Below are 230,686 nucleotides of genomic sequence, written 5' to 3'. Positions count from 1 at the left end.
CGGGAGGTGTTGCAACTTCAGGTTTGGAGATGTCACAAAACTCTTTACGTATCGAATGGACGGCAGAGGAGGTTGATAAAATCCTTACCAAAATCATGTCAGATATCCACGATTCATGTGTGAAATTTGGATTGGAAGAAGACGGTTATGTTGACTACGTAAAAGGTGCTAACATTGCAGGTTTCGTAAAAGTTGCCGATGCCATGATCGCTCAGGGAGTCGTTTGAGGTTAAATTAAATACCTATAATATAGGCCTGTCATTTCGATTGAGTTGACAGGTTTTTTAATGCTTTAAATTTTAATCCTCAAATAATTAGATGTCGAAATTATAAGTAACTTGCACATTCAATAATTTCACACAAAATGAAAACAATTTTTACTTTCAGTTTATTAATCATATCTTATTTTGCTGCGGCACAAGAATTTGTATTGATTAGATTTAATGACAAACCTTCTTCAGCAACATATTTCGCCAATCCTACCTCTATGCTTTCCCAAAAAGCTTTGGACAGAAGAGAAAAATACAACATAGAACTTAATATGCAGGACGTTCCTGTAGAACAAACTTACATCAGTCAGGTTATCGCTTTGGGAATAGAACCAGTTGTTATTTCTAAATGGTTCAATGGAATTTTTGCAGAATTAACCCAAACACAAATTACACAAATAGAAAATCTACCTTTCGTTCAGGAAGTAGAAACATTTGTTAAAAGTAATGGTTTCCAAAAAAACGAAAACTACCAAGTCCAGGATAAATTCAACGTAGAAAATGAAGTGACAGACTTTGTATATGGAACCACAGAAGAACAAATCACTCAATTGAGCCTAGACTATCTGCACAATTTAGGATTTACAGGTGAGGGCATTACCATTGCGGTTTTAGATGCAGGTTTTCCCGGAGTTGATGTAGCTAATGGATTTAATTATTTGAGAGATAATGGCAAAATAAAAGGCGGATACAATTTCGTAGATGACAACGATTCTTTTTATACCAGAGGTTCACATGGCACTATTGTTTTATCAAGTATCGGAGGATACATCGAAAATCAATATGTAGGAACAGCCATTGATTCAGATTTTTATTTATTCATTACAGAAAAAACCGAAGAAGAAATCCCACAGGAAGAAGCTTGGTGGATTGCAGGAGCAGAACGTGCGGACAGTATCGGTGTCGATGTCATTAATACTTCGTTGGGGTACAATGAATTCGACGATTCTCGTTACAATTATCAATATGAAGACATGAATGGTCAAACTGCTTTCATCACACGAGGTGCGCAGATTGCTTCCGAAAAAGGAATTATGGTTGTAAACTCAGCTGGGAATGCCGGAGACAGTGAATGGCATTATATTACCGCTCCCGCTGACGGCATAGATATATTTACAATCGGCTCGGTCCGTTCCAATGGAAACCCTTCAGGATTTTCGTCTTATGGACCTACTGCAGACGGGAGAATTAAACCTGATGTTTCAGCAAGAGGTTCTGATGCATTGGTAATTACCCCTGATGGAAATATCGATACTGCAAGCGGTACATCTTTATCCTCCCCTATTATGGCAGGCGCTATGGCTTGTTTTATTCAAGCATTTCCAGAAGTACAGCCAAGTGCTTTGCGTCAGCAGGTAAGAGAATCTGCGAGTCATTTCAACAATCCAACCAATCAATTGGGCTATGGGATACCTGATTTTGAAAAAGCTTACAATAATCTTCTTTCTGTTTCTGAAGTTAGTTCTGAAAATTCAATTTCCATTTATCCAAATCCTACAAAAGGCTTTATAAATGTACAATCAGATAAAGAAATCAAATCTTTACAGTTAATATCTGTAGAAGGAAAAGTAATCAGAAAGAATTTGGATTCAACTCAAATTGATTTAAACGGATTACCAAACGGAATTTATTTTCTAAAAGTAGAATTATCAAACGGAAGAATTCAATTTGAGAAAGTAGTTAAGAAATAAACTTCTTTCTCTCATTCCAACTAAAGAGGAATCTTTAAATTTTCAAAGATTTCTCGTGCCTCGAAATGACTACACAATAGAATATAATGCTGTCCAAGCAGGCAGCATTTTTAATTAGTGCAAAACCTTTACACCTTTTCGATTCAATCGCAAATCATTGTAAAAATCCTCACGGATTTTCAAAGGTTTGGTATTGATGTAACTTGAAGTAGAATTCTCCTGCAGATTGATCAATTGAAAACTCGTTTCGTTTTGGTCACTGTTTTCCAGCAAAACAAACACCGAATCATTCATCCAAAAAGCATCTTCTGCCCAATAAGAAGGTCCGTAAAAGCCGATTCGTTTCACGGTTTTGTCTTTCAGATTTACAAGATTTACTTCCTGATCCGCTTCAAACATCGCGATACCGTTCTCGTCCAGAACCCAATTGTAACTATCTAAATCTATATACATCGTCTTCGATGGATTAAATACCAAAAACGGCATATAAACAGAATCGAAATCAGAATCGAAGGTTCCCGAAACACTTCCCTCCATCATATCCAGCTTAGAAGTTTTCTGTAATTCAAAATTTCCCAATCCCATGTCCGGATTTTCTTTTTTGTAGAAACCCAACCAGCCTTTCATCGTAGGATTCTGCTCAAAACTCATCGATTCGGAATTGTCAACTTCTGCTGAATCTGTTTCAATCAAAGGCTCACTTTCCACCGATTCATCTTTTTTATCTGAACATGAAATGATCAATAATCCAAATAAAACTGCAATTGAAATTTTTCTGAAATCCATAACCGAGGTGTTTAGTTAAAATTCATTTTGCAAAATTTAAACCATAATTCACATTATGGTTGGGAAAGGAGGAACTTAGAGATTTTCCTGCACAAATTTTTCGCAATAATCCCTGATGAGCTGGCGCACTCTTTCAAATTCATGCTTAATCTCCGCTTCGCTTCCCGTTGCTTTGGCTGGGTCAGGAAAGTTTTGGTGAAATTTCTGCGCACCTGTCGGGAAGTACGGACAGCTTTCTTTAGCATGGTCGCAAACCGTGATTACAAAATCGAAATCGATGTCCCTGTACTCATTTATGTGGTTGGAGGTATGGTGTGAAATATCAATCCCGTCTGATTTCATAGTCGCAATGGCACGGGTGTTCACGCCGTGCGTTTCCACACCTGCACTGTAAATCTCGGCTTTCGAGCCGGAGAAATGCCTTAAATATCCTTCCGCGATTTGGCTCCTGCAGCTGTTCCCCGTGCAGAGCACCAGTATTTTTTTTGTCATAACTTTAAACGTATAACCAAATGAGATTGATGATGCAGAATTTCGGATCGAAACCAAAAATAAGCTGCAGTACAACCACAGAGGTGGTAATGATAATCGGTTTTTTATATCGGATAAATTTTGATTTCATTTAGCAACAGCCTGAATCCGGTGAACAAACAGAAGATTTCACTGTCAAATCAGCCAGATTTTTCTTAGGCTTTTCAGTTGGAATTCCGCAGTCATTCTGTGCCAGGCAAGCTGTTGTTTTATTTTTCAGGAGAAATGTCTTTCCGTTGAAATCCAAATCATATTTCCCAATCGTCCCGCTTTGGTATTCCACTTCGATTTCAAAATCGCCAATACCCAATTTTTGTTCCGAAAGTCTGATAATTTTCAGCAATTTAGCAGGTTTGAGCCTGTGTTCAAAATCATCTGCATTCCATAACTGAAAGCTGATTTTGTTTTCGATTCGGATGACACCGCCACAGTCGATAAAATTTTTGGAAACCATTCCAACTTCGGTCACGTGAAAATGTTCAGGTACAAAACTGCCCTCCTCCAATTGGAATTCCACATTTTCCAATTCGGGCAAAATTTGTTTGACTTCAGATAATTTCATTTTAAAATTTTTTTATAGTTTAAATGCAATATTGCGATATAGTTTTATAAAAAATGTCTTAGCAACATTTGTTAGCCGAAACATTTTGGATGATTTTGGAGAAATAATTATTCAATATCTCAATCGTTTTTTCGTCGATGCAGTAGCAGATGGTATTTCCTTCGATGCTTCCTTTGATGATGCCCGCATTTTTCAATTCTTTCAAATGCTGTGAAACGGTGGGTTGTGCAAGTGGAAGTTCGTTGACGATATCGCCACAGATGCATTGATTCACTTTCATAAGATGCTCCACGATGGCAATCCTCGCCGGATGCCCCAAAGCTTTTGCGATGGTAGCAATTTGATTTTGGCTTTCGGTAAAATGTTCTGTTTTAGTTGCACCCATATTTTCATTGATTTAATATCGCAATATTACGATAATGATTTGAAAGCAGAAAATTTAATTTTATAATTGTAAATTTATTTTCGCTACAAAGAAAATTTAGGATTTTCACCCCATTTATTTCCTCCATCATCACTTTCATCAATCATATAAAATAGAATAACTACCAAATAAAACAATCCAAAAATGGGAACGAAGAATAACAAAAGGTTCCACCCGCTTCGACCCGAATCGTGCATCCTTCTGACTAAAATGGCTAATGAAGGAACGATGGTGAGCAGTATGTACAAGCCTATTATGTGTTGATAAATTTCAAATGGTTTTAAATCGAATTCATAACCGAATTTTGTGTGTAAAACATGAGGAATAAATAGAATTGAAGTGATAGAACATTGAACAAAAAAAAACTCCAAAATTCCTTTCTGCCCGCTCTGCCAGAAAACTTAGCATAACAACGCAGAAAGGTATTTTTATAATTTTCAATCTGAAACATGTGAAATTAAACCTGAGGTTTTCCAATTTCATGTATGTTGCCAAATATATCTTTTGGGTCCGACCCCCACTGATTTGTGTGTCCTTCACCTTCGGTAAAAAACCATACCAGCAAAATAATAGGACCTACTAAAGGAATAAATCCTACAAAATAATACCACCCACTTTTTCCAATATCGTGTAAGCGACGAACCGTCACGGCTAATGTTGGGACGAAGGTTGCAAGTCCATAAACCATCAACAATCCGTAACATAACCAAAAAATTATGCCAGGTTCTGAATTATCCGAAAAACCTCCCGTGACTAATAAAGGGATGTAAAAAACCATAGAAATAATACCATTACATAAAGCAAAATACCAATACTCGCTTCTTCTTGCTCTTCCTCTAAAATTTGCATAGTTTTCAAAAACGACTTTTTTGTACCAATCAATCATGTTCATAAAATAAATAAGTTTAATATGTTAAAATAATCCAAATATAATGATTGGGATTAATAAATGAAATTTTTCGCAATCAATTTATCATAATTCATTTGAGAAATCAATTCTTCTAAAGAATTGAATTTCATGTCATCGCGGATGAATCGGATCAATTTCAAATCCAAAGTTTCACCATAGATTTCTTCTTTGAAATCTAAGATGAAAACTTCGATACGTTTCTCGTTAGAATTCGTAACCGTTGGTCGTGTTCCGATACTAAGCAGACCTTTATAAATTTCATTTCTGAAATTCACTTTTACCAAATAAACACCATTTTTCGGGATTAATTTATAATCGGGTAATTCCAGATTGGCAGTTGGAAAACCCAATGTACGACCAAGTTTATCTCCGTGAACTACTTTTCCTTTTAATGAATAAAACCTGCCCAAACCTTTTTGTGCAAATTCCACATTTCCTTCCAAAAGTCCGTTTCTGATTTGGGTGGAACTGATGTGCAGATCGTCGCTTTTCACTTCTTCCAATTTGATCAAATTGAAATTTAATTCTTGAGAAAGCTTTTGCAATTGTTCAAAGTTTCCTTCTCGGTTTCGTCCGAAATGATGGTCATAACCGATGACAATCGTATGAACACCTATTTGATTCACCAACAATTCCCGCACAAATTCTTCAGAGCTCAATTGGGAAAATTCTTTGGTGAACGGATGCAGAATCAGATTTTGCAATCCGTTTTGTTCCAGCAATTCGATTTTTTCTTCCAAAGTATTCAGCAAGTCCAAATCTGCCTTTCCATCACTCAAAACCAGCCTGGGATGCGGTTCAAAAGTTAGCAAAGTACTTTCGCCGTCAATTTCTTCAGCAATTTGAATTAATTTTTGGATGATGCATTGGTGTCCGATGTGAACACCGTCAAACATCCCTAAAGTCAAAACAGGATTTTTTACATTTTTGCAGGCTGAAATATCTTTGAAAATCTTCATGAACCGCAAAGATAAGCGATATGACTAATAGTTTAAAAGCTTATAATTCTATATCCTCTAAAAGTTTGGATAGAGGAATCTCTAAAGCATAAGCCAAAAGTGCAATAGTGGAAATACTTGGGTTCACTTTTCCCTTTTCAATTTTGTAAATGTATTGCCTGTCGTTACCAATCATATCAGCGAGGTTAGTTTGAGTATAATCTTTGATTCGTCTGTAATAACGAATTTTTTCCCCGACTTTGACAGGAACCGTATTTTTAATTTCCTTAATTTTTTGTTCAGGAACCCACTCCATGAGAACAAAATTGAAGCTAATTAAGTAACATTAAGTAATTATTATATAGTACAAAAAGAGTAAAATAATATTACATTTTGCTAATTTTTTCTTGGTTTTTATAAAAAATCATTTTAAGTTTGTAAGGAAATAAAGATTCAACACATAAAATTTGACTTGGATTTTTATCTAATTTGTTTAACCTAAATTTATGTAATTATGAAAATGTTTAAATTTTTCTATGGGATTTTCATCCTTTGTTTTATTCTTTCATGTAGTGAAGATGACTCATCTTTTATTTCACAAGATTCGTCTTCCAACAGTTCTATATTGAGAAATGGGAATGTTTCTAAACTTAATAACCCCGGTGAATTCACCGGTGAATTTAAAGTTTGGAAAAATGAATCCGATGAAATTGTATTTTATACGGAATCTGAAAAATCCATAAATGTTATCACCTGTCAGAATTGTAATAATATAGATGGATTGGACTTGAAAGGAAAAGGAACCTTAACTTTTTTAGACCATTCTTTTGTATTTAATAATGGGGAGAAATCATATTATTTTGCAGTGGATAAATCTGAAGAAAAAGAAATCAAATCCTTGTTTGGTTTGAGTTTTCAAAAAGAAAATGAATATTATGGGACAGGAATTACTTACCATTGGTTAGACAAGGACTCAATGAGAAATATACCTAATTTTCTTTCTGCAATAATAAAGGTGCCGAATGCAGTTGAATTTATAATTTCCATGAATGATCTTGAAGGCAAAATATCAGGTGGGTGTTCTAGTGGTGGAGAAGGCGCATCAAGTTGTAGCATGGGTGGTGGTGGCTGTAGTGTTTCGTGTGGCTCGGGATATTTCGCCTGTTGTAATCCGGGAGGGTGTAACTGTCTTACAGCATCCATATTTATTGAACAGAACTAAAATATTAGAATAATTAAGTTTTTTGTAAAGTTTTAATTCTTTAACCATTTTATTTAATTTTACATAAAACCATCTTCTATGAGCTTACTGAAAGTAATTTTGATTTTCCTATTATACAATTTAGCATTTAGTTTGACTGCCCAGCAATTAGAGATTAATTACACTGCATTTGTCCGGCAAACATATAGTGAAGAAGAGAAGAAAAATTGGTTTGAAGATAGCGATCTAGCCAGAATTCAAATGAAGACAAATGAAGAGCCTCCAGCCGAAACATATATCATGGTCGTTTCAGGTAAAGAATATTCTTTTATTTACCAGGACAGGATAAACAATAGTCAAGATCAAACATTTGATATCCGTTATGCTCCGGCAGGTTTTGGTGTGACTTATCATAATCTTAAAGATTCTGTTCAGATGAAAGATATAGGAGAGATTGATGGTCAGAAATATTATACGCTTGATCCACTTCCTAAATGGGATTGGAACATAACAGATGAAACTAAAAATGTGTTAGGCTTTCAAGTTAGAAAGGCAATTGCAGAAAATGAAAATAGTTACATAACAGCATGGTATGCTCTCGAAGTACCTGTTTCCAGTGGTCCGGCTGAATTTTTCGGTTTACCTGGATTGATTTTAGAGATAGAGAAAAAATCGAAGGAAAGAGAATATAAGGTAATCTATATTGCAGAATCAATTAAGAGAATTAATAATCCAAAAATTATCAAACCGAGTAAAGGAATACAAATTAGAGAAATTGATATTGAAAAGCTCTGGGAAGATGCTCATAAAAAAAGACAGGAGATGAAGAGTCAAGATATTGATAAGGAGTGAAATAGTTTATTAATAGCATCACTTCTTGCAATACTGATAAAAATCTTATTAATCATTAGTTACGAATCAGTTGGAAAACTTATCTTTGCGCAAATTTTAAAAACACTTAATCTTTACAATAATGGCAAACCATAAAGGTAAAATCGCACAAATCATAGGACCCGTAATTGACGTGGTTTTTGAAAACGCAGCAAGTCTTCCTCAAATTTATGATGCATTGGAAATCAAAAGAGAGGGGAAAGAACCTTTGATATTGGAAGTAGAGCAGCACGTTGGTCAGGACACGGTACGTTGTATCGCAATGGATTCAACCGACGGTTTGCAGAGAGGTCAGGAAGTTTTGGAACTCAACGGACCTATCACTATGCCCATCGGAGACGCAGTAAACGGACGTACTTTCAATGTAGTAGGTGACGCTATTGACGGATTAGGAAATTTGGACAGAACGAACGGTCTTCCGATTCACAGATCGGCTCCAAAATTTGAAGATTTATCGACTTCATCAGAAGTTTTATTTACAGGTATCAAAGTCATCGACTTGATCGAACCTTATGCAAAAGGAGGTAAAATCGGTTTGTTTGGTGGTGCCGGAGTAGGTAAAACCGTATTGATCCAGGAGTTGATCAACAATATTGCAAAAGGACACGGAGGTTTGTCAGTATTTGCCGGAGTGGGTGAAAGAACCCGTGAAGGAAATGACTTACTTCGTGAGATGTTGGAAGCAGGTATCATCAAATATGGTGATGAATTTATGCATTCAATGGAAGAAGGCGGATGGGATTTGTCTAAAGTGGACAAAGAATTGATGAAAGAATCTAAAGCGGCATTCGTTTTCGGACAGATGAATGAGCCTCCGGGAGCACGCGCACGCGTTGCTTTATCAGGATTAACTTTGGCTGAATATTACCGTGACGGCGATGGTTCAGGACAAGGACGTGACGTACTTTTCTTCATCGACAACATCTTCCGTTTTACACAAGCAGGTTCTGAAGTATCGGCACTTTTGGGTCGTATGCCTTCAGCAGTAGGTTACCAGCCAACATTGGCAACTGAGATGGGTGCGATGCAAGAGAGAATTACTTCAACAAAAACTGGATCAATTACATCTGTACAGGCAGTTTACGTTCCTGCGGATGACTTAACTGACCCGGCTCCTGCCACGACATTTGCTCACTTAGATGCGACTACGGTATTGGACAGAAAGATTGCTTCATTGGGTATTTATCCTGCGGTAAACCCGTTAGAATCTACTTCAAGAATCTTGACACCTCAAATTTTAGGTGACGAACACTACAACTGTGCACAAAGAGTAAAAGAAATTTTACAGAGATACAAAGCATTGCAAGACATCATCGCCATCCTGGGTATGGAGGAATTGTCTGAAGAAGATAAATTGGTTGTTTACCGTGCTAGAAAAGTGCAACGTTTCTTGTCTCAGCCTTTCCACGTAGCAGAGCAGTTTACAGGAAATCCTGGAGTTTTGGTTGACATTAAAGATACCATCAAAGGATTTACAATGATCATGAACGGTGAAGTTGACCAGTATCCTGAAGCAGCATTTAACTTGAAAGGAACCATCGAAGACGTAATCGAGGCCGGAGAGAAAATGTTGGCGGAAGTTAATGCTTAATCTGTATCGGGTTAAATATCAAGTAGTAAGATTTTCCTGATACTTGAGTCTTGATACCAGATACTAAAAATTTATCGAAATGAGATTACATATTATAACACCACAACACGTTATTTTCGAAGGAGAAGTAGATGCGGTAACGGTTCCGGGCAAAGACGGAGAATTCCAGATGCTCAACAACCACGCTCCCATTGTTTCTTCTCTGGACAAAGGAACTATCAAAATTAAGTTGCATTCTAAATCCAATATCGATTTTGACAATGTTTCCGGAAAATTGACCAAATCGCCTGCAAATGAGTTCGTTTATTTATTTGATGTAAATGGCGGTGTAGTTGAAATGAGCAACAATGTGGTTACGATCTTAGCGAATTAAAAATAAGATTTATAAATAATAAAAATCCCGCTGAAATATTTTTGGCGGGATTTTTATTTGTATAAAATTAATTTGTTACAGATATTTCTTCAATTGAATCAATTGTCCGACAATCGGCACTTCTTCTATCCACATATGGTTTTCATTGAGTGGATTAAAGAATATCGCATTCATCCCAAAAGTCGTCGCACCAATCATATCTGCAATCCAATCGTCACCGATATAAATAGATTCTTCTTTCGTTGCGCCAGCTTTGTCAAGCGAAGTTTGAAAAGCAATCGGATCAGGTTTCGGAGCACCTGCACCTTCAGCAGTCGTGATTGTATCTATGTAGTCTTTGATGATGCTTTTTTCAATTTTCCAATGCGTGACTTCTTCAAATCCATTCGACAGAATGTGAATTGTGTATTTATCTTTCAGGTATTCCAATAATTCTTCCGCACCTTCTACAACATAATTGGAATTGGTCACTTCATTCACAAAACGCTCTTCGAAATCCATTGCAAAGCTTGCATTTTCTATTCCCAAACCTGCAAATGCTTCAGGAAAACGTCGTGCACGCAGTTCATCTTTGGTTACTTTCTTGTCGCGCAAATCTGCCCAAAGTGATTCATTGCTTTCATAATAAAATGGGTAAAATTCCTCAAAAGTATAAGCGTGTTTTTCTTTGATTTGGAATTCTTCAAAAAGTTTGGCGAGTGTTATTTTTGCATTTCGTCTGTAATCCCAAAGCGTATTGTCTAAATCAAAAAAGATGTGTCTGATGTTTTCCATAAGCTGGCAAAGCTAAGCAGAGAAAGTTTAAAGTTCAAAGTTTCATGTTTAAAGTTTTGTTAGAAATGATTCATTCAAAATTCAACATTTAAAATTCTTCCTATTAAATTATGTAGTTTTGTGTAGAATTCATCACAATTGAAAATCAATACCAAACAATTCCGAACCAAAAACTTCAAAGGCGTAGTTTCTCTCTTTGCAGGAAATACGCTTTCAAAGTTTATTTTGACGGTATTTGGATTTGTTTTGGCCAATTATTACAATCCTGAGAACTATGCTGTTTATTCAGTCTTTTTGAGCTATGTAATGATTATGCCGGTTTTGGCTTCTTTCCGATTGGACAACATCATGATTTTACAGAAAGGAAGTAAAGAAATCCGTAATCTTTTCAATGGAATTATCTGGATATCATTGATGGTTACAATTTTACTGACAGGTATTTTATTTTTAATAAAAAAATCAAATCTTCTACAGATAGAAATGTCTTATTTCGTTCTGTTTTTATGTGGATTGGCAACGGTTTTAACGGCTTGGAACAATGCGCAGAATTCACTTTTCTCAAAATTCAAATTATTTAAACAGATGTCCACTGCATTCGTTTTGGCTTCTATTTTTTCGGTTTTGTTTCAGGGAATATTTTATTTCGCAGGATATGTGGAAAATGGATTGATTTATGGTTGGTTAGTGGGATTATTGGTTTCATTTATATACAATGCGAGAGTTGCGAAAGATAGATTGGGGGCATTAAATATTCCTTTATTAAAGAAAAGTGTAAAAGAACATTTCGAAGTTGTTAAGTTTACTTATCCTTCTGATTCCATCAACATCATTGCAAACAATATTTTACTCATTTTGGCATTTTCTTATTTTGAAAAAGTGGAAGTTGGTATTTTCGCATTGGCATTTAAGATGTTGACGACGCCTTTGTCATTGCTCTCAGGCTCGGTATCAAGGGTTTATTTTCAAAAGTCGGTTACTTTATACAATCATGATATCAAACAGCTTGCATCACTGACTTATCGGGTAATTTTGTCAAATGCAGGCATCATCTTTCTATTTTTGGTTTTCATGAATACAGCAGGGATTTATTTACTGGATTTATTCCTAAAAGATGCCTGGCAGGGATTGGGGGAATTTATATTGATACTTTCTTTTTGGATATTGGCCAGAAGTGCCTTGAATCCTATTATCACAATATTATTGGTTATGAAAAAGAATCATTATTCTTTGATTTTCAATATCTATTTATTGTTGGTTAATTTTGCAGCAATTGGCATAGGTGTAATGAAAAATGATTTTAGTTTTGGCATAATGGTATTTTCGGCATTATCGGGAATCGGATATTTGATCTTAACGGGTTCTATTTTATGGAATTTAAAACAATTAAAGTTAAATAATGCAGCGTAAAAACATACTTTTTGTAAGCTCATGGTATCCTTCGCGCGTCTATCCGTTCAATGGAGATTTTGTTCAGAGACATGCCTTAGCGGCTTCTTTGCTGAATGAAATTTCGGTTTTGCATGCAATCAAAGATGAAAATTTAAACCAAAATTATGAGATTGAAATCAAAGAAGGCAAAATCAAAGAAGGCAAAATCAAAGAAGTTATTGTTTATTACAAAAACAGCCGTTTCAGACCCTGGAATTACATAAGAAGATTAATTGCCCTGAAAAAAGGTTTTAAACACATTTCAAATTTTGATTTGGTTCACCTGAACGTGTCTCATCCTGCGGGTATTTTCGTCTTGTATTTAAAAATAATCAAAGGAAAAAAATATGTAATCACTGAGCATTGGACCGGGTTTAGAAAAGATTTGTTTCAGAAAGTAAATTTCTTAGAAAGAATATTAATCAAACTAATTCTGAAAAATGCCTCAAAACTGCTACCTGTATCTACCGATTTAGGAAAAAGTATGCTGAATGCTTCAGGAAATAAACCAGTGGAAGTAATTCCCAATGTGGTATTTACCGAATTTTTTAAACCTTTAGAAAAAAATAATCCTATCAAGAAATTCCTTCATCTTTCTTCATTGAAATATGATCACAAAAATATCCGGGGCATGTTGAATGTCGCCAAGAAACTTGCAGACGAAGGTCTTGAATTTGAATTTCATCTTGGAGGAACTGGAAGTCGTGAAGATATGCATCAATTCATCCAAAAGAATAATTTGGAAAAACATATATTTACTTTTGGAGAGTTGAGTCACGATAAAGTTCCTGATAAAATGAATGATTATGATACTTTCGTATTATTTAGTAATTATGAAAATCAACCGTGTGTACAAGCAGAATCTTTTGCAAGCGGATTGTCATTTATAGGAACCGATGTGGGGGGTATCAAAGAATTTCTTCCTGAAAGTTTTGGGTTTTTGATAGAAAAAGGAAATGAGCAGCAATTGTACGAGGCGATGAAAAAGACGATCCAAGGAAAAAAATTTGCTTCAAAAGAAGAAATGTCTGCCTACGCTGACAGTGTTTTTTCTCCTCAGGTAATAGCAAAAAGATTTGATAAAGTTTATAAGGAAATTTTGAATGGATAAAGGATTTGGAATCATAATAAATCAAAATCAGCTTATAAAAGAAGTAAGGTTTAGCGACAGCTATTTTGATAATATTTCTTTTGAATCAGATTCATTTGAGTTTGCTTTGGAAGGAGTTGTAATTAATTATTCCAAATTATTATCTGCACACGCTGCATCTCAAAGAAATGACTTATTCTCAACTTTATTTCATAAATATGGGATGAATTTTCTGAATGAATTGGAAGGTGAATTTTGTGGTTATTTACATGATAAAGCAAAAGAAAAAATTTATCTGTTTATGAATTTCACCGCAACGCGGAAACTATTTTACTACCAAACAGATAATTTATTCATTGCAGACACCAGTTTATTAAGATTAAAAGAAAAATTGGAGAAATCAGGAATTTCAACCCAATTTAACAAAGAAGCTGCTTATTCAATTTTAGTTTGTTCAAACCTGCTCGAAAACATGACACCACTTGAAGGTGCAAAGAGATTGATGGACAGAGAATATGTTGAATTTGATTTGAAAGAACATAAATTTGAATTAAAAGAATATTTCTCTCTGGAAAATATTTCCCGATTTTCCGGAACCAAAAGTCAGGCAATTGATCTGATACATGAAACATTTGAAGAAGGAGTCCGGTTAGAATATTCAAAGGATGAAAGTTTAAACCTGAATCATTTCGCACTGCTAAGCGGAGGTCTAGATTCGAGAATGGCAGTTTTATATGCGAATCGTTTGGGATATAAATTGGATGAAGTTTTATGTTTTTCTCAAAAAGGATATTTGGACGCAATCATTGCGCGGCAGATAAGTGAAAAATATAATTTGCCCTTTTTATTTGTACCGCTAAATGGGGGTGAATATTTGAAAGATGTGGACAAGGTAACTGCCGTAACAGAGGGAACGGGTAGATTTACAGGAGGAGTTCATACAAATTATGCTTATCAATTTATAAATAAGGAAAATTTAGGATTGATCCACAGCGGACAGTTGGGAGATGGTGTTTTGGGTGGGTTTAACAAAAGTCCGTTTAAGATCTCACCCTCAAAAGAAAAGATTGTTTACTCAGAATTTTTGTTTGATAAGTTTGCAAAACCATTTCAAAAAATTACAAATGAATATGATTCGGAAGAACTTTTCTTGTTGAGAAATGTTGGATATAATAGAGCTGTTCTGGGTTCTTTCATGGCGGAAGATTATTCCTATCAGACTTCTCCGTTTATGACTTCTTTTTTTCTGAAATTAGCTGTGAGTCTTCCGGAATCTTGGAAATTTAAACAAAAACTTTATTTGGAATGGTTAAATAAGCATTGTGCTGAAGCATCTCAATTTCGATGGGAAAGAACTTTACTTAAACCTAATGCTGCATGGAAGACGAAATTTGGAGACATTGTCATGACTCGTGCTTATAGTTTTATTCAAGAAAAAATTCTACAAAATCATGAAGGCTCCAAAATGGGTAATTATGAATATTATTATGATAGAAATAAGGACATCAATGGATTTATAAATGGATATTACAATGAAAATATCTCTAAAATTAAAGATTTAGAATTGTGTGGGGATATGTCCAAAATGTATAATGAAGGAAGTTTTGAGGAAAAAATGTTGGTGATTACAGTCTTGGCATCAAATAAATATTTGTTTGGATGAAAAGTTTGATAGAATTTATAAGACAATTTTTATCAAACCAAGGACTGCTTGTATTTCTTTCAAGCATTATCAGTAAGCTCTCAATGCTTTTTGCAGCGGTCATTGCTTCTAATTTAATCTCACCGGAGGAGTATGGACGCATTGCACTTATCCTTTCAGTATTTACAATTTGTTTTCCATTATTGGGTATGGGCTCCAGCCAAGGGTTGTTACGGTTTGGTGTTTTAGAGAAAAATAAAATAAGCAAGCAGCAACTCAGTGATTATGTTTTCTGGAAAGGATTTGTAAATAATATTTTTATTTCACTGATTTACATTATTGTATGCATTTTTTATGCATGGAAATATGACGGCATATTATTGATTTCTATATTTATAGGAATAAGGCTGACCGGCTATTATTTTTTCAATCACATACAGGCATATTACCGCATGATGGATGATAACAGAACTTATTCTATCATGAACATCTTCACAAATCTGGCAGGTGTAGCTTTAGTTGCCGTTCTCACCTATTTCTTTGAAATGATCGGTTATCTCATTTCAATGGCCGTTATGCCTTGGTTTTGTTTATTTTATTTCAAAAAAAATCCTTTTCCTGTTTCAAAGCCTAAAATTGATTTCAGGAAATTCTGGCATTATTCTATACATGCAAGTCTGACCTATTTTTTTTCAGATTTACTCTTTTCTATGGACTATTTACTTATCGGGTTGATGCTCAATGAAACTTCGCTTGCGCTTTATAAAAATGCAGTAATGCTACCACTAAGCCTATCTTTCCTGCCATTAATTTTTATGCAGACAGATTATCCCAAGATTGCAAAAAATTATGAAAACAAAACTTATTTGAAATTCTATATAATTAATTATTACAAAATATTCATACCAATAGGCATTTTAACTCTGATAGTTGGCTTCTTCATAAAAGACTGGATTGTTCCATTTATTTTTGGAGAAAATTATGCAGGAAACGGCTGGGTATTTTTCACAATATTGGCAGCCTTGGTAGGAAATATGTGGATGAGAAACCTTTATGGCAATATGAGTTCAGCAATTGGCAAAGCACATTGGAATACATATACGTCTGTGGGAGCATTAATTATAATTTTACTTTTGGGAGTTTTACTGATACCGAGTTATGGTATAATGGGCGCGGTAATCGGTATGGGAGCCGCATTTACTTTTACGGGAATCATCGGAATGATATTATTTCATAATTATTTAAGAAATTTGAAGCATGAATAAAATTAAAAAAACTTTCTCTGCACTGGCAGAAATCATAAAAAACCCATGGCTGCTCAACCATATTTTACAAGAAAATTCTGTTTGGGAAAAGAAAGTAGCTCAGAAATATAATTTACCAAATGGGCTTGTTCAAATTCAGTTAAATGAGCTGTTCCCTGATTTTTCGGAAGAATTAAATTCTTTCTCATTTACTGGCGGAGGTTCGCTTCCGACAGATATTGCTTTGCTAAAATCTTTATGCAGAAAATTTGAAAATGCTTCCTACTTTGAAATCGGAACTTGGCGCGGAGAAAGCGTAAAAAATGTAGCTGATGTGGCAAAAGATTGTTACACACTGAATCTTTCCAGACAGCAAATAATAAATTTAGGAATGCCTGCCAATTATGCAGACGCCCATGCTTTTTTCTCTAAAGGATTAAATAATGTCACACATCTTGAAGGAGATTCCAGAACTTTTGATTACGCAGGGTTAAATAAGAAATTTGATGTGATTTTCATTGATGGTAATCATCATCATGATTTTGTTGTGTCAGATACTAAGAAAGTTTTTGAAAATTTAATCCATGAAAATTCAATAATTGTATGGCATGACTATGCTTATAGTCCTGAAAATGTAAGATTCGAAGTTATGGATGCCATTTTAGATGGTGTCCCACAGGAATTTCATTCTAATTTATACCATGTCGCCAATACGATGTGTGCTATTTTTGTGAAAGGCAATTTCGAGGTTAAATATTTGGACAAATATGCAGATCCGAATATTACATTTAAACTGGTGATTGATTCTATTAAGTTACCCGAATAAAATTTTAAATCTTATTTTTTACAGCCAATATATTCTGAAGATTATTTTCTTCTGTAGGATTGATGATTTTAAACCCAAATGGTTCTAAATCTTTTTCTAAATCACCTAAGCCATAAGGATTATGGAGTTCAATGATTATAGTATCAGTTTTTTCCAGCCATTCTGTATTTGTTTTCAATAACTCACTTTCCGCGCCTTCGATGTCAATTTTCATCAAATCAATATTGTCAAATCCATAAGTTTTCATCAGCGTATTTACAGAAACAGACTCTATTGGTTTTCCGACGTTACTTATTTTAGTATTGTAAGAAAAACCGCTTTCGTCAAATAGCACTTCTCCATCTATTGGATAAATGGCTTTGTTAATTGGAATTATGTTTTCAAATTGCCGAACGTTTGACTGCAAGATATTAAAATTTTCACGCGAAGCTTCTACTGAAAATATTTTTGCATTTGGATATTGAAGAGAATAATAAATGGAAGTAAAACCAACATGCCCTCCCAAATCAATTATCGTGAGGGGATTTTGCACAAAATCAGGTGGAATAGCATAAACCTTTTTCCAGAAAATCTCATAAAAAATGTTGATGTCTCCTTTATAAGTTCTCATCAAAATATCAATTTTCTTTTGTGAAATTTTCATTTGATAATTTTCAGAGCTTAAATCTCCGGCATCAATAATATTTTTTTTGAACTGACCGCTGTACTTCTTGGAATTGATGATTAAGTTTAGAAATGTTTTAAAATTTCTTGAAATTTCAATCGCTAAAAATATTTTTGAAATGTAATTTTTAATCATCAGTTAAATTTGATTTCAAATTTATTGATTTTTAAACGAATCTCATTCATGGATTATTTTCGAAGTTTTGTGCTTCTGAAAATTTTCATACTTTTCTCCTTTTGCATTTACGATTTTTCCCTTTTCCAAGAAAACAATCTTTGAATTCTGGTTTAATTTAATAAATGACTGAGGAGGTAAGACTATTGAGTCTGATATAGTAAGAGTTATATTTTTGGCAATCTCTATATCGCTATAAAATCTTCGGGGTTTATCCCAAACAGTATCTTTTTCAATTATCCAGTTTGCTCCGTAGTGAGAGTCTTCCGTCACAAACTGCATCATGTTGGTCCGTGTCAGATTCCAGTGTATTTTTTTGATTTCCGTAGGCTGGAGATAGTTTTTAGGATCTGCAGACTTCTGGGACATTAAAGAATATTGACAAGTATTGGTTTGATGATATTCATTAGCATGACTGAGTCCGAAATTATGTCCGAACTCATGAGCCAGTCCTTTTGCGTCACCTAAATGCCACCATCTTGTTTTTTCCCAGGTTGTTTCATATTCAATGATAAGTTTATACCTATGTAAAAGATATTTGAGATAACGGTTGGGCAGATGTACCTGGGAACTTCGTTGAAGATTACGATTTGAAGGAAACTGAGCAGCAGCTTTATCAACGACATCATAGCTCATGCCTTTATCTTTGTAAATACGGTCAAATTTAGCTCCATTCATTGTCATATAGATATTGATTCCTTTAGGTATGTCTGAAGCATTTGAAATAGAATCATCTAATTGTTTCAGGTACCATTTTTCAGTTGGTGAAAAACCTAAAAGTTTTTTATCATCAGCATCAGTTCCACTGTTGAGGTAATCCCAGGCATAATTGTTTCTTACCTTTATTATATTAAATTTAATTCTGATTTTAGCATCTGGCCAGAAATCCGTACCCGTATAACAACCAGTCAGATCAGGTGGTTTTTGTAGGTCAGAATAAACATATTTGTTTACATATTCTAGATAATCATCCAGCAATGCTTTTTCTTCCTCATCTTCAAGGTCAAAATTGCCTGTTCCATCAGTACGGTAAAGCACAATTACATTGGCTCTTATATTCAACGGATTATAAGTTTGATCTAGTTGATAACTATAATGTTCGGGTATTTTCTTTTGCCCAAAAGAATACAGCCAAAATGCCGAGAAGAAAAATAATACAGCCAGATGTCGCATATAGATGATTTTCTATTGAGAAAGATAGGAAATTTATAAAGGATGAATGACTTTGTCTTTATTCATTAACTTTTTCAAATGATATTGAATCAAGTTTTTTCGGATAAATCTCTGCGGACTTCCAAAACAATTATCCATAGGAATCCGCTGTAAATTTCGCTGAAATTCATCGGTCTTGATTCCGGCCGTTCCAAATGTCAAATCCGCAATTTCCTCCCGATAAACTGTTTCAAAAAATTCTTTTTTGACGCCTAAATCTGTAAAGGGAAATGAAAAAATTTTATAATCTAAACTTAGCTTTGATATAATTGTATCAATACTTGATCTCGTTTGAAACAATTGTTCATCAAAAGAAATCTGGTTATAATAAGGATGATTGACAGAATGTCCCCCAATATAAAATCCTTGTGCAGATAAATCTTTTACTTCATCCCAATTCATATAAGGTTTTTCTTGTTGGAGAAATTGATTGAAGTCTAAATTCGCTTCTTTCGCTATTTCATCAATTTTTGGCAAATCATGAATTGTCAAATTGAGTAAATCTCCTTTCGACATTGCGGTTTTTTCAATTATCAAACTGACTTTGTATCGATAAAATAAGTCTTGATTATCAATAAATCCTGTATTGATAAAAAAAGCAGCGGAAATATTTCTTTTTTTCAGAATGGGAGCTATGATAGAATAACACCCCGCCAAACCATCATCGAAACTCAAAAAAAAGGAAGGTTTATCGGCCTGGGTTCCACTTTCAATATGAATTTTGATTTCCTCAAGACTAATTGATTGATAGTTTTTTTGAAAATAGTCCAATTCTTTTTCAAACTGAGAAATAGTTTTTAACGGATATAAGTTTTTTATATGAGGGCAATTTTCATCTGAAATAGTATGATAAAATGGAAAAATGATATTTTTAGGACTCAGAAACCGATGCATTCTTATATTTTTGTATCTAATTACATTTTTTTGTGAAGATAAATCTAAAAACAATTTACAAGGATATTTTCGACGAATCTTTTAGGATAAAGATTGTAAATTTCAGGAGACAGTTCAAAGGATGGATGCTCAGAGGTAATAGGGTAAAGTGTAATTGTTGCGGCAAAACCTTTAGTAAATTCCTATCTAAAGGTAATGGTCTAGAAATGAGAGAAAATGCAGAGTGTCCGACTTGTGGTTCTTTGGAAAGAACTCGCTTATTGCTTTTTTATCTGCAAAATGAAACGGATTTATTTAGCCGTGAATGTTCATTACTTCACATTGCACCTGAAGATTCATTAAAAAAAATATTTAAAAAGAGTAAAAATATAAATTACATAAATGGTGATTTGAATCCCAATTATGCTGATGAAATAATCGATATCACAGACATTAAATACCCTGAAAACTATTTTGATTTCATTATCTGTGCTCATGTTTTAGGACACGTGCCTGATGAAGCCGAAGCCATACGAGAAATGTTTCGTGTGTTGAAGCCAAATGGATTGGCCTTTGTATTGACCCTGATAAATAAGAATGACATTCCTACGTATGAAGATCCTTCTTTGCAGACCGAAAACGAAAGGCTACAGGCTTATGGCGAAAAAGACTTAGTCAGGCTGCACGGAAATGATTTTGCGGAAAGGCTAAGTCGTGAAGGATTTAAAGTAGAAACAATAAATTATACACAAGAATTAGAGAAAGAAATAATTCAAAAATTTCAACTAAAACAAGGAGTCAGAGAAACTATTTTCAAGTCTTTAAAAAATTAAAAATAGGGCTTTGGTAATAAGTGAAATATTTTTTTTCCGCTCCAAAACTCTCATTAAATAAAGCAACGCCTGGCACAGAAGACCCTTCGAAATCAAATTTATAATCTTTAGAATTAGAAAAGAGATTAATTGTGTAATCGATTATAATTGTAAAAAAACCGATGTCACTTATATTTTTATCTCTGGCAGCTCCCAACTGGAAAATTCTTCTGTGGGTTTTTATATAAAAAAGACCTGCTATTAGCTGATTGTCACCCTCTACCCTACATTGGTAGCCAATATTTTGTTCGAAAGCTTTTTTCATTATTAATTGAAGTTTATCAGCCCATTTGTCACTCATTAAATCTGGATACTCCTCTTTAAAAAGTCTTATAAAATCATCTGACGTGTCTGATAGTTTTAAAACATAAAAATCAGGCATTGGTATGAGTTTTCTTCTCCTGTTACGATTGTAATTTTTGCGCAATTGTTCATAGGGAAGATTTAAATCCAAAACATGGTTTGTTTTTTTCTTTCCTTTAGGATTAAATCTTTCCGTATTTTCTTCATTGAAACAATAGTTCCTAACTCTATATTTATGAAGTTTAGCCTCAAATTTGCTAAATAATTCTTCTGAAATTTCATCTTTATAAAACACTCCCAATTGCTGGCAGAAAATTGGTTGCAAGACGAATCTAATTCCAAATTTAGATTGCAATGGAATGGGCATAATCACCTCATAATCACCACAAACCAAACATTCCCATTTTTTATCAGTCAAAATATCAAGGTACCAAACCTCAGCATAAATCCGGTAATTCAAAGAGTCGTTCAATGCTCTTGTATATTTCTCAAGATCTAGATTTTTTCTTTTTACTTTTCGGATTGAAGACATACGTGAATTATTAACTTGTAAAGTTAATTAGTTAATTTCTGAATACTTGACTTCTCAACCAATCGACTTTCTATTGTCCACAAATGTGATACTTTTTCTAGAATTTTCAGGAAATTTAATTTTCAGTATTTCCTGCTCCGGAACAAAAATAATTTTCGGGCTTACACGAACTTTCGAACGAAAACGGTCTTTAATTTTATCATGCAATTCTTCCGATTCACTTCTAGAATAAATCTTTACCTGAATTTCATCCTCATTGATTTCATTCGAAGAAACTTCAATGACATGGTGCACAATTTCCTCAAAATCATTCAGCAAATCCATCAAAGACGGCGGATACAAACTCGTTCCTTTGTATTTGATCATCTGCTGTTTTCGACCAACCAACGGACTTAAACGCAATGTGGTTCTTCCACATTCACATTTTTCCGTATGAAAATTCAAAATATCACCAGTTTTATATCGCAAAAGAGGCATCGCCTCCACGCCCACAGTCGTGATGGTCAATTCACCCGCTTCGCCATTTTTAACAGGATTGTCATTTTCATCTAAAAACTCGGCGATGATCAATTCAGGATGCAAATGTCCGCCGACTCCAAATTCACATTCTGTAAAAGCTGTCGCCATTTCGGTAGAAGCATAAGTGGAAAAAAGCTGCACATTCCATCTTTCTGTGATGCGTTTTGATAAAGTATTTTCTGTAAAGTCCTGATTGCGCAAGGGTTCACCAATACAGATTACTTTTTTAATACTCGAGTTTTTATAATCAATTCCGTTTTCCTCAGCGTAGTCAATCATTTTCAACAAAAACGAAGGCACACAAATCAAAGCATTGGGTTTAACTTTTCGAATCGTATCCCACTGCAATTCAGGTACGCCCGAACCCACTCTCACAATTCCGATTCCGGCTTTTCGCGCACCTAAAAAATAAGCCAATCCAGCCATAAATCTTCTGTCAATCGTAGTCGTAAGCTGAATTATACTTTCATCTGATAAATTTGCACATTGGTAAGATAGTTCTTCATTATAAGCCAAACGATCTAAATCGTTATCAGAAAGTGCAATCCAAACCGGATCGCCGGAAGTACCAGAGGTTGTTACATAATCTGCAATTTGATTTCTTTTAACACACAAAAAATCGTCGTTAAATTCTTGCAGATCATCTTTCGTCGTAATCGGGATTTTAACCAAACCTTCAATCGATTTAATTTCCTCTATATCAATATTATTTGTTTGAAATAACTTGGAATAAAAAGGTGAATTTTCTTTGAGATAAATCAATTGTTTTTGCAATAATTGTTCTTGAAATAATTTTATTTCTTCAGGATTTTTCTTTTCTATTTCGGGAATGGGAATCATTTCAGTTTTCTCTCGCATTTTTTGATTCGTTTCAAAATCAATTCTTTATCGGGCAATGTAGTAATTTCTTTCATCAACGCAATTTCATAATTTTCCAAAGCATTTTTGTAATTTTTTTGGTGGAAATAATATTCGCCCACCACAAAATAAGTTTTCCAAAATTCAGGATTTAATTTTATAAATTTCTGGATTTCGTCTTCTTGAATATTTTTTTTTGAATTAATTTTATCTGAAAATTCATGCGTTTTCTTTTTAAATTCCAGATAATTCTGGAAACCCTGCGAGTGCAAAAATTCATCTTCAGGGATCGAAAGTGAATCAACAGCAACAGAATTTTGAATTTCTTTTGAATTAAATTTCGCAAAAACTTCATTCAAATCATATGCGACAAATTCGCCCAATTGATAAGGATTCGCCGAAACCCACATCAAACGCTCTTCCGGTTTGAAAATCACCGCGTGGTGCGCAAGCAATTGATTGATTGATTTTTCATTTCCAAATCCAATTTTCAAATCATTCAAACCTTCTTTATTTCGTAAAAATTCTGCTGCAATTTCAGGGGTGATTTTAGGATTTGTTTCAACTAATTCATTCATTCTGTCAAATCTGTATTGGGAATGCGATTCTTCAATCGATTTCAAATTCTTTTTGTCGGACTTATAAATTTCACTTTGAAAATGATTGGAACAAACCAGCAAATCAGTAGAACTTTCAACTTGATAAACCCCAAATTTCTTTGGAGAGACTTCAATCAAAACCGCCGTTTTATCTTCTGCACTTCCAACCATAATCGACTCAGAAACAAAAACTTCTCTTTTCTGAGCAATTTCAATCGCTTCATTTATATTGGATGCATATTGCAAAATTTCTCTCGTCAAAAGTGAAATCGGAGTTTTGGCTTTCATCGGAATCGAAGATTTTCCGGCATTGATAGTCACTGTCAAACCTTTTTCATTCATTCCTGAAACCGCACCTACCATTCCTGCCCAAGTCACGATTGCATGCTTGTAACCTTTATCAGGATTAAAGAATGCGACAATTTTTTCTTTGGCAAATTCTTCTCCGACATAGAAATCAAAATTGCGCCCCATGATCATTTTTCCATCTTTGGTATGATTTCCCCAAGCCGCAAACGACGTGCAGCCAACCATCGCCAAATCCTGCAAAGCATGCCCGATGTCGTGTGCGCCATGAAAATAAAGCGTACGCCAATAAGGTTCAGCCACGAAATTGAATTCATCTGAAGAATAACGTGACAGTCCGAAAATCTCAACTTTATATTCTTCAGGAACATGAGAATCCAATTTTCGGTTAAAATATTTCAAGAAATTGCGGAGAATTTTCTGGTAAAATTCCGACGGAACCAATTCTTTAATTTTAGAAACAAAAGCATTTTCTTGCTTGTAAATCAATTCTTGCGTCAACAAACCATTTGAAATTCCTCTTTCCAAAGGATTTCCTTCAACGTACAATTCCCAGATTCCCTGTGAATTTTTGAAAAGTTGATTATTTCCTGCTTTAAAATGATTGTCTGAAATGATTTCTCTTTCAGGAAATTCTGATTTAAATTTCTCAAATTGAGGTAATTCTCTCGAACCCGCACAAGATTGAAGCAGAAGAAAAAATCCAATTCCGAAAAGAAATAATTTATTTTTTTTCAAAAAAATCATCCGGGTAAACTGTAAGCAACCGCCGGAACTGCCCTGTCGTGTTTAGCGACAAAATTATTGTTCTTATCCCAAACATACCCTGCCAAAATAGAACAAACTTTTCTTTTCACTTCAGGATTTTCAGGTGTATGGAAAAATAATTTCTGCAATTCTCCTGTATACCAAGTGCGGACATACGAACGGAAAACATTGACACCATACATGATGTATTCTTCATATTCTTTTTCCCAATCCACAGCTTCTCCGCTGAGTTGACGCGCTGCCAGGCGAGCCGAAGTCGCTCCAGATTCCGTGGCAAAACAAACTCCGGAAGAAAAAACGGGATCTAAAAATTCTGCGCTGTTTCCCGTCAAAGCAAATCCAGAACCGTATAATTTTTTGACAGCGGCAGAATAAGACACAATCTTTTTTGGCTCAAATAAGAAATCCAATCCGTCAAATCTTTCTTTGTAATAATCAGATTGATTAATTATATTTTTAAATGTTTCCGCATTATTTCCTGTATCAATCGATTCCATATATTCCTTCGGGGCAACGAGTCCAAGCGAAGACTTCCCATCAGAAAAAGGAATTACCCAAAACCAGTTTCGCTGCGTCAAAACATCAAATGTGATTTGTGTTCCCTCTACTCCTTGTGGTCTTCTTTTGTCATCCAAATGCACAAAAATTGCAGCCATCGGCTCCAACGAACTTGGCGCATCCAAATCCAGCAAACGTGGCAAAACCCTTCCGTAACCGCTGCTGTCAATTATGAATTTCGCATGAATTTCTTTTTCACCTTTTACATTTGAAACGGTTGTGAGTGAATCTGTTCCATTAAAAATCACATTTTCAACGGCGGTTTCAAATTCGATGTCAACGCCTCGGCTTGTTAAAATATCGGTCAAAGTTTTGTCAAATTCTGCTCGTGGTAATTGCCACGTCCAGTCCCAGCCTTCAGTAAATTTCTTACTGAAATCAAAATGACACACTTCATTTCCACGCAAAAATCTTGCTCCAAATTTCTTTTCAAAATTCTTTTCCAAAACACCTTCGATAAATCCTGCTTCTTCAAAATTGTCCATACAGCGCGGAATAAGACTTTCCCCAATCACGAATCTTGGGAATTTTTCTTTCTCAACAACTTTTACTTTAAAGCCTTTTTGATGAAGGATAGATGCAGATACCGCACCGGATGGTCCGGCACCGATTACAAGAACGTCAACATTTTCAGATTTCATCTGTTTATTTTAAGTCTTAAAATTTGCACTCAAATTTAATAGTTATTCTTAAATTTGCGACCTCTCTTCTCAAAAAATTCCGGACGAGTATGACTATATTAAATGATTCAATTTCTTTGAATGACTTTCATTCTGTTTTATTTGAACAAAATAAAGTGGGATTATCTGATACTCTTTTAAATAGAGTAAACGAAAGTTTTTCTTTTCTGAGCGAATTTGCGCAGAACAAAATTATATATGGTGTAAACACCGGATTCGGACCGATGGCGCAGTACCGCATCAGCGAGGAAGATATGATTCAGCTTCAGTACAATTTGATAAGAAGCCACTCAACCGGAATGGGTGAAGAATTGGGCGAAGTTTATGTTCGATCTTCAATGTTGGCGCGTATGAACACACTTTCTCTGGGTCATTCGGGAATTCATGTTTCCGCTATTGAATTGATGAAAGAACTGTTGAATCGAAATATTACTCCGGTTATTTACCACCATGGTGGTGTTGGCGCGAGCGGTGATTTGGTGCAGTTGGCACATTTAGCTTTGATTTTAATTGGCGAAGGAGAAGTTTATTACGAAGGAAAGAAACAACCGACAAATGAGGTTTTTGAAAAAGAAGGTTTAGGACCTTTAAAAGTTCATCTGCGTGAAGGCTTGGCATTGATGAACGGAACATCCATCATGTCCGGAATTGGAATCGTGAATGTGATTTATGCTGAAAGATTATTTCAATGGTCGGTTTCATGTTCAGGTTTAATTAATGAAATCATGCGTGCGTATGATGATCATTTATCCGAAAAATTAAACAGCGTTAAAAAGCATAGCGGACAGCAAAAAGTTGCCGGAATGTTACGTGAATTTATTTCCGGAAGTAAATTGATTCGCAAAAGAGAAGAACATTTATACAACGGAAAAAATCAGGAAAGTATTTTCAAAGACAAATTGCAGGAATATTATTCAATCCGCTGTACGCCGCAGATTTTAGGACCGATTTATGAAACTTTGGAAAACGCCAAAAAGATTTTAATCGAAGAAGTGAATTCAGCGAATGACAATCCGATTATTGATGTGGAAACGAAAAATGTTTACCACGGCGGAAATTTCCACGGCGATTATGTCGCTTTTGAAATGGATAAATTGCGAATTGGCATCACAAAACTGAGCATGTTGATGGAACGCCAATTGAATTATCTTTTGAATCCATCTTTGAATGAAATGTTGCCGGCATTTGTCAATTTAGGAAAATTGGGATTGAATTTTGGGATGCAGGGAGCGCAGTTTACAGCGACCTCAACTACTGCTGAAAATCAAACGCTTGCTACGCCTATTTATACACATAGCATTCCTAACAATAAGGATAACCAGGACATTGTGAGCATGGGAACGAATGCCTCCTGGCTGACTAAAAAGGTGATTGACAATTCGTTTGAAGTTTTATCCATTCAATTGTTGACATTAATTCAAGCAATTGAATATTTGGAATGTTACGACAATCTTTCTCCGAAAGGGAAAAACGTTTATGACCAAATCCGTGAAATCGTGCCTGCATTTAAGGAAGATTTGGTTTTGGCTCCTTATTTACACAAAATTAAAAATCATATAAAGGAACAATCTTTGTAATTTTAGATTGAACTAATTCATTTCTTATGAACAATAAATTTGCTTTGGTAACCGGCGGTTCACGCGGAATTGGAAAAGAAATCTGCCTCAAATTGGCACAGGAATTGGGTTATTCAATTTTGATAAATTACCAATCCAATCAAGCTGCGGCAGAAGAAACACAGAAAATCATTGCTGAAAATGGAGGAAGTTCTGAATTGATTCAATTTGATGTAAATAATAAAGAAGAAGTTGAATCTAAATTAAATTCTTGGAAAGAAACCAATCCACAAGCAGTTATTGAAGTAATCGTAAACAATGCCGGAATCACTCGTGACGGACTTTTGATGTGGATGGAAAATGAGGATTGGAACCAAGTTTTGAATACAAGTTTGAATGGGTTTTTCAATGTAACCCGAACTTTAATTCAGGATTTATTAAAGAACCGATACGGAAGAATCATCAATATTGCATCTATTTCAGGAATGAAAGGAACGCCTGGGCAAGTCAACTATTCAGCTGCAAAAGCAGGATTGATTGGTGCTACGAAAGCATTGGCTCAAGAAATTGCTAAAAGAAATATTACCGTAAACGCAGTCGCTCCGGGATTTATAGAAACGGACATGACTTCGGATTTGGATCAAGGTGAATTAAAAAAATTAGTACCTTTAAATCGTTTTGGCAAAGCCGAAGAAGTAGCGGATTTGGTTTGTTTTTTAGCATCTAAAAAAGCATCTTACATCACCGGAGAAACCATCAACATAAACGGAGGAATCTACGCATAAGAAGATAAAAAATGAGACGAGTAGTCATCACAGGCATGGGAATTTATTCTTCGTTAGGTAAAAATTTAAACGAAGTACAAGACTCATTGTACCAAGGAAAATCTGGGATCGTCTTCTCTCAGGAAAGAAAAGATTTCGGATTCCGTTCTGCTTTGACCGGATTTGTTGAAAAACCGGATTTGACTAAAGAATTATCTCGCAGACAGAGAATCAGCATGGCTGAGGAAAGCGAATATGCATTTGTTGCTACGCAAGAAGCACTCAAAAATGCAGGAATTTCAAATGATTTTTTTGAAGAAAATATCGTTGGATTACTTTACGGAAACGACAGCGTTTCGCAATCCGTTTGGGAATCAATCGAAATTATACGAGAAAAAAAAGATACTACATTGGTTGGTTCGGGGGCGATTTTCAAATCGATGAATTCGACCGTAACAATGAACCTTTCAACTATTTATAAAATCAGAGGAATCAACATGACCATCAGTGCAGCTTGTGCAAGTGGCTCGCATTCAATTGGCCTAGGATTTATGATGATCAAACAAGGTTTGCAAGACATTGTGATTTGTGGAGGTGCACAGGAAACCAATAAATATTCAATGGGAAGCTTCGATGGTTTAGGCGTGTTTTCGGTTCGTGAAGATGAGCCTGTAAAAGCTTCTCGTCCGTTTGATATCCAGCGCGATGGGCTCGTTCCAGGTGGCGGTGCGGGAACGATTATTTTAGAAGATTATGAATCTGCTGTGAAAAGAGGCGCTCCTATTTTAGGTGAAATTTTAGGTTATGGATTTTCTTCCAATGGTGATCATATTTCGACTCCCAATGTTGACGGACCAGTTCGCGCGATGCAAATGGCTCTTAATCAATCGGATTTAAAAGCAGAAGATATTGAATACATCAATGCTCACGCAACTTCCACGCCGATTGGCGATGCAAATGAAGCACGTGCAATTGACCAGATTTTCGGCAGCAATCCTTATGTAAGCTCCACCAAATCAATGACCGGACACGAATGTTGGATGGCTGGAACGAGCGAAATAATTTATTCGATGTTAATGGCTGAACACGGTTTTGTTGCACCCAACATTAATTTGGAAGAAGTTGATGATGCTGCGAAAAATTTGAATTTAGTTAAAAATACGTTAAACCAAAATTTTGATGTATTTTTGTCGAATTCTTTTGGATTTGGCGGAACTAATTCTGCTTTAATTATAAGAAAACTAAAACAATAAGCATTAATAGAACTATGAATAAGGAGGGAATTATTCAAACAATTAATAATTTTTTGGTTGAAGAATTTGAAGTAGAAGCAAATGTTATCCAACCCAACGCCAACCTAAAACAATCTTTAGATCTGGACAGTTTGGATTACGTTGATTTGGTAGTAATTATCGAATCTAATTTCGGCGTAAAACTGGAAGGAAAAGATTTCGCCAACATTCATACATTCAATGATTTGTATGATGTGGTTGATCAGAAATTTCACGCATTAGCATAAAAAATCCAATTTTATAAATGGCTGAGTGGGAAGGCAAATCAAAAGGTACCGTAACGGGTTACAAAATATTTATCTTTCTCATTAAAAATGCAGGACTCAACGCAGCATACGCTTTGCTGGCGTTTGTGTCATTTTATTATTTTATTTTTAATCAAAAACAGACCCGAATTATTTACAAGTATTTCCGAGAAAAACACAAGCAAAATGTTTTTCAAAGTTTAATCAATACTTATAGAAATAATTTCGTTTTCGGCCAAACCATCGTTGACAAAGTCGCCATTGCAGCAGGTTTAGAAAATAAATTTACCTACGAATTTGACGGCATTGAAAACATTCACCAATTAGCTAAAGATGATTCTGCGGGAATTTTGATCAGTGCACACGTCGGAAATTTCGAAGTAGCACAGCATTTCATGGGAGAATTTGACAAAAAAATTCATCTTGTGACAACTGATGAAGAACGTGCCGCCATCAAATCACTTCTAGATAATGTAATGGCTAAATCAAAAGTCGAATTCATCATTGTCAGCGAAGATTTGTCACATATTTTTGAAATCAACAAAATCATCGAAGAAAAACAAATGATTTGTTTTACAGGCGACAGATTTTTCCCAAATACAAAAACACTCGAAGCGGAATTTTTAGGTGAAAAGGCTAAATTTCCTGCTGGGACTTTTCTCATAAGTTCGCGATTGAGAACGCCAGTCTTATTCGTTTATGTGATGCGCGAGAGAAACCGTCATTACCATTTGTATGCACGAAAAGCCGAATTTACAAATCGCGATGCCAATTCACTTTTGGAAGCTTACACAAAATCTATTGAGAAAATTCTGGAGAAATATCCGCTTCAATGGTTTAATTATTACGATTTTTGGAATAAATCTTAATTAAACTACAGTTCATAAAACGGCTTGCATCTGTTTTATTTTTAATATTATCTTTGCCGTTCTGTTTTATACTTGAAATTTTTTAAATATCAATCGTTAACCTGAAATACTCAATGCAAGAAGTTTACATCAAAGCCGTTTCCAAATTCCTTCCAAATCAAGCCGTTAGCAATGACGAAATGGAGCAGGTTTTAGGTTTTGTAAATGGAAATGCATCGCGGGCTAAAGCCATTGTTCTCAGAAACAATAAAATCAAATCGCGTTATTATGCAATCGATGAAAACGGAAACCCAACACATAATAATACAGACTTAACGGTTGAAGCCATCAATAAAGTTTTGGAATTGGGAAAAATTTCAAAAAACGATGTTGATGTTTTGTCATGTGGAACTTCCACTCCTGACCAGTTGCTTCCTTCTCATGCGAGCATGGTTCACGGTTTGTGGCAAAATAAACCGATTGAAATCAATTCTGCAATTGGAATTTGTACTTCAGGAATGAATGCTTTGAAATATGCTTTCATGACCGTTGCTGCCGGGAATGCAAAAAATGCGATCAGCACAGGATCAGAAAGAGTTTCATCATGGTTAAGAGCCGATAAATATAACAATGAAGCAGAAAAATTAATCGAATTGGAACAAAATCCAATCATCGCTTTTGACAAAGATTTTTTGAGATGGATGCTTTCAGACGGTGCCGGAGCGATGTTGCTCAGCGATGAACCGAATGCTGAAGGAATTTCTTTAAAAATTAATTGGATTAAAGGAATTTCATACGCAAATGAACTTGAAACCTGTATGTATGCAGGTGCGACCAAAGATGAAAACGGAAATCTGATTTCTTGGAGCGATTCCAAACCTGAAGAATGGCTGACGGATTCCATTTTTTCCATTAAACAAGACATAAAATTATTAGATGCTCATATTATCAAAAAAGGTGCGGAAAGCATTCAGCATATATTGAATGAAAATAGTGTAAAACCTGAAGAAATCGATTATTTTCTTCCACACATTTCATCTTATTATTTTCATGACAGATTGAATGAGGCGTTTATTTCAGAAGGAATTAATATTCCGTTGGAGAAATGGTTTGTCAACTTGGAAACCTTTGGAAATATCGGTTCCGCATCGATTTATCTGCAATTAGAGCAACTTTTTTATTCCGGCAAACTTAAAAAAGGAGAAAAAATCCTCTTATCAGTTCCTGAAAGCGGGAGATTTTCTTATGTTTACGGTTTATTAGAAGTTGCATGAGCGAACCCATTATAGATTCAGCTGAAGAAATACTAAAGTTAATCCCACAAAGACCTCCGTTTGTTTTGGTGGACAAAATCTACACGCATTCTGAAAATGAAATCCTTTCCGGATTTACGATTCCTGAAGATCATGTTTTGTTAAATAATTTGGGACAACTTTCAGAATCAGGAATTATTGAACATTTCGCTCAGACAATTGCACTTTACCAAGGTTATTATTATTACTTGCAAAATCTCCCTGCCCCGGTTGGCTACATTGGTTCCATCAAAAATATCGATATTTTTGAATTGCCAAAAGCCAATCAGGAAATCCGAACAAAAGTTATTGTTTTAAATCAATTATTGGGCGTAACGATGGTAAGCGGTGAAGTTTATTTGGGAGAAAAACTTATTGCATCGGGGGAAATGCGCACGATAATTGCTAAAGACAGCGAATAATAGTTCGACCATAAATTGACCAAACCATCTTTTTGAATTTCGATTAAAAAATTAATTGGCTATTTTTGTATAAATGCTGAATCGACAAATGGCAAAAAATATTCTTGTGACGTATTATTCCCAAACAGGTCAATTGGAAGAAATCGTAAGAAATCTCACAAAACCTTTTCTTGAAAATCAAGAAGAATTTACGGTAACTTACTATGAAATAAAACCCAAAAAAGATTTTCCTTTTCCTTGGCCAAAGGATGTTTTTTTCGATACATTTCCGGAATCTTACCTTCAAATTCCGGTTGAGATTGAAAAACCTTCAGATGAAATTCTAGGCAAAGATTATGATTTAATTGTTTTCGGTTATCAGGTTTGGTTTTTGACGCCGTCGATTCCAATTGTATCTTTTTTGAAAAGTGAATATGCTCCCCAATTAATTGGCGGAAAACCAATTATCACTGTTTCGGGAACTCGAAATATGTGGATGCTATCGCAAGAAAAATTAAAAGTTCATTTCAATAATTTGAATGCAAAATTAGTCGGAAACATCGCATTGGTTGACCGTCACGACAATTACACAAGTGTAATTACAATTTTAAATTGGCTGCAAACCGGAAATAAAGTTTCTCCGAAACCTTGGCCTAAGGCAGGCGTTTCTGATTCAGAAATTGAGAATTCCTTTAAATATGGAAACATCATTTTGCCTTATTCACAAAAAGGAAATTACGAAGGAATGCAGAAAGGATTAGTTGAGAATGGAGCGGTAGAAATCCGTCCGTTTTTAGTAAAAGTGGAACGTGTCGGAAATCGTCTTTTTACAATTTTTTCAAAAATAATTAGCAAAAATCCGCACAAAAGGAAATTTTGGCTCGGTATTTATAAGTTCTATTTGATGGCTGCCATTTGGGTGGTTTCGCCGATTGTTTTAATATTATTTATTCTGACTACACCTATTTTTTGGTGGAAAAGACAAAGAGATATCAAATATTTTCAAGGAATTTAAACTAAGCTATATAAAATGATGAATGAAGTATATATCACCAAATCCTCGACCTACCTTCCAAATGAACCGGTACAAAACGATGAAATGGAGGAATACTTAGGATTGGTAAATGGAAAACCATCAAAAGCCAAAGCATTGATTTTAAGGAATAACGGAATTAAAACCCGTTATTATGCTTTAGACAAGAACAGCAATCCAACACATAAAAATGCTGAAATTACCGCAAAAGCAGTCGAAGGCTTATTTGATGAAAATTTTTCTAAAAATGATTTACAGCTGCTTTCGTGTGGTACAACTTCAGCTGATCAGATTCAACCCTCTCATGCTTCCATGGTGCATGGTGAATTGAAAACAAAGAATTCAATAGAAGTTAATACTTCGATGGGATTGTGCAATGCGGGAATGAATGCTTTGAATTACGCTTTTCTTTCGGTAAAAGCGGGCGCAGTAGAAAATGCAGTTGCAGTGGGTTCAGAAAGATTTTCAAGCTGGATGACGGCTGATAAATTCAACCATGAAGTTGAAAATTTAAAATTATTGGAAGAAAAACCGATTGTTGCGTTCAAAAGAGAATTTCTCCGTTGGATGCTTTCCGACGGCGCAGGCGCATTTTTATTGCAAAATAAACCACGGGAAAACAGTATAAATTTAAGAATTGAATTCATCGATTTTTATTCGTATGCACATGAAATTGAAGCTTGTATGTATTCCGGCGCAGAAAAACAAGAAGACGGAAGTTTGAAATCCTGGGCTGAATATTCAGCTGACGAATGGTTAAATCAATCCATTTTTGCTTTGAAACAAGATACGCGTTTGCTCGATGAACATATTCTGAAAAAAGGCGCGCAGTCGCTCAGAGCTTCGTTTGACAAACATAATTTAGATCCAAATGATATGGATTATGTATTGGCTCATATTTCTTCCAATTATTTTAAAGACGGATTGAGAGAAGAATTTGCCAATGTCGGATTGGATTTTCCAGTGGAAAAATGGTATTATAATTTATCTGAAGTTGGAAACATCGGAGCTGCTTCCATTTTCATAGCAACTGAAGAATTGATGAATTCGGGAAAATTGAAAAAAGATCAGAAAATTTTGTTATGCATTCCTGAAAGTGGACGTTTCGCTTATTCTTGCGCAGTTTTGACAGTTTGTTGATGGAAAAATATCAGTCAATCGAAAAATTAATTCCGCACCGCGCACCGATTTTATGTGTGGATGAAGTGATTTTGGTTGATGCTTTGATTTCGATGACTTCATATATTGTAAAATCTGATTCTATATTTGTTACTGGAAATTCTTTTTCAGAACTGGGTTTATTGGAAAATTCGGCGCAGACAAGTTTTGTGTTTTTGAATTTTTTCTTGAATGAATCAAATGACAAATTATTAGATGAAAAAACAAATTCTGTGGGCTTCATCAGCCATATCTCAAGTATGAAAATTCAATTCCTTCCCCAGTTAAGAGAAAAATTAAATACAACCACAGAAACAGAACTTGTTTTTAATTCAGAAAATTTGAAAATTTGCAATGTCAAAGCGCAAACGACTATCAATGAAAAAATTGCGTTTGAGGCAGAAATGAAAATGATTCTGCAAACAACCAATTTGTAATTCCAAATTCGAAAACGATGAAAAAAGAACAAGTTCCGCAGGACAACAGTGGCCTCGCCAAAAAAAACATACATGAGCTTTGTTATGCCGTTGATGAAAATGGGAATTATACAACTGTTCAAAGTTCGGGTTGGGATGTAAAAGCTTCGGCTTTGGACGAATCCATGCAGTTGATAGAAGAAAGAGTCAATCAAACCAAAAAGGAAATTTCGGAAGGAAAACTCAGCCCGATTGCTTATTTCATGGAACTTCATCGAATGGATTTACAGATTTTGGCAAGCTATGCAGGCATTCATCGTTGGTTTGTGAAAAGACATTTTAGCCCTAAAAGATTTCAGAAATTATCGGATAAAACTTTGAAGAAATATGCCGATGTCTTTGAAATTTCTATTGAAGAATTAAAAAAATTTAAACCCAATTAATGCAAATCGATTTTCAACACCAGCAATCTGCCCATTGTGAAAATGGCGTGATTTCCAATCTCATGAACCACAATGGTGTAAAAGTTTCCGAGCCCCTGGTTTTCGGAATTGGTGCCGGATTGTTTTTTGTTTATTTACCTTTTTTGAAAGTAAATTTCGCTCCGGGGTTCAGTTATCGCCCGATGCCGGGATTTATTTTCAGAAGATTTGCAAAGCAATTGGGAATCAAAGTCATTCATAAAAAATTCTCGTCTACTCAAGAAGCTCAAAAAGTTTTGGATCAAAAATTAAAACAAGGAATTCCCGTTGGATTGCAAGTCGGAGTTTACAATTTGACTTATTTTCCCGACGAATACCGCTTTCATTTCAATGCACATAATTTGGTTGTTTTTGGAAAAGAAAATGGCAATTACCTCATCAGTGACCCGGTTATGGAAGCGACCACAACTTTGACCGATAAGGAATTGGAAAAAGTTCGTTTTGCAAAAGGTGCATTGGCGCCGAAAGGACATCTGTATTATTTAGAAAAGATTCCGACGCAATATGATTTTGAAAATGCAATCAAAAAAGGAATTAAAAAAACCTGTAACGACATGCTTGCGCCCGTTCCAATTGTTGGCGTAAATGCAATGAAATGGGTGGCGAAAAATATAAAAAATTGGCCAAAGAAAATCGGTGTTAAAAAAACCAATCACTACTTGGGCCAACTGATTAGAATGCAAGAGGAAATCGGAACTGGCGGTGGAGGATTTCGATTTATTTATGCTGCATTTTTAGAAGAATCTTCCAGAATTTTAAACAATCCTGAATTAAAAGTTCGTTCAGAAGAGATGACAAAAATTGGTGATGAATGGCGTGATTTTGCATTAAATATTTCACGCGTTTACAAAAATCGCAGCGGTCAGGAAAATGTTTATGAACAATTATCAAATCAGCTTTATTCTTTAGCTGAAAGAGAAAAAGAATTCTTTAAGAAATTGAAAAAAAACATATAAATTATTAATATCGGATAAATACAAAATTAATGAATCCGATATTTTAAATACACATAATTCATTGTTCCAAAAAATTGAAAAGGATTTCGCAGGAAGATTCAGAAATTCAGGTGTAAGAATTTCTGGTGCAAATTTCGTTCCGCCCAATACTTTGAAAGCAGAAACTGGCTGACAACCAAAGAAGCAGTGGAAGATTAAATCCAAAACCGAAAACAAAAAAGGAATTTAGGTGAGTAATTTGTTTTAATAATTTTTAAATTCTTTCTACTTTCGCATCGATGGAAGCCATTCGCACGCAAAATCTGAGCAAATCTTATGATGGTCAAAAAACCTTTGCCGGAAAAGATTTAAACATAACCATTAGTCAAGGTGAAATTTTTGGTTTGCTGGGTCCAAACGGAGCAGGTAAAACCACTTTGATTTCTATGATGTGCGGGCTTTTGAAGCCTACTTCGGGCGAAGTTTTTTTAAATGAATTAAATTTCAAAAACAAACGCACCCAGATTTTGAAAAAAATTGGCGTTGTCCCTCAGGAATATGCACTTTATCCAACTTTGACGGCTGGAGAAAATTTGAATTATTTTGGAAGCTTGTACAATTTACATGGAAATGACTTGAAACAGAGAGTTGAAAATGGTTTGGAGCAGGTTGGGCTTCTGGATTATAAAAATAAAGCCATCAAAGATTTTTCCGGAGGAATGAAACGTAGAATTAATTTATTGACCGGAATCCTGCATAATCCTGAAATTTTATTTTTAGATGAACCAACGGTTGGAGTTGACATTCAATCCAAAGAAGTCATTATGAATATCCTCAAAAAACTCAATGACAACGGAACCACGATTGTTTATACTTCACATCATTTGAGCGAAGCCCAGGATTTCTGCACGCGGATTACCATCATTGATCAAGGACAAATTTTGAAAGAAGGAACGCCTGATGAATTGATCCAATCAGTAAGTGACGCTCAAAATTTGGAAGATGTATTTTTGGAATTAACCGGTAACCAAGTTCGAAACGATGCATAAATTATTAGCTTCTATCAAGAAAGAAATTCTTTTGCTTGTACGCGATTGGGGTGGTTTGGGCATTCTCTTTATCATGCCTTCTATTTTATTGATTACCATTACTTTGATTCAACAAAGCACTTTCAAGGATGCAAATGATATGGTCATGCCGATTGTGGTTGTAAATAATGATGGCGGCGAATTTGGAGAAACCATTGAAAAAAATATCTCTGAAACACCTTCTCTGAAATTAATTCAGAATTGGAACAACCAAAAAATAAATGAATCAACCGCTCAAAAACTGGTAAGCGACGGCAAATACCAGATTGCGTTGGTCATCCCTGAAAATCTTTCTGATGCTTTGGAGTCAAGAATTAATACTAATGTGGAAAAAATTCTGGCTGAATTTTCAATGGAAGAAATCGATTCAAGTGAAATAAATTCTTTAACCGAAAGACCGAAAGAAATCTCAAAAATCAAAATTTTCTTCGATCCCGCCGCAGGCGAAACTTTCAGGAATTCAGTCAAAAATGACATCGAAAAAATGATGTCAAAAGTTGAGTCCAAAAGAATTTACACAGTTTTTGAAGAACAAATGGGCATCGAAACCGAGGGAAACATCATGACCGAAAATGCCATTCAATTCGACGAAATCATTGCGCAGAAAGGTGAAGACGGCATTACGCCCAACACTGTTCAGCACAACGTTCCTGCATGGATTCTCTTTGGAATTTTCTTCATTGTAGTTCCTTTGGGTATTAATATTGTGAAAGAAAAAAATCTGGGCACGCTCATTAGAATTCGTACAAGTCCGGTTTCTTATGCAACTATTATTTCAGGAAAAATCATTACTTATATGATTATTTGCCTGATTCAATTTGCATTAATGCTCTTGATTGCGAGATTTTTATTTCCATGTTTAGGATTGATTCCATTCAAACCTGGCGCACAATTATTTCCTATGACAATTATTGTGATTTTTTCATCATTTGCGGCAATAGGTTTAGGAATTTTAATCGGAACTCTAATGAAAACACAGGAACAAAGTGCGCCTTTTGGCGCAATCTTCACAATTATCATTTCAGCAATCGGCGGAATTTGGGTTCCGGTTTATCTGATGCCGGCAATCATGCAGAAAGTTGCGGTTTTTTCGCCGATGAATTGGGGAATTACTGCATTTTATGATATCATTTTGCGAAATGGAAGTTTAATGGACATTTCAATCGAATTAATCTCACTATTTTTGTTTTTCGTGGCAACTTTCATTTTGTCACTATGGATTAACAAAAGAAATAATTTGATTTAATGCTCACTCACACTTCAAAATTCAGAGTTCGATTCAATGAAACTGACCCTTTGGGAATCGTCTGGCACGGGCATTATGTGACTTATTTGGAAGACGGACGCGAAGCATTTGGTGAGGAATTCGGAATTTCCTACAAAGATATTCAAAATGCAAATCTTTTCGCTCCGATTGTCAAATGTACCGTAGATTACAAATCGCCGTTGCGTCACGGCGATTGGGCTACCATTGAAACGATTTTTGTAAATAATATTGCCGCAAAATTACATTTCACTTACAAAATATTTATTGGAGAAACGCTCATCGCAACCGGTGAAACCGTTCAAGTTTTTACGGATCTCAAGGGAGAATTATTTTTGTCAAATCCGCCATTTTTTGAAGAATGGAAACGTAAATACAACTTTTTATGACCGACGTTTTTATTTCCGGAGATTTTATTATTTCTCCTTTGGGAGTTGGTTCTGAATTGAATTTTGAACAAATTAAAAATGGAATTTCAGGAATTAAACAACATCATAATAATTTCTCTCAAAATCCATTTTTTGCAGGAATTATTTCAGGTGAATTGATTAATTTGGATGACATCAAAAACGCTAAATATTTTACAAGATTAGAACAATTAATCATTCTTTCTATTCAGAATTTAATTCAGCAAAATGAAATTCCGCTCGATGAAAAAACCTTGATTGTTCTTTCCACGACCAAAGGAAATATTTCCCATTTACAAAATCCAGATTCTAAATTTGATAAACAAAGAACTTATTTAACTTCTCTTACAAGTCAGATTGAACATTATTTCAAATTAAAAAATAAAATTTTAATTGTTTCCAACGCTTGCATTTCAGGTTCTTTGGCAATTGAAATCGCAAGAAGACAATTACAAAATGACACCTACGAAAGAGCAATTGTCATCGGTGCAGACGAAGTTTCAAAATTCATTTTATCCGGATTTGAATCATTTCAGGCGATCAGCGATTCCATTTGTAAACCATTTGACAAAGATCGAAACGGCATCAATTTAGGCGAAGCTGTCGCTGCAGTTTACCTAACAAAATCAGCAGAAAATTCTTCAGTAAAAATTTTAGGAAGCGGAACTTATAACGATGCCAACCATATTTCCGGTCCTTCTAGGACCGCCGAAGGTTTATATAAAAGCATCCAGTCAGCAATGAATGAAGCAAAACTTGAAAAAGTAGATTACATTTCTGCGCATGGAACGGCGACTATTTACAACGATGAAATGGAGGCGATTGCTTTCCATCGTACCAATTTATCTGAAATTCCAACCAATAGTTTGAAAGGATATTTCGGACATACTTTGGGCGCAAGCGGTTTGTTGGAAACGATTTTAGGCATTCATTCTTTGAAAAACAACACATTGATTCCTTCATTTGGATTTGACAAACAAGGAACAACGCAGTCGGTCAACATCATAAAAAAGTCTGAACAAAAAGAATTAAAAACTTTCCTGAAAACCGCCTCAGGATTTGGTGGAAGTAATATTGCAACGGTTTTTGAGAAAGTTTAATTTCAAATTAGAATGTATGAAATATTTATTAATGATTTTAATTTGTGGTTTCTTTTTAAACTGTTCGAATAAAGAAAACCAAATTAATAAATTTGAAAAAATTGAAGTCATTTACGAAAACAAAGATTTTAACTTCAATTTAAAAAATTATGTTGTCAAGAGTTATGATTCAAAATTGATAGACACAATTAAAATTAATGAAACTGATAAATTGAAATTAATTAATGCTTTTTTTAATAATCATTTAGATACTATTAAAACTGACATTGAGGTTACAAATAATGACGGTATGGCAATTATCCCTGATTTGTCTGAACGAAATTTAAAAATTTTAAATTCTGATGAAGAAGTTTCAATTTACATTTCTGGATTAGCTAAAATAAATAAGGTTAATTCTATTGGTCAAAATATTTTAAAATTTGATTCTATAATTATAAGTATTTTAAATAAATATGAAAAATTTAATCAATTTAAAATTGAAATTGAAAAAAATGATAATAGAATGTGGCTGTAACTAAATGATTACAAAAACGTACATAAAATCCTACTGCCAGATCACAAATAACAAAATTATTTGCGATGATGAAGTTATTTTGGAAAGAAATAATTCTGAATCCATAGATGAATTTCTGAAAAGGATTTATCAAAAATCAGAAGCCAATTATCCAAAATACCACAAGATGGATTTGCTTTGCAAAGCCACTTTTTTAGCGGCAGAATTCATTTCCAAAAAAGAAAATATTTACGAAACGGAAACGGCTTTGGTGTTTTCCAATCATTCATCCAGTATGATTTCTGACGAGAAGCATGCACTTTCCATTTATGGTGAAGAATCCACAGCGAGCCCTGCGGTTTTCGTTTATACTTTGCCCAATATCGCTTTGGGCGAGATGAGTATCCGACATAAACTTTTGAGTGAAAATGTTTTTTTTATTTTTGATAAATTTACACCTGAATTTCTTGTGCCTTATGCTGAACAAAACTTAAATGATAAAAAATCGGATTTGGTTTTGGCAGGCTGGGCGGAAATTGATGAAAACGATGCAGATGTATTTTTGTATTTGGTTAGTAAAGAAGGTGCTTTGGAACATAACGAAGAAAATTTAAACAATTTATATTTAAAAAAATGAGCGAATTAACTCAAGAATTAAAAGAAAAAATCATCTCTCAATTGAACTTGGAAGATATTTCAGTTGAAGATTTACAAGATAACACACCATTATTTGGAGACGGATTGGGATTGGATTCCATCGACGCTTTGGAATTGATCGTAATGCTTGACAAAACTTACGGAATCAAATTAGCCGACCCGAAAGAAGGTCGCAAAATATTTGAAACTGTACGAACGATGGCAGATTACATCGAAGCAAACCGCACCAAATAATGGAAAAACAACCGATTGCCATTACCGGAATGGGCATTGTGTCTGCCATTGGGTTAGATGTTCAGGAAAACGAACATTCGCTTCTCAACGGCAAACATGGCATTCGGCTTTACACTCAAAAAGATAAATTGATTCACAAAGAAGTTCTCGTTGGAGAAATTAATAAATCCAATCAAGAATTATATGAAGAATTAAATTTAAATCCTGACGAAGCCTTTACGAGAAGTACTTTGTTAGGCTTGATAGCAGCAAAAGAGTCCATAAATTCAGCTGGAATAAATTTAAATGACGGATTCAGAACCGGATTCATTTCTGCTACAACAGTCGGCGGAATGGATGCAACCGAAAAGTTTTATTTCAACTTTTTAGAATCTGATGAAAATTTAAAATTCATTCCTACGCAGAATTGTGGTATTCATGCCGAACAAATCGCTGAAATTCTCGGAATCAAAGATTACATCACGACAATTAGCACCGCTTGTTCTTCCGCTGCCAATGCGATTATGCTTGGTGCAAGGATGATCAAAGCAGGATTGCTTGACCGTGTGATTGCAGGCGGGACAGATAGTTTGTCGGCATTTACCATCAATGGTTTTTCGTCTTTGATGATTTATTCGGACGAACATTGCACCCCTTTTGACGAAAACCGTAAAGGTTTAAATTTAGGCGAAGCGGCTGCTTACATCGTGCTTGAATCGGAAGAATTAGCAAAAAATAAAAAAACAATCGGATTTCTTTCCGGATATGGAAATGCGAACGATGCCTTTCACCAAACGGCTTCTTCTGAAGATGGTGAAGGTGCTTATTTGGCAATTCAAAAAGCATTGAAAATTTCAGGATTAAATCCCTCTGAAATTGACTACATCAACGCACATGGAACGGCGACGCCTAATAATGATTTGTCCGAAGGAAAATCTTTACAAAGGATATTTGGAGAATTACCCGATTTCAGTTCCACAAAAGCATTTACGGGACATACGCTGGCTGCAGCGGGAGCGGTTGAAGCTGTGTTTTCTTTGTTCGCTTTAAAAAATCAAACTGTATTTCCTAATTTAAATTTCCAAAATAAAATTGAAGATTTAGGAATCATTCCTCAAACTGAAACTAAACATAAAGAAATCAAAAACGTTCTTTCCAATTCACTTGGGTTTGGAGGGAATTGCAGCAGTTTGATTTTTTCTAAATATTAAATTTTGAAATATCTATTCCACATTTTTAATTTCACATTCTTAATTTCCTGCTCCACCACGCATATTATTTCAGTAGAAAATCCTGAATTTACAAAATTAAAAAATCAAGCAGATTACAAAGATTGTTCAGGCGCAACAAAACAATTTGAAAATTTCAGTTTAATCAATAACAAGTGGGGCGTGTACAAAATCAAATCAGGAAATTACACCCAATGTATTTACCATAAAGATGGAATTTTCGGTTGGGAATGGGATGCACCTTCGAAATCTTACGGCGTATTGGGTTATCCGGAACTTTGGTTGGGAACTTCAGCTTGGGGATTAAAAAGTGAAATCAAACAGCCAAATTATTTCAAAAAGCTGGATGAATTAAAAACTCTAAAAGCAGAATTCGATACTAAAATCACGGCCACAGACAAAAAGTATAACCTCGCATTTGATATTTGGCTACATTCGGAAAGCACTGTCGCAAAAGAAAATATTGCCGTTGAACTCATGGTTTGGGAAGACTACAATAAATTCAAATCGCATGGAAAAAAGAAAGAAACAATAAGAACATCTTTCGGAACTTATGATATGTTGTACGGCATCATGAAAAAACCGGAAATCAATTCCAAATGGATTTACATAGCGTTCATCCGAACGGACAAACGGACAACAGGGAAAATTAATTTGAAAGAATTACTCGATTTCCTCATTCAAAAAAACTACATTTCATCTGATTTATACATTTCTTCGATAGAGTTCGGAACTGAAGTTTTGAATTCAAAAGGAAATATAATTATAAATAAATACGAAGTTGAAATAGAATAATTCTTTCAAATTGATTTTATTATAATTACTTTGTAATGATGAAAGAAATTTACATTTACGGTTCGGGCACGATTTCCATTCAACCTACATTTCAAGAAAATTTTTTCTATGATGAAATTTCATCTTACCATGAAAACGGAATCAAAGCCATCGACCCGGATTACAAAGAATTCATTCCCGCATTACAATTGCGACGTATGGGAAAAAGCATGCGCATGGCAGTTTATGCTTCGCAAAAAGCCATTCAACAAGCCGGAAATCCTGAAATACATGCGGTGATTACGGGAACCGGAGAAGGTTGTCTTCGCGATTCCGAAAAATTTGTCGAAGCACTTTGGGAAAATGATGGTGGAATGCTCAACCCTACTCCATTTATCCAATCCACGCACAATATGGCCGCCGCAACCATAGCGCTTGCACTGAATTGCAAAGGCTATAACATGACTTACACTAATAATTCCAGTTCTTTTGAATCTGCACTTATCGATGGATTCTTATATTTAAATGAATCTCCAAAAGAAAATGTAGTGATTGGAGGACTAGATGAAGTAAGCGAACAAACTATGAAATTTTGGAGCAAAGTTAATTACACCAAAACGGAAAATGTTCAAATTCCTACAAATTTAAAAGATAAAAATCCGGGAGAAATTATTGCTGAAGGCGCTGGATTTTATGTAGCCTCCGGAGAGAAAAGAGCAAATTGTCTGGGCAAAATCATCAATACAAAAACGGTTTATGAAGTTGAAAATCCCCAAGAATTTATTTCCAAATTTCTAAATGAAAATAATTTAAAATCAGAAGATTTAGACGCAATTATTTTAGGAAATAATACTGACAGCCGATACGATGGAATTTACAATTCTGTTTCAGAAAAATTATTTTCAGAAATTCCACAGATAATTTTTAAAAATGTTTTGGGCGAATTTGATACGGCAACCTCGCTTGCAGTGGATGTTACGCTGAAAATATTTAAACATCAGGAAATTCCACGAATACTCAATCTAAACGGAAAAAATAAAAATGCTTACAACAAAATCCTTATTTACAACCAACGAAGAGAAAAAAACCACTCACTCATTTTACTTGAGAGATGAAATTCAAATTGCTGAATTATATCACATTAACATCAATTCTAATTATTTTAGGATTGATTTTTTGGTATGATTTGAATTGGGGTTTCATTTTTGTTCCGGGAATTATTTGGGTTTTAATCGTTTCAATTGTTTCATCCAATATTCAATGGAATTTTTTTCTAAAATCCATTTCAAAAGGAAATCCTGAAGTAAATAAAATCGCTTTAACTTTTGACGACGGACCACATCCGGAATTCACACCAAAAGTTTTAGAATTACTGGAAAAATATAATGCCCAAGCAACTTTTTTCTGCATCGGAAGAAACGTCGAGAAATACCCTGAAATTTTAGTAAAAATCTACGAAAACCAACATATCATTGGCAATCATTCTTTCACGCATTCCCACAAAATTGATTTCAACAATAAATCAAAATGGCTGGATGAAATTAATTCTACCGATGATAAAATTCAAAATATCATAGGTCAAAAACCACAATTCTTTCGTCCGCCATTTGGTGTGACTACGCCGCATCTGGCAAAAGCAATCGATGAAACGAAACACAAAGTCATTGGCTGGAATATCCGTTCTTTCGACACAATTTCCAATCAAAATCCTGATAAAATTGTCAAGAGAATTCTATCCAAAACCAAACCCGGAAGCATCATCCTTCTTCATGATCATCTGCCCGGCATCTTTACCATATTGGAACAGTTGTTGCCTGAACTTCAAGAGAGAAATTTTACCTTTGTAACTGTTGATGAATTAATAAATTATGAATCCGTTTAAACTCTGCATATTATTTTTATTTCTTGGAGGAATGCTTTTGGCACAAACGAAGTTGAATTCAGCTGAAATCAAAACTTTTAAACAGAATATTACTTCCAATTCCAAAGAAATGAAATCGCTTCAGTGTGATTTCAAACAAACCAAACATTTGGATTTCATGGAAAATGATGTAAAATCTTCAGGAAAGTTATATTACAAATCAAGCAATAAAATCCGCTGGGAATACACTTCTCCTTTTAGTTATTATGTGATTTTCAGCAATGAAAAAATGTTTGTAAATGACAATGGAAAGAAAAAAGAAACAGAACTTTCTTCGAGTAAATTGCTCAAAGACATCAATAAAATTATGCTTTCAACAGTAAATGGAAGCGGAATTTTTGATGAAACAAAATTCTCAATCTCTTATTACAAAAGTGGTTCAGATTTTCTTGCAACCATGATTCCAACTGATAAAAACTATAAAAAATACATCAAACAAATCGATTTGACTTTTGACAGCAAAACATTTTTTCTCAAAAAAATGAAAAGCACGGAACCTTCTTTGGACTACACTTTGGTTGAATTTTCCAATCAGAAAAAAAACGCAACCATCGCCGATGAAAAATTTAGTTTTAAATAGCCTATTACTGGTTTTTCTAAATTCATGTGCTTCTTATTCGGACAATTTTCAGGTTTCTGAAAAGAAATTGGAAAGTTTTACACCTGAATTTTTAGTAAATTCATCCAAGGAAAAATCATTTAGGATGTCCATCGATGCCTATGGAAATAATTTCAGCGGAATTGTGGTTTCCAAAAAAATCAATCCCAATCACTATCGTTTTGCATTTTTGAATGAATTTGGTGGTAAAATGCTTGATTTTGAATTGGAAAACCAACAAATAAAAGTCCATCATGTGATAGAAAAATTAAATCGAAAGATCATTTTGAATATGCTTAGTAAAGATTTCAATTTGTTGTTCAATGAAAACAATAAAATAACAAAAGCCTTTGAATCAGATGATTATTCAATTCTAGAAAGCGAAATTAATGACAAACCAGTGTATTATTTCACTAAAAATGATGTACTTGAAAAAACTGTAATGACCTCAGGAAAAAAGGAAAAGATTAGTTTACAGTACCATTACATACAAACAGAATTTCCTGATGTGGAAATTTCACACGGTAAAGTGAAAATTAAAATTTACTTACATTTGCTGGAATCAAATTAAAAATAACAACTCATTTATGAAAAAATTATTTACTGCTTTCTCTTTACTATTCCTATTCGGAATCTCAAACGCACAGGTTGAACTTTGGTTAGGACCCAAAGCCGGTGTCAACCTTGCAAACGTAAGCAACATCGACGGAAAATCTTTGATTGGTGCTTACGGCGGAGCGGCATTTGCAATTAAATTTAGTGAAAGATATGCTTTACAGCCCGAGATAGGATTTTCGATGCAAGGGACAAATGACATTTACAACACAAATGAAGAATTGACATTAAACTATTTTACACTGGGGGTTATAAATAAATTATATATCGTTGATGGGTTTCATATTTTGGCAGGTCCGGAATTCAATTTCAAAGTAAATGATACTTTCTCTGATTGGAACGGTGATGACTATTATGACGAAGACGGAAATTGGATTGGCGGCTCAGATCCACAGCCTTTTGATTTTACAATTGTAGGCGGTTTAGGATATGATTTACCTTTCGGATTAACTTTCGAAGCAAGGTATAAACAAGGATTACAGGATGTGATGGATTTTATCAATTGGGACAATGATACTAAATCAAGACTAAATCAGGTTTTCCAATTTGGAATCGCTTACAAATTCCACATGAACAAATAAAAATAATAATAAGGATGGAACTTCTCAATAACTTTTATAAAATCATAAATTTATATGAAACTGAAAGCGACAAATTGCTTGCTTTGGTAAAGATTGACAAGTTCCATCCGATATTCAAAGGGCATTTTCCCAATCATCCCGTTACCCCGGGCGTTTGCACAATGCAAATCATCAAAGAACTTTCTGAGAAATGGGCAGGTGAAAGTCTTATATTGAAAACGGCACGAAATGTGAAGTTTATGGCTATCATCAACCCGGAACTGAATGAAGATGTGGAGTTTGAATTGCAATTGGAACCAGTAAATGACAATGAATTTTCTGTAAAAAGTACTGTTTCGATTGAAAACAATCCGGCACTCAAATTCAGCGGGATATTTCAAAAAGTCTAATTATGAAGAATGCCATTTTATTCGTTGTCTTATTGGGAAGTATTTCTTTATTTGCTCAATCTACTGCCATAAGAAAAGCCTACAGGGATGCTACAAAATCAGAGGAAAAAGCGAAAACTTTTTACAATTTGGTAGATGATGTATCACAATCAGATAAAGCCGTGATGGTCGCGTACAAAGGCGCAGGAAAAATGCTTCTCGCTCGTTATGCGCCGCTTACCAAAAGAAAACCAAAAATCAAAGAAGCCATCGAATGGATAGAAAAAGCTGTTAAAGCCGATTCTGATAATGTCGAAATCAGACTTTTGCGATTGAGCGTTCAGGAAAATCTTCCAAAATTTTTGGGATACAATGACAATATTGAGGAAGATAAGAAATTCGTCAAAGATGCTTTGCCTAACATCAAAGACAAAGAATTGGTAGAAATGATCAATGGATATTTTACCGAATTTTCAAAGAAAAAATAAACTCTTTTTATGCGCAACATACTCTCTGCTATCAACGCTTGCGTCATAATTCCTACTTACAACAACGAAAAAACACTCAAAAGAGTTTTACTCAAAATTCTGGAATTTACTTCCGATATAATTGTCGTAAATGACGGCTCAACCGATTCTACACCTTTGATTCTAAATGAATTTACACAAATTCAGCAAATTCATTTCCCTAGAAATAAAGGTAAAGGTTTTGCTTTGAGAAAAGGTTTCAAAGAAGCCTTGAAGCAGAATTTTGATTATGCAATTACAATCGATTCCGACGGACAGCACTTTCCCGAAGATATTGTTGTGTTCGTTGACGAAATTACTGAAAATGGAGAATCTTTGCTCATCGGCGACCGAAATATGGAACAGGAAGGGATTCCAAAAAAAAGCAGTTTTGGCAATCGATTTTCGAATTTCTGGTTTTGTTTTGAAACAGGAATCCGATTGAATGATACGCAATCAGGATTTCGTTTGTATCCGATTAAAAGGATGAAAAAAATAAAATTCTTTACACGCAAATTTGAATTTGAAATAGAAGTAATCGTAAAATCTGCATGGAAAAGAATTCCCGTAAAAAATGTCCCGATTCATGTTTTGTATGACGAGTCGGAACGCGTTTCCCATTTCCGCCCGTTCAAAGACTTTACACGCATCAGCTTACTCAATACCTGGCTTGTAATCATTGCTTTACTTTACATCAAACCGCGCGATTATATATTTAAATTTAAAAAAAAAGGATTTAAACGATTCTTTTTAGAGGATTTATTGCATAGTGAAGACTCCAAATTAAAAAAGACACTTTCGGTCATGTTGGGTGTTTTCATCGGACTTTCGCCTTTGTGGGGATTTCATACCATTACCGTTTTATCTTTGGCTTTTGCGCTGAAGCTCAACAAATTGATTGCATTTGCTTTTTCTAACGTGAGCATTCCGCCATTCATTCCTTTTATTGTTTTTGGTTCGCTTCAGATAGGAAGTGCCATTTTGGGAAAACCTAATCCGGGCTCATTTGAATTGGATAAATTTGATTCTTACACAACATTTTTGGCGCAGCATCTTTCTGAATATTTAGTAGGAAGTTTCATTTTAAGTATTTGTGGTGCATTGGTTTTCGGAGCTATTACTTATTTGCTTTTGAGTATAAAATTCAGCAGTAAAAAAAACATCACAACCATCAGTTGACAATTTCTACATTTGTCTATTTAACGCACGAATTCATCTTCGGTAAAACCAATTTTTGTAAATTTGTTTAAATGACTAAACTTTTACACATTAAAAAATTCTGAATTTAAGTTTTGGTCTTATTACTTAATCGCATAACTAATTGCGGTCAAATGAATTAAGGAATATGACAAATTTTTTCAACCAACTCGCGCACGAATTTGAGCTGCCGTTGCACAATCCTGTACTGATTTTTTCACTGGTACTACTCATCATATTATTGGCTCCCATTTTACTCAAAAGATTAAACATTCCGGGAATTATCGGATTAATTATTTCAGGTGTGATAATCGGACCTTTTGGTTTTAATATTTTAGAAAAAAATTCGGCAGTAGATTTATTTTCAACCATCGGACTTTTATACATCATGTTCATTGCCGGACTGGAATTGGATTTGAATGAATTCAAAGCACACAAAAACAAAAGCTTACTGTTTGGATTTTTCACATTTGCCATTCCCATCACGATGGGATTTCCGGTTTGTTATTATTTATTAGATTACGATTTCAATGCAAGTTTCCTCACTGCGAGCATGTTTGCGACGCACACGCTTGTCGCCTACCCGATTGTCAGCAAACTCGGAATAGCTAAAAACCAAGCCGTTGCAGTGACTGTGGGTGGAACGATTTTGACGGATACCGCAGTTTTAATCATACTGGCGGTTCTTATTGGAAAAAATGAAGGAAGTTTAGACCAGACTTTTTGGATTAAATTAATTGTATCGTTGGCAATTTTTTCAGCAATCATGTTTTTTGTAATTCCAAAGATTGCAAAGTGGTTTTTCAGAAAGCTTGAAAGTGAGAAACATGCGCATTATATTTTTGTATTGGCAGTGGTTTTCTTCGCTGCTTTTTTAGCTGAAGTAGCCGGCGTTGAACCCATCATCGGAGCTTTTGTTGCCGGTTTGGCTTTGAATCCTTTGATTCCTCATTCTTCTGCTTTGATGAACAGAATTGAGTTCATCGGAAATGCACTATTCATTCCTTTCTTCTTGATTTCTGTTGGAATGCTGGTAGATGTAAGTGTAATTCTAAGCGGACCTATGGCAATCATCATTGCGCTGACATTAAGCACAGTAGCCATTTTCAGTAAGTGGGTGGCAGCACTTTTCACACAATTAGTTTTTAAATTTACACAAGCCCAGCGCCAATTGATATTTGGATTGAGCGGAGCACATGCTGCGGCAACACTCGCGGTAATTTTAGTAGGATACAAAGCCAATATTTTAGATGAAAATATATTGAACGGAACGATTATTTTGATTTTGATTACTTGTGTAGTTGCTTCATTTGCCGCAGAAAAAGCTTCGAAAAAAATTGCACTGAGCGAAGAAGAAACGCCTTCCGTAGATGATTTAAAAAATCATTCTTACCAGACCGAACAGATTTTGATTCCTGTTGCAAATTTAAATTTGGTAGAAAATTTACTTGATTTTGCATTGCTTATAAAAGATAAAAATTCCGTCAACCCGATTACATTGCTTTCCGTCGTCCCCAACAATGATGAAGCGGAAGTCAACATCATGAAATACAGAAAAGAGCTTGAGAAATTCATCTTACAAGGTTCTGCATCTGAAACGAAAGTAAATACAATTGCAACTATTGACCACAATCCTGCAAGCGGAATTGTCAGAACGTCAAAAGAAATCATGGCAGATTTTGTGATCATTGGCTGGCCTCAGAAAGCTGGATTTTTTGATAAAATATTTGGTGAAAAAACAGATTCTATAATCAATAATGTGGACAGAAATTTATTGATTTGCCGTTTTATAAAACCTTTAATTGATAAAAAAAGACTCGTTTTTATCTGTCCGCCATTTTCTGAAAAAGAGAGCGGATTTCCGTTGATCCTCCAAAAAGTGTTTAGGATTTCTCAGGAATTCAGCATTCCTGTCATTTTGTATGCGGAGGAAAAAACGCATGATGCCATCCAAATCATTATGAAAAGCCTAAAACTCAATAGTAAAATCACCTTCAAACCATTTACTTATTGGGAAGATTTTTTGGTTATCACAAAAGACATTGATCCAAATGATTTGATTGTTTTCAACTCTTCTCGACGTGGTTCTATTTCATATTCGCCTTCATTAGAAAAAATTCCTGCTAAATTTGAGCGTTATTTAGACCAAAATGATTTGATTGTGATTTATCCGCAAGAGCATATAAGTGGTATTTCCATTGATGATTATGAGAATTTCACTTCGGCACCTTTGAGCAAAGGAATTGAAGCCATCGAACAAATCGGAAAAGGAATCGGAAGCATTTTTAAGAAAGATAAAGATTAATCCAAATAAAAAAACCCGACAAAATGCCGGGTTTGGTGTTTGATAATGTATTTTGTTTAATTTAGGTATCCCACCACTTGGTAAGCTCTCTTTCCCTGGAAGTGAATTTTTTGATAAAGCACTCCGAAATATTCATAATATCGCTCGCCGTTGATGTACACTTTTTCATAGTCCATCGGCAGTGTATAAATGATTGAACCTACCGGCGGCTGAACTACATAATAATTGTCGTTGTTCCAATTGTAGTACGTTCCATTGTAATAGTAATATTGATTTCCCGCAATGTAAATGTTCGTGTAACCTACTGGCAAAACATTGATAAAGAATCCAATCGGCGCAGAAATTCTGCGGTATCTATTGTTGTAGAACTGGTAATAATAACCGTTGTCCATATAATAATGATTGGAATTGTAAGTTACCTTTCTATAATTCGCACGCGGATTGCTGTTGTAAATGATTCGGTCAGATTCATTTCTCTCGTATCGAACTGATTTCTTGTCGAAATTCCTTACTGCAGGCTGATTCTCTACGCGTACCGTTCTTACTTTCTCATCATTATTGCGTGTACTATTATTTCTAATGGTTTGGTTTTCATTTGCATTTTGAGCAGTTCTCACTGGCTTTACATTTGAATTCCCATTGGAACGAACGGTTTCATTTTTCACAACTTGCTGATTTGAAGAACGAACTGGTTGTTCATTGCGGACTGTGGGGTGATTGGATCTAACCGTTTGTTCTTTGGTTCCGGAATTCTGATTAGATCGCACCGTTGCATTTCCTCTGTTGGACTGACGAACCTGGTTGGATTCGTTTGACCGCACAGACTGATTGGTTCTGGTCGCTTTTTCAGACCCGCCACGAGTCGAATTTCCATTCGATCTCACTTGTGCATCTACCATGATTGAACTCGTCAAAATCATGAATGCGCCTAAAAATAATCTAACAGTTTTCATTTTTGTAAATTTAATTTGAATGGTTAAATACCAAATCTGTGCTAAATTTTATTAAAAATTAAATCCATCGACATAAAGTTCAAATTAATCGACAAAAACAAAAAATCCCGTCAAGAAATTATCAACGGGATTTATATTATTTAAAAATTAATTTAATTCTGCGCTTCCTTTGCTTTGATTAAATTCAATGCAGAACCTGCTTTGAACCATTCGATTTGGGCAGCGTTGTAAGTGTGATTTAATTTAATCAAATCTTTTGAGCCATCTGCGTGGACCAATTCCAAAGTCAATTGTCTATCCGGCGCAAATTCCGTCAAATCAACAAAATTGAAAGTATCATCTTCTTGCACTTTGTCATAATCGGCTTCGTTTGCAAAAGTCAAACCTAACATTCCTTGTTTTTTCAAGTTAGTTTCGTGAATCCTAGCAAAAGAACGAACGATAACTGCTACCACACCCAAATGACGAGGCTGCATCGCAGCATGTTCACGTGATGAACCTTCACCGTAATTTTGGTCACCGACAACTACCGAAGGAACACCCGCAGCTTTGTATGCACGCGCCGTATCAGGCACAGTTCCGTATTCGCCAGTGATTTGATTTTTAACTTTATTTGTTTCCTGGTTGAATTCATTTACAGCTCCGATCAAGGTATTGTTGGAAATATTGTCCAAATGGCCACGGAAACGTAACCAAGGTCCTGCCATCGAAATGTGGTCAGTCGTACATTTACCGTAAGCTTTGATGAGCAATTTTGCTCCCATTATATTTTGTCCGTTCCAAGGTTTGAAACCTTCTAACAATTGCAAACGTTCCGAATCGGGCTTTACATCGACAATTACATTTGAACCGTCTTCAACGGGTGCCTGATAACCATTATCTTCATAAGAAAATCCTTTCGAAGGCAATTCAAATCCTGTTGGCGGATCCAATTTTACTTGTTCGCCTTTGTCATTCGTCAAGGTATCAGTCAGAGGATTGAAATCCAATCGACCCGCAATTGCAATCGCAGCAACCATTTCAGGGGAAGTCACAAACGCATATGTATTTGGATTTCCGTCTGCACGTTTTTTGAAGTTACGGTTGAACGAATGAACAATTGTATTTTTTTCTTCTTTTTCAGCGCCTTCTCTGTCCCATTGACCAATGCATGGACCGCAGGCATTTGTGAAGATAACTGCATCTAAATCATTGAACGGTTTCAAAATTCCGTCTCGTTCTGCTGTATATCGAACTTGTTCCGAACCCGGATTGATCCCAAAGCTTGACTTGGTTCCCAATCCTTTGTCAACCGCTTGTCTCGCGATAGAAGCCGCCCTGGACAAATCTTCATAAGAAGAATTGGTACAAGAACCGATTAAACCCCATTCAACCGTAGTTGGCCAATCATTGGCTGAGGCCAGTTCTTTCATTTTAGAAACAGGCGTCATCAAATCAGGCGTGAAAGGACCATTTAATCTTGGTTCCAATTCTGACAAATTAATTTCGATTAATTGATCATAATATTGTTCAGGATTGGCATAAACTTCCTCATCTGAACGCAAATGTTCTCTGTTGTGGTTTGCCAAATCCGCGATATCAGCACGATCAGTCGCTCTCAAATATCTTTCAGAAGCATCGTCATAAGCAAAAATTGAAGTCGTTGCTCCGATTTCCGCTCCCATGTTACAAATCGTTCCTTTACCGGTTGCAGAAAGATTTTCAGCTCCTTCTCCGAAGTATTCTACGATTGCTCCAGTTCCTCCTTTTACGGTTAAAATTCCAGCAACTTCTAAAATCACATCTTTAGCGGAAGCCCAACCGTTTAGTTTTCCGGTTAATTTAACACCGATTAATTTTGGCATTTTTAATTCCCAAGCCATTCCAGCCATCACGTCAACCGCATCTGCTCCACCAACTCCGATTGCAACCATTCCCAATCCTCCAGCATTAGGTGTGTGAGAATCCGTTCCAATCATCATTCCTCCGGGAAAAGCATAATTTTCCAAAACTACTTGGTGGATGATGCCTGCGCCCGGTTCCCAGAAACCGATTCCGTATTTATTAGAAACGGATTCGAGGAAATTAAACACTTCCGAAGATTTATGAATTGCATCCTGTAAATCTGTTTTTGCACCTACTTTTGCCTGAATTAAGTGGTCGCAGTGAACCGTTGAAGGAACTGCTGTTTTTGTTTTTCCGGCTTGCATAAATTGTAAAAGTGCCATCTGCGCAGTTGCATCCTGCATCGCTACCCTATCCGGCGCAAAATCTACATAAGATTCTCCGCGTTTAAAGGCTTCTGTTGCAACACCGTCAAATAGATGTGCATATAAAATTTTCTCTGAATAAGTCAGCGGACGCCCCACGATTTGGCGAGCTTTATTTACTCGTTCATTCATGAGTCCGTACACTCCTTTTATCATTTCAATATCAAATGCCATATCTTTTTTAATTAAATTAATTTTTATATGTTGCAGCTGGAAGTAATAAATTTCAATGGTTTATCCTACCAATTGCTTTTGGGCAGGGGCGAATTTTGTCAAATCGATACCTGCCACAGCTGATTTATATTCTTCAATATTAGGAATTCTTCCCAAAACTGCAGAAAGCACTACAACCGGTGTAGATGCCAATAAAGATTCTCCTTTTTTACCTTCAGAATCTTCAACGACTCTACCTTGGAAAAGACGTGTAGAAGTTGCCAAAACGGTATCTCCTTTCGCTGCTTTTTCCTGATTACCCATACAAAGATTACAACCCGGACGCTCCAAATACATCATGTTTTCATATTCAGTACGTGCTGCTACTTTCGGAGCATTATCATCAAATTCGAAGCCAGAATATTTTTGCAACACATCCCAATCGCCTTCTTCTTTCAATTCTTCAATGATGTTATAAGTCGGAGCGGCAACAATTAACGGCGCATTGAACTCAACTTTACCCTGTTGTTCCTCAATGTTTTTAAGCATTTGAGAAACAATTTTCAAATCTCCTTTGTGAACCATACAAGAGCCGATAAATCCTAAATCCACTTTTTTGTCATTTCCATAAAAAGAAAGCGGACGGATGGTATCGTGTGTGTATCTTTTAGAAACGTCTTTATTGTTTACGTCGGGATCTGCAATCATTGGCTCAACAATTACATCCAAATCTATGACAACTTCTGCGTAATATTTTGCATTTTCGTCAGGAGTCAAAGCTGGTTTTTCTCCGGATTTAATTTCTGCAATACGTTTGTCAGCTTTATTAATCAAACCTTGAAGCACTTGACGGGCATTGTCCATGCCTTTGTCTATCATAATTTGAATTCTGGCTTTGGCAATTTCCAATGATTCGATCAAAGTATCATCTTCGGAAATATTGATGGAAGCTTTCGCTTTCATTTCTGCAGTCCAATCGGTAAATGTAAATGCCTGGTCAGCAGGAAGTGTACCGATGTGAACTTCAATAATTCTACCTTGGAAAACATTTTCACCACCAAATTGTTGCAACATTTGCGCTTGTGTCGCATGAACCACGTCACGGAAATCCATGTGTTCTTTCATTTCGCCTTTGAAGGTAACTTTCACTGATTCAGGAATCGGCATAGAAGCCTCTCCTGTAGCCAATGCTAGTGCAACCGTTCCCGAGTCAGCGCCAAAAGCAACTCCTTTGGACATTCTCGTATGTGAATCACCACCGATGATGATTGCCCATTCGTCGATTGTAATATCGTTCAAAACCTTGTGAATTACATCGGTCATCGAATGGTATTCACCTTTCGGGTCACGCGCTGTAATTAATCCAAAATCGTTCATGAATTTCATCAATTTCGGAATATTGGCTTGTGCTTTTTTATCCCAAACCGAAGCCGTGTGACAACCTGATTGGTAAGCTCCATCAACAATTGGTGAAATAACCGTCGCTGCCATCGCTTCCAATTCCTGTGAGGTCATCAAACCTGTAGTGTCCTGAGAACCGACGATATTAACCTCAACACGAACATCAGAACCAGCATGTAAAACTTTACCCGGAGTTGTGCCAACAGCGTTTCTATTGAATATCTTTTCAACCGCAGTCAAACCTTGTCCTTCGTTAGAAATTTCTTTCGACGGTGCAAATACCAACGTCGGTTCAATATCTAAAATTTTTGCTGCAATCGTCTGGATTTTTTTACCGAAAACAATCGCATAGGAACCACCTGCTCTAATGAATTCTCTTTTCTGCGGCGTAAGTGCTTTGGAAATGTCAATCAATTCCTGTTCGCCGTTGTATAATTTTTTTGTTTTTGTATTAATGGTCAAAACGGTTCCGGTAGCGACAGAATAAACTTCTTCCAAAATTGGATCTCCGCTTTCATTGCGTACCACTTGTCCATTTTCATCAACTTTTTTCACCCAGTTTTTCAGATCCAAACCAATTCCACCTGTCACGTCAACTGTCGTCAAGAAAATTGGAGAAATACCGTTTGTACCACCCACAATCGGAGCTATATTTACAAATGGAACATAAGGACTTGCTTGTTTACCCGTCCAAAGCGCCACATTGTTTACACCTGACATTCTCGATGAACCTACACCCATTGTACCTTTTTCCGCAATCAACATCACACTTTTGTCAGGATGTTGAGCCTGCAAACCTCTGATTTCAGATTGTGCCTTAGGCGTAATCATACACAAACCGTGCAATTCACGGTCTGAACGAGAATGCGCTTGATTTCCCGGAGAAAGTAAATCTGTAGAAATATCTCCTTCGCCTGCAATGAAAGTTACGATTTGAATTTCTTCCGGAACTTCCGGAAGTTTGGTAAAAAATTCTGCTTTTGCATAGCTTTCCAAAATATCTCTCGCGATTGGATTCTCGTTTTTGAAGGCTTCTTTCAAACGGTCTGTGTCCGCATCGTACAAGAAAACTTGTGTTTTCAATACTTCTGCCGCTTGTTTTGCGATAACGATATCTTCGCCCAAAGCCAAATCAAGCAATACTTCGATAGAAGGTCCACCTTTCATGTGAGACAACAATTCAAACGCAAAAACAGGCGTGATTTCTTCCAAAACCGATTCGCCTAAAATGATTTCTTTTAAAAATCTGGCTTTCACTCCGGCAGCACTTGTTGTTCCAGGTAAAGTATTGTAAATGAAAAATTTAAGTGAATCTTCGCGGTGCTTGTTGTTGACATCTTTGATTTGTGTGATGATTGCGCCTAGAAGTTCAGCCCCGTCGATGGGTTTAGGATGCAATCCGTGTTCTTTTCTTTCTTCGATTTCTTTGATGTAATCGTTATAAATGTCCATAAATTTAGGAATCTTTTCAATGTTAAGACAGCTATTTTTCTTTTACTGCCTAGTTAATTTATAATAAATATCATTGAAATGCTGAACCTGCCTTGATAAACTATCTGACGCTATTCAACACCTCAAATGAGTCCTCTTTAAAGGGTTACAAATTTACTTTTTAATTAGTCATTTTGCATGAATTTGCCAATTCAATTTAATTATTGGTTTATAATTTAGAATGATTATAAAAAATAATGCAACAGATGAATGATTTTGGTAAAAAATTCGCAATTCAGTGACCTCAAATTGAGCGTGAAAAATTTAACCACATAGTTATAATAGGTTTAAAACCGATGGGAGTAAACATAAAGAAACATGAGTTTGAAGCTTTGCTTCAATTTATATGAAATGATTTCATCCTATGCTGACAAAGTCAGACTGTGAAAACTTATGCGCAATATTTTCTATGAAACTATGCGGTTTAAATTATTTTTTTCAACCTCAACCAACCATTTTGATTTCAATCGCATCTATAAAAGTAGATTCAAAAATTAAAGTTATGGATTTTAGAAAAATAATTGTGTTGGCAGGTTTGACTTTAAGCCTTTCAGGTGTTTCTGCAAAGGATTCTCTGGTCTATGATCTGGGAGAATTCAAAGTTTATAAAAATGAAAAATCTTTTTCCGTCAAATCAAATTCAGGAAAAACTCTGCATAAAAATTTGAAATATTTCGGCAATGCTCTTCGCTACTGGCAAGTAATTGATGAAAATAACGAAATGTTCTACCTCAATGATAAAATGAAAGAATCCAATATTGAAGATAATTTTCTGGGTTTGTGCGGCACGGTTCCTCATTATACATTGAAAGTTCATTCAACCCAAAAAGAATTTATCGTGATGGAAGATGAAACTTTTTACGATTATGGAAACCAGATTCCGGCCGAAGAAAAATTCATAATTTCTAAAAATGATGCGGAGGAAATTTATTTCATAAATGGAAAAGAGGAATTCAATTACGATGGAAATTATGGTTTCACAGGAGTTGGCGCGCAACCTGATTTGGTAATTTATAAAAAAGGCGGAAAATTTGGCATCTGGCAAGATGAAACCAAAACCTTGTATGATGAAATTGAGTTTGAAGATTCAAATTTGAAACTGAAAAAAGATGGGAAATTAGGATTTTACGGCTATACAAAAATCAAATACGCAGACATTCAGCCATTTATTTTTAACTTAGCAAGCATTAAAACCACTGACGGAAAAACCGGATATGTGGATGTACACGGAAATGAATATTTTGACTAAATCCTTAATTAACTTAACTTCTTAATGTTTTGACTTGCCGTTGAGAATTGAAAAAATTAAGTCTAAAATTTGAACAACTTGAAAGAAGTGGAACTCATACAAGGTTGCAAAAAACAAGACCGGAAAACGCAAAAGCTGTTGTACGAGAAGTACAGTGTGCGCTATTTTGGGGTTTGCAAACGGTACATGAAAGACGTGGAAGCGGCGGAAGATGTCTTGGTCAAAGGTTTTTTGAAGATTTTTGACAATATCAATTCTTTCGAAAACAAAGGAAGTTTTGAAGGATGGATGCAGCGAATAATGGTGAACGAATGTTTGATGGAATTGCGCAAAAAACAAGATTTTACCATTTATCTGGAATCGTCCAACATTCAACCGCAAAAAGATGCAACCGTCTTGGAATCTTTGTATGAGCAAGATGTCTTGAAATTATTAGAGTTTTTGCCCATCGGCTGCCGGACGGTTTTTAACCTCTACGTGATCGAAGGATTTAAACATAATGAAATCGCTGAAAAGCTGAATATAACTGAAGGAACTTCCAAATCTCAATTGAATTTGGCCAAAGAAAAATTGAAAGTATTGTTAGAAAATTATGGAATCACCAAATACAAATCGTCATGAGCGTTAAAGATCCCATAGAAGATTTATTCCGAGACAATCAGCACGGGTTGGACGAACAGCCGCGCGGTTTGATCTGGGATAAAATCGAAGAAAAATTAGAAGAAAAAACCATTGTTCCTAAAAAAAATAATGGCTGGAAATATGCTGCGGCAGCTTGTTTGGTTGTGGGATTGTCGTTTGCTTCATATCTATTTTTGTATGATTCCAATCTGCCTGCACAGCAAAATCATGAGGCTGAAATTGTGCATCAACCGATGGAAATCAACGAAGAAAATGCTTCTGAAATTTTGGATAAAATTGAAGAACAAAAACAATCCATTGTCACCACAGACAAACCTTTTGATGCGCCTGAAATTTATAAAGTTAAAGAGTTAAAGCCAGAAGCCATTCCTACGCCAAAAGCGGATATATATTACGACATGGCTCCCGCAGCATCGATGGATTACGGAACTCCTGTGATGAAAGAAACGGAAGGAGAAATGTATTCAGCCAAGCAAGAAAAAATGGCAGATGAATCCATCGTTTTTCGTGGCGAAACACCAGAGAAGAAAGGGAAAAATGTCATTACCTCTAAAAGTGAAGATAGTCGAAGAATGGGGAATATGGCCGAGTCGACAATTACATACGATACTATTTATAGTAAGAAAATCATTCAACAACTTCCGCTTAAACTTTCCAATAAAACAATTTTATATGATTTAATAGAAAATACAGACGATTCAGTTGTATTTTATAATGCGAACATTTCGTTTCCTCAAAAAATAATCTTCAAGAAAAAAGAAGGAACTGTAATTGTAGAATACTTGGGAAATTCAAAAAGAAAAGGTTCAAAGGAAAGCACTGAAATCCAATCATATATCAACAAAAATAAAAATGCTATTTACAACGCCGGATTTGAGTCCGGAATCCAGATAGAATAATCACTCATCTTTTAAAATTTATTATTATGAAAAAAACGAAGTTTCTTTTCACGGCTATTTTATTGACTTTATTTTCCCAGATTTTCGCACAAATTCAAGAAGTAATTTATTTTGACAAGAATTCATTTTTAATGAATGAATCAGAAAAAATAAATCTTGAAAAATTTGCAAATGCAATTAAATCGGATGAAAATAAAAAACTTGAAATAAAAGGTTTTTCGGATTCTGATGGAGACACAAAAATGAATCTACAGTTATCTAAAAAAAGAGTTCAGGCCGTCCATGATTTTCTTTTGGTTCATGGAATTAAAAAAGATCAAATAAAACTCAGTTATTTTGGAGAAGAAAATCCAGTTGGAGACAATCAAATTGAAGAAGGCAAACAGAAAAACCGGAGAGTTGAAGTTGATATTTTAAATCCAAAATCAGACAAACTCGCAATTTATTCAAGGTTCAAAAAGAAGCCACAAATTTTCACTGCAGTTGCAAAAGAAAACGTTGAAATCAAAGGAAATGAGGGAACCGTAATCAAAATTCCGAAATATTCTTTAATCAATTCCAAAAATAAAACTGTCATCGGCGAAGTTAAGATTTTCCTTGAGGAATATTATACAAATTCAGATATCATAAAAGCAAATCTGCATACTTTATCTGATAGAAATATTTTGGAAACTGGGGGAATGATTCATATTGTCATCAAATATAAAAATGAGGAATTAAAACTAAAAAAAGACAAGGAAATTGAGATTGAATTTGCTACAGATGATATGGAAAGAATGGAGATTTTTGTAGGCGAAACCAAAGGAGAAAAGTTTAACTGGAAACTGGAAAAATCAAAAATTCCAGAACTAAGCAGAAGAAATAATTCTATCGAAATGGAAGGTGATATTATTTCATTTGACACCATAAAGCGCATACAACCCCAACAGAATAATATCGTCAACAAATATTTAACTTCAAATAATCTTTTTTGGATTAACTGTGATCGATTTCTAAATGCTAAAAAGGAAGATTTGACCGATTTGAAGGTTCGTACAAATATTTCGGCTGAAGTTAAATTGGTTTTCAAGAAAATCAATTCTATAATGCCTCCTGTTAATTTTCAAAGCGAATTATATGAGTTTATTAATTTACCCAAACAAAGCAAAACAACCATCATCGCTTTTACAGAAATTGATGGCGAACCTTATTATGCAAGCAAAGAAATTACAATCGGAGAAATGCAGACTGAAAATTTAAATTTGGTCAAAATAACTTGGGAAGGATTAGAGAAAGAATTTAAAATACTGGACAATCCTAATAGAAAAAATTACAATGAACAAAATAATATAATCATTGAATAATTCAAAATAAGACCTCACAGATTTCTAAAACTTGTGAGGTCTTATTGAAATTTAAAATAGGCTTACGCTTTATATCTTTTGATTTTTTCGCGAATTTCATCCAAACCTAAATTGTGGATGCTTCCCATGTGAGAAGTTTTGAATTCTTTGTGCGGAACGTAAGAACCATCTTCAACCGAAATCCCAACGATTTTGTAAGCATCACGGAAAGAAGTTCCGGTTTGTAATAAGTGGTTGATGTTTTCCACAGTGTAAATGGAATCGTATTTTTCCTGATCCATGAATCCGGATTTGATTTCCAATTGTGGCAATGCAAAAATCAAAATATCTAAAATATCATTGAACTGAACCATCGGTTCAAATAAAATTTCTTTCAGGATTTGGAAATCTCTGTGATAACCGCTTGGGAGATTGTTAATCGTTAAAATGATGTCGTTTGGCAAAGCCTGTAAACGGTTGCAATGTGCACGCGTCAATTCGAAAACATCAGGATTTTTCTTGTGCGGCATGATACTGGATCCGGTTGTCATTTCGTTTGGCAATTTCACAAATCCCATGTCCTGGCTGTTGTACATCACCAAATCATAAGACAATTTTGACAAAGTTCCGGCAACCATCGAAATCGCAACAGCTGTGGACTTTTCAGATTTACCACGTAACATTTGTGCACCGACTGAACTTACCGCCATTTCTGCAAAACCTAATTCTGAAGTCGTCATTTTACGGTCGATTGGAAAACTCGTTCCGAATCCTGCGCCTGATCCCAATGGATTTTGGTCTGCAACTTTGTAAGCAGCATCGAAGAAATATAAATCTGAAAGTAAATTCTCTGCATAAGCTGAAAACCACATCCCGAAACTATTGGGCATCGCAGCCTGGAAGTGCGTATAACCTGGTAATAAGTCGTCTTTGTGTGCTTCTGCTTTGTCCACCAAAATATTGATGAGTGAAACAATTTTCTCTTTGGTTTCGCCTAAGTATTCTTTCAAGAATAATTGGATGGCTACTAAAACCTGATCGTTTCTGGAACGGGCAGTATGAATCATCTTTCCGGCATCGCCTGTTTTTTCGATGAGTTCTGCTTCTATTTTGGAGTGAACGTCTTCAAAATTTTCGTCGATGACAAAATTTCCGTCTTCGGTTTGTTTAATGATTTCATCTAATGCAGTTTGGAGTTTTGCATTCTCGTCTTGAGAAATTAAACCGATTTTTGCTAGCATATTGGCTTGTGCTTTTGAAGCAATCGCATCGTATTTGGCGAGGTAGATGTCGAGGATTCTATCTTTTCCTACGGTGAATTTTTCGATTTTGTCGTTGACAGAGAAGCCTTTGTCCCAGATTTTCATATTGTGTGTGTTTTATTGAAATGAAGTTGGACAAAAGTAAAGAATTATTTGCCAATGGGAAATTCTTAAACCATTAAGAAGTGAAGTTTATTAAGATTTGAATAAGTGCTAATCATTTTTTTGATGATTATGAATTTAATTCTAAAAAAATGAAAATTTATTTCATTTAAAATAATGCATTGAAAGTCTTTGTCAGTAATGATTTCTGCAGCTGTTTAGAATGACTATGGGTTAGCTAAAGCTTCCACAGAAAGTGCTAATCGGAGTGTTGGAAGTATTGACTGAACTGTGTCAATTGATACATGATAATAAGATTGACATGGATTATGAAACAAGGATTTGATTTTGATGATTTGGAATTGAACCATAAATGAAATAAGAAAATTATGATGCTTGCGTTCAAGAAAACTATTTAATATGAAAACCAATAATTCATTATCAAAAACAAATTTTTTCAAATTTTTTGTCAAAAATAGATTCTTCATCTCGTTTCACTCATTCAGAATGACAATGGATTCAATTTCAAAACCCAGGGAAAACCCTGATTTTTCATTTACCCAAGAAACACCTTACAACCAATGAGTTAAATAGCATTATTTTAGCAATTAAAATAAATCTGCTATGAAAACAAACCTCTACTTTCTCATTGTTTTTCTTTGTTTAAATATCAAATCCTTTGCACAAACGGAAAAACCTGATGCAGAATTTGTGCGTCAGAAATTAACTCAGGCAATGCAAAAAGACGGCCTTAGTCTGGCTGATCTGGCTGAGTTTTCGGTTACTTCTTTCAGCAAAGAAAAAAAGAAAGGCATTCAACATATCTATCTACGTCAGACGATGGATGATTTGGAAATTTTCGGAACGGAAAGCGGGCTTTTCCTAAAAGCTGACGGGAGTTTGATTTCGGCGAATAATCAATTCATCTCATCTGTTTCGTCTAAAAAGCAAGGCAGTGCGCAACCCTCTTTAGATGCTTTACAGGCTGTAAACAGAGTGGCTGCATATCTGGGGTATGTAATTTCTGAACCTTTGGTCATCATTTCGGAGGAACAAAATGTTGATCGAAAGACGCGCGTGAGCAAGGGTGGAATGGCTTCGCGCGAAATTCCTGCACGTTTGATGTATATGCTGAAGGATGATGGGAATATAGAATTGGTTTGGGAAATTTCGATCGAGGAAAAATCGGGGAAAGAATGGTACACGGTGTTTGTTAGTGCCCATACGGGACAGGTCATCCGTAAATTTAATATGGTGATTTCTTGTAGTTTTGAACATGGTAATGGTGAGCACAATGGAGTTCATTCCCATTCGTTAATTGAACCTGAAAATCATTTTCATGAAGAAAATAATTCGTTGACCATCAATGGTTCGGGTGCAGTTTACAATGTTTTTGACAGACCGCTGGATAATCCTTATCATGGCGGCAGGATTTTGGTTGCGGAAAATGATGTAGCCAATCTAACTGCCTCGCCTTATGGTTGGCACGATACAGAAGGTGTCGCCGGACCGGAATATTTTACGACACGAGGAAATAATGTCAATGCTTATGAAGACAGGGATGCTAATAATACAGGAGGTTATCAGCCGAATGCCAGCTCTTTGCTTTTTGACTATCCTTTTGATCAAAATTACTCTGCCAGCAACAGGTATCAGGATGCCGCAATTACAAATTTATTTTATTGGAGTAATTTAATGCATGATATATTTTATCAATATGGTTTTGACGAGACCAGTGGAAATTTTCAAGCAAATAATTATGGAAAAGGAGGAATAGGAAATGATTTTGTACTTGCGGAAGCACAAGACGGAAGCAGCACTTGTAATGCCAATTTCGGAACACCAGCGGATGGGCTTTCTCCGCGAATGCAAATGTTTACTTGCAATAATAAGGACGGAGACTATGACAACATCGTCATCGCACATGAATACGGGCATGGAATTTCAACCCGACTAACGGGAGGAGCTGCATTTGTTTATGGTTTGAGCAACAGAGAACAAATGGGTGAAGGATGGAGCGATTGGTTTGGGCTGATGATCACTATAAAACCGGGAGATACAGGCATCAGCCGAAGAACAGTCGGCAATTATTTATATGGACAAGGCATCGGCGGAGACGGCATCAGAACTTACCCTTATACAACAGACATGAGCATCAATCCTCAAACTTATGACGCTATCAAAACTGCAGGAACGAGTCCGCACAAAGTGGGAGAAGTCTGGACCGGAATGTTGTGGGAAATGACTTGGGCTTTGATTGATGAATATGGTTATGATGCTGATGTATATGATGGAACGGGCGGAAACAATATCGCCATGCACCTTGTAATGGAAGGACTCAAACTGCAACCTACCAATCCCGGATTTGTGGATGGACGTGATGCTATTTTGCTTGCAGATCATTTGTTGTATGACGGAGCGAACCAATGTATCATCTGGAATGCTTTTGCAAAAAGAGGTTTGGGTGTAAGTGCAGACCAAGGAACGCGTGACAGCGTAACGGATGGAACTCAAGATTTCAGCGTACCCGATCCTGCAACTTGTTCTACATGTCCGATTCCGATTGAATTAAATCAATCGCAGCAAGACTTGACTTCTACCCAGCTTTCCTGGGTAAGCGATGGAACTTCTTTTGATTTGGAGTGGGGATTGAAAGGATTTACACAAGGAGAAGGGAATTTGGTTGAAGACATTGCTGAAAATTCTTATTTATTGGAAGAAATCTTATCCAATACCAACTATGAGTACTATGTAAGAAGCAATTGTGATGAAACAATAACCAGCGGCTGGGCAGGACCTTATGGTTTCATACTTGGCGCAGAAGGGTACTGTACTCCCAGTACAAGTGATGCGTCTTATATGTGGATTAACAACATAAGTTTGAATGAAATTAATAATCCAACCGGCGGAATTGCTGGCTATAATAATTATACGCATCTGGTTGCTAATGTAGAAAGAGGAAACACTTATCTTCTGAGTATAGGAGTGAGAGCAGGCGGCTATCCAGTTTATGCAACTGCATTCATCGACTGGAATCAAAATGGATTGTTGGAAAATGAAGATGAAAGATATAATGTTGCTTTGAATGTTACCAGCAACGGAACTTATACATTTAATCTTCCCGTTCCGATGGATGCCGTTGCCGGAAATACACGCATGCGTATCATGCTGCAATATTTTGATCAAACACCCGATGCCTGTGTTTCATTTTATTATGGAGAAATTGAAGATTACACTGTAAATGTACTTCCCTGTCCAAAACCAATAGAATTAACTGCCGATTACCAATCCACCGACTCGATGTTACTAGGATGGTCATCGATTGCTAATTCATTTGAGATAGAATGGGGTGCTGCCGGTTTTGTACAAGGGAACGGAACTATGATTTCTGATATTTCAGAAAACAGCTATTTACTCACAGGGCTGACTGAAAATAATGAATACAATTATTATGTACGCAGCGATTGTGGCACTGATGGCAACAGCAGTTGGACAGGTCCGTTTACTTTTATAATGGCTGAAAGTTTTGCATGTGATTATAAATTTGTTCTAACTGACCAATACGGTGACACTTGGAATGGTAATACAATGAATGTTATCCAAAACGGCAATGTTATTAATACTTTAGAGCTGACAGAACCCGAAACTGCAACTGAATATGTTTCGCTGACAAATGGCATTCCGTTTGAATTGTTTTGGAATCCCGGCGGAGAATGGCCTGAGGAAGTAGCGATTCAGGTTTATGATGCATCGGACGTTTTGATTTATGAGAAATTTTCTAATTCCGGCAATCAGAACACAACTTTGTATACGGGAAATACCAACTGCCCTCAGCCGATTACATGGACAATTGCAAATGTTTGGTCAAACGAAACGGGTCCTACTTTGAGCGATGACATCATCATCAAAGGAGATTATACGGGAAGTTCATTTGAAGCCAAGAATATAACTGTTTTTTCTACCGGAAGTTTGGATATCACAGATGGAAACACGGTAACGCTGGCAGGGAAGATAACAACCCTAAGTCCGCAATTTACAGATGAGACACTTACTTCAGGTATCGCTGTGAGAAATGGTGGAAATTTAATTCAAACAACAGCTTTTACCGAAACTAATAAGGGGCAAATAATAGTTTTCCGAGACAGTGACCCGATGAAAAGATTGGACTATACGTTCTGGTCTTCGCCAGTATACGGACAGCAATTGCAAGGATTTTCGCCTCAGACTTTACCCAACCGTATTTATACTTATGAAGGAATAAATGAATATGTTGCGGTTTCCAATGCAAATGATTTGTTTGCAGCAGGAAAAGGATATTTGTTCCGCTCGCCTAATAATTGGATAACTACGGCAACCACGCCCTATAAAGGAGAATTTTTGGGAACTCCGTTCAATGGAACTTTTGGTGTAAATGTTCACAGCAATGAATATACTTCAGTTGGAAATCCTTATCCATCCAATATCGACGCGGATGTATTTCTTGCTCAAAATCTGGAAGTAGAAACGCTTTATTTTTGGACCAATACAAGTCCGGCAACTGAAACGGGTTACGAACAAAACAACTATGCTTATTACACGCTGATGGGCGGCACAGATGCCAATGGCGATGGTACTTCAGAAATTCCAAACGGAATCATTTCCATCGGTCAGGGATTCATTGTCAAAACCAATAATGCAAGTACAGTGAATTTCAATAACAGCATGAGAATTTCAGGAGCGGCGCCGTTTTTCAAAGCTGACAAACACCGTTTTTGGTTAAATCTTTCGGGTTCAAACGGAACGGGATTGAATCAAATTCTTGTAGGATATCAGGAAAATGCTACCAATGAATTTGATGCGCAAATTGATGGAAGGATGTTTAATTTCAGTGGAAATGCTTTGTATAGTTTAATCAATTCGGAAAAATTTGTGATACAAGGCCGCGCCATGCCCTTTGAAACTTTCGATGTTGTTCCATTAGGATTTTATGCAGCAGAGACCGGTCGATACAGTATTTCAATCAAGGAAACAGAAGGATTGTTTACAGAAGGACAACTCATTTATATGAAAGATCAATACAATGAAACCCTGCATAATTTGACTGAAGCTCCTTATGATTTTGTTTCGGAAGCGGGTCAGTTTGACGAGCGTTTTCAAATTGTTTACGAAACGAAGGAAATAATGGGTGTGGATGATAGTAATTTGAGCGGTATTCAAATTTACCAACACAATCAAAATATTGTGGTTTTTTCTAAAAACACTCGTATCATTTCAGTAGAAATTTTCGATTTAGTCGGGAGAAATATGTACAATAACACAAAAGTAAATTCAAATCAAATTGAAATTTCAAAACAATCTTTTGGTAAACAAGTTTTGGTTATACGGGTAAAGACTGAAAATGGTGATTTGGTAACTAAGAAAATTGTAATCAAAGATTAATTGAATCTTCATTTTTTTGAACCATTAAGAAGTTTATTAAGTTTTCTCTTAATTTTCTAAACTTCTTAATGGTTAATTAAATTTCAAATTCTGAATCCTAACTGCATTTAGAATCGCCAGAAGCGCAACACCTACATCAGCAAAAACGGCTTCCCACATCGTCGCCAATCCACCTGCTCCGAGAATCAAAACGATGATTTTCACACCAAATGCCAATGCGATATTTTGAATGACAATTTGTTTGGTTTTGCGGCCGATTTTGATAGCGGTTGAAATTTTTGACGGCTGATCAGTTTGAATGACTACATCGGCGGTTTCAATAGCGGCATCGCTTCCCATTCCGCCCATCGCAATTCCGACATCACTCAATGCCAGAACGGGGGCGTCGTTGATTCCATCGCCTACAAATGCGATTACATTTTTAGGATTTTGTTTTAATTCCTGGAATTTTTCAACTTTATTTTCCGGAAGTAAATTCCCGAATGCTTTGTTTATTTTTAATTCCTGCGCAACTTTCTGCACAATGCTATCTTTATCTCCGCTCAACATAACCGTTTGTAAAACACCATTTTGTTTCATTTCGGAAACGGCTTGTTTAGCGTCGGTTTTTATTTCATCTGCGATGGTTACATAACCTGCAAATTTCCAGTCAATTGCTACTAAAACAATACTTTCGACAATTTTATCAATTTCAGCATCGTAAGGAATATTGAATTTTTGAAGTAATTTTCCATTTCCAACTAGAATTTCTCTACCATTTACAATTCCTTTCAACCCATGACCTGAAATTTCTTCAACATTTTCAGCTTTGAATTCTGATGGATGAAATTCCACAATCGCTTTAGCAATCGGATGTGTAGAATTGGATTCAATCGCAGAAAGATAATTTAGAAATTCATTTTGTTCTAATTCGGAATTAATTTCTTGCACTTTGAAAACACCTTCGGTTAAAGTTCCCGTTTTATCCATCACAACGGTATTTACCTTCGCCATTAAATCCAGATAATTTGAACCTTTGAACAAAATTCCGTTTCGCGAAGCCGCACCAATTCCCCCGAAATAGCCCAAGGGAATCGAAATCACCAAGGCACAGGGACATGAAATCACTAAGAAAACCAGAGCGCGGTAAAACCATTGTTCAAACAAATAATTTTCTACAAACAAATAAGGAACAAACGTCAATGCAACTGCTAAGAAGAAAACAATAGGCGTATAAATTTTGGCAAATTTCCGGATGAATAATTCTGTTTTGGCTTTTCTTGAACTAGCTTCCTGAACCATTTGTAAGATTTTCGCGAGAGAACTGTCTTCAAATTTTTTAGTGGTTTTTATTTCAATGACTTTTTCCAGATTGAGCATTCCCGCCAAAACATTTTCATCTTTTTTGATGGAATTCGGCTTGCTTTCTCCTGTCAAAGCGGCAGTGTTGAAACTCGAAAATTCGGACAACATAATCCCATCTAATGGAACTTTTTCTCCCACCTTGATTTGGATGGTTTCTCCGATTTCGACTTCTTCGGGTTTAGCATTTTCCCATTGGTTATTTCTGAAAACATTTGCCGAATCGGGGCGTACATCTAGCAAGGCTTTGATGTTATTTTTGGCACGATTGACTGCGGCACTTTGGAACAATTCGCCAACGGCATAAAAGAGCATCACGGCAACGCCTTCGGGGAATTCTCCCAAAATAAATGCACCAATTGTCGCCACGGACATCAAGGTAAATTCGGTAAATAATTCTCCCTTTTTCATTGTTTCAAAAGCTTCTTTGAAAACGGGAAATCCAACCGGAATGTATGCAATTAAATACCAAACGAGGCGAACGGTTTGGTTTTGGAAAAATTGAGGTTGGTCGAAATAATCAAATGAAATTCCCGCCATCAGCATGGTAAAACTGATGATTGCAGGAATGTATGTTTTAAACGTAGAAGAATCACCATGGTCGTGGTCATCATGATTCACTTCATTGTTTGAAGGTTTATGTTTTGTATCTTCGGTTGAACAACAATTTGCTGACATAGTTTTGTTTAATTTTAGATTTAAGAATGATTATTTCAAAATGAATCATTCATTCTATAAAACAAAGTTCGTCAAGTTTATGTGCAATCGGGTTGCAAATTGATTATTTAATATTTGCACCTTTTACACTTACCAAAGACATTCCGTTTTGATCAATTGTTCTTGTTAAGATAAATGTATTGCTATCCGGAAGATAGTGTGTGAGTTGGTTTATGTATTTCATTTGGCTGGTTTTATTTGGGTCAGTTCCGCCATCTATGTAAAAAACAGGAGTGTGACTACCATCAATTTGAAGATGTATGATTCCTGAATATCCACTGGTTTTTATATAAAATTTCCCTTTGTTTAAATTAACGCCAAAAGAGTGGTATAAATCGGCTTCGTTGTTGTTTGAGATTTCTAATTTCACTTTCTGTTTTATTTCTCCTTCTAATGATAATTTAATCATGTAAGAAGGCGTAAAATGATAATAAGCGGTGGGAATGGTCATGGTAGAACCGTAAGATTTTTGTTCTTTTGTTCCCGCTTTTAACTTTCCTTCTGAGAAAATTACAATCTCGTTATTTTCTATAAAAAGGTTACGTATAGACACATCTACGATATCTTTGTGCGAATAAAGTCCTACCGCTTTGTTGTTGGCAATTACGTTTCCTGATTCTAAATCATATAGCAGGATATTTTCGTAAGGATCTTTAATAATTCCTTTTACTTCTTTATTAAAAGCAATTAAATATTCTTTCTGACCGATATTGAAAATGGTAGGTTTGTGTACTTCCATATAAGTGCTGAACGCTTTCTTTTCAAAACCTAAAGCTGAACCCAAAAGTAGATAATCCTGTAATTTTGTTGCTTTGTCAGCTGCTACAATTACGATATTTCCTGTATTTGAAACTCCATAAGATTTAGCATGAAATCCATCTTGAAATATATATTCTTTATTCCAAACCGTGGAAATATTTTGTAAATCAATCACAGTGATGATATTTACCTGCGGATCTTTTCGTCCGGAATGTTTTTCATGACGAATGGCTGCAAAACGTTTATTTTGTGATAATTCAAAATAAGTCGTTCCAGATTTCATGGCTGATTCTATTGGAATATTCGCGATAACCATGCTGGTAAATTTACCGGTAGATTTATCAAAAACGGTCTGAGAAATTTCTTTTTTCTTTGTCTTTCCTACATAAGCTTCTGAAAAGAAAACTACTTTATCCTTTCCCGCATCTGCTGAACCGATGTAATTATAATATGCTCCTTTATCAAATGTGGGTAATTCGGTTGTATAGGTTTCAATTAATTGATTTTTCTGGTCGAATTTCCTCACGAGGAGTTTATGTTCTGCCACCATTCCGTAAACGTCTATGTAAGAAGTAAGGAAAGTATTGTAATTATCGACCATTGCAAATTTGACGTCTTTCTCATTTTCAGGATCAAATTCAAATTTTGCTCCCCATTCGTACGTTTCCTGTGCTGTCGCAATGTTTCCTAAAATGCAAATAAATGCAAATAATGAGTATAGTTTAGTTTTCATATTTTATTTTTTGTAGATAGTTCTTTCCAGTTGATTTAACTCTTGTTCTTCGGAATAACTTAATTTTAAATTGATTAAATTCTCTTGCATTTCATTTAAGAATTTTTCAGCTTCTTTTTTGTTGTCTAATGCTACATTTAGTTTTATCAAATTGAAATACAACATCTTGGCAATTTTACCATTGTATTTTGCTTTGGAATCTTTATAATCAACTTTTTTAAGTGTTTCAATCCAGATATCGGTTCCTTTTTTCATGTTTTGAAATGCCATTTCATTGACCTCAGAATCATTACCGGCTTGAAGTTTTTTCAGATTTGTAGCAACATAAATATCTGCACGCTCCAAATCATCATATTCATTCTTTTTGTTTTTGATGGTTTCCAGGGTAATGTTTTTAGTTTCTCCTTGGTAAGCAAACATATCGTTCAACTTTTTATTCAGAAAAACCATTACCTTTTCTAAATATATTTTTTCCTGATAAGGTTTGTTGATATTGTTGGTTGGAGAAGTAGAAATAAATTCAAATTCCTGAAAATAACTTTCGTTCAGTTTTTCTTCACCATTGGCTTTCACAATCATTGTAATTGGCATTCTTGCATAAGATTGACCAGCATTGTCCTGAAATTGAACCTGCTGCATTTCAACAGAAATATCGACATTGTTTTTTCCTCTTTGAAATCCTTTAATAGAAATCTGTGAAGCCAATACATCATTGTTCACAATTATGTATTCACTTAAATTAGGTTCTGTGTAAACTGGTTTTAAAGGCTTTATATATTCGGGTTTTGCAGGAATAGCTAGTACTGGTTTCTTTCCTTGATCGATCATAGCCAAACGCTCAATCATGCTCAATTTTTCGAAAGCTTGTGACTCAGTTTTAAATTTTTCGTTTGCTCTTTTAACCTCATCATCATGTTTTGCCAATAAATCGTGATAATCTTTTTCGCTTTGTTTTACCTTGTTATCATAATCTGCCAATTCTTTCTCAAAATTTGCTTTGTGCTGAGCTACAACTTCATCGGCAGTAAGATTATACGGAGAATTTACCTTTACAGAAAATGATCTTTGGTTTTCCGCCAAAACAACTTCCGGTGCTTTGATAAATTCAAAGCTGATGGTTTCTGTACTTGTACCTTGTGCAAATAAATTGGCGAACGCCAATAGAAATAAAATGTAAATGTGTCTCATGTTTAGTTTTGAAAATTGCGGTAAAGATATTCTTTTATTTTTGCCGCAATGTTAAATCAAACAGAACATTTATCACATAATCCTTTGATTACCAAACTATTTTCTTGGGCTTTGAAGTTTTTAGGCAATGAAATTTTGGGCAAATGAAATTCTTTCATGCAAAAAGTTACACTGCATTTGTTGCAATGAAAATGGGCATGGGATTGCTCAGGCATGCACTCACAATCTTCGTCGCAAAGTGCATATTTCACCGAACCGGTTCCGTCTTCGATGCTGTGAACGAGTTTGTGTTTTTGGAAAGTTTTGAGCGTACGGTAAATCGTTGTTTTATCGGCTTGATCAAAATGCGTTTCAAGTTCATTCAAGCTCAAAGCCGAATCGGATTTTTCTAATTCATCCAAAACCAAAATCCGCATCGCAGTGGGATGAATATCTCTTGATTTTAATTTTTTTTCTAATTCAGGTTTCATAAAACCTTTTGAAATTAATACATCAGCTTTCCTGATTTCCTTTATTGGCTCTTGGAGGATTCACTTTTTTCATTTCTTCTCCAATTTGATTCGCAGCCGAAAAAGAAGCAACCATGGTATTGAGCATTTCGCTCGCAGCCGTTGGGGAATTAGGCAAAAGAATCAATTTGGAATTGGTGTGTTCACCTATAGATTGTAAAGTATCATAATGCTGTGTAACGACAATCAATGCCGATGCCTCCTGAGAACTGATTCCCACGCCGTTCAACACATCCACAGACTCCAATAAACCTTTGGCGATTTCACGTCTTTGATCCGCGATTCCTCGTCCTTGTAAACGTTTGCTTTCCGCTTCTGCTTTAGCTTTTTCAACGATAAGGATTCTTTGTGCATCCCCCTCATATTGCGCAGCAACTTTTTCACGTTCCGAAGCGTTGATACGGTTCATCGCATGTTTTACTTGGTCATCGGGGTCAATATCTGTCACCAAAGTTTTTATGATGTCGTATCCATAATCGTTCATCGCTTCCTGTAATTCACCTTTTACTGCAATCGCAATGTCATCTTTTTTCTCAAAAACATCATCTAAGCGCAATTTTGGAACTTCAGCACGCACCACATCAAAAACATAGGAAGTGATCTGCGCATAAGGATTGTCCAGTTTATAAAATGCATCATACACTTTCTCTTTGATTACCACATATTGAACAGAAACTTTCAATTTCACAAAAACATCATCTTGTGTTTTGGTTTCTACGACAACATCTAATTGCTGGATTTTGAGTGAAAGTTTCCCTGCAATTCTGTCAACAACCGGAATTTTCAATTGGAAACCAGCTGTACGTACTCCTTGAAATTTACCAAAACGTTCTACTATTACGGCTGTTTGTTGTTTTACAATGAAGAATAATCCCAACATACTCAAAATGAAAATTCCAAATACGATGTAAATGACAGTTGAGAAAGTCGATAAAAGTTCAAATGGATTCATAGTTTTAAATTTTTGGTAAAATACAATTTTTTTTAGAGCATTCCTAATTCAAATTTCGCTTCTTCGCTCATCATGTCCCTGTCCCAAGGTGGATCAAAGGTAATTTCAACTTCTGCTTTTTCGATTCCCTCGATTTGCTCCACTTTTTCGCGGACTTCATTTGGCAAACTTTCCGCCACGGGGCAGTTCGGAGAAGTAAGTGTCATAATAATTTTTGCTTCACCGTCATTATTGACCAAAGCATCGTAAATCAACCCCAATTCATAGATATCTACCGGGATTTCAGGATCGTATATGGATTTGAATTTTTCGACTAATTTTTCGCCGATTGCATCCAATTGTTGTTCTGTAAGTGACATTTTAAATTTGTTTTGTACAAAGTTACGCGAAAATAGTTTGAAGTTCAAGGTTTGATGTTTACGGTTCAAACCCGGTATCAACAATTACCCATTTTTGCAACAAGGAATCTTTGTTAAAATGAAGATAAACATATCCATTTGGATCAATGTTATAATCAAATTTTTCCTCTATCAAAAATTTCGCAAATCCATTGATTGTATCAATTGATTCCGGCTCACCAATCAATTCAACCACTTCTTTATAGGTTGAGCTTTTATTATGCCGATATTCCGTTTTCAAACGATTTTTAACCAAATCCCAAACCATTTTTTACCTAAAACCCCCTATTGAAACTCCACTCTCGTAAGGTTTCCATTTTTCGGATTCGAATTCCATTCTATCATTTTTACAAGAAAAAATGAATATTGAAATCATAATAACAATTACCGGAAAACTCTTCATTTTGTTTAAATTAATTTTATCAAAAACTTCAAAATCGCCTCTTCATCCAAACCGATTTCTTTTTCCAATTCTTCGATGGAAGCATGACCGATGAATTCATCCGGGTAACCTCTTCTGATAATTTTTCCTTTGAAATCTTTTTCCTGCGCATATTCTAAAATTGAATCTCCAAATCCTCCGTTCAAGATTCCGTCTTCAAAAGTGATGATGGTTTCATATTGATTAAGAATTTCACCCAATAAATTAAAATCCAAAGGTTTGCAGAAAATGAATTTATAATGACCGAATTTTTCTTTGGAATTAATTTCATTCAAAATATTTTGAATTCTTTGACCAATCGTTCCGAAAGTGAGAATTGCAATTTCAGTTCCTTTTTGAATTTCTATTGCTTTACCGATTTCAATTTTTTCAAATTCATTCGATAAAACTTCAGCATTGGAATTTCCTTTTGGAAAACGGATTGAGAAAGGTTGTTCTGTGAATTGAGCAGTGTAAAGTAAATTCTGAAAATCCATTTCATCCATCGGCGCAGCAACAATCATATTTGGAATGCTCCTCAAAAATGAAATATCGAAAAAACCGTGATGCGTAGCGCCGTCCGTGCCGACAATTCCTGCACGGTCGATGCAAAAAACAACCGGCAGATTCTGCAAAGAAACATCATGAATAACTTGGTCATAAGCACGTTGCAAAAATGTCGAATAAATCGCTAAATATGTAACAATCCCTTGCGAAGCCAATCCTGCAGCGAAAGTCACAGCGTGTTGTTCGGCAATTCCAACATCTATTACTCGGTCAGGAAATTCGATTTTTGTTTGGATTAAATTGCTTCCGGAAAGCATTGCGGGCGTTATAGCAACGATATTTTCGTTTTGGCGCATAAATTCTGAAATCGTTTCTCCAAAAATATGTTGATACGATATTTTTGAATTAATTACAGAAGAAATTTCTCCGGTTGCTTTGTTGAATCTTCCCGGCGCATGCCATTTTACCTGATCAGCTTCTGCCTGCGCATAACCCTTTCCTTTGATGGTTTTGATATGAAGTAACTTTGGACCGGAAATTTCATTTAATTCATCAAAAGCATTAAACAATTCATCAAAATTATGACCATCAATAACGCCTTTGTAGTGCATTCCAAAATCTTCAAAAACAGAATGATTTAATCCATTTTCCAACTGAAAAAAATGCTCTTTCAATGCGCCAACCGAAGGATCAATCCCAATAGAATTGTCATTCAAAATAATCAAAACATCCAAATCCGTACTTCCCAAATGATTCAACCCTTCCAATGCCATGCCCGAAACGATAGAAGCATCGCCGATAACCGCAATGTGTTTGTTGGTTTTATGCTGGATTTGGTTCGCAAAAGCCATTCCCGTAATCGCGGAAATCGAAGTCGAAGAATGTCCCGTTCCGAACGTATCAAATTCATTTTCTTCACGCGCCGGAAATCCTGAAATTCCGTCTTTTTGACGCAACGAATCGAAATTATTTTTCCTTCCTGTGAGGATTTTATGCGGATAACATTGGTGTCCAACATCCCAAATCAATAAGTCTTGGGGTGTATTGTAAAAATGGTGCAAAGCAATTGTCAGTTCCACCACGCCCAGGCTAGCACCAAGATGCCCTGCCTTTACCGACAACGTATCGAGAATGAATTCCCTGATTTCGTGAGCGAGTTGAGGAAGTTGGTTTTGATTTAATTTTCTTAAACCTTCAGGAGAATTGATATTGTCGAGAATTTTTTCCATTTTGAATTGGTAAAATTACATAAAACTCATTGAAACTTGCATAAAATAACAATGCCGGGACTTTCGTCGCCGGCATTGCGTTAACATAAACTTGAGGTATTTATTTCTTTAGAATTTTAAAAGTTTCTACTTTTCCTCCGTCAAGCATTACTTTGAAGACATAAACTCCTGCCGAAAGGTTTTGCGTGTCGATTTTTCCACTCAAAACTTTAATCTTAGAAGCGATTGATTGCCCTGCCAGATTGAAAATTTCAACATTTTGAATTTTTAAATTCGTTTGAATTGTCAAATAATCTTTCACAGGATTTGGATAATAAGTGAAATCAAATTTATCCAAATCAGATGTACTTAATTCCGTACATTCTCCTACTATTTTGAAAACTCCGTCCCAATCTCCTTCGCTGTCAAAATCAGACCAATCTATTCCGTTTGCACTCCACTTTCCTGTGTTTTCAGAGTTTAAAATTGAAGTGCTTTCCCAGAATGTCGTTGGTCCATAGATGCTGATTGCCAACCAATAAGTTTTGCCATTTTCTCCTCCTGACAATGACAACTGGCTTGGTAAATTAACTGTAGTTTCTTCAACAAAATAACCTCCCTTAGCGCCAATCAAAACTTTATGAGGTTCCAGGTCAATATATTCCGCCACGACATCTCCAGGTAAACCATTGTTGTCTTCATGGAAAAACAATGAAACACCTAACGTACTATTCTCAGTCATTGCATTAAAAACAATTTCATCAAAAACAAGATTTGAGTTAGCATTTACCTGAAAATCATGTGCAATAAAATCATTCAAGTAACCATGTCCGTTTTCGAAATCATTACTTGGCGTAAATGGAGCACAACCATCATAGGGATCTGGTGTTTCAGAGCAATTCCCAACAAACTCAAATACGCCATCTACATTATTTTCAACAGCTTGCCATGTAGTTCCGTCAGTGCTTGTAAATCCTGAATATTCTGTATTGATGACAGAAGTTGTTTCCCAAGCGTAAACAGCATTTTCATCAGTTGAATTCACAAATGCTGACACCCAATAGGTAGCACCTTCTTCGCCTCCGTCGAAAGATAAAGCCTGAGGAAATTCTACTGTCATTTTTTCTACCGAATGACTATTCCAAGTTCCTATCACTTCTCTTAAAACCGGAGTAATGGATTCGAATTGAGTGATTTGGCCCCCTGGTTTTCCGTTGTCATCTGTATAAAAGGTCAATGTTATTTCTTCTGTTGGAGTACTTGAAATTAAATTTAAAATCAACTGACTTGCTTTATAAGTTGTTCCAGAAGAAACAAAAAAGTCATTTGCTACATATTTAGATTCCACATCTGCTCCATTTTGAAAATTGTTGCTTGGTGTTGATGGGCTGCAATAAGAACCTTCCTGAACCGTAACATCATCCAATCCAAATCCGAGTCCGTTTTGTTTAGTTCCATGAAAGGCAATGTAATATTCGGAGCTTGGTTCAGGTAAATAAACTTTTGCTTCTTTCCAGTCAGGTGTATTGAACATTGTGTAAACTGCTCCCGGAATAGCTTTCCAAACTCCATTTTCAGAGGTTTTGTAATAAATTTCCATTTTTTCGTTTCCGTACATTCCAGATGCATTTACATGCCAAAATGAAAGTTCCGGATAAGTTAAAGACGTCAAATCCATTTTTGGAGAGACCAATTTGGTAATTGAACCTTGAGGTTCTAAGCCACCAAATGCTGCATTTAACTGACCATTGTGAGCTGTAAAAACCCACTCTCCCATTCCTTCATCTCCTGTTCCAGTTCTGAAATTCCAGTCAGAAACATTGTTGACATATTCATTTTTCCAGCAATAACGGCTTGCACTATCATCTTCAAATGTTTCTGTAAATGGAAACGATGTAATGGTATTTTCACAGCCTGCATACAATGAATTATCAAAAATCTGAACTTTGTCAAAATAAGCTCCCAATCCTATTTGTTTAGGTGTTTTATAATTAAATGCAATTTTCACATTGCTTTGCCCTTCATAAGCCGACAAATCAATATTTATTGCATAAATTCTTCCTTCCCAATCATTAGGAATATCGGCCATTCCCCAATTCCATACTTCCGTCCAGTCGGTTCCGTTTGTTGTAATTTTCACATTGAACTCAGAAGGATTTTCCGGCGCTACATAAAAAAGTAAAGTATTGAATGTAAGGTAAGGTGCATCTGCTGTTGATAAATCAATAGAAGGACTGATCAGCCATTCGTCCTGATCTTCCCAGAAAGAGCCATGAACATATACGATATTTTCGTTAAATCCGCCACCATTCATCACTTGTAAATCCCAGTTCAAATCACCGGAATTCTGCAAAGTCCATCCGGACTGAGGGAAGTTTCCCTGATCAAAATCTTCGTAAAAGATCTGACCAAAGCTCATTGCGCTCATTGCGAGCGTGGCAAGGTAAAGTAATTTTTTTCTCATTGTTAATTAATGTTATTAATGTAAGTGTTTTTATGTTTATTTCACGATAAATTTTACGCTTTTCGTTTGCTTTTCATTTTCATATTTCAAAATGTAAACTCCTGTAGATAAATTGAATGGAATTTGAATTGAAGTTTCTTTTTGGTTTGAGTTAATTTCCAAAATCAATGCGCCTGTCATTGAATAAATTTGAATTTTAGATTCTCTGACATTTAATCCTGTCAAATAAATATTTGACCCTTTTGAGACCGGATTTGGATATAGTTTGATATTGGAAAAATCTGTTTCATACATACTCATTTCTTCCTGAAATTCATATGCACCCATGTCGATTGCGCTTCCGGAAAGTCTTGAATTTCCAGCCAGATCAATTGTTTCATTATTTAATCCAATAAAAAATGAATTGTTTCCTGCATTTTTTGCCGGCGAGTTTTCGAGCAATGAAAAGTCTCCGTTTTCGGCATCTGTAAATTTCGGATCTGTATTGAAAAGAACAAGTTCATTACAGTTCATCCCAGTTGGACAATTGGTATCCTGAACCAAAGAATTCTGGATATTTACAGTTCCAGCAACATCCTGATAAACCGAATTTGAATTACCCCAAATGATTGAATTATTGATTTCTACCGGAATATTCCCTGAATCTCTTCTAATAAAAAGTGATGCCCCATTTGCAGATTCATTTCCGTAAAAAGTTGAATTTATAACTTTGAAACTCCCGCCTGATTGGTCATCATATAAGATTGCGCCTCCTCTTTGCTCCGCTTTATTTCCTACAAATAAACAATTATTGAACGCCAAATTTCCATTCAATCCGTCTCCAACCCAAGCAATTCCTCCTCCTGCAGTTAAGGATTCATTTTCGATAAAACTTACGTAATTCAGTTCAATCGGAGATTGAACATAACTGTACAAACCACCTCCCTGACTATCTTTGTCAAGAGCTGTCTGGTTTTTATAAAATACAACATGGTTTAATGTGGTAGAAGAATTTTCCACATTGTACATTCCACCGCCTGCTAAATCACCATAATTTTCTGCAATGTAAACATTGTTAAAAGTCGTGGATGAAAGCCAGTTGTAAACTCCTCCTCCCCAGAATCCCCAACCTTTGGTGATGGACATATTTTCGAAAACAGAATTCGATTTATAATTGTGAATCTGTCCGCCCCAATAACCATAATTACTATCCACTTTTAAATTTTTATAAGTGGGTGATGAATTGTTATTGGTAATTCCCGCTCCGTCATAGTTTTTCACTTCAAATCCATTGATGGTAACAACATCAAAATCATCTCCTCTTCCCGCTGTAATAGTAAATCCATCAAGCAAGGCATTCTCAACGTCACCTGCAGAAACGACAACGTGATAAGCATTGTCCAATGTAGAATGCTGCGTTCCGATTTCTCCTGTCAGAATTGTAACATTATTTTCAAAATTCCGCTGTTCCAGGCTGCTCTCCTGACCGGAAAACCCACCATAAATCTGAACATTTTTGACCATTACAAATGAATTGGAACGATTTCCATTGGTTGTGAATTGCCCATCCGCATGGTTGTACATCGGCTTGTAAGTTCCTCGCGCAACCCAAATCTGAAGTGGATTTTCGGAAGTCCAAATCGTTCCGTTTTGGTTTTGTCTTGCCCATTTCAGTGCATCAGATAAATTGGTAATTGCATTTTGCCAACTATCGCCACTTTGATTTCCTGAGGACGACTGACCATTCACATACAAAACATTATTTGCATCGGGAGTCTGCGCCATCAAATTGGAAACGAAGATTAATAAAATTGGAATCAGTAAAAATTTTCTCATGTGTTTTCAGAATTGTTTTTGAATTCGAAAAACGAACTTAGCTGAATACAATATGAAATGCCAGAAACAAACATCCTCTTAGGTTCCCTCTATATTCCCTCTTACTTTAACATACTGGATTAAAGTGTTTTGTAAAATCGATTTTTGAATGAATTTTGGATAAATAATTAATCCTGAAATTCAATTTTTCAGAAATTTTCCACCCATTTATTCAAATCAGTGTCTGAAGTGAGGTTGATTTTTTTACGGATTTTGTGTCGGCGGTTTTGAACAGTTTTGTGTTGGATAAATTTATATTGTGCGATTTCCTTGTTGGAAAGATTGAGTTTGATCATCGCCAATAATTCGATTTCTGCATTGGATAAATCAGAATTAATTTTTAGAAGCTTCTGAGAAAATTCAGGGAATTCTTCTTCAAAAGCAAGGAGAAATGAAGGGTCATTTTCTTTCAATAAGCCTATCAATTTGTTGTAAGCTTCCTGAGTCAGAGAAACTGAAAATTTGGATTCTTTTTTTCTTGAAGTGAAGAAATAAATCAATCCTCCCAGTATTAAAATACCACCTGTGATCCAAATCCATTGGTTGTTTTTTGTATCTTCCTGTACTTTAGAATTTTTTCCGGTTTCACGGATGATGGTTCGCAATGATTTGTTTTGGTTTTCGGAAACAGTTAAACGCAGGTCTTTTAATTTTTGTTCGTATTGTTCCTTTAATTCAGATTGATTCAGGTTTCCATAAACTTCAATCAGATTATTATACAATTTTTCTATGTTGATAAAATGTTTGTTTTCCTGTATAGATTCGGCTTTTTTGTAATAGGCAAGCGCTTCTTCATATTTCTTTCTTTTGAGAAAAACATCACCTAAAACGATATAGTTCAGAAACATGAGGTTGTGATTGGCTTCATGTTCTGTGCTGAACGAAATGGATTTTTGGGCATAATATTCTGCCGAATCCAGATTTACCATCAGATAAGCACCCCCGAGATTGGCATAATCCATGAATTTCGTGCCATTTTTCCAGTCGGATTCAGTTAATTTATCGTGTTCTTTCACTGAATTTAACAAAGATTGAATTCCGCTGAAATACTCTTTTTTGAGGTTGTAAATATTGGCAAAAGCGGTGTGGAAATTCGCTTTTTCAAGAATGATGAGCGAATCTTTAGCATCTGCACGACTGAGAACTTTCATTCCCAATTCCAATTCTTCCAAAGATTTTTCGAATAATTCATTGAATGAATAAGCCTGAGAAAGGTATTTGTGGGATTTGGCTTCGTACAAAAGATTTTTGTAAGTAATTGCCTTTTTCTGAAGTTCCAGAGCGGAATTGATCATTTGTTCAAAATCAACACGCAGGAAATAATAATATTCGCATCTGTTGGCGAGCAGATTGAGTTCAGAATTTTTTTGTCCCGATTTTTCGGCTTCATTGAGCAATTTACCGATGTCATAAAGCGCTTGTTCGGGTCTTTCCTGAAAGAGTTTTCTGTTGTCTGCTATTTTGTCTTCGAGACTCTTTAAATGTGCATCTTGTTGTGGGTAAGCGACTACCACAAAGCAAAAGAATAACATATAAAGGTACTTTCTGAACATTTAATTTTCTGCAGTATATTTTAATTTGTAAAATTAAACAAAACGCATTGATATTTTTGAGAAATAAAAAACCGGACATCAAAACGTCCGGTCGAAAAATCAAGTGTTATAAAAATTTTAATGGTTTTTAACTGTACTCCAACATTAACTCAATATAAAATTTTGATTACGTACCAATTGAAAACTCAGAACTTTGCAAAAAAACCAAATAATCGACTTATATTTGCGCGTCAATAATAAACAAGTCTATGTTTCAAATTGGCGACACTTTAATTTCTGAAGAAATCCTTTCCGAAGAATTCGTCTGCAACTTAAATAAATGTAAAGGAATCTGCTGCGTAGAAGGAGATTCCGGCGCTCCGCTGAACGAAGATGAACTTCCTATTTTAGATGACATTTACGAAAACGTAAAACCTTACCTCCGTCCGGAAGGTATTGCTGCTATCGAAAAAATCGGAAAATATGATATGGATTCGGATGGCGAATGGGTAACACCTTTAGTCGATGGCAACGAATGTGCCTATGTTATTTTTGATGAGCGAGGCATTACCAAATGCGGCATCGAAAAGGCTTATGAAGAAGGTGCTGTGGATTACAAAAAACCGATTTCCTGCCATTTGTATCCGGTTAGAATCAAAGAATATAAAAAATTTACAGCAGTCAATTATCACGTTTGGGACATTTGTTCCGATGCCTGTGCTTTGGGAAAAGAATTGAAAGTAAATGTCGCTCACTTTTTGAAAGATGCGCTGACCCGGAAATTTGGAAAAGAATGGTATGACGAATTATTATTGATTGACAAAGAATACCAACAAAAAAAACAAAAAAAGAGATTTAGACTATGATTACAAATATCACAAGAGCCAGACAATCAACCGCTTCCATAGAGCGATTATATATAACGATGCGCCACATGTTCCACCGTGGAACTTACCGACCTACAGGACAATCCGGGCAGATCATCCAGGATTTATTGCTGCAATTGAATCCTGAAATTTATGGTTCAATGGCAGATTCTGAAAAGGTTGAACTGGACGGATTGATTTATGTTTTGGACAGATTACCGGAAGGAATTACTGAAACACCTTATGTAAATTTTACTGCTAACGAAGGAATTGACACCACTAAATTCATCCCAATCATTCCTCCAAAAAGAAGAAGATTGTGCTACCGTGTCGATGACGACCAAATGAATATTGAAGTAACGCGTGGTCGTTCAGAGATTTACGACACTTTAACACATTTGACTTTCTTGTACAATGAAGCGGAGAAAATCCGTGCCCGTGCCTTCAACAAACAAACTCAAAAAATCAACAGAGTTTGGCAGAAAATTGAGGAAATCGTTCTGGAAGAGAAAAAATTAAATACAAAAGAAAGAGACGTAGCATTGATGCATCTTTCAACGATTTTAGGAAGAACTTTCCACGAAACCCAGATTGCTTATAAATATTTCAGCGAAGAAAACAATAAAGAAAAATTCTTCAAAATTATTTATTGGATGGGGCAAACTTCGCAGCAGGACCATAATGGCTTCAAAAGAAGAGAAATCACTTTCACTTCAACCCTTCGTGAAAGAATCGGACACCACATCATCGGCGAAAGATGGGCAAATGACATCAAAAAAGTACTGGCCGACAACGGGCTTTTGCACCGTCCGCTGCACATCATCAGTGCCAATATGCACAGTGTTTCCAACATGTTTTATGCGTTTGAAGCGCTGAAAAAGGATGTGACTTTGGTGAGTGAATTTGATACTTACAAAGATTTGAGCTCAAGCAAAAACAAAGCTTTGAGAGATGCTGTTCACGAGTTTTCTCATAAAAACGGAATGATATTTATTCCGGATTCATCAGGAACTAATATTGACGTTCAAATTATTGATTTGAAAAAAGTTAATTTAAAAAATACAACATTTTCAAAAGTAGAAGCTTATCCGGAAGATGTTTTGATTGTGATGGATTATGCTTTTGGTGAACAAGCTTTTGAAGTAATGGACGAATTGCTCAAACCTTACAAAACGAAATCCACCAGCACGATGATGAATGTAAAATCCATTTCTATAATGGGGAAAGCCGGAATTCTGGAAGGAAAAAAAGGTGACATCATGATTCCGAATTCTCATATCATCGAAGGTCTTGCAGACAATTATGTATTTGAAAATGAGTTAAAACCAGCTGATTTCAAAGGAAGCAGATTAGGCGTTTTCGAAGGTCCGATGATTACAGTTTTAGGAACTTCTCTTCAAAATAAAGATTTGTTGGAATATTTCAAAAATTCCTCATGGAAAGCAAGCGGACTCGAAATGGAAGGCGGGCATTACCAGAAGGCAATTCAAATAGCATCCAAAATTAGAAATCACATCGCACCCGATGTGAAAGTAATGTATGCTTATTACGCTTCGGATAACCCGTTGGAGACAGGAGGTACATTGGCTTCCGGTGGATTAGGATTGACCGGCGTTAAGCCTACTTATTTAATTACCAAGATGATTTTGAATAAAATTTTAGGATTATAATTATTGAATAAATTTAGATTTCTCCTATCACAAACATCTGATCCATTGTTGGCGTTGAGCTTCCACCTTCATTTTCTAAAGTGATGGCAAATGCTTGAGCGTTTTCAATGGATTTCATTTTCTGCAGTTTCTCAGGATTATTTTGGTCGTAAACTCCCGCATCCACAGGTTTTCCGTCAACAATTGCCCAAAGTTGGTATTGTTTGCCGGCAGGTGCTTGAGGAAGATTTTTCAAGCTTAAGTAAACATTTTTGGAATTGTCCCAATAAACGCTTGCAAGCATTCCAGGTTTAGACTCTACTCCTTTTAAATCAATAAGTTGAGAATTGACAATGATTTCGTTTTGTTGCTGAACTTTATTCAATTTATCTTCCAGTTCAGAATTATTTTTTGCCAAAGCAATGATTTTATCAACCTTAGAATTATTCTCATAAATGCTCCATCCTAAACCAATCATCAAAACCACTGAAGCCGCAGCCATCGACCAACCATAATTACTTTTAGGCCTTGAAATAGATATTTCTTTTTTAGGTTTAATTTCTCTTTCGACAGTTGAAATAGATTCAGTTGTGGAAGTTTCATTTAAAGGTTTTTCAAAATTCAATTTTGCAAAAATCTGCGATTTCAACTTCACCGGCGGTTCTACTTTTTGTACCAACGACAATTCCTCCAAAACCTTTTGGGCTTCAAAAACAGCCGCAGCCACTTCTGCATTATTTTTCATCACACACTCCAGTATTGATGCTTCCTCTTTAGGTAAATTACCCAAAGCGTATTGCTCAATGACTCCAGATGATATGTACGATTGAATGTCCACTATCTACTTAACTTTTAAATTCTTTCAACAAATTTCTAAGCTCTATAAGAGCCGCTCTGGTTCTGGTTTTCACCGTTCCCAAAGGAATTCCTAGTTCTTCAGAAATTTCTTCCTGAGTAAAACCGCTAAAATATGCTTTGTATATTAATACCTTATATTCTTCTTTTAATGAATTAATTATATTTTCAATTTCGTGGAAACTATGCTTTTGCTCAGAAGACAAAGTTTCACTATCACTTACGAAATCCGGAAGTGTCTGGTTTTTTAAATTATTTTGAAATGCTTTTGATTTCAGCTTATCAATAGCTGAATTTCTGGCGATATTGAGCATCCAGGTGTATAAAGTGCCTTTTGTGCTGTCAAATTGGTTGATTGAGTTCCAGATTTTCACAAACACATCCTGCATCACTTCGTTGGCGTCTTCATTGTAGATTACAATTTTCAGAATCACACCATACAAAGCACCGGAATAGTTGTCATAAAGATAATTAAATCCCATCTCATCCCTATTTAATAGGAGTGAAATAACTTCATCTTCTGAAAGTTTTGGATTACCCAAAGAATTTAGTTTAGAATCCAAATATAAATTAATTTAATTCTAAATCTAAATATATTTTTTAATCGTATATGATTATGAAGGAGTTAAAATTAATTATAGATTCCAAACCTAAAGATTTTAACTTTTACATAATGCTCACTTTTTAATGTTTTCCTGTGTGCCACTCAAGATTTTGAGTGGCATTTTTCATTTCAAAAGTAAATTCACTTCAAAAAAATATGAAAAAAATCATGTTTTATAAATCCAAAGATTAAATCCACTCGTAAATGATTATTGAACAAATAAATAAATTTTTATGGGAAAACTTATTAAAGTCGATAGTCAGGGAGCAACTCTGGATACGAACAGAAGAAATTTTTTGAAACTTGGAGGACTTGGGATTATGGTTGCCGGTCTTACTTTGGCCGGATGTAACGATGACGATGACCGAGGCATGGGTGGAGGAAACGATATTTTTGATTTGGGAGAAGGTGATGTAGGTGTACTCAATTATGCCTATGCTTTGGAGCAATTAGAAGCTGATTTCTATACCAAAGTTGTGAATTCATTCTATTCAGGAATTTCAGAAGCAGAAAGAGAAATTTTAACCGATTTATATCACCATGAAGTGATTCACCGTGATTTCTTCAAAGCTGCCATCAGCGGTGTGACGAATAATGTTCTGCCAACTTTGGAATTCCAATATACAGGCGTTGATTTCAGTAACCGAAATTCAGTTTTGGCTACTGCAAAAGCATTAGAAGATACAGGTGTTGCGGCTTATAATGCAGCAGGAAAATACATCACTAATCTAGATTATTTGGTGATAGCCGGAAAAATTGTTTCTGTCGAAGCAAGACATGCGGCTGCAATTCGGGATTTAATCAATCCGGGATCTGCAGATTTTTCAGGAAATGATGTGGTGGATTCAAACGGTTTGGATGTTGCCAAAGAGCCAGGCGAAATTGTTGCCATTGCTGCCAATTTCATCAAAACGCCATTTACTTGGAATGAGCAAAACATCAATTAATTCATTTAACATCAAAATCTTACATTATGAACATTTTAAAAATATTAGATCAATTATCTGATGATAAATTTTTCACACAAGGCATATTAACTTCCAATAAAAAACAATCCTATAATTTCGGAACCCAGAAACAAACTTCCACTATTTCAAGAGGAAGTTTTGCATCGGGCTCAGCCATGGCTTCAAAATCTTCGATGCTGGAACCTAATGACGCTTTGACAGATGCTTTGCAACTGGCTTTGATATTGGAATATCTGGAAGACGAGTATTATGCGATGGGACTTGGCGCTTCTTCTTTGATCCCGAGCGACGACCGCGTTGTATTTCAACAAATTTCACAACATGAAGCGGCTCACGTTAATTTTTTAAGAAATACGCTTACTTCATTAGGTCAAACGCCCGGCGCGAAACCTACTTTTGATTTTACTGTGGGCGGGAATTTTGATCCTTTTGGAGATTACAATCAATTTTTAATTCTGGCACAAGCATTTGAAGATACCGGCGTAAGAGCCTACAAAGGGCAAGCCGGAAATGTTACATCAAACAGTACAGTTTTACAAGCTGCTTTGCAGATTCACTCAGTTGAAGCAAGACACGCATCGCAGGTAAGACGTATGAGAGCCAATAAGGGGTGGATAGAATTAGGTAACGGAGGAAACATGCCTCCAGCTACTGATCCTGTTTACGATGGAGAAGGAAATACAATGCAAGCCGGATTTGACACCGGAAGTGCCTTTGGAGATGCTGCAGGATCTGCGGCTTATGACGAAATCTTAACCGGAAGTCAGGCCACTGCAATTGCTTCGCTTTTTATAGTATAATTTTTTGGTTAACTTAATTAACACAATCATTGCGAAGGCATTTAGAAATTCTAAATGCCTTTTTTCTTTAATTAGTTCACCAAATAAATTTTAGGAAGCAATAAATTTAGTGCCTGTGCTTTGGTGGTTTTGGTGGTTTGTTGGGTTTTACTTTTTTAACTTGACCAGGCGCATGCGGTCGAGCGGATTTTGAACCAGATATTTTTTTAGCTTGCCCTGGCGGAATTCTGTGATGTCCATGAGCATGAGGTCTTGGAACACATGAAAATAAAATCACTGTACAGACAAATACAAATCCTAATCTTTTAAACAGTTTCATAATTCTAATTTTGTGGACTTATAAAATAACCGTGCCATAATATCAAAGAATTCAATTAATGCTTTTAAAGCGATAACTTTGTATCCATGAAAAATCTTACTCGTTTTTTAGTTTTAACTATATTTTTATTTGCAACCATTCAGGCATATGCTTGGGGAACAACGGGACACCGAGTGGTAGCAGAAATCGCAGAGAATCATTTATCAAATAAGGCAAAAAAACAACTCAAAAAAATCATCGGCGAACAACCTTTGGCGTATTGGGCAAATTGGGGAGATTTTGTGAAATCAAATCCCGATTGGAAAATGGCAGATTCATGGCATTACATTAATTTCCCATCAGGTTTATCTCAACTTGATTTTGAAGAAAATCTAAATAATTCCTCCGATGAAAATCTATACAAAAGAAGTTTAATCATCATTGATGAATTAAAAAATAATAAAAACCTTTCACTACAAAAGAAACAGGAAAATCTTTATTTTCTGATTCATTTGATTGGCGATGCGCACCAACCTTTACACATCGGACGTGAAGAAGATTTGGGAGGAAATAAAATTCAGGTCGAATGGTTTCGCGATCAAACCAATTTACATTCGCTTTGGGACACCAAACTGGTTGATTTCCAAAATTACAGCTATACCGAATATGCAGAAGTTTTGGATTTTCATGATAAAAAATTCAATCAAAATTTAACTCATGGAAATTTAAATAACTGGTTATTTGATTCTTACCAAAAAGCAGAAATCATTTATAATAATGCTAAATCCGGCGATAAGCTGTCGTATAAATACAATTATGACAACGTTTCAATGTTGGAGGAACAGTTGTTGAAAGGAGGATTGAGATTAGCCAAAGTATTGAACCACGTTTTTGATTGACATGTTAAGAGTCATCAATACTACAAACAAAGTAAATAAAAAGTAAAACGGTCTTTATTCTCATTATTTTTCTTTTTTGGTAAATTTGGAAGGGACAGCAGATGCATTATTTGATTTTATATACCTTGAAAGATTCTCCGGTTTCGAGTTTAAGCATGTATGTTCCAGCATAAAGCTGTGAAATATTGATTTTGTCTTTTACTTTTCCTGTCTGGGTCAGTCTTCCTGAAAGATCATACAGAACATAGCTTGTTTCGCTTTGTAAATTAGAAATGTAGATAATATCTTTTCCGGGATTCGGATAAATAAACCTATCATGAGAAAATTCAGTTTCTGTTGTATTCATTCCTTCAAAACCTACTTTGTACAGCAGGTTTTTTGTGTATAAAAAATTGTCATTTTCATCATACATGTCGAAATACGTAAGCACAAACATTGTATTATCCGGCAAAGTCTTCAACACTACAGGATAAGATAGTATTCCTTCATATAAAAAATCTTCATCAATAATAATTTGTGGAACAGGGTTGGTATCCGTTAGATTTAAGGCCGCAATATTAGGGTATTCATCTATGTCTGCAAATAAGTGATGTCCGGCAATTGAAATGTTTTCAGTATCATGTTGTGCATCTTAAAGTTTTCCCTTATTCCATTCACTTAATTATCGACAAAAACATTATCAGGGTTCTAAAAATACTGCACCAAAAACAGTTTTATGCCTAACTTTGCTTTTCCATGTTTTTAGAAAATACAATAAATCATACCAAGCAAAGCGGCTGGATAGAAGTTATCTGCGGTTCTATGTTTTCCGGAAAAACGGAAGAGCTCATCCGTCGAATTCACCGTGCTGAATTTGCGAATCAAAAAGTAGAAATCTTCAAACCCGCTGTTGACACAAGATATGACAATCAGGAAGTCGTTTCTCACAATCAGAATTCAGTAAACGCAACGCCCGTGGAATCGGCTTACAATATTCTGATTCTTGCAGGAGAATGTGATGTGGTCGGAATTGACGAAGCCCAATTTTTTGATGAAGCCATCGTAGAAGTCGCCAATCAACTCGCAAATTCTGGTAAACGCGTCATCATCGCCGGACTCGATATGGATTTCAAAGGACGACCTTTCGGACCGATGCCCTATCTGATGGCAACAGCCGAATACGTGACCAAAGTCCACGCAATATGCATGAAAACCGGAAATCTTGCGCATTATTCACATCGAAAATCGAAAAGTGACAAACTGGTAGAATTGGGTGAAAAAGACGAATACGAACCACTTAGCAGAAGCGCTTTTTGGGATGAAATGAAAAACAATTCAACCACATAGTTACAATAGTTCAAATGCTGCATGGGTAAACATAAAGAAACATCAGTTTGAAGCTTCGCTTCAATTGGACTTGAAACTTAAATGATATGTCAAATGAAATTTAAGTTAACATAATCAAAACTATAACCGCCAAAGGCGTACTATCCTAACTTATACGCACTGAAAACTATGTGGTTAAAAAAAATTATTTTAATGAAATGCAAAATTTTAAAAATGATTTCTTTAACCTATACCGCCAAAGGCGACTATCTCAACTTATACGCACTGAAAACTATGAAACTATGTGGTTAAAAAACATAAACATCCGATGATCACAAAAAAATACTTAGATGAACTTACCTACGAAATAATCGGTTCCGCAATTGAAGTTCAAAAAATTATGGGAAGAGGATTATTAGAAAGCATTTATTTAAATTGCTTGAAAATAGAATTGAGTAATCGCAATATAAATTTTTGCTCAGAAATGAAAATCCCCGTTTCTTACAAAGAAAAAGATTTAGATATTGATTTAAGATGTGATTTGTTTGTAGAAAATTGTTTGTTATCGAATTAAAAGCCGTTAATGATTTTACAAATATATTTGAAGCTCAGTTATTGACTTACATGAAAATACTAAAAGCGCCAAAAGGAATTCTCATTAACTTTAACAGCTCAAATATTTTTTACGAAGGACAAAAAGCGTTTGTAAATGAATATTTTAATAATTTAAGCTAACGTAATCAATCCATATCGCCAAAGGTAGGCTATCCCAACTTATTTGCGATGAAAGACTATGAAACTATGTGGTTAAAAAAATAGAAAGCATTGAAACCTTATAAAATAAAAGAACTCACAGCAATCATTTCTGCAGAAATCATTGGAAATCCCGACGGAAATATCGAGCAAATCTATTTCGATTCGCGTGCGATTTATCAACCGAAAAATGCAGTTTTCTTTGCTTTTTCCGAATTTGGAAATGATGGCCATTCCTACATTGAAGACGCATACAGAAAAGGAATCCGACAGTTTGTGATTTCAAAAGATATTGATTTAAAAGAAGATGCGGCTTATTTAAAAGTAAATTCTCCCATAAAAGCTTTGCAAAAATGGGCTGGATTTCACCGAAATCAATTTCAAATTCCAATCGTTGGAATTACGGGAAGCAACGGAAAAACCATTGTAAAAGAATGGCTGAATCAACTTCTATGGAAAGATTTTTCTATTGTGCGGAGCCCAAAAAGTTACAATTCTCAAATCGGCGCGCCGCTTTCCGTTTTACAAATCACAGCGGAAAATAATCTGGGAATTTTTGAAGCCGGAATTTCATTGCCAAACGAAATGCAAACTTTGGAAGAAATCATCCAGCCTGAAATTGGTGTTTTGACGCACATGAGTTCGGCGCATTTGGAGAATTTTGATTCGAAAGAGAATTTAATTCGTGAGAAAATAAAATTATTTCAAAATTCAAATAAAATTATTTACAACTCTGATAATGAATTGATTAAAAAATTAATTGAAGAAGTTTATGCAGATAAAAATAAAGAATTTTACACTTTCGGGAAAAATGAAAACGATACGATTCAACTGATTTCCATAAATGAAATTCCAACCGGAAAAGAAATCAAAATCCGATTGGATTCCAACGAATTGAGTTTCAAAATTCCATTTCATGACGAAGCTTCGGTGGAAAATATTTTGACTGTTTTGACTACTATTCATGCTTTGGAATTAGAATTAGAAAAATATTTACCCGAAACTGAACATCTTTTACCGATCGAAATGCGTCTGGAAATTAAGGAAGGCATCCGTGAAAGCGTGGTCATCAACGATACTTTCAATTCCGATTTACATTCCGTAAAAGTCGCTTTGGATGTTTTGGCACAACAGCCATTTCCTCGAAAAAGTTTGGTTTTGACAGACGTTTTGCAAAGCAATCTGAACAAAGATGAATTGTACCGAAAAGTTTCAGATTTGGTCAATTCTTATAAAATTGATGATTTGATTTTGATTGGGGAATTCATTCCAAAATACAAAAATTTGTTCAAATCCAAAGCCCGCACTTTTGCTACCACAGATGAATTTTTGAAAACATTGAGCGTCCAAAATGTCCACAACGAAGCGATTTTATTGAAAGGAGCACGTCCGTTTAAACTGGAAAAAATTTCAGCATTTTTAGAAAAAAAATCGCACGACACCGTTCTGGAAATCAATCTACAAGCGTTGACGGACAATGTTAAATTTTTCCGAAATAAATTAAATCCAAAAACAAAACTGATGGCGATGATCAAAGCCAATAGTTACGGCGCAGGAAGTTTTGAAATCGCACAAACACTTGAACATCTAAACATTGATTATCTCGGCGCGGCTTATGCGGACGAAGGAGCTGAACTTAGAAAGGCCGGGATTACGTTGCCGATTATGGTCATGAATCCCGAACAAAGCAGTTATTCGACGATTATTGAATTTCAATTGGAACCGGAAATTTACAGTTTGCGCGTTTTGGAATTGTTCATCCAGACTTTGAAAGAAAAATCGATTACGGAAGCGTATCCGGTTCATTTGAAAATCGATACAGGAATGAACCGTCTCGGCTTCAGACCTGAACAATTAGATGAATTAATTCAATATTTAAAAACTGAAAAATCAGTAAAAGTCCAATCCGTTTTTACACATTTGGCAACGGCTGATGTTCCTGAAGAAAAAGAATTTGCGCTGCAGCAATTGAAAATATTTGATGAAAGTTATTCCAAAATTTCATCTGAATTAAACATACAACCTTTAAAACACGCGTTAAATTCTCCAGGAATTATTCATTTCAATAAAAATCAATACGATATGGTTCGATTGGGAATCGGAATGTATGGGATTTCAGATGATGATTCAGTTCAGAAACAGCTCAAAAATGTAATTACTTTCAAAACTGTCATTTCCAGAATTTCAGAAATTGAAGCTGGCGAAACAGTAAGTTACGGACGAAGGTTCAAAGCTGAAAAGCAAACAAAAATTGCGACACTTCCGGTAGGTTATGCAGATGGGATTCGCCGTTCGCTCGGTTATGGGATAGGAAATGTTTTGATTCAAAATCAAGTTGCGCCGATTGTCGGTACAATTTGCATGGATATGTTGATGGTGGACGTTTCTGAAATCAATTGCAAAGAGGGAGACGAAGTGATTTTGTTTGGTCAAAATCCATCTATAAAATCTGTTGCAGAAAAGGTTGGAACGATTCCTTATGAGATTCTAACTTCGATTTCGGCAAGGGTAAAACGGGTTTATTATAAGGAATAAATTCATTAAATTTGAATCTATGCAACTTACAACCATCCAAAACAAAATCTATGAAGTCCGAGGGCAAAGTGTCATGTTGGATTTCGACTTAGCCGAACTTTATGAAGTTGAGACTAAAGTTCTCAATCAGGCAGTTAAAAGAAATATTGAAAGATTCCCTGAAAGATTTATGTTCAGGCTAACTCAAGACGAATGGGAAATGATGCGGTCACAAATTGTGACCGCATCGGATCAATCAATCCAAAAGAAACGTAACCACAACTCCATTCGCATTCACAGAACACGGAGTTACAATGTTAGCAAGTGTAAAGCGATTCAAACCAACATTGCAATTGTTGATGCTTTCATTTCTTTGAAGGAATTTGTGATGAGTTATAAAGAACTTTCCGACAAATTGAAAGAGATGGAATCTAAATACGATAAGAATTTCAAAGATATTTTTCAGGTAATTAATTATTTACTTGAAAAAGACAATCAAACGGAAGAACAAAAAGAACGCAACAGAATTGGATATAAAAAATAACAACAAAACAGAAAGTTTTACCGTTACAGAAATCAGAGACAAACTCGCAAAATACTGCGCTTACCAAGACCGCTGTCAGTGGGAAGTGGAGAATAAATTACACGAATTTTTTATCATTCCCGAAGCCCGAGATGAAATCATAATTTATTTGATTCAATACAATTTTCTGAACGAAGAACGTTTCGCTAAGAGTTTTGTGCGTGGAAAATTCAACCAAAAAAATTGGGGAAGAATTAAAATTAAATCTGAATTAAAAAAGAAAAGAGTTCCTTCAAAAATGATTGATTCTGCTTTGAAAGAAATCAATGCTGATGATTATTTTTCCCGATTGGAAGAATTATTTCAAAAGAAAAAAGAATCCCTGAAATCTGAACGCGAAAGTTTTAAGAAGAAAGCTAAAATAAGAAATTACCTTCTGCAAAAAGGTTATGAATCTGATTTAATCCAAATGTTAAATTCAGATTAATTTTATAAAAAATATTACATTTACCCAAATAATTGAAACACATGAGAAAACTACTTCAATCAAGTATTTATTTAATAATCAGTATTTCCCTTTTTACTTCTTGTGAAGCTTGGGAGGACGAAAGTTATCATCCCGGAGATACCAATAATGGCGAAGATGTAACCATTCCAGGAGTCTGGAAATTAACAGAGTTAAATCTGGAAGAACCATTTGATTTCAATCAAGATGGAACTGCAAATACAAGTTTGATGGCAGAAACAAACTGTTATCAAAATGAATTAATGTCTTTTCTACCCAACAATACTGGAATCAGCACTTCCAACTCGTATGCACAAATCACGATTGATGGAGAAAATTATACCGTTGAGTGTGTGGAAGAAACAGAAGAAACGAATTTCACTTGGTCACAAACTCAAAATGATATTACCGTTGTGATTGACGGACAAACAGTTACTGCTGTTTTGTCAGGTAATAAATTAACTTATACCATTCCTGAAGGATTCATGACTGGACCAAATGGCGAAGGGGGATTTGAAATTTTGCAGGACATCACATTTGTTTTCACAAAACAATAATATAAATTAGAAATATCGAAAAGCCGCTTCTCATCAAAACAAGCGGCTTTTCTATTTATGCTTTGTACCTTTGCACAAATTCAAACAATGAAACCATTTTTCGCAGAAACTCTCATCCGCTGGTCAGATTTAGATGCCAACATGCACCTTGCAAATGCTTCTTACATGAACTTCACAAGCCATGCCCGGATTTCATTTTTGAGACATTGCGGCATAAAACTTTCAGATTTAGCAAAATACGGAATCGGACCCGCAGTATTGCGCGAAGAATTTTCATTTTTCCGTGAAGCACACGAAGGACAGGAAATCATGATTTCCGTAGCTGTTACAGGAAATTCTGAAAACGGAGAAATTTTTGAATTTGAACACAATTTATACGATAAAAATACCGGGATGCACATCGCTTATTCGCGCGTTTTCGGTGTTTGGTTTTCTATGAAAGAACGCAAAAAAACTCCGCCTCCAGTAGAAATGCTTGAAAAATTAAATGCGAATATCGACACCCATTCAGTCAGGAAATTATCTTTGGCTGATTTGAAATCATTGCCCGTTTCACCTGAAAACATTGACCCAAAAACATTTTAAAATGCTTGACAACAAAGAACAAAATTTAACTCCTTTAGATAAATTAGGCGAATTCGGATTGATCAAACACTTAACCGAATCAATTGAAATTCATAACGAATCAACCGTGAAAGGAATCGGAGACGATGCTGCAGTTTTAAATTTAGAAGGAAATGAAACTGTTGTTTCAACCGATATGTTGGTGGAAGGTGTACATTTCAATTTGGCTTATGTTCCTTTGAAACATTTGGGATACAAATCGGTGATGGTCAACCTCAGCGACATCTATGCGATGAATGCAGTTCCTTCGCAGATTTTGGTTTCTGTTGCGGTTTCCAATCGTTTTCCGGTGGAAGCTTTGGATGAATTGTATGAAGGAATTAAAATTGCCTGCAAAAAATACAATGTCGATTTAATTGGTGGTGACACGACTTCTTCCACATCAGGATTAATCCTAAGCATTACTGCAATCGGCTCAGCAAAAAAAGAAAATTTAACTTACAGAAACGGAGCAGGAGAAAATGATTTATTGGTTGTAAGCGGAGATTTGGGTGGTGCGTTTTTAGGGCTTCAAGTATTGGAACGCGAAAATGAAGTTTTCAAAGTAAATCCAAACACACAACCGGATTTGGCGGAATACGATTACATCGTTGGGCGTCAATTGAAACCGGAAGCAGGAAAACACATCGTTGAACTTTTGGAAAAACTAGAAGTAAAACCCACTTCAATGATTGATATTTCGGATGGACTTTCTTCTGAAATCCTGCATCTTTCTGAACAAAGCGGCTATGGATTTAAAATTTATGAGGAAAAAATTCCTTTAGATCCTATGGTCATTAAAACAGCAGAGGAATTTGGAATCAATCCAATTACTTGTGCACTGAACGGTGGTGAAGATTACGAATTGCTATTCACTATCTCACAAGCTGATTTTCCAAAAATCAAAGGAAATCCAAACTTTACAGTTATTGGTCATACCACTGAACAAAATGCTGAAAACTACTTGATACTACAAGGAAGTGAATCGGCAGTTCCTTTGACCGCGCAGGGCTGGAATTCATTTGATGATGAATAATGACAAAATGAAGAATCTTGATGTATGTTAAGAAATTTAAGGTAAAACCTTAGTTATCAATATTTTTTTTAGTGATTTAAAAAATTTATTGTAGGTTTGCGTCCTATTCCGGCTTATCCTGAAACCGACCTAAAAACACAGGATGAGACAAAACAACCAAGCCCAAGCGTCGTTTTCAATCTTGAACGATGTTATTGTAGAAGAGAACCGAACAAATATCTGTTCAAACTTTGCTGATTATACAGAAACAACACTTTCGTGTTTTTTCTTTTATATACGAATTTTATGTAATCCTTATACACAAAGAGTTTTTATTTACTCCTTGTGAATTTGTTATATAATTAGTTGAAAGAACTCACTTCAAATATCATATTTAATTAGATGAATTAAAAAACTAAACCGCCAAAATGTTCAAATTACCTAAACTACCCGAACTTCCAATCAAAACCTATTTTCAATTTTTTCTTATTTTATTATTGTTTATTACTCCTCTTGTTTCTTTTGCTCAGACGGATTTGGTTAGATGGAATAATGACAACTATGCTCCAACTTATGTTGCAAGCAATACTACAATTACTGCTTCTAACATTACCCAAAATGGTGTTACCTTAACTCATCAAACTTGGAGTGAAAACTTTTTTCATACAGCCGGTTGGCCCACTCCTGCACAAAATGGTGGAAGTATTGATGTTTCAAAATATGTCGAGTTTTCTATTTCTGCCAACACAGGTTATCAGATAAATTTGGCTAATTTCAATTTTTACTATAGAGCACAATCATCCGGTCAAAATTTTCAGGTTCGTTATTCTAAAGATAATTTTGCAACGTATTCCACTATGATTGGAAATACAAGTGTTCCTACTGGTTGGACAAGTGCTTCTAACAGTTTATCTTCCGTAAATCCTGTTCTGCCCGGACAAACTGTTAGAATTAGGATATATGCGTATAATACAAATCAAAATTTTCATATTCTGCGCTCGGGAGGAATTAACTATCCCCCTACAATTACAGGAACTGTTTCCGCCGCTTCACCTCCTGTAGCAGCAAATGACAACATTACCACAGCGAGAAATATAGCTGTCCCTGTAAATATTTTAGCCAATGATACGCACAGTACGCTAACATCTATAAACATTACGCAACAACCTACAAATGGGCAGAATATAACTGTAAACGGAGTTACAAATGTCACCTATACACCCAATACCAACTACACAGGTTCAGACAGCTTCAAATATACTATTACAGACGGAAATGGAACTTCAAATGAAGCTACAGTAAATGTTACAGTAAATGTTCCTGTCGCTCCTACGGCGGTTGCTGATGCAGTATCAGTTGTTGCAAATCAGACCACAAATATCAATGTGCTTGCTAATGACAGTCCGGGAAGTGGAGCATTTAATCAAGTAACAATAATTACCAATGCAGCTCATGGAAATGCAACAGTAAATCCTGATAATACCATTAATTATATTCCTAGTCTTGATTATATAGGTACAGATAGTTTTCAATACAATGTTACCAACATACATAACATGACTTCTAATACAGTTTCAGTAACTATTAGTATATATAGCAATCCGGTGGATTTAGTAAAATGGAATAATGCTAACCTTACTCCAACTTTAGTAGGAACTAATGTCAGTGCTAATTCTATCGGCACTGGTGGAGGAGTTACAATACAAAATTTTGATTGGACAGGTTTTAGAGTTAATAATTTTCATAATGGTGTCAACAATACTATAAATTATAGTAAATATTTGGAATTTAGCATTACCCCAAATGATGCATATAAGATATTATTGTCTCAATTTAAATTTCAATACTTTTCTCCAGTAGCTAATGGACCCAGTAAATTACAAATACGCTATTCAACAGACCCATCTTTTCCTTCAAATGGAACAATTTTAGACTCTGAGCAAAATTTGATTAGAGGATCAGAGCAAAATTTAGTATTAAACTTTCCTGGAGGATATGAAACTGAACAAACATTATATTTAAGGATTTACTTATTTGGCCATACTGACGTTTCTTATACTGACTTCCTTATTAGGAATCCACGAACAGACCTTAACAATCCGAACTTATATCAAGGTCCGATTATTAGTGGAGTGGTTTCGCACGTAATTACAGACGAACCTACCGATGTAGGAATAAATATTTCTATGACTCCAAATGAGCCAGAAACTGGTGATAATGTAACCTTTACTATAGAAGTTGAAAATAATGGACCGAATAACGCATCTGGTGTAACTGTGGCAAGTTTGTTACCCGCAGGTTTTTCACACATAAGCAACAACTCAGGTGGAACTTATAATTCTTCAACAGGAATTTGGACGATTGGGAACTTAGCCAACGGCACTAGTAATTCATTGGAAATTACCGCTCAAAAGCAGGCTACGGGACCTTACACCGTAACAGCTTCTGTTAGCCACAATGGCTCAGATGGAAATTCATCCAACAACTCCGAAAGTATTACACCTTTAAATGCATGTGCTGATTGCACTAATATCATTCCTAATGGCACAGGACACATTACCGTAAACGCTGGTCAAATTTATTGCCTGCATTCAGGTACATACACAGGTACAGTTACTTTAAATACCGGCGGAACTATCTGTATAGGAGAAGGAACCACTTTCAACCCTTCATGGGGACCTAACGTTTATGAAGGTACTATCATCAACAGGGGGACTATGAATTTAATTACTTATAATAATGCAAATCATCATCCTGAAATAATTAATTACGGGACATTTAATTCCGATAATTTACAAAATTTTGCCGGAAGTATTGAAAATATGGTCGATGGTGTTGTAAATATGACATCTGGAGACGCTATATTTTTGAATGGATCGGAGATAGTAAACCATGGCACCATGACTTTAAACAAATTCAATGGTAACAATATGACTATTATCAATCACAGTAGTTTTACTGTCAATAATAACTTTTTCTTCTTAGGTACAAGTGGTTACTTTGATAATAAATTAGGAGGAAATGTGCTTCTAAATCAAACGAATGGCGCTACCAACATTACCAGTCCTTTTGACAATAGTGGAACGGCGCAGATTTACAGAGCCAATTCAGGAACTGGTATTTCCACAGAAGTAAATAATTACGGCACTATGCAGATTTACCAAAACATTATTTTTGGGATGGATACATATCTGACCAACGATGGAATTTTGGAATTCCACAATGCCGCCTCTGTAGAATTTCAAGGACCGCTTCTTCAAAATAATAATTTGCTGACCATATTTGACGGAGGTAATTTGTCTCTTAATTCTCCAATCAGTCAAATGGTCAATAATGAAAGAGTTGTAGTAGGAGGATCTGTATCTCACAATGTAGCAGGTTCAAGTATAGTAAATAATTGTACTATTCTTAGTAATGATTATTTTGTAGGAAACGGAACTTCAGAAAACAATGGTTTGATCTGGGTAACTAATATGTTTGAATTAGAAGGAACATTATCTATTTTAATTAACTCAACAACCGGGTTTGTACGAGGAGCAAACTTCAGAAATTCCGGTGATATAAGTGGTTATGGCGAATTTTATTTCACAGGAGATACAAACTTTGAGAGTGCCGGAACATTTGTAGGTAATTCTGCCGGAAGCCCGATTAAATTTTTTGACGCGAGCCCTACCGGAGATCAAATTTTTGATGAATTTGTAGAAGATAATCCGGCTATCAATACTATACGCCCTGACTCTATGACTCCATATAGTGACGTAACTTATGATTGTTCTGCTCCACCTACAACTGCCGGCTATCCGCCGATAACGCAAAAAGTTGAAATTAGTTTCTGTGAACCTAAAGCTCTTACATTTGACCTGGATGATTATGTTCAACCGCATGCACCTGTAAACGGAAATGCTTTTACAGTACAGAATTCATCAATACGACTATTTGACCCAAACAATGTAAATAACCCAGGAAATAATACCACCAATCTTACTATACCCGGAAAAGGAAATTTATCAGTAAATACATTGACAGGTGTAGTAAGCTTTACACCAAACATCGGATTTACAAGCGGTTCTCTGGAGGCTCAATACAGAATAGCCAATCAATGGTCTGGAAACCCACCTATTATGCCAAGCTCAAGGACTTCTATTACCATTAGCCTGCACGATGAACTTCCTGATATGACAATTGACAACGGACAAAATCCTGTATGCATCGGCGACAACATCACGTATTCTGTTGACACTCCTGATGAAGTCATAAGTGGTGTATGGGCAAGCAGCAATCCTTTGGTGGCTACTGTCGACAACAATGGAGTTGTAACAGGGATTTCTACAGGAAATACTATCATATCGTACACAGCTACACTTCCGTCTTATCCGTCAGGTGAAACATGTGAGATGAAGGTTGAAGAAGCAGTCATATTTAATAATTGTGGTTGCTATAAAGATCCCAACCCAGAGCTGGCGGATGCCAATACAATTACGGGAATCAGCTCTCTTTCGGCTCCATCTAAAAGCTGGCCGGAAAGCATTCCAAATGGCTTTCTAGCATTGGAATCAAAAAATAAAGGATTTGTGATTACACGTGTCCAAAACGAAAATGCAATAACCGAACCCAAAGAAGGAATGTTAATTTATGATATACAAGCTGGTTGTGTCAAACTACACAACGGAGCGGTCTGGAAATGCATCCAGAAAAAATGCGACTAAACCATATTTTATTTTTTAACCAAACCCAAACAATTAAAAAAGATGAAAAGAATTATCTTCTCAAGCATCTTAATCGCTTCAAACCTATGTTTAAATGCTCAATTATTAATCGGTAAAGAAACTCTAAATGGCGCAAGCACATTGCTCGATTTTGGAGATGCTCCGGACAATACCAGAGGAATTATCCTCCCGGCTGTGACTTCTACGGATGATGTTTCTCCAGCAAATGGAAATTTCGTGTTTGATACCCACGACAATGTAGTCAAAGTATATGAAAATGGTCTTTGGAAAAATCTATCTGAAGATGGTGGAACTGGGAATGTCATTTCTAATCCTTCTGCAGACACAGGTGAAGGTGTAATAATTGGTGATGTAGTAAGTTCAGTTGATGGTATTTTAGTATTAGAATCACCAAATATGGCAATGATTTTACCCAAAGTAGCCGAGCCACATTTGCATGTAAAAAGTCCATATCCAGGGATGATGTGTTATGATACGACTAATAAAGCATTGGCTGTTTTTGACGGAAGCAAATGGTACTACTGGAATTAATTATAATTAGACCTCTATATTATTCTTAATTTAAAAGATAATCTTCTAAAGTGTAGAAGGACTTGCAGAAAACTTAATATTTAGTTCTAAACATTTTATAGATAATAGTTTAAATAAAACAAAAACCTCTCTACTGTGTAGAGAGGTTTTGAATTTGTGTTATAAAAATAATATGAAGATTATAATCCTGTCATATTTGTCCAGCCTTGTGCCCAAGTTGGCAAATTAACACCATTACCTGCACCAGTTGCATTGTTATTTACCGTATAAGCAGCAGTTACATCAACTGCAGTACCAGCACTGTTTGAACCTTTAGATTCAGTTCCTACGTTTTCGAACCTAACTCCGTTGATTTTAAGTTCTCCACCTGGAATCCAGCTTAATGTTACATCATGTTGGATATCGATACCCGTAGCCCAGTTAGCCAAAACTACGTTGTTCAAAGTTCCTTTTGTACCTTCTCTCAATTTAATACCTTGAGGTTCTCCACTTTCTGCAATACCTATCAGAGTTAAGTTTGTGATTGTAGGATTAGAGAATGGAGACATTGAGTTGTTTCCACCTAAATTATCAGCTTCTATACCTCTGTTTCCTTTTGCAAAACCTTCTTTTCCATACCAATTAGTGTTTGTTCCGATCCAGCCTTCAGTCCAGTCAAATTGATCATCTTCGTTACCTACAGCAACCAAGTTGCTAGTATTTACAGTTCCTCCAAACCATTCGAAACCATCATCCGTTCCGTGGTAAACCTGAACATAATCGATTACTGTTCCAGAACCTACTCCGAACAAGCTTAAACCGTTGAATTCTTTTTCATTAGAGAAAATTGCTCCTGAATATTCAATTCTCAAATATTTGATTGAACCTGAGTTATCACCTGTAACTGTACCACCGTAAGTCAAACCAGAAACCTCTGCAGATGCAGTAGCAGCTTTGTTGATTGGCGCATTACCACAGATAACTATTCCACCCCATGAACCTGGAGTTTGTGTTGGGTTGGTAATAACTACAGGATTTGTAGCTGTACCGTTTACGAAAATCTGTGCATTTTGTCCGATAGCGATGTAAGAACTTGTTCCTCCTGTTGCTTCGATTTTGGTACCTGCCGGGATAGTCAATTTACTTCCGTTCAACATTACCAAAGGTCCTTTTAATTTGTAAACTACATTGGCATCCAAAACGATGTTTTCACCCGCTGAGAATTCTCCCTGCATGTTTTCCGGGTTGATCAAACTTGGTTGAGGATCTCCTCCTTTGTCATCATCACTGCTACAGCTAGCTAAGAATAATGAAGAGGACATTACAAATACTCCTAATACTTTTAAAACTGATTTTTTCATTTTTATTTATTTATTGTGTTATTTTAAAATTGATAATTTACGTTTAAGCTAAAGTTCATTCCTTTTTTATAGCTAAGATTGGTTACATCTCCAGCCTTGTTTTCCTGAAATCTTTCAAAAGTTGGATTCAGAAGATTTCTCGCATTTAAATTGATTCCTATGTTTTTGGAAACTTTAGTTCTGATGATAAAATCAAGTGTTCCGATTCCTTTTTCAATGATGTTTCCTCTTTCCTCAACCCCTAATGCAAAAATTCTGTCTGAAAAATAGTTGTAAGCAAGAGTTGCCATGAACATTTCACCGCCTTCCCATTCTTTGTTAATGGAAATATCACCGTTCAACAAAAGATCTGAAGCACCTTGGAATGCAGCTTCTTCATCTGTGAAATTGGCTGTAATTCTGTAACCGTTTGCCAATAGAGTTTCATCATATAATTTTTCTGGATTAAGTTCCTGATTAGAGTAAGCATAAGAAACATTTGCACCAGCAGTTAATTGAAGCGGATTATTGGATTCTATTTTGAAAATTGATTTTCTAACCTCCAATTCACCTCCAAAAACATATCCCCAATCTCCGGTGTTACCGTAAGTCAAATCATTTGAAGAAGATGCCATTGTAAATTTGTTGATCGGGTCTAAAATATATTTACCAAATGCTGCTACGGAAATTAATTCACCCGCATTTGGAAAAATTTCCCATTTCAAATCTGCGTTGTAATCGGTAGAAGCATAAGTGGAAGGATTACCTACAGTAGTTCCGTCAAATTCTTCATACATAAACAATGCTCTTTCTTTGAACTGAGGAAGCGTGTAAGTTTTACTTGCCGCAAAACGTATGTTTTGCCTGTCGGTTACTTCATATTTTAAGTTCAAACTTGGTAAAAACATGAATTCTTCCAATTCATTTTCTCTTCCAACTGGATCTAAAGATGTGTTCCAACCTACCAATTGATTTACCATTTCGCCTCTTAATCCTATTACTGCAGTAAATTTTGGAGTCAATTTGTATTCTATGTTTGCATAACCTCCTTGTATGTTTTGTTCACCATTATAATACTGACGGCTCAAATTATCACCTGAGAAGGTTACCATGTCAAACCAGTTGTTGTTGAAGTTCTCCTGATTGTAAAAAGCATCTATGTTTGCAAAATCTACCGGAACATTTGCTCCTTCTGCATTTACTCTGAAGTTATATTGTAAAGCATTCAAATCTCTTTCTTTGTAACGACCGTTGTATCCTAAAGTGATTTTACCTTTGTAGCCATCTTCTGATTTTGCAAATTTGTAATCCACAGCGATGTTTCCTACGTATTCATCTTCTGACAAATCATGGTAATATCTGTGGTTATCAGAAGCCGCATTGTTTGCCATTACATAATTTCCATTTTGAAATTTCAAAGTATTTTGGAAACGATCCGGCAAATCGCTTGTTACTTTGTTGTAACCAAATGCCCAATTCAAGTTAGAACGTTCTCCTAATTTGTGTTCTCCCAATAATTGATTCACCCACAATATGTTTTGAACATAAGTTCCACGTCTTTGCTGACCACCGTCAATAGCCACATCTCTGATCCAACCCTCACCTTCTTCCAATTTTTGGTTAGATGAATTCACAAATAAACTGTTGAAGTTAATGGTGTTTTTACGGTTTAACTGATAAGATAAGTTTAAATATCCTGTTGTATTTGTAGTATAATCATATCTTCTATAGATTGGAAAATCTCTTCCTTGTGAAAGCCCTTCCGTATTAATTCCTGTTCTTAAGAAACCATCTTCTATACTTGAATAGTCATTGTCATGTGTTCCTGTAACAAAAAAACTGAATTTTCCGTTTTCTCCCACATTGAATCTTTCACCTGCTGCTAATGAAAAGCCTGCTCCCAATGCACCTGATTTTTTTGGATTTAAACTATTCTCAAATCCATACTGGGTAAGAGAATTTGGATTGGAAACTTTATCAAATCCCATCCAGTTAATCCCTTGCTGCAATCTGAAAGTATTATCTTTAATCGCATTTGTATTTATTCTTGAAGTCATTCCGAAAGAGAAAAATCCTTTCCCGGTTTGTTTTTTAGAATTTACGTTTACATTTCCTCCGGCAAAATCACCAAAGAAAGTTCCACTGTAAACTTTATCAATCCCTATATAACTTAAAATATCAGTCGATAAGATACTTAAATCTATATTTTTCCATTCAGGATCATTCGAAGGTATTGGCAATCCGTTCATGGTTGTTGAATTGTAACGGTCTCCTAAACCTCTTACATAAACCACACTTGAACCTTCTTGCTTTGAAATCCCCGAAACCTTTGTGACAGCTGATGAAACATCACTAACACCCTTTCTTTCTAGTTCCTTTACTCCAATGCTTTCAGTGATAACCACCGATTTTCTTTGTTCATTCAGCAATGCTGATTCAGTTTCTTTGCTCACCTGACCAACAACTACCGCTTCACCCAACTGAGTTGTAGAAGTAGATGAACTAATCAATTGTGTAGAAACCTCAACTCTTTCTCCTGCGTTTACTGTAACTTCCTGAGAAAATTCGTCGAACCCAATTCCTGTGATAATTAAGACATAAGCACTTGGCTCAACTTCCAATTCATAATTACCGCTTGCATCTGTAAACACAGAATACATCGTACCATCTATAAATACATCGGCATTTTCGACCGGCGCACCCGTATCGTCCTTGACATTTCCGAAGATAATTCCTTCCGATTGAGCACTCAACATAGTGAACGCTGTCAAAAACAAAAACAAACAAATTGATTTATACATTTTTCTTTTCAAATTTCTCTGCAAAGAACAGCATCATCTGTAAATTTCTATTTTCCCTAGTTTTAAGTTTTCATTAATTCAATGTTACCAAGTTTAAATCAATTTTAAATCTATGTTAATCATTCACTTTGGCGTTAATTTTGAGAATTTTACTCTAACTTTACACACTGAATTTTAAACATTCAGATGAAAAAAATCAAATTGTTACTTGTTGATGACGAGCCGGATATTCTGGAATTTCTTTCTTATAATTTAATCAAAGAAGGATACGAAGTTTCCACTGCTTCAAACGGTGCAGAAGCCGTTAAAAAAGCAAAAGTAGAAAAACCGGATTTGATTCTTTTGGACGTGATGATGCCTGAAATGGACGGCATCGAAGCATGTTCGGAAATTCGTAAAATCGATTCCCTCAAAAAAACATTGATCGTATTTTTAACTGCACGCACTGAGGAATTTTCTCAGCTTGCAGGTTATGATGCCGGAGCCGATGATTACATCACGAAACCGGTAAAGCCAAAGGTTTTGATGAGCAAAATTAAAGCTTTACTTCGTTTGAAATCAACTGACGACAAACAACAATTCATCGAATTAGATGAATTTGTAATTGACCGTGAAACGTACAAAGTAACTTTCCTCAATGATGAATTCATGCTTCCACGCAAAGAATTTGAATTGCTGGCATTGTTGGCTTCCAATCCAAAACGCGTTTTCAAAAGAGAAGAAATTCTTGAAAAAGTTTGGGGAAATGAAGTCGTGGTCGGCGGACGCACCATCGATGTTCACATTAGAAAACTGCGCGAAAAATTTGGGAACGATCGTCTTTCTACCATCAAAGGTGTAGGTTACAAACTAAACGCATAAAATTATGGCAACACCCAATCGCTGGTTCAATACGATTTTGTATTCGCTTTTGGGTGGATTCCTCATTTGGGTAATCATTGGGTTCATCGGTTCCATTTTACTCGATTTTCCATTGAATTATTGGTTTTCGACCAAATTTCTAGGGCAGGGAATTTTACTTGCTTTTATCATTCCATCCTTGATTATTTTTGGAATTTTAAGCATCATTTTTCAGAAATTCTTTAAAATCAACATTTCTCAACTTTACAGTTTATTGCCCGATTTAAATACGCAGAAAACTGCTACCAATGTGGAAACGCTTTCTGCACAAATTTCAAATCTGACAGACGATAAATCCAAAGAAATCGATAGTTTGACCGAAAGGGAAAATTACCGCAGAGAATTTTTGGGAAATGTTTCGCATGAATTAAAAACACCCTTGTTTTCCATCCAGGGTTATCTTTTGACTTTGATTGAAGGTGGTGTGGAAGATGAATCCATTCGCGATAAATATTTAAATCGAATCAATAAATCGGTGGAAAGATTGACTTACATCGTCAAAGATTTGGATTTAATTACAGAACTCGAAACCGGAAATTTAAAGCTCGAACAGAAATCTTTCAACATCGTTGCACTGACCAAAGAAGTTTTTGATTTGTTGGAAATCAAAGCATCCAACAACGACGTAAAAGTCGAAATCGAAAACCAGATTGACATTCCCGTTCGCGTCAGGGGTGATATTGAAAGAATTGAACAAGTGCTTACAAATTTAATTGTAAACGCCATCAACCATTCTGCGCGAAAAGCGACGGTCACAGTTTCATTTCAAACTGTAAACAACAAAATCAAAACTACCATCAAAGACACCGGAATCGGTATCAAACCCGAACACATCGAACGCATTTTTGAACGTTTTTACCGCGCCGACAAAAGCCGCAGCCGTACACATGGAGGCTCGGGACTTGGACTTTCCATCGTGAAACACATCCTAGAAGCCCACGGTGAAAAAATCTACGTAAAAAGTGTTTACAACGAAGGAACGGAATTCTCGTTTTTTCTAAACAAGGTTTAAATTTTACGAATAAAAAAATCCTTTCAAGATTGAAAGGATTTTGAGCGGGAAACGAGACTCGAACTCGCAACATTCAGCTTGGAAGGCTGATGCTCTACCAATTGAGCTATTCCCGCTTTTGAAAGCACAAATTAAATACGAATATTTGAAACTGACAATAAAAATTTAGAAAAAATTCTGCTTTAACATAAAATTAGCGTCCTCTTTGAACTTAAAATTTCAGTATTGCCTACATTTGTCAAAATTCACAAATTATGAATCACACTCCGGTTGAAGGTTTTTCCAAATTATCAAAAGAAGGAAAGATAGAATGGTTGGTCAACGAATATTTAAATGGTTCAGAAAAATCCATTCAAACCCTGAAACAATACTGGAACGATGATGCAGATTTGCAGCGATTACACGATGAATTTTCGGAAAATACACTTTCTAATTTTTACATGCCTTTTGGTTTCGCTCCCAATTTTTTAATTGACGGTGAATTGCAATGTTTACCGATGGCGATTGAGGAAAGTTCAGTTGTGGCAGCGGCATCTAAAGCAGCAAAATTTTGGATTAACCGTGGCGGATTCAAAACAAAAATCCTTTCCAAAGTGAAATTGGGACACGTTCATTTCATGTTCGGCGGTGACAAAGAAAAATTGGACAGATTCTTTTTGGAAACGGTTTTGGCGAAATTATTCATCGATACAGAACCGATTACCAAAAATATGCAGGCGCGCGGGGGCGGAATTTTGAATTTGAAATTGGTTGACAAAACTGAAGACATTCCTGATTATTACCAAATCCATGCAGAATTTGACACTGTGGATTCCATGGGTGCAAATTTTATCAATTCATGTTTGGAACAATTTGCACAAACATTGAAAAGAGAAGTTTACGAAAGCGATGTTTTTACGTCTGAAGAAAAGGATTCACTACAAATTGTGATGTGTATTTTAACTAATTATACGCCTGATTGTCTCGTCCGTGCAGAAGTAAGTTGTCCCGTTGAGGATTTGGCGGAAGGAAATGTTTCTTCTGAAATGTTTGTTGAGAAATTTACGCGTGCAGTTCGTATTGCGGAAGTTGAACCATATCGTGCTACAACACATAACAAAGGAATTATGAACGGAATTGATGCCGTGGTTATCGCTACCGGAAATGATTTCCGTGCGGTGGAAGCCTGCGCGCATACCTATGCTTCGAAAGATGGAAAATACAGCAGTTTGACACATTGCGAAGTGAAAGACGGCGTGTTTCGTTTTTGGTTAGATTTGCCAATTTCATTGGGAACTGTGGGCGGTTTGACATCTTTGCATCCTTTGGTTAAATTGGCTTTGGAAGTTCTAGGAAATCCAAATGCTGAAAAACTGATGGGAATCGTTGCTGTCGGTGGATTGGCACAAAATTTTGCGGCGCTTCGCTCACTCGTTACAACCGGAATTCAGCAAGGACATATGAAAATGCACTTGCTCAATATCTTGAATCAACTCGAAGCAACGGAAGAAGAAAAAGAGTATTTCGTAAATTATTTCAAAGACAAAACCGTATCTCATCATGGTGTGATTTCAGAATTCTGTAATCTTCGTGGCGTGAAAAGCGTGGAGGAGCTGAAGAAATAATTTGAAAAATGTGGTAATTCGAATATTTGAAAGATGAATCTAAAAGATTACCACCAAAAAGCTGCACAACGCCAGGCTGAACACAAAAAATTCTTAGGGAAAATTAAAAACAAACCACCCAAGGATTTAGACCAGAAAATGCAATCCATCCACGATGAAGTTTTCGACAGAATTGATTGTTTGTCTTGTGCAAATTGCTGCAAAACGACAGGGCCGCTTTTTACCCAAAAAGATATAGAAAGATTATCTGGTGTATTTCGATTAAAACCTTCACAATTCATCGATAAATATTTGAGGATTGATGAAGACAATGATTATGTTTTACAGTCGGTTCCCTGCCCTTTTTTGGGTGCGGATAATTACTGTTCGGTTTATGAACACCGCCCGAAGGCTTGCCGCGAATTCCCGCACACTGACCGCAAAAAATTCTACCAAATCAATCATTTAACGATTCAAAACACTTTGATCTGTCCGGCAACTTATGAAGTTGTGGAAGAAATGATTAAGAAATTTAAATAATTATTTTTTTGAATCAAAGTATTAATTACATTTGAGTCCTTAATTAATTTAAATGAAAACCTTTACTCAATTTCTTTCAATCATTTTGATTGGACTATCTTCTGTGCAAATTACTGCACAAAACTGGGAACAATTGTCAATTCCAGAATCTCCTTCACGATACGACGATGTGTTTTTCCTAAATGAAAATCTAGGCTGGGCAGCCGATGGATGGGGTTCAGCCGTTTATAAAACCATAGATGGCGGACAAAACTGGACTCAATCTACATACAACAATGGTGAGTATTTAAGAAATATAGAATTTCTAAATGAAGATGTTGGTTTTCTAGGTGCACTTTCTACAAATTTCTATAAATCAACTGACGGTGGCGAGACTTGGAATACAATAAATATCCCAGGCATACAAGCCATTTGCGGATTGGATGCGGTTGGCACATCAACTGTGTATGGTTGTGGTGCTTATTTTCAGCCGGCTTATGTTATAAAATCTACTGACGCGGGCGAAAATTGGGAATTCATGGATATGAGTGCTTATGCAACTGCTTTGGTGGAAGTTCTATTTGTAGATGAACAAACCGGTTTTGTTTCAGGTGGGAATGACCAAGGCGGAAATATTTTAAAAACAACCGATGGCGGGCAAAGTTGGACAGAGATTTACAATTCCGGAATTCCGGGTGAATTGGTTTGGAAAATGCAGCGTTTGTTTTCCAACACAAACGTTATGTTTGGAGCGGTTGAGTCATTTGATCCGCTTCCGGGAAAATTAATTAAATCAACCGATGGAGGACAAAACTGGGTTTCGAGAGATGTTGCAGATCCATTTATCCAAGGTGTTGGATTCATTACCGAAAATCATGGCTGGATGGGCGGGCACAATAGCGGATTCCTGGAGACATTTAATGCGGGAGAAACCTGGATAAATACGGGATTTGGAGGGAATCTGAATCGATTTCAGGTCTTTGATGAAAATCTTGTTTATTGTTCAGGAAACAGCATTTACAAATACACTGAGGGTCTTTCTATAAATGAAATTGCTTCTTCAAAACCAAAAGATTTAGACATTGTAATTGCTCAAAATCCTGTTTCGGATAAATTGAATATAACCATCGATTACACAAGAAATGACCACATGCTCATTACGCTTTTTGATGAAACCGGTAGAAAAATAAAACAACTTTCAAGAGAAACCATTCCTTCCAAAGGAAAGAGAAATTATAGTTTTGATTTCCCTTATTCTACGGGAGTTTATCATTTGCTTTTCCACAATGATGTGGGCTATCAATCAAAAAAAATTATTAAGAAATAATTCAAAATCCTCACAGATATTTGAAAATATGTGAGGATTGATTTGATAATGTTAAAAAAATTTAATCTCTGTTTTTAGAATCCGAAATTGATTCCGAATTGTAGCATTTTACGGTCGTCAAAAGTATTGTCTTTGAAATATGAGCTCAAATCCTGACGAACAAAGAAGTTGATATTGTCAATGCTCAAAGTCGCTTGTGCTCCGTAAACGAAATTATTCAAATTGTAATTCGTTCCTTTTTCACGCATGCTGATGTCTTCGCCTTTTACGATGTTATTTTGGTTGATTCGAAATCCACCGTATACATTTACGCCGATTCCGATTCCTTTGTCCACATTTCTGTAAGAAATTTCATCATTTACTTTTTTCAAAGAAGAAAAACTGTATTTAATCCCGACTGGAACCATGATATACGTCGAACGCAATTTACTTTTCTCTAAATTTTTATCATACTGAACCAAGCTTACATTTCCATCTTCTGCGCGGTTGATCATATAATCATCGTCAAAACGCATCGTTCTCCAAGAGAAATAAGCCCCCGTAATGAATGTGAACGGACTTGTTCTGTTGAATTGTTTGTGGTAAAGAAATCCGAAATCAATTCCGCTTCCAAAACCCAAATGTCTGTTCAATGATTCGTCATCACCATCTTCGAAGTGCATTACTCCGTAAGAAAGGAAACCTACGATTTCATTTTTGGCTTTGTATTTTGTTTCTAAATCTTTGAAATTTTTCTCTTTGGTCAATTTGTCCACATCGGTATTTAAAATTGTGTATTCCACTTGTTTTTTGGTGATTTCATCCAAATCAAATTCAAGCAATTCAATTCTTTCGTTAATTTTTTCTGAATACTTTTGTGAAATTTCCGCTTTCCTCGCATCGCCTTCAGAACCTGAAATTGTTCCGGCTGTGATTTCTCCATTTACAGAAGAAATTTCTTCGTTCATCAATATCTTTTCGTCGATTACAATTTTGCTTATTTCCAAAGCATAAGATTCAACTCTCTCTTTTACAACGGGGCTTACAGGTTCATTTGCATAACTGTCTTTGTTGAAATCAAAGCTGATTCTCTGCCCAAAGGAAGCGATGCTCATCATGCATAACATTCCTACTACGATAAATATTCTCATCATATTATTTAGTTTTTAATTGTTTTAAAATTTATTTGTTGAAGTCGATAATTACGAGTCTTGAATTATCATTATTTGTCTCTGAAATGGCTTGGTTGTTTTCCACAGAATACAACAGCATATCCGGATTGGTATAGTTTGTTTTCTTTTTAGCTTCGGGTTTTGATTTCTTTTCCGGTTCGGAATTCACAGCAATTTCTTCTTGTTTTTTTACTTCAGGAAGTTTCAATTCCTGTTGAATTAAATTTGTCTCGGCAATTTTCTCTTGAACTGTCTGTGTTTGAATTATTTCTGAATTTTGTTTGGATTTAATTTTTACTTCAGGTTTTGAATTTGATTGAACTAATTCTGTTTTGTTTGAAATTGATTTTTCATTTGTTTGAATGTTTTCAGGTTGAATTTCTTCTGAAATAATTTCGTTTTTCTCTGTAGAAATTTCAGATTTAACCTTTTTCGTATCTGTAATCTGAACCGGAATTTCTTCTGTCTGTTCAAATGAGTTCACTACAAAAACCGAAACACAAACAACAATCGAAGCAGCGATGGAAATCGTCCACCATTTTGGGAAACGGATGGTTTTTGTCTGAGGCTTTTCCTCATCCAGCATTTGCGAAAGTTTATCCCATGAAATTTCAGACGGGTTCAGCTTTCTTTCGTCAAGCCGGGATTTTATATGTTGTTCTATATTAGTTTTCATTTTGAATCATTTTTTTCTTGAGAACGATTTCTTTTAATTTATTTTTTGCTCTGAACAACTGCGTTTTGGAAGTTGTTTCGGTAATGTTGAGCATCTGAGCAATCTCTTTGTGTGAGCAATCTTCTAATACATACAGGTTAAAAACTGCTCTGTAACTTTCGGGTAATGCGTCGAGTAATTCCTGGGCGTCGATGCCTGTCATATCTTCTTCATATTCTGCAGGTTCATCTGCAATTTTATCTTCTTCGAGATAAATTAATCCTTTGTTTAATCGAAGAAAAGTAAGACTTTCGTTAACCATAATTCTACGTATCCAACCTTCGAAACTCCCCTCCGACTTATATGAGTCAATACTTTTGAAGACTTTGAAAAATGCTTTGATCATTACATCTTCGGCATAGTGAACATCTGGTATATAATTGCGGCATACGTTGAGCATTTTGGGTGCGTAGTTATCGTACAATTCCTTTTGGGCAATCCTGTCCTGTTTCTTCAATTTGGGTAGAAGTTTTTCCACGTCTGATTTTCTATGTATAAAAATTGTTTTCATCTGGTGGTTTTTATCTTTTAAAATCCAGATGTGTTAACAAAATTACCATTTCTGATCCTAAATAAAATTTATTTGTCGCCATTTCAAAATAGATTGCTTTCTGTTTATAAGACTACAAGATTTAAGAAAAGGTTGCATCGAGTGAAATAAAATTAGAAGAAATTATCCTAATTAGAATTAAATAAAATCATTAATTCCTAATTTTCAATTACTTAACTCAAATTATTTTTATTTAATCAATTCCGAAGATTGAAATGATACTAGAAAAATTTATATTTGAGAATTAATACAATTAGTAAAAATGATCAAAAAACTTACGTTGATTGGTTGTTTTTTATTGTCGCTCTCTTCATTTGCGCAATTTAAAACGACTACGCACACAGACAAAAACGGCTATAGCTATGAAACTGTAGACAATGACCCTTCTAAAACAAGGGTTTACACGTTACCCAACGGACTTAAAATTTATCTTGCGCAAAACAAAGATGAGCCGAGAATCCAGACTTATATCCCGGTAAGGACCGGCTCTAACAATGACCCTGCTGACAATACGGGGTTAGCTCACTACCTGGAGCATATGCTTTTCAAAGGAACTTCGAAAATCGGTTCGCACAACTGGGAAACGGAAAAAGTTTACCTGAAACAAATTTCTGATTTGTATGAAAAACATAAAGCGGAGCCGAATGCTGAAAAGAAAAAGGTGCTTTACAAGCAAATTGATTCAATTTCAAATATTGCATCGCAATACGCAGTTGCGAACGAATATGACAAATTGATTTCATCTTTGGGTGCAACAGGAACGAATGCACACACTTGGTTTGATGAAACAGTTTATAAAAACAATATTCCTTCAAATGAATTGGAAAAATGGATGATGATCGAATCCGAACGTTTTTCTGAATTGGTTTTGAGGTTGTTTCATACGGAACTGGAAGCGGTTTATGAGGAGTTTAACCGGGCGCAGGATAATGATTTCAGATTGATTCATTATGCATTGATGAAAAATTTATTTCCTGAAAGCAATTACGGACAACAAACTACTATCGGGACTTCTGAACACTTGAAAAGTCCGTCATTGGTTGCTATTGAGAAATATTTCCATGAATATTATATTCCTAGCAACATGGCAGTTGTTTTAGTGGGAGATTTAGATTTTGACGCTACTATTAAAATGGTTGACAAATATTTCGGAAATTACAAAAAAGGAACGGAATCGAAGAAATATACAGCGAAAGAAATGCCGCTAAAAGGAATTAAAAAGATAGAAGTTTTCAGCCCATCAGCGGAAAGATTGCAATTTGCTTATCGTGTGGGCGGCTCTAAAACGAAAGATGCACAGTTGGTAAGATTGATGGACATGCTTTTGAGCAACAGCACTGCAGGTTTGATTGACCTCAACATTAACCAAAAACAAACCGTTCAATATGCAGGTGCAAATCCGCAAATCATGAAGGATTATACAGCTCATATCTTTACGGGAATGCCTAAAGAAGGTCAGTCACTTGATCAGGTAAAAGATCTGATCATCGCTCAAATCGATAAAATCAAAAAAGGAGAATTTGACGAGTGGATGATAAAAGCTGTCATCAACGATTTGAAAAAGCAACAGGAACAAGTGGTGGAAAATGCAGATGCTTTGGCTACGATGATGTATGATTCATTTATACAAGAACAAAATTGGTCTGAAATTGTTGCGGATCTGGATGAACTATCAAAATATACAAAAGCGGACATCGTGAAATTTGCCAACGACAATTACAAAGACAATTACGTAATCGTTTACAAACGTCAAGGCGAAAACAAGGATTTGGTGCGTGTTGAAAACCCGGGCATCACTCCTATTAATTTGAATCGTGAAAACGAATCAAAATTCTACAAAGATTTCCAGAAACTATCGGTAAAAGATATTCAGCCTGAATTTGTTGATTTCGAAAAATCTATCAAAAGAGAGACTTTGAAAAACGCTCCGCTTTCATTCATCGAAAACAAAACGAACAATCTTTCTCAGGTCTACTACATCACTGAAATGGGTTCTGACCACAATAAAAAATTGTCTTTGGCAATCAATTATCTGGATTATTTAGGAACTTCAAAATACAGTGCAGAAGACATTAAAAAGGAATTTTACAAATTAGGGATTGAATATGGTGTAGGTACCGGAGGTCACCGTTCGTATGTTTATATCAATGGTTTGCAGGAAAATTTAGCAAAAGGAATTGAATTGTTTGAACATTTGCTGGCCAATGCAAAAGCGGATAAAACGGCTTATGACAATTATGTAGAACAAATATTGAAAGGACGGAGAGATGCCAAAACGAACAAAAACAGCATCCAAAATGCGCTGAATCAATATGTGATGTATGGAAAGGAAAGCCGTTTCAGAGATATTTTGAGTGAACAAGAATTGCGTGCAATAAATCCTGAAGAATTGGTTTCAATCATCAAAGATTTCCTGAACTACAAACACCAGATTTTCTATTATGGAAATGATTTGGCGGGAACCAAAAAGGCTTTGACGAAATCTCATAATTTTGGTAAAAACAAAGCAATTCCTACTAAGAAAGAATATCCACAGCCTGCAACGGACGGAAAAGTTTACTTTGCTCCTTATGATATGGTTCAGGCAGAGATTTCACTTCGTTCGAGAGAAGGAAAATTCGATAAAAATTTATTGCCGTCTTCAGGGATTTTTAATGAATATTTCGGCTCGGGATTGTCTTCGATTGTATTTCAGGAAATCAGAGAATCTAAATCATTGGCTTATTCGGCTTATTGTTTTTATTCAAATGCAAGCCAGACCGATAAATACAATTACGTAAATGCGTACATCGGAACGCAGGCCAACAAATTGCCACAAGCAGTAAATGCGATGAAAGAATTGATGACAAATATGCCAAAGGCTGAAAATCAATTTATGAATTCTAGAAATGCATCATTGAAACAAATTGCAACGCAGCGTTATACGAAAACGAATATTTTCTTTTACTGGTTAAATCTTCAGGACAAAGGAATTGATTATGATTTTAACAAAGACATTTATGCACAAACGCAAAAAATGCAGATGAGTGATTTGGAGAATTTTTTCACACAGCACATCAAAGGAAAACAATCAAATGTTGGTTTGATTGGTAAAAAAGAGAATTTGGATTGGGAAGCTGTACAGAAATTAGGTGAAGTGAAGGAATTGACTCTGGAAGAATTATTCGGATACTAATTGTCACAAATAATTTGATATAAAAAAAAGAGTCCTGTTTTTATGGGACTCTTTTCATTTTCTGATTACCTCTACTTAATTACAAATAATGAGTTTTTAAATAATCGTAATTTCTGTGCTTTTTTCGGATCCATTTGACTTTCCCGAAAACTAAAATACATCCTAACAATACGTCAAATGCTAAAAATAAAATCAGCAGATACGTGTAAGTCTCTTCTTTCAATTTCACCTCGAAATTTCCAGCGATAAGACTGGATGCGACCAAGAGTAATGAAAGAAAGGTAAAGGCGGTTACAATGTGCTTTGCTTTCATAATTAAAATTTTTTTTGAAGAGGTTGTACAAACCACGTCATTTTTTTTGGATAACACCCTAAAAAAAGCGTTACAAAAGCGTTACAAATTATGTGCCGTAAATTAAATTAACATTAAAACGCTATAAAACAGCATTTTAAATTTATATTATTTGCGAAATATATTAAATGCTGTCGAGGAATTTATCTAGTTTATCTTGTGAATCGGCATTAATTTTAGTTCTTATTCTATGTTTATATTGACGTATCGAACCCTGAGAAATACCCAAAACATATGCAATTTCCTTTGGTGTCAGATTTAATTTCCGCAAATACATAAAACGAATTTCCGCCGGAGAAATGTTGGGAATTTCCTGTTGAAGCTTTTCAAAATAACCCGGATTTACTCTGTCAAATGATCGTTTAAAAACCAACCATTTATTTTCCGTCATAATGGGCTTGGACAAAAGTGCTTCAAGTGTTTTTTGAGTTTCGTTGATTTGAATTTCGTCCTTGTCTATATTTTGGTACAGTTGTTCGAGCTCATCTTCATACGCCTGCACTTCTCTGTCTTTTGATTTCAGCTCGCCTAATAAGTCTGCCAATTTTGCCTTGGATTCGCTTAATTCAAATTCTACTTCTAGTCTTTTCTTTTTAAATTTTTCTTTTTGTCTTATAAAAAGTACAATAGATAATGTAATTATCAGCAGCAAGATTACGATTAAAGATACACGTGTGATAAGCGTTACTCTTTGTTGGTGTTCTGTTTTTAGCTGTTCTTTGAGCAGCTCCTGGATTCTTTCTTTCTCCAAAGTTTGTTTCAGACCTTGATCATTTTTTATTTTGAAATAATCAGTGGCTAGAATCAGTGCACTGTCTTTGTAAAAATAAGCTTCTCTGAAATTTTCTTTTTTCTGTTTATCTACAGCAAGTAAACGGTAAATTTCTTTTCTGATCTTGAGAGGGATATTATATTTTTTTAATAATTCTTCCAATTCAGGAGTTACTTCAGAAAGTTGAATCCATTTTTCCTGAGCATTGTAAACTTTTCCTAGAAGCATTAGTTTTCGAGCGATTACAATGCCTATTTCTTCAGAATCATTTGCATTCAGTTGCGGGTTTCCATTTAAAAAAGTTAAAGCCTGGTCATACTTCTTTTGGGTGATAAGCACATTTGCAATATTGTTTTTGGCTACTCGAACCCAAATGTCTTTTTTGTTATCGCTTGAAACTTTCAATAATTGGTTAAAACTCTTAATCGCTTGGTCGAAATGTTCACTTTGTTCGTAAATTAAACCCTGAGTATTGATGATATTGCACTCAAGTGTTGAATAATAATTATTATCCAATCTTTGTGCCTCCTCCAAAAATTTTAATGCTTTAGCATCATAACCAATCATATAATTGATGTAGCCTATATTGTACAAAAGCTCTTGTTTATCAGGCAATTCTTTCGCTGATAGTTGTTGCAAATAAGGATAAGATTCGTTGAGATAAATATACGCTTCACCATAATTATTTTTTTCATACAAATAATGAAAACCTATTGCCTGTCTCACTCTGGCTTGCAGCTGTGTAGCTTGTTCACTATCTACCTTTTTCAACAAAGAATTCATTTCAGGCAAATATTTAGAATAATTTCGAGAGGACAGAAATATATATTTCAGAAATTCTGCTTCCAATTCCAATTCCTTATCATTGGCTTTTCGCGCGACCTCTGAAAGTTTTTTGACTTTTTTAAAATATGCAGCAGAATCGACTTCTATTTTATATTGGGTATGGAAGTTATGGAATAAAAACATATGTCTGTCTCCGTAACTTTTACCGACAATAGATTCATAATCTTCATTTTGTCCAAATGCTTTTAAGCAAATGAAATTTAGAAAAATTAAAAAAAATATAGGTTTAAGCAGTTTTGTTTTGACAAAGACTACTTGCGACAATTTGATATGGTTTGGTTAAAGGGCTGTAAAAAACAGACCGACTGGAGACAAATTTAGCAGGAAAAATTTAAATTTTAATCATTCAAATCCTCTTCTATGTCTCTTTTTGCTTCTTTTGCCTTTTCAGTTACAACATCTTCCTCTTCTTCGACTCTGGAAATCGTATCAGAGATTTTATTTTCCACGTTTTGAACGGCATCTTTTCCTTTCTCAACTAAATCTTCGGCTGCGTTCTTTGTGTCTTCCCATACATCCTGCGCTTTTCCAGAAACATTTTCTGCTGTGTCTTTTGTACTTTCCCAGGTATCTTTAGCGACTTCTTCCGCTTTGTCCGCAGCTTTGGACAAAGCTTCTTTTGTAGAATCCACTGCTTTTTCAATCGAATCTCCCGCTTTGTGGGCGTATTCTTTAGCAGTTTCAACAACTTTTTCGCCAGTTTCTACTGCTTTTTCTTTTGTTTCAGAAGCAGTTTCTTGTGCGCCTCCAAACAGATTTTTAAAAAATGAACCTAATCCCATATGTGTAATTTAAATGTTTATAATTCACTAAGTTAATAAGAAAGTAAATATGATTTCAAACTTTCTAAATTTAAACCTCAGATTTGGCGTTGTATTTGTAAATTTGTTCACGTTTTATTTTTAATTTTCTGTCTTTGGACTTAGCAAAAAATACTTATCTGAACTCTGAACAATATGGGAAGTTCTCCCCGCTTATCACAGACTATCTTCTACAGAAAGACAATGTACGGCAGCTTTATTCTGCATTTCCTTCGGATGATTCTTTTGTAAATCATACCAAAGAGAAACTGAGTCAATACAAACACAGAGAAATTGTTCACAAAGTTTTGAGCGAACAAATGAGCGGTTTGAATTTATCAGAAAAACAAATTCAAAATCTCAATAAATTTAAACTTTCTAATACAGCAACGGTTACTACAGGACACCAGCTCAATCTGCTAACGGGACCGCTTTATTTTTTCTATAAAATTTTGCAGGTCATTCGATGTTGTGAGGAAATGAACGCAAAACATCCGGAATTCAATTATGTTCCTGTTTTTTGGATGGCAACGGAAGATCATGATTTTGCAGAAATCAACCATTTTTACCATAAAAACCAAACCGTTCATTGGGAAAAAGATGCTTCCGGTGCGGTTGGAAGATTAAATCTTGACGGAATTGAAGGGGTGTTCAACGTATTTTCAAATCAACTTCCAAACATTTCAAACGCTCAGACTTTAAAAGAATTAATTCAAAATTCTTATTTGAATTCCAAAACACTTGCTGAAGCAGCGCAAAAACTTGTGCATTCTTTGTTTGGAGAATTTGGATTGTTGATAATTGACGGTGATGACAGAGAATTGAAAAAACTGATGATCCCTGCTTTTCAGGATGAATTAATCAATAATAGTGCGTTTAAAAAAGTTTCGGAGTCGAATCAGTTTTTAATTGAAAATAATTATTCCATTCAGGTTAATCCACGCGAAATCAATTTATTTTATTTAGGAAATGGAAACATTCGCGAACGAATTGTTTTTGAAAATGAACATTTTTATGTGTTGGATTCTGAATTTAAATTCACTCAAGAAGAAATCATTTCAGAATTAAATTCAAATCCCGAAAAATTCAGTCCAAATGCTTTACTGCGTCCGTTTTATCAGGAAACGATTTTACCGAACATCGCTTACATCGGAGGAAGCGGAGAAATTGCTTATTGGCTTCAGTTGAAGAATTATTTTGATACACAAGACATTATTTTCCCATTATTAATCGTCAGAAATTCAGTTTTAATTTTAAATCAAAAACAAAAATCAAAACTGGAAAAACTGGATTTGGATTACAAAGATCTGTTCCGGCCATTGTTTGAATTGGTTTCAGGAAATGTGATGGAACATACTGATACCAAAATTGATTTTGCTTATTACAAATCTCAGATTCAGCACATTTTCAATGAGCTGTCAGAAAAATCAGCACAAACCGACATTACATTTGCAAATATGATCAATGCCCAACGCGTAAAACAGTTGAAGGGCATGACTAAAATGGAGCAAAGGCTCGTGAAAGCAGAAAAGAAAAAGAATTCTGAGCGAGTAGAACGCATCGAAAATATTTATTCTGAACTTTTTCCAAAAGGAAATTTGCAGGAACGCGTGATGAATTTTTCTGATTTCTGGATTGAATACGGGAGCGGATTTGTCAAAGAAATTTATGAGGAAATACATCCTTTCGAATTTCGTTTTATCATAAAAACTTTACCTTAACAGAAAGAATTGTACTTTTGTTTCTCATTTTAAATGAGACAATGGCATTCCATTTGAGTTTAAACAACACGATTAAAAATTTAAAATATACAGATGAAAAATCTCTTTTTAGCTATATTTTTCCTGATGGGTTTCAGCATTTTTGCACAGCAGCAGAAGCACACAGTTCAGCCCAAAGAAACCATTTACGGGATTTCTAAACAATACGGAATCAAACAGGATGACTTGAAAAAAGCTAATCCTTTTCTAAATGACAGAGAGTTGAAAATCGGGGATGTTTTGACAATTCCGGGTGCAAAAGGAGAAAATATTCCTTCATCTGACGGACAAATCAAAACAAATGTTACGCAGCCTGAGGATGTTTTCATCCCGAAAGAAGACGAGAATTTCATCTATTATGAAGTAAAAGCCAAACAAACTTTGTACTCGTTGACCAAAGAATATAATATTACTGAAGAAGCTTTGAAAAGCTTAAATCCGCAGTTAAATCAAGGATTAAAAGCGGGTGACGTCATCAGAATCCCTAAGAAAAAACAAGATGCTCCGACAGAAACGGTGGTTGTTCCTGACGGAATGCATTTAATCCAAAGAGGTGAAACGATTTATTCTTTATCAAAATTATTTGGTGTGACGGAAGATGAATTATATATCGCCAATCCAAGCTTACAAACTGAGGGTGTGAAAGTCGGTTCATTCATCAACATTCCTAAAAAAGGAGCTTCTAAAGCCGTGATTCAGGATGGATTTATCGAACATACTGTAAAAGCTGGTGAAACGATTTATTCGATTACGAAATTGTACAAAATCAAATTTGCTGATTTGCTGAAAGAAAATCCTGCATTATCAGAAGGTTTGAAAACGGGAATGGTTTTGAAGATTCCTTTGCAAGACGGTGCAAATATCATCAAAGCGCCTGGAAAAATCAAGAGAATTGACGACAATGAAATAAATATCGGATTGATTCTTCCATTTCATTTGAAAGGCGGAAGTGCGCAGGAAAAAACGATTTCCACTGACATATTGATTGGCGCAAAAATGGCTTTAGATTCATTAGCGCAACAAGGTAAAAAAATCAACCTGAAAGTGATGGACTCTGAGAACAAATCCGCTACTATAGAAGGTTTGTTGGCGACAACTGATTTCTCAAAATTTGATGCAGTGGTAGGACCTTTATTTGCTACGAATTTCAAATCATTTGCAACCATGATGGAAGGTTCGGGAATTCCGGTCGTTTCCCCGTTGAGTAATTCTGAAGATTTGTTGGGAATCGAAAATGTAATCATCGCCACACCTAGTGACAAAGCGATTTCAGATAAAATTATAGAGGAAATCAAAGCGAATTACAAAGGCGAAAATATACAAATATTAACGGATGACAAACATGCTGATCTTGCAAATTATGTTTCTGATCAATTGAATAAATCATTGTCAAAACCTGGAATTATCATCGTAAAAGATGCTAATCAGCTTCAGCAAAAATCTCAAACTGTTGATGAAAAATTAAGTGACGGAACTACTGTGAAACAAGAATATTTCACGCCCACAATTGCTGTTTTGGTTTCGGACAACAACACTTTGGGGAATGCTTATGTTGAAAGGTTGAAAAAATTCAACGCGGAAAACGTTACCGCTTATGGTATCAAATATGTTTCGGCTTATGACATTTACAACGATAAGAACTCTAAAAATATCGCCGCGCTGAAAAACATTGGATTTACTTTTGGAGCAGTTAGATTGGTTAATATCTATGGTACAGGAGAAAGAAATACGCTAAACAAATTCATGGATATCTATTGCGTTACACCAAATGAGTATCAGCAAATCGGGTTTGACATTATGTATGACCTAGTCGACAGAATGAATAAGAAAGGTGATGTTCTTAATTCATTGAATGGTGATAAAACTCGGCTGGCAACAAAATTTGATTATCAAAAATCCGGAAAAGCTTACCTCAACGAAGCTGTGCGTGTAGTACGCTTATTTGTGAAAGAAGAAGAATCTCCGGATGATGTGGAGGATATTAAAGACTAGTTTTTTAATTCTTTTCGCTGACTGATATTGATTATTAAAAAATAGAAATTAAATTTCTATTTTTTAATAATTTCTTTTGACTCTATACCATTGGCTGTCTCAAGCTTTAAAATATAAATTCCTTTATTCAGACTTCTAATATCCAATTTAGTTAATTTTCTATTTGCAGACTGGGATTTTATTAATCCTCCGGCAGTATCATATAATTTAAATGATTTAATAGATTTGTCACTTTCTACGTATAGAATATCAGCTACGGGGTTGGGATAAATTTTAATATTATTTTGTTTAGTAATATCTGATGCTGTCATTGATTCCAAATTTTTAATATTGATATTATCGACATAAAAACTTGTCCCGAAATCATCTGTCCTAAAATCCAAAATATCGTACCGAGTTATTGATGAATCAATTGCAGCACTATGGATCAATGAATTATCTAAATAATAATTAACTGTATGGCTGGTAAAATCCAATTCAATTTTTACTTTGTACCATTGATCATTTACAAATATGCTTGAAGTTGATACAAAGTCAAAATCTCCTTGATCATAAATTTCTACATTTCCTATTGCATTAAAATCAACGCCTGCAATCATTTCATAATCAGAATTATAAATAACCACCCAATTATCAGACCCACCGATTTCCTCAACATTAATATCAAAAGTAATTTCAGATTTTTCATAAAATGGAATTGTAGATTCAACTCCATAATCATCTTTAACAGATTCATTACTGTTGATTTTCACAGATTGGAGTCCGTCAGAAGCTTTTAAAGCAGTGACAACTGTCTGGTCGCCGGAAGTTTCTCCCCAAGTTTGCCAATTAAATTGTCCTCCTAATGCAGCAAGCGTATAACCTTCCTCACTTTCAAAAGATATCTTAGCTTCTTGTCCGGTAACAAGTCCGGAAAACAAAATGATTGAATAAACACTTAGTTTTTTTCTCATAATTTAAATTGATTAGTTTACAAATATGAGATTTTTTTTAGAATTGAATAAATCTTTTTAAATAATTGGTTATCAATATATAATATCTAACGATGATGTAATTCTGCAAAAAAAATCGCCCCTTATAAAAAAAAATCGTAATGTTGTTTTTAAATAAATTAGTCTATATGACTTATTTTTAATTTAAACCTTTAACCTATGAAAAACAAATTACTTAGCTTCCTTTTGTTGTTGCTCTTATCAATTACGATTTATGCTCAAAAAACGCATATTTACATTGTGCGACACGCAGAAAAGGACATATCTAATCCGCAAGACCCTAATCCCAGTTTAAGTGTAGAGGGTCTCTTAAGGGCTATAAAATTGGCTGATGAATTAAAGAAAATTAAAATATCAGCAGCATACTCGACCCCCTTCACAAGAACTCAACAAACTCTGGAACCTACTGCTGAACGCAATAGATTAGACATAATTAATTACGACCCCAGCAACAATAGTAGTTTGGTAAATGATGTACTGACTAATTATACTAATAAAAGAGTTATAATAGCAGGACATTCCAATACCATCCTAGAAATTCTGGAAGCATTTGGAGGTGAAAGACCTATTTCTGAAGTTTCCGAGGATGATTATGGTAATTTCTTTCATATCGTAATTTCAGAAAGTGGTGTAAGGGTATTTCATAAAATATATTAGAATTAGAATATTTTGAATATAGTTAATGAATAATTAAACAGATGAACGAGGCATTACTGGATTGTCTCGTTTATTGTGTGATTGGATTTAGAAGTTTCTCTCAGCATAGCAAAACCCCACAAAAAAAGCACCTACATTTCTGCAAGTGCTTTGATTAAGTGCTCCCCCTCTTGGGCTCGAACCAAGGACGCTGAGATTAATAATCTCTGCCTCTAACCAGCTGAGCATTATTGTATTATTCCTTACATTGATAATGTATGTATTTATGAGTATGCCTAATTGTTTGCCTTTTTACTAATTATGCTAACATAATAGAGAATTGTTTTGACAGTGTATATTTCTTAATTTAAGAGATAATGGAATATCACTAAACTACATTTATATTTGTCCAACCATATAATAAAATGGACATTGGACATGTTTGTGTCTTATGTTATTTTAAGATTTAATATCAAAAATTGATGATAAATGATAATTTAGATTTTGAAGATAATTTACCAAGAGAAATATATTCTGCTGATGAGATAGAACCTAATAGCATTCTTAGCTTTGAGGATTTATTTTCTGATGATACACAAGAGTTTTCAACTAATTCAATGACTATTAAAGCAGAACCAACAGTAAGTTTTAATTCAGATGATTACTCAGCGCTCAAATTATTCAATTTTGATTACCAGGAACTACCTAAACTTATAGACCCTATTTTCCCACAAATAGGCTTAGCATCATTGGTAGGTTCATCTGATACTGGTAAAAGCACATTTTTAAGACAACTTGCAGTATCTATTGCTATGGGTTTAGATAAATTTGTTGGTTATAAATTAAATCCAATTCATAGAAATGTAATTTTTATAAGCACAGAAGATGATCCTGTATCTACAAGTATATCAATCAAAAAACCAGTATCAAGAATATTAAAGGAAACTAAGAAAGATATTCAGTTACTTAATCATTTGAAATTTATTTTTGAAGTCGATACTAATGCAGACAGTTCTAATAATATAATAAAAGTCTTGGAAAAAGATTTACTGAAAACTCCAGTAGATTTAGTAGTTGTAGATGCATTTACTGATATTTTCAGCGGAGATATAAATTCCAGTACTAAAGTCAGAGAATTCCTTAATCAATTTAGCAAATTAGCCAAAGCTCATAACTGCCTTATTTTATTTCTACATCACACAGGAAAAAAGACACACAAATTCACAGCGTCTAAAGATAATATCTTGGGTTCTCAAGCATTTGAAGCCAAGATGAGGGTAGTATTGGAATTGAAGCAGTATCCAAATGATGAAAACCTAAGGACTTTGACTGTAACCAAAGGCAACTATATATCTTCCAAAGTCAAGAAGTTCTCGAAGGTGCTTTCCTTTGATGAGGAAACTCTACTGTTTCAAGATACTGGTAAGAATCTGCATAGTGATTCTCTGGCATCCTTAGCTTACACTAATCCCAAAAAGGATGATATGCTTCCTATTATCGAGAACCTGCATAAGGAAAAGAAATCAATAAGGCAGATTGAAGCAGAGCTTAAAAAGTCTGGATATAAAATTGGAAAATCTACTGTTGGTAATTATATCAAAGAACTAAAAATGCTAACATAATAGAGAATGATAAATCTGGGAATTGATTTTCTTAATAGATAAATAGAAGTAATATTTTACTTGTATGAATTTAAACTCAATAAGTTTTTCTGTTTTCTCTAAGTCTCTTTTGTTGATTTGAACTATTACAGCAACTAAAATATCCCAGTAAAAGATTAATTCAATACGGACTGGTTTAATTCCGAAGATTTCAATTTTTCCAAAATAATTATAGCTATCACACCCATTAATTCTTTGGTTGATTGGTTCTAATTCAAATTCCCAGTTTTCATATTCCATACCCAATTCAAATGGCAAAAAAGGTTTCTTCATAAATTTTGAATTTAGGGTTAAAAAAAACCACCCTATAAGAGTGGTTGTAAGTTATAAATAGACAGGGAATAAACTCCCTCTAATAAGTTCCTCTCCAAGCATCATTTTTCATCTTAAATTGTTTTTAGGGTTTAATTTTTTGGTTAACAAAATTACTTTAACAGAACCCGAAGCATCATTTTATATCTATTTGACACATTAGGCAAATCTTTCGTATTTATTGCATCTAAAGCCTTTGCCGAAGAATCTAATAAATCCTTGACCACAAATATGTGCCCACTATCCACATCAACATATTCATAATCCTCAACTCCCAAACCTTCAAGTTTCTTTAATATTATTTTGAACTTCCCTTCTGATTTTCTGTAATAAATTTCATAGGAATTATCTGTTTTAATTAACTTCTCGACATCACCATATTTCTCTTCAGAATTTTCCATTTGAGTTGCGTTTTCAGCATCAAAAGTCATAAATAATAATACACCTGCTCCATATTCCTTTGTTTGAGAATAAATATTGATTGAAAGTAAGTTTAAAAGCAGAATTATTACTTTGATAATTAAATTTTTCATTGTACTCTATCTTTTGTCTTTTAACTCAAAATAATAATCTGTATAATAGTATTTTCTTTGAAAGTTTTTTGATTTGCTTAAGCCTGAAGCTTCCACTATCATAACAGGTTTACCTCCTTTTTTATCATAAGCAAATTTAAATAGATGTAGTTTTTCGTCTTTTGGAGTATTGAGTAATTTTTCTTTAGTTGGAGCATATTCTTCAATATATAATCCTTGCTCATAAGTTGTATTAGTTAACTCAACAGGCCCATATTCATAAATCTTTACACCTCCTTGATTAAAGTCAAGAATTCCAATTGAACTAAAATCTAAGTCATAGCCTAAAGAATATTTTTCTTTTACAAGAGTTCCATTATCTATAGAAATATGTGTAATGTGAAATGTTTCTTGAGAATAAGAATTAATTAATCCACATATTAATAAGATTAAAAAGTAAATCATTTTTTTCTTCATAGTATATAAGTTTTTGTTAATGAAAGTTGATAAATATATTATAGTTCTAAAAGTATCAATTACGGGTTTCCGCAATTCTATTATAAATTTTAAACTTGCCATATATGGCATTTGATTCAGCAAATATAAAACATTACTTGACTTGTCAAATATGTCAAGTATGGAAAAGGTTGAATTGTTAAAAAATGTTGGGAAGAAAATTCAGGAAATTAGAATAGGCAAAGGCTTAACACAAGTAGATTTGGTTGGCAAAATTCAAGGGGAAATTGATACAACCAATATTTCCAGAATAGAATCAGGTAGAACTAACCCTACAATTTTCACATTGTATAGAATAGCTAATGCTTTAGAAATTGAACTAAAAGATTTAATAGATTTCAAATAAAAAAACGCTATTTATTATAATCTCTAATATTTGAAATTTTCAGATTTACATTGAAATTCACAGGTTTTAGATGAATTTGTGTTTACAATTATTTATTACCAGGAAGTTCTTATATTATATACAAAACATATTTAGTCACATAGCATTATTTGATTAATTATGAAGAGTACTCACTTTTTCTCAATCCTACTATAAAAGATAGAAAATCTGAGATTTGAAAAAATATCCGAATTCTACTGTTCTATATTATATAAGAAACAATGAAATTCGGATATTGTATGTTACAAGACACTCCTGGTATTACGCAACTGCCAATTCTGCTTTACCATTCTTAGAGAATGCATCTGGATTTCCACTCATCCATGGAGCTTTCTCTTGTTTAGGTTTCTGCTCTTGAACATATTGGTATCTGTAGGTAAGCATAATCACTTCTCCTGTTTCCTGTACCGTGTACTCATAAGGGTCACAATCCACTTTCTCTATTTCTCCTGGCATCTGAGTTCCAATAAGAGCTGTACAAGTAATCCCATCAAATGTAGAGGGAATATAGGCTTTCTTTGCAGTAGCATAGAACTGCCCTGTCTTTTGGCTTTGTACAAGTTCAATACCTCCTTGCACTTCCAATACAAAGAATGAACTTCCATCATCTTTGTTTCTTTCTTTAAAATTGATAATTGTTACCATTGATTTTGAATTTGAGTTGAAAAATTTTACCATCAGGAACAAAGTATTTCTACTGAAATAAACTACAGCTATCATCTTGAATTTATAAGTCAGCCTGAAAATGTTTTTTCCTATTAGAACGGTAGGGGGAGTTTGCCCCCGAGAACAAGTGGGGGTGTTTTATATACGTGAGGTTATGAATTCACAAATCTTTCAAAATTTTTTTGAAAGATTTAAAAAATAGCCAATTCTTTAAAAAGATCATCAAGTAGAATCTTAAAATTTGAATAAACTTCATGCTTGCAATCAAAAGCTTGGATAAGCTTACGGAAATCATCTTTATTTGAAATTTTAACCTTTTTTAAGTAAAGGGGATTTAAGTCTGCATTATTCTTCCTTTCAATATATTGCAAGGTAGTTTCTTCATGTTGTATCCAATCTTTCGGGGCTTCAACAAATGTAGGAACCCTATATTCAAGCCATCCTTTATCATCAGCTAATTTTAATATTTTAGTTGGAAATAAAGACTCAATTTCTATTTCAATTTTACATCCTAATTTATAATATTTCAAAATTTCTTCGCTGTAAGAAGGCTTTAATTGATAAATACTACAACATCTTTTTTCATTATCAGTAAGATTCCTCTCCTCGATTTTTTTTCTCGCTATATTACCAGCTTCATCAGAATCTAATAAACCAATCGCTTTAATGTAAACTCCATCTAACATCTGAAGTTTCATTGCCCAAATAGGAACCTGATTAGCAACCCAATTTGCCCCTGCATTTTTTTGTGAAATAATATGCAAGAAATCCTTTTTCTCAGGATAGAACAAATCAATTGCCTCTTCTATATAAGTTTTATCTGTTAAGCCTTCAGTAAAAATTGATGGTTTAACAGATGTAGCTTCGATTGAATTTGATTCAAAATTGGTATTTACAATATGGTTCAGTAATAAATTAAATTCATTTTTCCAATTTTCACAATCATATCTGAACTGAATAACCTTCCAAATTGATGAAAATGTCAAAGATTCGTTTTCATGTTGAGTAATTCCTACAATATAATTTGGTATTTGAAGTTCTTTTTTTCTATAAATTTCATTTATAAAAAAATTCCCTCCATCTTGTCGGAGTTCTCCATCTTGTCGAAGTGGCAATACTAAATCAACTACTGCTAAATTGTAATTTTTAAGTTTAACTAAATCTATTGCGTTTAGGATATTCTCAGCAGTTTCAATTATTGCATTGGGAATAGCTTTATAAATTAGAAAAGTTAGTTCCGAGATTTTCTCTATGCTGTCATCAACAATTAAAATTTTCATAAACAATCATCAATAATTAATTTTAAATTGTTTTTCCAATTATCTTCTTGAGAAGAATAAAATATATAACCTTTATAAAAAGATGGGAAATTTTTATTTAATTTTTCATCCAAATCTTCAATATTTAAAAAAGATTCACCTATCCCGAACTCAGAAAACATTGTAATTAAAGCCGTCGGAATTTGCTTATTCTTTCTTTTCATTTCACTTAAAATTCTATGACCTCCTAATTGCTCAAAGTTATTTATTGTATTATTTAATGCTCCTTCACGAGTAGGCAAACTCATATCCAATAATAGTAGATCATATTCTTTAGAAAATAACTCTCTTAAGCCCGATGTTAAAGATTCTTTTATGATAATATTAAATGGCGAATATTCTTCAAGAAACTTCTTTATATCGTTTGCTTTAGTTCTGTTATCCTCTATTAATAATATATTTTTCATTGTAAATTGACAGGTTTGTAAATAAGCTTAATTTCCAATATTACTTTAAAGCTATCTTCAAGTATATTAAATTTAATATTACTATCATTCGCCTTAATGTCATATTTTAATATTCTATTAATTTTTTGATACCCACTTCCGCCTTCCCTGTTAACATTAATGAATGATGAATTCCAATTATTTACTACATAATTAACCTTTGGAATTACATCTTCTTTTCTTTCTTGTGTATTATTACTGACTTCAATATTGAAAGCAAGTATAGAATTATTATTCAAAAGAGAAAATTCTGATGTACAAATTACTAAATTGACTAAATCATTACTTAATTTCGAATGCTTTATAGTGTTTTCCAGCAGTATTTTAAAAATTTCAATATATGAGTATCCATTCTCAACTAATAAGTTTTCAGGGATTTCAATTTTTGGTTCTATTTTAATTGAAGAATTGTAATTAATTATTTCTAATGCAGTATGAATAATTGTTTCAATATCTAATGTAGAATCATCAAAATAGGAAGTTAATTTAAACCATTTTGATACTTCAAAAAGTTCATTTCCAACTTGTGTTTTGGAATAATTAATTTTTTGCTTCAATTCAGAGTGAACAGAGCCTCCAATAAATGGTATATCACTTATCATCTTATCCAATTCATCAATAATTTTATTAAATTCATTATTTACTTCTTCTCGGATAAATGATGCGATTTTCTTTAAAATATTTTCTGTGTGGGTTTTTAACATTGAAAACCAATAATTTTGAAACTCACTGTAATCATCAATTGTATTTTTAACCTCGTTAAATGCTACCCATAAGAATTCCTCTGAAAAATTATAATTAAATAAACCCTTAGCCTTTTTAGTATGCTTGTATGATTGAATTTGCAAATACTCGTTTTTAATATTTAAAATTAAATCATCAATTTTTTCTGAAAATATTTTTAGTTCTGCTTGAATTCCATTTGAAATTTCATCTCTATACTCATTTTCCTCACATAATGTTTTCCAATATTGAATATCATTATAAATATCATTATTTTTTATTGAAACCAGCATGTTACTTGAGAAAACGCGTCTTAATTGATTTTCAAGAACTCCATGTCTAATTCTTGTGCTTAAGTCACCATCCAATCCATGTTCTTTACTAAATAAGAATAAATTAGTAGCCTCAAAAACTATTGATTTAAAAGCTAAATATGAAGCATCTTGAAGCTTATTACTCGGTGAGGTCTCCAATTCCGACAAATACATATTAAGTAATACATCGGGTTCAACTAACTCTAAATTATTTTTTTGAGAATAGTTTTTTAATTTAATAAATCTATTAAAACTAATCTCTAAATTATTATTTTTATCTTCTTTAATTCTATTGAAATTTAAACTTATTTTTCCGTCATTATAATTTTGTAATGTACTGTCAATACTTTTTTTTCTTAGTAAAAATGCAATTTCCTCATAATATTTATCAATCGAAGCTTGATTTATAGAAATTAATTTTCTTAATATTTTTATTCTTTCATTAATAACATCATCATCATTTTCAAAAATTGCATAGAAATTATTCAAAACAGCTAAAGAACATACATTTTCAAGTAAGAAAATCTGTTTTTCTTTTAATTCATTATTTTCTGATATTACAATTTCAGAAGGTTTTTCAATTGAAATAGAAGTTAAATATTCATCCAGTGATGCAAATAAGAAATAAGTGGAAGTATCTACAATATGAAAAAATATAGGCAAGTCTAATGTTAGATTTTCAATATTGTAATTTTCATTAATAATTATTTCTACAATTGAATTTAAATCAAGTTTTTTTAATAAATATGTATTTTTAAAATAACTATTTACAAGTAATGTTAATAATTGAGAAAAATTATGTTCTTTTAAGTGAACCTTACAAGTATAAATAAGTACCTCGTCATAAAAAAATATGCTTAAGTTCTCATTAGAAATTAATTTTAATAAAAAAGATATGTCTTGTTTTTCAAACATATCTCCTATTCTGCTTTTGTATAGATCTTTTTTTACTTCTGGAATTTCTATTTTATCGATTATTTCATAATTATCTTTACCTAATGCATAATTTATTTTAAGGGAAATATGTTTTTCTACATCTACATCTCCAAATTTTAAGGTTTGTCTAAATCCATCCCATGTAATTATGTTAGGATTAGAGTAGAATGAGTAAAAGAAGTATCTTTTTTCTATTAAATTATTAGTTAATTCATATCCAGATACACCTACAACTAACGATATTAATTGTTTAAAGAAACCAATTTTAGAAAAGCTTAAATAGTATTTTATTAAATTTTCTCTTGCTTCATAAAAACGTTCTCCTTTAGAGTATAATTCATATAGAGACTTTAAAATAGCATCTATTTCTGAACTTATATTGGGGCTGGAATATCCTTCTTTTAATTCTATAATACATTTAGTATAAGTTTCATATAACTCTATAGCGGTAGGATATTTTTTTATTAATTCAATAGATTTGATTTTGCTTTCTGAATATTGACCTTTAGAATATATGTCAAAAAGAGATAAGATTTCTTCATTGAAGTCTTCAACAATTTTATTAACTATAATTTCTCTTAATCTATTTATTCTGAAGTCAGTTATTTTAGCTTTATCTAAATCAATTAAGACATTTTCTATCAATGAGTGATATTGTATATCATTTGATAAATGATATAACACTTCAATCAGCAAAAGATATTTGTCAATAACAGAGAGTTTACAGCTTAGAAAAAGAATGAGAGAAAAACTTTTGTAAGAATTATTAAAAACATCTCCAAGATTTAATAAAAAATATTCCGAAGTTTCTTGGTCTAAACCACTAATTAGATTTTCTAAATCTTTCATATACTGAAAGGCTGTAACTTCTTTTTCAGCTTTTTTTGAATAAAATTCTAAAAAAATTTGCGAAATAGGATGTTTTAAATTGGAGTTTAGTTCCTTTAATAAAGTCCAGTTTTTCTCATCTCCTTTACTACCAACTAATGAAAATAGAATTTCCATGCTCCAAAATGAATAACATACATTTACATTTATATCATCAATGATTTTTTTTGCTTTATCAAAATCAGACATGAGAATGCTTTTTTCTACCTCATTCTCATAAATAAAAAACTTATTTATTTCTTCTGAAAAGGGTAATATGCTTTTAACAAGCCAAGCTAATTCTCCATCAAGATTACCAGTAAATTTAAGTTTATCTCCTGTAATTATATCTTGATAGCTTTTTGGTAATCCACCTTCCTTAATTAACTTTTTTGCAAGAGGATGTTTCATTGATAAATCAATTTTTTTTGAAACATCTCTATAAGAAGAAACTTTTATACTCATTAAAAAGTTAAGTGTGTCTCTTGCTTTAAATAAATCTCTAATGAAATTATCTGGTTTCATTTTTATGTTATTATTTTCAAATATATCAAAAAGAATTTCACACTTATTAAGTACCTACTAATAAGTGTGAAATAACATTTAAAAATTTATAAATAATAATTCTTTTTGTTAACCCACTAATTTAAATTGTTGATAATTTATAAATACTATGTACATTTGTATATTAAATACTGGCAAAATGAAAAATATTTTTTTGACATTTATTTCTTTATTTTCTTTTTTGTATTTACCTATAATTAATTTTTACAAGGGCTATAGGGATAATTCTACAGGAGAAACATTTGTTAGTACAGATATTATTTCTCAATTAGAATCCGCTTCAAAAACTGAAAAAGAAAGGATTTTAAATAACTTATACGATATTAAATAGTCTTGGATAATATATTTTCAGTTAATACTATTATAGTTATTTTTATAATACTATTTCCTGGAATAATTATTAGGAGGGCATTTTACTCAAATAAATTTTCTAAGCAATTTTATAGGGGGCAATTTTCTGAAAGACTTCTCACAACTCTTTTTTGGGGAATTATAAATTTAATTATTGCCACTATATTATGTTTTTTTATCCTTAAGGTTTATTTCAAGCCTACCTGTATATTTTGCGATGCTCAATTTTGGATATATAAAATATTAACTTTTGATTTCACTAAAGAATCATTGGTTATTTATGAGGTTCCTTACAATAAATTATTTTTATTTTTAAGTCTATTTATTTTTAACTTATTTCTTTTGCCATTTCTTATTGGAAGATTTGCATTTGTTATTATAAGAAAATTTAAAATTGACTTAAAATTTTCACCTCTTTCATTTTCTAATCATTGGCACTATTTTTTTAAGGGTGAAATAATTCGAAAAATTGAAAATGTTGCTATAAATAAAAATCTCATAAATTTTCGCTCTAAGCAGAATAATTTAAGCGTATTAGATATTTTGACAATAGAAGGAGATCAAAAATATTTATATAAAGGAATATTATTAGATTATAACTTAAAGGATGATAATGAAGATTTAGATTCTATTGTTCTTTATGAGCCAAGAAAAAAGAAATATGACAAGGATAGGGATGAAAATGGTAAATTAAATTATTTACAATTTGAAGAAATTCCAGGGAATTTTATTTTAATTCCTTATTCTTCAATTCTTAATATTAATGTATCAATAAAACCATTTGATAGCCAAGAATCTAAAGTAAATGTTTTAAGTGAAGAATCATCAGAAAAATCTTTACATACCTCAAAGGAGGACAAAGTTAGAGGATGTCTTGTTTTTGTTTTTTATTTAGCATTTTTTTTAATGGTGTGTAAGTACGCTGAAGGAATTTCATATATGAGATTTACGCTTGGCTTGTTAGCCTCTGGTCTTGTAATCACACTTGTATATGCTGCCATCGAAAGTGTAATAAGAAAATTCACACTATCTAAATTCTTTGTCATGATGATAGTCTTATTTTTGTCATATGGTTTTTTAACATGGATATTTAATTTTGAAATTTTTAATCCTATCAGGGATATGTCAATTTTCATAAAAGCCACTCTACATGGATATATAGAGTAGAGTGACCTAACTCAACTCAAAAACCAATGATAATCAGAATTACCACTGATAGCTTCACAAATACCCTTATTAAATTCAAAAGCATTTACGTTTCTTTCCAAAAAGGTATCAATATAACTTGATTTGTTGGCTTGAGTAAAGAGATTATAGACATTCCATAAATTGATATTACCAGAATCATCTTTACAGAAACTATCATCTTGGAAATAATCCTTTGCAATGGAGTTAAAATGTCCATCGTTAAAAGTCAATTCAGGAATCTCTGATTTCAGCTTCTTTGGTAAATGATTATACAATCTTGCTTTTCCAATTAACTGAGCAAATTGATGTTCTGTCAGAGAATAATTTGTAAAATCTTTCATCATTTTCAAATGACTTTCTGCTTGATAGTTTTGTATTACTTCCAAAACTTTAGCTTGTAATTCTTCATAAGAACTTACTCTCATTTCAGAAACAAAACCATCTGAACTTACACACATATTACAGCATACCAAATTCTGAAATCCAATGAAAAATTTGAACTTTTCAAAACTCTTTTTATTGTACAAATTTTCCTGATTGTAAGCTCTTACACCTCCAATTGTTAATGAAAGTTGATTTCCATTGATGACTTCCGAAATACCAGGAACTCTAATAATAAATGCCATCCTTTCATAATAAATTGTCTTTTCATGGTCTAAGAGGTCTTTCACGTTTTTATGAATTGCTTCAGGAACTCTGCCTTTGATTTGATGACTGGCTCTGATTTCAGGTAGCTCCACACTTTGATAAGGAAATGCTTTTGAAGCACAATCCTGAACTATTTCTATGAATTCTTGATGAGCTATGGTTTTTTCGTTGTCTTTGCTGAAAACCGGTATAATACAGGCATTCTTCAAATGATACAAATTGATTTCTTCCGTATTAGCTTCAATGAAAGGCTTGGGAGCTGGTTCAGATGTATTACTTATAATTATATTACTTTCTAAATTCACATTACTTACAAAAGTATTCTCTATTATGTTAGCAGTTTTAGCTGGTCTTAGGTCAAATGCTTCATATACAGAAGCTGGCTTAATGATTTTGAGTGTGTCCATTTGTGCTAAAATTTTTAGGATTACTTAATTGAATAAGAAAGGATTTTCTGGCTTCGTAGATAGGTTTTAAACCTTCCTGGTATTGGGGGAATTTTTTATACAAATCCAACAAATCTGAAACTGTATTACAAGATTGAATTTTTTCAAGTATATCATTTTCGGATAGGATATTATCTTCTCCTGGTTTTGACCCAGTATTGCACCAATCTAAAATTCTTTTACCAGTACCAGAATTAATCACAAATTCAGGTTTACCCATGAATAATCCTGTTCTGTCCTTAGAACTTACTGCAAAGTGTTTGATGTCAATATCGAAGACCAGTGTAAATTCATAATCCAATCCATCTCTCTGAACTGCTTTCAAACCTACTTTCTCAGGAATGTATTTGCCATCTTTTTGATTCAATACATAATCCTGCTTTGTCCGCATAGTAGCAATTACGTGAGCATTGCACTGCAAAATTTTGTCAGTAAATGCTTTTTGTCTTGGAGTCACTTTTCCCCAATTGGTAAAGCTATTTCCTGCAAGTTTAGAATGAAAATCCAGTAATTCATCCCAGCTATGGGAAATACTGTCAATGATGATAACTTGCATTCCTGCCTTCTCACAAACATCAATTGCTTCTGCATATTTCTCTGGTGTGAATGGTGGTGTCATTGAAAGCACATTGTAATTGCCCAAATGAGCATATAGGTCAGCACTTCCATTTTCTGAATCAATAATGGCTACTTGAGATAAGTTTCCATTTGTAAGTCCTTGAGCAAGGAGTAAACTGCTGTAAGTCTTTCCGCTTCCAGCAGAACCTTGCAAAGCCATTTTTATCTTGGCTTTTTTTCTTTCTGATTGTCTTAGTTGCATAAATCTGAATATTTAATGGTTAATTTTGAAATGAAATTGTTTAATTTTTAATGCTAAGTGTATCTATATGGAAATTGAAAACAACCCACTACTGTTTTTTGAAGATTTGTTAGAAAGTGATAAATACAAAATCCTACAAAAAGATTACATGGATAGATACATTGAGAAATATGAAAATTTGAAATATAATAACGGTGTATTTGATTATGAAAGAGGTATAATTATAGAGAATGAGGATACTGACTTAAGTTTTCATTTGTATTTCGACAACTTAATAAATACTGAGTATTATAATGCTAAACAAAACTTGGATAAAAATGTTTTGGAGATTGTGAAACAAAATGTTTCTCCAAAGGAGTTTTTAAAACTGCAGACAGCAACTATTGATTTTTTATTGACCCAAACAAAAAAGTATTATTTAACTTATCCAATTATTGAACAGGCTTTACTTAAATTGAAGAATCATTTAGTAATTAGATTTAATTTAAAATCCAGTCATGGCTATACTGAAGTGACTAAATTTCCTTCTTTTGAATGGGATTATTTAGATGGGTGTCAAGAAAGTGCAATTGAAACATTGAGAAGCTTGTCTCAACAACTTAGTAGTAAATCAATCATTGAGTGTTCAGAAGAAGATTTTATCAATGCATTTATGGGTAAAGAGGTTCTAAATGGTGTTAAATGGCTTATCAAAACAAAAGATAGAAAACATTCATCAAAACCTACCCTTTTTGCTTTTATAGATTATCTGATAGAGGAAAACTTCATTATTGAAATTAAAGAAAGAGAATACAATAATGCTATTGAATATGTCTTTCGAGAATATAATGGAGAACTTCTTAAAAATATCAGGCAATCAAAATCTTCTTCAACAGCAATAATACCAGTAGATATTCAAACCATAATAGACAATTTGCATAGCCCTACATTTTTAGTGTAAGGCTTACGTAAAACATTGTAGGGGTTTTCTTCGGATTCCTTTGGGACATAATTATAAAAAATAAATTATGTTAGAAGTTGTTCCAAAGAGATTTCCTCTTTACATTCCAGAAAACCTTAATATTGATGAGTTAGTAAAATCGAATCCTCCACAATTCAAGTTTCATAAGGATGAATTGGCTTACATTGTACATTTAATAAATGATATTCCGAGTAGAAATAAAAGTGAGGATGAAGGAATGTACTATTATGTCCCCTTGTATAGTGTTCTCTTACAAAGAAGGGTACGTGACTACAGAAAATACCTTGACTATTTGGTAGCAAATGGAATATTTGATGAAGATAAACGATATGTACAAGGTAAAAAATCAAGATCTTTCAAATTTACAGATGAGTACCAAACTCCTATAAGACAAATTTACATTACTAAATACACGCTCATAAAAAGTCTTTTAAAATACATCAATGTTGATTTGTCTAATGAAAAATGTCTAATTGAAGATGAAAGAAATTTAGACTATTTACAGAAATGGTTTTCAGGCAATTTAACAATAGATTTTTCTGGTGCTGTCAATGAATTATGGAGACTATATGAAATAGACAAGAGAGATAGACTAAAAATTTTACTTATAAAAGGTAAATTAATAAATCCAATACAGAGATTTAATAGTCGTTATCTTCCTGTTTTTAAACTTCATAGACTGCAGTTTTTAAATGTTAAAGATAGAACAGCAGGTAGATATCACACGGTTTTAACACAAATTATGGGAAGTTTGAGGCAGTTTATAAGATTTAATAATCAAAAACTGGTTGCAGTGGATATAGTAAATTCTCAGCCCTATTTATCCTGTGTTCTATTTGACAAACAGAAGTTCCGGGATAATACAATTTTGCCCAAAATTCGATTATATAATAATTACCTTGATAACAAAATAGAAGTGCGCAAAAAACTTTGTAGTAAAGTGGAGAATAGTCATAGGTTCGAAAATGTTAATCAATTTATTGATATAGTTAAGTCTGGTAGATTGTATGAAGAATTTGGAGAATTGCTTTTGAAAAAAGATATTATTGTAGATGATGGCAATGTAAGGGCACAAGTAAAGAAAATTGTTTTTAGTTCTTTTTTTAGTCCTAATCAATCTATTGCATATAATGAAGCAATTAAGGTTTTCAAAGATTCTTTTCCTGATGTATATGAAATATATAGAGTTATTAAGCAAAGTAAACATAGAACATTGGCTTGTGTTCTTCAGAACTTAGAAGCTGAATTAGTACTTCATAAGGCTTGTAAAATAATATCTGAACAAAGACCAGAGATCCCCCTATTTACTCTCCATGATGCTATTATAACTACTGAAGGTAATGAGAAATTTGTCAAGCAAGTTCTATATGATGTTTTATTAAATGCAATTGGTATTCCACCCACATTAAAATTTGAGAGATGGGAACAAGCTGCTTAAATCTAATAGTAAAAATGAGAGGTATTTTGCCTCTCATTTTTTATCTAATTTATCTGCAAGTTTCAAAATGTGTTCACTGACTTTCTTCTGAACAACCTTACCATAGTGCTCTTGGGTTATTGTAATTTTAGAATGACCTAAAAGTTCAGACACAATCTCCATAGGAACATCATTGTAAAGTAAAACTGTAGTAGCAAAAGTTTTCCTTGCAATATGATGAGTTAGGTTTTTGTTTATTCCTACAATTGTAGCAATCTCCTTCAGATACGAATTAAATTTCTGATTGCTAATTTTCGCAAATATATAAGGACTATCAACATCCTGGTATTTCTCTATTATTTTAGCACTTTTAGGTAGGATTGGAATAGAAATTTCTCTCTGGGTCTTCTCCCTAACCATTTTTATCCAATCATTTCCATCAAATCCTTTCACAATATGTTTAAGTTGTATATGAGCCATTTCATTGTATGCTAAACCAGTATAGCAACAGAATATGAACATATCAGCAACTTGCTGTAGTCTGATTTGAAAAAATTGATGTTGTTCAAGTTTTGCCAATTCCTCCACAGTCAAATAAACTATCTGATTCTTTACTGATTTGGGCTTATGTTCATTAAATGGAAATGTGCTGATAATTTTAGCTTCCACAGAAGTTTTAACCACCTTTTTAAACCTCTGTAGGGCTTTGTTAATAGTAATTTGCTTCTGTTGCTTATTTACTTTCAGATAGTACTCAAATTCAATGATAAACTCCATATCCAAGTCTTTCAGGTAAAAATCCTTCTGCTTGTACTTCCACTGAAGAAAATCATTTAAATCATTTAAAATGTAGTTGAATTTATTCCAAGTTACTTGCTTGATTTCTATCCCAATCAACTTTTTGTACTTTTCAAGAAAATCACTGTAATGGGATATGATTCCAACCCTCCTGGTAATAGGCTTTCCTATATATTGAGCATAAACATCATCAACTGTAAACTCATTCTCTTGAACTTGTAGAAACAAAAAAGCCTGATTAATTTTATTTTTAATCAGGCTGAGTTCATTATTTATAAAATCGTTTTCATCGTTAGGTGGCTTTGCTTTTTGTAGCTTACTGTGCCAATGTTTAGGATTGATGAATAATCCTATGGAGAATTCCTTCCTATCTTGATTGTGTGTAATTCTACACCTAATAGGACAATTGCCTTGTTTGTTTACTCTATTCTTCTGTAGAAGAAATAGTATTATTATTTTATTAAAGTTCATTGTTTTAGTTTTTAGAAAATGGTACACCTGAGTGAGTGGAATGGTACACCTAAAAGGATGCCTTTTGAGTAAGTATATTCAAGTTTAAAAGAGATAAGAAGAAATTTACAGAATTATGGTTAATGATTCACAAACCGACTCCCACAAAGAGTTTACCCCACAAAAAAAGCACCTACATTTCTGCAAGTGCTTTGATTAAGTGCTCCCCCTCTTGGGCTCGAACCAAGGACCCTCTGATTAACAGTCAGATGCTCTAACCAGCTGAGCTAAGGAGGAATCTTCCTTAATTGGACGGCAAATATAGAAACTTTTTTTCTTATTTACCAAATTTTAAAATGCAAATTTATCGATAATTAAATCATAAATATCTTTCCCAAAAATTAAAGCCATGATGCTCAATAAGATAATCATCCCGATGGTTTGAATAATTCCCATAGATTTTTCTCCTAATTTTCTTCCGGTGATCATTTCTCCGATTGTAATCAATGCATGACCGCCATCTAAGCCCGGAATCGGAAGTACATTTAGGAATGCCAGCCACATTGAAAACATCGCTGAAAATGACCAGAAGAAATTCCAATCCCATTCTTTCGGTAATTTTCTTGCGATACCCAAAGGTCCAGACGCTTGCTTGTAAGCTTCTGTTTTGGGCTTGATTAATATTTTAAATTGCTTGATATTGTAACCTAATCCGATGAAAGATTCTTTGATTGCCAACGGAACAGCAGAAAAGAAATCGTGTTTGTTATAGACCGTAAAATCATCCTTTACTTGATTTACAGGTCTAAACCCAAGTGTTGCACTATCAGAAACATGAATCCTCAAATCTGCAATGCTATTGTTCCGGTTAACCTGAAGGCTCACGGTATCTCCTTTTAACAATTGTAATTGCGGAGCTAATTCATCAAAATAATTAATTGCAATTCCATTGACGGAAACAATTTTATCTCCTTTTGTAAGACCTGCTTTTTGGGCTGATGCCGTTGCGACCGAATCAACCGTTACGCCGCTGATTCTTGAGAAAATGAAACTTTCGCGACCCCCAGTTGATATGATTTTTTTGATTTGTTCGTCTTGGATGTGCAATTTAATTTGTTTGCCTTTTCTGTCCACCAAAATTTCATCACTTAACATGATGTCCAAAAGCAAACGATTGAATTGTTCCTGCGGTTTTCCGTCAACGCTGATGATTTTATCACCATCTTGAAATCCGATTTCTTTACCAACTTCGCTGAACATCAATCCATTTTCTTGAATTTTGGTTACAGATTGGTATTTCTGACCATTAATTGTAAACATAAAAGTTAAAATCGTCCAAGCCAAAAGCACGTTTACCGTAACTCCACCTAACATAATGACCAGCCTTTGCCAAGCCGGTTTACTGCGAAATTCCCATGGTTGAGGCGGCAATTTCATTTGTTCCTTATCCATGCTCTCGTCGATCATTCCGGCTATTTTTACATAACCACCCATCGGCAGCCAACCAATTCCGTAAACAGTTTCTCCGAGTTTTACTTTAAATAAGGAAAACCAAGGATCGAAGAAAAGGTAGAATTTTTCAACTTTGGTTTTAAATAATTTTGCAGGTATGAAGTGACCTAATTCATGAAGTGTAACCAAAAGGGAAATCATCAGGATGAATTGGCCTAAGCGAATTAAAATGTCCATTTATATAATGTCTTTCTTAGAATTAATTTGCAAAAATACGTTATTTCGGCAGTTTAGCATTATGCTTTGATTATTTCCACTTCAAAGTTTCGATGAGGTGGATAACGTCTTTTTTGATGTGATTGATGGCAGGCTGCAACGAATCATACTTCGGTGGAGTAGAAAAATAAACCGATCCTGAAATCAGATTTTTCGTGCTGTCCGTAGCATGAAACTGCATATTGATTGCAGATTCTCCGCCCAGTTCAAACAAAGTTCCGTAAACTTTTTTCTCATCAAATATGAATTCTCTTGGAGAAATGTAACTCGCTTTTACAGTTTGCTCATGCACCACTTTTTCGCTGTCTTTGATTTTCATTGCCAAATCTTCTTTGCCGTTGACGGGAAAATAAGTGATATAAATATTGGCTTTCATTCCCGGATAATGCAAAACATACCAACAAGCCTCTTTTCCTTTTTGCATCGGTTTGCTTTGATTTGAAAATTCAAAAGTATAATTACAATCCGAATCAAAATTTTGATAAATCGCTTCCGGATATTCCAGACGAACGTGGCCAACAGGTTTCAGTCCATAATCTTCTTTACAGGCAATTAAAACTATAAGGAGAATTAACCCCGAAAAATATTTCATTTGTTTTGTCAAAAATTAAAAAGGTAAATCATCATTCGGTTCTTCCGTACTGTGCGAAATGTCCTGCGAAGGTTGTGACGGCGGCGAATAAGAAGAATTTTCTCCTCCGGAATTTCCTTTAGTCGTTAAAAATATAACTTCACTTGCGATGACTTCAGTTGTGTAACGGTCTTGGTTATTATTGTCCTGCCATTTTCTGGTTTTCAGCCTTCCTTCTATATATACTTTATCGCCTTTTTTTACATATTTAGAGCAGATTTCAGCCAATTTATTTCTCACGACAATGTTGTGCCATTCGGTTTGTGAAACCTTTTCTCCTGATTCTTTAGAAGTGAAAGATTCGGTTGTGGCAACGGGAAATCTTCCTATGCTATTGGCATCATCAAACTGGTGCATTTTCACTTCATCACCCAGATTCCCTATCAATATGACTTTGTTCATTGTTCCGTTCATAACTCAAATTTTATCAAAAATGATATAATTAACAATTGTAAATATAATAAATTTAAACCTTATATTTTTTAGAAAAATATTTTTCCATCGGTCGCGGAAGCGGATATTTTTCGAGTTCTTTTTGGGAAATTATTTCTGAATCTAATTTTTCAGCTAAATTTTTCAATTCAGCTTCATCCACATTTGCTTTCCAAAAAACAATTTGCAAACGCTGGTGCGTAAGGATGTGTTTTTCTTCGTGCTCTTTAATTAAAGAAAGATTTAAATTTAATTCTTCTAATTGCTGATCAATCGAATCCGTTTCAAACAAAGGGAAATTGTAGAGATTCTTCCAAACATCATTTTCAATTCTTTTTTTAATCAGAAATTTTTCTCCGGCCGTAATATCCAGAAAATGAAAATTGCGTTGTTTGACTTTGACTTTTTTGGATTTTATGGGTAGAAGTTCAACTGTTTTTTGTGCAATTGCTTCACAGGAATTATTTACAGGGCAGATGCCACATTTTGGATTGACGGGAACGCAAATCGTCGCGCCCATTTCCATAACGGCTTGGTTGAAATCTCCTGGACGATTGGGATCAATAACCTGCTTCCCTAATTCAAAAAAATATTTTTTTGCCTGTGGAGAAGAAATATCTACATGTATGTTGAAATACCTCGCATACAAACGAAACGCATTTCCGTCGATCGCTGGTAAGGCTTCATCAAACGCAATAGAAGCAATTGCGGCAGCAGTATATTCGCCCACGCCCTTCAATTTCATCAAATCTTTAAAATTTTCAGGAAAAATTCCATTTAATTCATTGACAATGTGTTTTGCGGTAAAATGTAAATTTCTCGCACGTGAATAATATCCGAGCCCTTGCCAAAGTTTTAAAACTTCTGTTTCGTCTGCTTTTGCTAAGTCTCTGACAGTAGGGAAAGTATCTGCAAAACGCAGGTAATATGCCGTTCCCTGAGCCACACGAGTCTGTTGCAGAATGATTTCCGAGAGCCAGATTTTATAAGGATCTTTGTGTTGTCTCCAGGGCAGATTTCGTTTGTTTTTGTCAAACCAAATCAATATCAGGGAGTTAAAAGTCATAAATATGCGCAGAATTCTTTTTTTGTTTTGGTACAAATGTTATATTTGCACCCGTTTGTTTAACAAGCAAATTTAGCAACAAAATTATATATCATCATGACGAAAGCAGAAATAGTGAGTAACATTTCAAGTAAGTTAGGACTTGAGAAAAATGAAACTCAGAAAGTAGTAGAACATTTCATGGAAGAAGTAAAGAATTCATTGGAAACAGGAGAAAATGTTTATTTGAGAGGATTCGGATCTTTTACAATCAAAACAAGAGCATCAAAAACAGGGAGAAATATCTCTAAAGGAACGTCAATCGTAATCCCGGCTCACAATGTGCCAGCATTTAAACCTGCAAAAACATTTACAGAAAGTGTAAAATCAAAAGTAAAAGTAAAATAATTAAGATATGCCAAGCGGAAAAAAGAGAAAAAGACATAAGGTAGCTACCCACAAACGCAAAAAAAGACGTAGATTAAACAGACACAAAAAGAAAAAATAATCTTTCTTTTTTACCTTTTAAAAAATTGCACTTTCCAACAACCATTTGGGAAGTGCTTTTGTCGTTTAATTTATATACATTCAATCTCATAGCAGATGAATAAAGAATTAGTAGTATCTACTGTCGAAGATAATGTTCAGATAGCCTTGCTGGAAGACGGCAAGTTGATGGAACTCCATCAGCAAAGTGTCGATTTGAATTTCGCAGTAGGAGATATGTATTTGGGCAAAGTGAAAAAACTTGCCCCCAGTTTAAATGCAGCATTTGTAGATATCGGTTATTCCAAAGATGCCTTTTTGCATTACCACGATTTGGGCCCGCATGTGCGGTCACTTATCAGTTACACTAACTTGGTAAGCTCAGAAAAATTCAAATCTGCAAATCTTAAATCTTTCAGAAAAGAAGAAATGATCCAGAAGGACGGAACGATGAGTGAAGTCCTGAAACCCGGAGACCCTATTGTCATCCAAATTACCAAAGAACCTATTCATAGCAAAGGACCACGCATCACTTCAGAAATTTCCATCGCCGGAAGATTTTTGATTTTAGCACCTTTTTCAGACAAAGTTTCTGTTTCTCAAAAGATAAAAAACAAAGCCGAAAGAGACCGTCTGGTCGCTTTGGTCGAAAGCATAAAACCTGAAGGTTTCGGAATCATCATCAGAACCGTTGCGGAAGGTAAAAAAGTGGCTGAACTCCATGCTGACATGAATTATTTGATGAACAAATGGCAGCAGGTGTTTAAAAATATTCAGAAAAGAAAAGCGCCCGCAAAGCTGTTAAGTGAGATGGACAGAGCTTCATCGATTCTAAGAGATAATTTCAATGAAGATTTTGTGAAAATTTCTGTTGATGATGAAGTTTTTGCGCGTGAAATGAAAGAATATCTGGATGTAATCGCACCTGAAAAATCAAATTTGATCAAAGTTGTTCCAGATAGCGATATTCCTTTGTTCGAAAAAGTTGGAATCGAACGCCAAATCAAACAATCATTTGGTAAAAACGTCACGATTCCACAATCCAAAGGTGCCTATTTGGTCATCGAGCATACCGAAGCATTGCACGTCATCGATGTGAATTCCGGAAACATTACCCGAAATTCTAACAATCAAGAAGAAAGTGCACTCAACGTAAATAAAGTCGCTGCAACGGAAATTGCGCGCCAATTGCGCCTGCGCGATATGGGCGGTATCATCGTTGTCGATTTTATAGACATGACCAACAATGATAATAAAAGGAAGCTATACGAACATTTCAAAGAAGAAATGCAGAAAGACCGCGCAAAACATAAAATTTTGCCGCCGAGTAAATTTGGATTGATTCAAATCACACGTCAGAGAGTGCGTCCGGAATTGAATATCAAAACGGTTGAGGAAAATCCGAATGCATTGCAGAAAGAAGTGGAAGCACCGATTTTGATTATTGAAAGGATTGAGCAGGTACTTAAAAATATCATTGAAAACAAAGGGAAAAACGTCAAGGAAATTTCGCTGCATGTCCATCCGTTTGTCGGAGCTTACCTTACAAAAGGCTTTCCGAGCATCCGCCAGAAATGGTATATGAAATACAAAAGGTGGATCAAAATCGTACCGAGAGAATCGTATAAGTATTTGCAGTTTAATTTTTTAAATAAAAATAATACATTGCACAATGAATCGAATTGACAGTAAAATCAATAAGACATCAACGAATTTCAATGCGCTGGTATATAATAATTTAACAGATTAATTCAAAGGTAATTTACCTTATTTTTAGATTTTAATTTTCAGTCAGATTATTTTTTATTTATTTTGTGACAAATTTAGAATGGAGCAAAAGAGAGATTTGTTGAAGTGGCAGTGGCCGTTTTTTTTAATTTTTTTTGTGATTAATTTCGCAGGATTGATGGCGACTGCTTACTATGGAAAAGATGAGCTTCACCTCCACTTCAATGAAATTTACCACAATACCATTGGCGATTATTTCTTTAAATATTACACCGATGTTGCCACGACTTACGTGCTCATCATCACATTACTTTATATTTTGTGGAAAGGAACCTGGAAACATTTCATTTTTTTAGGTTCCACCGCAGTGGTTTCAAGCATTGTGAGTTCATTCGTCAAACGAACTTTTTTCGTACACGGACACAGACCGACCCATTATTTTGAATTGAAAGAAATCAAGTTAAGATTGGTCGAGGGTGTTCAGTCACAGATTCCATATACATTTCCCTCGGGACATACGGTTTTGGCAGTCATCATTTGCTTTTATTTATGCACCCAAACCACAAACAGAATCGTGCAGGTAATCATCTGTCTATTAATGGGATTGGTTGCTATCGGAAGGGTTTATCTTTCCAAACATTTTGTGATTGACACAATTGGCGGCAGCATGTTAGGATTATTTTTTGCTATCTTAGGGTATTATTTGATTTGGAATTGTTCCAATGAAAAATTGAACCGAAAGATAATTCCAGCAAGAAAATGACCGAAAAACTCCATATAAGTCTCGTCGAATTTGACATCGAATGGGAAAATCCACAAGCCAATAAGGAATTTCTGAACAGTTTGCTCAATGGTTTGAAGACGGATTTAATTGTCCTTCCGGAAATGTTTTCGACCGGATTTTCCATGAACGTCAATGAAATTGCCGAACCACCTTTTGGCAAAACTTTCAACTGGATGAAATCAATTTCCACTCAATTAAACGCTGCGGTTTGTGGAAGCATTTCTACAAAAGAAAATGATAAATTCTACAATCGATTTTATTTCGTAACACCTACAGAAACATTCACTTACGACAAAAAACATTTGTTCGGATACGGAAAAGAAACGGAAGCCTATTCACCCGGAAATGAAATTATTTCTTTTGATTATTTAGGCTGGAAAATCCGTCCTATAGTGTGTTATGATCTGCGTTTTCCGGTTTGGTGCAGGAATTCAGATGATTATGACATTTTGATTTGCCCTGCAAATTGGCCTGCAGTTCGCGTGGAACCTTGGAAAGCACTTTTAAAAGCACGCGCAATCGAAAACATGGCTTATACCATCGGTGTAAACAGAATTGGAATCGATGAATATGATTTGAAGTACAACGGAAATTCAAAAGTTTTCGATGCCATCGGCGAAGAAATAAAATTAAATACCAAAAAGAAATTCATTCACCAAACCGAAATTTCTGCAAAATCTTTGAAAAATTCCAGAGAAAATTTTGGGTTTTTGAATGATAGGGATTCATTTAAAATAGAATAAGAAATGAGATATTTACTTTTATTACTAATCTTCAATTCTTTTTCTCTACATGGTCAGGAAGTAGTTGATATTATTTATTCAGAGACCTTTGAGCATCCAGTTTACCCAACCTGTAAAAAACACAAAGGAGATAATGAAAAACTGAAAAATTGTTTTTTTAAGAATCTGAGTTACGATTTGAAAAATTTGGTAGATAATCAGGGATTGAATTATTTCGAAAATAATAATGAGCAAAAGAAGACTCAAATTGTTTTTACCATTGATAAAAATGGTGATTTGTCAAATTTGAGCTATACGGCAGAAAGTGATGAATTTCTCGCAAAGGATTTACTTAAGAGAATTGTAAAAACTTGGAAGTATTATAAGGAAAAGAAAAAAACAATTATTCCTGCGAAAGTTGATGGAAAACCGATTGATTTTACCATTACCATTCCTGTTTCTATTTGGTTTGGAGATATGCATTAAAATCCTTCACACAATTTTATAAAAGTATTGTAGTATAAGAGTATTAGCGTATTTTTGCCTACTTAATAAAATCAATGAAGAACATTCGTAATTTTTGCATCATCGCCCACATTGACCACGGGAAAAGCACCTTGGCTGACAGGCTTTTGCAAATCACAAATACAATTTCGGAACGTGAATTACAAAATCAGGTTTTGGACGATATGGATTTGGAAAGAGAAAAAGGGATTACCATCAAATCTCACGCAATCCAAATGGAATATGAATACAAAGGCGAAAATTATATTTTAAATTTAATTGATACGCCGGGCCACGTTGATTTTTCTTACGAAGTTTCCCGCTCTATCGCTGCATGTGAAGGCGCATTGTTGATTGTGGATGCTGCTCAAAGCATTCAGGCACAGACAATTTCAAATTTATATTTGGCATTGGAAAACGATTTGGAAATCATTCCTGTTTTAAATAAAATTGATTTGCCAAGCGCTAACCCTGAGGAGGTTACGGATGATATCGTTGATTTATTAGGCTGTGATCCCGAAGACGTTTTACGCGTGAGCGGAAAAACGGGAGAAGGCGTTGAGCACTTGCTTCATACAATTATAGAAAAAGTTCCACCGCCAACAGGCGATCCTGAAGCACCGCTTCAGGCATTGATTTTTGATTCTGTTTACAATCCTTTTCGTGGCGTAGAAGCTTTTTACAAAGTGGTAAATGGCGAAATCAAAAAAGGACAAGAAGTGAAATTCATGGCAACAGGAAAAAAATATGGAGCCGATGAAGTTGGAACTTTGAAACTGAAACAAGTTGCAAAAAAAGTAGTTAAAACAGGTGATGTTGGATACATCATTTCAGGAATAAAAGAAGCGGTTGAGGTAAAAGTAGGTGATACAATTACGTCAGTAGAAAATCCGGCAAAAGAAGCCATAGATGGTTTTGAAGAAGTAAAACCGATGGTTTTCGCGGGACTTTATCCGGTTGATACAGAAGAATATGAAGAGTTGCGTTATTCAATTGAAAAATTAATTCTAAATGATGCTTCTTTGACTTTTGAACCTGAATCTTCTGCCGCTTTGGGATTTGGATTCCGCTGCGGATTTTTGGGAATGCTGCACTTGGAAATCATCCAGGAAAGGTTGGAGCGTGAATTTAACATGAACGTGATCACGACTGTTCCCAACGTATCTTACCATGCTTTTACAGAAAAAGATCCGGACAAAGCAATGTTGGTTAACAATCCTTCCGAATTGCCAGATCCATCAGGTCTGAACCGCGTGGAAGAACCTTATATCCGGGCATCTATCATTACAAAAGCTGATTTCGTTGGGCAAGTAATGACGCTTTGTATCGAAAAGAGAGGAATTTTGAAAAATCAGAATTATCTGACACAACACAGAGTGGAATTGATCTTTGAATTGCCTTTGGCCGAAGTTGTTTTTGATTTTTACGATAGGTTAAAATCCATTTCAAAAGGTTATGCCTCGTTTGATTATGCACCTTTAGACATGCGTGCTTCGAAATTGGTAAAGGTTGATATTTTAATCAATGCAGAGCCGGTGGATGCGCTTTCAGCTTTGATTCATGTGGACAATGCCTATGGAATCGGAAAGAAAATGTGCGAGAAATTGAGAGAATTAATCCCAAGACAACAATTTGACATTCCAATTCAGGCGGCAATCGGTGCAAAAATCATCGCGCGTGAAACCATCAAAGCACTTCGTAAAGACGTAACTGCAAAATGTTATGGTGGAGATATTTCGCGTAAGCGTAAACTTTTGGAAAAACAAAAAGCGGGTAAGAAGAAAATGCGACAAATCGGTAGAGTTGAAGTTCCGCAGTCAGCCTTCTTAGCAGTTTTGAAGTTGAATGATTAATTTTTGATCAGATGGCAAAAGCCATGGTCAACACGCTGATTTTGACAGGATTTTTTGATTGGATTAATTTAACGCAGGTTGAAATTGTAGATCCTGTCGTCAACACATCATCGATCAATAAATAATGTCCTGAAATTTGACCTTGTACTTCAAATGCGTTTTGGATTGAATTCGTTCTTTCGATTCTTGATTTATGAACTTGTGAGGAATTGTTTTCTTTTCGGAATAAATAATTGTCAATCAAAGGAATATTTCCCAATTCAGAAATTCTATCTGCAAAAGGCATAACTTGGTTGTAACCGCGTTTTTTTAGTTTATTTTTATGAATTGGAACGGGAATGATTCCATCATAAGATTCAAATTTAACCATTGAGAAAATTTTGTCAGCCAACAAAATCCCAATTTCAGGATGGTTTTCATATTTAAGATGATGCATCAATTTTTGGGTAATATTGTCATGCTCAAAATACAACAAACTACACGCAGATTCAATATTACATTGATTTCTCAGTTTTTGGTAAGATTCGTTTTCCTGGTCAAATTTCAAATGGGTAAAAGGCAGTTTAGAGGTACATTCTGTACATAAAATGGAGCTGCCGGGAATCACAGATTGACAGCCTACACAACGTCTCGGGAAAAATAAATCCACAAATGAACGGGCAATTGATTGTATTTCCATTAAATTTGCATTGGTTTTTAGACCTTTAAATTAATGAATAAAGTTCGCGTTACAAAATCTTTTAATTTCGAAACGGCTCATGCATTGTATGGTTATGACGGGAAATGTAAAAACATTCACGGTCATTCCTACAAGCTTTTCGTGACTGTAAAAGGAATCCCCAATCAAAATCAAGATGATCCAAAGTTTGGGATGGTTATCGATTTTGGAGACATCAAAAGCATTGTAAAATCTGAAGTGATTGATGAATTTGACCATGCAATTTTGCTAAATGAGAATTCGCCGCACAAACAATTGGGAGACAATTTGATGAAAGAAGGGCACAAAGTGATTTTCACTTCGTATCAACCTTCTTGCGAAAACATGCTGTTGGATATGGTGGCGAGAATCAGCCCGAAATTGCCGGAATTTATTCAGCTTCAATCTCTTCGTCTTCACGAAACCGAAACATCTTATGCAGAATGGTTAGCGGAGGACAATCTATAAATATCTCAATTTCAGTAGGTAAAAAAGTCTATTTCGCTTCAGACCAACATTTGGGTGCGCCCAATGATGGAGAAAGCTTAATCCGTGAAAAACGTTTTGTAAAATGGCTCGACGAAATCAAACCCGATTGTCAGGTTTTGTTTTTGTTGGGAGATTTGTTTGATTTTTGGTTTGAATACAAACAAGTCGTTCCGCGCGGATTCGTTAGGGTTTTGGGTAAATTGGCTGAGCTTTCAGACAGCGGAATTCAAATTTATTTCTTTACCGGAAACCATGATTTGTGGATGCGCGATTACCTGGAAAAAGAAATCGGCATAACTGTTTTCCGCGACAGGCAGCACTTTGTAATTAACCAAAAGAAATTTTTCATTGCGCATGGTGACGGATTAGGTCCGGGCGACAAAGGTTACAAAAGAATGAAAAAGCTGTTCACTAATAAAGTGGCGCAGTTTTTCTTTTATCTTTTACATCCTGATTTTGCGGTTTGGCTGGGAATTAATACTTCCCGGAAAAATAAGATGATTTCCGGTGCAGAAGATGTCAAATTTTTGGGCGAAGAAAATGAATGGCTGGTGCAGTATGTAAAAAGGAAATTGGAAAAGGAAAGCCACGATTATTTCATCTTTGGACACAGGCATTTACCGATGGAAATCCCCATTGGAAATTCAGTTTACATAAATCTAGGTGATTGGGTAAGTTATTTTACATATGCGGTTTTTGACGGAAATCAATTGACTTTAAAACGCCACATTTCCGAGTAAATCATTATAAATTTTTATAATTTCTATTCTGAAATAAAATCCTGCCATTACTGCCAGAAATCCCCAAAGAATTACTTCTTTCCAAACTTTTGAATTCATATATTGAACATATCTAGCAAGGAAAACGCTTACGGGAAGCCCTAAAACGGCTAAAAGATTTATATTTTTTCCTCCGAAAATAACCAGTATGATTAACCAATTGATAAAATAAAGAAAGAACAAAAAGTAAATGTGTCTTTTGTTGATGTCCTGTGTTCCGGAATGAGAAACATGGTCGAACCAAGTTATAATCAGCAATAATCCAACCGGAATCAATGAAATGATATCCCAATTACCCCAAAAATCAATGTAAAAATATTCTCTTATTTCAGTTAGCCAATGTTGATTGTCTGTCAGGTAAACAATTTGCAAACCAACTGCTAGCGGCAACACAAAACCTAAAGTGAACAAAAGCATCACTCTGAAATTGAGCGATTGCATGTAGAGGTAATTGAAGAGAATCAACACAATGAGAAAGATGCTCGGCGGATAAAAAAAGCTGGAAATACTCAGACAAATTCCTACGTCAAAGGCGTAGTTTTTACTGTCCGATTTCTCTTCGGCATGGATCATTCTCCAAAAAAGAATAGTGCAAACAAAAAGAGAAATAGAAATTCTACTATCAGTTGATATTCCCGAAAACACAAAAAACCAGATTATAAAGAACCATAATGGTAATCCGGCGCTCTTGAAGAGCTTGGAAGTGAGAAAAAACAGGTATGTCAATACAACAACCAGCAAAAATGCTGTAACTCCCACAAAATCATTGCGAAAGGCCATTTTTCCATTATAAAATTGATCAGCGAAAAGGACGATAAACAGAAGTCCTAGAATAATTTGAATAAAAAAAGATTTTCCGGAAAGTAATTTTGCCAACATTTTTATAACTTTGTCCTCAACTTCAGAAACAAAGATATGGGATTAATTACAGATATGCTTTTCGGAATCGGATATTTCTTCAAATGGATGTTTGAAAATACATTGCAGCCGATTGGTTATGGAATGGGTTGGATTTTATTTGTCGTAGGTATGGCGATGATGGGATGGTGGTTATATAAACTGGCAAAGTTCGGAAACGACAACGAGAAAGATTACGAAGGCTGGTAGAACTAGTTTTTTTAGTCTGTTAAAAATATAGAATTCCTGTAAGAAAGGCATTAGCTTTTTTGTACAGGAATTTTTATTTATGATAAATTCAGAAATGAATTTATTTAAATCGCATTTTCATCTCCAAAAATCATCAGTTTTACCGTTCTGAAAATAATCAGAATGTCTAATAAAAATGACCAGTTTCTTACATAATAGATATCTGTGCGGATGCGCATTTCCATGTCTCTGTCACTATCAACTGCTCCCCTGTATCCTTTTGTTTGTGCCAATCCTGTGATTCCTGGTTTTACGTAATGTCTCAAAGAATATCGCTTGATAATATCGGAGTAGGATTCATTTTCAGAAACCATGTGAGGCCGGGGTCCTACAATAGACATTTCTCCTTTGAGTACATTGATGAACTGAGGCAACTCATCTAAACTTGTCTTTCTAAGAATCCTTCCAAGTTTTGTAACACGAGGGTCATTGCGCTCAGTTGGTTTTAAACTGTTTAGCTTATCTTCTCTCATAGTTCTGAATTTCAGACAATTAAATTCTCTCCCATTGAGTCCGTTTCGTTTTTGGAAAAAATGTACAGGTCGCCCCTGATAAATCAATACAAGAAGAGAAATAATTGGGTAAAGCCAAGAAAGGATGAATACAAAAACAAAGAAAGTAAACACCAAATCAAATATTCTTTTCACTATCTGGTTGAACGAATGATCAAGCGGGTATTTTTTATAAGTCAAAATCGGAAAAGTATCCAGATAAGAGATATCGAGACTTTGTCGGGCATTCATAGAATTATTTGGAATAAATCCTATGTGCACATACTGGCCTTCAGCTATATCAGTAATTTGATTGATCAGATTCTCGTCGAGCCCATTTCCAAAACAGATGTAAATAAATTCAATATTTTCTTCAATTAAAATCTTTTTAAAACTATCTAAATTAAAGGTTTCCTGACCTTCCTCAGGATTTTTAGCAACAAAAACCTTCGATAAATTTAGTCCTAAATCTTTTCTCTGATTGAGCAGATCAATGAGACCTTTTGCATTTTCATTGTAACCGATCAATGCAACATTTCGGAGATCCAGTCCTTGTATCCGGATTCTTTTGGTCACATAAAAAATCAAGCTTCTCGATAAAATTAAATAAGCTGCCAGAATGGATATAAACAAAAATGCCTGCTCATTACTGTACAAGTATTCAAACTTAATTCCTGAAACCGTAAACAAAACGAATGAAAACAAAACAATTTGAAATAAACTTCCTTTTATATAATTGATGTATCTGGAAAATCTGAATCCTCTGTACAATTGCGTATATTCAGAAATAAAATACCAGGAAACCATTATAAGAATGAATGCTTTGTACTGGTCAGAAAACATTTTTCCGAGTGTCGGAAGGTTTATTTCGAAATAAACATAATTGAAACGAATGAAAAGAAACGTAAAAAACAAAACAGCCAATGCCAAACAGTCAAGCAAGAGTAGAAGAATCGAGGCATTGTTTTGTCTTAAGTTTTTCATAAACAGATAATTATATTTCTGTCGCTTGTTCTGTTTTATAGCTGGGCTAAAATAGTAAACTTTATGCTCTTAACTGACTATCTTTGCACATAATTTAAAGCTTAAAAAAAATCAAGATTAGAGAATCATTTTAAATTTAAAATTCAATCCTGCATTACTGTGAAAAAAAGAGTGATTTGCATAGACATAAGCATTGGTTCCTTTGAAGAACAAATGAATAAAATTTTAGAAAATGCAAAGCATCACATTTCATCTTATGTATGTGTTGCAAATGTGCATATGCTTGTGGAGGCGCATAAAAATCCTGACTTTGCAAAAATTGTAAATGAATCTGATTTGGCAGTTCCGGACGGTATGCCGATAGCAAAAAGCATGGATTTGTTACATGGAATCAAACAAGAAAGAGTTGCAGGTTTGGAGATCATTCAACATTTATTGAAAGAATCTTCTCAAAAACAAATCAAAGTAGGTTTTTATGGCGGAACTCAGGAAATCCAAGATGAAACTAAAAAATACATTGAAAGTAATTTTCCCAATGTTTTTGTTACAAATTATAAGCCGCATCCTTTTAGAGAATTAAGTCCGGAAGAAGAACAAAATCTTGCAAATGAATTTAATGCTTCCCATACACAGATCCTTTTTGTGGCCACAGGTTGTCCGCGCCAGGAAAAGTGGATGTCCATGCACAAAGGAAACATCAATGCTTGTATGATTGGCATAGGCGGCGCGTTGACTGTCGTTACCGGAATGAAAAAAAATGCACCTGAATGGATGCGCAACAATAGTTTGGAATGGCTTTTCCGATTGATACTGGAACCTAAAAGATTATTTAAACGATATGCGGTTACCAATACGACTTTTCTTTGGTTGCTAAGTAAAGAAGTGGTTTTCAGGAAGAAATGAATTAATATAAGTTAAAATAAAAATCCTTATAAGATTCTTGAAGAAAAGAAATTTTTCTTAATGCTAAATCAGAAATTACTTCATTAATTTTCACAAATAAATTCTCAGAATTTCTGTTTTCAAAAAGAATTGTTCCTTCCGGTCTTTGAACAACGTCAGAAGCTATCACAGGCTTCTCTAAATACAAGGCTTCACGTATGGTCAAAGCATCACCATCGGTATTTGTAGCACGTACAACCAAATCTGATTTTTCAATTAATTTCACAAATGAAATAGGATTATTAAAGATGGTAATTTGTTCAGATAAATTTTCCTGTTCTATAATTGATTGATTATTTTGCATTAATCCAAATTTATCATCTTGGGATGCTACCACAAATATGATTTTGTACGGCTTGTTCTCGGTCTTTATTTGTTTCGCTACATCAACCATTAAATCCAAACCATACAAATCCTCATCGTTGTGCAAATCTAATCGGAAGGCATTGCTCACAATCAATTTTTTATCAGAATTTTGATTGATAAGTTCATTTAATTCAACAGGAATTGCAGGTTCTGAGTTTAAATCAGGCGGAATGAATGCTTCTTTGACAACTGCTTTTTCTATTTTTAAAATACCATACATTTCACTGTTCACAACAATCACTTTATCCGCCAAAGAAGTATAATTTCTTATCAAATTCAAATGCTTGGAATTTTTGAATTCCAATAATGCATGAAAAGAAACAACAATCTTTTTCCTCAATAAAAATGCTGTTAAGATGTGAAATCCTCTCAACCACCAAATACTGGTATGAATGTGGACAATATCAGATTTCCAAATTAGAGTCAGATATTTTAATAAATTTCCACTTCGTAAATTAAATACAGAAGATGATTTGTACGTGACCGGAGATTCATCTATGAATTCAAAATCGAAATTATCTTTTAATAATCCTGACAATCTCTTGATATGCATACTGACTCCGCCAATTGCCGTATAAGGTCCAATAAAAAGTATTTTTTTACGCATTTTCAGAAATCTTTTTCATCGAAAATAAAGATATAAAAAATGCACAAAGAACGATGCCATCATGCCTTTGCAGGATAGATTCTGTTACCATAAACACAGCAAATACTACGACGATTGCAACAGCAAAATAATCTTTCTGAAGTAAATTTATTTTTAAAGCATAAACCAGCATGGTGAGCAATATGACCAGCCCAATCGCACCGTAATAAAGCGCAATTTCTATGTATTGGTTGTGCGCGTTGTATTTTTCCGCAAAACCAGTGTAGAATCCAAATTTCTTATAAGTTTCAAAAAGCCCCTCGTGTCCGTCCCCCGTTCCTTGTCCAAGCAAAATATTGTTTCTGCTGATGTGATCAAGTGCTGCCTGCCAGTGAATTTTACGGGAATCTACGTCTGAAATTTTCTCTCCTTGTGGTGTATAAGGATTGAATTTCTCCTGGAAACTTGGAGAAAAATAAAACACAACCGGAATGAAAGCACAACCTATAAAAATAAAATAAAAGTATCGGGAAGGAATGGTTTTCCTTTGCGAAATTAAATAAACAACCCCGATTAAAACCAAAGCAACTATACTTATACGAACGCTCAATAAATAAATATACCCTAACAGAAATAAAATGCAACCTAAATAACACCAGGTTTTCTTCTTCAAGTGAAATAGAAAATAAGTGATGGCAAAAACACAAAACATTGCAAAGTAGGTATTGTGTTTGTCCTGTAATTCTTCCAGTTTTAGAAAATGGAAATAGCTGCCCAGATTGTTCAATTTCAGATAAAAAGCTTTTCCCAATGTAAACATAGCCGCAAGAATTACCGAAAAACTAAAATATTTAAGCAGAAATTGGATTCCTTTTTCATCTATTTTTATTGAAGAAAAGATCAACGGAAAAATCAAAAACGGAAGATTTCTCGTCAGTATTTTGGTTCCTTCGTTTGTGTTTTCCGTATAAATCATTCCCAAACAGCTGATCCAAAACAATGCGCTAATGACCAAAAAAGGAACGATGTTTTTTTTGATTAATCTTAATTTCTCTGAGAACGGATTGTAAAGCAGCCAGCAAACTACGCTGAAAATAATCGCTTTAGAATTTATCGAATGCTCCGGAAACACCAGCGTAATCAAAACACCAGCAAGAGAAATGTAAAATAAAGGTTCTTTTAGCTGCGTAAATGTCATTCCAAAGATTTGTCGAGGAGTTTTACCAAAATAGAATATCCTTTCTCATTCATGTGAACACCGTCTTGCATTAAATATTCGGATTCTTCCTGCAGTCTTTCATGTAAAGGTATCAATACAGATTTCTCATTAGAAGCGGTACACTCTTTCAAAATTTCATTGAAAGCGATATTATATTTTTCAAAATCGTCATTATTAGAAGGAGGAAGTGAAATGGTAATTATTTTTTTGGTTTCGTTTCGTGAAGCGAGTATTTCTAAAATCTTACAAACATTTTGCTCCAATAAATTTTTATCGGTTTTTTTGTCTTGCGCCCCAAAAAACAAAACATAATTTTCTGCAGCAGGAATTTGGTCAATATTATTGAGAATTTCCTGTGAAGTTATATAAACAGATGCTTCATGCGCAAAACCATTGACATCTTTTTTAGAGCCTAAAAACAACAAATTCTGGTTTTTGAGGTGAAGTTTTTTTCTCAAATCACGTGCTTCCTGCCAAATCAATTCTGAATCACCGATAGTAACAACGGTTTTTTTGCCTTCTTCTTTAAGCGGTAAATTGATGATTTCTAAAATTCCGGATTTTAAATATTTTTCCGGATGCCCGTTGATCCATCTCACACCTGAAAAATTAATTTGATCAGTAGCAATTTCAAGTTCTGAAGCTCTGAAGTAATAGGTAGTTTTTGGAGTTCCGAGTTTATAGGTGTTGTTGGTAGAAACGGTAGGATTTACTTTGAAATTATTTTTCACAGAGAAATAATCAAAAGAAACGGAGTCAATATCTACATTTCCTACAGAATCTATCAATGAAACATTTTCCCAATCATAGTTCATCTGGAAAAGAATTTCATTGGGTTTTTTGAAAAAATTATAGCCCAGATAAATCATGAGAATTACCCAAATGAAAACTATCGCGCTTTTTGATGGAAGATTAACGGACATGGTTGTCAGGGATTTTTGGGTTGTTCATTGTAATAATAAATCGGATAAATGAAAATCAAAGATAATATCAAATAAGCAATATTATTGATTGAATAAGCAAAAAGCGCATCAAACAACAACGCAAAGTAAATCACAAATACAATTTTGAATTTATCATAATTCCACCTCAGAAAAATTAGCGGTGAAACAATAATGAACATATAAGAAAGACCACCAATGATTCCCATTTCTACAAATAAATGTGGATAATAGGTGTCAGTAGTTGTAAGTTCAGGAGTTGTGTACCAGTTAAATTTTACCTCTTTATAAACCGGAGAATTATAGCGTACAGAAGAAGGACCGCCAAAAGCTCCGATTCCTCTTCCAAACAAGTTGAAACGTCCTATTTCTTCAAACATGACACGATATGAATCGCCTCTTGCAGAATTTCCTTCTACCACATATTCCATAATTCTGTAGCGTGCATTTTTTTCCATGCTGAGTACCAGCTTAGGCATGGTAATGAATGCAATTAATCCAATTCCAAGCACATACAATAAAATCCGCATTTTGTTTTTCATTTCCAGAAAAATCATTAATAGAAAGGTTCCTAATGTTTTGTAAGAAAAACTTAAAAACATACAAACCACAAAAATGATTAGTAAAATCAGCTTTCCCTTTCCTTGATAATATCTTTTGGTAAGGAAAAAAGCAAGCATATTGATAAAACCAAAAAGTCCAAAGAACCCGACGATACCGGTTGCACGTATTATACCAGAGGTTTCATTGGATACCCAAGTGTTCCAATAAGGGTTGTAGGTATAAAACCATTGTCTTCCACCTCGCATCCAATTGATGTAATTTACAATCTGCCAAGCATCATTGATCAATACAAAAATGATAAAAGAGTACAGTAAAAACTTAAAATCTCTTTTTAAAGCATAGCTGTAAAGGAGAATACTGATGGGAAATAAATAACGGATTCCTTCTTCAATTGCAGCATTTATATTGAATGAAATGACAAATGCGTAAATAAAAAATGGTAAAAAGCACATCAGAGAAAAAATCAATCCTCCGTGGTATTTTACTTTCAAAATCGCATAAAACATCATATAAAATACAGCTGCTACTTTCAAAGGGCTTGAAAGCGGACTTTGAAAATACATCAAAATTTCAGATACAATGATTATGATTGCCGGGAACAAAATCATTATGTTTCTGAGATGATTATTGCGAGTATTTTGTATAGTAATTGGCTCTGCCTGCATCAGTTATTTCTGAATTTTTTGACCAACATCTTTTCGAAAAAAATTAAACAACCCAAACTTACAACATTTTGTGCGACATAAGACCATGCAGCGCCCATTCCTCCGTATTTCAAAGTTAAAAAATACATGACAGGACTTGATAAAATTAAAATTGCTGAGGAAGAATAAAGCACATAACGCATTTTCCCAAGGCTCAAAAAGATAATTCCTTTCAGACTGGAAAATCCTTGAATCAGCCATCCTAGGAGCATGATTCTCAGCAACATGATAGCCTCATCGTATTTATCGCCATAAAATATATACACAAATACGGGAATAAAAATCTGAGCAAGCACAAACAGACCTACCGAAATCCAGTTAAATTTTTTTTCTAATAACGCATATTTTTCAAAAAAAACATCTAAGTTTCGTGAGGTTTCCGACATTTTCGGAATTAGAAATTGCTGCACGCTCGATACCAAAACATTCATTCCCTGAACAAGCAATAAAGCAAAAGCATAATGCCCAAACTCCACTTTATCTTTGACTAAAATATAAGCAATCAAAAAAGGTGCATGTAACTTTGCCTGATCTACTATTTGCGAAGTAAATGCGGTATTGGAAAGCGAATTGAATTGTTTCTTCAAGGCAGTAAATTCTTCTTTTGAAGAGGTTTTAAATTCTTTTCTTAAATCAAATAACAAAAGTAAAATAGAAACAGCTGAAGTAATAATTGTAGAAATTATATATCCTCTTATAAAGAAAAAATAAGTTATGCCTAATATGATAACGGCTGATGCAAGTTTTATGTAAAAAATGAAAACGCTTATCCGCTTGAAATTATCAATAGATTGGTAGTATCTAATAAGCATTTGAAGTAAAACACTCGGAAGAATGACTAAAGAATAAAGATAAAACAAGGAATTATATTTCTTTTCATCATTTAAAATCCCCAAATAAGTCAATAAGACGAAAAGAATTGTTGTTCCAATTGAAAATAGTAAAGTTGATTTTAGGGCAGATTTTAATAAAAAATTCCGGATTAATTCATCTTTATTTTCGGGTATAAGTTTCAGAATGGCAAAAGTTGCTCCGCCGGCACCCAAAACAACGGCAATGCTTATCATCGTTTCAATTACCTTGATAAATCCCACGTCTTCCGGAGACATGATTTTAGCTATCAGCAAATGAGAACTGAAGACAATTAGCTGAACCGAATAGTTGGAAACAGCTAAGTGAAAAAAACCTTTTTTCCAGAGTTGATTTATCTGACTAATTATATTTCCAATCACATTTATTGTTTAACGCTCCAAAAGTCTGAAACTTACTTGTGAATTCCTAAAGAAAAGTGTAATTACTCCAAGACACTCCACATTGGTCTTTTGGCAGGAGTTGGGTATGCTGAGGTTGGAATAGGGTTTATATTTGTAGAAAGTCCATTTTCAACGGCAATTTTCTTTGCAAAATCATACCAGGACATGATTTCATTTCCTGAATAATTCCTGATTCCGTAATTTGTATCGTTGGAAGAAATTATTTCTAGTATATATTTCGCCAAATCATTGGCATTGGTAGGCTTACCAATCTGATCCGAAACGATATTTAATTCATCTCGTTCTTTCATCAAACGAAGCATCGTTGTATAAAAATTTTTACCATATTGGGAATAAACCCACGAAGTACGTATGACGATAGTTTGTGGGTTGGTTCCTAATGCCCATTTCTCGCCATCCAATTTAGATTTGCCGTAAACATTTATTGGGTTTGTTTGGTCAGCCGGTGTATAAGGTGCGTTGCTGTTTCCATCAAAAACATAATCTGTAGAAACATGGATCAAAGTCGCATTTTGTTCTTTACATTCTTCGGCAAGAAACTTTACCGCATCTGAATTTACCTTAAAAGCCAATTCCGTTTCTGTTTCTGCCAAGTCTACGGCAGTGTAAGCTGCACAATTTACACAGATGTCAATTTTATTGGAAAAGAAAAAAGTTTCCACAACTTCTTTTTGGGAAATATCAAGTTGAGTTCTGTCACAAAACAAAAATTGAAAACCTTCTATAGGATTAGCTGAGACAGCGTCTTGAAGGCATTTTCCTAATTGTCCATTGGCACCGGTAATCAATACTTTTTTCATTTTTTAATATGGATTAAATTCAGAAAATCTTTTGGCATTTTGATCTTTATCTGATAAAGTCATTTTTTCCACCGGAACTTTCCAATCTATATTTAACTCTTCATCGAGTGGATGACAACTGTCTTCCGAAGCAGGATCATAGTTTGCATCGCACTTATAAAATACTACTGCAGTTTCACTCAAAACTGAAAACCCATGCAAAAAGCCTTTTGGTATGAAAAGCTGGGTTTTATTTTCTGAGGATAATTCCACTGAAATGTGCTTGCCATAAGTGGGAGAATCTTTACGTACGTCCACAGCAACATCTAAGATTTTACCTGACAATACTCTTACAAGTTTGGATTGGGAAAATTCTCCTCTTTGTATATGCAGTCCTCTTACTACACCATATTTAGATGAAGATTCATTGTCTTGTATGAAATTGATTTTATATCCTAAGGCTTCTGAAAGCAAATTCCCTTTGAAGCTTTCAAAAAAATAACCTCTATTGTCTTCAAATATTTTGGGTTGTATAATGAAACATCCTTTTAGGTCAGTCTGAGTAAAATTCATTTAAAAAAAATTAAAGCGAAGTTAAAATAAAAAAGCCGTTTTCAGAAATAAAAACGGCCTCTAACTTATTCAAGAATTAAACTAGTTATTTAATTCCTAATTCTTTTTTCACTTCTGGCAAAAGATCTATACCGTTAGCATATAATACTACGCTTGCATCTAATACATATTTCAAACCTTTTGCAGCAGCAACTTTATCAATTGCTTTTTGTGCTTTGTCATTGATTGGCTTCATCAAAGCTTCTTCTTTTTCAGAAACTTCTTTTTGAGCAGCTTGCTGGTAGGTTTGCAACTTTTGAAGACCTGTTTGATATTCTTGTTGTTTTGCCTGCAATTGAGGAGCCATAGCTTTCACTTGCTCATCAGTTTTGCCTTCCATTTCTTTTTGGGTATCTGCAACTAATTTTTGTAAGGCTTCCTCTTGTTTTTTTATTTCAGCCTCATGTTTGTCATACATTGCTTTCAATTCAGTATCGGCTGCAGCTCTTTCAGGCATTGCTTGAATTAAAGCGTAAGGATTGATATGTCCAACTTCTTGAGCAGTAACTGTCACGCTTCCTACAAGCATCATAGCGAAAACAGCGATTAATTTAAGATTTTTCATTTTTTTGTATAATATTAATTACTAGGTTCTATTTATAAATTATTTTTTAATTGAGCCTCCGGAATTGGAACTTCTTGAATTATTTCCTTTTGATGAAGAATTTCCTTTAGACCCGGAACTATTTTTACCTTTTCCTGATGATGAATTAGTGTTACCCTTTCCTCCGGTATTTCCACTACCGGATTTTGGTTCTTCTTTTACTACAGCATTGGGATTTAACTGAAGCAAAACTTCACGGCTGATGTCAAATTTAGGATCGGTATAAACCATTATCAAATCACTTCCTTTGTCAAAAATGAAACCATAATTTCTTTTTTCAGCTACACTTTTTACCGCATTCCAGACTTGGTCTTGAATAGGTTTTACTAAACTTTGTCTAAGTTTAATCAAATCTCCACCCTGACCATATCTTTTTTCTTGTAATTCTTTGATTGATTTTATTTCAAAATCAATGTCTTCCTGTTCTTTTTGAATTTGCTCTTGCGTAAGTAAAACTTTTTCATTCAAAAAATCAGCATGTCTTTTATCTACAGCAGCTTGTCTGTTTTGAACTTCCTGATTCCACTGCTCGGTCTGGGTTTTCAACCTTTGTTGAGCTTGAGTATATTGTGGAAGATTTTCCAATATAAAATCGGTGTCGACATAACCAAAACGCTGAGCACTTAGGTGAGACGAAAGACCGATGAATAAAACAAAAATGAACAAATTTCTCATGTTGTCAATGTGTTATCGAAAATTATGCCACTAAACTTTTGGCAAAATTAATGTTTTTAAAATTGTTGTCCAATAATAAAATGCGTTTGCCAGCCTGATGGTTCACTGTTGCGAATCGCATTATCAAATCCATAACCAAAATCAAATCCTAACATACCGAAAGCAGACATAAATATACGTACCCCAACACCGGCAGATCTTCTCAATTCAAATGGTTTAAAATCTTTGGTGTCTGACCATGTATTTCCAGCTTCAGCAAAACCAAGTGCAAATATTTTTGCCTGCTGCCCCATTGTGATAGGATATCTCAATTCCAATGTAAACTTGTCGTAAATGCTTCCTCCTCCTGTTGGTGTTATGTCTTCTCTAGTCCCTCCGGATTGTGTTGCATCTTCATAACCTCTTAAAGGAACAATCTCTCTACCGTCAAATCTGTTACCCATCAAACCTGTTCCTCCAAGATAGAATCTTTCAAACGGGATGGTTCCGATTTTATTGTTATAGGTCCCTAAGTAGCCAAATTCCCCTCCCATTTTCAAAACTAATTTACCGGCTAATTCTTTGTACCAATATGCCTTACCCTTAATTTTATAATATTCTAACCATTCAAATTTCTCAACATCTTCCATTGTTGAATAATCTTTGTTATTCAAAATAGAATACGGTGGTGTAACGGTAAGAGCAACACTCATTTCCGAGCCGCTTGTAGGAAATACAGGATCTGGTCCCATAGAATTACGTGTCAAACCTATAGTATAGTTAAAGTTATTTGAAGAACCGTTTTCGTAATTATATTCCCCTATGGTCAAAGCATAATTGTCGAAATTATATTTTTGAAAAGAGAATGAATGTGACAATCGGAACCAGTCATCTGGCCATGTCAAAAGCTGGCTTAAACCTACGGTTGCCCCGATGATTCCTAATCTTGCTTCTTCTCCATTTATATCACGGTAATTGTATCTTGAATAATAAATTGAAGTTGACAATGCGGTCGGTCTTCTTCCTCCTATCCAAGGTTCTGTAAATGAAAAACTATAATTCTGATAACCACGTCCCGCTTGTGCTCTTAAAGAAAGTGATTGTCCGTCTCCCATCGGAACCGGTTTCCAGGATTCGCCTTTGAACATATTTGCAACGGAGAAATTACCAAAGGTCAGACCTAAGGTTCCTAAAAAAGTTCCTGCACCATAACCACCTTGTAATTCTATCTGGCTTGAACTTTTATGTGCCAGTTCCCAGTTAAGATCAACTGTATTATTTTCCGGATTTGGTTGGATGTCTGGATTGATTTGTGTAGGCTCGAAGTACCCTAAACCTGCCAATTCAAATAATGTTCTTTTAATTTCCGTTTTAGAGAATAAATCTCCTGGTTTTGTTCTTAACTCACGTGCAATTACGTGGTCATGGGTAACATCATTTCCGCTGAAAGTAACTTTGTTGTAAGTTGCAGGCTCTCCTTCAGAAATTTGAATTTCTAAATCAATCGTATCATTTTTAACACTTTTTTCTACAGGAAGAAGTCTGGAAAACAAATAACCTCTGTCCATATAAAGTGTATTCAAATCATCGTCTTTTTCTGAACCACTAACTCTTTTTTGGATTCCTACAGCATCATATCTGTCGCCTTTTTGATAAGAGAAGACGCGCTCTAGTTGTTCTGTTGTGAACACAGAGTTTCCTGTAAAAGTAATGTTTCCTAAATAATAAGGACGACCTTCTTCTACTTGGATTTTGATTTCTATGTTTTTATTGTCGGTTCTTATTACGGTATCTGAAACAATTTTTGCATCACGAAAACCGATTGATTTATATTCGTCAATGACTTTTTTCAAATCATCATTGTATTTATGAGGAATGAATTTGGAAGAGCGGAAAAAATTGATGGATTTCTGTTTTGTATCCTTCATGGCTTTTCTTTTTAACTGTCCATCTCTCAATTCTTTATTTCCTTCAAACTCGATGCGTTTTATTTTGACTCTTTCTCCTCTGTTGACATTGATCTTCAAGTTGGACTTGGTTTTATCATCTGGAACTTCAGATTCTATAAAATCTACTTTAGTGTCTGGATAACCTTTTTCAAGAAAATGATTTTTGATAGAATTTCTTACTTGATTTTTTAAGTTATTGGTAATTTTAATTCCCGGATCAAGTTTATGTTCTTTGATGAAATCTTCTCTTTTAGATTTTTTCACACCATTGATATCCAATTCTACTAATTCTGGTAATCCTACCAAATTCAAACGAAGAAAAATTTTATTCCCTTCTATTTTCGCAACATATACATCTACATCAGAAAATAAATTGGTTCTCCAAAGTTTTTTCAATGCATTGTTAATTTTTGTTCCTGGGATCTCAAGTTCTTCTCCTATTCGAAGTCCTGTAAACCTCAAAATCTGAGTTTTTGTAAAACGGTTTTCTCCGCTTATATCCATATCTCCCAATGTATAGGTTTGCGGATTGGTGTATCCGGCATCTTCAATGTTTTGGGTAGGTACAACCTGTATAGAATCTGTAACGATTGTTAAAGAATCATTCTGAGCAAAAAGTAAAGTGCTTGTTGTCAGTAGTAAAATAGTATAAAAACTCTTCATGTTCAATCTTTTTCGCATATATCTTTTACTCTGTTTTCATTTGTTCTCCGGTTTTTCCATAGCGTCTTTCTCTTTGTACGTAATCTCTGACAGCATCGAAAAAATCTTCTTTTGTAAAATCCGGCCACAGCACATCTGTGAAATACAACTCAGCGTATGCAATCTGCCATAGCAGGAAATTGCTGATTCTATACTCACCACTGGTTCTGATCATCAAATCCACATTCGGGAGTCCTTTGGTGTATAAATGATTTTCAAATAGTGATTCGGTGATGTCCGAAGGATTTAAAGTACCGGCTTTGGCTTCATTCGCAATGCTTTTTACGGCATGTAAGATTTCATTTTTGGAACCATAGCTGAGCGCGAGTGTCAAAGTGGCTTTTGTATTGTCTTTGGTTACTTCGATGGCATGCTGAAGTTCTTTCCATACTTTTTTTGGAAGTGCTTCGAAGTCACCGATTAACTTGATTTTTATATTTTTGGAATGAAGTTCTGCCAGTTCAGATTGAATGCTTTGAGACAGTAAGCTCATCAGAAAAGAAACCTCCACAGCAGGTCTTTTCCAATTTTCACTCGAAAATGCAAAAAGTGTAAGATAAGGAATGTTCAAATCGCCACAAGCTTCAATTGCGCTGCGTACAGATTTAGCTGCATGCTTATGCCCGAAAGTTCTTTCTAAACCTTGTTTTTTTGCCCAGCGACCGTTTCCATCCATAATAATGGCAACGTGCTGAGGAATAGAGGATGCGTCTATGTTATCTAAAAGAAATTTATCCATTAATTTTTAATCGCAATAACACGGAGGTCTTCCGAATGTATAGGTTAAGGTAAGACCGGTAAATACGTACCAGTCAAAATTTGAGGTATTTCCAACTTGGCGGGATTCTACAGCGCTGATATTCCTACGTCCAATTTCAGCATCAAAAGGAGGCTGATCTAAACCAGGTTCTGTAATGAAGGTAAAATCATTGAAATTTGCGAAACTATGATCCAAATTATCTGTCCTGGTATAACGGAAACCAACTTCGGCAGAAATAACCCAATTGTGTTTGTATTTTACTTTGTACCCGGCACCGACTGGAAATGTGAAACTTGATTCTTTTTCAGTTTTTGTAGAAACCTGTGTATCAATCGACTCAGGCAAAATTATCACTCCATTAGAATCTCTTGCGAAAGAGTTGGTAATGGTATAAAGGTTTTTATCGTACATGAAAGCACCAATTCCCGCAAATATATACGGTGAATGTTTTGCTGCATTTTCGTTATTGATATCAAAAAAGTTATATTCGAAAAGCAATGAACCTTCCAATATATTATTTTTATAAGCGTAACCTCTTTCTTTTTTATAAGTTTCAGGTGCTACTGCATCATTTCCGATTACTTTACCATAAATCGCATTGAATCTTACACCCATGTGGGGGTTGAAGTTGAATCTATAAATCAGTCCTAATGCAATAGGCAGCTTGTCTGTAATTTTGTCTGAGTTATAAGAAACAGGCATCGGGTTGATGTAATTACTTCTCCCAATGTCTCCTATGACATTCGCCCCTCCTCCAAAAACACCGATCTCATGACGCTGAGCGATTGTCATTGAAAAAGAAAGTCCCAAAATAACAATAAGTAGATTCTTCATATTTTTTAAGAAATGTATGTGCAAAAAATTGAACGCGAAAAATACGAAAATGTTGCACATTTTTCTAATAAGCGACAAATATAATCAAATATAGTAGCTACGTACCTCCTTTAACAAAAATTATGAAAATTTAAAGACTTTAGTTAATTCCTTTTGTCTGAGCCCCAAAACATCTTTTCGCGCAAAGTATTCAGATAAGATTTGTCTGTAGGCTCGACAATTAAAATTTCAAAATCTGCTTTTCTTATTCTTAATTTAACATGCGTTGAAAGCGGAAGATTTCTGGAATCAAGTGAAAGAAAATACTCATCTACACGGCTTTCGATAGTCAAATCCAAAAAAGAATCATCTGAAATGATGAAGGGTCTTACGTTGAGATTGTGGGGAGCAATGGGCGTAATGATGAAAGTATTATTTTGCGGATGTACAATGGGTCCTCCGCAGCTTAGTGAATATCCGGTTGAACCTGTCGGAGTAGAAATAATCAACCCATCTGCCCAAAATGAATTCAGAAATTCTCCATTCATCCAAGTCCTCACCGTAATCATACTTGTGGTTTCGCGGCGCGTCACCGTTATTTCATTCAAGGCAAAATTATCTTCAATTTTCTGCTGATCACTTTCCACAGCAATCAATGAACGACGGCTTATGTTGTAATGTCCATTGAGGATGTCATCTAATTTTTCAAAAAGAAATTCGATGTTAATCGTTGCCAAAAAACCCAATCTTCCCGTATTTACACCTACTACAGGAATCATTTTGTCTTTGATTATCGTTGCAGCCTCCAAAATCGTTCCGTCACCGCCAAACGTAAACATCAAATCCGTTTCCGTCGGCAAGTCATCATAATTCGAAAAAGTGTTAATATTTTCAAAATTAAATGAAATAATAGATTTCAAAATCGACACAAAATTTTCATCGATGATAAATTCTATCTTTCTTTTTTGCAGTTCGGCGAAGAAGACATCAAACGATTCCTTCTGCTCTTCACTTGCTTTCAATCCAAAAACTGCAATTTTTTTCATGTAATTAATTTCTTAAATATCAAGATATTTCATCAGCTGGTCAAATCGGTCACGTAGCATATCCTCCTTTTCATCATTGAAGAATTTATGCACCACGCTGTATCCGAACCGTTCAAAAGTTTCACTCACAGAAGCAAGATTGTCCGAAATCAATTTCACAGTAATCTGCACCCGGTCTTCTTCATAAGCCGTCACAAACAATCCTACAATCCGCGCATTATTACTTTCTACGATTTTGGAAACTTCACTGATGGAAAATTGTTTCTGAGCAATCTCAACCATCATGATCGCGCCCGGCTCCGCGATGAAAGGCATCGTGGACAAAGCCGAAATCACATCGTCCATCATCAGAAAACCCAGATAATGTTTCTCTTCATTGATGACGGGCAAGATATTGGTCGCATGGTTGTGAAATTTCTGCATCGCATCAAACAAAGAAGCATTTTCCGTGATGTAAAAATATTCCGCGTAGTCCTTGATTTCCGCCAGTTTTTCGTCCGCCGCATTTTCCTCCAAAGTTTCCTTCGAAATATTCCCAATGAAATTCAATCCCTCAAAAACAGGAATATGCGTCAGATTAAAATCATCCAAAAGTCCCAATGCCAAACTTGTAGTATGGTTCACATTGGGCGGTACAAAATCTTTGCTGATGTAATTGTTTACTAACATTCTTTACAAATATAAAATTTAGAAGTTAGAAACGGCAACTATAAAATATTAATTTTTTTACTTAAGCGCCTTAGCGGGCTGCTTCGGGGTTCCGTCTCGTCTTTAAGACGAGACCAAGCCCTACGTATCCCGGGCGCGGTTTAGTTATCTATATCTAAGGTAAGATAATATTATATTTCTCAGTTTCATCAATCCGGTAAATGAACATCTTTTCCTTTATGACAGAAGTATCCTTTATTACTTCTAATGGATTGTAGTTTTTAGGATAACAGTTACAATCAATATCTTCAGAATTCTTAAGCGCCTTTGAAATTGGAGAATTCATCGAAACTATAAATTGGTTTTGCTCTTTGTTTTTTACAGTATCAGTATTTTTGATTTCTACCCCTTGAATTTCTAAATCACCAATTGTATAGCCCAATCCGCCTTTCAGATGTGTTTGATTAAGAAGACTGTCATTGATGATTTCATAATCGAACTCTCCTATAAAAGTATATTGAATTTCTTTTTCTTTAGAACAACTGAAAAATAAGATAGTCAAAAACAATAAAGCAAAGAATGTTCTTTTCATTTTATCAGATTTAATCTAAACCAAAAAAAATTCAGGAACTTCATAGCTTGCTGCGTACAACAAATCTTTATTCAATCTTTTAAATTTCTTGAAAGCAGATTTATACCACTTAGGATCCGATGGTTTTTTGGAATAATCTTCAGCAGTATATACATCAAAAAGCCATTCATTAACCCACGGTTCAATTCCGTAAATTCCCAAACCCAATTTTTCAACTCTACTTAAAACAATTTCAAAATCGCTTTCAGAAAAATACTTCACACCCCTTGCATCAAAACCAGTATTCAAGTTTTCCAAACCTTGAAAAATATTTTCATCAAGAAATTCATATTTTGTCATTCATTCTGCTTGAATTTAATACGTTAGAAACTGAATTACTTTTTTTCAATTCCACCGTAAAATGCCTCAAAATCGGAGATTCCCAAACGATTTCCAATCCCGATTTGATTTCATTCCTTCGGTCATAAATATTTTTCAGCGCAACCGCGATGTAATCCATGTGGTTGTACGAATAAGTCTTTCTCGGTATCGCCAAACGCAAAAGTTCTAACTTAGGGAAGCGGTCGAGCCTTGTTTCAGGATCGCGGTCAGCCAGCAAAGTTCCGATTTCCACCCCACGAATTCCTGCTTCTTTGTACAATTCGATTGCCAAAGTCTGAGCCGCATATTCTTCTCTCGGAACATTTGGCAAGAAACTCAAGGCATCCACAAAAACCGCATGACCACCAATCGGCTTCTGAACAGGAATTCCAAATTCGATTAATTTATTCCCTAAATATTCCACCTGATTGATTCTCGCTTTGAGGTATGTATGTTCGGTCGATTCCATCAATCCTTGCGCCAACGCACCCAAATCTCTACCCGCCAATCCGCCATAAGTCAGATAACCTTCATAGATAATCCCGAAATTCCCACAAGTTCTGTAAAGATTTTCATCACGCAGAGCCAGCAAGCCGCCGATGTTTACCAATCCGTCTTTTTTCGCAGACATCGTAAATCCTTCTCCGTAAGAAAACATTTCTTTCACGATTTCTTTGATGGACTTATCTTTATAAGCATCCTCACGTTCCTTGATGAAATAAGCATTTTCCGCAAATCGCGCCGCATCGAAATAAACCGGGATTCCATATTTATCAGACAAAGCTTTCACTGCTTTGATATTTTCCATAGAAACCGGCTGCCCGCCAGAAGTGTTGCAGGTAACGGTTATCAGACAAAAGGGAATATTTTCTTTCGGATGCGATTTATAAACCTCTTCCAATTTATTCACATCAATATTTCCCTTGAACGGATGCAGATCATGGATGTCAAAAGCCTCATCGATTGTACAATCCACTGCATGCGCTTTTCTAAATTCGATGTGTCCTTTGGTTGTATCGAAATGCGAATTCCCCGGAACCACAAAACCCTCTTTCACCAAAACGCTGAATAAAACATTTTCCGCCGCACGTCCCTGATGCGTCGGCAAAGCATAAGGCAATCCCAATACTTCATTTACCACTTTTTTCAACTTCAGGAAAGATTGCGAACCCGCGTAACTCTCATCACCTATCATGATTTCAGCCCACTGTTTATCGGACATCGCGCCTGTTCCACTGTCGGTAAGAAGATCTACAAAAACTTTTTCACTCGTCAGGTTAAACAAATTAAATCCTGCTTCTTCGATCCATTTCTCACGTTCCTCACGCGTTGAAATGTAAATATCTTCTGTCATTTTGATTTTGTAGGGTTCAACCCAGGGTAATTCCATAATGTTTGTTTTTTAGCGAGGCTAAATTTAATGAATAAAACTAAATAACATATGTCATTTTGAATGAAACGGAGGGAAAATGAAAAATCTAAAAAATAAAAGATTTTTCGTAGTTCTAAATCACAAAAAAATTAAGATTTTTTAATTCCAGCAATAAATTCTTTCAGATAAAACGGCTCAAAGTAAGCCACATCTTCAAATTCTTTCTGGATAAATTTCTTCTCAGCCAAAGCAATCATTTGCTTCGCCGAAGGATGAATGCCTTCAATAAATTCCGCATGGGGAAGGTTCAAAACGGGCTTACTTTTTTCAACTGCATCACCAACGAAAGCAGTTTTTTTATCCGCCAATTCCTGGAAAGAAGTTTCATCAAGGACTTTAGCTTCGATATCCGAAATCATTTTCCCATTATCATCAAAACTAGCAGTATAAACTTCCATTCGCCGTGCATCGATCATCGGGATGATCAAATCAAAACCTTTATCAATCTGCGTTTGCCCCAAAATCTCTAACGAGTTCAAAGAAATCAAAGGAATATCCAACCCAAAACAAAAACCTTTCGCCGCCGAAACTCCAATTCGCAATCCGGTATAACTTCCAGGACCTTTGGAAACACAAACCGCATCCAGTTCTTTCAATGAAATTTCAGCACCTTCCAATGCCCAATTCACAAATTGATGCAGCTTTTCTGAATGACCATAATTCTGGTCATATTCTTCACAAAGGCAAAGCATTTTACCATTTCGTGAAATCGAAACGGAGCAGTTTTTAGTGGAAGTTTCTATGTGTAGAATTGTCATTTTTATAATTTAATCGTAAATATCTTTTCGGTGACCGAGCGCAATGACTTCAACAATCATTTCCTTATCGATTATCTCATAAATCACTCTATAATCACCGACTCTGATTCTACATCCTTTTCTTCCTTTTAGTTTTTTATAACCAACTGGGCGAGGATTTATTGCTAATTCTGAAATGGAATTTAATATGGGTAAAACGATTGTGTCGTTCAATTTGTCTAATTGTTTCTCAGCTTTTTTGGATAAAATAATTGTGTACTCAGCCATTTTTAGCTGTTCGTTTTTTCACATAATCTGAAAACAAAACACGCTCTCCTGTGTCTTCTTTTTTCGCCTCATCATACAGACGAACATCCTCCATTTCTTCCAGTTTTTCTAAAATATCTTCATATTCTTTAATTGGAAGAATCACAGAAATCTTTTTTCCTTTTTTATCAGTAATATATTTTGGGCTTTCTGTCAACATTCTGAAATGATTTAAATACAAATTTAAACATAAACCATTGATTGACGAAAATAATTACAATCCTTCGGTCAAAGGTCTTCCTGCATAGAAGTCCAGGACTTTTAACCTAAAGATGAAATTGTATTTGGCCTGTGCCATTTGAGATTGCGCCACAACCAAGTTGTTTCTTGCGATGTTCAAATCATAAATATTCAAAACACCTGCATCGAAACTTCTTTGGGCAAAATCGGCGGAAACCTCGTTAGTACGGACACTTTCTTTGGCAAATTCAAATGCCTGATAAGAAGTATTTACATTGAAATATGCTTCCTGGACATTTTCGCGGATGGTTTGTTTTTGCAAATCGAGTGTATTTTGACTCAAAGATTGGTTGATGGTTGCACGTTCGATGTTTACTTTGTTGTTGAATTTTTCAAAAATCGGAATCTGAACACTTACCCCAAAGACATTGGTGATATTGTCATACCACTGACTCAGCCACGCATCAGTCATCAAACCTTTGTTAAAATAATCTGCATAACTCGTCCCTAAATTATAAGTTCCTGTTACAGTCGGAAGCAATCCTGTTTTGGCGATGTCTATGTCTTTTCCTGCAGATTCCACATCCACTTCTGCTTTTTTCACCGAAGGCTGTTCGCGGTAAGCAGTTTCAAGGATTTCATTCATATCATAAAGTCCTAATTCCAAATTGTCAGGAACTGGAATCGTTACCACATCGAATTGTCTGTAATCAGGAAGTTGCAATAAAACTGCAAGATTGAACAAAGCTCTTTCGACTTCAATCTTCGCATCGGCAACATTTTTTCGTTCTTGAGCAACGTTGGCTTCTGCCTGCACCAAATCGGCACGTGCAACTACTCCTTCATTGAATTGTTTCTGAACGCGGTCGAGCTGATTTTCATTTAAGACAAGATTTCCTTCTGCAATTTGAAGAAGCTCACGGTTGAGCATGACATTTAAATAATAATTTACAACCATCAGGGAAATATCATTGGTAACGCTTTCCGTTTGGAGTTTACTTGACTCTACACCCAAAGCTGATTTTTCTTTATTTAAATGAACTAATCCACCATTGAAAATGGTAATGTTGGAATTAACACCTAAACTATTGTTGTATTGCTGGTAACCCTTATTAATCACAGGGTTGTTAGTGCCAACCGTCAAAGAGTTGTCGAAATATCCCGTGGCAGTGGGCAACCATTGGTTGTTTGCATTTTTGAGGGTATTTTCGAAAAGCTGCTCGTTGATACGGCTTTGCTGTATAGTCAGGTTGTTGTCTGCTGCATGGTTTACACATTCGAGCAAGGTCCATTTTTGCTGTGAAAAAGCGAAAGCGGATACAAGAATGATGGTAAATGAAAAAAGATTCTTCATGATAATAATTGACTTTAGGGTAAGTCGGAAAAATTTGGAGTTTGTTACAAATGTAAGAGAGTTTTGATTTTGGTCGATGGGTTTAGGTTGATAGTATATGGGAGATGTTGGGCAGAACTTTGAAAAACTTTGAAAAAGTTTGAAACTTTTTCAAAGTTGAATAGACGTTTTTCCCGCGGCCGTGATGTGCAGGGCAGCGAGGAACGAGCTGGTGTGCGAGTGAGAGCGAGTACGAAACCCCGGAGCAGCGCGAAATGCCGCCCAAATCAATAATTAATTTTTAGTGTTTAATATTTAATGATGATGACGTTATTGATTTTAGATTTTTTGGGATGGACTTAATTTGAATTAAATATTAAATAAATGAAGTTGTTTTTGAATTCATTTTGAATAATTGGGCAGCTTTGAAAAGTTTATTTACTTTCGTACTAACAAAAACCAATTTCCATGAATACAAAAATGGTTGCGGGAAGTGAGGAGTGGGTCTCTCTCCCCGGTTTAGGATTACCTAAGATAAAAGTGCGTGTGGACAGCGGTGCCAAAACTTCTGCGCTGCATGCTGTAAATATAATGCCTTTTCAAAGGAATAGTGAGCCTTGGGTTTCGTTTGATGTATTTCCGATACAGTTTGACGGAAAACGCGTGATGCATTGTGAAGCTCAAGTAGTGGATATGCGCCACATTAAAAGTTCGACGGGTACACGTGAGATGCGTTATGTAGTCAAAACACACCTGAAGGTAAATGAAGAAGCATGGGAAATTGAAATTTCATTGACCAATCGTGATTCTATGGGTTACCGAATGCTGCTTGGGCGTGAGGCAATGCGGGGGAAGATGCTGGTGGATCCGGAGAGCAGTTTTATGTTTGGGGAACTGGACAGACAAACGGTTGAGGCTTTATACAATAAGAATACTGAAAATATAGAAGGTCTGCGCATCGGGATATTAGCCAGTAATCCGGAATTGTACAGCAACCAAAGAATCGTAGAAGCGGGTGAACAATTGGGGCACCATATAGAATTTTTCAACATCAAGCAATGTTACATCAAACTCGACGCGAAAACACCAGAAGTGCATTACCGTGGTGGGCGTGTCCTGAATGATTTGGATGCTGTAATACCGAGAATCCGTCCGAGCATGACTTATTATGGTTGTGCATTGACACGTCAGTTTGAGTCTTTGGGAGTTTATGCATTAAACGGTTCTGCGGCGATTACCCATTCAAGAGATAAATTGTATTCGCTTCAATTATTATTGAACAATGGATTGGATATTCCAATTACGGGATTTGCAAATTCACCTTTGGATACAAATGATTTGATCAAAATGGTTGGTGGTTCGCCTTTGATTGTGAAACTTTTAGAAGGAACACAGGGAAAAGGAGTTGTTTTGGCTGAAACTAAAAAAGCAGCAGAATCTGTAATTAATGCTTTTAAAAGTTTGAATGCGAACATACTGGTTCAGGAATTTATCAAAGAAGCGAATGGTAAAGATTTACGTTGTTTCGTTATCGATGGAAAAGTGGTAGCAGCGATGCAAAGAGAGGCGCCTCCGGGTGAATTCCGTGCGAACATCCACTTGGGTGGAACAGGTTCTGTAGTACGAATTACCAAAGAAGAAAGACGTCTTGCTATCAAGGCTGCAAAAGCGATGGGATTGGAAGTAGCGGGAGTGGATTTGATCCGTTCTGCAAAAGGACCTTTGTTGCTGGAAGTAAATTCTTCTCCGGGATTGGAAGGAATTGAAGGGGCAACAGGAAAGGATATCGCGGTCGATATGATCAAAGCAATCGAAAGAAATGTTGCGAAAAAATATACGCAGAAATTAATAAAGACGAAGTAATTCTATAATTTACTTATAATAAAAAAGAAGTCTTTAGACCACAGATAGTCGGAATTTCTTCCGACTATTTTTATGTTTTAAGATTATAATCTTCTACATATCAGAGAATCTTTACTACAATTTGGAAACAAAAAAGCCGGAAGAAATAATTCTTCCGACCATAAATACATTAAGACAGCTATATTATTTATGCTTTTATTTCACAATCAGTTTTTTACTGATTCCTTCTTGTGTTTTGATGATGTAGATTCCAGAAGCGTAGCTTGAAGTATTTAATTCTTTCAATTTATCACCTTTGAAAATCAATTTTCCATTTAAATCATACACCTGAACAGATGCTTCACGGTTGAAATAAACAACTCCATCTTTAGCAGGATTTGGGAAAATCGCAAATGTTTTTATATCATTTACAGCATCTTTAACAGAAAGCAGATCACTATTCACTTCATAAATGGTCAAAGTTCCACTTACTTCATTGGCAATCACCAAATATGCTTTTTCAGTCGGAGAATCTGCAGGAGAAATGTAAATCAATGTTTCCGCTCCGTTGTCACCACCATAAGATGAAGTACTTCTTGCATTTTTATAATCTGCAAAAACCGGCTGTGCAGGGTTGGTCACGTTGTAAACCATCACACCTCCTACTCTTTCCAGCGCGATGAAAGCAAAAGTTTCTTCACTCAGTTGAGCAATCGTCACACCTTCCGGCTCAGGACCTTTTGAACGGCTTCTTCCTTTTGGTGCATTTTCTTCGTGGTCTGAATTGAAGATTTCAGGATAATGTGCTGAAGTGTACATTTCAAAATCGTCTCCGCTGTCAAATACAATTTCTTTTGTATCAGCATTAAAAATTGAGAATGATCTTGATCCCACGCTTCTGATTTTTTCAAATTTACCATCGTTGTTCAAATCTCCGTGAAGATTCGTTACTCTGAAACGACCTAAGTTGTGGTTTTGTTTCAAGATTGAACCATGAGGAAATGCTGCTGCATCTAATTCATAATTGTTTGAACCTAAAGCTACTCTTTCTTCAAATCCTGTATATTCTTTTTCGTCACCTTCGTTTGCCGTCACAATGTAATTTACGCCATTGACAGCATAAGTTCCCACAGCATCAGGAATGTAATAAGCCTCAACGGGCCAGTTCGCAATCAATACTTCACCGTTGTTGTCAGAAGCATCGAATCCATTTCCAGGCAAACTCATATCCTTAATTCCCATTGCCCAAACCGAAGTAATTGTTTTTGCAGTTAAATCAATTTCAGCTATCGCATTGTTTTCCTGCAAAGTCACCCAAGCTTTTGTTGATTCTGCATTTACAGCGATATATTCAGGTTCGAAATCCTGAGAAAGTGTACTTGTCAATTTCAATTTTCTAACTCCCGAAGCAATCAAAGTTGATTCTTGAGAATTAAATTCAGTAAATAATAAAGTTGAAACTTTGTCTTGTGTGATTCCAACTACTCCGTTTGAAACATCAATTACTGAAACTGAACCTTCCGGATCGATTGAATAATCTTGATTTGGCTGACCTTCGTTTGCAGTCAAAACTTTAGTTCCGTCCGGGGAGAAAACTACGTTATCTGGTAAAACTCCCACTGTAACTTCGCTGATGTAAGTTCCGTCAGTATCGAAGAAAATCACTTTTCCATTTTCAGTAACATTCGTATTTGGCGAAGCCACTGCAAGAATTCCGTTTTTCACAGCAACACTTGTCAAAGAACCATATTCAGTCATATCGATTGATTCGATTACGCTTGGTTCAGTTGGATCTGTGAAATCAATGATGTCTAAATTATTTTGAATTCCACTTGTTGCGAATAATCTTTTTGATTCCGCATCATACACCACAACTTCAGTTGAAGCATCTCCTTCTCCTGATGGATCAAAACTTCTGACATAATCCAAAGTTAGCTGCTCTGAAGGAACGGGTGCTAATCTATCATTATCTTTGATGAAAATGGTTGCCAATGATTCTCCGTTCAAAGTCAATCCTACAGGATTTTCAAAGCTCAATACGAAATACTCAGCTTGTTGTTCTTCAATATTATCATCAATAATTGGAATTGAAATAATTTGGTTCAATGAACTTGCTGCCGTGAAATTAATCGTATGAGATTCTAAAGTAAAATCATCTCCGTCAGCAGTACTGAAAGGTGCTCCTTTCACAACAACATCAATCGATGCTACTGCCGGATTAATTAAATTTAAAGCAAATTCCAAAGTTCCTGCATCTTCATTTACCACGACAAAAGTTGAAGCCAATGACAGAGAAGTATTGTAAGAAAACTCATGAGTAAACGGACAATTCATTGCATTTCCAACTGCATCTTCCACATTTGACACTACCAAAGTATAAGTTTCCGTACCGCTGAATGGTGTTGAATAGATCAGTGAAACCGTGTTTCCTTCCAAAGTTGCAGACTCCAAACCTTCAATTCCTGTATAGTTTGCAATGTTTTCAGCAGATGCTTCGTTTACTGTTTGGTTAAATTCAATTTCAATTGTAGTTGGATTAACAACCACGGCTGAGTTAACTTTCAATGAAGATGGGAAATTCCATTCAGGCCAAAGCTGAGAAGGAGTTGAACCACCGATTGCAATCCAGTTTGCAGGATTGAATACATTGGCTTTAATCGTTGCCAAATCACCTGTTACAGGTCCATTGTAATAAGCATTTACTGCATTTCCATCTACACTTCCCGGAGCAGTAGAAGTATTCAATGCAGAAGTTCCGTCAACCAACCCTGCAGGTTGTTGAGAATTGCTTCCCGAACAAGAAGTGTTGTTTGCAACCCATCCGTTTGAAGACAATGCAGTCACATAAGTTGGCGTGCCAGCTGTTCCTGCATAAATAATTACCTGGTCACCGCCTGAACTCAATCCAAATCCACTTCCGGTCAATGTTCCATGTGAAGTCGTTGCTGCGTCTGTAAAAATTCTCACAATCGTTCCCGCTGAGATACAGTCATTTTCACCAACTGTCCAAACCAATCCGCCTGAACATTGTTCTACAGAATTGGAAGTATATTTAGCATCTGTAATTGTCAAGAAAGTTCCTGCGTCGATGTCTTTTAAAATCAACAAAGCAATTTCGTCCTCGGAATCTGAATTGTTCATTCTATAACCCAAGAAAGCGATGTCTCCTGCGTTGAATGCCGTCTGCAATGCAATTGTTGTGAAGGAAGTTGAAACTACTGATTCCAATGCATTATTGCTATGGTCTTCGATAGAATTTGCTTTAACAGCTACATAATAATTCTGGCTGTTATTTAAAGCAACATTTGGTGTCAAATAAATTGTATTTCCAGTGATGGATGCCGTAAAAGCAATTGCAGTTCCGTTTTCTCCTCCTGATTTGAATTCAATAATATTCTGAATATTCGCCGGGGTCAATGCGTCATTGTTCAATAAACGAACAGCTTCATTGAAAGAAATAGTTACTTGGTCATCTACTGCAACATTCGTTGAATTATTCAAAGGATAAAATGTCGCTGACGGCGGAGTAGTATCTACGCCTCCTGCCTGAGAAGCGTCCATAGTGAAATTGTCGAAACGATTATTTCCCACATTTCCACCATTTCCAACAGCAAATTCAACTTTTAATTTAAAATTCTGATTGTCGTCCGCTCCAGCAATTGAAGAAAAATCAAAGGTTACTAGATTAGGATTTCCGTTGTTAGGAAAAACATTTGGGGTAGCATGAACTTCCGCCGGAAGCGCTGCATAATCTGTTCCATTTAAACTGTAACTCCAAATCTGAGTTCCAGCTCCTGAACCTGACCTTCTTGTTGTAAATTTTACAATTGGATTCTCATAACCTGTTGTAGGAAGGGAAAAAGTAAGTGTTCCGTCAATCGGATTGTTAAATCTCAAATGCTTTTCTGAGAGATCTCCGTTTCTTGCATTTTCATTGGCGGCTTCAAATCCTGAACCTTCATCGCTGGCAACTTCTGTTGTCGCAGCCAAAGTGTAAGTAATTGAACTACCTGAAACTACGCTCTGAGAAGTCAATAGTGACTGCTCTGATGTGGCATCATTAAAATTCCAATAATGGATTAAATCCTGCGCCTGGACTTTCAGAAAAAATAGACTGAAAAAGCACAAGATTACTAAAGAGTAAACTTTTTTCATTTTTTTATTGTGTTTCCCGCAAAACTCCTGATTATACTTGGCTTAGACTTTAATTTATCAATATCTGTAAATTAAATTTCCTTAAAGTGAAGACACAACAAAATCGACATTCAATTCGTTGAAAATCATATTTTTAAATTCTAAACTGATTTTCTGAACTAAATTGAAAGAATTTACGATTTGGTAAAGTTGGATTATTTTTTCTGCTTAAATGTTTCGGCGTATTCAATGAATGATTTTACATCTTCCAAATTGTCAGGGTAATTGACTTTCAGATTTCCCCAAAATTGATTTTTATTGTCAATCAAAGGCACATAAGCCGAGGAAAAATCAAATCCATTTTGAATTAAAATCTCCACCAGTTTCCATTCTTTTTTGGCTTTCTTTTTCGGTGGTTTAAATTTATGATGGAGAATATGAGCCGGTTTGCCGCAGGTTCTGCATTTTGCAGTATTTTTTATGTCTTGTCCATCATTTCCAACCGAAAATGAAGTGCAGCAATTTGTACAAACCAATTTAAATCCCATGCTGAAGTTTTTGTAAATTTTGTAAAGCTTTCTCCATTGTTTCTTCTTTTTTGGCGAAACAAAAACGTACCAATTTTTGTTCAGTATAATTTTTATAAAATGCTGAAACGGGAATTGTCGCTACTTTGAACTTTTCGGTTAAATGAAATGCAAAATCAGTATCTTTCAAATCTGAAATCTCTGAATAATCAGCCAACAAAAAATAACTCCCTTCGGGTTTAATGATTTTAAATGGTGTTGAATTCAAACCATTCATCAAAAAGCCTCTTTTATGCTGGAAAAATTCGGGCAGATTTAAATATTCATCTTTGTTTTTCAGGAATTCTGCCAAGCCATATTGAACAGGCGTATTCACACAAAAAACATTGAATTGGTGCACTTTACGGAGTTCATTCGTCAGCCATTCCGGCGCAATGCAATATCCGGTTTTCCAACCCGTAATGTGAAACAATTTCCCAAAAGAAGCCACGATAAAAGTTCGTTCTTTTAACTCAGGAAATCTCGCAGCACTTAGAAATTTCTCTCCATCAAAAACGATATGTTCATAAACTTCATCGCTCAGCAAAAGAATATTTGAATCTTTTAAAATTTCATTCAAATGTTCAAAATCAGATTCCTTCAAAGTAACCGTTGAAGGGTTTCCTGGATTATTGGTGATGATTAATTTTGTTTTGTCTGAAATTAAATTTCTGACTTCATTCCAGTCAATTTTAAAATCAGGTGCTTTCAAGATGACTTCTTTCACAATTCCACCAAACAATTCAATAATTGGTCTGTATAAATCGAAAGCTGGCTCAAAAATAATGACTTCATCTCCCCGATTCACAACCGCAGAAATAGCAGAAAAAATCGCTTCGGAACCACCGGAAGTTATAGTAATTTCAGATTCGGAATCGTATTTTTCGCCGTATAAATCTTCATATTTTTTTGCAATTTCTTCACGCAATTCTTTCACACCTGACATGGGCGAATATTGATTGTATCCCTTTTTCATCGCTTCATTCACGTGATGAATCAACTCGGGAGAACAATCATAATCAGGAAATCCCTGGGAAAGATTTACTGCATCGTGTCGTTGCGCGAAACGAGACATTACCGTGAATATATTGGTGCCGACGTTTGGAAGTTTTGACTGAAAGTTCATTTTGTAAATTTAATCATCATTTGCGAACTCCAAAATATCTCCCGGTTGGCAATCGAGCGCTTTACAAATCGCTTCCAACGTACTGAATCTGACAGCCTTTGCTTTTCCTGTTTTCAAAATGGATAAATTGGAAAGTGTGATGTCCACTTTTTCAGAAAGTTCATTGAGCGACATTTTTCGTTTCGCCATCATCACATCCAGATTTACAATGATTGCCATAATTTATACCGTTAATTCACTTTCTTCCTGCAATTCAACTCCGCGTTTGAAAATTTGTGAAATAATATAAATAATTCCCGCCACGAAAAGAAATTCACCTTCATTGTCCAAATATAGAAAATCTATTTCCTGAAATTTTTGAACGTTTTTCAAATAACCGCTTCCAATCGCTCCCGCAATCCAAACTACTAACAATTGCCAGGCGATGCCCTCTAATTTTTTAGCAACTTCAATTGTAAATGGATTGTCAAGATTTAATGAATCGAAAAGTTTGATAACCGTGTACCAGACATTGGCTTTGAAAGCAGAAATCGCAATGATTATTGACATAATACAAATAAAAATTAAGTCAGATTCTTCTTTCAGTTTGAACCAGTTTTCATCGACTTTGTATAAATTCGGAGCAAATTCAGGTTTTACAAAACCAACGACAAGCGCAGTGATTTGTGCAGTACATTGGATAGAAAATCCCACGAATGCAAGCCAAGCAATGATTTTCATTACGGTCAAGATGTGTTGAGTATTTGTTTTCATAAATAAATTATTTTTGCAAATATTAATAATTATTTATTGAAAAACAATAAATTTTTAATCTTAATAGGAAAATAATTCAAATACTTGTTTAAAATTAATCTTGAAGAATTTTTTAAAAATTTTCAAGTCTAAAGATTTAGTAATCAACTCAGAATTTTCTATTTTTGTGAAATGTCAGAATTAGAACCGGATTTAACCCTCAACCCAACTTCAAATTACACCGAAGACAACATCAAAACCCTCGATTGGCGCGAACATATTCGTATGCGTCCGGGGATGTACATCGGAAAATTGGGTGATGGTTCTTCGCAGGATGATGGAATTTATATCCTATTGAAAGAAATCATCGATAACTCAATTGATGAATTTGTAATGGGTGCCGGAAAAACTGTGGAAATCAATCTCACAGATACCGAAGTAACAATCCGCGATTATGGTCGTGGAATTCCTTTGGGAAAAATGGTTGATGCAGTTTCTAAAATGAATACCGGCGGGAAATACGATTCCCGTGCGTTCAAAAAATCGGTTGGTTTAAATGGAGTCGGAACGAAAGCTGTAAATGCGCTTTCGTCTTATTTTAGAGTTCAATCCATTCGTGACAACAAAACCAAAATTGCCGAATTCGCTTATGGAAACATGACGAACGAAGAGCCTGAAAAGGAAACAACCATCCGCAAGGGAACAAAAATGACATTTATTCCGGATGCGGAAATTTTCAAAAATTATAAATTCAGAAAGGAATACGTTGAGCGAATGCTCAAAAATTATGTTTACTTAAATCCCGGATTAAAAATCATTTTCAATGGTGAAGAGTTTTATTCAGAAAATGGTTTAAAGGATTTATTGCAAGACAATATCGATGAGGAAATCGTTTACGACATCATCCATCTGAAAGGTGAAGACATCGAAGTCGCGCTGACGCATAGCGGACGTTCTTATTCGGAAACTTATTATTCCTTCGTCAACGGACAAAATACAACGCAGGGAGGAACACATTTGACGGCTTTCAAAGAGGCGATTGTGAAAACTGTAAGAGAATTTTACGGAAAAAATTACGATCCGAGTGATATTCGAAAATCTATCATCGCAGCAGTTGCGATTAAAGTGATGGAACCTGTTTTCGAATCGCAAACCAAAACCAAATTGGGTTCGACCGAAATGGGACCTGGTTTATTAACAGTCAGAACTTTCGTAAATGATTTCATCAAAACGCAGTTAGATAATTTTTTACATAAAAATCCTGAAGCTGCGCAAAATCTGGAAAGAAAAATCCGTCAGGCAGAAATCGAGCGAAAAGAACTTTCCGGAATTCAGAAATTAGCACGTGAACGTGCTAAAAAAGTTAGTTTACACAATAAAAAACTGCGCGATTGCCGCCAGCACTATAACGATCAAAAATCACAACTGAAACTCGATACTACTATTTTCATTACGGAGGGTGATTCTGCAAGTGGTTCGATTACCAAAAGCCGAAGTGTGGAAACGCAAGCGGTTTTCAGTTTACGCGGTAAGCCTTTGAATTCTTATGGTTTGACCAAAAAAATCGTTTATGAAAATGAAGAATTCAATTTGCTTCAGGCGGCTTTAAATATAGAAGATGGATTGGAAGAATTGCGTTACAACAATGTGGTGATTGCGACTGATGCCGACGTCGATGGTATGCATATTCGTTTGCTTTTGATTACTTTCTTTTTGCAATTTTTTCCGGATTTGATTCGTGAAGGACATTTGTACATTTTGCAAACGCCTTTGTTTAGGGTTCGAAATAAAAAAGAAACGCGCTATTGTTACACGGAAGAAGAAAGAATCAATGCATTGAATGAATTAGGGAAAAATCCTGAAATCACACGATTCAAAGGGTTGGGAGAAATCTCTCCTGATGAATTTAAAAATTTCATCGGAAAAGACATTAAACTCGAACCGGTAATGATTGGAAAAGATACTACTATAGAGAATTTATTGGAATTTTACATGGGGAAAAACACACCGACAAGACAAGAATTCATTGTAAATAATTTAAAAACAGATTTATGATTTGATTAAAAGCTAAATTCACTAAACTAAAAAACTTCTAACAAACCAAAAACCTAAATTATGAAACCTACAAACGATGTTATGAGAATTAACAACAAAAGACTGATTCCATTTATTGAAAAATTTTACGCATTACTATTCTTAGCTTTATTGGCTACAATGACTCTTATTGTCATTCCTATTGGAATTATCGTAAGCATCATCTCACCCTATTTTCTAATAGCAATTATACTTATGTTATTTTTGATATTGTATTTTCTAGGGCACCAACATGTAGAATATGATAGTGATGGAGAAGTAATTAATATCAGAACCAAAGACATTTTTTGGTCAAAATATTTTCCAAAACAGAAAATAGTCATGGACTTTCCAAAGAAAAAACTGGTATCTTTCAAAATCCAGCATTCTTTTTTCAAGAAAACATTGGAAATGTATGTTACCAGCAAAAGAACTGCACACGGGGTGACAAAATTAAAGTTTAACATTACATTTTTAAGCAAATCAGAAACCAACGATCTGAAAAGATCTCTCAATAAAATTATCAAGAATAACAAAGAATTAGCAACACATACAGAAGAGTCGGAACACGATGAATGATCACCAAAACGAAGAAACTATAAAGAAAATTTCGGGAATGTATGAGGACTGGTTTCTCGACTATGCCTCGTATGTAATTCTAGAAAGAGCAATTCCATCTATTTTTGATGGATTGAAACCCGTGCAGAGAAGAATTCTCCATTCCATGCGGGAACTCGAAGACGGACGTTACAACAAAGTTGCGAACGTGGTTGGAAATACGATGAAATACCATCCGCACGGTGACATGGCAATTACAGATGCGATGGTCCAAATCGGGCAGAAAGAATTGCTCATCGATACACAGGGAAATTGGGGAAATATCCTAACCGGTGACGGAGCCGCAGCTTCGCGTTACATAGAAGCAAGATTAACTCCTTTTGCGCTGGAAGTGGTTTACAACCCAAAAACAACAGAATGGCTTCCTTCTTATGACGGAAGAAATAAAGAGCCCAATGACTTACCTGTAAAATTCCCGTTGCTGCTTGCGCAAGGAGTTGAAGGAATTGCAGTTGGGCTTTCTACCAAAGTTTTGCCGCATAATTTTAATGAATTAATTGATGCTTCTATCCTTCATCTGAAAGGAAAAAGATTTACGATTTACCCTGATTTTATGACAGGTGGATTCATTGATATAAGTGATTACAATGACGGGCAACGTGGTGGAAAAGTCAGAGTCAGAGCCAGAATTCAACAAGAAGATAAAGCAACTTTAAAGATAACCGAAATCCCATTTGGAACGACTACCGGCAGTTTAATTGATTCAATCCTCAAAGCAAATGACAAAGGAAAAATTAAACTTAAAAAAGTAGAAGATAATACAGCTCAAGACGTGGAAATCCTCGTTCATCTAGCACCCGGCGTTTCGCCTGATAAGATGATCGATGCATTGTATGCGTTTACGGATTGTGAAATTTCAATTTCGCCAAATGCTTGTGTCATCAATGTCAACACCCCGCAGTTTCTCAATGTTTCTGAAATCCTCAGACATAACACCGACAGTACGGTCAGCCTTCTGAAACGGGAATTGGAAATCGAATTGAATGAATTACAAGAACAGTGGCATTTTGCTTCTTTGGAAAGAATTTTCATCGAAAAAAGAATTTACCGCGACATTGAAGAACAAGAAACTTGGGAAGGTGTAATCAACGCGATTGATCTGGGATTGAAACCGCACATCGGACATTTGGTGCGTGAGGTAACCGAAGATGACATTGTGAGATTGACTGAAATACGAATCAAAAGAATTTCAAAATTTGATTTGGACAAAGCGCAGCAAAATATAGAAGCACTCGAAGGCAAAATCGAACAGGTGAAATTCCATCTTGAAAATTTGATTGATTATGCAATTGATTATTTCAAAAATTTAAAAACCAAATACGGAAAAGACCGCCAAAGAAAAACTGAAATCCGCATATTTGATACGATTGACGCGACCAAAGTTGCGGTTGCCAACGTAAGGATGTATGTGGACAGAGTCGAAGGTTTCATCGGAACTTCACTCAAAAAAGATGAATTTTTGTTTGAATGTTCGGACATTGATGACATCATCGTTTTCAAAGATGACGGCGTAATGCTCGTGACAAAAGTCGATGCAAAAACCTTTATAGGAAAAGGAATTCTCCACATTGCCGTTTGGAACAAAAATGACAAACGAACCATTTACAATATGATTTACCGCGATGGTAAAAATGGTCCTTCGTACATGAAAAGATTTCCCGTTACTGGAATCACGCGTGACAAGGAATACGATATGACCAATGGAAATAAATTTTCTGAAGTATTGTATTTTTCTCCGAATCCTAATGGTGAAGCCGAAACAATTCAGATTTTACTCAAACCCCATCAGCGTTTGAAGAAATTGAAATTTGATATTGATTTTTCTGAATTGGCAGTAAAAGGCAGAAACAGCAAAGGAAATCTCGTGACGAAATATCCAATCAAAAAAGTCGAACTGAAGGAAGAAGGTGTCTCTACATTGGCACCGCGAAAAATTTGGTTTGATGATACGGTAAAAAGATTGAATGCGGATAGCCGCGGTGAATTGCTCGGTGCATTCAAAGGAGGAGATAAAATCCTTACCATCACGGACAAAGGCGAAGTAAAGTTGACTACGTTTGAGTTGAGTAATCGTTATGATGAAGAATTGCTTGCAATCGAAAAATGGAATCCGCAAAAACCGATTTCTGCTATTTATTACGACGCTGAAAAACAGCGTTATTTTGTGAAAAGATTTTTGCTGGAAGACACTTTGAATCCGCAACCGTTTTTCTTTTTGGAAGATTCCAATTCATTTGTAGAATTGGTTACGACACAGAAAAAACCTGTGGTGGATTTAATTTTTCCAAAAATAAAAGGCGTAGAACGCGAAGCTGAAGTGGTGGATTTGGAAGAATTTATTTCAGTAAAAGGAATCAAAGCGCAAGGCAACCAACTGACTTCGCATAAAATCAAACAAATCAATCTGCATCCGGCAATCGAAGAAGAGGAAGAAGAAATCATTCCTTTCCAAGACAATGAAATCATTGACCCGGATGATACACAGCAAGCAACGCTTTTTTAATTTAAAGATTCGCTTATTTGAGAATTTGAAAATTATTCTAATACCAAAGATTTAATTTTTCAGCTAAAAAATTTATCATTTATCATTTAAAGTAAAACATGAACATCGCAATCATCACTATAATTATCATCGCAATCAATGTCATTGTGAGCATGAAAGGATTCAACGATCCCGGATTTTTTAACCGTTATAAATTCCAGACGGGAGCGGTTTTGAATGGGAAACAATATGACAGAATTCTGACTTCTGGATTTTTGCATGTTGATTTTACACATTTGATTTTCAACATGTTGACGTTGTATTTCTTTGCTAATGTGGTGATACAATACTTTTCGGCACCGTCCTATTTTGTTTATGGAACTGCGGGTGTAGTGAATATGACGATGGGATATATCATGTTTGCAGTGGTATTTTTGTTGTCAATTTTAGGTGGAAACTTTTTAGCGTTATTCTTTCAGCGTGACAATCCTTATTATTCGGCGGTGGGCGCTTCGGGTGGGGTTTCAGGCGTTTTGTTTGCGGCGATAGCGGCTTATCCGGATATGACTTTAGGATTGATGTTCATCATTCCAATGCCTGGATGGGTTTTCGGAATATTGTATTTAGGGTATTCGGTTTATGGGATGCAGAAACAGTTGGGAAATATCGGTCATGAAGCGCATTTGGGCGGTGCGATAGTGGGGTTGATCGCTCCGATAATTTTCTATCCTGAAATTTTTACGGTGAATAAATTGTATATACTTGGAATGTTGATTCCAATTGCGGTTTTGCTGGTGTTGGCGATCAAGTCGAGCAGGAAATAGGAATTTGGAAATTGGTTATTGTTGTTCCCAAAAGAAGATAAATAATTGTCTTTCTGAATTTTGCGTTTTTTTCTGCGCGAGGGATGAAGGCATCTGTCTGAGCTCTCCCGATCCGCCTTTGCGGAATCGGGAAGCGAGTGCTGCCAGCCCGGCCGAAGGCGCGTCCAAAAAAAATAATTGTGGTTCGCTTTGGGTTTGAAGAATGTAAGCTAAATTTATATCTAAATTAAATTTGATGAGATTTCATACCAGAAAATGGGTAAAGCCCCAGGATTTGAATCCAAATAAGACTTTGTTTGGTGGTACTTTGTTGGCTTGGATTGATGAGGAAGCGGCACTTTATTCGATTGTGCAATTGGAGAATCCACATGTTGTGACGAAGTTTATGTCGGAAATTAATTTCATGAGTTCTGCGCGTGAAGGTGACATTGTAGAAATCGGGATGGATGTGGTGAAATTTGGTACGAGTTCAATAGTTCTGAAGTGCGTTGTGAGAAATATGATGACGCATGAGAATATAATTGCAGTGGAGAATATCACGATGGTTAATCTCGATGAAAATGGCTTGCCAAAAGCGCATGGTAAAACTGAAATCGAGTTTGTGAAGCACAGATTGAGTAAGTAATTTATGTAATAATCCCGATGTAAATTGCTTTTTTGATGAGTTCGGCTGTGGTTTTTACATTGAGTTTGAGGTAGATGTTTTTTTTGTGTGTTTCTACCGTATAGTAGCTTAAGAATAGTTTTTCGGCTATTTGTTCTGAAGAGAGTCCATGTCCGATTTCGATGACGATTTCTTTTTCACGTTTCGACAAGCTGCTATGGCTTTTATCTAATGCAGGCGCATGGGTTTTGGCCTCGTTGGTAAGAATGTCATTTACTTTTTTTAGAATGGTTTCACTTGAGGATTCTTTGAGTAAATATCCGTTTATATCGTTTTCGTCTATCAAATCTGTTTTGTACATCGACAAAACAAGAATTTTGACTTTTGGATGGTGCTGCTTCAGCTTTTTAATGAATTCCGCTCCGTTCATGTCAGGCATTGCTACATCTGAAATTACCAAATCCACTGGGTTATTTTCCATGTATTGTAACGCGACAGAAGCTTTGTTTTCGATGAAAACGACTTCGTAATTTTCTACACTTTTAAGTAATTTTTCGAGTCCATCAAGAATTAACTGATGGTCATCTACGATTCCGATTTTGATTTTATTCTGTTCCATTTTCCGGAATTTCCATGATAAACGTTGCTCCTCTTCCGATTTGTGAGTCTACATGTAACTTTCCTTGTAATGTTTCTACTCTCTTTCGAATGTTATCCATCCCCATTCCTTTTTTCACATTTGCTACATCAAACCCTTTGCCGTCATCGTCTATGATGATTCTATACACTTCGTCAAACGTACAATCCACATAGATATTTTCGGCTTCGGCATATTTCAGGCAGTTGGATAGGATTTCCTGGATGACACGATATAAATAATGTTTATTTACTCCCGTTATTTTTTCATACTTATCTTCGGGAAAGATATTGAAATGAATTTCTCCATTGAAATAAAATTTATAATCATCTATTAAATGAGTTACTAAATGTACGAAATTTAATTCATTTATTTTGTTTTCGTTTAATTCATGTGAAATTACTCTGATTTCTCTGGCTGTATCTTGTAGTTGTTTGATGCAATAATCAAGTTCTGAATCTTGGATAGTTGTAGTATTTAACTGATCCATTTTGATTTTAATGGCTGACAATCTGCCTCCTACACCATCGTGTAACTCTTTGGCGATACGGCTTCGCTCCATGTTTTGGCCTTCGATAAGGTTTTTGGCTTTTATGGTTTCTTTTTCTTTTTCGAATAACAATTTATCTTGCTCACTGATGGTTTGTTGATATCTCATGCGTGTCCTGTAGAAAACTGCGAGCAGCAAAAGAGGAATGATTAATAAAATTGATCCTATTAGAATAAGTCTTTTATGGCCTTTTTCGATTTGTGTTTCTTTATTTAATAGTTGGATTTGAGTGTTTTTGCGTTCAACATCAAATTTTGTTTGGGTTTCGTGAAATTGTTTATTTTTCTGAACGCTGAATATACTGTCCTGCAATTCATGCTGTATTTTCTGAAATTCGTAAGCATTTTTGTAATCTCCTAATTTTAAATAAACGCGAGACAGGCTTTTGTACAGTTCAATTGTGTAATCGTTTTTATATCCTCGCTTAAGCATATCAAATGCTTTTTCGTAATAATTTTTTGCGTTAACATTATCGCGCTCTGCTTCTTCAAAATAATTTCCCAAATAATAGTATGTAAAAAACTCAGCATCTATATTTTTGGTTGCCTGACTCAGTCTTAATGATTCATTTAAATATCTCAATGATTGTGGATAATCTTCAACAGATGTGAAATTCATATAAGTTGTAGCCAAATTATTCTGAGTCATAATTTGCCCATATGAGTTATTAGTTTCTTTATAGATCTGAAGTGCTTTTTTTAGATAAAATTCTGTACTGTCTTTGTTATTGTCCATGTAAGACACAGCAATGTTATTGAGCACCCCAGCCAAAATAGCTTTTTTATCTTCTCTTTCTCCGATTTTCACGGCTTGGTGGTAATATCTTAAAGCACTTATTGTATCTTGCTGTAAGATATACAGATCCGCTATATTGGAAAGCACAGACATTGTATTATCACTTAACTCTTCTCTATTTTCCGAAATATTTAATGAGCTGTGAAAATAATTTAAAGCTTTTTTGTAATCATTTTGAAAAGAATAAATTAATCCTATTTGATTATAAGATTTGCTGAGTATGTTAGAATTAGAAGATTGTTTGGCAAATCCAACTGCTTGATTGAAATTTTCTAATGCTACAATATATTTTTGTTTGACAAAATAAGAATAACCTATTCCATAATAAATCCTCGCGCTCCAATCCAAATCATTGTTTTTTTCGTTGAGCTTTTTAGATTCTGAAAGGTAAATCAAAGCCGAATCAGGATTAGCATCAACTAATCTTCTGTATTCCTGATAATTTTTCTCTATTTGGCTTTCGACGTCCTGAGAATAAGAAAATATTGCTGTAAATAATACCAAAAAAAATAAATATACCCTCATAGATTTTACAACGCTCAAAAATAATTTATAAGAACGCGTCAAAAATACTCAAATCAGGTATAGAAATTGATGTAATTTCTCAAAATGAATGAATTAACCCAAAAATACCAAGATTTAGGTATATCTCATATATATAAAACAATTTAACTTTGTAACCATGAAAAACATACTATTTATCGCGTTCGTAATATTGGCTTCGGGCTTCGCATTTGCACAGCATACAACAGTTGGTGTACGTATAGGAAGCGGAAGCAGTGGATTTGAGTCTAATGTTACAAATATAACTTCTAATAGGGTTGATGTGGCATCAGAAGGAGAGAAAATGGTAGGTTATGTTGTATTTGACGAAAATGAAAATGTAGTTAAGTCAAAAGATATAAACACAAGTTATAATACTTCTGTGGATGTTAACAATCTTCAATCAGGTTTCTATTACATTGCTGTAGTTTCAGAAAACGATCAAGTATCAGTTAATACGTACGTAAAACCATAATAACATTATCAAAATTCGTTCGTAACTGAACTTTAAAATATTCTCGATTTAGAGAGAAAAATAGGTTTAGGTTGGTTAGGTTAGCTAAAAAATAAGTTCGAGCTTATTTTTTAGCTTTCTTTTTTAGATTTATTTTAATTTTTCCGCATAAAAAATTCCTAAGCAAAACTTAGGAATTAATTATTTATTTTTAGATATACTTATTTGTTCTTGTACAAAACAGGATTCAAATCCTCGTCATTATACATTTTCATCTGCTTGTAAACTTTCATATACTTTCTTCCGGCAGATATATCTTCCAACAATTCTTCAATTGCAGTTGATAGATCTTTATGCTGTTCTAAAAGTATATTTAATTTGTTCTGACATTGAGTTTTATGTTCCTCAGAAGCATCTGCACGAGTTGCTTCTTCTTGCATATGATAAACTTTCAATGATAAAATCGAATAACGGTCAATTGCCCATGCAGGACTTTCCGTATTGATTTTTGCTCCAGTTTTCACCTCAACTCCTGCATTTTGCTGCAGAAACCAACTGTCCACATATTCCACCATATCGGTCCTTTCCTGATTGGACTTATCTATCCAACGTTTTAATTTCAATGCTTCAACCGGATCGATGTTCGGATCACGAATGATGTCTTCCAAATGCCACTGAACTGTATCAATCCAATTTTTCTTGTAAAGCAAATGCTCAATCAATTGTGATTCGTCGTAAGGATTTTCAATCGTTTTGTTTACATCATTGAACTGATGGTAATGGCCAATACTTTCGTTGAAAATATTCCAAGCTTTCTGAGTGAAATTCATTCTCAAATAAATTATTTAGAGATAATTAAACAGGTCAAATTAAGATGGATTGTCCGTCTTATTATTGTCCGTCGCCTTTTTCTCATCTTCCTTCGTTGCGTCTTTGAATTCTTTGATTCCAGAACCCAATCCTTTCATCAATTCCGGGATTTTTTTGGCTCCAAATAATAAGATTACGACCAAAACAATCAGGATAATTTCTCTTGTCCCGATGTTACTAAATATATATGCTAAATTCATTTTCAATATTTTATACAAAGTTACGGCAAAATTAGTTTCCACCTAGCCAACTTTCCGGGTTTTGTTTCGTTGAGCCACTTCTTACTTCAAATTTCAGAATCGTATCTCCGTTTTCATCGGTATAAATTCTACCCAGATCTTGTCCTCTTTTTACTTTGTCACCCTTTTTAACTGAAACAAATGACAAGTTGTTGTAAACAGTATAATAAGTTCCATGTCTGATCAAAAGCGTACGGTTGCCGCCAGGAATGGAGATGATAGCAGTTACTTCTCCTTCAAAAACTGCTCTGGCATTAGATCCTTTATTGGTAGCAATGTCAACACCGTCATTATTAATTACTATATTCGCCAAAATCGGGTGTGGATTTTCTCCAAATCTACCAACAATCTGACCTTTTGCAACCGGCCATGGGAGTCTTCCACGATTGTTAGAAAAATCACTTGATAGCTCTGCCGAGTTACTCCTGTCTGCAAAATCCTGTTTAGGAGCCGGATCGGGCTTCGGATTTTCGACAGGTTTTGGTGTTTCTACAGGTTTCACCACAACATTCTCAACAGGTTTATTTGCCAATTCTGCTTCGCGTTCTGCTTTTTCTTTTGCCAGGCGTTGTTCTTCTTCTGCCTTTTCAAATTTTCCAATTTCTACTCTCGCAGTAGATGCAAACTGACCTTGAGGGAAGTTTTTCAAATAAGATTGATAAGCTGCTTTGGTATGTGAACCTCTCGCAGTTTGCCAACCTTTGTTATCTGCTTCCAATTGCTGAATATTTCTCTGTGCAGCATTCGAATAATCTCCACCCGGCCAAGTGTTCAAATAAGTTTGATAGGAAGCAATCGTATTGGTTTTAGCTGCAGCATCCCAATCTTTTTTGTCTTTTTCTGCGCGGATTTTAGCAAGCTTTATTTCTTCGTCAATAATGCGTTTGATTTCGGAATCAACTCCTTTTTGCTGGCGTTGTTTTTCGGCAATTCTCTGAGAAATTTCGCCTGCATTTTTCTTGTATTCCTCTATAACTTTCTGCTTAGCTCCTTTCTCTACTTCCAATTCATCTTTCATAATGGATTGCTGTGCCAAAACAGATTCTTTTTCCATTTTAGATTTTTCTCTTGCCGATTTTTCCTTCTCGATTTGCTTTGTTTTGGCAAGAATCTCATCTGCTTTTCCTAATTGGTATTCAGAATATTTTTCGATGTATTTAATTCTTCTGAATGCTTGCGATAAACTTTCAGATGACAATACAAAAAGCAATTTATTTTCTACAGATTTGTTCTTATAAGCTTTTACAAGTATTTCCTTGTACTCTTTTCTTAATTCAACTAATTCACGACTCAATTTATTGATTTCCAACTGAGTCAAGTAAATTTCATCTTCGATAAATCTTTTTTCTTTGGTCAAACCATTGACCAATTGAGATTGTGCTATGATTTTTTTATCTAAATTCTGAACATACAACAAAGAAGTTTTAGACTCGGTTTGATTTTTTTGCAAATCTTTATTTAATCCTGAAATTTCTTTTTTGAGGGATGAATTCTGCTGTTGTAATTTATCCTTTTGCGCTTTGAGTTCAGCTTCAGTTATCTGACCATTTGCCCATCCGGAAAGGATTGCAAAAAGGATGGTAAAAATCAAATGTTGCTTCATTTCAAAATGTCATTTGGTTTATATCCTGAAGGGATTTCAAAAGGTGTATCAATTTGTTCGAATGTAAAATTATTGTATTCCAACTCTACTTTTTGCGTTTTCTTGTCTTTTACAATAATTTTAACATTTTTCGGAAACATCTGAACACCAACCTTTATCCAGTTTGAATAATTGACATAAAGTTCCATCTGGCTTTTTGGGTCTTTCAAAAAGGCTTCCTTTAAATAAAAATCTGAACCAATTTTATAGGTTTGAATGTACTTTCCGTCTTTTGGGTTTTGAAGTAACTCATTATTTTCCTTATAATTCAAAACATATTGATTTTCAATTATTTCAGAATCAAAATCAGAAGATTTCATATCTACAAAAATTCTTCCTAAAAGCAAATTTTGTAATTTATCATAATCAATGAAATCTACCTTCAACAATCGGTTGAAATAAGAAAAATCTCCGTCGATGAATGTTTTTTCGAGTTTTTCGTAAGCCTTAAAACCATCCGGAGTAATGATTGCGCGTGCCCCATTAATTCCAAATTTGGAAACATTTACCCAAATCTTTTTGCCGTTATTGACATAAATTTTTCCATTTAAACTAGTGGAAACGTCATCAATATCCGCATTTATTTTGGAATTAATTGTGAGATGAGTGAAAGAAGGCTTCTGCGCCAACACTTTATTAATCACAGAAGCCGTTTTCATATTTTCTGCATCACCGCCCGAAACTACGCTTGCTGTTTTACAAGAAAACACAAGCAAACTGGCTGCAATGGCTACAATTAATTTTGTATGGAATTTAAATTTAATCAAATTAATCTTTGTTTTTAAAGTCTAAAACGGAGTAATCTCCTAAGCTGATATTTCTGGAAACACCAAAATACTGTGCATGATTTCCAATCATAGAACCTGTAAGATTGCCGTGGTCGATGACACATTTTTCCTGAATCAAACAGTTATCGATGTTGCTATTCACAACTTTTGTGCCGTTACCCAATGAAACATATGGACCGATTTTAGAATTCTCAATCACAACATTTTCACCGATGAAACAAGGTGGAATAATCAACGAATTGGAGATTTGAGCCGATTTTGGAACGTTGGCAAATTCCTCTTTTTCAAATCCTAATATTTTTCCGTTTGTATCTACAGTTGCGGCTTTGTTTCCACAATCCATCCATTCATCAACAGGACCCAATGTAAATTTCTTTCCTTTGGCACGCATATTTTCCAAAGCATCGGTCAGCTGGTATTCACCCCCATTTCCTTGGATTTCATTGTCCATAATGTATTTGATTTCTTCTCTCAGGTTTTGGCCATCTTTGAAGAAATAAATTCCAATTATCGCCAAATCTGAAACAAATTCCTTAGGTTTCTCTACGAAATCTTCAATCACACCATAAGCATCTAATTTCACTACACCAAAAGCGCTTGGATCTTCAACTTTCTTTACCCAAACAACTCCGTCAGAATTCATATCCAAATGGAAATTCGCTCTAAAAAGCGTATCAGCAAAGGCAACCACAACCGGCCCTGACAAAGATTGTTCTGCCATCCAAATTGCGTGTGCAGTTCCCAAAGGTTCTTCCTGATGATATATAGTTCCTTTTGCGCCTAATTTTTCTGCAATTCCTAACAATTGAGCTTCTACTTCAGCCCCAAAATCCCCGATGATGAAAGCGATTTCTTCCACTTTTTCGTCAGATAATTTCGTGATGTCCTCTGCCAGTCTTTGCACGATTGGCTTTCCTCCAATAGGAATCAAAGGTTTTGGAACAGTTAAAGTGTGTGGTCTCAACCGGGAGCCGCGACCGGCCATTGGGATAATTATTTTCATTTTTAAGTTTTTGTTTCTTTAATGTAGGTAATGATTTTTTAAGTTTTTGCTTTTTGTTTCTCTAAATCTAAACTCGATTTTTCAATAAAAATTGCGATTGCAATATAAATCAATAGCAGAAGATTACCAATGATAATGCTCGATTTAAACAAATAATAATTCAGCAAAGCAAATCCCACACTTACAATGATATACAATCCTATTTTTTTGGTTTTATATGGAATCTTGTAATGTTTTTGTCCCCAAAAATAGGAAATTACCATCATCGTTCCATATGCCAAAAGCGTTGCCCAGGCAGAAGCCATAAATCCAATGATAGGAATGAATACAATATTAAAACCAATCGTTAATCCTGCACCCACCCAGGAAATAATCGTTCCGACATAAGTTTTGTCAGTGACTTTGTACCAGGTTGAAAGGTTGTAATAAATCCCGAAAAAGAAATTGGCAATCGCCACAATTGGTACAATTTGCAAAGCAATCCAATAATCTGGATTTGGAATTAAAATTCTTTTAATCCAATCTAAATTTGCCATCAATCCTAAAACAGCCAATCCACAAAAAATTACAAAATAAAGCATCACATTTGCATAAGTTTTCTTTGCATTTGCTTCTTGAGCTTGTTTAAAAAAGAATGGTTCAACTCCCATTCTGTAAGCTGTTACCATGAGAATCATAACTGTCGCTATTTTGTAACAACCAGCATAAGCTCCAGCTTCAGCTTCATTAATCATATCTCTCAAAAGCAAATTATCCAAATTTTCATTTGTCACAAATGCCAATCCTGCTAACATAACAGGATAACCGTAGTTGACCATCTTTTTAAATAACTCCCAATTGAAATAAAATCTGACCTTCATTAGAATAGGAGATAGCAATAATACTCCCGAGAAAGCGGCTATTAGATTCGCGAAAAACGGATAGGAAACCTTTTCATTTAAACCAATATTTTGCAAGAAATTTTCAGGGATCCAAAAGAAAAATATCAAAACCAAAACAGTTTGAAATACACCTTGAAATACTTTAATCGCTGAATATTTGATAGGTTTCCCCATAAATCTCAGAAAAGCAAAAGGAACCATACAAATGGCATCAAAAAATGCAATCCATGCAAACCAAATTAAATATTCCGGATGTTCTTGGTAATCAAAAACATTAGCTAAGGGAATCTTAAGAATGTACATTCCCAGCAAGAAAGTCAGCGCATTTGCAAACACAAACCAAAAGGACAAATGGAATACTTTTCCTGAAAGGTCTTTATCCGATGAAAAACGGAAATAGGCCGTTTCAAACCCAAAAGTCAAAACAATATTTACAAACGCAACCAAAGAATATAATTGAGCAAATTTGGAAAACTCTGCTGTATCAATTTGAGTTGCATACAAAGGCATCAACCCAAAATTAATCAACCTCGGCAAAATAGAGCCGATTCCATAAATTACCGTTTCACTTAAAAGCTTTTTGTACAAGGTTTCACTTTTATAACTCACAAATTTGAACTTTCTTTTTGAATTAATAAAATGATTCTTTTCATTTAAGATAACTTTGACAAAGTTCGGAACTTTGTCAAAGTTGGAGAGAATTCACTAATTTTGGAGTTGCAAAAAACGTAAACAAACACAAAATGTCAAGACCAAAAGTCGGTTTAGTAGGAGGTGGAAGCTGGGCAACGGCAATAGCCAAGATGTTGTGCAAAAACCATGAACAAATCAATTGGTGGGTACGCGACGAAAACCTCAAGGGCGCATTGCTCAAAAACCGCCACAATCCTAACTACCTCAGCGCTGTGGAATTTAATCCGCAACAATTGAACCTCACGACCGACATCAACGATCTGGTTGCCAATTCGGACTGGATCATCGTGGCGGTGCCGTCGATTCACTTGGAATCTTGTTTGAAAGATTTGACCGTTTCGTTGGAAAATAAATTCGTGGTTTCCGCTATAAAAGGGATTGTTCCCGTACATTTTAAGATTGTTGGAAATTATTTGAACGATGAATTTAACGTAGATTTTGAGAATTTTGGAGTCATCAGCGGACCTTGTCACGCGGAAGAAGTCGCTTTGGAACGCCTTTCTTACCTGACTATTGCCGCTCAAAATCCAGAAAAGGCTAAAATGGTTGCGGATGGATTGGCTTGTAGTTTCATCAAAACCAATATTTCAGAAGATATTTTCGGGACAGAATATGCCGCAGTTTTGAAAAACATTTATGCCATCGCTGCCGGAATCGCTCATGGATTGGGTTATGGAGATAACTTCCAAGCTGTTTTGATGAGCAATGCAACGCGCGAAATGAACCGCATTACACAGCACATTTCTCCGATTGAACGCGACGTGAAAGAGTCTGCTTATCTGGGAGATTTACTGGTAACTGGTTATTCAAATTTCTCACGAAACAGAATGTTTGGAAACATGATGGGAAAAGGCTATACCGTAAAAGCTGCCATTTTAGAAATGAACATGGTCGCGGAAGGTTATTACGCCACGAAAAGCGTTTACCAGCTCAAAAAAGTTTTAGAAGTAAAAGCACCTATTTTGTCTGCGGTTTATAAAATTTTGTACGATAACAAACCGCCTCACAAAGTCATGAAACGTTTGGCAAATAAATTAGATTAAAATGAAATTTTCACCTCAAATTATTGTCGGACTGACATTTATCGTTTTAGGACTGGCATTTGTCATCGCAGGATTTTTACTCAAAGTAAATCACTATTCAGAAGGTTGGCTGACCGGAAACAACCTCATCATTTTAGGAATGATGATTGAACTTTTGGGGTTGTTCGCTGCTGTTTCCGCTTATACCAAAAGTTTAAAAAAATAAGATGCTTCGCCGAGATTTCATTTCCAAAATCATAGAGCAGATGGTCAATGCTGTGGCACGTTTGCTCGAATTAAACGGGAAAGAAGAACCGCAAAAGTTTCTCAATCAGTTTGATGAATTGATGAATACTTATTTCAAATTAAATTCTGATAAATTAAATCTTCTTTTGGAAAACGAAGAAGAGCGCGATGCTTTGCTTTTGGATGAAAAATTGAAGAATTACCAAATCAGAATGTTCATCGACGCCGGATTTGCATTCATTGAAACCGAACAATCTGAAAAAGCAAAAATCTGCGTTCAAATCATCGAAAGAATTCAACAGCAACATTCCAATGTTTTTGAATTTCCCACTATAGAAAGTTCAAAAATCACTCAGGATTTAATTGAATTGAAAGAATTAATTTCTGTTTGAAACCTTTTTATACATATCAATGCTTTGTTGTTTGATGAAATTTTCAGGGCAATTATCCAAATGAGAAAGCGGTGTAGTGTCTTCAAATTTGATTTGTTTCGGGTTGGAATAAATCATCACCGAATCCTTGTCCATTTTCATTTCTCCTGCACCATGGAATAATTTCCCATCTTTTTTGAGGAAATAAACCTGCTGTTCCGAAATCATTCCTTCAGACATGAATTCATATTCGAGCTTCAAAGTATCTCCGAAAAACTTACCGTCAATCTCACCGATAGAACCATCTTTTTCGAAGAAATCATAATTCATCCAGCCGTCAATCTCATCGTTTTCCTGTGTGTAACTCAAACGGATGGAATCTTTCCCGTTGGTGAACAAATAACAATGTGAAGTCAACTCAACAATTTCCGGGTTTCCATTGGGAAGTTCGGTCGTGGTTGCTGGCGTTTGTTCTTTTTTGTTTTCACAGCTTATCATTAAAACTGCGATGAATATTGATGCAATTATTGTTTTCATCTTATTGATTTTAAACAAATTTAGCGATTAAAACTTTTAAATGGTTTAAATTTTGAATGAATTCGTTTGAATTAAAAAATGAAAATCATGGCAAAGTATTCTAAAAAAGCACAGGAAAAAATCGGGGAAGTGATGCATGAATTCAAAGAAGGAAAGTTAAAATCCTCGTCCGGAAAAAAAGTAAAAGACCGCAAACAAGCCGTTGCCATCGGAATTTCGGAAGCCAAGGAAGCAGGTTTGAAAGTTCCGGCACAGCCGAAGAAGAACGTGGTTAAAAAGTAAAAAGGTCCTTCCGATTTATCAAAAGAACCTTTCATAATTAACATTTAACACAACTACTTCTTAATCACTTTCCGGGCAATTACTTTTACTTTATTTTCGATTGAAATGAGGTATACTCCTTTTGGAAGTGGGGAGCCATTCCACACGAATGATTTTTCGTTTTGGCTTTTAGAATAAATGGTTTTTCCGGTCAAATCAGAAATTTTAAAAGTATAATTTCCTTTGATGTTTTCAGGAAGTTGAATATTCAATTCACTGGAAAAAGGATTGGGATAAACCATTAAACCGGATTTTTCGGCTTCCTCTATTTCCATATTTATCTCACCTATTTTAAAAGCAGGAGAAACGATCTGCTCCTGTTTGTTTCCGGCGGCATCGGTGCAGATGATTTTCACATCGAACCAGGAATTTTCTTCGGGTACTATTACGCTTGACAATGACGCTTCATAATAATCTCCGAATGCAGGCATAAAGAAATGTTCAGGGTATTCGGTTAATTCCAGTTCCGTCCAGTTGTCCTGATTATATAAGCTGTAGTAAAGTTCTACGGAATTTCCTTCCTTGTACCCAAAATATTCCCCAACGTTAATGTTTTCAAAATCTCCGGCCGCAATCCGTACCGTACCATCCGAAACTGAAGAAAAGCGATCAGTTACCCTACCAGTAGCATTCCTAAACTGAAGTATCTGCAGAGTCGGAGCGCTCATATCATCTTGATTTTGATCAATTCTTATCTGAGTAATGTTTTTGCCTGCCAAACCATCAACTTCAATGTTATTATTGGTAAGTGTAAGGTCTAGAACTCCTTCATGTGGCATAGAAAAATTGCTTCTATAATTTCCCGAATAAACAATCGTTCCGTCTTGTTTGACCTCAATATCAGTATCATAGAAATCGCCTTCTCTTATTTCTCCGTATCTCCCTTTATATTGAGGAATCAGATAGTTTCCGCTTCCTAGTATTACAGAAATAGGAGCATTATTTCCTTGTATTATTTCGGGATTTTCAGATGCAGAAAATGAAAATCGGGGATGAAAAGGAGCTACTTTTAAGCCATTTTCAGTATAATAATAATTATATCCCAAAAAGTACCAACTAAAAGCAGTTGCGCCGGAACCATAAAATACTTCATTATTTTCTCCAGAAACAATTGCATTTCCCATAATATGAAAGACTTCCTCGGTATCATCCATGTAATCCACTATCAGCGGAAATACCAACAGACCACCTGCATTCTCTTCAAGGGAATTATTGAGATAAAATTTTGTACTTTCTTCTACATTAAGTGGATCTCCGGTATTATAAAATGTCCAGGATACCATAAAATTACCATTATAGGTGCTTATCGTGGAAAATCCCGGATGAAGGTTTCCGGAAGAAACTCCTAATGGACTTGGTTGAATTTTTTCCTCATGAAATGCATAATCTTCAGGATTGTTATGTATTGTTAGTGATTGGTCTATACTTGTGATAGTAGGAAATTTCGAGAAGTAGTTATTACCACTTTCGTACCCGGTTCCTATAGCAGATTGGACTATAGAATAACGTTCACTTACATCATTTATGTAAAAATTCCATACCGGATCTCCTGTAAACTGAGACCCCCAGGCATAACTATAATAAGCAATTTTGGTATTGGAAGGATTAAAATACAATGTTCTGTCGAAAAACATCATAGAATAACTGTCTGTATTTTCATTATAAACCCCAGGTTCTAACGGCTCTCCGTTTTCTATATAACTATTGATAGAAATATAATTAGTTGCATCGGCCACATTTAATTCTACTGTAGAACTCTCCGAAACATCTATCAATTCTTTTACAATTGTATATCTTGTTTGTCCGGATGAAAAATCTGCCACAATATCATAAACACCCGCAGGAAGATTTATGGTAATCGGATTGATTTCCTCCCAGTAGGCCATATAAAGAGAGCCTGATTCGTTAAAAATCCGAACCACACCCGGTGGATTGGATTGCTCCGCATCAAATTCCAGATTTATACTTAACAAAACATTTACTTCTTCTTCTCCTGTCGTTTGATCATTTTGGTTGAGCAATTCATTATGTATATAAACTCTTTCTGTACTTTCTTCTGAAAAAAGCGTGTAATTGTCTCCATCAAAATGACGTTGATATTTAATCTTATTTTCCGGAGTAATATTCTCTTGTTCTACAATAAGCTGTTGCGCAGATAGCAAGCCTCCCGAAAATAATAACAAATAAATTGTAATTGTCTTAAAAAAATTAAAATTTCTCATGGTGTTATATTTAAAATTGATGCAAGTTTAATCTGATATCAGACTAAGACCAAAAAAACACCTTCCCGAAATCTTCCCGAGTGGTTAAATTTATTTAAAGAAAATTTGAGGTAAATAATTTTATTTTACAAAATGCTGATTATAAGAATATTACAAAATTATAAATCTTCAAACCATTGGTATATATCAATATCTTTCGGAATATTTAGTTTTTTTCTGATCAGATGCTTTTTGTTTTGTACTGTTTTAGGAGCAATATATTTATATCTTGCTATTTCTTTGGTTGGTAACTTCATCTTGAGTAAGGCAGAAAATTCTATTTCAGAATGTGATATTTGGGAGTTGAGCTTTATTAATTTAGAGGAAAACTCAGGAAAAGCTTCCTCAAAATGTACCATAAATGCAACATCATTTCTTTTCAGCATTTCCACTAACTTAGAATAAGTTATTCCAGCTTGACTTTCAGTTACTCTTTTCAAATAATCTTCACTGACTTTTTCCTGTTTAGCCAAAATTATGTTTTTCCTGATAACAAAAAAACTCAATACAAATGCAAAAAAACAAAAAGCACCAAAAATATAAATCAGATCGCTTTTATCATTTTTTTCCTGTTCTTTCAATAAATTGTGAAGAGATCTATTTTGATTTTCAACGATACCTAAACTGAAAGAATCACGTTTGGCTTCGTATAGCTTCGCTCTTTGATCATCCTTTAAAATCTTGTAGGTTTCTATAAGGTTTCTATAAAGGTTTTTAACATTAACCGGATTCTTATAATCAACTACCTTTTCGGCCTTTTTGAAATAATAAATGGCATTTTCATATTTTTTATTTTTTAACTCAATCTCTCCTAATATGGAGAAATTCAGGAATCGTATTCCATCAGACCTCCTCCATCCATTGTCTTTTGAAAGGGATAATTCGGCATAATGTTTTGCTGAATCAGTGTTCAGATCCATATAAACCGCCGCAAGATTTGAGTAATCTAAAAACTGTAATTGCTGTCTGTATATTTCATCAGAAAATTTTTCATGTTCCGCTAAGGACAGTTTAATGTATTTAATCCTGTTCCCAAAATCATTTCTCACAGCAAAATAATTGGCAAATGATATATAGATATTAGCTTTGGCTACTATAGAAAGCGAATCTTCAGTCTTTTTTCTATTTATTATTTGCAAGCCTTGCTCCAGTTCTTTTACAGCTTTATCATAAAGTTTATTAAAATTGTAGACTTCAAAAAAATAATTTTTAGCGATGGTTTGGTAAGTATGGTTATCATACTTTTCAGCTTTTTGAAGTAATGATCTTGCTGCAATTATCATATTTTCAAAATCATTTTTTATCCTATAATAAAAGCATCTTGTTACCAATGCTCGAAGTTCAGCCTCTTGGTTATTTGAACGGGTTGCTTCTCTAATAATGTTATATGTTTCCTTAAAAGCTGCTTCTGGTTCGGTTTCAACAAGTCTATAGTTTTCTTCGGCCTTTTTCAACAGATCCTCTTGGGTAAAGATTGGCTGGGAGAAAAGTAAGCTTCCCCAAGACAAAATAAATAATATAACAACCCTTTTCATAGTTCGCTGAAATTTAAGAAAATTTATGCGCATAAAAAATCCCGCTCTTTCGGGCGGGATTTACAAACGTTTATGTGATTAAATCTATTTTACTTTTTCAACAATTGCTTTGAAAGCTTCCGGGTGATTCATCGCCAAATCTGCAAGAACTTTACGGTTCAATTCGACTCCGGCTTTTTTAGCAGCACCCATAAATTGTGAATAAGACATTCCGTGAAGTCTCGCACCTGCATTGATTCTTTGAATCCACAAAGCACGGAAATTTCTCTTTTTCTGACGACGGTCACGATAAGCATAAACCAATCCTTTTTCGACTGCGTTTTTAGCTACAGTCCATACATTTTTTCTGCGTCCGAAGTAACCTTTGGCTAACTTCATCAACTTTTTTCTACGCGCTCTCGACGCTACTGAATTTACTGATCTTGGCATAATTTTTAATTTTTTTGTGGTGGGCGGGCATTAAATGCCACTTGATATTTGCTCCAACACAGGGTTAATAATTTAATAAACCTGAGATTGATTTATTTCAATCTCAACATGTGTTTAACGTTTGGCTCATCCGCAACATGAACTAGTCCTGTCTTGGTTAAGTTGCGTTTTTGTTTGGTTTCCTTTTTTGTAAGGATGTGGCTCTTGTAAGCGTGTTTTCTTTTAATCTTACCTGTTCCGGTAAGTTTAAAACGCTTCTTTGCGCCTGATTTTGTTTTTAATTTTGGCATAACTGTATGTTTTTATAAACGTTTGTTTCTCTTTTACGATATTCGAATTTTGAGGGTCGAATTTCGCTTATTTTTTAGGAGCCATCATCATAATCATTCGCTTTCCTTCTAACTTTGGAAGCTGTTCGACTTTTCCGATGTCTTCTAATTCCTGCGCTAATTTCAACAAAAGGATTTCTCCCTGATCCTTGAAAATAATCGAACGTCCTTTGAAGAAAACATAAGCTTTCAACTTAGAACCTTCTTCCAAGAAACTGCGCGCATGGCGTTTTTTGAATTCATAATCGTGGTCATCTGTCTGAGGCCCAAAACGGATTTCTTTGATGACTACTTTTTGTTGTTTCGATTTTAATTCCTTTTCTTTTTTCTTTTGTTCGTAAAGGAATTTTTTATAATCCACAACTCTACAAACCGGGGGAACGGCTTTTTCGGTAATCATTACCAAATCCAAACCTGCTTCCTCAGCAATTTGTAAAGCTTTTGGAGTCGGATAAACTCCGGGCTCTATACCCTCACCGACTACCCTTACTTCAGGTACGGTGATTTTCCCATTAATCTTGTGTTGATCTTCTTTGATCACACGCGCCGGACCACGTCCGCCTTTTCTTCTGATTGCGATAGTTTATATAATTTTAATTAACTTCTATTTCTTTGGTAATCATGTTGCGGAATTCCTCCATTGTCATTTCTCCTAAATCTCCGCCGCCATGCTTTCTAACAGAAACCGTACCATTTTCGGCTTCTTTTTCGCCGACAATCAACATATAAGGGATTTTTTTCATTTCCGCATCACGGATTTTTTTACCCGTTTTTTCGTTGCGATTGTCAATCAGCCCGCGAATATCGGAATTTTCTAAGAATCTAGAAAGTTTTTCTCCATATTCTTGATATTTCTCGCTGATTGGCAGTATTATAAATAAATCAGGAGCGAGCCACAACGGGAAATTTCCTGCCGTGTGTTCAAGCAAAATCGCGATGAATCTTTCCATAGAACCAAACGGCGCACGGTGAATCATCACCGGCGTATGTGCCTGGTTGTCTGCTCCGATATAACTTAATTCAAATCTTTCAGGTAAATTGTAATCTACCTGAATGGTTCCTAATTGCCATTTTCTGCCCAAAGCATCTTTTACCATAAAATCCAATTTTGGACCATAGAATGCTGCTTCGCCGTATTCAATCACAGTTTTCAAACCTTTTTCGTTGGCTGCCTGGATGATTGCATTTTCTGCTTTTTCCCAGTTTTCATCGGAACCGATATATTTTTCTCTGTTGTCCGGATCACGTAAGGAAACCTGCGTTACAAAATCTTCAAAACCAAGTGAATTGAAGACATAAAGTACCAAATCAATTACATTTTTAAATTCTTCCAATAACTGATCGGGCATACAGAAAAGATGTGCATCATCTTGTGTAAATCCGCGAACACGTGTCAACCCATGTAATTCTCCACTTTGTTCATAACGGTAAACCGTTCCGAATTCCGCATAACGTTTTGGTAAATCGCGGTACGACCATTGAGCCGATTTATAAATTTCGCAGTGGTGTGGACAATTCATGGGTTTCAACATAAATTCTTCCCCTTCGTGTGGTGTTTTGATAGGTTGAAAACTGTCTTTCCCATATTTGTCCCAGTGACCAGAAGTTACGTACAACTCTTTTGCACCAATGTGGGGCGTAACGACCATTTCGTAACCGGCTTTTTGTTGGGCTTTCATCAGAAATGCTTCAAGTTTTCTGCGCAAAGCAGCTCCTTTTGGCAACCAAAGTGGTAAACCTTGTCCTACTTTTTCAGAAAAAGTAAAGAAACCTAATTCTTTCCCTAATTTTCTATGGTCACGCTTTTTGGCTTCTTCCAAAAGATTTAAATAATCGGTTAAATCTTTTTGTTTTGGAAATGTAATTCCATAAACGCGAACCAATTGTTTGTTCTTTTCGTCACCGCGCCAATAAGCTCCGGCAGCGTTCAAAATTTTAGCTGCTTTTACAAATCCGGTATTTGGAAGGTGACCCCCACGGCATAAATCCGTGAAATTATCGTGTGAACAGAAAGTAATTTCTCCGTCGTTTAGATTTTGAATTAATTCTGTTTTGTATTCGTTATTTGCGTATTCCTTCAAAGCATCCGATTTGGAAACAGGATGCAATTTGAATTCAGATTTTTTCTGAGCATTTTCGAGCATTTTTTTCTCTACTTTTTCAAAGTCTTTTTCAGAAAAAGTTTCATCGCCAAAATCAACGTCATAATAGAATCCGTTTTCGATTGCAGGACCGATTGTCAGTTTTGCATTTGGATAAAATTCCATAATTGCCTGCGCCAACAAGTGAGCCGAAGAATGCCAAAATGCTTTTTTACCCATATCATCATTCCACGTCAATAACTGAACGGTAGCGTCTTGGGTGATCGTTGTTGAAGCTTCAACTTGTTCGCCGTTTACCAATGCGGACAGCACGTTGCGCGCCAGTCCTTCGCTAATGCTCAGCGCAATGTCCATCGGAGTTACTCCGCTCTCATATTGCCTGATGCTCCCGTCCGGAAGTGAAATGTTGATCATTTTATTAATTTTTAAAGGTGCAAATTTACGAGTTTTAGTGAGATACATCATTTAATAAAACGATAAGTATGAGTAATTTTGAATAATTCTGAAAATTAATCATGAAAGATTTTAAATATATATCTGCTGAAGAAGCTGTAAATACGGTCAACAGTGGAGAAAGAGTGTTTATTCATGGGAGCGCGGCGACACCTCTTTACCTTCTAAATGCATTGCTGAGAAGAGCAGGGGAAATCCAAAATGTGGAACTGGTTTCTATCAGCATGTTTGGAGATCTAGACTGGAAACAACCGGGTGTGACGAATAGTTTTAAGTTAAATTCTTTGTTTGTTTCTGCGAATATACGTGAATGGGCAAATAGTTCTTATGGTGGATATGTACCGATATTTTTGAGTGAAATTCCTTTGTTGTTTACCAATGGATATTTTCCGTTGGATGTGGCAATCGTTCAAGTTTCTCCACCGGATAATCACGGTTACTGCAGTTTGGGAACTTCTGTAGATGCGGCTTGGACGGCGGTAAGAACTGCTAAAAAAGTAATTGCGCAGGTGAATCCAAAAATGCCGAGGACGTTGGGAGATTCTCCGATTCATGCGTCTAAATTTTCTGCGATGGTTTGGCACGATGCGGAACTTCCTTCGGTGGATTATGGCAGTAAAATAAATGATGTCATCACTAAAATTGGAGAAAATGTTGCAGGATTAATTGAAGATGGTTCGACTTTGCAGGCGGGAATCGGTGCGATTCCGGATGCGGTTTTGAACTGTTTGGGGAATCACAGGGATTTGGGAATCCATACGGAAATGTTTTCGGATGGGGTGGTTCCGTTGGTTGAAACCGGGGTCATTAATAATGAAAAGAAAAAAATACTTCGTGGGAAAACGGTAACGTCTTTTGTTGCGGGAACGAGAAAGGTTTATGATTTTGTGCATGACAATCCGAGTTTGTCTTTTATGAATGTTTCGTTTGCGAATGATGCAACGGTCATCCGTCAAAATCCAAAAGTGGTTGCTATAAACAGTGCTTTGGAAGTAGATTTAACGGGACAGATTTGTGCAGATTCGATTGGAACTTATCAATATTCGGGCATCGGTGGTCAAATGGATTTTATGCGCGGTGCGGCACTTTCGGAGGGAGGAAAACCAATTATTGCACTTCCTTCTGTTACGAATAAAGGTGTTTCGAGAATTACTCCATTACTGAAACAAGGTGCAGGGGTCGTAACTACAAGAGGCCCCGCACACTACATCGTTACTGAGTATGGCATCGTGAACTTATATGGTAAAAATCTGGAGCAACGCAGTAAAATGCTGATCAGCATCGCGCATCCTGAACACAGGGAGGAATTGGAGAAAGCGCATTTTGATAGGTTTGGGTAAGTCCTTTCTCTAATCATTCTAAGAATTCAAAGTGAAAGGACTTTTGAAAAGTTTAGAGAGTAATCTCCTTTTTAATCAAAGAGATTGTTATTTACAAGTTTTGCACCTTTGAGTTCTGCCATGTGTTTGAGGGCTTTGTAGTATTTGGGTGTCAGGTCGCTGCTGATGTATAATTTTATGTATGAATTTTCTCCATTGTACATGGAATTTGAAACAATTGTTATCGTATAATTGCCATCTGCTTTGATGTCTTTTATGGTATCCCAATTTATTTTGGTAAAAGCTCCGTTGTTTCCATAAGCATGCAGCATTTCTGAATCAATGCTCAATTTACCTTCATAATAAGAAACGGTTATGGTTTCTATGTTTCTAATTTCGGCTTTTTTGGTATTGAGCCATTCCAGAGTTTCTGATTCGGATTGTGCGAATGTAGTTGCGAATCCTAAAAAGATGATGATGAGAGTGATTGGTAATTTCATAATTATTAAATTTAAATTTATCTGCTTGTTAATGGGGCAAGTATAGTTGAGAGTTGATCTAATTTAAATGCCTTGGATAATGTAACTCCAAAAAATGGCCTTGGATTAATTGCTGTATTCATGATCTCTGTTTGCAGAGTTATACCTGTTTTATTTTCTGTTATCCAAGCTCTTCCAGAGAAAAAAACATCACTTTTTCTTTCCGTCATTTGTTGATTTGAAATTAAAAAATTGCTTGGGTAGAAGTATGATGAATAGCCAACTGATGAATTTATCCGAAAACTAAAGTCTTTGGTTTCATATACTAAAAATAATCCAACACCTCCAAAATTGAATACATATTCATTTTGAACCCTTTTGGATATATTATCCATTATTATTATACCGGGAATATGAGTATTAACAACTAAAGAATCTAATTCACTTGGATTTTTAAACTCTGTTGTAATACTAGATTTTCTCCATATAAATTCCAACGATGGTGCGTAATACAAATTTAAATTGTGATTAGAGGATTTGATTATTCTAAAAAGTGGGCTAAGGTGAACACCTATATTATCTGATACTCTTGAAATTATCATTTTATTTTGAGAAGTATATTTTATATGGCTTGAATCACTAATAGGTTTGAGCTTGTACGTCCTTCGTGTATTTCCTGTAGAATCTATATCACTCATAGTTCTATTTCCATATAAGCTAAAATAAAACCCTACCTTATTCTTATTTTTTATCGGAGGGAGAAATATGTTAGTAGCAAAAAATAGATTCTTTGCTTTAGTTTTCCCTTCTACCATGTCAAAATTAGTTCCTACATATGACAGTATTTTGTAATCATTTGTCCCTTCATATTTTGTTTGGTGAGACTTGACAATAATTACTATGTCTTTATTGTCACCTAGATTTTTGTCTCCTACATCTGTTATACCCTTTTTTGTTTTTAGTTTCAGAACTATCACTCTATCTCTATCGTTAATTGTATCTTTTTTCAGCAATATATTAATTACCTTATCTTTAGATAATTCTTTAAAATCATATTTTGTGTCATAAATTATATAATCACTTGCGGGTAAATTGGTGTTTAATGGGTCTATTTCGATTTCCAATGTATGCTCATTCCAATCTTGAGCATCTATAATTTTTATTTTTAGTGGTATATTTATATAAATATCTTTTGAATCCTTTTCTACTTTAATTGTATCCTTTTGGAAGCTTACACTGAATATACTTTTTTCAGATACCGTCTGCCCCAAAACTCCTACAAAGGAAAGCAGAAGGAGTAATAGTAGTTTTGTTTTCATGTTAATTAAGTTTTAGCGTTTTTCATTGGTGTAGCTAAATGAATTTATGTGGTGTATAGCAAAGCCTTCCTGTTTGTATTTACCTATAATTCTTGTTCGCTCTCCGTCAACTGTTTCATAATCATCGCTAAAAGGCGGAAATCCAGTGACGTTTCTATTGTAATTAAAATATTTTTCAACTACCGTTTTAAATTTCGCGTTCCATTGTAAGTCTAAACTTGTATTGCTGGCATCAAAATAAGTGTCGCTGCCTACAATGCCATTTACAATATCGGATACATACAATATTTTAGTATCGTAATTGTATGCATAGCAAAATGCATAAACGGTTTTAGTTTGCTTATTTTGTGCATTTACAGTTAATGAAAAAAATAGAAGCAATGTGATAATGGATAATGTTTTCATGATTTTGAGATATTAATATTATACCCCAAAATTAGAATCAGTGAAGATGCCAATCAATTCCACTTTTGTGGAATAAATCAGTGTGGAATTGGAAACGAAAACTGAAGATGAAGTCCATTTACACGGGGGATGAATTCAAATTTACCTGAGATATTTCTCATTCGGATTTTCATATTGCTGAATCCGTTTCCGTATTGCAAATCCGCGGGAAGTCCTTTTCCATTGTCTTTTATATCAATTGAAAATGATGTTTCGAGCTGATGAAATTCAATAGTGATTTGATTTGCTTGTGCATGTTTGTAGATATTGTTCAGTGCTTCTTTTACACAGAGCAAAAGGTTTCTTCGGATTTCAGATGAAATATTTTTTTCAGGATTAATTTCAGAATAAATGCAATTGAGTTGAATGTTGGTTTTTCGGAAAAAATTTTCGGCATAGTTACAAAGATACTGCACGAAATTACCCAAATTGTCATTTTCGACATTCAGGCTCCAAAGCATTTCCCGCATGGAAAGGTTCATGCTTTCTGCTGTTTGAAGAAGTTCGTGCATGTCTTGCTGGGTTTCTTCTTCTGAGACTTTTTGTTTGAGGAATTCTACCTGAAGTTTAAGCGCAGAGATGCCGGCGCCGAGCTCATCGTGCATATCGTGAGAGATGCGCTCTCGCTCTTTTTGTATGGCTTGCTGGCGTTTCAGTTCCTCGTGTAATAAGGAGTTTTGATATTCCGCTTCCCGAAGTTGTTTTTCTTTGAGGAAAAGGAGTTGTTTTCGGTTGTAAGTCATCACCACGAAAATGATGAAACCTACAAATAGCAGCATGATTGCAATGACAATGATATATGTAAGTTTTATTTCGTAGGGCAACTCATTCATGTTGTTGGAGTGAGTATTATTTTTTCATATTTCAGCAAAGCGATGTAAAACATACCATACATAATAATGTTTACAATATACATAACCATTCTCAAAAATTCGTGAAACTCTTCATCAATATTGCTTAACAAAAACATTGGAACTATCCTAAAAATAGAAAAAACACTCCACAATAATAATCCAGTTGAAATCCAAAATGATGGATCTTCGGTTATCTTTTGCGTATCATTAGAATTAATTTTTTGATAAAACCATAATAATGTATTTAATATAGAGAAAAGAGTTGCTGCAATAACAATTCTATAATCAAATATAAATCCTGATACTTTTGTGAAAATCACTAAATATGAAACCGTGAAAACGAATGTGTATGTTGATATTATTTTCAATATTTTTGTCAATATCCTTTGATAAAAGATAAAAAAGAATAAAATACATGTACACACATAAATGTTATATAACATTCCTACATTTATATCAGGATTTATGTAATAAATTATAAGAGAAGTAAACTCTACAACTGCAGAAATTAATAAATAGAAAAAAAGATAATTCTGTTTCTTAACAGGATATTTATGGTTTAAAATCCATGATTTTAAAAATACCAATAGCAATACTAAACTGTAGAGTACGCTCAGAATCATGTTATGGTCGAATATGTCCTAAATCATAATAGCCAATATTCGATAAAGTAGGATGAACTCTATCGGTATCATTTATTAATACTTGTAAACCTAATCTATTTTGTCCATTCTGTATCGTGCACATTAATTCAAAAATTAAATCATGTTCAAATCCTGCAAATTTTTTCAAATCTTCCACCTCATAAGTGATGTATTCTGTAAGAGAAGTATTGGGCTTAGATGCCTGTAAACCAATGCCTGAGAGAAATTGAGATCGCAAGGTGGTAAACTGAGGTGAAGTATTATCAAATTGATTGACATTTCCGTTTTGGAGAAAATATGCATTTTCATTTGAACCTAAATTTATTGAAGTATTGAATTCAGGTAGGTTGGAAAACCTAAATACGACACCTAATTTATTAGCCCCTATGCTTACTTCATTTATAAAAAAGATATGCATGTAAAGTGTATCATTATCACTTATCATCTTATTCATCTGAGCTTTTTTCACATAGAAATTATATGAAAAATCATTGCCAAAATATTGTTGAAGAGCAATTTTATTATTTAAAGCTTGCTGAAATGTGATTGGTTTTACCAGGATTTTTTTTGAGAAAGAATCTGAGGATTTGATTTTCTCACAAGGAATTTCATCTATCAGTTTCTTTATGTAAATTTTAACTTGCTCACAATGCAGATCGTTTAATTCTTGATTTTCCATAAATTCAAAATTTTAATTGTTATTTAATTTATTAATAGCTTCCGTTTTGTTGCATACATGAAGTTTTCGGTAAATGCTTCCAGCCTGTTTTTTGATGGTGTCGATGCTTACATTTTTCTGATCTGCGATTTCTTTGTAGAGCATTCCGCGGGAAAGCATTTCGAGTACTTCATTTTCGGTTTTGGTCAGTTCTTCCAGATAAGGTTTTTTTCTATCTTCCTGCCTGAAAAACTGCAAAACACGGTTAGCAATCCCAAAACTCATCGGTGCTCCGCCTGAATGGCATTCTTTGATTGATGCGATGATTTTTTGCAAACTTTCTCCCTTAGCCAGATAACCAGAAGCGCCTGCTTTGAGAGCATCAAAAATGTGCTTGTCATCTTCAAAACTGGTACACATGATGAATTGTGTTTTTTCCATTATCGGTTTTAGTTCCGAAACGAGCTCGATTCCCGTTTTATCCGGAAGTTTAATGTCTATCAAAACGATATCGGGAGAAATTCCGACCAGATTGCGCAATGTTTCATACCCATTATAAAACTGTCCCACACAAGACAGTGCAGAGTCATAATCGATGATTTTTTTCAGTGCATTATTATAATGCCTGTCATCTTCTACAATAGCGATGGATATAGTAGTAAACATTTTTCAAATTTCAGTAGAGTTTATGTAGAAATCCATTCCACATTTGTGGTAAAGATGCCTGAGCTAAATTTAACAAATTAAATCATTTAAATGTTAAATTTTATTTGAATAAATTTTTAAGTATTTGCTCTTCTGATGTAAAGATAAGCAGTCAAAATCCCAAAAGTAATGTTGGGCATCCAAGCCGCAATGAACGGAGAAACATATCCTTGCGTGGAATAAGTCAATGAAATCTGGTTGAAGAAAATATAAACAAATGCCAGAAAAATTCCGACTGCGAGGTTGACTCCGATTCCCCCTCTCCGTTTTTTGGAGGAAAGAGAAAGTGCCAAAACCGTCAAAATGAAAGTGGAAAATGGCAAGCTGTTTCGCTGTTGTAATTCATTCATGTATGCATTTACACTTGCAGAACCTTTAAATTTTTGTCTTTGGATGAATTGGTTCAATTCAATAGAATTCATGGTCTCGGCGACGTAACCTTCGGGTAAAATTTCATCAGGTGTTGCTTTGAACTTCCGTTTGAGAGTGGTTTCATATGAGAGGCTGTCTTTGAAATTTGAAAGTACTTTTCGTGTGTAAACATTTCGCAAAACATAAACCGAATCTTTTTCATCCCAGTTGAAAGAGGAAGCCATGATTTGTTCTTTTAACTGTTCTTTTTCAAACTGTTGAAAGATAAAACTTGCACCTCTTTTTTCTACCCTGTCATAATTTTGAGCAAAAATATATTCGTCCGAAGAAATCTGTGAGGAAATGGATTGCCGCTCATAATATTCACCTTTTTTTGTATTGCTCAAAAGGTATTCGTACTGGTATTTATTCTTTTTGATATTTGCCCAAGGCAAAGCAAAATTATTGACAAACAAAGCCACCAAAGCAATTCCTCCGGCAACGATGAGATAAGGTTTTGTGATTCTGTGGAAACTGATTCCGCCCGCTTGTGCAGCGACAATTTCCGTTTGCATCGTCAATCGCGATGTGAAATAAATCACTGAAATAAATACCGCAACCGGCAAAAATGTATTCACCAGCCAAACTGCCCAAAACGGATAGAACATGGTCAGTGCTTCCATCGGTGTTGAACCGTTGTCTTCTATCCTTCCCAATTTCTGACTCAAATCAATTACCACAGCGATTGCCGATAATATAATCACCATGAAAAAGAAGGTGCTTACGAAGTTTTTGACGATATATTTATCGAATATTTTCAATTATAATCTCTGTCTAAGTTTTGGAACAACTTGGTTTTTCCATTGTGTAAAATCACCGTCTAAGATATGCTTTCTGGCAGTTCGTACCAAATCCAAATAAAATGCTAAGTTATGAACTGAAGCGATTTGTTTTCCTAAATATTCATCAGAAATAAACAAATGGCGCACATAAGCTTTGGAATATTCGCTGTCCACATAGCTTGTCCCCAATTCATCCAAAGGTGTGAAATCATCTTTCCATTTGGCATTTTTCATGTTCATCACACCATTCCAAGTAAACAACATTCCGTTTCTTGCATTTCTGGTTGGCATCACACAATCAAACTGATCGATGCCCAGTGCGATACATTCCAAAATGTTCCACGGTGTACCCACACCCATCAAATATCTTGGTTTTTCTTTGGGTAAAATTTCTGTGACTAAATCGGTGATTTCATACATCACATCTTCCGGTTCACCCACGCTGAGCCCGCCGATGGCATTTCCTTCTGCACCAAAATTGGCGATATATTCTGCCGATTCTTTTCTTAAATCATGAAATGAATTTCCCTGCACAATCGGATAAAGGGTTTGTTCATATCCGTACAAAGACGGATTTTCATTGAGCCAGGTTTTACAACGCTCTAACCAGCGGTGTGTTACATTCATGGCTCGTTTCGCATCTTTGTATTGGGCAGGAATTCCAGTCAATTCGTCAAATGCCATGATGATGTCAGCACCTATATTTCTTTGAATTTCCATCGAGTATTCAGGAGAAAACATGTGGTAGGAACCATCGATGTGAGATTTAAATCTGACACCTTCTTCCGAAACTTTTCTTCGGTCAGAAAGCGAATACACCTGAAATCCTCCACTATCTGTCAAAATCGGCAAATCCCAATTCATAAATTTGTGCAATCCACCTGCCTTATTCAAAATTTCAATTCCGGGACGGAGATACAAATGATAAGTATTTCCAAGAATGATTTGCGCTTTTATATCATCTCTCAATTCTCGCTGGTGTACTGATTTCACACTTGCTACTGTCCCAACAGGCATAAAAATAGGCGTTTGTATCTTGCCATGCGCAGTTGTGATTTCTCCTGCCCTTGCTTTCGAATGGGTATCCGATTGTTCTATCTGAAAATTCATCGGCGCAAAGATAACTTACTTCTGTAAATCTCAATATCCTAAAATAAGGTTAAAATATTCACAGAAACTCCGAATTAATCGTAGTTAAAATTATTTTTGTTGAAATTCACTCAAAAATGGATCTAAAAAGGTTTGAATGGCTCATCGATGAAGCTGTAAAATTCACCATCAGTATAGGCGTCGCGTTGCTTATTTTGGCAGTCGGCTTCTGGCTTTCTTCCAAAATCAAAAACATCATCCGAAACAGGATGATTAAAAGAAACCTCGATGCATCTATTCGAGAATTCATACTTCCAATCATTAGCATTTTGCTGAAATTGATGGTTGTTCTTTCTGCCATCAATGCGGTAGGGATTCAAATTACATCTTTTGCGGCAATCCTTGCAGGTTTGGCTGCAGGTATAGGTTTGTCGCTTCAGGGAAGTTTGTCAAATTTTGCAGGAGGGCTTTTAATAATTATTTTTAAACCTTTCAAAGTCGGTGATGTAATTGAAGTTTTGGGTAATGCCGGAACGGTAGAATCCATCAGCATTCTTTATACAACCATCGTTACCGACAAACAACAAGTCGTTACACTCCCAAATTCCAGCGCACTTAACAATCCGGTGATTAATTATTCCATAAAAGATACAAGACGAATTGACATCAATCTTGCTTTTTCCCACAGTGAAGACATAGAAAAAGCACAATCTGTTTTAAAGCAATTATTAGAAAATGAACCTTTGGTTCTGAAATCAAATCCTATTTCTGTTGAAATTACTGATTTTACCAATGACCGTGTAAACCTCGCTGCGCGCGCATTTGTGAAACGCCAAGACTATGGTACTGCTTTGTTTAAATTAAATAAAGAAACCAAACAAATTTTGGACACAAATGAAATTGCCATCGCGCCGTCACACGCCGATATAAGAATTATTAATGAAAATAAGGAAAAATGATGATGCGCAGTTTGGTTATTATTTGTTTTATTTTCTCCGGAATTTTAAATGCGCAATCTGATTGGGTCAGAAACCATTTGGAATCCAATTTTTACAAAACTCAATTTGTAGGATTTTACCTTCAAGACGCCGAAACTGGAAAAGAATTGGAAAATTACAATGGTGAAAAATTATTTACGCCCGCATCCAATATCAAAATTCTTTCTCTTTACAGCGCGATGAAAACTTTGAAAGATTCTATTCCTGCATTGCGATACGAACGGAAAGATGGAAATTTATTCATCCAAGGATTGGGCGATCCAACCTTCTTACATCCAGAATTTAAATCAGTAACAAGAGTGATGGATTTTCTCAAAAAAGAACCTGGAAAAATTTTCCTGAGATGGGGAAAATATGAAGGCACGCGTATGGGATTGGGTTGGTCTTGGGAAGATTACGAAAAATATTATTCTGCCGAGCGCAGCGAACTTCCGCTGTACGGAAACATGGCGACTATCAAAAAGGGCAAAGGAAAACCATCCGCTTTTCCGGCAACTTTAGCAGATTCGGTGGAATACGAAGAGAGCCTTTTCAGCCGAGATTTTTATGACAATAAATTCAAAGTCGGTTCCCGAAATGGTGCATCGACCAAAGTTCCTTTTGTTGTAAAAGACGAATTGATCCGTCAAATGTTGGCAGATGCAGTTGGAAAAGAGGTGGAATTGACAGACAAAGATTTGTCTAAAAACGCCAAGACTTTATTCAGCTTGCCATCAGACTTGGTTTATAAACGCATGATGGAAGTGAGCGATAATTTCTTGGCTGAACAGATTTTACTGATGGTTTCGGCGCAAGTCACGAGTTCACTAAGTTCAGAAAAAGCAATTCAGCACATCACCTCCAAATACTTGAAGGGAATGCCGCAAGAAGCTGTTTGGGTCGATGGTTCAGGACTTTCCAGATACAATTTATTTTCGCCAAAGGATATGGTTTTTGTTTTGGATAAATTGTACAAAGAATTTCCAACGCAAAGACTTTACAACATATTTGCAATCGGCGGCAGAACCGGAACTTTAAAAGGAAATTATGGTGGAAGCACTCCTTACATTTATGCAAAATCGGGTACGCTTTCCAATAATTACTGCTTGAGCGGTTACCTCATCACAAAATCCGGAAAAACTTTGATTTTCAGCGTCATGAACAACCATTTCCAAAAAGAAAACTGGCAGGTAAGACAGGAAACCCAGAAGTTGTTGGAGCACGTGAGAGATAATTATTAGGCCTTATTGTAGAACGTCTCGGTTTGTCGTTATTGAGATTTATTTTTGAATATAATTTTTAAAAATAAAAACAATGACTAGTAAATTTGAACAAATTCCCGCAGACCCTGACACCCAGATTTTATTATCTTCTAAAATGAAATTTGGGGAAATTGACTGCCTTTTCCAAGCTTGGGTTTGGGATTCTATACAAGGAAATTCGTTGATTTTTCATGCAAAAGACATAGGAAATCAAACCGATGATGAATTGAAAAACTGGATTACTTCCGAATCTGAAATTGTCCAGAGCAAATCAACTATGAATGTTTCCAGAAATCCCTACAAACATGATTTTGTGTTTGTAAATTTTGATTTTAAAGCGATGGATTAATTTAATCAAAAATCATAATTCTACCGCCTCTTCCCGGACGTTTGTCAGATTTTCCTCCAAATTTATCCAGTTTGAATCCAAGCGAAAACATTACATAACGCTGCAAAACATCGTTCTGAACATCGGAAATATAAGTATCTGAAACGGTTCTTCTGTCACCAGTATTTTGATTTAAAACATCATAAACTTTTACTTTGAAAGTCAATTGATCTTTCCAGAAATTGTACGCCAAACTCGTATTCCACAAAAAGAAATCTTTTTTGAATCCGTCTGCAATGTTGGAATTGTAAGTGTATCCGAAATCGTTTCCGAAAACAAAATTTTTGGGCCAATAATTCGTAGTTGTCAGTTTGATATTGTGCACGATATTAGTCGATTCTTCGATGCGGTAATTTTCATATTGATTGAACTGATAACGCAAATTATAACTCGGATTGATGGTCAGAATATTACCTAAATCCCAATTGAAATTAATACGAGGCGTGATGCTGTAATTTTTTGAAATGAATTCTTCTCCATCCACAAAACCTTTGTTATTGGAATGATTAATATTAATTCCACCTCCGACTCTGAATTTATTTTGGTCTTTTGTAAATGATTTATTGAAATTAATTCCACCCCAGAGATTGTAATTTCCTTTCACGTTTCTATAAGTGGAAGTGGTGGCAAAATTCTCATCAATGATACGGTAGTTCGTAATGCCGACTTCCTGGAAATTTCCTCCAAAATGAATGTTGTAACCCGTTTTAGACTGAAAGTTGAAATTGTTCCAACCTGCATAAATAGAGTGCGTTTTGGTTGGCTCCAAATCAGGATTCCCGATGTAAGTATTGAGTGGATTTGCTAAATTTTCTATTGGTAAAAGCTGCTGCGCCGATGGGAGATTTACTTCATAATTATAATTCGCATAAATGGACGATCCTTTTCCCATTCTATAATTCCCGTTGACAGAGAACGTAGGCAAAGCATAATTTTGTTTGAGGTAATAATTCTCAGACATATAATTTCCGCTATTTTTCTGCGTCAAAAATTCCACTCCTCCACTGAAGGACGCATTGAATTTTTTCTTTCTAATTTTATAGGTCGCAAATGGATTTACACTGTTGAAATCCGAGGACAATTCAAAACTTAAAAGTTCATTTTCGTTTACATAATCTCCAAAAACTTCGTCATAATCAAAAGTGTAGGTGTTGTCTCTCAGATTTCTTATGGTATAATCCACACCTATCGCCAAATTTGCTGAATCCAGAATTGGCAACTCATATTCGAAATTAAACTCAAATTCATCTTGTCGGTTGCGGTCTTGCGTATATTGATTTCGTATGTCGTCTGCGTCTCCAGACTGATAAAAATAAGTGTTTGAAACGTTAATCCCATCTCCTTTGTCGCGGCTGTTGTTATTTGAAAATCCGAGGCTTATCTGAGTTTTGTTTTTAAAGGATTTGAAGAAATTGATATTGTTTGAAAAAGTTTGTTTCGTTTGTTCATTGTTGGATGTCCCAGTGGATTCGTTCAATAATTCGCCCAATTCATTGACAGAAAAATTTCTGAAATCATTGAAAGATTTTGTTTTGTTGTACGCATAACCCGGCTCAAACCAAATGCTGCTTGTAGAGTCAATTTTCACTTCAAAATTCGTAGTGAAATTGTGATTGGAAGATTGATCTCTGCTCGTAGAAACGGATTCCGTGGTATAGGTATTGTTCGGCAATAAATTCTGTTGAATTGTTCTGTTGTTATTTTTGGTATCAGAATCGGTATAGAAATAACTTCCGTTGACATCAATATCTTTAGCCCAGGTATCTGAATAATTAATTCCGCCAATGTTGGACTGTGTGATTCCGTTTCCGCTTCCACCAAAATTAATTCCATTAATCCCAAAAGAACCATTGTCACTCATCATAATGCTTCGGTTTCTTCCACCCGACATATTGTCGAAAATATCATTCATCGAAAATCCCACCGAATTGATATTGTTCGAAGAGCCCAAAACGCTCAGCTTTGTATTTCCTTTGAAATAATTCATCATCAAGCTCGATTCGTAACGCTCATCTGTCCCGTATCCGGCAAGTGCTTTGAGCATGAAGCCTTTGTTTTTGTCTTCGTCTATCGTGAGATTAATACTCGAATTATTTCCGCTGGCTTTGTCACCTGCAAGTTCTTCTTTTTTGGTTTTGGTATCGGTTACCTGCACTTTGTTGATGATATTGGCAGGAAGGTTTTGTAAAGCGATTTTCCCATCTTTGTCAAAAAACGGTTTTCCGTTTACTAAAATTTGGTTTACTTCTTTTCCGTTGACGGTAATTTTTCCGTCTTCATCAATATCAACACCGGGTAATTGTTTCAAAAGTGTTTCCACATTGGCATCCGGACGAACTTTGAAAGAAGAAGCATTAAATTCCAAAGTATCGGTTTTGATTCGAATCGGGGGCGCACCGGTTATAATTGCCTCGTTTAAATTGATTGCAGTGGACAAACTGACTTCTCCTAATTCTTTATTTTCTGTAAGCGATGAAAATTCTGTAAAATAATCTCCGTTCAAATCATCTGAAATACGAAAAAAAACCGGTTCGTTGATTTTCTTTATTTCCAGTTTAAATTTTCCTTCTTTGTCTGTAATCGTGTAATCAATTACGGTAGAATCTTTTTTCTGAGAAAGATAAACTGTGGCTGCTTCTACTGGAAATTTCAGTTCGTCGAGTGCTGTACCGGAAATGGTTACTGTGTTTTGTGCCTGAGCTTTGAATAATAAAATTAAAAATAAAATGAAGAATAAATTGAATCTGGTAATTATTTTCATGTTTCAAGTTTGTATTGCAATTTAATAATCTGTCTTCCCGTAAATAATTTATACAAAAATAGAGTAATAAAACAGCATCAAAAATGTTTTTGATATTGTTTCTGGATTTATATCTATTTCTTTCTAATTTATTTTATGCAGTAAATAACAAAACTTATAACAGGAAATTTTATTGCATTATTAGTTCCGAACGAAACTCTCATCCATAAAAAAACCGCCGACTTGTACAGCCGGCGGTTTTTGATGTTATTTGATTTATAATTAATCAATCTTGATATTATCGATGTGTAGGTTATAAGCCGTACCAGATCCTGCTTTTAAAGCAAGTAAATCTCCGGTAGTATTTAAAGTTAAACCAGTGATGTTTAGTGTAACTAATCTCCATTGGTCATTTGTATTAACGGTGCCTATGTATTGGTTATTTTCTTGAGGTGATAGGGTCAAGTTTTCAGCGCCAAGATCGCCTATGTTATAGAAAACACGTCCGCTAGTTGTATCTAAATTAAATGACAATGATTTAGCAGAAGAACCTTTTATCCACATTGTAATTTTTGTAGCATTGGCTGGAATAGTAGATGCATCAGCTCGAACTGTGAATACATATGGATTTGTTGATCCGGTAGTACCATTCAAATAGAATGAGTTTGACCCATCGCGACCGGTTCCAGGACTTTGAACAGCTAAACCTGTGGTTAATCCAAAAGAATTAAGTGATCCTAAGAAGTTAGTCCAGTTTTCAAAATCTGCTCCATTGAATAAGAAATTTGCAGCCTCTTGGTCGTTACCTTCTCCACCGCCACCGTTTCCATCACCGAAACGAGGATTGTTAAATTGAACATCGTTTTCATCACGGATGTATAGTTGAACTGTACTATTGTATTTGCTCATAACAACAGTAATACTTCCACTTCCTTCAGGTACGATTTGGTCGGCAAAATCAGAGTAACCGCTGTTTCTTAAAATAACTGTAGAACCACTTTCATCTTCAAGTAATTTATCTTCAGTTACATTTGGAGCTGCAAATGGTAAATTTAACATTTCATCTGTAAACTGAACATTATTTATTTTAATTAAAGTATTCAATTTACCTGAAGTTTTTGCCTCAGTTATTGTTTCAAAAACAACTGGTTCTATTGTAACTAAATCGCCACAAGATCTTTTTACATGATTTTTAAAGATGCTAGATCTCATACGACCTACTCTGGTTTGGTCTCCCTGAACATAAGTTTCACCTACTTTGTAAACACCTCTGTCGAATCCTGCATAAATGTTTTTAAGGTTGATTTTAATTTTCGAACCAATAGGGAAGTAATTTGCCAAGTTGTATTCGTCAATTTCTACTTGAACACCAATAGTTGGATTGGTTGGACTGTCTTGAATTGAAATCGTTTTGAAGAAGTTTCCAGGATTGTCATCGGAAATAACATAGCCTTCGATGATTGTTTCTTCCGAAAAACTTACAATTCCATCACTGTCTGCATCTACCATAGCTACCAATTCATGAAGTGTCAAGCTGGTTTCCCAAATATCACTACAAGCAATATCAGTAGGTGGTATCGCGTATTCGTCATCTTGTACACAAGATTGTACCAATCCTAATCCTAAAAGGATAAAGAAAAGATTTCTAAATTTTTTGATTGTATTCATTTTATTGTCGTGTTATAAAATTAAAATTAAGGTTTAAAAGCGGAAATAAACGTTTAAGAAGTAAGAGATTCCCTGATCGTACCACATTCTTGGAGCAAATCGTCTTTGCGATTGTTCCTGCTGAGCTTCTACATAATTACCCACTCTCATTTGTTCAAAACCAGAGGTTACGTAATTTTTGTTGTTCAATACATTGTTTACAGTTAAACTGATTCCCATATTGTATTGTCCGAAACGGAAAGATTTACCTGCGTTTACGTTTAGCATGAACTCGTCTGTAAATTTATTTTGTTTCAACAACGTTCTCAAAGTTTCTTCATTTACGTTTGGAAATAGAAATCCTGGATTTGTAGGGTCAGAAATAAAACCTTGGGTTCTTTTGTACATAGCAATATCCATGTAGTTTTGAGCCAAATAGTTTCCTGTAACACCTAACCACCAATATTGTGGAGCACGGTATTCTAATCCTAATGAATATCCTTGCTGTGGACCAACTGCTATTTTATAGTCTTCCAGGTAAGCTTTTCCATAATTTTTACGTCCTCCGAAATCCAATAATGCATCACTGTCAGAAAATTGGTAATAGTCTGGGCTGTTTTCGTAAGTAAATTGTCCGATAGAAGCCACTGCTGATAAAGTTAAAGTCGTTGTTAACTGAGCCTCTAAAGCAACTTCTGCACCAATATGAAGTTTATCAACACCAGCTAATACTTCTGAAGTAAATACATTTGCATCTCCTGCCGTACCACTTGTTACGTCAATATACCCAAAGCTTCTTTCGTACTCGTCCATGAATTTGGTGTAGAAAGCGGTAGCTCTACCTTTGATTCTTGGCGCACGTAAGATATAGCTTAAGTCTCCGGAAAGTACTTTCGTGTTTTCTAATTTATCAACTGTGAAGTCGTTGGTTCTCGCATTTGGAAAAACTTCGTCAGCTGTTGGTGCAAATGTTGCATATTCTCCGTTTAATTGAATGAAATTTCTTCCGTCTAATTTATATAAGAATTGTGTTTTTGCACCGAAATTGTAAAAATCGTACGTCTCACTCTTTCCTTTTGAATTATTCAAATACAATTCATTTCTGTATTTACCATCACGATACATACTTGTATAAGATGCCCTTGCTCCAAATGTAATGTCTAGTTTATCTAATTTAACTACACTTTGAAAGAATATGTCAGCAATTTGGTGGTTTAATTCGTAATTGTATTGGTATTTATCACCTTCCCCGACTTTTCTATCTCTGCTTTCGTCAACATTATAATAATTTCCCTGAAAAGCATTGTGGTTAACATAATGGTTTGCACCCAATAGGTCTAAAACTTCTTTGTAATACTCAGACTGCGTGTTTTGATAGCTTGCAACGGCAATAAAATCTATGTTGCTTGCTATTTTCCCTTTGAGGTTTGTATAAAAACTCATTGTTTTATCTTCAATCACATCAGCTGCCAAAACGTAAGCGGCGCCTTCTCCAACTTCATTACGAGTATAGTTTTGTAAATAAATATTATCCCAGTCAATCTGATATCTTTTTGGATCATTCGCCCAAGCGTTATATGTATTTTGAATTTCTTCAGGATTCAAAGTCTCTTCAGTTTCCCAATAACTTGGCATATTTTTATAATAAGTTGGCGTTGGGTTTTTCGCATCATACCAATCCAAACGACTTCTGCTATCTTTACCAAACATATAAGAAGCGGTTGTAGTCAATTTGGTGTTTTTGTTGATGTTCCAGTGATGTGTCATCATAAGAACCGGCTCGTGGAACTCACGGATTCTTTCACTTCTTTTTTCACCATCTTGCCATCCCCAGTAAGAGTTATAATCATTTCCTCTTAAATCATAGGCTTCTTGTGTATTTGGGCTGTTGGTAGAGCGTCTTGTCGGCGCTCCGAAACCAGTAAAGTTGATGGTATGTTTGTCGTTAATTTTCTTTTCAACTCCCAAGAAATAACCCCAAGAATCATAGAAAGTTCCCTCCACACGACCTTCTTCAGCCCAGCGGCGGGAGAAAGACCCCATGAATCCCCATCCGTTTTCCATCAAACCTGTATTGTAGGTTGCCAAAACTCTTTGGTTGTAAGATCTGTTGGTAAATGAATAAGCCAAGCTGGTTCCTTTTCTCATTTGAGATGGTCTTGTGTCGAAATAAGTTACACCTCCGATGTCTCCAAAAGCATAATCAGAAGGTTCGATACCTAAAGTCTGCTCAGCCGGACGGCGTGTCACATCATTCAACCCACCCCAGTTTCCGAAGTTTACACGGTCATTGGTTGTTTTGTTCATTCGGACACCATTGAAAAATACTTCGTTGTATTTGTTATCGTATCCTCTTACTTTGAACCAATAAGCACCCAATTCAAACGCCGCTGTACTTGCAAAAACGTCTTGAGAAGATTGGAGCAGACCTACTGCAGATTGGGAAGAAGATTCGTCTCCGTCCAAATCATCCACGGTCAAAGTAACCAAACCTACATTTACACTGGTTGGGTTAAATTTGACAGCAACATTTCCTAAATCAACGTTTTTCTGATCGCTTACGGTTAGGTTTTTTTCCAAAGTTTCGTACCCTACTCCGGAAATACGGATAGTGTAGGCTCCTTCAGCAACGTCCACAAATTGAAAATAACCGATTCTGTCAGTTTTGACTTCCTCGCCGGTTTCAACTAGTAAGACCTTCAGGTCATAAATCTCTTTTTCGGTTGTAGCATCTTTGACAATCCCCGAAATTCGCGTTTGGCCCATAAGTGTAATTCCCATCAAAATGAGAAAGGCCATACTTAACAATAATTTATTCATTAAAAAGTATTTTTATCTTTAATTTTGCGAACTCAAAAACAGATAAGTCCTCAAAATTTATGAGGGCACAAATGTAACAAAATATATGATGTATAAAATTATTAAATCTTTAACAAAGTTAACAGTTTTGGTAACATTGTTTTCAACGCCGCTGACAGCTCAGCAAAAATACCAATCAGCTACTATTGGTTTTTATAATCTTGAAAATCTGTTTGATACGGAAGCTTCGGTAGGATATATTGATGGTACATTAGAATATACAAACCCAAATTACCATGTTTCCATTGCGGCCGATCAAGTATCAAAATATGATACGGTTTCGTTCAAAGAGAGATACACTTATGAAAATATTCAGGGGAAAAAAATCATCCGCCCTTTGATTTTACAGGACGAATATTCTGCTACCGGAAAAAAGGTTTGGACAGAGGCTCGTTATAATCAAAAACTTAAGAATTTGGCTCATGTAATTTCTCAATTAGGAAAAGATCAAACACAGTCTGCTCCAGTGATTGTAGGTCTGTGCGAGATAGAAAACAGAAAAGTTGTTGAAGATTTAATAAATCAACCAACGTTAAAACCATATAATTATGGTATAGCGCATTTCAATTCTTTCGATGCGAGAGGTGTTGATGTTGCATTGATTTACCAAAAAGACAGATTTAGAGTTACAGAGACAAAACCTCATGTAATTGAAATCTTCAATGATGATGGCAATCGTACTTATACACGTGACATTTTACAAGTAACTGGATTATTGGACGGAGAAGAAATTACGTTTTTAGTGAACCACTGGCCTTC

The 230,686-nt window shown here is 35.0% G+C and carries 215 protein-coding genes, 2 tRNA genes and 2 pseudogenes (2 of these 219 running past the window's edge); 102 read left to right on the top strand and 117 right to left on the bottom strand.

Annotation, left to right across the window (positions count from 1 at the left end; genetic code table 11):
* A protein-coding gene (gdhA, locus tag B8977_RS01795; protein ID WP_084015668.1) for an NADP-specific glutamate dehydrogenase crosses the window boundary here: on the top strand, positions 1-227 show its 3' portion. It extends 1,114 nt beyond the left edge of the window; the window shows 227 of its 1,341 coding nt (coding positions 1,115-1,341); the start codon falls outside the window, past its left edge; its stop codon occupies positions 225-227.
* A 137-nt stretch (positions 228-364) separates the two neighbouring features.
* On the top strand, positions 365-1,960 hold the full coding sequence (locus tag B8977_RS01790) for a S8 family serine peptidase (protein ID WP_084015666.1): 1,596 nt from the start codon (positions 365-367) through the stop codon (positions 1,958-1,960).
* A 114-nt stretch (positions 1,961-2,074) separates the two neighbouring features.
* Here B8977_RS01790 and B8977_RS01785 read toward each other — a convergent pair whose 3' ends face one another.
* From B8977_RS01785 to B8977_RS01745, 9 genes and pseudogenes are all read right to left on the bottom strand, one after another.
* Complete coding sequence (locus tag B8977_RS01785) at positions 2,075-2,746, bottom strand: hypothetical protein (protein ID WP_084015665.1); 672 nt, start codon at positions 2,744-2,746, stop codon at positions 2,075-2,077.
* Positions 2,747-2,821: 75 nt separating this feature from the next.
* Positions 2,822-3,220 carry an arsenate reductase ArsC gene (locus B8977_RS01780; protein WP_449406585.1) on the bottom strand — a complete coding sequence of 133 codons (399 nt, stop codon included), beginning with the start codon at positions 3,218-3,220 and terminating at the stop codon, positions 2,822-2,824.
* A gap of 148 nt (positions 3,221-3,368) precedes the next feature.
* Entirely contained in the window at positions 3,369-3,839 is a 471-nt protein-coding gene (locus B8977_RS01775; RefSeq protein WP_084015661.1) for a DUF6428 family protein, read from the bottom strand.
* A 58-nt stretch (positions 3,840-3,897) separates the two neighbouring features.
* Positions 3,898-4,224, bottom strand: coding sequence for an ArsR/SmtB family transcription factor (locus B8977_RS01770; protein WP_084015659.1), 327 nt, complete (start codon positions 4,222-4,224; stop codon positions 3,898-3,900).
* 83 nt (positions 4,225-4,307) lie between these two features.
* Positions 4,308-4,634 carry a DUF805 domain-containing protein gene (locus B8977_RS15180; RefSeq protein WP_159447440.1) on the bottom strand — a complete coding sequence of 109 codons (327 nt, stop codon included), beginning with the start codon at positions 4,632-4,634 and terminating at the stop codon, positions 4,308-4,310.
* Positions 4,635-4,639: 5 nt separating this feature from the next.
* Positions 4,640-4,714: pseudogene (locus B8977_RS15320) on the bottom strand (hypothetical protein); the annotation flags it as partial.
* A 6-nt stretch (positions 4,715-4,720) separates the two neighbouring features.
* Positions 4,721-5,155, bottom strand: coding sequence for a DUF805 domain-containing protein (locus B8977_RS01755; protein WP_317043176.1), 435 nt, complete (start codon positions 5,153-5,155; stop codon positions 4,721-4,723).
* Between the two features lie 50 nt (positions 5,156-5,205).
* Entirely contained in the window at positions 5,206-6,132 is a 927-nt protein-coding gene (locus tag B8977_RS01750) for a bifunctional riboflavin kinase/FAD synthetase (RefSeq protein WP_084015655.1), read from the bottom strand.
* Between the two features lie 40 nt (positions 6,133-6,172).
* Entirely contained in the window at positions 6,173-6,427 is a 255-nt protein-coding gene (locus B8977_RS01745; protein ID WP_084015653.1) for a helix-turn-helix domain-containing protein, read from the bottom strand.
* Positions 6,428-6,625: 198 nt separating this feature from the next.
* On the opposite strand from B8977_RS01745, the gene B8977_RS01740 reads away from it, so the two are divergent.
* From B8977_RS01740 to B8977_RS01725, 4 genes are all read left to right on the top strand, one after another.
* Positions 6,626-7,333 carry a hypothetical protein gene (locus tag B8977_RS01740; RefSeq protein WP_084015651.1) on the top strand — a complete coding sequence of 236 codons (708 nt, stop codon included), beginning with the start codon at positions 6,626-6,628 and terminating at the stop codon, positions 7,331-7,333.
* Positions 7,334-7,411: 78 nt separating this feature from the next.
* A complete protein-coding gene (locus B8977_RS01735) occupies positions 7,412-8,164 on the top strand; it encodes a GLPGLI family protein (RefSeq protein ID WP_084015649.1) in 753 nt (250 codons plus the stop codon).
* Between the two features lie 121 nt (positions 8,165-8,285).
* Entirely contained in the window at positions 8,286-9,794 is a 1,509-nt protein-coding gene (gene atpD, locus B8977_RS01730; protein ID WP_084015647.1) for a F0F1 ATP synthase subunit beta, read from the top strand.
* Positions 9,795-9,873: 79 nt separating this feature from the next.
* Entirely contained in the window at positions 9,874-10,167 is a 294-nt protein-coding gene (locus tag B8977_RS01725) for a FoF1 ATP synthase subunit delta/epsilon (RefSeq protein WP_084015645.1), read from the top strand.
* A gap of 75 nt (positions 10,168-10,242) precedes the next feature.
* On the opposite strand, the gene B8977_RS01720 is transcribed toward B8977_RS01725, so the two are convergent.
* The gene (locus B8977_RS01720; RefSeq protein WP_084015643.1) at positions 10,243-10,941 is read right to left on the bottom strand and encodes a YjjG family noncanonical pyrimidine nucleotidase; all 699 of its coding nucleotides are present in this window, start codon (positions 10,939-10,941) and stop codon (positions 10,243-10,245) included.
* A 138-nt stretch (positions 10,942-11,079) separates the two neighbouring features.
* Between B8977_RS01720 and B8977_RS01715 the strand changes: the two genes are divergently transcribed.
* The 5 genes from B8977_RS01715 to B8977_RS01695 are packed head-to-tail and all read left to right on the top strand — an operon-like array spanning position 11,080 to position 17,171.
* A complete protein-coding gene (locus B8977_RS01715; protein ID WP_084015641.1) occupies positions 11,080-12,348 on the top strand; it encodes an oligosaccharide flippase family protein in 1,269 nt (422 codons plus the stop codon).
* The gene (locus B8977_RS01710; RefSeq protein WP_084015639.1) at positions 12,338-13,480 is read left to right on the top strand and encodes a glycosyltransferase; all 1,143 of its coding nucleotides are present in this window, start codon (positions 12,338-12,340) and stop codon (positions 13,478-13,480) included. Before B8977_RS01715 ends, B8977_RS01710 begins: the two co-directional genes overlap by 11 nt.
* Entirely contained in the window at positions 13,473-15,122 is a 1,650-nt protein-coding gene (locus tag B8977_RS01705; RefSeq protein ID WP_084015637.1) for an asparagine synthase-related protein, read from the top strand. The genes B8977_RS01710 and B8977_RS01705 overlap by 8 nt, the downstream gene beginning before the upstream one ends.
* Entirely contained in the window at positions 15,119-16,366 is a 1,248-nt protein-coding gene (locus B8977_RS01700; protein ID WP_084015635.1) for a lipopolysaccharide biosynthesis protein, read from the top strand. Before B8977_RS01705 ends, B8977_RS01700 begins: the two co-directional genes overlap by 4 nt.
* Positions 16,359-17,171, top strand: a complete 813-nt coding sequence (locus B8977_RS01695) for a class I SAM-dependent methyltransferase (RefSeq protein ID WP_084015634.1) — start codon at positions 16,359-16,361, stop codon at positions 17,169-17,171. The genes B8977_RS01700 and B8977_RS01695 overlap by 8 nt, the downstream gene beginning before the upstream one ends.
* A gap of 4 nt (positions 17,172-17,175) precedes the next feature.
* Here B8977_RS01695 and B8977_RS01690 read toward each other — a convergent pair whose 3' ends face one another.
* The 3 genes from B8977_RS01690 to B8977_RS01680 are packed head-to-tail and all read right to left on the bottom strand — an operon-like array spanning position 17,176 to position 20,115.
* Positions 17,176-17,970, bottom strand: coding sequence for an FkbM family methyltransferase (locus B8977_RS01690; RefSeq protein ID WP_084015632.1), 795 nt, complete (start codon positions 17,968-17,970; stop codon positions 17,176-17,178).
* 42 nt (positions 17,971-18,012) lie between these two features.
* Positions 18,013-19,182, bottom strand: coding sequence for a hypothetical protein (locus B8977_RS01685; RefSeq protein ID WP_084015630.1), 1,170 nt, complete (start codon positions 19,180-19,182; stop codon positions 18,013-18,015).
* A 33-nt stretch (positions 19,183-19,215) separates the two neighbouring features.
* Complete coding sequence (locus B8977_RS01680; protein WP_143736273.1) at positions 19,216-20,115, bottom strand: polysaccharide deacetylase family protein; 900 nt, start codon at positions 20,113-20,115, stop codon at positions 19,216-19,218.
* A 206-nt stretch (positions 20,116-20,321) separates the two neighbouring features.
* Here B8977_RS01680 and B8977_RS01675 point away from each other — a divergent pair, with 206 nt between their 5' ends.
* On the top strand, positions 20,322-20,927 hold the full coding sequence (locus B8977_RS01675; RefSeq protein ID WP_159447439.1) for a class I SAM-dependent methyltransferase: 606 nt from the start codon (positions 20,322-20,324) through the stop codon (positions 20,925-20,927).
* On the opposite strand, the gene B8977_RS01670 is transcribed toward B8977_RS01675, so the two are convergent.
* From B8977_RS01670 to B8977_RS01655, 4 genes are all read right to left on the bottom strand, one after another.
* Complete coding sequence (locus B8977_RS01670; protein WP_159447438.1) at positions 20,908-21,729, bottom strand: hypothetical protein; 822 nt, start codon at positions 21,727-21,729, stop codon at positions 20,908-20,910. The two genes, B8977_RS01675 and B8977_RS01670, sit on opposite strands and share 20 nt — an antisense overlap.
* 126 nt (positions 21,730-21,855) lie before the next feature.
* On the bottom strand, positions 21,856-23,178 hold the full coding sequence (locus B8977_RS01665; protein ID WP_245828390.1) for a flexirubin biosynthesis putative acyl-CoA ligase FlxY: 1,323 nt from the start codon (positions 23,176-23,178) through the stop codon (positions 21,856-21,858).
* On the bottom strand, positions 23,157-24,830 hold the full coding sequence (locus B8977_RS01660; protein WP_084015622.1) for a C45 family autoproteolytic acyltransferase/hydrolase: 1,674 nt from the start codon (positions 24,828-24,830) through the stop codon (positions 23,157-23,159). Before B8977_RS01660 ends, B8977_RS01665 begins: the two co-directional genes overlap by 22 nt.
* Positions 24,827-26,050: an NAD(P)/FAD-dependent oxidoreductase gene (locus B8977_RS01655; protein WP_084015621.1), complete on the bottom strand. Its 1,224-nt coding sequence runs from the start codon at positions 26,048-26,050 to the stop codon at positions 24,827-24,829. Before B8977_RS01655 ends, B8977_RS01660 begins: the two co-directional genes overlap by 4 nt.
* Positions 26,051-26,139: 89 nt before the next feature.
* Between B8977_RS01655 and B8977_RS01650 the strand changes: the two genes are divergently transcribed.
* The 30 genes from B8977_RS01650 to B8977_RS01505 all read left to right on the top strand — a co-directional run bounded on the left by B8977_RS01650 (position 26,140) and on the right by B8977_RS01505 (position 51,827).
* Positions 26,140-27,666, top strand: coding sequence for a flexirubin biosynthesis tyrosine ammonia-lyase FlxA (locus B8977_RS01650; protein WP_084015619.1), 1,527 nt, complete (start codon positions 26,140-26,142; stop codon positions 27,664-27,666).
* Positions 27,667-27,692: 26 nt separating this feature from the next.
* Positions 27,693-28,430 carry a flexirubin biosynthesis SDR family reductase FlxB gene (gene fabG, locus B8977_RS01645; protein ID WP_084015617.1) on the top strand — a complete coding sequence of 246 codons (738 nt, stop codon included), beginning with the start codon at positions 27,693-27,695 and terminating at the stop codon, positions 28,428-28,430.
* 11 nt (positions 28,431-28,441) lie between these two features.
* Complete coding sequence (locus tag B8977_RS01640; protein ID WP_084015615.1) at positions 28,442-29,662, top strand: beta-ketoacyl-[acyl-carrier-protein] synthase family protein; 1,221 nt, start codon at positions 28,442-28,444, stop codon at positions 29,660-29,662.
* Positions 29,663-29,676: 14 nt separating this feature from the next.
* Positions 29,677-29,928 carry an acyl carrier protein gene (locus tag B8977_RS01635; protein WP_084015613.1) on the top strand — a complete coding sequence of 84 codons (252 nt, stop codon included), beginning with the start codon at positions 29,677-29,679 and terminating at the stop codon, positions 29,926-29,928.
* 17 nt (positions 29,929-29,945) lie between these two features.
* On the top strand, positions 29,946-30,815 hold the full coding sequence (locus tag B8977_RS01630; protein ID WP_084015611.1) for an LpxL/LpxP family acyltransferase: 870 nt from the start codon (positions 29,946-29,948) through the stop codon (positions 30,813-30,815).
* Between the two features lie 113 nt (positions 30,816-30,928).
* Positions 30,929-32,068 (top strand): dialkylresorcinol biosynthesis protein DarB, encoded by a 1,140-nt coding sequence (locus B8977_RS01625; protein ID WP_084015609.1) that lies wholly within the window; start codon positions 30,929-30,931, stop codon positions 32,066-32,068.
* Complete coding sequence (locus tag B8977_RS01620; protein ID WP_084015607.1) at positions 32,065-32,508, top strand: hotdog family protein; 444 nt, start codon at positions 32,065-32,067, stop codon at positions 32,506-32,508. Before B8977_RS01625 ends, B8977_RS01620 begins: the two co-directional genes overlap by 4 nt.
* Positions 32,509-32,596: 88 nt before the next feature.
* A complete protein-coding gene (locus B8977_RS01615) occupies positions 32,597-33,502 on the top strand; it encodes a hypothetical protein (RefSeq protein WP_084015605.1) in 906 nt (301 codons plus the stop codon).
* An 18-nt stretch (positions 33,503-33,520) separates the two neighbouring features.
* On the top strand, positions 33,521-34,660 hold the full coding sequence (locus B8977_RS01610; protein WP_084015963.1) for a dialkylresorcinol biosynthesis protein DarB: 1,140 nt from the start codon (positions 33,521-33,523) through the stop codon (positions 34,658-34,660).
* Positions 34,660-35,115, top strand: a complete 456-nt coding sequence (locus tag B8977_RS01605) for a hypothetical protein (RefSeq protein ID WP_084015603.1) — start codon at positions 34,660-34,662, stop codon at positions 35,113-35,115. Before B8977_RS01610 ends, B8977_RS01605 begins: the two co-directional genes overlap by 1 nt.
* A 17-nt stretch (positions 35,116-35,132) precedes the next feature.
* Positions 35,133-35,537: a flexirubin biosynthesis protein DarG gene (locus B8977_RS01600; RefSeq protein ID WP_084015601.1), complete on the top strand. Its 405-nt coding sequence runs from the start codon at positions 35,133-35,135 to the stop codon at positions 35,535-35,537.
* Positions 35,537-36,532 carry a BtrH-related acyltransferase DarH gene (locus B8977_RS01595; protein ID WP_084015600.1) on the top strand — a complete coding sequence of 332 codons (996 nt, stop codon included), beginning with the start codon at positions 35,537-35,539 and terminating at the stop codon, positions 36,530-36,532. The genes B8977_RS01600 and B8977_RS01595 overlap by 1 nt, the downstream gene beginning before the upstream one ends.
* 278 nt (positions 36,533-36,810) lie before the next feature.
* The gene (locus B8977_RS01590; RefSeq protein ID WP_084015599.1) at positions 36,811-37,560 is read left to right on the top strand and encodes an ABC transporter ATP-binding protein; all 750 of its coding nucleotides are present in this window, start codon (positions 36,811-36,813) and stop codon (positions 37,558-37,560) included.
* Positions 37,553-38,845 (top strand): ABC transporter permease, encoded by a 1,293-nt coding sequence (locus B8977_RS01585; protein WP_084015598.1) that lies wholly within the window; start codon positions 37,553-37,555, stop codon positions 38,843-38,845. Before B8977_RS01590 ends, B8977_RS01585 begins: the two co-directional genes overlap by 8 nt.
* Positions 38,845-39,252, top strand: coding sequence for an acyl-CoA thioesterase (locus tag B8977_RS01580; RefSeq protein WP_084015597.1), 408 nt, complete (start codon positions 38,845-38,847; stop codon positions 39,250-39,252). Before B8977_RS01585 ends, B8977_RS01580 begins: the two co-directional genes overlap by 1 nt.
* A complete protein-coding gene (locus B8977_RS01575) occupies positions 39,249-40,370 on the top strand; it encodes a beta-ketoacyl synthase N-terminal-like domain-containing protein (protein WP_084015596.1) in 1,122 nt (373 codons plus the stop codon). Before B8977_RS01580 ends, B8977_RS01575 begins: the two co-directional genes overlap by 4 nt.
* A 16-nt stretch (positions 40,371-40,386) precedes the next feature.
* On the top strand, positions 40,387-40,884 hold the full coding sequence (locus B8977_RS01570) for a hypothetical protein (protein ID WP_084015594.1): 498 nt from the start codon (positions 40,387-40,389) through the stop codon (positions 40,882-40,884).
* Positions 40,885-40,888: 4 nt separating this feature from the next.
* Positions 40,889-41,500, top strand: a complete 612-nt coding sequence (locus B8977_RS01565; protein WP_084015592.1) for a hypothetical protein — start codon at positions 40,889-40,891, stop codon at positions 41,498-41,500.
* Positions 41,497-41,754 (top strand): phosphopantetheine-binding protein, encoded by a 258-nt coding sequence (locus tag B8977_RS01560; RefSeq protein WP_084015590.1) that lies wholly within the window; start codon positions 41,497-41,499, stop codon positions 41,752-41,754. Before B8977_RS01565 ends, B8977_RS01560 begins: the two co-directional genes overlap by 4 nt.
* On the top strand, positions 41,754-42,944 hold the full coding sequence (locus B8977_RS01555; RefSeq protein WP_084015588.1) for a beta-ketoacyl-[acyl-carrier-protein] synthase family protein: 1,191 nt from the start codon (positions 41,754-41,756) through the stop codon (positions 42,942-42,944). The genes B8977_RS01560 and B8977_RS01555 overlap by 1 nt, the downstream gene beginning before the upstream one ends.
* 3 nt (positions 42,945-42,947) lie before the next feature.
* Positions 42,948-43,757, top strand: coding sequence for a GH12 family glycosyl hydrolase domain-containing protein (locus B8977_RS01550; RefSeq protein WP_159447437.1), 810 nt, complete (start codon positions 42,948-42,950; stop codon positions 43,755-43,757).
* Positions 43,758-43,792: 35 nt separating this feature from the next.
* Positions 43,793-44,851: a beta-ketoacyl synthase N-terminal-like domain-containing protein gene (locus tag B8977_RS01545; RefSeq protein ID WP_084015584.1), complete on the top strand. Its 1,059-nt coding sequence runs from the start codon at positions 43,793-43,795 to the stop codon at positions 44,849-44,851.
* Positions 44,848-45,618: a polysaccharide deacetylase family protein gene (locus B8977_RS01540; protein ID WP_084015582.1), complete on the top strand. Its 771-nt coding sequence runs from the start codon at positions 44,848-44,850 to the stop codon at positions 45,616-45,618. Before B8977_RS01545 ends, B8977_RS01540 begins: the two co-directional genes overlap by 4 nt.
* Entirely contained in the window at positions 45,605-46,237 is a 633-nt protein-coding gene (locus tag B8977_RS01535) for a flexirubin biosynthesis/transport protein LolA2 (protein ID WP_084015580.1), read from the top strand. The genes B8977_RS01540 and B8977_RS01535 overlap by 14 nt, the downstream gene beginning before the upstream one ends.
* Positions 46,215-46,826, top strand: a complete 612-nt coding sequence (locus tag B8977_RS01530; protein WP_084015578.1) for a flexirubin biosynthesis protein LolB2 — start codon at positions 46,215-46,217, stop codon at positions 46,824-46,826. Before B8977_RS01535 ends, B8977_RS01530 begins: the two co-directional genes overlap by 23 nt.
* Before the next feature lie 16 nt (positions 46,827-46,842).
* Positions 46,843-47,451 (top strand): porin family protein, encoded by a 609-nt coding sequence (locus tag B8977_RS01525; RefSeq protein WP_084015576.1) that lies wholly within the window; start codon positions 46,843-46,845, stop codon positions 47,449-47,451.
* 14 nt (positions 47,452-47,465) lie between these two features.
* The gene (locus B8977_RS01520) at positions 47,466-47,840 is read left to right on the top strand and encodes an ApeI family dehydratase (protein WP_084015574.1); all 375 of its coding nucleotides are present in this window, start codon (positions 47,466-47,468) and stop codon (positions 47,838-47,840) included.
* A 2-nt stretch (positions 47,841-47,842) separates the two neighbouring features.
* Entirely contained in the window at positions 47,843-48,307 is a 465-nt protein-coding gene (locus B8977_RS01515) for a hypothetical protein (protein WP_084015572.1), read from the top strand.
* A gap of 9 nt (positions 48,308-48,316) precedes the next feature.
* A complete protein-coding gene (locus B8977_RS01510) occupies positions 48,317-49,504 on the top strand; it encodes a DUF2062 domain-containing protein (protein WP_084015570.1) in 1,188 nt (395 codons plus the stop codon).
* 166 nt (positions 49,505-49,670) lie between these two features.
* Positions 49,671-51,827 (top strand): cation:proton antiporter, encoded by a 2,157-nt coding sequence (locus B8977_RS01505; protein ID WP_084015568.1) that lies wholly within the window; start codon positions 49,671-49,673, stop codon positions 51,825-51,827.
* 56 nt (positions 51,828-51,883) lie between these two features.
* On the opposite strand, the gene B8977_RS01500 is transcribed toward B8977_RS01505, so the two are convergent.
* The 3 genes from B8977_RS01500 to B8977_RS01490 all read right to left on the bottom strand — a co-directional run bounded on the left by B8977_RS01500 (position 51,884) and on the right by B8977_RS01490 (position 58,035).
* A complete protein-coding gene (locus tag B8977_RS01500; RefSeq protein ID WP_084015566.1) occupies positions 51,884-52,780 on the bottom strand; it encodes a DUF6515 family protein in 897 nt (298 codons plus the stop codon).
* Between the two features lie 152 nt (positions 52,781-52,932).
* The gene (locus B8977_RS01495) at positions 52,933-55,203 is read right to left on the bottom strand and encodes an aconitate hydratase (protein WP_084015564.1); all 2,271 of its coding nucleotides are present in this window, start codon (positions 55,201-55,203) and stop codon (positions 52,933-52,935) included.
* A gap of 60 nt (positions 55,204-55,263) precedes the next feature.
* Complete coding sequence (locus B8977_RS01490; protein WP_084015562.1) at positions 55,264-58,035, bottom strand: bifunctional aconitate hydratase 2/2-methylisocitrate dehydratase; 2,772 nt, start codon at positions 58,033-58,035, stop codon at positions 55,264-55,266.
* A gap of 541 nt (positions 58,036-58,576) precedes the next feature.
* On the opposite strand from B8977_RS01490, the gene B8977_RS01485 reads away from it, so the two are divergent.
* The 4 genes from B8977_RS01485 to B8977_RS01470 all read left to right on the top strand — a co-directional run bounded on the left by B8977_RS01485 (position 58,577) and on the right by B8977_RS01470 (position 62,207).
* Positions 58,577-59,323, top strand: a complete 747-nt coding sequence (locus tag B8977_RS01485; protein WP_143736271.1) for a hypothetical protein — start codon at positions 58,577-58,579, stop codon at positions 59,321-59,323.
* A 69-nt stretch (positions 59,324-59,392) separates the two neighbouring features.
* A complete protein-coding gene (locus B8977_RS01480; RefSeq protein WP_245828387.1) occupies positions 59,393-59,944 on the top strand; it encodes an RNA polymerase sigma factor in 552 nt (183 codons plus the stop codon).
* Positions 59,941-60,864 (top strand): hypothetical protein, encoded by a 924-nt coding sequence (locus B8977_RS01475; RefSeq protein WP_084015556.1) that lies wholly within the window; start codon positions 59,941-59,943, stop codon positions 60,862-60,864. The genes B8977_RS01480 and B8977_RS01475 overlap by 4 nt, the downstream gene beginning before the upstream one ends.
* A gap of 26 nt (positions 60,865-60,890) precedes the next feature.
* Entirely contained in the window at positions 60,891-62,207 is a 1,317-nt protein-coding gene (locus tag B8977_RS01470) for an OmpA family protein (RefSeq protein ID WP_084015554.1), read from the top strand.
* A 62-nt stretch (positions 62,208-62,269) separates the two neighbouring features.
* Here B8977_RS01470 and argH read toward each other — a convergent pair whose 3' ends face one another.
* Positions 62,270-63,553: an argininosuccinate lyase gene (gene argH, locus B8977_RS01465; protein ID WP_084015552.1), complete on the bottom strand. Its 1,284-nt coding sequence runs from the start codon at positions 63,551-63,553 to the stop codon at positions 62,270-62,272.
* A gap of 621 nt (positions 63,554-64,174) precedes the next feature.
* Here argH and B8977_RS01460 point away from each other — a divergent pair.
* On the top strand, positions 64,175-68,968 hold the full coding sequence (locus B8977_RS01460; RefSeq protein WP_084015550.1) for a M36 family metallopeptidase: 4,794 nt from the start codon (positions 64,175-64,177) through the stop codon (positions 68,966-68,968).
* A gap of 72 nt (positions 68,969-69,040) precedes the next feature.
* Here the strand turns inward: B8977_RS01460 and B8977_RS01455 are convergent, their stop codons facing one another.
* From B8977_RS01455 to B8977_RS01405, 11 genes are all read right to left on the bottom strand, one after another.
* Complete coding sequence (locus B8977_RS01455; RefSeq protein WP_084015548.1) at positions 69,041-70,987, bottom strand: heavy metal translocating P-type ATPase; 1,947 nt, start codon at positions 70,985-70,987, stop codon at positions 69,041-69,043.
* 103 nt (positions 70,988-71,090) lie between these two features.
* On the bottom strand, positions 71,091-72,518 hold the full coding sequence (locus B8977_RS01450) for a hypothetical protein (RefSeq protein WP_084015546.1): 1,428 nt from the start codon (positions 72,516-72,518) through the stop codon (positions 71,091-71,093).
* A gap of 3 nt (positions 72,519-72,521) precedes the next feature.
* On the bottom strand, positions 72,522-73,706 hold the full coding sequence (locus tag B8977_RS01445; RefSeq protein ID WP_084015544.1) for a hypothetical protein: 1,185 nt from the start codon (positions 73,704-73,706) through the stop codon (positions 72,522-72,524).
* Between the two features lie 56 nt (positions 73,707-73,762).
* Positions 73,763-74,176 (bottom strand): Fur family transcriptional regulator, encoded by a 414-nt coding sequence (locus tag B8977_RS01440; protein WP_084015542.1) that lies wholly within the window; start codon positions 74,174-74,176, stop codon positions 73,763-73,765.
* 22 nt (positions 74,177-74,198) lie between these two features.
* Positions 74,199-75,167, bottom strand: coding sequence for an SPFH domain-containing protein (locus B8977_RS01435; RefSeq protein WP_084015540.1), 969 nt, complete (start codon positions 75,165-75,167; stop codon positions 74,199-74,201).
* A 32-nt stretch (positions 75,168-75,199) separates the two neighbouring features.
* A complete protein-coding gene (locus B8977_RS01430; RefSeq protein WP_084015538.1) occupies positions 75,200-75,526 on the bottom strand; it encodes an iron-sulfur cluster assembly protein in 327 nt (108 codons plus the stop codon).
* A gap of 58 nt (positions 75,527-75,584) precedes the next feature.
* On the bottom strand, positions 75,585-75,833 hold the full coding sequence (locus B8977_RS01425) for a hypothetical protein (protein WP_084015536.1): 249 nt from the start codon (positions 75,831-75,833) through the stop codon (positions 75,585-75,587).
* A 140-nt stretch (positions 75,834-75,973) separates the two neighbouring features.
* Complete coding sequence (locus B8977_RS01420) at positions 75,974-77,722, bottom strand: 1-deoxy-D-xylulose-5-phosphate synthase (RefSeq protein ID WP_084015534.1); 1,749 nt, start codon at positions 77,720-77,722, stop codon at positions 75,974-75,976.
* Positions 77,723-77,822: 100 nt separating this feature from the next.
* On the bottom strand, positions 77,823-80,165 hold the full coding sequence (locus tag B8977_RS01415) for a T9SS type A sorting domain-containing protein (protein WP_084015532.1): 2,343 nt from the start codon (positions 80,163-80,165) through the stop codon (positions 77,823-77,825).
* A 36-nt stretch (positions 80,166-80,201) separates the two neighbouring features.
* The gene (locus tag B8977_RS01410; RefSeq protein WP_084015530.1) at positions 80,202-81,980 is read right to left on the bottom strand and encodes a T9SS type A sorting domain-containing protein; all 1,779 of its coding nucleotides are present in this window, start codon (positions 81,978-81,980) and stop codon (positions 80,202-80,204) included.
* 188 nt (positions 81,981-82,168) lie between these two features.
* Positions 82,169-83,551, bottom strand: a complete 1,383-nt coding sequence (locus tag B8977_RS01405; protein ID WP_159447436.1) for a helix-turn-helix transcriptional regulator — start codon at positions 83,549-83,551, stop codon at positions 82,169-82,171.
* Between the two features lie 269 nt (positions 83,552-83,820).
* Between B8977_RS01405 and B8977_RS01400 the strand changes: the two genes are divergently transcribed.
* Positions 83,821-84,417, top strand: coding sequence for a DUF3109 family protein (locus tag B8977_RS01400; protein ID WP_084015526.1), 597 nt, complete (start codon positions 83,821-83,823; stop codon positions 84,415-84,417).
* Positions 84,414-86,087 (top strand): DUF6909 family protein, encoded by a 1,674-nt coding sequence (locus B8977_RS01395; RefSeq protein ID WP_084015524.1) that lies wholly within the window; start codon positions 84,414-84,416, stop codon positions 86,085-86,087. The genes B8977_RS01400 and B8977_RS01395 overlap by 4 nt, the downstream gene beginning before the upstream one ends.
* Before the next feature lie 13 nt (positions 86,088-86,100).
* Here the strand turns inward: B8977_RS01395 and B8977_RS01390 are convergent, their stop codons facing one another.
* Both B8977_RS01390 and B8977_RS01385 read right to left on the bottom strand, forming a co-directional pair.
* Positions 86,101-86,904, bottom strand: a complete 804-nt coding sequence (locus B8977_RS01390) for an anti-sigma factor (RefSeq protein WP_143736270.1) — start codon at positions 86,902-86,904, stop codon at positions 86,101-86,103.
* A 7-nt stretch (positions 86,905-86,911) separates the two neighbouring features.
* Positions 86,912-87,484, bottom strand: coding sequence for an RNA polymerase sigma factor (locus B8977_RS01385; RefSeq protein ID WP_245828385.1), 573 nt, complete (start codon positions 87,482-87,484; stop codon positions 86,912-86,914).
* A 274-nt stretch (positions 87,485-87,758) separates the two neighbouring features.
* Here B8977_RS01385 and B8977_RS01380 point away from each other — a divergent pair, with 274 nt between their 5' ends.
* The 3 genes from B8977_RS01380 to B8977_RS01365 all read left to right on the top strand — a co-directional run bounded on the left by B8977_RS01380 (position 87,759) and on the right by B8977_RS01365 (position 90,490).
* Positions 87,759-88,472, top strand: a complete 714-nt coding sequence (locus tag B8977_RS01380) for a ferritin-like domain-containing protein (RefSeq protein ID WP_084015520.1) — start codon at positions 87,759-87,761, stop codon at positions 88,470-88,472.
* Positions 88,473-88,498: 26 nt separating this feature from the next.
* Positions 88,499-89,293, top strand: coding sequence for a ferritin-like domain-containing protein (locus B8977_RS01375; RefSeq protein WP_084015518.1), 795 nt, complete (start codon positions 88,499-88,501; stop codon positions 89,291-89,293).
* A 405-nt stretch (positions 89,294-89,698) separates the two neighbouring features.
* Entirely contained in the window at positions 89,699-90,490 is a 792-nt protein-coding gene (locus B8977_RS01365; protein WP_084015514.1) for a S1/P1 nuclease, read from the top strand.
* Positions 90,491-90,596: 106 nt separating this feature from the next.
* Here the strand turns inward: B8977_RS01365 and B8977_RS01360 are convergent, their stop codons facing one another.
* A complete protein-coding gene (locus B8977_RS01360; RefSeq protein ID WP_084015512.1) occupies positions 90,597-90,926 on the bottom strand; it encodes a T9SS type A sorting domain-containing protein in 330 nt (109 codons plus the stop codon).
* A 299-nt stretch (positions 90,927-91,225) separates the two neighbouring features.
* Here B8977_RS01360 and B8977_RS01355 point away from each other — a divergent pair, with 299 nt between their 5' ends.
* From B8977_RS01355 to B8977_RS01310, 10 genes and pseudogenes are all read left to right on the top strand, one after another.
* A complete protein-coding gene (locus B8977_RS01355) occupies positions 91,226-91,816 on the top strand; it encodes a thymidine kinase (RefSeq protein WP_084015510.1) in 591 nt (196 codons plus the stop codon).
* A gap of 307 nt (positions 91,817-92,123) precedes the next feature.
* Positions 92,124-92,530 (top strand): annotated as a pseudogene (locus B8977_RS15315) (GxxExxY protein).
* Positions 92,531-92,620: 90 nt separating this feature from the next.
* Positions 92,621-95,083 (top strand): bifunctional UDP-N-acetylmuramoyl-tripeptide:D-alanyl-D-alanine ligase/alanine racemase, encoded by a 2,463-nt coding sequence (locus B8977_RS01345; protein WP_084015508.1) that lies wholly within the window; start codon positions 92,621-92,623, stop codon positions 95,081-95,083.
* 19 nt (positions 95,084-95,102) lie between these two features.
* On the top strand, positions 95,103-95,606 hold the full coding sequence (locus B8977_RS01340; protein WP_245828379.1) for an ORF6N domain-containing protein: 504 nt from the start codon (positions 95,103-95,105) through the stop codon (positions 95,604-95,606).
* Positions 95,590-96,072 (top strand): regulatory protein RecX, encoded by a 483-nt coding sequence (locus B8977_RS01335; RefSeq protein ID WP_245828377.1) that lies wholly within the window; start codon positions 95,590-95,592, stop codon positions 96,070-96,072. Before B8977_RS01340 ends, B8977_RS01335 begins: the two co-directional genes overlap by 17 nt.
* A 41-nt stretch (positions 96,073-96,113) precedes the next feature.
* A complete protein-coding gene (locus B8977_RS01330; protein ID WP_084015506.1) occupies positions 96,114-96,647 on the top strand; it encodes a hypothetical protein in 534 nt (177 codons plus the stop codon).
* An 87-nt stretch (positions 96,648-96,734) separates the two neighbouring features.
* Positions 96,735-97,232, top strand: a complete 498-nt coding sequence (locus B8977_RS01325) for an acyl-CoA thioesterase (protein WP_084015504.1) — start codon at positions 96,735-96,737, stop codon at positions 97,230-97,232.
* A gap of 1 nt (position 97,233) precedes the next feature.
* Entirely contained in the window at positions 97,234-98,286 is a 1,053-nt protein-coding gene (gene thiL / locus B8977_RS01320) for a thiamine-phosphate kinase (RefSeq protein ID WP_084015957.1), read from the top strand.
* A gap of 407 nt (positions 98,287-98,693) precedes the next feature.
* Positions 98,694-102,971 carry an Ig-like domain-containing protein gene (locus B8977_RS01315; RefSeq protein WP_084015502.1) on the top strand — a complete coding sequence of 1,426 codons (4,278 nt, stop codon included), beginning with the start codon at positions 98,694-98,696 and terminating at the stop codon, positions 102,969-102,971.
* Positions 102,972-103,013: 42 nt separating this feature from the next.
* The gene (locus B8977_RS01310) at positions 103,014-103,523 is read left to right on the top strand and encodes a hypothetical protein (RefSeq protein WP_084015500.1); all 510 of its coding nucleotides are present in this window, start codon (positions 103,014-103,016) and stop codon (positions 103,521-103,523) included.
* 179 nt (positions 103,524-103,702) lie between these two features.
* Here B8977_RS01310 and B8977_RS01305 read toward each other — a convergent pair whose 3' ends face one another.
* Positions 103,703-104,863, bottom strand: a complete 1,161-nt coding sequence (locus tag B8977_RS01305; protein WP_084015498.1) for a hypothetical protein — start codon at positions 104,861-104,863, stop codon at positions 103,703-103,705.
* Positions 104,864-104,886: 23 nt separating this feature from the next.
* Positions 104,887-107,643, bottom strand: coding sequence for a TonB-dependent receptor (locus tag B8977_RS01300; RefSeq protein ID WP_084015496.1), 2,757 nt, complete (start codon positions 107,641-107,643; stop codon positions 104,887-104,889).
* A gap of 186 nt (positions 107,644-107,829) precedes the next feature.
* On the opposite strand from B8977_RS01300, the gene B8977_RS01295 reads away from it, so the two are divergent.
* Both B8977_RS01295 and B8977_RS01290 read left to right on the top strand, forming a co-directional pair.
* Entirely contained in the window at positions 107,830-108,504 is a 675-nt protein-coding gene (locus B8977_RS01295; RefSeq protein ID WP_185116592.1) for a response regulator transcription factor, read from the top strand.
* A gap of 4 nt (positions 108,505-108,508) precedes the next feature.
* Positions 108,509-109,555, top strand: a complete 1,047-nt coding sequence (locus B8977_RS01290) for a sensor histidine kinase (protein ID WP_084015492.1) — start codon at positions 108,509-108,511, stop codon at positions 109,553-109,555.
* 43 nt (positions 109,556-109,598) lie between these two features.
* Here the strand turns inward: B8977_RS01290 and B8977_RS01285 are convergent.
* Positions 109,599-109,671 (bottom strand) — tRNA-Gly (locus B8977_RS01285).
* 138 nt (positions 109,672-109,809) lie between these two features.
* On the opposite strand from B8977_RS01285, the gene B8977_RS01280 reads away from it, so the two are divergent.
* The 3 genes from B8977_RS01280 to B8977_RS01270 are packed head-to-tail and all read left to right on the top strand — an operon-like array spanning position 109,810 to position 112,984.
* Positions 109,810-111,159, top strand: a complete 1,350-nt coding sequence (locus B8977_RS01280; protein WP_084015490.1) for a hydroxymethylglutaryl-CoA reductase — start codon at positions 109,810-109,812, stop codon at positions 111,157-111,159.
* 33 nt (positions 111,160-111,192) lie between these two features.
* A complete protein-coding gene (locus tag B8977_RS01275; protein ID WP_084015488.1) occupies positions 111,193-111,678 on the top strand; it encodes a YkgJ family cysteine cluster protein in 486 nt (161 codons plus the stop codon).
* Between the two features lie 52 nt (positions 111,679-111,730).
* Complete coding sequence (locus B8977_RS01270; protein ID WP_084015486.1) at positions 111,731-112,984, top strand: T9SS type A sorting domain-containing protein; 1,254 nt, start codon at positions 111,731-111,733, stop codon at positions 112,982-112,984.
* A gap of 74 nt (positions 112,985-113,058) precedes the next feature.
* On the opposite strand, the gene B8977_RS01265 is transcribed toward B8977_RS01270, so the two are convergent.
* From B8977_RS01265 to B8977_RS01255, 3 genes are read right to left on the bottom strand one after another with little or no spacing between them, the layout of a single operon-like run.
* The gene (locus B8977_RS01265) at positions 113,059-114,117 is read right to left on the bottom strand and encodes a PorT family protein (RefSeq protein WP_143736269.1); all 1,059 of its coding nucleotides are present in this window, start codon (positions 114,115-114,117) and stop codon (positions 113,059-113,061) included.
* 28 nt (positions 114,118-114,145) lie between these two features.
* Positions 114,146-114,811 carry a hypothetical protein gene (locus B8977_RS01260; protein WP_084015482.1) on the bottom strand — a complete coding sequence of 222 codons (666 nt, stop codon included), beginning with the start codon at positions 114,809-114,811 and terminating at the stop codon, positions 114,146-114,148.
* A complete protein-coding gene (locus B8977_RS01255) occupies positions 114,801-115,361 on the bottom strand; it encodes an RNA polymerase sigma factor (protein ID WP_084015480.1) in 561 nt (186 codons plus the stop codon). The genes B8977_RS01260 and B8977_RS01255 overlap by 11 nt, the downstream gene beginning before the upstream one ends.
* 301 nt (positions 115,362-115,662) lie before the next feature.
* On the opposite strand from B8977_RS01255, the gene B8977_RS01250 reads away from it, so the two are divergent.
* On the top strand, positions 115,663-118,575 hold the full coding sequence (locus B8977_RS01250) for a M16 family metallopeptidase (protein WP_084015478.1): 2,913 nt from the start codon (positions 115,663-115,665) through the stop codon (positions 118,573-118,575).
* 79 nt (positions 118,576-118,654) lie between these two features.
* Here the strand turns inward: B8977_RS01250 and B8977_RS01245 are convergent, their stop codons facing one another.
* From B8977_RS01245 to B8977_RS01235, 3 genes are all read right to left on the bottom strand, one after another.
* The gene (locus B8977_RS01245) at positions 118,655-118,888 is read right to left on the bottom strand and encodes a hypothetical protein (RefSeq protein ID WP_143736268.1); all 234 of its coding nucleotides are present in this window, start codon (positions 118,886-118,888) and stop codon (positions 118,655-118,657) included.
* 163 nt (positions 118,889-119,051) lie between these two features.
* On the bottom strand, positions 119,052-120,809 hold the full coding sequence (locus B8977_RS01240) for a tetratricopeptide repeat protein (RefSeq protein ID WP_084015474.1): 1,758 nt from the start codon (positions 120,807-120,809) through the stop codon (positions 119,052-119,054).
* Between the two features lie 74 nt (positions 120,810-120,883).
* A complete protein-coding gene (locus B8977_RS01235; protein ID WP_084015472.1) occupies positions 120,884-121,327 on the bottom strand; it encodes a hypothetical protein in 444 nt (147 codons plus the stop codon).
* A 134-nt stretch (positions 121,328-121,461) separates the two neighbouring features.
* Here B8977_RS01235 and bshC point away from each other — a divergent pair, with 134 nt between their 5' ends.
* Both bshC and B8977_RS01225 read left to right on the top strand, forming a co-directional pair.
* A complete protein-coding gene (gene bshC / locus B8977_RS01230; RefSeq protein ID WP_159447435.1) occupies positions 121,462-123,066 on the top strand; it encodes a bacillithiol biosynthesis cysteine-adding enzyme BshC in 1,605 nt (534 codons plus the stop codon).
* Positions 123,067-123,159: 93 nt separating this feature from the next.
* On the top strand, positions 123,160-125,097 hold the full coding sequence (locus B8977_RS01225; protein ID WP_084015468.1) for a LysM peptidoglycan-binding domain-containing protein: 1,938 nt from the start codon (positions 123,160-123,162) through the stop codon (positions 125,095-125,097).
* A 56-nt stretch (positions 125,098-125,153) separates the two neighbouring features.
* Here B8977_RS01225 and B8977_RS01220 read toward each other — a convergent pair whose 3' ends face one another.
* Entirely contained in the window at positions 125,154-126,050 is an 897-nt protein-coding gene (locus B8977_RS01220) for a T9SS type A sorting domain-containing protein (RefSeq protein WP_084015466.1), read from the bottom strand.
* A gap of 198 nt (positions 126,051-126,248) precedes the next feature.
* Between B8977_RS01220 and B8977_RS01215 the strand changes: the two genes are divergently transcribed.
* Entirely contained in the window at positions 126,249-126,746 is a 498-nt protein-coding gene (locus B8977_RS01215; RefSeq protein ID WP_084015464.1) for a phosphoglycerate mutase family protein, read from the top strand.
* Positions 126,747-127,207: 461 nt separating this feature from the next.
* Positions 127,208-128,347 carry an AAA family ATPase gene (locus B8977_RS01210; protein WP_084015462.1) on the top strand — a complete coding sequence of 380 codons (1,140 nt, stop codon included), beginning with the start codon at positions 127,208-127,210 and terminating at the stop codon, positions 128,345-128,347.
* Here B8977_RS01210 and B8977_RS01205 read toward each other — a convergent pair.
* The 3 genes from B8977_RS01205 to B8977_RS01195 form a co-directional block, all read right to left on the bottom strand.
* Positions 128,339-128,659, bottom strand: coding sequence for a hypothetical protein (locus B8977_RS01205; RefSeq protein ID WP_084015460.1), 321 nt, complete (start codon positions 128,657-128,659; stop codon positions 128,339-128,341). The two genes, B8977_RS01210 and B8977_RS01205, sit on opposite strands and share 9 nt — an antisense overlap.
* Positions 128,660-128,811: 152 nt before the next feature.
* Positions 128,812-129,231: a hypothetical protein gene (locus B8977_RS01200; protein WP_084015458.1), complete on the bottom strand. Its 420-nt coding sequence runs from the start codon at positions 129,229-129,231 to the stop codon at positions 128,812-128,814.
* A 6-nt stretch (positions 129,232-129,237) separates the two neighbouring features.
* Positions 129,238-129,789 (bottom strand): hypothetical protein, encoded by a 552-nt coding sequence (locus B8977_RS01195; RefSeq protein WP_084015456.1) that lies wholly within the window; start codon positions 129,787-129,789, stop codon positions 129,238-129,240.
* A gap of 58 nt (positions 129,790-129,847) precedes the next feature.
* On the opposite strand from B8977_RS01195, the gene B8977_RS01190 reads away from it, so the two are divergent.
* A complete protein-coding gene (locus B8977_RS01190; protein WP_084015454.1) occupies positions 129,848-130,072 on the top strand; it encodes a helix-turn-helix domain-containing protein in 225 nt (74 codons plus the stop codon).
* 300 nt (positions 130,073-130,372) lie between these two features.
* Here B8977_RS01190 and B8977_RS01185 read toward each other — a convergent pair whose 3' ends face one another.
* The 4 genes from B8977_RS01185 to B8977_RS01170 form a co-directional block, all read right to left on the bottom strand.
* Positions 130,373-130,756 (bottom strand): hypothetical protein, encoded by a 384-nt coding sequence (locus B8977_RS01185; RefSeq protein WP_084015955.1) that lies wholly within the window; start codon positions 130,754-130,756, stop codon positions 130,373-130,375.
* Between the two features lie 212 nt (positions 130,757-130,968).
* Positions 130,969-132,057 (bottom strand): response regulator, encoded by a 1,089-nt coding sequence (locus tag B8977_RS01180; RefSeq protein ID WP_084015452.1) that lies wholly within the window; start codon positions 132,055-132,057, stop codon positions 130,969-130,971.
* Positions 132,054-132,503 (bottom strand): response regulator, encoded by a 450-nt coding sequence (locus B8977_RS01175; RefSeq protein ID WP_084015451.1) that lies wholly within the window; start codon positions 132,501-132,503, stop codon positions 132,054-132,056. The genes B8977_RS01180 and B8977_RS01175 overlap by 4 nt, the downstream gene beginning before the upstream one ends.
* Complete coding sequence (locus B8977_RS01170) at positions 132,500-135,907, bottom strand: hypothetical protein (RefSeq protein ID WP_084015450.1); 3,408 nt, start codon at positions 135,905-135,907, stop codon at positions 132,500-132,502. Before B8977_RS01170 ends, B8977_RS01175 begins: the two co-directional genes overlap by 4 nt.
* 372 nt (positions 135,908-136,279) lie before the next feature.
* On the opposite strand from B8977_RS01170, the gene B8977_RS01160 reads away from it, so the two are divergent.
* The gene (locus tag B8977_RS01160) at positions 136,280-137,464 is read left to right on the top strand and encodes a hypothetical protein (protein ID WP_084015448.1); all 1,185 of its coding nucleotides are present in this window, start codon (positions 136,280-136,282) and stop codon (positions 137,462-137,464) included.
* A gap of 11 nt (positions 137,465-137,475) precedes the next feature.
* Here the strand turns inward: B8977_RS01160 and B8977_RS01155 are convergent, their stop codons facing one another.
* Together B8977_RS01155 and B8977_RS01150 are read right to left on the bottom strand one after the other, a co-directional pair.
* Complete coding sequence (locus tag B8977_RS01155; RefSeq protein WP_084015447.1) at positions 137,476-138,540, bottom strand: DUF3871 family protein; 1,065 nt, start codon at positions 138,538-138,540, stop codon at positions 137,476-137,478.
* Entirely contained in the window at positions 138,518-139,399 is an 882-nt protein-coding gene (locus B8977_RS01150) for an AAA family ATPase (protein WP_084015446.1), read from the bottom strand. Before B8977_RS01150 ends, B8977_RS01155 begins: the two co-directional genes overlap by 23 nt.
* Positions 139,400-139,466: 67 nt before the next feature.
* On the opposite strand from B8977_RS01150, the gene B8977_RS01145 reads away from it, so the two are divergent.
* Complete coding sequence (locus tag B8977_RS01145) at positions 139,467-140,339, top strand: hypothetical protein (protein ID WP_084015445.1); 873 nt, start codon at positions 139,467-139,469, stop codon at positions 140,337-140,339.
* Positions 140,340-140,406: 67 nt separating this feature from the next.
* On the top strand, positions 140,407-141,798 hold the full coding sequence (locus tag B8977_RS01140; protein WP_084015444.1) for a hypothetical protein: 1,392 nt from the start codon (positions 140,407-140,409) through the stop codon (positions 141,796-141,798).
* Between the two features lie 33 nt (positions 141,799-141,831).
* Here B8977_RS01140 and B8977_RS01135 read toward each other — a convergent pair whose 3' ends face one another.
* The 6 genes from B8977_RS01135 to mutY all read right to left on the bottom strand — a co-directional run bounded on the left by B8977_RS01135 (position 141,832) and on the right by mutY (position 146,882).
* The gene (locus B8977_RS01135; RefSeq protein WP_084015443.1) at positions 141,832-143,046 is read right to left on the bottom strand and encodes a site-specific integrase; all 1,215 of its coding nucleotides are present in this window, start codon (positions 143,044-143,046) and stop codon (positions 141,832-141,834) included.
* A 202-nt stretch (positions 143,047-143,248) separates the two neighbouring features.
* A tRNA-Asn gene (locus tag B8977_RS01130) sits at positions 143,249-143,322 on the bottom strand.
* A 54-nt stretch (positions 143,323-143,376) separates the two neighbouring features.
* Positions 143,377-144,714 (bottom strand): RIP metalloprotease RseP, encoded by a 1,338-nt coding sequence (gene rseP / locus B8977_RS01125; RefSeq protein ID WP_084015442.1) that lies wholly within the window; start codon positions 144,712-144,714, stop codon positions 143,377-143,379.
* Between the two features lie 70 nt (positions 144,715-144,784).
* Positions 144,785-145,345, bottom strand: a complete 561-nt coding sequence (gene gldD, locus B8977_RS01120) for a gliding motility lipoprotein GldD (RefSeq protein WP_084015441.1) — start codon at positions 145,343-145,345, stop codon at positions 144,785-144,787.
* 15 nt (positions 145,346-145,360) lie between these two features.
* A complete protein-coding gene (locus tag B8977_RS01115) occupies positions 145,361-145,798 on the bottom strand; it encodes a single-stranded DNA-binding protein (protein WP_084015440.1) in 438 nt (145 codons plus the stop codon).
* 52 nt (positions 145,799-145,850) lie between these two features.
* Positions 145,851-146,882, bottom strand: a complete 1,032-nt coding sequence (mutY, locus tag B8977_RS01110; RefSeq protein ID WP_084015439.1) for an A/G-specific adenine glycosylase — start codon at positions 146,880-146,882, stop codon at positions 145,851-145,853.
* Between the two features lie 96 nt (positions 146,883-146,978).
* Between mutY and B8977_RS01105 the strand changes: the two genes are divergently transcribed.
* From B8977_RS01105 to lepA, 6 genes are all read left to right on the top strand, one after another.
* Entirely contained in the window at positions 146,979-147,269 is a 291-nt protein-coding gene (locus B8977_RS01105; RefSeq protein ID WP_084015438.1) for an HU family DNA-binding protein, read from the top strand.
* Between the two features lie 195 nt (positions 147,270-147,464).
* The gene (locus B8977_RS01100; RefSeq protein WP_084015437.1) at positions 147,465-149,033 is read left to right on the top strand and encodes an Rne/Rng family ribonuclease; all 1,569 of its coding nucleotides are present in this window, start codon (positions 147,465-147,467) and stop codon (positions 149,031-149,033) included.
* A gap of 142 nt (positions 149,034-149,175) precedes the next feature.
* Positions 149,176-149,838, top strand: a complete 663-nt coding sequence (locus B8977_RS01095; protein ID WP_084015436.1) for a phosphatase PAP2 family protein — start codon at positions 149,176-149,178, stop codon at positions 149,836-149,838.
* Complete coding sequence (locus tag B8977_RS01090) at positions 149,835-150,602, top strand: nitrilase-related carbon-nitrogen hydrolase (RefSeq protein WP_084015435.1); 768 nt, start codon at positions 149,835-149,837, stop codon at positions 150,600-150,602. Before B8977_RS01095 ends, B8977_RS01090 begins: the two co-directional genes overlap by 4 nt.
* Before the next feature lie 3 nt (positions 150,603-150,605).
* Positions 150,606-151,067 carry an energy transducer TonB gene (locus tag B8977_RS01085; protein ID WP_084015434.1) on the top strand — a complete coding sequence of 154 codons (462 nt, stop codon included), beginning with the start codon at positions 150,606-150,608 and terminating at the stop codon, positions 151,065-151,067.
* A 74-nt stretch (positions 151,068-151,141) separates the two neighbouring features.
* Entirely contained in the window at positions 151,142-152,938 is a 1,797-nt protein-coding gene (gene lepA, locus B8977_RS01080; RefSeq protein ID WP_084015433.1) for a translation elongation factor 4, read from the top strand.
* A gap of 7 nt (positions 152,939-152,945) precedes the next feature.
* On the opposite strand, the gene B8977_RS01075 is transcribed toward lepA, so the two are convergent.
* On the bottom strand, positions 152,946-153,617 hold the full coding sequence (locus B8977_RS01075; RefSeq protein ID WP_084015432.1) for a ComF family protein: 672 nt from the start codon (positions 153,615-153,617) through the stop codon (positions 152,946-152,948).
* A 33-nt stretch (positions 153,618-153,650) separates the two neighbouring features.
* Between B8977_RS01075 and B8977_RS01070 the strand changes: the two genes are divergently transcribed.
* Positions 153,651-154,103, top strand: coding sequence for a 6-pyruvoyl trahydropterin synthase family protein (locus tag B8977_RS01070; protein ID WP_084015431.1), 453 nt, complete (start codon positions 153,651-153,653; stop codon positions 154,101-154,103).
* On the top strand, positions 154,079-154,864 hold the full coding sequence (locus B8977_RS01065; RefSeq protein ID WP_084015430.1) for a UDP-2,3-diacylglucosamine diphosphatase: 786 nt from the start codon (positions 154,079-154,081) through the stop codon (positions 154,862-154,864). Before B8977_RS01070 ends, B8977_RS01065 begins: the two co-directional genes overlap by 25 nt.
* Here B8977_RS01065 and B8977_RS01060 read toward each other — a convergent pair.
* Positions 154,841-155,782 carry a DUF6427 family protein gene (locus B8977_RS01060; protein ID WP_084015429.1) on the bottom strand — a complete coding sequence of 314 codons (942 nt, stop codon included), beginning with the start codon at positions 155,780-155,782 and terminating at the stop codon, positions 154,841-154,843. The genes B8977_RS01065 and B8977_RS01060 overlap by 24 nt on opposite strands.
* 36 nt (positions 155,783-155,818) lie before the next feature.
* Between B8977_RS01060 and B8977_RS01055 the strand changes: the two genes are divergently transcribed.
* Positions 155,819-156,010 carry a hypothetical protein gene (locus B8977_RS01055; protein WP_084015428.1) on the top strand — a complete coding sequence of 64 codons (192 nt, stop codon included), beginning with the start codon at positions 155,819-155,821 and terminating at the stop codon, positions 156,008-156,010.
* 104 nt (positions 156,011-156,114) lie between these two features.
* Here B8977_RS01055 and B8977_RS01050 read toward each other — a convergent pair whose 3' ends face one another.
* Entirely contained in the window at positions 156,115-157,524 is a 1,410-nt protein-coding gene (locus tag B8977_RS01050) for an exopolysaccharide biosynthesis polyprenyl glycosylphosphotransferase (RefSeq protein WP_084015427.1), read from the bottom strand.
* Between the two features lie 159 nt (positions 157,525-157,683).
* On the opposite strand from B8977_RS01050, the gene B8977_RS01045 reads away from it, so the two are divergent.
* Positions 157,684-158,427: a WecB/TagA/CpsF family glycosyltransferase gene (locus tag B8977_RS01045; protein WP_143736267.1), complete on the top strand. Its 744-nt coding sequence runs from the start codon at positions 157,684-157,686 to the stop codon at positions 158,425-158,427.
* 1 nt (position 158,428) lies between these two features.
* Here the strand turns inward: B8977_RS01045 and B8977_RS01040 are convergent, their stop codons facing one another.
* The 21 genes from B8977_RS01040 to B8977_RS00940 form a co-directional block, all read right to left on the bottom strand.
* Positions 158,429-159,439: a glycosyltransferase family 4 protein gene (locus B8977_RS01040; RefSeq protein WP_084015425.1), complete on the bottom strand. Its 1,011-nt coding sequence runs from the start codon at positions 159,437-159,439 to the stop codon at positions 158,429-158,431.
* Positions 159,432-160,616 (bottom strand): O-antigen ligase family protein, encoded by a 1,185-nt coding sequence (locus B8977_RS01035; protein ID WP_084015424.1) that lies wholly within the window; start codon positions 160,614-160,616, stop codon positions 159,432-159,434. Before B8977_RS01035 ends, B8977_RS01040 begins: the two co-directional genes overlap by 8 nt.
* Positions 160,613-161,560: an SGNH/GDSL hydrolase family protein gene (locus B8977_RS01030; protein WP_084015423.1), complete on the bottom strand. Its 948-nt coding sequence runs from the start codon at positions 161,558-161,560 to the stop codon at positions 160,613-160,615. Before B8977_RS01030 ends, B8977_RS01035 begins: the two co-directional genes overlap by 4 nt.
* 5 nt (positions 161,561-161,565) lie before the next feature.
* Complete coding sequence (locus tag B8977_RS01025) at positions 161,566-162,807, bottom strand: hypothetical protein (protein WP_084015422.1); 1,242 nt, start codon at positions 162,805-162,807, stop codon at positions 161,566-161,568.
* On the bottom strand, positions 162,807-164,078 hold the full coding sequence (locus B8977_RS01020; protein ID WP_159447434.1) for a lipopolysaccharide biosynthesis protein: 1,272 nt from the start codon (positions 164,076-164,078) through the stop codon (positions 162,807-162,809). The genes B8977_RS01025 and B8977_RS01020 overlap by 1 nt, the downstream gene beginning before the upstream one ends.
* Before the next feature lie 62 nt (positions 164,079-164,140).
* Positions 164,141-164,920, bottom strand: a complete 780-nt coding sequence (gene rfbD / locus B8977_RS01015; protein WP_084015420.1) for a dTDP-4-dehydrorhamnose reductase — start codon at positions 164,918-164,920, stop codon at positions 164,141-164,143.
* Positions 164,921-164,923: 3 nt separating this feature from the next.
* A complete protein-coding gene (rfbC, locus tag B8977_RS01010) occupies positions 164,924-165,472 on the bottom strand; it encodes a dTDP-4-dehydrorhamnose 3,5-epimerase (protein WP_084015419.1) in 549 nt (182 codons plus the stop codon).
* 85 nt (positions 165,473-165,557) lie between these two features.
* Positions 165,558-166,076, bottom strand: coding sequence for an OmpH/Skp family outer membrane protein (locus B8977_RS01005; RefSeq protein ID WP_084015418.1), 519 nt, complete (start codon positions 166,074-166,076; stop codon positions 165,558-165,560).
* A gap of 39 nt (positions 166,077-166,115) precedes the next feature.
* The gene (locus B8977_RS01000) at positions 166,116-166,790 is read right to left on the bottom strand and encodes an OmpH/Skp family outer membrane protein (RefSeq protein WP_084015417.1); all 675 of its coding nucleotides are present in this window, start codon (positions 166,788-166,790) and stop codon (positions 166,116-166,118) included.
* A gap of 56 nt (positions 166,791-166,846) precedes the next feature.
* Positions 166,847-169,381 (bottom strand): outer membrane protein assembly factor BamA, encoded by a 2,535-nt coding sequence (bamA, locus tag B8977_RS00995; RefSeq protein WP_084015416.1) that lies wholly within the window; start codon positions 169,379-169,381, stop codon positions 166,847-166,849.
* 25 nt (positions 169,382-169,406) lie between these two features.
* Positions 169,407-170,159, bottom strand: coding sequence for an isoprenyl transferase (locus B8977_RS00990; protein WP_084015415.1), 753 nt, complete (start codon positions 170,157-170,159; stop codon positions 169,407-169,409).
* A 6-nt stretch (positions 170,160-170,165) separates the two neighbouring features.
* The gene (gene porG, locus B8977_RS00985; RefSeq protein ID WP_084015414.1) at positions 170,166-171,014 is read right to left on the bottom strand and encodes a type IX secretion system protein PorG; all 849 of its coding nucleotides are present in this window, start codon (positions 171,012-171,014) and stop codon (positions 170,166-170,168) included.
* A gap of 143 nt (positions 171,015-171,157) precedes the next feature.
* Complete coding sequence (locus B8977_RS00980) at positions 171,158-172,039, bottom strand: NAD kinase (RefSeq protein ID WP_084015413.1); 882 nt, start codon at positions 172,037-172,039, stop codon at positions 171,158-171,160.
* Positions 172,040-172,051: 12 nt separating this feature from the next.
* Positions 172,052-172,708 (bottom strand): CBS domain-containing protein, encoded by a 657-nt coding sequence (locus tag B8977_RS00975; RefSeq protein WP_084015412.1) that lies wholly within the window; start codon positions 172,706-172,708, stop codon positions 172,052-172,054.
* 154 nt (positions 172,709-172,862) lie between these two features.
* The gene (locus B8977_RS00970; protein ID WP_084015411.1) at positions 172,863-173,279 is read right to left on the bottom strand and encodes a hypothetical protein; all 417 of its coding nucleotides are present in this window, start codon (positions 173,277-173,279) and stop codon (positions 172,863-172,865) included.
* A gap of 15 nt (positions 173,280-173,294) precedes the next feature.
* A complete protein-coding gene (locus B8977_RS00965; protein WP_084015410.1) occupies positions 173,295-173,618 on the bottom strand; it encodes a hypothetical protein in 324 nt (107 codons plus the stop codon).
* Positions 173,605-175,029, bottom strand: coding sequence for a tryptophanase TnaA (locus tag B8977_RS00960; RefSeq protein ID WP_084015409.1), 1,425 nt, complete (start codon positions 175,027-175,029; stop codon positions 173,605-173,607). The genes B8977_RS00965 and B8977_RS00960 overlap by 14 nt, the downstream gene beginning before the upstream one ends.
* Before the next feature lie 131 nt (positions 175,030-175,160).
* Entirely contained in the window at positions 175,161-175,829 is a 669-nt protein-coding gene (gene tsaB / locus B8977_RS00955; RefSeq protein ID WP_084015408.1) for a tRNA (adenosine(37)-N6)-threonylcarbamoyltransferase complex dimerization subunit type 1 TsaB, read from the bottom strand.
* Between the two features lie 9 nt (positions 175,830-175,838).
* The gene (locus B8977_RS00950) at positions 175,839-176,096 is read right to left on the bottom strand and encodes a type II toxin-antitoxin system RelE family toxin (protein WP_084015407.1); all 258 of its coding nucleotides are present in this window, start codon (positions 176,094-176,096) and stop codon (positions 175,839-175,841) included.
* Positions 176,089-176,295 carry a hypothetical protein gene (locus B8977_RS00945; RefSeq protein ID WP_084015406.1) on the bottom strand — a complete coding sequence of 69 codons (207 nt, stop codon included), beginning with the start codon at positions 176,293-176,295 and terminating at the stop codon, positions 176,089-176,091. The genes B8977_RS00950 and B8977_RS00945 overlap by 8 nt, the downstream gene beginning before the upstream one ends.
* A 54-nt stretch (positions 176,296-176,349) precedes the next feature.
* Positions 176,350-177,669: a TolC family protein gene (locus B8977_RS00940; protein WP_084015405.1), complete on the bottom strand. Its 1,320-nt coding sequence runs from the start codon at positions 177,667-177,669 to the stop codon at positions 176,350-176,352.
* A 447-nt stretch (positions 177,670-178,116) separates the two neighbouring features.
* Between B8977_RS00940 and rimK the strand changes: the two genes are divergently transcribed.
* Positions 178,117-179,511, top strand: a complete 1,395-nt coding sequence (gene rimK, locus B8977_RS00935; protein ID WP_084015404.1) for a 30S ribosomal protein S6--L-glutamate ligase — start codon at positions 178,117-178,119, stop codon at positions 179,509-179,511.
* A gap of 195 nt (positions 179,512-179,706) precedes the next feature.
* Here the strand turns inward: rimK and B8977_RS00930 are convergent, their stop codons facing one another.
* The 5 genes from B8977_RS00930 to B8977_RS00910 form a co-directional block, all read right to left on the bottom strand.
* Complete coding sequence (locus B8977_RS00930) at positions 179,707-183,645, bottom strand: choice-of-anchor I family protein (protein WP_084015403.1); 3,939 nt, start codon at positions 183,643-183,645, stop codon at positions 179,707-179,709.
* Between the two features lie 194 nt (positions 183,646-183,839).
* The gene (locus B8977_RS00925; protein ID WP_084015402.1) at positions 183,840-184,172 is read right to left on the bottom strand and encodes a hypothetical protein; all 333 of its coding nucleotides are present in this window, start codon (positions 184,170-184,172) and stop codon (positions 183,840-183,842) included.
* Positions 184,162-185,316: a methionine aminotransferase gene (locus tag B8977_RS00920; protein WP_084015401.1), complete on the bottom strand. Its 1,155-nt coding sequence runs from the start codon at positions 185,314-185,316 to the stop codon at positions 184,162-184,164. Before B8977_RS00920 ends, B8977_RS00925 begins: the two co-directional genes overlap by 11 nt.
* Positions 185,317-185,325: 9 nt before the next feature.
* Positions 185,326-185,535, bottom strand: a complete 210-nt coding sequence (locus B8977_RS00915) for a helix-turn-helix domain-containing protein (RefSeq protein WP_084015400.1) — start codon at positions 185,533-185,535, stop codon at positions 185,326-185,328.
* 3 nt (positions 185,536-185,538) lie between these two features.
* Positions 185,539-186,069 (bottom strand): DUF2975 domain-containing protein, encoded by a 531-nt coding sequence (locus B8977_RS00910; protein ID WP_084015399.1) that lies wholly within the window; start codon positions 186,067-186,069, stop codon positions 185,539-185,541.
* Between the two features lie 171 nt (positions 186,070-186,240).
* Between B8977_RS00910 and B8977_RS00905 the strand changes: the two genes are divergently transcribed.
* From B8977_RS00905 to B8977_RS00890, 4 genes are all read left to right on the top strand, one after another.
* A complete protein-coding gene (locus B8977_RS00905) occupies positions 186,241-188,103 on the top strand; it encodes a DNA topoisomerase IV subunit B (RefSeq protein WP_084015398.1) in 1,863 nt (620 codons plus the stop codon).
* 60 nt (positions 188,104-188,163) lie between these two features.
* Complete coding sequence (locus B8977_RS00900) at positions 188,164-188,700, top strand: hypothetical protein (protein WP_143736264.1); 537 nt, start codon at positions 188,164-188,166, stop codon at positions 188,698-188,700.
* Positions 188,693-191,242 (top strand): DNA gyrase/topoisomerase IV subunit A, encoded by a 2,550-nt coding sequence (locus B8977_RS00895; protein WP_084015396.1) that lies wholly within the window; start codon positions 188,693-188,695, stop codon positions 191,240-191,242. Before B8977_RS00900 ends, B8977_RS00895 begins: the two co-directional genes overlap by 8 nt.
* A gap of 98 nt (positions 191,243-191,340) precedes the next feature.
* Positions 191,341-192,045: a rhomboid family intramembrane serine protease gene (locus B8977_RS00890; protein WP_084015395.1), complete on the top strand. Its 705-nt coding sequence runs from the start codon at positions 191,341-191,343 to the stop codon at positions 192,043-192,045.
* Between the two features lie 15 nt (positions 192,046-192,060).
* On the opposite strand, the gene B8977_RS15055 is transcribed toward B8977_RS00890, so the two are convergent.
* Positions 192,061-192,213 carry a hypothetical protein gene (locus B8977_RS15055; RefSeq protein WP_159447433.1) on the bottom strand — a complete coding sequence of 51 codons (153 nt, stop codon included), beginning with the start codon at positions 192,211-192,213 and terminating at the stop codon, positions 192,061-192,063.
* 67 nt (positions 192,214-192,280) lie between these two features.
* Here B8977_RS15055 and B8977_RS00885 point away from each other — a divergent pair, with 67 nt between their 5' ends.
* Positions 192,281-192,670: an acyl-CoA thioesterase gene (locus tag B8977_RS00885; protein ID WP_084015394.1), complete on the top strand. Its 390-nt coding sequence runs from the start codon at positions 192,281-192,283 to the stop codon at positions 192,668-192,670.
* A 1-nt stretch (position 192,671) separates the two neighbouring features.
* Here the strand turns inward: B8977_RS00885 and B8977_RS00880 are convergent, their stop codons facing one another.
* Both B8977_RS00880 and B8977_RS00875 read right to left on the bottom strand, forming a co-directional pair.
* A complete protein-coding gene (locus B8977_RS00880; protein WP_084015393.1) occupies positions 192,672-193,268 on the bottom strand; it encodes a response regulator transcription factor in 597 nt (198 codons plus the stop codon).
* The gene (locus B8977_RS00875; RefSeq protein WP_084015392.1) at positions 193,255-195,156 is read right to left on the bottom strand and encodes a tetratricopeptide repeat-containing sensor histidine kinase; all 1,902 of its coding nucleotides are present in this window, start codon (positions 195,154-195,156) and stop codon (positions 193,255-193,257) included. Before B8977_RS00875 ends, B8977_RS00880 begins: the two co-directional genes overlap by 14 nt.
* Before the next feature lie 190 nt (positions 195,157-195,346).
* Between B8977_RS00875 and B8977_RS00870 the strand changes: the two genes are divergently transcribed.
* A complete protein-coding gene (locus B8977_RS00870; RefSeq protein WP_143736263.1) occupies positions 195,347-195,649 on the top strand; it encodes a hypothetical protein in 303 nt (100 codons plus the stop codon).
* 200 nt (positions 195,650-195,849) lie between these two features.
* Here B8977_RS00870 and B8977_RS00865 read toward each other — a convergent pair whose 3' ends face one another.
* Genes B8977_RS00865 through B8977_RS00840 form a run of 6 tightly spaced genes read right to left on the bottom strand, consistent with a single transcriptional unit; the run spans position 195,850 to position 201,660 of the window.
* The gene (locus B8977_RS00865) at positions 195,850-196,458 is read right to left on the bottom strand and encodes a DUF4254 domain-containing protein (protein ID WP_084015390.1); all 609 of its coding nucleotides are present in this window, start codon (positions 196,456-196,458) and stop codon (positions 195,850-195,852) included.
* Between the two features lie 39 nt (positions 196,459-196,497).
* Complete coding sequence (locus tag B8977_RS00860; protein WP_084015389.1) at positions 196,498-196,698, bottom strand: twin-arginine translocase TatA/TatE family subunit; 201 nt, start codon at positions 196,696-196,698, stop codon at positions 196,498-196,500.
* Positions 196,699-196,729: 31 nt separating this feature from the next.
* Positions 196,730-198,340, bottom strand: a complete 1,611-nt coding sequence (locus tag B8977_RS00855) for a murein hydrolase activator EnvC family protein (RefSeq protein ID WP_084015388.1) — start codon at positions 198,338-198,340, stop codon at positions 196,730-196,732.
* Positions 198,337-199,146 carry a lipoprotein insertase outer membrane protein LolB1 gene (locus tag B8977_RS00850; protein WP_084015387.1) on the bottom strand — a complete coding sequence of 270 codons (810 nt, stop codon included), beginning with the start codon at positions 199,144-199,146 and terminating at the stop codon, positions 198,337-198,339. Before B8977_RS00850 ends, B8977_RS00855 begins: the two co-directional genes overlap by 4 nt.
* 1 nt (position 199,147) lies before the next feature.
* Positions 199,148-200,170 carry a sugar phosphate nucleotidyltransferase gene (locus B8977_RS00845; RefSeq protein WP_084015386.1) on the bottom strand — a complete coding sequence of 341 codons (1,023 nt, stop codon included), beginning with the start codon at positions 200,168-200,170 and terminating at the stop codon, positions 199,148-199,150.
* A gap of 38 nt (positions 200,171-200,208) precedes the next feature.
* Positions 200,209-201,660 (bottom strand): lipopolysaccharide biosynthesis protein, encoded by a 1,452-nt coding sequence (locus B8977_RS00840; RefSeq protein WP_245828376.1) that lies wholly within the window; start codon positions 201,658-201,660, stop codon positions 200,209-200,211.
* A 134-nt stretch (positions 201,661-201,794) separates the two neighbouring features.
* On the opposite strand from B8977_RS00840, the gene B8977_RS00835 reads away from it, so the two are divergent.
* The 3 genes from B8977_RS00835 to B8977_RS00825 are packed head-to-tail and all read left to right on the top strand — an operon-like array spanning position 201,795 to position 203,404.
* Positions 201,795-202,787, top strand: a complete 993-nt coding sequence (locus B8977_RS00835) for an NAD(P)H-dependent glycerol-3-phosphate dehydrogenase (protein WP_084015384.1) — start codon at positions 201,795-201,797, stop codon at positions 202,785-202,787.
* A 1-nt stretch (position 202,788) separates the two neighbouring features.
* The gene (locus B8977_RS00830; protein ID WP_084015383.1) at positions 202,789-202,992 is read left to right on the top strand and encodes a hypothetical protein; all 204 of its coding nucleotides are present in this window, start codon (positions 202,789-202,791) and stop codon (positions 202,990-202,992) included.
* A gap of 1 nt (position 202,993) precedes the next feature.
* A complete protein-coding gene (locus tag B8977_RS00825; RefSeq protein WP_084015382.1) occupies positions 202,994-203,404 on the top strand; it encodes a hypothetical protein in 411 nt (136 codons plus the stop codon).
* On the opposite strand, the gene B8977_RS00820 is transcribed toward B8977_RS00825, so the two are convergent.
* Positions 203,390-203,920: a hypothetical protein gene (locus B8977_RS00820; RefSeq protein WP_084015381.1), complete on the bottom strand. Its 531-nt coding sequence runs from the start codon at positions 203,918-203,920 to the stop codon at positions 203,390-203,392. The two genes, B8977_RS00825 and B8977_RS00820, sit on opposite strands and share 15 nt — an antisense overlap.
* An 87-nt stretch (positions 203,921-204,007) precedes the next feature.
* Here B8977_RS00820 and B8977_RS00815 point away from each other — a divergent pair, with 87 nt between their 5' ends.
* The gene (locus B8977_RS00815) at positions 204,008-204,202 is read left to right on the top strand and encodes a DUF6496 domain-containing protein (RefSeq protein ID WP_084015953.1); all 195 of its coding nucleotides are present in this window, start codon (positions 204,008-204,010) and stop codon (positions 204,200-204,202) included.
* 53 nt (positions 204,203-204,255) lie between these two features.
* Here the strand turns inward: B8977_RS00815 and B8977_RS00810 are convergent, their stop codons facing one another.
* The 6 genes from B8977_RS00810 to thrS all read right to left on the bottom strand — a co-directional run bounded on the left by B8977_RS00810 (position 204,256) and on the right by thrS (position 211,311).
* On the bottom strand, positions 204,256-206,463 hold the full coding sequence (locus B8977_RS00810) for a T9SS type A sorting domain-containing protein (RefSeq protein ID WP_084015380.1): 2,208 nt from the start codon (positions 206,461-206,463) through the stop codon (positions 204,256-204,258).
* Positions 206,464-206,621: 158 nt separating this feature from the next.
* Entirely contained in the window at positions 206,622-208,037 is a 1,416-nt protein-coding gene (locus B8977_RS00805) for a tetratricopeptide repeat protein (protein WP_143736262.1), read from the bottom strand.
* 84 nt (positions 208,038-208,121) lie between these two features.
* Positions 208,122-208,466: a 50S ribosomal protein L20 gene (rplT, locus tag B8977_RS00800; RefSeq protein ID WP_084015378.1), complete on the bottom strand. Its 345-nt coding sequence runs from the start codon at positions 208,464-208,466 to the stop codon at positions 208,122-208,124.
* Between the two features lie 92 nt (positions 208,467-208,558).
* Positions 208,559-208,756 (bottom strand): 50S ribosomal protein L35, encoded by a 198-nt coding sequence (gene rpmI, locus B8977_RS00795; protein WP_084015377.1) that lies wholly within the window; start codon positions 208,754-208,756, stop codon positions 208,559-208,561.
* A gap of 67 nt (positions 208,757-208,823) precedes the next feature.
* Positions 208,824-209,333: a translation initiation factor IF-3 gene (infC, locus tag B8977_RS00790; protein WP_394334465.1), complete on the bottom strand. Its 510-nt coding sequence runs from the start codon at positions 209,331-209,333 to the stop codon at positions 208,824-208,826.
* A gap of 55 nt (positions 209,334-209,388) precedes the next feature.
* A complete protein-coding gene (gene thrS / locus B8977_RS00785; RefSeq protein WP_084015375.1) occupies positions 209,389-211,311 on the bottom strand; it encodes a threonine--tRNA ligase in 1,923 nt (640 codons plus the stop codon).
* Between the two features lie 101 nt (positions 211,312-211,412).
* On the opposite strand from thrS, the gene B8977_RS00780 reads away from it, so the two are divergent.
* Positions 211,413-212,690, top strand: a complete 1,278-nt coding sequence (locus B8977_RS00780) for an acetyl-CoA hydrolase/transferase family protein (protein WP_084015374.1) — start codon at positions 211,413-211,415, stop codon at positions 212,688-212,690.
* Positions 212,691-212,761: 71 nt separating this feature from the next.
* Here B8977_RS00780 and B8977_RS00775 read toward each other — a convergent pair whose 3' ends face one another.
* The 9 genes from B8977_RS00775 to tgt form a co-directional block, all read right to left on the bottom strand.
* Positions 212,762-213,169, bottom strand: a complete 408-nt coding sequence (locus B8977_RS00775) for a hypothetical protein (protein ID WP_084015373.1) — start codon at positions 213,167-213,169, stop codon at positions 212,762-212,764.
* Between the two features lie 17 nt (positions 213,170-213,186).
* Entirely contained in the window at positions 213,187-214,467 is a 1,281-nt protein-coding gene (locus B8977_RS00770; RefSeq protein WP_084015372.1) for a hypothetical protein, read from the bottom strand.
* Positions 214,468-214,479: 12 nt separating this feature from the next.
* Positions 214,480-214,872, bottom strand: coding sequence for a hypothetical protein (locus B8977_RS00765; RefSeq protein WP_084015371.1), 393 nt, complete (start codon positions 214,870-214,872; stop codon positions 214,480-214,482).
* 77 nt (positions 214,873-214,949) lie between these two features.
* Positions 214,950-215,744 carry a sensor histidine kinase gene (locus B8977_RS00760; RefSeq protein WP_084015370.1) on the bottom strand — a complete coding sequence of 265 codons (795 nt, stop codon included), beginning with the start codon at positions 215,742-215,744 and terminating at the stop codon, positions 214,950-214,952.
* Positions 215,741-216,133, bottom strand: a complete 393-nt coding sequence (locus B8977_RS14970; protein WP_143736260.1) for a hypothetical protein — start codon at positions 216,131-216,133, stop codon at positions 215,741-215,743. The genes B8977_RS00760 and B8977_RS14970 overlap by 4 nt, the downstream gene beginning before the upstream one ends.
* A gap of 256 nt (positions 216,134-216,389) precedes the next feature.
* Positions 216,390-217,088 (bottom strand): hypothetical protein, encoded by a 699-nt coding sequence (locus tag B8977_RS00750; RefSeq protein ID WP_084015368.1) that lies wholly within the window; start codon positions 217,086-217,088, stop codon positions 216,390-216,392.
* 12 nt (positions 217,089-217,100) lie between these two features.
* A complete protein-coding gene (locus B8977_RS00745; protein WP_084015367.1) occupies positions 217,101-217,733 on the bottom strand; it encodes a response regulator transcription factor in 633 nt (210 codons plus the stop codon).
* A gap of 116 nt (positions 217,734-217,849) precedes the next feature.
* Positions 217,850-218,944 carry an LptF/LptG family permease gene (locus B8977_RS00740; protein WP_084015366.1) on the bottom strand — a complete coding sequence of 365 codons (1,095 nt, stop codon included), beginning with the start codon at positions 218,942-218,944 and terminating at the stop codon, positions 217,850-217,852.
* Positions 218,945-220,075 (bottom strand): tRNA guanosine(34) transglycosylase Tgt, encoded by a 1,131-nt coding sequence (tgt, locus tag B8977_RS00735; RefSeq protein WP_084015365.1) that lies wholly within the window; start codon positions 220,073-220,075, stop codon positions 218,945-218,947.
* 116 nt (positions 220,076-220,191) lie between these two features.
* On the opposite strand from tgt, the gene B8977_RS00730 reads away from it, so the two are divergent.
* The 3 genes from B8977_RS00730 (at position 220,192) to B8977_RS00720 (ending at position 222,642) form a co-directional block, all read left to right on the top strand.
* Positions 220,192-221,013, top strand: a complete 822-nt coding sequence (locus B8977_RS00730; RefSeq protein ID WP_084015364.1) for a mechanosensitive ion channel family protein — start codon at positions 220,192-220,194, stop codon at positions 221,011-221,013.
* Positions 221,010-222,272 (top strand): D-alanyl-D-alanine carboxypeptidase/D-alanyl-D-alanine-endopeptidase, encoded by a 1,263-nt coding sequence (locus tag B8977_RS00725; protein ID WP_084015363.1) that lies wholly within the window; start codon positions 221,010-221,012, stop codon positions 222,270-222,272. Before B8977_RS00730 ends, B8977_RS00725 begins: the two co-directional genes overlap by 4 nt.
* A 73-nt stretch (positions 222,273-222,345) precedes the next feature.
* Complete coding sequence (locus B8977_RS00720) at positions 222,346-222,642, top strand: hypothetical protein (RefSeq protein ID WP_084015362.1); 297 nt, start codon at positions 222,346-222,348, stop codon at positions 222,640-222,642.
* Position 222,643: 1 nt separating this feature from the next.
* On the opposite strand, the gene B8977_RS00715 is transcribed toward B8977_RS00720, so the two are convergent.
* The 3 genes from B8977_RS00715 to B8977_RS00705 form a co-directional block, all read right to left on the bottom strand.
* A complete protein-coding gene (locus B8977_RS00715) occupies positions 222,644-225,442 on the bottom strand; it encodes an outer membrane beta-barrel protein (protein WP_084015361.1) in 2,799 nt (932 codons plus the stop codon).
* A 261-nt stretch (positions 225,443-225,703) separates the two neighbouring features.
* Positions 225,704-227,089, bottom strand: coding sequence for a DUF5689 domain-containing protein (locus tag B8977_RS00710; RefSeq protein WP_084015360.1), 1,386 nt, complete (start codon positions 227,087-227,089; stop codon positions 225,704-225,706).
* A 33-nt stretch (positions 227,090-227,122) separates the two neighbouring features.
* Positions 227,123-229,888, bottom strand: coding sequence for a carboxypeptidase-like regulatory domain-containing protein (locus B8977_RS00705; protein WP_084015359.1), 2,766 nt, complete (start codon positions 229,886-229,888; stop codon positions 227,123-227,125).
* 85 nt (positions 229,889-229,973) lie between these two features.
* Between B8977_RS00705 and B8977_RS00700 the strand changes: the two genes are divergently transcribed.
* Positions 229,974-230,686, top strand: the 5' portion of a protein-coding gene (locus B8977_RS00700; RefSeq protein ID WP_245828374.1) for an endonuclease/exonuclease/phosphatase family protein. It continues 496 nt past the right edge of the window; 713 of the gene's 1,209 nt are visible here — the first part of the coding sequence; it begins with the start codon at positions 229,974-229,976; its stop codon lies off the right edge, out of view.

The organism is Moheibacter sediminis (genome assembly GCF_900176425.1).
Classification (GTDB): Bacteria; Bacteroidota; Bacteroidia; order Flavobacteriales; family Weeksellaceae; genus Moheibacter; species Moheibacter sediminis.
The sequence above is the reverse complement of the archived record's forward strand: the minus strand, read 5'-3'. Positions and strand labels throughout refer to the sequence as shown.

Coding starts and splice junctions, on each gene's coding strand:
- B8977_RS01635 (WP_084015613.1), top strand. CDS start 29,677: ATGAATAAGGAGGGAATTATTCAAACAATTAATAATTTTTTGGTTGAA.
- B8977_RS01135 (WP_084015443.1), bottom strand. CDS start 143,046: ATGAACTTTAATAAAATAATAATACTATTTCTTCTACAGAAGAATAGA.
- B8977_RS01265 (WP_143736269.1), bottom strand. CDS start 114,117: ATGATGAGAATATTTATCGTAGTAGGAATGTTATGCATGATGAGCATC.
- B8977_RS01310 (WP_084015500.1), top strand. CDS start 103,014: ATGAAAAGAATTATCTTCTCAAGCATCTTAATCGCTTCAAACCTATGT.
- B8977_RS01705 (WP_084015637.1), top strand. CDS start 13,473: ATGGATAAAGGATTTGGAATCATAATAAATCAAAATCAGCTTATAAAA.
- thiL (WP_084015957.1), top strand. CDS start 97,234: ATGCTTGACAACAAAGAACAAAATTTAACTCCTTTAGATAAATTAGGC.
- B8977_RS01615 (WP_084015605.1), top strand. CDS start 32,597: ATGGCAAAAAATATTCTTGTGACGTATTATTCCCAAACAGGTCAATTG.
- B8977_RS01745 (WP_084015653.1), bottom strand. CDS start 6,427: ATGGAGTGGGTTCCTGAACAAAAAATTAAGGAAATTAAAAATACGGTT.
- B8977_RS01100 (WP_084015437.1), top strand. CDS start 147,465: ATGAATAAAGAATTAGTAGTATCTACTGTCGAAGATAATGTTCAGATA.
- B8977_RS01430 (WP_084015538.1), bottom strand. CDS start 75,526: ATGTCACTTACAGAACAACAATTGGATGCAATCGGCGAAAAATTAGTC.
- B8977_RS01425 (WP_084015536.1), bottom strand. CDS start 75,833: ATGGTTTGGGATTTGGTTAAAAATCGTTTGAAAACGGAATATCGGCAT.
- B8977_RS00705 (WP_084015359.1), bottom strand. CDS start 229,888: ATGAATAAATTATTGTTAAGTATGGCCTTTCTCATTTTGATGGGAATT.
- B8977_RS01515 (WP_084015572.1), top strand. CDS start 47,843: ATGAAGAATGCCATTTTATTCGTTGTCTTATTGGGAAGTATTTCTTTA.
- B8977_RS00710 (WP_084015360.1), bottom strand. CDS start 227,089: ATGAATACAATCAAAAAATTTAGAAATCTTTTCTTTATCCTTTTAGGA.
- B8977_RS01290 (WP_084015492.1), top strand. CDS start 108,509: ATGGCAACACCCAATCGCTGGTTCAATACGATTTTGTATTCGCTTTTG.
- B8977_RS01585 (WP_084015598.1), top strand. CDS start 37,553: ATGCATAAATTATTAGCTTCTATCAAGAAAGAAATTCTTTTGCTTGTA.
- porG (WP_084015414.1), bottom strand. CDS start 171,014: ATGAAGAATCTACTTATTGTTATTTTGGGACTTTCTTTTTCAATGACA.
- B8977_RS00900 (WP_143736264.1), top strand. CDS start 188,164: ATGAAACCTACAAACGATGTTATGAGAATTAACAACAAAAGACTGATT.
- B8977_RS01295 (WP_185116592.1), top strand. CDS start 107,830: ATGAAAAAAATCAAATTGTTACTTGTTGATGACGAGCCGGATATTCTG.
- B8977_RS01695 (WP_084015634.1), top strand. CDS start 16,359: ATGAATAAAATTAAAAAAACTTTCTCTGCACTGGCAGAAATCATAAAA.
- B8977_RS01540 (WP_084015582.1), top strand. CDS start 44,848: ATGAAATTCAAATTGCTGAATTATATCACATTAACATCAATTCTAATT.
- B8977_RS01250 (WP_084015478.1), top strand. CDS start 115,663: ATGATCAAAAAACTTACGTTGATTGGTTGTTTTTTATTGTCGCTCTCT.
- B8977_RS00980 (WP_084015413.1), bottom strand. CDS start 172,039: ATGAAAAAAATTGCAGTTTTTGGATTGAAAGCAAGTGAAGAGCAGAAG.
- mutY (WP_084015439.1), bottom strand. CDS start 146,882: ATGACTTTTAACTCCCTGATATTGATTTGGTTTGACAAAAACAAACGA.
- B8977_RS01330 (WP_084015506.1), top strand. CDS start 96,114: ATGAGAAAACTACTTCAATCAAGTATTTATTTAATAATCAGTATTTCC.
- B8977_RS01665 (WP_245828390.1), bottom strand. CDS start 23,178: ATGCGAGAGAAAACTGAAATGATTCCCATTCCCGAAATAGAAAAGAAA.
- B8977_RS01505 (WP_084015568.1), top strand. CDS start 49,671: ATGACAAATTTTTTCAACCAACTCGCGCACGAATTTGAGCTGCCGTTG.
- B8977_RS01275 (WP_084015488.1), top strand. CDS start 111,193: ATGAATCTAAAAGATTACCACCAAAAAGCTGCACAACGCCAGGCTGAA.
- B8977_RS00915 (WP_084015400.1), bottom strand. CDS start 185,535: ATGGCAATCATTGTAAATCTGGATGTGATGATGGCGAAACGAAAAATG.
- B8977_RS01090 (WP_084015435.1), top strand. CDS start 149,835: ATGACCGAAAAACTCCATATAAGTCTCGTCGAATTTGACATCGAATGG.
- tgt (WP_084015365.1), bottom strand. CDS start 220,075: ATGAATTTTCAGATAGAACAATCGGATACCCATTCGAAAGCAAGGGCA.
- B8977_RS01405 (WP_159447436.1), bottom strand. CDS start 83,551: ATGTTATTCTTTTGCTTTGTGGTAGTCGCTTACCCACAACAAGATGCA.
- B8977_RS01300 (WP_084015496.1), bottom strand. CDS start 107,643: ATGTATAAATCAATTTGTTTGTTTTTGTTTTTGACAGCGTTCACTATG.
- B8977_RS01455 (WP_084015548.1), bottom strand. CDS start 70,987: ATGTCAGCAAATTGTTGTTCAACCGAAGATACAAAACATAAACCTTCA.
- B8977_RS01255 (WP_084015480.1), bottom strand. CDS start 115,361: ATGAAAACAATTTTTATACATAGAAAATCAGACGTGGAAAAACTTCTA.
- B8977_RS01200 (WP_084015458.1), bottom strand. CDS start 129,231: ATGAAAAATTTAATTATCAAAGTAATAATTCTGCTTTTAAACTTACTT.
- B8977_RS01225 (WP_084015468.1), top strand. CDS start 123,160: ATGAAAAATCTCTTTTTAGCTATATTTTTCCTGATGGGTTTCAGCATT.
- B8977_RS00875 (WP_084015392.1), bottom strand. CDS start 195,156: ATGAGGGTATATTTATTTTTTTTGGTATTATTTACAGCAATATTTTCT.
- B8977_RS01435 (WP_084015540.1), bottom strand. CDS start 75,167: ATGAATCCATTTGAACTTTTATCGACTTTCTCAACTGTCATTTACATC.
- B8977_RS01375 (WP_084015518.1), top strand. CDS start 88,499: ATGAACATTTTAAAAATATTAGATCAATTATCTGATGATAAATTTTTC.
- rplT (WP_084015378.1), bottom strand. CDS start 208,466: ATGCCAAGATCAGTAAATTCAGTAGCGTCGAGAGCGCGTAGAAAAAAG.
- rfbC (WP_084015419.1), bottom strand. CDS start 165,472: ATGAATTTTACTCAGACTGACCTAAAAGGATGTTTCATTATACAACCC.
- B8977_RS00715 (WP_084015361.1), bottom strand. CDS start 225,442: ATGAAAATAATTACCAGATTCAATTTATTCTTCATTTTATTTTTAATT.
- B8977_RS00925 (WP_084015402.1), bottom strand. CDS start 184,172: ATGGGATTTAAATTGGTTTGTACAAATTGCTGCACTTCATTTTCGGTT.
- B8977_RS01700 (WP_084015635.1), top strand. CDS start 15,119: ATGAAAAGTTTGATAGAATTTATAAGACAATTTTTATCAAACCAAGGA.
- B8977_RS01450 (WP_084015546.1), bottom strand. CDS start 72,518: ATGAAAACTAAACTATACTCATTATTTGCATTTATTTGCATTTTAGGA.
- B8977_RS01675 (WP_159447439.1), top strand. CDS start 20,322: ATGAGAGAAAATGCAGAGTGTCCGACTTGTGGTTCTTTGGAAAGAACT.
- B8977_RS00825 (WP_084015382.1), top strand. CDS start 202,994: ATGCTTCGCCGAGATTTCATTTCCAAAATCATAGAGCAGATGGTCAAT.
- B8977_RS01590 (WP_084015599.1), top strand. CDS start 36,811: ATGGAAGCCATTCGCACGCAAAATCTGAGCAAATCTTATGATGGTCAA.
- B8977_RS01495 (WP_084015564.1), bottom strand. CDS start 55,203: ATGGCATTTGATATTGAAATGATAAAAGGAGTGTACGGACTCATGAAT.
- B8977_RS01365 (WP_084015514.1), top strand. CDS start 89,699: ATGAAAAATCTTACTCGTTTTTTAGTTTTAACTATATTTTTATTTGCA.
- atpD (WP_084015647.1), top strand. CDS start 8,286: ATGGCAAACCATAAAGGTAAAATCGCACAAATCATAGGACCCGTAATT.
- B8977_RS00970 (WP_084015411.1), bottom strand. CDS start 173,279: ATGAAAAGAACATTCTTTGCTTTATTGTTTTTGACTATCTTATTTTTC.
- B8977_RS00775 (WP_084015373.1), bottom strand. CDS start 213,169: ATGAAATTACCAATCACTCTCATCATCATCTTTTTAGGATTCGCAACT.
- B8977_RS00905 (WP_084015398.1), top strand. CDS start 186,241: ATGTCAGAATTAGAACCGGATTTAACCCTCAACCCAACTTCAAATTAC.
- B8977_RS01445 (WP_084015544.1), bottom strand. CDS start 73,706: ATGAGACACATTTACATTTTATTTCTATTGGCGTTCGCCAATTTATTT.
- B8977_RS01420 (WP_084015534.1), bottom strand. CDS start 77,722: ATGGAAAAAATTCTCGACAATATCAATTCTCCTGAAGGTTTAAGAAAA.
- B8977_RS01150 (WP_084015446.1), bottom strand. CDS start 139,399: ATGCAACTAAGACAATCAGAAAGAAAAAAAGCCAAGATAAAAATGGCT.
- B8977_RS01510 (WP_084015570.1), top strand. CDS start 48,317: ATGCGCAACATACTCTCTGCTATCAACGCTTGCGTCATAATTCCTACT.
- B8977_RS01605 (WP_084015603.1), top strand. CDS start 34,660: ATGGAAAAATATCAGTCAATCGAAAAATTAATTCCGCACCGCGCACCG.
- B8977_RS01355 (WP_084015510.1), top strand. CDS start 91,226: ATGTTTTTAGAAAATACAATAAATCATACCAAGCAAAGCGGCTGGATA.
- fabG (WP_084015617.1), top strand. CDS start 27,693: ATGAACAATAAATTTGCTTTGGTAACCGGCGGTTCACGCGGAATTGGA.
- rseP (WP_084015442.1), bottom strand. CDS start 144,714: ATGGACATTTTAATTCGCTTAGGCCAATTCATCCTGATGATTTCCCTT.
- B8977_RS01570 (WP_084015594.1), top strand. CDS start 40,387: ATGAAATATTTATTAATGATTTTAATTTGTGGTTTCTTTTTAAACTGT.
- B8977_RS00750 (WP_084015368.1), bottom strand. CDS start 217,088: ATGGAAAATCAAGAATTAAACGATCTGCATTGTGAGCAAGTTAAAATT.
- B8977_RS01215 (WP_084015464.1), top strand. CDS start 126,249: ATGAAAAACAAATTACTTAGCTTCCTTTTGTTGTTGCTCTTATCAATT.
- B8977_RS01525 (WP_084015576.1), top strand. CDS start 46,843: ATGAAAAAATTATTTACTGCTTTCTCTTTACTATTCCTATTCGGAATC.
- B8977_RS01565 (WP_084015592.1), top strand. CDS start 40,889: ATGATTACAAAAACGTACATAAAATCCTACTGCCAGATCACAAATAAC.
- B8977_RS01575 (WP_084015596.1), top strand. CDS start 39,249: ATGACCGACGTTTTTATTTCCGGAGATTTTATTATTTCTCCTTTGGGA.
- B8977_RS01595 (WP_084015600.1), top strand. CDS start 35,537: ATGCAAATCGATTTTCAACACCAGCAATCTGCCCATTGTGAAAATGGC.
- B8977_RS01025 (WP_084015422.1), bottom strand. CDS start 162,807: ATGCAGGCAGAGCCAATTACTATACAAAATACTCGCAATAATCATCTC.
- B8977_RS01400 (WP_084015526.1), top strand. CDS start 83,821: ATGTTTCAAATTGGCGACACTTTAATTTCTGAAGAAATCCTTTCCGAA.
- B8977_RS01040 (WP_084015425.1), bottom strand. CDS start 159,439: ATGCGTAAAAAAATACTTTTTATTGGACCTTATACGGCAATTGGCGGA.
- B8977_RS01155 (WP_084015447.1), bottom strand. CDS start 138,540: ATGGACACACTCAAAATCATTAAGCCAGCTTCTGTATATGAAGCATTT.
- B8977_RS01630 (WP_084015611.1), top strand. CDS start 29,946: ATGGCTGAGTGGGAAGGCAAATCAAAAGGTACCGTAACGGGTTACAAA.
- B8977_RS01655 (WP_084015621.1), bottom strand. CDS start 26,050: ATGAAATCTGAAAATGTTGACGTTCTTGTAATCGGTGCCGGACCATCC.
- B8977_RS01690 (WP_084015632.1), bottom strand. CDS start 17,970: ATGATTAAAAATTACATTTCAAAAATATTTTTAGCGATTGAAATTTCA.
- B8977_RS01725 (WP_084015645.1), top strand. CDS start 9,874: ATGAGATTACATATTATAACACCACAACACGTTATTTTCGAAGGAGAA.
- B8977_RS01075 (WP_084015432.1), bottom strand. CDS start 153,617: ATGGAAATACAATCAATTGCCCGTTCATTTGTGGATTTATTTTTCCCG.
- B8977_RS01055 (WP_084015428.1), top strand. CDS start 155,819: ATGGGATTAATTACAGATATGCTTTTCGGAATCGGATATTTCTTCAAA.
- B8977_RS01105 (WP_084015438.1), top strand. CDS start 146,979: ATGACGAAAGCAGAAATAGTGAGTAACATTTCAAGTAAGTTAGGACTT.
- B8977_RS01775 (WP_084015661.1), bottom strand. CDS start 3,839: ATGAAATTATCTGAAGTCAAACAAATTTTGCCCGAATTGGAAAATGTG.
- B8977_RS01560 (WP_084015590.1), top strand. CDS start 41,497: ATGAGCGAATTAACTCAAGAATTAAAAGAAAAAATCATCTCTCAATTG.
- B8977_RS01755 (WP_317043176.1), bottom strand. CDS start 5,155: ATGAACATGATTGATTGGTACAAAAAAGTCGTTTTTGAAAACTATGCA.
- B8977_RS01245 (WP_143736268.1), bottom strand. CDS start 118,888: ATGAAAGCAAAGCACATTGTAACCGCCTTTACCTTTCTTTCATTACTC.
- B8977_RS01260 (WP_084015482.1), bottom strand. CDS start 114,811: ATGAAAACTAATATAGAACAACATATAAAATCCCGGCTTGACGAAAGA.
- B8977_RS01195 (WP_084015456.1), bottom strand. CDS start 129,789: ATGGCAAGTTTAAAATTTATAATAGAATTGCGGAAACCCGTAATTGAT.
- B8977_RS01095 (WP_084015436.1), top strand. CDS start 149,176: ATGGAGCAAAAGAGAGATTTGTTGAAGTGGCAGTGGCCGTTTTTTTTA.
- B8977_RS00890 (WP_084015395.1), top strand. CDS start 191,341: ATGAACATCGCAATCATCACTATAATTATCATCGCAATCAATGTCATT.
- B8977_RS00835 (WP_084015384.1), top strand. CDS start 201,795: ATGTCAAGACCAAAAGTCGGTTTAGTAGGAGGTGGAAGCTGGGCAACG.
- B8977_RS01600 (WP_084015601.1), top strand. CDS start 35,133: ATGAAAAAAGAACAAGTTCCGCAGGACAACAGTGGCCTCGCCAAAAAA.
- argH (WP_084015552.1), bottom strand. CDS start 63,553: ATGAAAATCTGGGACAAAGGCTTCTCTGTCAACGACAAAATCGAAAAA.
- B8977_RS01475 (WP_084015556.1), top strand. CDS start 59,941: ATGAGCGTTAAAGATCCCATAGAAGATTTATTCCGAGACAATCAGCAC.
- thrS (WP_084015375.1), bottom strand. CDS start 211,311: ATGATCAACATTTCACTTCCGGACGGGAGCATCAGGCAATATGAGAGC.
- B8977_RS01650 (WP_084015619.1), top strand. CDS start 26,140: ATGACTATATTAAATGATTCAATTTCTTTGAATGACTTTCATTCTGTT.
- B8977_RS01415 (WP_084015532.1), bottom strand. CDS start 80,165: ATGAGAAAAAAATTACTTTACCTTGCCACGCTCGCAATGAGCGCAATG.
- B8977_RS01190 (WP_084015454.1), top strand. CDS start 129,848: ATGGAAAAGGTTGAATTGTTAAAAAATGTTGGGAAGAAAATTCAGGAA.
- B8977_RS01710 (WP_084015639.1), top strand. CDS start 12,338: ATGCAGCGTAAAAACATACTTTTTGTAAGCTCATGGTATCCTTCGCGC.
- B8977_RS01770 (WP_084015659.1), bottom strand. CDS start 4,224: ATGGGTGCAACTAAAACAGAACATTTTACCGAAAGCCAAAATCAAATT.
- B8977_RS01410 (WP_084015530.1), bottom strand. CDS start 81,980: ATGAGAAAATTTTTACTGATTCCAATTTTATTAATCTTCGTTTCCAAT.
- rfbD (WP_084015420.1), bottom strand. CDS start 164,920: ATGAAAAAAGTATTGATTACCGGTGCCAATGGACAATTAGGAAAATGC.
- B8977_RS00920 (WP_084015401.1), bottom strand. CDS start 185,316: ATGAACTTTCAGTCAAAACTTCCAAACGTCGGCACCAATATATTCACG.
- B8977_RS00780 (WP_084015374.1), top strand. CDS start 211,413: ATGAAAGATTTTAAATATATATCTGCTGAAGAAGCTGTAAATACGGTC.
- B8977_RS01030 (WP_084015423.1), bottom strand. CDS start 161,560: ATGTCCGTTAATCTTCCATCAAAAAGCGCGATAGTTTTCATTTGGGTA.
- rpmI (WP_084015377.1), bottom strand. CDS start 208,756: ATGCCAAAATTAAAAACAAAATCAGGCGCAAAGAAGCGTTTTAAACTT.
- B8977_RS01175 (WP_084015451.1), bottom strand. CDS start 132,503: ATGAAAAATATATTATTAATAGAGGATAACAGAACTAAAGCAAACGAT.
- B8977_RS00975 (WP_084015412.1), bottom strand. CDS start 172,708: ATGTTAGTAAACAATTACATCAGCAAAGATTTTGTACCGCCCAATGTG.
- B8977_RS00855 (WP_084015388.1), bottom strand. CDS start 198,340: ATGAAGCAACATTTGATTTTTACCATCCTTTTTGCAATCCTTTCCGGA.
- B8977_RS01620 (WP_084015607.1), top strand. CDS start 32,065: ATGAGCGAACCCATTATAGATTCAGCTGAAGAAATACTAAAGTTAATC.
- B8977_RS00760 (WP_084015370.1), bottom strand. CDS start 215,744: ATGAATGAGTTGCCCTACGAAATAAAACTTACATATATCATTGTCATT.
- B8977_RS01140 (WP_084015444.1), top strand. CDS start 140,407: ATGTTAGAAGTTGTTCCAAAGAGATTTCCTCTTTACATTCCAGAAAAC.
- B8977_RS01685 (WP_084015630.1), bottom strand. CDS start 19,182: ATGCGACATCTGGCTGTATTATTTTTCTTCTCGGCATTTTGGCTGTAT.
- B8977_RS01005 (WP_084015418.1), bottom strand. CDS start 166,076: ATGAAAAATCTTAAATTAATCGCTGTTTTCGCTATGATGCTTGTAGGA.
- B8977_RS01205 (WP_084015460.1), bottom strand. CDS start 128,659: ATGAAGAAACCTTTTTTGCCATTTGAATTGGGTATGGAATATGAAAAC.
- B8977_RS01060 (WP_084015429.1), bottom strand. CDS start 155,782: ATGTTGGCAAAATTACTTTCCGGAAAATCTTTTTTTATTCAAATTATT.
- B8977_RS01220 (WP_084015466.1), bottom strand. CDS start 126,050: ATGAGAAAAAAACTAAGTGTTTATTCAATCATTTTGTTTTCCGGACTT.
- B8977_RS01610 (WP_084015963.1), top strand. CDS start 33,521: ATGAATGAAGTATATATCACCAAATCCTCGACCTACCTTCCAAATGAA.
- B8977_RS00845 (WP_084015386.1), bottom strand. CDS start 200,170: ATGAAAATAATTATCCCAATGGCCGGTCGCGGCTCCCGGTTGAGACCA.
- B8977_RS00720 (WP_084015362.1), top strand. CDS start 222,346: ATGACTAGTAAATTTGAACAAATTCCCGCAGACCCTGACACCCAGATT.
- B8977_RS00950 (WP_084015407.1), bottom strand. CDS start 176,096: ATGGCTGAGTACACAATTATTTTATCCAAAAAAGCTGAGAAACAATTA.
- B8977_RS00815 (WP_084015953.1), top strand. CDS start 204,008: ATGGCAAAGTATTCTAAAAAAGCACAGGAAAAAATCGGGGAAGTGATG.
- B8977_RS00910 (WP_084015399.1), bottom strand. CDS start 186,069: ATGAAAACAAATACTCAACACATCTTGACCGTAATGAAAATCATTGCT.
- gldD (WP_084015441.1), bottom strand. CDS start 145,345: ATGAAATATTTTTCGGGGTTAATTCTCCTTATAGTTTTAATTGCCTGT.
- B8977_RS01535 (WP_084015580.1), top strand. CDS start 45,605: ATGAATCCGTTTAAACTCTGCATATTATTTTTATTTCTTGGAGGAATG.
- B8977_RS01270 (WP_084015486.1), top strand. CDS start 111,731: ATGAAAACCTTTACTCAATTTCTTTCAATCATTTTGATTGGACTATCT.
- B8977_RS01115 (WP_084015440.1), bottom strand. CDS start 145,798: ATGAACGGAACAATGAACAAAGTCATATTGATAGGGAATCTGGGTGAT.
- B8977_RS01305 (WP_084015498.1), bottom strand. CDS start 104,863: ATGAAAAAATCAGTTTTAAAAGTATTAGGAGTATTTGTAATGTCCTCT.
- B8977_RS01735 (WP_084015649.1), top strand. CDS start 7,412: ATGAGCTTACTGAAAGTAATTTTGATTTTCCTATTATACAATTTAGCA.
- B8977_RS01720 (WP_084015643.1), bottom strand. CDS start 10,941: ATGGAAAACATCAGACACATCTTTTTTGATTTAGACAATACGCTTTGG.
- B8977_RS00745 (WP_084015367.1), bottom strand. CDS start 217,733: ATGTTTACTACTATATCCATCGCTATTGTAGAAGATGACAGGCATTAT.
- B8977_RS01395 (WP_084015524.1), top strand. CDS start 84,414: ATGATTACAAATATCACAAGAGCCAGACAATCAACCGCTTCCATAGAG.
- B8977_RS01235 (WP_084015472.1), bottom strand. CDS start 121,327: ATGGGATTAGGTTCATTTTTTAAAAATCTGTTTGGAGGCGCACAAGAA.
- B8977_RS01170 (WP_084015450.1), bottom strand. CDS start 135,907: ATGAAACCAGATAATTTCATTAGAGATTTATTTAAAGCAAGAGACACA.
- B8977_RS01555 (WP_084015588.1), top strand. CDS start 41,754: ATGGAAAAACAACCGATTGCCATTACCGGAATGGGCATTGTGTCTGCC.
- B8977_RS00820 (WP_084015381.1), bottom strand. CDS start 203,920: ATGAAAACAATAATTGCATCAATATTCATCGCAGTTTTAATGATAAGC.
- rimK (WP_084015404.1), top strand. CDS start 178,117: ATGAATACAAAAATGGTTGCGGGAAGTGAGGAGTGGGTCTCTCTCCCC.
- B8977_RS01640 (WP_084015615.1), top strand. CDS start 28,442: ATGAGACGAGTAGTCATCACAGGCATGGGAATTTATTCTTCGTTAGGT.
- B8977_RS01790 (WP_084015666.1), top strand. CDS start 365: ATGAAAACAATTTTTACTTTCAGTTTATTAATCATATCTTATTTTGCT.
- B8977_RS01545 (WP_084015584.1), top strand. CDS start 43,793: ATGATGAAAGAAATTTACATTTACGGTTCGGGCACGATTTCCATTCAA.
- tsaB (WP_084015408.1), bottom strand. CDS start 175,829: ATGACAATTCTACACATAGAAACTTCCACTAAAAACTGCTCCGTTTCG.
- B8977_RS01280 (WP_084015490.1), top strand. CDS start 109,810: ATGAATCACACTCCGGTTGAAGGTTTTTCCAAATTATCAAAAGAAGGA.
- B8977_RS01470 (WP_084015554.1), top strand. CDS start 60,891: ATGAAAAAAACGAAGTTTCTTTTCACGGCTATTTTATTGACTTTATTT.
- B8977_RS01180 (WP_084015452.1), bottom strand. CDS start 132,057: ATGAAAATTTTAATTGTTGATGACAGCATAGAGAAAATCTCGGAACTA.
- B8977_RS01680 (WP_143736273.1), bottom strand. CDS start 20,115: ATGCATCGGTTTCTGAGTCCTAAAAATATCATTTTTCCATTTTATCAT.
- B8977_RS01325 (WP_084015504.1), top strand. CDS start 96,735: ATGAAACCATTTTTCGCAGAAACTCTCATCCGCTGGTCAGATTTAGAT.
- B8977_RS01500 (WP_084015566.1), bottom strand. CDS start 52,780: ATGAAAACTGTTAGATTATTTTTAGGCGCATTCATGATTTTGACGAGT.
- B8977_RS00810 (WP_084015380.1), bottom strand. CDS start 206,463: ATGAGAAATTTTAATTTTTTTAAGACAATTACAATTTATTTGTTATTA.
- B8977_RS01520 (WP_084015574.1), top strand. CDS start 47,466: ATGGAACTTCTCAATAACTTTTATAAAATCATAAATTTATATGAAACT.
- B8977_RS01065 (WP_084015430.1), top strand. CDS start 154,079: ATGGTTAGCGGAGGACAATCTATAAATATCTCAATTTCAGTAGGTAAA.
- B8977_RS00830 (WP_084015383.1), top strand. CDS start 202,789: ATGAAATTTTCACCTCAAATTATTGTCGGACTGACATTTATCGTTTTA.
- B8977_RS00945 (WP_084015406.1), bottom strand. CDS start 176,295: ATGTTGACAGAAAGCCCAAAATATATTACTGATAAAAAAGGAAAAAAG.
- B8977_RS00730 (WP_084015364.1), top strand. CDS start 220,192: ATGGATCTAAAAAGGTTTGAATGGCTCATCGATGAAGCTGTAAAATTC.
- B8977_RS00990 (WP_084015415.1), bottom strand. CDS start 170,159: ATGGATAAATTTCTTTTAGATAACATAGACGCATCCTCTATTCCTCAG.
- B8977_RS00865 (WP_084015390.1), bottom strand. CDS start 196,458: ATGAATTTCACTCAGAAAGCTTGGAATATTTTCAACGAAAGTATTGGC.
- B8977_RS01315 (WP_084015502.1), top strand. CDS start 98,694: ATGTTCAAATTACCTAAACTACCCGAACTTCCAATCAAAACCTATTTT.
- B8977_RS01360 (WP_084015512.1), bottom strand. CDS start 90,926: ATGTTTGTGCTTACGTATTTCGACATGTATGATGAAAATGACAATTTT.
- B8977_RS01785 (WP_084015665.1), bottom strand. CDS start 2,746: ATGGATTTCAGAAAAATTTCAATTGCAGTTTTATTTGGATTATTGATC.
- B8977_RS00725 (WP_084015363.1), top strand. CDS start 221,010: ATGATGATGCGCAGTTTGGTTATTATTTGTTTTATTTTCTCCGGAATT.
- B8977_RS01750 (WP_084015655.1), bottom strand. CDS start 6,132: ATGAAGATTTTCAAAGATATTTCAGCCTGCAAAAATGTAAAAAATCCT.
- B8977_RS01070 (WP_084015431.1), top strand. CDS start 153,651: ATGAATAAAGTTCGCGTTACAAAATCTTTTAATTTCGAAACGGCTCAT.
- B8977_RS00965 (WP_084015410.1), bottom strand. CDS start 173,618: ATGACAAAATATGAATTTCTTGATGAAAATATTTTTCAAGGTTTGGAA.
- B8977_RS00895 (WP_084015396.1), top strand. CDS start 188,693: ATGAATGATCACCAAAACGAAGAAACTATAAAGAAAATTTCGGGAATG.
- B8977_RS01580 (WP_084015597.1), top strand. CDS start 38,845: ATGCTCACTCACACTTCAAAATTCAGAGTTCGATTCAATGAAACTGAC.
- B8977_RS01085 (WP_084015434.1), top strand. CDS start 150,606: ATGAGATATTTACTTTTATTACTAATCTTCAATTCTTTTTCTCTACAT.
- B8977_RS01035 (WP_084015424.1), bottom strand. CDS start 160,616: ATGACATTTACGCAGCTAAAAGAACCTTTATTTTACATTTCTCTTGCT.
- B8977_RS00765 (WP_084015371.1), bottom strand. CDS start 214,872: ATGAAAACATTATCCATTATCACATTGCTTCTATTTTTTTCATTAACT.
- bamA (WP_084015416.1), bottom strand. CDS start 169,381: ATGAAGAGTTTTTATACTATTTTACTACTGACAACAAGCACTTTACTT.
- B8977_RS01440 (WP_084015542.1), bottom strand. CDS start 74,176: ATGAAACCTGAATTAGAAAAAAAATTAAAATCAAGAGATATTCATCCC.
- B8977_RS01485 (WP_143736271.1), top strand. CDS start 58,577: ATGGATTTTAGAAAAATAATTGTGTTGGCAGGTTTGACTTTAAGCCTT.
- B8977_RS01340 (WP_245828379.1), top strand. CDS start 95,103: ATGCAACTTACAACCATCCAAAACAAAATCTATGAAGTCCGAGGGCAA.
- B8977_RS01740 (WP_084015651.1), top strand. CDS start 6,626: ATGAAAATGTTTAAATTTTTCTATGGGATTTTCATCCTTTGTTTTATT.
- B8977_RS01380 (WP_084015520.1), top strand. CDS start 87,759: ATGGGAAAACTTATTAAAGTCGATAGTCAGGGAGCAACTCTGGATACG.
- B8977_RS01530 (WP_084015578.1), top strand. CDS start 46,215: ATGAAAAATTTAGTTTTAAATAGCCTATTACTGGTTTTTCTAAATTCA.
- B8977_RS01460 (WP_084015550.1), top strand. CDS start 64,175: ATGAAAACAAACCTCTACTTTCTCATTGTTTTTCTTTGTTTAAATATC.
- B8977_RS01145 (WP_084015445.1), top strand. CDS start 139,467: ATGGAAATTGAAAACAACCCACTACTGTTTTTTGAAGATTTGTTAGAA.
- B8977_RS01490 (WP_084015562.1), bottom strand. CDS start 58,035: ATGGACATTTATAACGATTACATCAAAGAAATCGAAGAAAGAAAAGAA.
- B8977_RS01050 (WP_084015427.1), bottom strand. CDS start 157,524: ATGAAAAACTTAAGACAAAACAATGCCTCGATTCTTCTACTCTTGCTT.
- B8977_RS00860 (WP_084015389.1), bottom strand. CDS start 196,698: ATGAATTTAGCATATATATTTAGTAACATCGGGACAAGAGAAATTATC.
- B8977_RS01000 (WP_084015417.1), bottom strand. CDS start 166,790: ATGAGAAATTTGTTCATTTTTGTTTTATTCATCGGTCTTTCGTCTCAC.
- B8977_RS00930 (WP_084015403.1), bottom strand. CDS start 183,645: ATGAAAAAAGTTTACTCTTTAGTAATCTTGTGCTTTTTCAGTCTATTT.
- B8977_RS01185 (WP_084015955.1), bottom strand. CDS start 130,756: ATGGTAACAATTATCAATTTTAAAGAAAGAAACAAAGATGATGGAAGT.
- lepA (WP_084015433.1), top strand. CDS start 151,142: ATGAAGAACATTCGTAATTTTTGCATCATCGCCCACATTGACCACGGG.
- B8977_RS01660 (WP_084015622.1), bottom strand. CDS start 24,830: ATGATTTTTTTGAAAAAAAATAAATTATTTCTTTTCGGAATTGGATTT.
- B8977_RS00770 (WP_084015372.1), bottom strand. CDS start 214,467: ATGAAAACAAAACTACTATTACTCCTTCTGCTTTCCTTTGTAGGAGTT.
- B8977_RS00960 (WP_084015409.1), bottom strand. CDS start 175,029: ATGGAATTACCCTGGGTTGAACCCTACAAAATCAAAATGACAGAAGAT.
- B8977_RS00940 (WP_084015405.1), bottom strand. CDS start 177,669: ATGAAGAATCTTTTTTCATTTACCATCATTCTTGTATCCGCTTTCGCT.
- B8977_RS00880 (WP_084015393.1), bottom strand. CDS start 193,268: ATGGAACAGAATAAAATCAAAATCGGAATCGTAGATGACCATCAGTTA.
- B8977_RS00885 (WP_084015394.1), top strand. CDS start 192,281: ATGAGATTTCATACCAGAAAATGGGTAAAGCCCCAGGATTTGAATCCA.
- B8977_RS01625 (WP_084015609.1), top strand. CDS start 30,929: ATGCAAGAAGTTTACATCAAAGCCGTTTCCAAATTCCTTCCAAATCAA.
- B8977_RS00805 (WP_143736262.1), bottom strand. CDS start 208,037: ATGAAAAGGGTTGTTATATTATTTATTTTGTCTTGGGGAAGCTTACTT.
- B8977_RS01210 (WP_084015462.1), top strand. CDS start 127,208: ATGATAAATGATAATTTAGATTTTGAAGATAATTTACCAAGAGAAATA.